Consider the following 230,686-nt stretch of genomic DNA (forward strand, 5'->3'; position numbering starts at 1 on the left):
TTTCAGAAACTCACTTTCGATTTCAGGTTGAGTCAGATATAGCTCCATTTAGAGATATTCTGCTGGGCCTATTTTTTATTACTGTTGGGATGATGTTGAACTTAGCAATCTTGATTCAATATTTATTTCCAATTATTGGTTTATTAATTTTTTTAATAGTATTTAAATCTGTGTTAATTACATTTTTGATAAAGATTTTTAAATATGAACTTGGTGTGGGTATTAGAGCTGGAGTAATACTTGCTCACGCCGGGGAATTTAGTTTTGTTATCCTTGCACTTGCTAAACAACAGGATATGCTAAATGATATTTTATTGCAGATTATTTTATCTGTTAGCATTCTATCGATGCTTTTAGCCCCATTTATTATTCAAATAAATGGCAAGATTGCCAGATTTTTATCAAAGTCTTACATAAAAAATGATCAAAAAAATATAGACAATTTAGAACAAATAGCCGAAAAATTTAATGACCATGTAATTTTGTGCGGTTTCGGCAGAAGTGGTCAATACATTGCTAGATTCCTTAAAGAAGAAAATATCAAATACATTGCAATTGATATTGATTCTAACAGGGTCAGTGATGCGACAATTGCGGGTGAAAATGTTGTTTATGGAGATTCTAGTAGATATGATGTTTTAAAAGCAGCTGGTATTGAAAGGGCGAAGGGGTTGATGGTTACATACTCTGATGACCGTGCTTCCCAAAAACTTCTTACAGCTGTAAGGGAGCATAATAAGAATATTCCAATCATTGCTAGAACATTAGATGAAACATCTATTGATAAAATAAGGATGGCTGGTGCGGATGAGGTTGTTCCTGAAGTTCTTGAGGGAAGTTTGATGCTGGCATCTCATGCGCTTGTCATGTTTGATGTACCATTATGGCGAGTTATTAAAAAAATTAGAGAGTTTCGGGAATCAAAATATAAAATTTTTAAGGGATATTTTAAGGGATCTACCGATTTCTCAGAGGACTTAACTAGTCAACAACAACTTTATTCTGTTGAGATATCTAAAAATAGCCACATAAAAGGCTTAATGCTTAAAGATATCCCTTTCGAGGTTTATGGGGTTCAGGTTCATCATTTAAGAAGACCAAATATGCTTGAAGATATACAACCAAGAGATGACATCACATTAGATCGAGGAGATGTCATTGTGCTGCTAGGCTATGTTGAAGAAATCAAATTATTTGAAGTTTTCGCTCAAAATGGCCACTAATTTTAAAATTAATATTATTGGCGGTGGTGTCATCGGCTGTATTCAGGCAATTGAGTTAAAAAAATTAGGTCATGATGTTGCAATTTATGAAAAAAATACCATTGGTTCTGGATCATCTATGTGCGGAGCCGGTATTTTATTTCCCCTTCTTCCCAATAATTATTCAACTGAGGTGTTTGACCTAATTAATAAATCAAAAAAGTATTATTCAGAATTAAGTGAAATACTTAATTCACAATTTGATATTGATATTGAATACCTAAGATCAGGGATGACCGTTATCCTTGATGACTTAAGAGACATTGAATTGTGGTTAAGAGAGAATAAATTATCATTTTCAACAGAAAAATTTAGATCATTTAATGCAATTACGATAGATGATGTGTATCAGATCAATCCAAAAAAGCTAATCCAAGGCCTGCAAAAATACCTAGATTATCTAGGTGTTGAGATTCTAGAAAATAATTTTATTAGCACTGACTTGAAGAATAATTTTTTTGATATTAATGGAAGAAAAATTTCAGGTGACAAGTTTATTTTAGCCTCGGGTGCATGGACTCAGGAATTAGATAATGATTTGCGAGATAAAATTTTCCCAGTCAGAGGTCAATTGATTGAATATAAAAAAACTAATTATATCCAACTGGAACATATTTTATACAAAGATGGTTTTTACCTTCTGCAAAGAAAGAATGGGACATTAATTGCAGGAAGTACATTAGAAAATGTGGGTTTTGATGATAATTTAACCGATCAAGATTTAAGGTTTCTTAAGAAAAATGCGGAGAAAATTATTCCGGAATTAAGTGAACTTGAAGTTATAAATCATTGGTGTGGATTTAGGCCTGGTTCAAAGGATAACATTCCCACCATTGTTCAGGATAAAAAAATAAAGGAAAAATTTTATAACGTAGGTCATTATAGATACGGAATTTCAATGGCTCCAGCATCAGTAAGTAAACTAATTAGTTTATTTTGATGATGTTTCCCAGTCACTAGATTTGCCACCAGTTTTTTTTAATAACTTAATATCGGTTATTTGCATATCTTTAGAAACACCTTTACACATGTCATAAATCGTAAGTAAAGATGCATTCACTGCTACTAAGGCCTCCATCTCCACACCAGTTTTATGAGAAGTTTTGACATTGGCTAACACTTCAATTATTAAATTTCTTTCATGGAGGTCAAAATTGATATCAATATAATCTAAGGGAATTTGATGACATAAGGGAATAATAGCCTCAGTCATTTTTGCAGAATTTATGCCCGCTATTTTAGCTACAGTAAATACATTCCCCTTTTTTATTGAATCTTTTTTGATGGCTTCTAAGATTTCTGGTGTGATGTGAATCACTCCAGATGCCAAAGCAGTGCGCGTTGTTGTCTTTTTATCAGAAATATCAACCATAGTTGCATTTCCATTTTTATCTAAATGAGTTAGCATTTAGTAAGCTCCTTATAGGGTTTCAAATGAATTCACCCAAAAATTTTTTTATAATTTTTCTAATATTTAGTCACCTATCGTGGGCAAATAACTTGCCTGATCTGGGAGAGTTTAGCGATCAATTTATATCCCCATATCAAGAAAAAATGATAGCTAGGGAGATATTATATCAAGTTCATTCTAGTCCAGAGGTAGTTCAGGATGAGGAAATAAATGATTATCTAAATTATCTTGGGGATAAATTAGTTTCAAATAGCGATGCTCCGCAAAGAGACTTTACTTTTTTTGTATTAAAAGATGACGCTATAAATGCTTTTGCAATGCTGGGAGGCTTAATAGGAGTTCATACGGGTCTATTTATTAGTGCAGATAACGAGTCTGAGATAGCAAGCGTCCTTGGGCATGAAATTGCTCATGTGACTCAAAAGCATTTGCAAAGAGTTATTGCTAAACAAGATAGGGATAAATATAAGAGTATCTTTTTACTTGCATTAGGTCTGTTAGCTGCAAGATCAAATCCTCAGGCAGCTGCAGGTGCGATGATGGCATCACAAGCAATGAATGTACAAAATTTTTTAGATTATACGAGGGAGCATGAACAAGAAGCGGATCGTATTGGCATCGATATCTTGTATAAGTCTGGATATAACGTTGGTTCGGCTATAGATTTTTTCAATACCCTTCAAAAGGGAAGCAGATATTCTTCTTCTGCTCCATCGTACTTGAGAACGCATCCAATCACCTCTGATCGTATTTCGGATATCAGCGATCGTTTAAAAGATTATCCCTACAGATATACCAACAACAGTAACTACTTTCATTTTATTCGTGGAAAAGTTCGCGCTTTATACTCAAATGATAACAATATAAAAACTTTTGAGAAAAATATTAAAAATAAAACTTATGTTAACTTGGAAGGAGAGCAATATGCTCTGGCTCTTGCTTACCTAAAAGATAAAAAAATTAATGATGCAGAGAAAATATATTCCAATTTACAAAAAGAAAAAAACCCCCTCATTGATAATTTACATATTGATATTTTATTGCAAAAAAAGGAGTTTGCAGAGGCCAAGAAAGAGCTTGAAAAGCTTTTAATAAAACACCCTTTCTACAGAGCATTTGTTTATCGTTTGGCTGAAGTAAACCTATCCTTGGGTAATTATTCTGAGGTGAAAGAAATGATAGAGCAATATATCTTTAAATACAGGTCTGATCCGAATCTGTATAAGCTATTGGCAAAAGCTTTCAAAGGCTTAAATAAAAATATTGAATACCATGAAAATATGGGTGAATACTTTTATTACCAATACAATTTAAAGGATGCTATTGTCCAATTTGGTATTGCAAAGAATATACGAAGTAATGATTTTTACGCTAAGTCTCGGGTCGAGTCGAGATTAAAACAACTCCAAGCAGAACAACTAATGTTAGAAGAGGGAAGAAAAAATAGATAATTTTTAATAAGTTTTTCTTATCAAAAATATAATAATTATTAATTATACATATCTAATATTATTATCTAAAATACGAATTCAATTCATTTTTATTTAGGAGAATTTGTATGTCTTCATTAATCAATACACAAGTAAAACCATTTAAAGCTCAAGCTTTTCACAATGGTAAATTTGTAGAAGTAACAGAAGAAACATTAAAAGGGAAATGGAACGTTTTCGTTTTCTATCCAGCTGATTTTACATTTGTTTGCCCAACTGAGCTTGGTGATGTGGCTGATCACTACGAAGAGCTTCAGAAGATGGGTGTTGAAGTGTACAGCGTATCAACAGATACTCACTTTACTCACAAAGCATGGCATGATGCTTCAGAAACCATCAAAAAAATTACCTACCCAATGCTAGGTGACCCAACAGGTGCAATTTCAAGAAACTTTGACGTGATGATCGAAGAAGAAGGCCTTGCGTTAAGAGGAACTTTTATTATCGATCCTGATGGCGTTATCAAAACAGCTGAAGTGAATGATCTTGGTATCGGTCGATCAGCAGCAGACCTTGTTAGAAAAGTACAAGCTGCACAACATATTGCTGCAAATCCTGGACAAGTATGCCCAGCATCTTGGAAACCAGGCGCTGAAACACTTGAACCATCTCTTGACCTTGTAGGTAAGATTTAATTTAATTTGGGACTTAGTCTAAACTGAGTCCCTTTTTCAATTTTTAGAGGAAAATTATGGCTTTAGATCAAAATATTAAAAATCAATTATCAACTTACATGGCTAAGATTGAAAATCCCATTGAGATTGTATATTTTGAAAATCAAAGCGAAAAGTCTACTGAAATGGTCAATCTATTGACAGAAGTAGATACGATGTCCCCAAAGATTTCGATCAAAAAGGGAGAAGACTCAACTCATAGAAGTCCCTCGTTCCAAGTTGATCAGCCTGATTATGTAACCGGAATCGTTTTCGCTGGCGTACCTATGGGCCATGAATTTACATCATTCATCCTAGCTATTTTGCAGGTAGGAGGATACCCTTTAAAAATTGAAAAAGACTTAATTGAGCAAATTAAATCAATAAGTGGCTCATATAAATTCGAGACTTATATTTCTTTGAGTTGTCATAACTGCCCTGACGTTGTTCAGGCACTAAACGTGATGTCCCTTCTTAATCCAAATATCACCCACACGATGATTGATGGCGATGTCTACCAAGACGAAGTCAAAAATAAAAAAATCATGTCTGTGCCGACCATTTTTGTAAACAATGAAGAGTTTTATCAAGGTCGAATGGAGCTAGAAGAGATTGTTGCCAAAATTGATTCTCGAAGTGATTCTATTGAATCAGAAAAATTAAACAAGAAAGAAGATTTTGATGTACTGATTGTCGGTGGCGGCCCAGCTGGAGCTTCTTCAGCTGTTTATTCTGCAAGGAAGGGCATAAAAACAGGTATTGTAGCTGAGCGATTTGGTGGACAAGTCATGGATACGCTAGGTATAGAAAATTTTATTTCAATCAAGGCAACAGAGGGCCCTAAGCTTGTAAAGGCGCTTGAGGAGCATGTGCTCGATTATGAGGTTGATGTTATGAATCACCAGCGAGCGAAGAAAATTTATATCCCAAAAAATAAAGAGGAAAAGTTTCACCTAGAGCTAGAAAATGGGGCTAAATTGAAATCCAAGACATTAATCTTATCTACTGGTGCAAGATGGAGAGAGCTTGGAGTTCCCGGAGAAACAGAATTTAAAGGAAAAGGGGTAGCTTACTGCCCTCACTGTGATGGCCCTTTATTTAAGGGTAAGCATGTTGCGGTTATAGGTGGTGGAAATTCAGGCGTTGAAGCAGCCATTGATTTAGCTGGAATTGTTGGGCACGTCACCTTATTTGAATTTATGCCTGCTTTAAAAGCTGATCAGGTACTACAAGATCGATTATATTCATTGAAAAATGTTGATGTGATCTTAAATGCCCAGACCAAAGAAATCCTAGGTGACACAAAAGTCACAGCAATTAAATACTTGGATAGAGGCTCACAAGAAGAGCGAGAGCTTGCCCTTGAAGGCGTATTTATTCAAATTGGCTTGATCCCAAATACGGATTGGTTAAAGGATGACATTAAATTAAGCCAGTATGGAGAAATAGAGGTCAACGATCATGGTGAAACTTCTGTTCCAGGAATTTTTGCTGCGGGCGATGTGACGACCGTTCCATACAAACAAATTATCATTGCCATGGGTGAGGGGTCAAAAGCTGCCCTTGGAGCATTTGACTATCTGATCAGAAACTAATCAGATTATATTTTCTCTTTGTAAGTCTTTTATAAGATTTATGGTAATAGCTCTTTTGGATTTGAGCGACCACTCATCCAAAGCTTGAAATGTGTTAATCAGGGTGTGAAGATCTCGTCTTAGGTGACGAAGACAGTAATTGATCACCTTGTCCTCAATGTGGTAACCGTTTTCTTGTGACTTAATTTTTATGATTTGAAATTTATCTTCATCTGTGAGCGGGGATAAATTAAGAACTAAACCCCATTTTAATCGGCTATGTAAATCCTCATCAATTCCATTGAGTTCGTCTGGTGATCGATCACAGGTAATAATGAGCTTCTTGTTTTGTGATTTGATGTCATTTATTAACATGAAGAGCTCCCTGTTTTGATCATGGCTGAATTGTTGTATATCTTCAATTTTCTCGATATTGGTATTAGTTAAGGACTCTAATAAATGACTTTTTCCTGATCCTTCAGGGCCCCATAAAAAAACTAGTTGTGTTGAAACTGAATCATTATTAAATGCCTGAAGTGATGTAACTATTTCAATATTTTTTCCAGCAACAAAATTTGCAAAATTTTTTTGGGGCACGGGAAGAATGTTTAGCAATAATTGATCCATGACATATATCTTGGTAAATAAAAATGAGTTAAAATTTAGTAATAAATAATTCTACTATAAGCCAGGAAATCAATTGTCTGAAAAAAAAACTATTCCCAATAAAATTGACTATAAATCTTCCGGTGTCGACATTGATGCGGGGGAGAGTTTGGTTGAAAGAATCAAGCCGTTTGCCAAAAAGACTTCTAGACCAGAACTCTTAGGTTCGATTGGGGGATTCGGATCACTTTTTGAAATTCCAGCCGGATATAAAAACCCTGTCTTGGTATCTGGAACAGATGGCGTTGGAACAAAACTAAAACTTGCAATTGAATTAGGTCAGCACGATACAATCGGACAGGACCTGGTTGGAATGTGTGTTAATGATATTTTAGTGCAGGGGGCAGAGCCTTTATTCTTCTTAGATTATTATGCTTGTGGAAAGCTTGAGGTTGAACAGGCCGCGAGTGTAATTGTGGGCATTGCAAGAGGCTGCGAGTTATCAGGATGTTCATTAGCCGGGGGTGAGACAGCTGAGATGCCTGGAATGTACAATGAGGGCGATTATGATTTGGCTGGCTTTGCTGTCGGGATAGTTGAAAAGAATGACATCATTGATGGAAGAGATATAAAAGATGGCGATGTGTTACTAGGCTTGAAATCATCAGGACCACATTCCAACGGGTATTCATTGATAAGAAAAATTATTGAAAGTCATGACATTAATATTCATGATCAAATTGGCGAGCAAACTATCGCCACCCTGTTGATGGAGCCGACTCGACTGTACGTTAAATCAATTTTAAACTTGAAAAAAGAAGTAAAAATTAAGGCAATGTCTCATATCACAGGGGGTGGATTAACTGAAAATCTTCCCAGAAGCTATCCTAATTCTTTTAAAGCACAGATCGATCCTAAGAGCTGGGAGATGCCTTCGATATTTGAATTGATTATGGAAAAAGCAAATCTAAATATTGAAGAAATGTATCGAACTTTCAATTGTGGTATCGGATTTGTTATTATAGTCGACTCATCAGACGTACCTATGGCTAGAGAAATACTTGAAGCAAATGGCGAAGAAGTAACTCAACTGGGACAAATTGAAAAGCGAGAGTCGAATGAGAATTTGGTCACTTATATTTAGCCTACTACTAAGTCACTCCATCCTTGCCAAGGATTTACCTAATTCAATTAACATCACATATGACTTGAGTTTTGAAAAGAAACCTCTGGGCTCTATTGATGTTAAATACAGGAAAGATAAGAGTCGATATAAGATAATTGCATCATCAAACTTCCTTGCTGCCATGAACCTTTTAGGAAATTATCAATTGATTAGCAGCGGTCACATCAAAGGTAATCGTTATTTCCCGGATTCGATTGTGCGAAAAAATTTAAAAAAAGATAAGCAAACAATAACGAGAATTGATTATAAAAAAGAACTAATTCAAATACAAAGTGAAAAAAAATCAAAGGAATATCAATTAAAAAAAGGCACCCAAGACGTATTGAGTTATTTTTTTGAATTCAATGGTTTTGAGAAGCTAGAAGAAAATCATTCTTTTTTTATCTTAGACTCCCATGATTATAAAAAATATACTTACCGAAAAATTAAAGAAGAAAATCTTAAAATAAATGATCGATTTATAGAATGTATCAAATATCAGGGGAGGGTGAATGATGAGGAATTAACCCATGATATTTGGCTTTCAAGAAAAAATCATATCCCAGTGAGAATTATCACGCCCACGCCAATTGGGCTGGTGGTTGACCAGGTAATCTCAAAAGGGAATATCTTTAACTTATTGTGAGCTCACTATTGTGAATATATTTTTATTTAAAAAGATTTCATCCGCACTTCAAGATCACCTAAACTCAGAACATCCAGCGGATTCCAATCTCAGTTATTTTTTTAAGAATAATACCAATCTAGGCGTTAAAGAAAGAGGCGAGGTTGCAGAGACATACTACGGGATCATTCGAAATAAACTCTTATATGAAAACCTTATGCAATCCAGCCAGGTAGAGAATTTAGTCGTTGCGCACTTGATCATCGAAAAAAGTTATTCCGATGAAGAGATTAAGGTTCTATTCCCAGACATTACTATTTCAACAAAAGCCATAAAAGATAGATTAAATAAAATAAGTGATTCCTGGATCCGCTACAGCCTACCTGAATGGATCTTTCGTAAGTTAGCAGAATCATATGATGAAAAAAAAATAAAACTAGTGCTTAATAAATTAATCTCACCCTCTTATCTTGATGTCAGGGTTAATACAATAAAAGAAAAATCTAGAGAAGTTATAATTAAGAATCTTCAAGATAATTTATCAATCAATCCAAAAAAAATAGCCTTGTCAAATCTTAGCCCGATTGGAGTTCGTCTTCCTAGGGGATCGCAAATACAAAACTTACCCATTTTTAAAGATGGTTTAATCGAGGTTCAGGACGAGGGAAGCCAAATATTGTCCTTTATTGTTGATGCTAATAGAAAACATATGGTGGCAGATTTTTGTGCAGGGGCTGGTGGAAAGACTCTTGCTCTTGGAGCGATGATGTCTGGATCAGGTCGTCTTTATGCATTTGATGTGAATGATAAAAGGTTAACGAATTTGAGAAAAAGATTAAAACGATCTGGACTCTCCAATACCGTGTGCCATCATATCAATAATGAAAATGATGTCCGTATTAAGAGATTGAGGGGAAAGTTTGATCGAGTTCTGGTTGATGCTCCCTGTTCTGGACTTGGAACGATTAGAAGAAATCCAGATCTCAAATGGAAACATGACCTAGATACTATTTTTGAGATGCAAAAAAAACAATTAAATATTCTCACAGCGGCTTCAAAATTAACTAAGTTAGGCGGACGACTTATTTATGCTACTTGTAGCTTTATACCAGAGGAAAACGAAGATGTTGTAAATGGTTTTGTAAAAGATAATTCAGGTTTCAAGGTCATGAGCATTCAGCCCATACTCGATAAGTATGATATTGCAGTCACCACAGGCGACTTTTTTAAAACTAAATTTGACGAGCATGATATGGATGGATTTTTCGCAGCTGTATTAGAGAGGGTGTATTAATGAAGACGCTTAATCAAAGGATTGGCGTAGCAGTTATCTTAGCCATTCTATTAGGCCTTATTTTTCGACACTATCAATCATTCCAGTTGGTTGAATTTGTTATTCCAATCTTAGAATTAATTGGTGAAGTCTTTATACTTCTGCTCAAGATGATCATGGTCCCTTTAATCTTCTTTTCATTAACAAGCAGTATTTCCTCTTTGAAAAAAAATAAGAGCTCTCAGCTGTTGTGGAAAGGATCTATATTTTATTATTTGACAACAATGGTTGTTGCAGTCATTTTGATGATGGTTGTAATGAATTTATTTCAAGACAACCTGGGAGGAGGTCAGCTTGTGTTAGAGGGCAATGAGCCCCAGTCAATATTCAACTCTGAAGAACCACATTCACTTAAAGACTCCATAAAGTCACTCATAAAGAATCCATTTGAGGCCTTATCACAAGGAAATATAATGGCTGTCGTTATTTTTGCGATATTTTTTGGTATAGCGTTGAGGTCAGATAATGAACATGTCAAGAAAGTAAAAATATGGGTGGATGGAGTTTTTGAAGTGGTAATGAATATAGTCAATAGCATTATGAAGATCGCCCCAGTTGGAGTATTTGCTTTATTGAGTCTTCTTATTATTCAACAAGAATTAAGTATGTTTTATCAGATTGGTTATTTTATTACCCTTGTTTTTGGGGTTATCACATTCCATGGGGTAGTATTTTTACCATTACTTTTAAAAGTATTTTCAAATGAGAGCATAAAAAGTTTTTGGCAGGGTATTAAAAATGTACTTATAACAGCTTTCGCCACAAGCTCATCCGCAGCAACCCTTCCTGTGACGATGAGTACCCTGGAAAATGATTTCAAGGTCAATAAAAATGTCACTCGATTTATGCTTCCATTGGGGGCGACCATAAATATGGACGGGACTGCACTTTATGAAGCTGCTGTGGCGTTGTTTGTAGCCAGCATGGTTGGAGTAAACCTGGGATTATATGATCAAATTTTACTAGTCTTTCTGGCAATGGCAGCTTCTATTGGGGCTCCAGCTATTCCGAGTGCAGGGATGGTGACCTTGGCCATCGTGCTTAGTGCCCTGAATCTTCCTGTGGAGTATGTGGCCATCTTTATCCCAATAGACAGGCTTATTGATACGTTTCGAACCACTGTGAATGTGGAGGGCGATGTTATTGGCGCCCTAATTATAGATAAGTACTTTAAGTCTTAATTTTTCTAATTAGTTCTGAGGATAGTGAGTAGGATGCTGGTATTACAATTAAAGTAAGCAGCGTTGAGGAAATCATGCCTCCTATGATTGCTACAGAGAGGGGTCCGTTCTCTTCAGATCCTGCCCCAACCCCAAATGCGGCTGGCAGAAGGGCAAGTATTAAAGTCAAAGATGTCATCAACACGGGTCTGAGTCGAACTGGGCATGCGAGTATCAAAGCCTCATCTACTTTTTTACCCTCTTGGATATGATGGTTAGTTAGATCAACCAATAAGATTGAATTTTTAGCTACAAGGCCAACAAGCAGGACGAGACCAATCATCGAATAAATATTCAAACTATTTCCTGTAAGCCATAAAAGAAAAACTCCCCCAATAATTGCAAGTGGCTGTGCAAGCATCACAATAAAGGGCTGGAAGAAAGAATTAAATAAACTGGAGAGGACCATGTATAGAAGAATTGTGGCTAGAGAAAAGATAAAAATAATATTGGAAAATGTCTTACCAAATTCTTTTGCCTGGCCAGAATATTTGATTGAGTATTCGCTAGGTATGATCTGGTTACTTATATTTTCAATATTGTCGATAGCCTCTCCAAGTGGAATACTTGGATTAGTATAAAAGTTAGCCGCATACTGTAATTCTTCTCGACCTATAATTGCTGGACCTAATTTTTCTTTAAACTTCGTAAAATTATCAATCCTGACCAGCTCACCGGATTTTGATCTTACATAAATTTTGTTGAGATCCTGAATATTTTCAAATGACCCCTCCTTGGCTTTAACTCTAATTTCATATCGTTGCCCATCTCCAGGGTCGTCGTTATATTTAGCAATATCATAGCCATTGCTAAGAATAGATATACTGTCTGCAATCTGTTCGGCTGATATCCCAAATGAGGCTGCTTTGTCACGATCAATATCCAGAATCATTTGCGGTAAGTTAAGCTGTAGGTCCAGATCAATATTCCCCATACCATCGATGAGTGATAATTTTTCATTTAACTGATCTGCCAAGCTAGAGACGTTTTCAATTCCAGGACCAATGAGGGAAAATTGTAATTTTTCCGAACGATTTCCTCTGGCAATTGATACTCCTGCGGGGAAGGCCCTTACCCCAGATAGTGAAGCTAAATCTTTTTTAAGTAGGCCCATGATTACTGTTTGACTTCTTTCTCGCTCACCTTTTTCTTTTAAACGAATACTGATATACCCTCTATTGACTTGGCCTCGACTTCCCAGCCCAACAGATGAAAAGACGCTGGCGATATCAGAATCATATTTTTGAATAATAGATTCAACTTCAATTAATTTGCTGACGGTGTAATCCATGTTTGACCCAAGAGGAGTTTTGAAGGTCACAGTGAAGCGACTCTCATCTGTCTCAGGGACAAATTCTTTCTTCGCTGCTTTAAAAAAGTATCCAGACGATAAAACAATTAGTAATGTAATCAGTAAGATTTTTAAACGATGTTTCAAAACATATTGAAGAGAATGTTTATAGTTTTGTTCCAGCTTTTCAAAAAAAGAATTTAGAAAAGTAAAATAATTTTTTTTAGCATCTTGTTTGTTGAGATATCTCGAGCAGAGCATGGGAGTGAGAGTGAGTGACACCAGGAGAGATACAATGATTCCGACCGTAACCACAACTGCAAAAGATTCAAAGAACTTGCCTATGATCCCATCCATATATATTACCGGGGCAAAGATGCTTATTAGGGCAAGGGATGAGGCGAGGACGGCAAATACCACCTCACGACTCCCTTTGATAGCAGCCTCGATATTATTTTTTTCCATTCTTTGATGCCTGAAAATATTTTCTAGAACGACAATCGCATCATCGACAACAACTCCAATTAAGAGTATTAGCGCAAGTAAGGTCATGCTATTAAATGTGTACCCAAAGAAATACATCACTGCTATTGCGCCAAATAGTGAAATAGGGATCGCGGCAGAAATAATGAAAGTTGAACGAATTGATTGCAGAAATATAAATACAACCAGGGCTGCCAACAGGGTTCCTTCAATTATGTGATCGATGAGCGATTTGATCATTTCTTTGATAAATATTGAATCGTCTGTGGATATACCAAGGTTGAGTCCCGGGGGTAGGTTGGGACGAATTTCTGTATCAATCTTCTCTTTCACTTTATCAATGATCTGCACTGTATTAGAATTTGCCACCTTAATAATTCCAAGACCAATGGAGGGGTTAAAATTGTAGCGCGCAATCTGGCGGTAATCGGTTAGGCCATCCTCAATATCAGATATGTCTTTTAATTTGATACTCGTTTTATCACGATAGCTCACAACTAAATTTTCTAGGTCTTTTACCTTATGAAATTCAAGATCAAGCTTGAACATTTTTTCTGACTGGTTTCTAACCAGATAGCCACCCGGCAACTGAATATGCTCTTTTCTAAAAGCAGACTTGAGGTCATCAGCAGTGACATTAAGGGATGCCATTTTTTCCAGGTCGAGATTGACGCGAATGGTTCGATCCCGTCGCCCCCCTAACCGAACCTCTCCGACACCATCAATGGTCTCAATTTTCTTTTTTAAAATATTGCTAGCATATAAGTTAAGTTGTTGTGTGGTCCTATCCCCTGTTAGACCAAGCCACATAATGGGGCTAGCATTTGTCTCTACTTTCCTCACCACGGGCGGGACAATATCATCAGGCAACCTTCGACTTAACTGACTAACCTTGGATTGGACTTCATTAAAGGCAACTTCAATATCTTTATCCAATTCAAAGGTAATTGTGACAACTGAGACACCGGGGGAGGATTGAGACTTGATCGATTCGATTCCGGTTACCGTATTTACCGCAGTTTCAATCAGGTTGGTAATAGAAGAATCAATAATTTCAGGATTGGCTCCCTCAAGTGTTGTTGTGACTGAGAGAACTGGAAATTCGATCATCGGAAAACGATCAACACCAATCTTTTGGTAACCTATGTAGCCGAAAAGGATGAAGATAAAGGAAATCATCCAGGCAAAGACATGCCTTCTAATTGAAATTTCAGGCAGGGTCATTTTCTTTTATTATAATTTTTGCATCATTGGTTAGGTATCCCGCACCATCGACAATGATGTCTTTATTGGCTTCTAGACCATCAATTATCTCAATCCATCCATCTTGTGTGATGCCCGTCTTTACGTTCCTCGCAATAGCTTTGCCATTAAGTGCTTCGTAAACGATGCTACCTGATGGCCTCAACACAACTGATGGCTCCGGAACAGAAACTGAATCCTTTTTATCAAAGACAATGGTACCTTTGACGCTGGCGCCGGCCTGCCAGTCATCTTGTTTTTCAATATCAGCAATTACATCAATGGATCGGCTGTCAGCAATAATCTGAGGTTTGAGTTCCTGGATTGTTGTTGTGTAAGATGATTCAGTAGTCGGTGTTTCAAGAGTAATCTCAATTCCAGGCTTCAAAATATGGGCTAACTTTTCAGGAAACATCACATGCGCCCTGAGTTTTTTATTATTGATAATCTGATAGAGCGGATCCCCAATTTTTACATAGTCTCCAATTGATATTATTTGCTTTTCCACTTTACCAGGAATTGGCGCAAATATTTTAGTGCGACTGTCATTCATTCTTGCTAATCCCAATCGAGCCTCTGCAGATTTGAGCTCCTCTTTCGTCTCCTCTATTTGTACCTCAATAGTTTCCAGAGCATTTGGGGAAATAAAATTTTCATCCACTAATTTCAAGTTTCTTTCATATGTAATTTTTTGATTATTTAGCCTCGCCTGTAATTTTTTAACTTCTGCTTCCGACAGTGATAGTTGATAGCTTGTGTCTGTGCCATCAACTTCAGCCATGATCTGTCCTTTTTCAACGGTTGTTCCTGGACGAACAAAAATCTTGGTAATTTTTCCAGCTACTTCAGAAGCCACAGTGGGATCAATGATTCCTTCGATACTACCGATGGCAGACTCTTGATACCTAAATTCCATTATCTTTGATTTAGTGGTGGTGACGTATATGTCTTTTGATTTGCTGTCTTTACTATCAGCTTCATCAGTTTTGCTGCATGACACAATAAGAAAGATAAAAAATAGGGCAAGTATATTAAGTTTCATTATTTTATTTTTTTCCAATCAAACAAGGGTCCTGGGTCAGTTTTTCTATTCGGAGCAATTTCTGAATGACCAACAATATCTTGGATATTGTATTCTTTTTTCAGACACCCAAGCAATTCTAATAGTTTAATATATTGATCTTCAATATAGGGAGTTTTATCATCACCCTCAAGCTCAATACCGATTGAAAAATCATTGCAGTTTTCTTTTCCTTGATAACTTGATTCTCCAGCATGCCAAGCACGATCAATGCATGAGACAAATTGAATTAGCTCCCCATTTCTTTTTATGAGGAAATGAGCTGAGACTTTTAAATCTTTAATTTCTTTAAAATATGGATGTGCATCAATATCCAACTGATTTAGAAAAAAATCTTCGATATAATTATTGTTATAGATACCTGGAGGCAAGCTAATAGAGTGAATTACAATAATATGTACTGGAATGTTTGCAGGTCTAGAATTAAAATTTGGAGAGGCTAGATGTTTACACCCCGAATACCAGCCGTCAACACTAAAAAAATTGTTTTGCTTCATATTAATAGTAATTATAATTGATAAGCATTTCTTAATTAACTTACAAGGAAAAAATATGCACTTTTTTGATGGGATTATATTTGGAATCATCGATAACGGAGTCTTAATTATGGGCGCACTATTTGGACTAAGTATAGAAAAATATCTACCAAAGTATTTTCATAAAGGAATCGGTACTGTGTTTGGTGCAGGTATAGGTAATGCGGTAAGTGATTTTTTAGGAGGAACACCGATTGCAATCGACTTCGCCTGGGGAACATTTATCGGTTGCTTAGGAACACTAATTTTTATTCCCATCTTTGTTGAAATAAAAAAAATTAAATCCAAATAATTTATTTTTGATAATGTTTTATTTAAAAATTTTTATTGTCTTAATTTATGAATTATTAATCCTCCTAGCTATTGCTTTTATTGCTGGATTTGTATTTTTGATATTTTTTGATAGGCTGGAAAGTAATGCCCTAAGATTTTTACATCAGTTTCTTGTTTGGAGCGCTTGGGGATTTTATTTTATTTTTAGCTGGAAGAGCTTTGGGCAGACACTCCCGATGAGGGCATGGAAGTTAAGATTCAGTTTTGAACAGAAATCCTACAAATTTTTAATTCTTAGGTATATTAAAGTAACCTTTTTTTGGATTTTTTTCCCATTAAATTTTTTAGCAATATTTTTTTTGAAAGATAGATTTTTGCATGACTATAGGACAAAAAATTTGATTACTGTCGTTCAAAATAAAACATTAAATAAATAGCAATTCCTAAGATGACAATTGATGGAATGATGGCAGTAATGATGGGCTCCCAGTCGTTGAGTACTCCAATGTGTCTCAACATTGAATTCATGATCTGATAAACAATCCCAAAAATTATCCCTAGAAACATTTTTAAATATTTACCTCCAGATCGCTCCTGGAAAAAACCAAATGGCACAGCAAATAAAATCATAATGATGGGCATCACGGGCTGAATGATTTTTTCCCAGAATGACACTTCATACCTTGACGTTTTTTGATTATTTTTTTTCAGATAATTAATAAAATCATACAGGTCAAAAATTGACATTCGATCAGGCGAGATGAGTAACACATTCATCATTTCTGGTTTTATCATCGATTTCCATGTGCCTGATGGAATCGTTTTAACATCAAAGCCTTCATCAAGAATAAATGATTGTTTGATCTTCTCGAGCTCCCAGATCCCATTTTGATATCTACCTTTCTCAGCATCAACAATCGATCGTAAAGAAAAATCATTGTCGAATTCATAAATATGAATATTTCTCAATGATGCATCTGGAAGAACATTCTCAATGTTCACAAAATTATTGCCATCCTTCATCCAAACACCAGATTTAAAATCTGTAGTAACTGAACCATCAGTAGAGCTTATTTTAATTTGTTGAGCATTTTTTTCACTGACAGGAGTAATCAGGTTGCCTACCATAAAAGTCAAAACACCAAAGAATAATGAAACGATAATAAGTGATGAGGCTATTTGTATAATAGACATCCCACTCGTTCTCATAACCACTAACTCTGAATTTCCTGATAGTTGGCCTACCGTAAACATTGCCCCAATTAAGCAAGATAAAGGAATAATTTCATATAAATGACCAGGCATACTAAGCGTGATAAAGACAATAATTTTTGAGAGGTCATATTTTCCGGAATTAAGATTTCCTATTTCTTGCAAAAAGTCAAAAAAAGCAAATAAGAATACTAAGCCAATTGCCACAAGGCTGATGTTGATAAAAAATTCAAAATTAATATATTTTGCGAGTTTCATTTCTTGAGTCTGAGGTTTCTCACTTTTGAGGGAAGAAGTGGAAGATTTAAATTTCTCCTCAGCATCAAATAGCTTGCAACACTGATGATAAGTGCGTGAACAATTGCCCCGCCAACATAAGGATTTAATTTGCCCAGATTGATATAACTCTGGGTGACTCCCATAAGGTTGTTATAGATGGCAAAAATCATAATTGCGATGATTATATTGACCGACCTTCCTGTCCTCGGGTTAATAAAACTAAGAGGTATAGCCAAAATTATTAAGACTATTCCGGATATAGGAAGAGATACTCTCCAGACAAATTCTGCAATCTCACGATTTGAATTTGTTGAAAGAAGAAGCGCTGTTGGCATCGCCTCGACCTGATTTACGTCAATGATCGGAGGTAATTTTCTTTCGACTAAAAAGCCGTAATCATCAAACTTTATTTCTGTGAAATTATTATTTTCATGATTGACCTCATAACGCTTTCCTTTTTTAAGGACAATATATTCATCTTTATCAGTACTTGTTGATACTCGACTTCCCTCATTGGAGACAATGATCCCAAGTTTTCCATTTTGTTCGGATTGAACAAAAACATTTTTTACTTTTGAACCTAAGTCACCAAAACCCTCAACGTAGAAAACCCTGTCCTTACTTTTTGATTCTTTGAATGAGCCTGGTGAAATGGTTGCCAGTTCATCCCGGTTTTTTAGACCAGCCTTATATTCCTCAGATTTTTGAGTTGCCCATGGGCTTAGATAAAGGCTAAGAAAACCTATCAATAAAATTATTGGTAGTGAAAAGAAAAGAATAGGCCTGATGAAACTAGTTAAGCCCAAACCTGAACTGAACCAGATCATCATCTCGCTGTCTCTAAACCATCGACTCAAGGTTAATAAAATTGTTAGAAAGAGCGTGAGAGTGAGTAAGATGGGTAGATATTTAAGTAGACTAAAAACCAATATAGTCAGTATTGAATCATTGGGTATAATACCTTTCGATGCTAGCCGGAAAACAACAACACCCCGTTGAGCCACAACGATACCAGAAAGGATAAGTATTGTTGAGAGAGAGTTGTAAAACAACTCATTTTTTAATTTATTTTGATATAACATTTATTAAGGATACTGTATGAAATTTGATATTACCTCAACCGAAAAAATTACCCATGCATCGGATATTATCATATTAGCAATTGATGATAAAAATAACCTTATCAACGGAAATGGTATCAATGAGGTAGATGAGTCTCTTGTTAAAAAATCTTTAAGAAAAGATGTTTTGGGTAATTCTGAAGGTGATACCAATATTCTTAATGATTCGACTGGTACAAGGCAATACCTTTTGGTCCGTGTCAACGATCTTGAAAGTGTTAATATCAAAAGATTAGGTAAGATTTTTAATAAGACGTTTGCTCATTTATCAAAACTGTCCTTTAAGACGGTTCAGATGTGTTTGTGTAAGTTTGCTGAAACAGAAGTTGCAGTGGAGGAGGTTGTTAAGTTGTATGTCAGAGCCTCTTTGCATAATTTCTACAAAATCAATGCAGTCAAAAGCAAGAAAGCTACCCAGGCTCTCGTCAAGAATATCATTCATCTAAATTCCAAGTATCTAAAAGAGGCAAAACAGGGCCTCAAGCTTGGGCAAGCTATCGGTGAGGGGGCAAACCTAACAAAAGATCTCGGTAACTTACCACCAAATTATTGCACCCCAACTTACCTCGGGTCGGTGGCAAAAAAAATAGCCAAAGACAATAAGATGAAGGTTAAGGTGCTTGGCAAAACTGAAATTAACAAGTTAAAGATGGGATCATTTTTATCAGTTGCCAGAGGAAGTCGTGAAGAACCAAAGTTTATTGTTCTTGAGCACATGAAGGGTAACAAGAGTCAAAAACCTATAGTATTGGTTGGCAAGGGAATCACATTTGATGCAGGTGGAATATCCTTAAAACCTGGATTAAATATGGATGAAATGAAATGGGACATGGGTGGCGCTGCAACAGTGCTGGGCGTGATGCATACAGTTGGGAAATTAAACCTCCCATTAAATATTGTGGCTCTGGTACCCAGTTGTGAGAATTTACCTGACGGCTTGGCTGTTAAACCAGGGGATGTCGTGACCAGCATGTCTGGACAAACGATAGAGATTTTGAACACTGATGCTGAGGGAAGATTGATCCTATGTGACGCTCTAACCTACGCTGAAAGGTATAAGCCTGATGCAGTGATTGATGTTGCAACATTAACAGGGGCCTGCGTTATTGCTTTAGGTCATGAAGCAAGTGCGGTATATTCAAATATAGACTCTTTGGCTAGTGAGTTAATCAACGCAGGTGAAAAAGCAAATGACCGCGCATGGCATATGCCGCTTTGGGATGAATACCAGCCATTACTGGATAGTAACTTTGCTGATATGGCGAATATTGGTGGACGCGCTGCAGGTAGTATCACAGCAGCATGCTTTTTGTCTCGTTTTGCAACGAAATATAGCTGGGCACACTTAGATATTGCAGGAACTGCATGGATTTCTGGAGGTAAAGCAAAAGGCTCAACTGGTAGGCCCGTCAATCTTTTATCAGAATTTCTGCTGAGTCGCTTAAAGAGCAAATGACACAAATAGAATTTATCTATAACTTAGATTCATACGAAGAAGGTTTGGCGCTAATTTTAGATAAGCGATACAAGAATCAGAGGACAATGATTTTTTGTGATAACACAGATACAAGTCATGAGCTATCTGATTCTTTGTGGATGAACCCTGGTTTTTATCCAAATATCATATGGAGTGAAAAGATCTCATCGGACGCCCATCCGAGTGAAAACTTTTTAATAGGCAGCCAATTCAATAAACATTTTGATGAGCTTGTGATAAATGTGTCAGGTCGGGAATGCTCTTTTTTTAGCCGTTATGAAAAGAGTCTTGAATTGGTATTAAAGTCAGATAATGAAAAGGCAAGCGCACGGGAACGACTAAAAAAAATCAGAGAATGTGGGTACGAGGTTAAATTAACAGATGCGGCTAATTAACCAACCAACTTTTCATACTCATCGATACTCATCGTTTCATAGCTGCTCAGAGCTTCAACTTCACAAATCCATGATTCATATGGACGGTCATTGACATCCGTTAAGTTATCTAATAATTCTGAGTTAATCCTAGTAATTTTTAAGTCACAGGGGCTAACAAGGTCAGATGCTGTCTTGACTGACTCGATGACACCAAAGGGGTCACCAGATGAAATTTGCTCATTCTCTTTCAGTTCTATGAATACAATATCCCCGAGTAAATCTTGAGCATAGTCAGAAACACCAACCTGAATGTGATTACCTTCTAAAGGTTTAATCCAAATGTGATCCTTAGTTAGTAGCAATTTATCGTTATTCATACGCAATTGTGTGACAAAGAAAAAATAATTGTATATGATTAGCAAAATAAATAAACTTTTAAAAGCATGTTTAAAAGATTAGTAGCTACATTATTCATTCTATTGATTAACAATTTTGCATCTGCAGAATACTTTGACTACTCCAAATACTACAATCAACTAACCATTAAGTCTCCTAAAGCAATCATATATGACGCTGACTCAGGAGATATCATTTTTCAAAAAAAGGCCAATGAAAAAAGTTCGATTGCTTCATTAACCAAATTAATGACCGCGATGGTGTTGATCGATTCAAATTTAGATTTAAATGAAAAAGTAAAAATTACAAAAAAAGATCAAGATAGAATCAAAGGCACCAAGTCACGTTTATGGCTTGGATCAGAATTGACACGAAAAGAATTATTATCTATTGCTTTGATTGCATCTGACAATCGGGCAGCATCCGCACTATCCAATTCATACCCAGGAGGAAAAAAAGCCTTTGTGCAGGCAATGAATGTTAAAGCTAAGCAGCTAGGGATGGATGATACCTCATTTGCAGACCCAACTGGTCTGGATAAAAATAATATTTCCACCGCCATTGATTTGGTAAAGATGACGCAGGCGGCTCAGCAATATCCAATCATCAGGGAGCTTTCCACTTCCTCATACTATGAAGCTTATATTAAGAATAAAAAAATTCGATTGAATTATAACAATACAAATTTATTGGTGAGGCAAGGATTGTGGGATATTGATATCTCTAAGACAGGTTATATCCGGGAGGCTGGAAAATGTCTGATAATGCAAACCAAGGTCATGGACAAGCCGATCATTATGGTATTTTTAAAGTCTTACGGGAAATACACCAGGACTGCAGACGCAAAAAGAGTAAAAAAATGGCTTGAGAGCGTGCATATGCAAGCTAACTTAGCTTCAAAGTAATTTATTTCTTTTTTTTCTTTTTAGAAGCTTTTTCTCGTTCCAACTTAGCTTCAATAATTTGCATCGCTTCTTCAAGAGAGATCGTTTCATAGTCATACTTTTGGTTTAGTGGCGCCTTAGCTTTACCCCTTTGCAAATATGGACCCCATCTTCCTTTAAGCACTTCAATATCCTCAGACGTATTGGAATCAGTACCAATGATTCTCAAGGGTTTATTTTTTTCAATCAACTCCGCAACTAGCTCAACGGCTCTATCGAAAGTAATATCAAAAATATTATCAGCTTTGGGAATAGATTTGAATTTTCCGTCATGGCTCACATAGGGTCCAAAGCGACCAATATTTGCAACCATGGGTTTGCCTGTTTCTGGGTAATCTCCTAAAGCCAAAGGGAGGCTCATTAATTGTTTAGCAACCTGCTCATTGACGTTGCTGATAGGAATATTAGGGGGTATTGAAACTCGTTTGGGTTTAGTTTTGCTATCTTCCTCGGGCATTCCGATTTGAAGATAGGGCCCATAAGGACCCCTTAATAACAATACATCTTTGTCAGTTTCTTGATCATGAAAGATGATCTGTGGTTCATTGGCACCATCTTCTTCGTTAACATTACGTGTGTAATCACAATCTGGATAGCCAGAACAACCAATAAATTTTCCTCTGCGACCCAATCTTGAAAATAATGCCTGACCACATTTTGGACAGGATTCATTAATGTCTTCTTGAGTAATGGCTGCTCTATCAATATTCTCTTTATCAGATATTTGTTGATTGAAGTCCTGCCAAAAACTTTTCAGAATAGGAATCCAATCTTTTGTGTCGGCAGCAATCTCATCGAGATCCGATTCAAGGTTCGCCGTAAATTCATAATCTACGTACTTATCAAAATGTTCGGTCAAGAATTTATTTACTACGATTCCAACATCCGTGGGAGTAAATCTTTTTTTATCAAGTAAGACATATTCACGATCTTGAAGGGTAGATATAATTGAAGCATAAGTTGATGGACGTCCAATTCCATACTCTTCTAAGGTTTTCACTAGGCTTGCCTCACTATATCGGGGTGGAGGTTCGGTAAAGTGCTGTGAACCATAGATTTTTTTTACGGATAACTCTTCACCAATCTCTAGATCAGGTATTTTTTTATCATCAGTATCATCATTTTCTTTATCATCATCACCCTCAATATAGAGTGCCATAAATCCAGGGAAGCGCAGCGTTTGTCCATTTGCTCTAAAAATTGATTCACCTTTGCCAACCTCAAGATCAATGCTTACCGCATCAAACTGAGCCGGAGTCATTTGACAAGCGATGGCCCTTTTCCAGATAATCTCATAAAGTTTAAATTGTTCTGGTGTGAGGAATTGTTTGATTTTTGCTGGTACTCTCTGAATGTCTGTAGGACGAATTGCCTCGTGGGCTTCTTGGGCATTCTTAGATTTTGTCTTATAACCAATTGAATTTGATGGAAGGTAATTTTCATCATAGGTTGTTTTGATGTAATTTCTAATCTGACCGAGTGCCTCGTTGGATAAGCTGAAAGAGTCTGTTCGCATATAGGTGATCAGCCCAACAGTTCCCTCTGCTAAAGAAATTCCTTCATACAATTGCTGTGCAATTCGCATCGTTCTGCTGGTGGTGAATCCCAACTTTCTCACTGCCTCTTGTTGTAATGTGGATGTTGTGAAAGGTGGTGCTGGATTCCGGGTTCTCTTCTTTTTATCTACTCGCCCAACACGACATTTGCCAGATGATTTCAAAAGCAAATCACCAACAATTTGTTCCTGATCTTTTTCTGATGTGATTGTAAATTGTTCAACTTTTTCATTATTTAGTTGAATCAATTTTGAAGAAAATTGCGAACTCTTTTTTGTAGCTTCTAGATGAATGCTCCAATATTCTTTAGATTCAAACTTCTGAATTTCAGCTTCCCTCTCACAAATTAATCTGAGGGCAGGACTCTGAACTCTCCCGGCTGAGAGGCCACGTCGTATCTTTTTCCATAGCAACGGAGATAAGTTAAAGCCAACGAGATAATCAAGCGCTCTTCGAGCTTGTTGAGCATTGACTAAAGACATAGAAACATCTCTTGGTTTTGTGATTGCCTGCTGAATTGCATCTTTGGTAATCTCTTCAAAGATCACTCTTTTAATGATTTTTTGCTCTGCAGAAATTTTTTTCGATTTAAGAATTTCTACAATATGCCATGAAATGGCTTCGCCTTCGCGGTCAGGATCGGTGGCGAGATATATTTCATCAGACTTCTTAGCGGCAGTAATGATGGCATCAAGATATTTTTTATTTCGATCAATGAGCGCGTATTCCATTTCGAAAGATTCTGTATTAATTGCACCTGATTTTGGTAAAAGGTCTCTGACATGCCCATAAGATGCGAGAACATTAAAGTCACCTCCAAGGTACTTATTAATGGTTTTGGCTTTGGATGGTGATTCAACAATTAATAATTTGCTCATAGTTTATCTTTCAAATCGAAAGAGCATCATAAATAGAAAAAATTAAAATGACAAGTTTGGAAAAATTAATGATTAGAGATATCGAAAATTTTTTTTAATTTTTTTAGATTTTTAAAATCATAGAGATTTTTATCTGCAAGGTGAGAGGGTTCTACATTCGTGAGTGATTGGAAAATATTATTTATGCGCCCAGGTTGTTCTTTTTCCCAGGAATTAAGCATGGACTTTACCTTATTTCTTTGCAAGTTTTCTTGAGATCCACATAAATTACATGGAATGATTGGATAATTCATGGTTTTGGAAAAGGAGATGATGTCTTTTTCCTCAATGTAAGCTAGGGGTCGAATAACAATATTAGTCTGATCATCAGATAATAATTTTGGTGGCATCGACTTTAATTTAGAACCAAAAAACATATTCATAAAAAATGTTTCAACAATATCATTTTTATGGTGCCCCAATGCAATCTTATTGGCACCAATTTCTCTGGCAACTCTATAAATAATTCCTCTTCTAAGTCTTGAGCATAATGAACAAGTTGTTTTACCCTCAGGTATTTTTTCTTTCACGATAGAGTAGGTGTCTTCAGTAATAATTTTGTAATCCACACCATGGCTACTTAAATAATTGGGTAGGAGATGTTCTGGAAACCCTGGCTGTTTTTGGTCCAGGTTCATAGCAACGATTGAAAAATCAATCGGAGCCCTTTTCTTGAGAGCAGATAGAAGTGAGAGAAGTGTATAAGAATCTTTACCTCCACTCAAACACACCATCACAACATCTTTATCTTCGATCATATTAAAGTCTGCGATTGCTTTTCCGGTTGCAGAGATTAATTTATTTCTTAATTTAATAAAATTTCCACTGACATTATTGGGTAAAAAAGGGTCTTTGCTCATAATGAAAATGATCTGCCACCGTCCACCTCAAGAACATGACCAGTGGTGTATGAAGCGCTAGTTAACAAATAAAAAATGGCTTCTGAAATATCAGATGGATTACCTATTTTTTTTAATAATGTTTCATTTACAACTTTCTCTCGATAGGTTTTTGAAAACTCATTCTTATCTTCAGGCCATAGAATAGGACCGGGAGCTACAGCGTTTACTCTAATATTTGGAGATAATTCCTGAGCCAGAGAATGTGTTAAGGTCACCAATCCAGCTTTGGCTATTGAGTAGATGATATAACTTTTTTTAGGACTCTTGATACGAGTGTCGGTAATATTCACTATCGATCCTTTGGTTTTTTCTAGGTAAGGTGCAGCATGTTTGGCTAGAAATAAAGGAGCCTTTAAATTACTTCCCAAAAGATCGTTCCAGTCAGCGATGTTTAATTTATTTAACGGGGTGGGATAATAAGATGATGCGTTATTAATTAAAAAATCAAGCCTCTTAAAATGTTTTGTTGTAAAGTCGATGAGATCTTTATAGACATTTTCATCATTTAAGTCCGCTTGAAAAATTTCTGCTGAATTTTTTCTTCTTTTATTGAGTTTTGCCTTTAATTTTTTTGCCTCGTTTTCTGATTGCCGATAGTGAATCAGAACATTCATCCCTTTCCCATGCAGATGCTCAGAAATGTGAGCACCAATTCTTCTAGCCCCACCTGTAATGAGTGCAGTTTTATTTGTGATATTCTCTGTCATTCACATATTATAAATGATGCACATGTCTATACGATGGTTTTATTGATCAAAAATGAAGTCAGCTCTTAAAAATAAAATTCGAGAAACAATACACAATGAAATGGATGGATCTATTTCATTCTCAAAGTTTATGGATATGTGCCTTTATGACCCAGACGATGGTTATTATTCATCTCAGTTTAATCAGTTTGGGAAACATGGTGATTTTTATACGGCCCCAATGTTAAGCCAAACCTTTGCCAACACATTAACAAAGCAAATTGAACAATGCTTTTCAGAGGTACGGGAAAATGTTTTAGAGATTGGTGCGGGAAATGCACAACTAGCAATAGATGTGATTCTTAACTTATACGAAAGAAATATTTATTTAGATAATTACTATATTCTTGAGAAAAGCCAAGAATTAAAACGATACCAACTTCAAGCATTACGAGACAAATTACCAATCGAGTTATTTAAAAAAGTAACATGGGTTGAGGAGTTTATCGATCAATTTAACGGTGTCATTATTGCCAATGAGTTATTTGATGCAATTGCTACTGATGTATTTTCTTCATTTGAAAACGAGATAATGGAAAAAAAGGTTAAGGTAGATAACCAAAACTTTTCTTGGACGCTGTCTGAAAATAAGAAACAATTTGATTACCAATTATCTTTAGGAGATGGAGCTTTTGACTTTGAATATTCACCGGGCTATCACAAAATATTTTCAGAATTTGCTAAGGCCGAACAAATGGTGTGTTTTATTTTTGATTACGGCATGGATGAAAGACAATTGTTCCATTCAAGTCGACCTCATGGCACATTAAGGGGTTTTAAGAAAAATCTTTTAACAGAAATATTTGAAAATATAGGAGAGCAAGATATCACATACCACGTGAACTTTACTCACCTAGCCTTCTTAACTCAAAAATTTAACCTTAATATATTAGGGTATACACACCAAAGTCATTTCCTTAATAATCTGGGTTTAGAGATTGAAGATACCAATGAAATGACGGATCATTTGAAGTTATTAAGTGATATTAATTTATTGACTAGCCCAGCTGAAATGGGAGAATTGATAAAAGTGATGGCCATTTCAAAAGGTTGCCAATTATCATTAAATGGCTTTATAAATTTTGACAAAACTCATCTTTTGTAATTTATGGAACAAAAAAAACCGATAAGAACTTATGTGAAGAGGCAGGGTAGGCTGACTAAAGCTCAAAAAAATGCAATAGAAGTTCATGGTCCCGAATTCTTAATAGAGTTTAAAGAGGAGTTACTTCAAGAAGAGCAATTATTTTTAACAGAACAACCTCTTTGTTTTGAAATTGGTTTTGGTATGGGAGACGCAACCCATAAGATTGCTCTTGATAATTCTGATATCAATTACATTGTGACGGATGTGCACCAACCTGGTATTGGAAATTTAATTAAATTATCAAGCGCGGATAACTTAACAAATATAAAAATTATTCCCCATGACGCACTTGATGTATTGCAATTCATGATCAAAGATAAAATTTTATCAAAAGTTAATATCTTCTTCCCTGATCCCTGGCACAAAAAAAGACACAATAAGAGAAGGTTGGTGAATGTAGATAATTTGAATTTAATTATTAAAAAGTTACAAGATGGAGGGGTTCTTCATGTCGCAACGGACTGGGAGCCTTATGCCCTAGAAATTATTGAAGTCTTAAAAACCAGTGATAACTTAACATTAACTACCAATAACTTTCACCAAAGACCAGATTTTAGACCAGAAACGAAGTATGAATCTAGAGGGATGCGTCTCGGTCACGCGGTTTGGGATATCTTAGCCACTAAAGGGTAGCCACTTTAGAAAAATATCCTCCACGCTCTCAAGCCCATCTTTTTTGAGACTGGAGAAACTTTGAAAAGTAATAGGCACGTCAAAATTACTATCTTTTAATTTTTGCTTAAATTTTTGTAGTTCTTGATTGGTCTGGCTTCTAGATAATTTATCCGCTTTAGTTAATAAAATATGGATCGGCTTATCTGCTGGAATAAACCATCGAATCATTTGATCATCGAGTGGGGTTAACGAATGCCTTATATCCATAACAATAATCAGACCTACCAATGCTTGTCTTTTTTGTAAGTAATGAGGTAACACAATGTCCCAATGTTTCTTCATGTCCATATTTACTTTTGCAAAACCATAACCCGGAAGATCTACAATCTTAAAATTCTCATTATTATGTAATTGAAAAAAGTTAATTAATTGAGTTCGCCCTGGATGTTTACTCACATAGGCTAATCGATTATGGTTCGCCAATGCGTTAATAGCACTAGATTTACCCGCATTCGAGCGACCAGCAAAAGCGATTTCAAATCCGGTATCCTCAGGCAGATCATCGATAAAATGTGCTGAGTGACTATATTTTAGATTGTGAATTATTGACATATCGACATGATATCAAACTACTATTGAGAAAGCTTTTGGTTTAAAATTATGTTTCTTTAATCAATTAACTATTCAGGTACATTATGTTTCAAAAGCATTTAATTTTTATTATTACTTTAATTTTTCTTAACATGGCGTCAGCGGAAACTATTAATGTTGAAAAGATAGTTCAAAACGTCTGTATGGCTTGTCATGCAATGGATGGCAATAGTGTTGTTGCTGCAAACCCAAAATTATCTGCCCAACACGAGTCTTATTTATACAAACAATTAATGAATTACAAATCTGGTAAGCGAGATAATGCAGTCATGGCAGGGATGGTTGCTAATTTGTCCGAAGATGAGATGAAAGGTTTAGCAGAATATTTTTCTAAACAAGATTTAAAGCTATCCAAGGCAACTTCTAATGGTAAAGGCAGCCTTGGAGAAAAAATTTTTAGAGCAGGCATCAAGGAAAAAAAAGTTCCAGCATGTGCAGGTTGCCATGGACCGTCTGGACACGGTATTCCCTCAAAATTTCCGAGACTGAATGCACAGCACGCTGATTACATAAAAACCCAATTACAAAACTTTTCAGTTGGGTTGCGAGCAAATGACTCTGAGAAAGTCATGAGAATGATTGCAGAAAAATTATCAGAAAAAGAAATGGAAGCTGTGTCTGATTACATTCAAGGCCTGCAATAATCATTCGAACATTTGTGAATATCATCTGTCATTAGTAGTAATATCAACATTATTTAATTCTGTAGTGGCTAAAACAAGATCATTTATAAATCTTTTGAGTACAATGCGCTTCGCTATCACAATGCTAAGTGTTGTAGCAATTGCATCCATCATCGGTACAGTCGTCAAACAAAGCGAACCTTATAATAACTACCTCATTCAATTCGGACAATTTTGGTTTCCAATTTTTGAAGTATTTGATGTTTATAATATATACCAGGCTTTTTGGTTCTTAATAATTTTATTATTCCTAGTAGTCTCAACTTCCCTTTGTGTGTCGAGAAATTCTCCAAAAATAATTAAAGATATTCGTCGATTTCAGGGTAACTTAAGTCACAATTCTTTCAAAAAATTTAAAAATTATTATGAGTTCTCATCAGACCATTCTTTAAATTCCATATCAGCAATTCTTAACAAAGAAGGCTTTCGAATCAAAGCTGGTATGGATAAGGATACTCTTGTAGCAAAAAAGGGAGACCTTCAAAAGCTTGGGTACATATTTACTCATCTTGCCATCATTGTAATCAGTATCGGTGGTATTCTAGATGGAAATCTATACTTTAAACTTCAGGAATCTTTTGGGTTCAAAAAAATTGAATCAAGAAACCTCAAGTTTAGCGAGGTCCCAGATGAGAGTCAGTTAGATAGCAATAATTTTTCCTACCGTGCAACATTGCTATTAAACGAGCAAGAAAAAAATGACAAGGCCCTATTAAGGGTAAAAGACGGTTATCTTGTTCAACATCTTCCTTTTGAAATTAAATTGGATAAGTTTCATATTGAGCACTACTCCACTGGCCAACCAAAGGCCTTTTTGAGCGATATTAAAATTCGCAAAGACGGACAGGAGTTCACAGAAACCATTTCTGTTAATAAACCATTTACTATGGATGGCATAACGATTTATCAATCTGACTTTCAAGATGGCGGCTCTAAACTAGATTTGACGCTAATGGATCTATTTAATCGCTATCAACCCATGAGCTTATCCTCTGAAGTGTACAAACAAAATTCATTTAATACGGATCAGCAAGATTATGTTTTTGAGTTTGATGATTTTAGAGAATTTAATATTTTTCAGATTGAAAAAGACGGTAAATTAAAAACACAGAATATAGGCCCGAGTGTAGTATATAAATTCAGAAACTCTTCCGGGCAAGCGGTAGAGTATCAAACATACCAAAACCCGATTCCTGAAAATGAAAAATTCTTTTTTATGAGTGGAGTGCGAAAGGATTTACAAACTGAACTTAAGTTTTTACGCATCCCTGCAGATAATGACCTTTCGCTACAAGGCTATCAAACCTTTTTAAAAAACATTCGATCAGAAGAATTATTACTTAAAAATATAAACAAACTGGCTGATCAAGCAAGCTCTCTCAATAGTGTTGAGGCAAAAGATAGTTTTAAAAAAAATACCCAAGATATATTTAATGTTTATTTAAAGAGTGGGTATTCTGGTCTTGCAAGAATGATTGAAGATTCAGTTGCTGTTGAGAATCAAGAATCGGTTGCTGACTCTTATATTAAAATTATTTACTTTCTTGCTGAGTCAATGAATCAAGAACTAATTACCAATAACTTAGTGGAAAATAATTTTTTCCAGGATGCTTTAAATGCCTATAGTGACAGCTTTTTCTATGGCGCTAGTCCATTTTTGATTTTAAATGAATATGAAAAAATTTATGCTAGTGGAATGCAATTGACCAAAGACCCAGGGAAAATATGGGTTTATCTTGGATCTTTATTTTTAGTAATTGGAATTTTTTGTATGATTTATGTCCAAGAAGTTCGTTTGTGGCTGATAAAAAAATCACCGAGGAAGTTTGCTGTTGCGATGGCATCTAATCGCGAGCATGTCGACTTCAATAACTACTGCAAACAGTTGACAGAAAAGTTAAGGGTTAATAAGAAAAAATGATCATCAATGCACTATTTATTTTATCTATTTTGTTTTCAGGAATTTATAGCTTTATAAATTTTAGAGGATTCATGGATGTGTATGAGGTAGCAATTCTTATTTTCTCAGTGCCGGTTTTTATTTGGCTTGGTTATTTCTGGAGTTCTTTTAGAAAATTATTTCTAGCAATATTTTTTCTCACCATTCTTTCGGTAGTTCTCTTTCAACATGATCTCCAAATGCAGGAGACAAACTTTTTCTTGAAATATTTTTTGTCTAGCCAATCACTGATCATGTGGATGACATTTTTTTTCCCGTTGAGTCTCACAGCCTATTTGTATTCATCATTTAAATCGAATCAATTTAGTGCAAACTTGGGTTCAAATTTTTCATGGATAGCTCTGACAGCAGGCTTTACTGGCCTGATGGTAAGGTGGTATGAATCATACCTTATTAGTTTGGATGTTGGGCATATTCCAATTAGTAACCTATACGAGGTATTTGTTTTATTTTGCTTGATCACGGGAGCTATGTACCTCTATTATGAGCAAAAGTCACAAACAAAAAAGTTAGGCAGCTTTGTCTTGATTATTATTAATGCAGCTGTTGCCTTTATCCTTTGGTATACCTTTGCTAAAAATGCAGATGCGATTCAGCCTCTTGTACCTGCACTTCAATCTTATTGGATGAAAATTCATGTACCAACTAATTTCATTGGCTATGGAGCTTTTTCAATTTCCGCAATGATAGCGGTAGCCTATCTATTAAGAAATCAATCTCTAGTAAAAAATATTTTACCGAGTGAGTATGTGATGGAAGACTTGATGTACAAATCGATCGCGATCGGGTTTATCTTTTTTACGATTGCAACCATTTTGGGCGCCATCTGGGCGGCAGAAGCCTGGGGTGGTTATTGGTCTTGGGATCCAAAAGAAACTTGGGCGCTCATTGTTTGGCTCAACTATGCCGCATGGCTTCACCTAAGGTTGGTCAAAGGTTTGCGAGGCGACGTATTAGCATGGTGGTCTGTGATTGGACTGCTCATAACAACGTTTGCCTTCATCGGGGTCAATCTTTTCCTATCAGGACTTCACTCCTACGGAGAGCTTTAAGCTCATAAGATTTCAACTATAAAATCATGTAAAATATCCTTACTATGAAAAAGGATTTAATCGTTTCAATCAAAGATCTTGCCTTCGGGTATGCCGAAAGACAAATCCATAAGAAAATAAATATGAATTTCCATCGTGGCAAAGTCGTTGCCATTATGGGTGGAAGTGGCTGTGGTAAAACTACGATACTGAGGTTGATTGGAGGTCAAATCAAACCAACCTCAGGACATGTTGAAGTGGATGGGCAAATAGTTCATGAACAAGGTCGAAAGGGTATTTATGAGCTGAGACGAAAAATGGGAATGTTGTTTCAACACGGAGCCCTTTTTAGTGATTTAAGTGTTTTTGAAAATGTGGCTTTTCCGATTAGGGAGCACACAAACTTAAGTGAAGAGATTATCAAAGATTTGGTCCTGATGAAGCTAAATGCGGTTGGACTTCGCGGAGCAAATCAATTAATGCCAACAGAACTTTCTGGAGGCATGGCGAGAAGAGTTGCTCTTGCCAGAGCTGTGGCATTAGACCCAGATATCATTATGTACGACGAACCCTTTGCTGGACTCGATCCAATATCAATGGGTGTTATCTGCGATTTAATCAGAACCTTGAATGATGCCTTGGGAGCAACATCAATTATTGTGACTCATGATGTCACAGAAACTTTTGCATTTGCGGATTATATCTATTTTATTGCTGACGGAATTGTCGCTGCTGAAGGATCGCCAAGTGATCTTAAGAAATCTCAACTTCCTTTTGTAAAACAATTTATCCATTCGCAAAAAGATGGTCCAGTTCCATTCCATTATCAGGCCAATGATTATTCACAGGATTTAAGGTTATAAGATGTTAAATTTTTTTGAAAAAATTGGCAGCGCCATTAGATCAAAAATAACTCGCTTGGGCGCAGCGACACGATTATTTTTTAGCATTATTAGTTACTCATCAGATAGTTTTAAAAGATTTAATCTTACGATTAGAGAAATTTATTTCACCGGTGTCTTATCCTTGGTCATTATTGTTGTGTCCGCATTTTTTGTTGGCATGGTATTAGGCCTTCAAGGGTATTACACATTACAAAAATACGGATCTTCTGAAGCAATTGGAGTTTTAGTGGCTTTAGCGCTTGTGAGAGAATTAGGCCCTGTCGTCACAGCACTATTGTTCGCTGGTCGGGCCGGAACTGCCATTACTGCAGAAATTGGACTAATGAAAGCGACCGAACAATTATCGGCAATGGAAATGATGGCGGTCAGTCCGATAGCTAGAATTGTAGCGCCTCGATTCTGGGCAGGTATCATCACAATGCCACTCCTGGCTTCAATTTTTTCGATGGTCGGTGTTTTAGGAGGATATGTTGTTGCGGTGCCGTTGATTGGCGTGGACGAGGGAGCTTTTTGGTCACAAATGCAAGCCAATGTCGACTTTAATTATGATATTGTGAACGGTTTTATTAAGAGTGTGGTTTTCGGAATTGCATGTACCATTATTGCTCTTTTTGAGGGTTATGATGCACCGCCCACTGCTGAAGGCGTGAGTCGTGCAACAACCAGAACGGTTGTGACATCATCATTAGCCGTTCTTGGATTGGATTTTGTGTTAACTTCATTTATGCTAACAGTATAGGTAGGGAAATTTTATGGACAGAATTAAATTAGATGCTTGGGTCGGAATATTTGTTGCACTTGGATTAATTGCTTTAATGGGCCTGGCAATGAAAGTTGGCAACTTAACATCTAATGACATTAAGACCACATACTATGTCACAGCAAATTTTGAAAACATTGGAGGCTTAAAACCACGGGCTCCAGTAAAATCTGCCGGAGTAGTGGTCGGTCGTGTGGATTCAATTGTGTTTGACACGAAGATGTATGAGGCTATCGTTACCATGAGTATCGACGAGAGGTATGTTTTTCCGAAAGATACTTTTGCTAATATTTACACAGCAGGTCTTTTGGGTGAGCAGTACATAGGACTTGAAGCTGGAGGAGATCCGGACAATCTTGAAGCCAATGATAAAATTACCCAAACTCAAGACGCCGTTGTTCTGGAGAAGCTCATTAGTCAATTCTTATACAGTCAGGCATCCAAGGAGGAAGAATAAAATGAATTTCTTTAAGTATCTTTTATTAAGTTTTTTTATTTCGTTATCATTCACATCAATTGCAGAGGATGGACCCTTGGAGTTGGTGCAAAAAACTGCTGATGATGTGTTATCTGTTCTAAAATCAGATCAGTCCTTACAAGAAGATAAAGAAAAAATATATCAGCTAGCTGAAGAGAAAATCCTACCAAATTTTGATTTAGATCGTATTTCAATGCTTGTTTTAGGAAAGGCTTGGAGAAAGATCAATGAAGATCAGCAGCAAAAGTTTAAAGCTGAGTTTAAAACCATGTTACTCAGAACTTATGCAGTCGCCCTGGGTAAATATAAAGATCAAGAGATTGATTTCAAGCCGCTCCGTATGGAACCAACAGATAATAAAGTAACGGTTAAATCACAAATTATTCAAGATGGAGCACAACCAATTTCTGTGGATTACACCCTCGCAAAAAAAGATAATGCATGGAAGGTATTTGACATTGTGATTGAGGGAGTAAGTTTAGTTACTAACTACCGGTCTCAATTTGCTAGCGAAATAAAAAATAATGGCATTGATTCTCTTATTAGTAAATTAGTTGAAAAAAATAACAAAGGGGACTGATGGAGATTAGTCAAGATAAATGGAGTTTTTCTGGGGACTACACTTTCAATGAAATCCCTATTCATATTGAACAGCTCAATCAGACCTCAATTGATAACCCAATCATTCTAGATTTTACAAAATTAAAAAATATTGATACCTCGCTCCTTAGTTTTATTTTTGAGATTAAGAGAAAAGCTAATTTATCAAATCAATCCGTCAAGCTAAGTAAAATCCCAAAAAACTTGATTAATCTTGCCTCATTGTATGGGGTTGAGAAATATCTTAAGTAACAATCATAATAAAAATGAAAAAAGCAATTGTTTTTAAAAACATAAAAAAAACCTATGGTACTTACGAAGCGGTTAAGGGAATCAATTTGTCAATCGAGCAAGGCGAATTTTTTGGGCTACTTGGACCAAATGGAGCTGGGAAATCAACCCTGATTAATATGTTGGCAGGGATTGTCAAGCCAACATCTGGAACAATAAAGGCAATGGGTTTTGATGTTGAGAAGCAGTATCAAGAATCCAGACATTCTCTTGGCATAGTCCCACAAGAATTAGTATTTGACCCATTTTTTAATGTTCGTGAAATGTTGAGATTTCAAGCTGGATATTTTGGTAAAGGTAAAGAGAATTATGATTGGATTGATGAGGTCCTAGAAAAATTAGATCTTCATGACAAAGCTTCAACAAATATGAGAAAGTTGTCAGGTGGAATGAAAAGAAGAGCCCTGATTGCTCAGGCTTTAGCTCACCGTCCCCCAATTATTGTTTTAGACGAACCTACTGCGGGGGTGGATGTTGAATTGCGACAAAGACTTTGGGAGTTTATGAAGGAATTGAATTCGCAAGGTCACACCATTGTATTAACAACTCATTATCTAGAGGAAGCAGAAAATTTATGTGGACGAATAGCAATGGTCAATCATGGTAAATTAGTTGCTCTAGATAATACAAAAAAATTAATCCGAAATAATTCATCCAAAAATTTAAATATTAAAATTGATAAAAAAGATAAAGGAAAAATCTTAAAAACCCTAAAAGGGTTTGATGTATTAATTGAGGATGAAATGCTCACTATTACATTAGAAAAAATAGATGAACTGAATTGCATAATTACATTATTGAAAAAAAATAAAGTAAATTTTTTTGATATACAAACTACAGAGCCTGACTTAGAGAAAGTGTTTTTACAAATTACAAAAAATGATTAATTGGAAAATACAATTAAAAGGTACGTGGACTCTTCTGAAAAAAGAGTTAATGAGATTTTGGCGAGTTGTTTTTCAAACAGTCGCAGCTCCAGTCATAACTGGAATCTTATATTTGCTAATTTTTTCTCATGTTCTTGATAGCAGGACAGAGGTATATGAAGGCGTTCCATACAGTGCATTTTTGATTCCAGGTTTAATTATGATGTCATTATTGCAAAATGCATTTGCAAATAGTTCTTCAAGCTTGGTCCAATCAAAAGTAATGGGGAATATAGTATTCATTTTATTAACCCCATTAACTTACATCCAATTTTTTATTGCCTTCTTGATTGCGTCGATCGTTAGGGGATTGTTTGTTGGTCTTACCATTTATTTATTAGCGATAATTTACATTGATTTACCCCTAATGCATCCATGGTTTATTATTTCATTTTCAATTTTAGGCGGGGCATTGCTTGGGACATTTGGTATTTTGGCTGGGATCTGGGCTGACAGATTTGATCAAATGGCAGCCTTTCAGAATTTTGTAATTATGCCATTATCTTTTCTATCAGGTGTTTTTTACTCGATTCATTCACTACCCCCAGTATGGCAAAGCATTTCAAAATTTAATCCATTTTTCTATATGATTGATGGTTTTCGCTATGGATTTTTTGGCCAATCCGACATCTCACCATTTATAAGTATGGGGATAGTGCTTACTTTTTTTATCATACTGGCCAGTTTATCAATCCGACTTTTAAAAACAGGATATAAATTAAGAGGATAGTCATGCATAAAGATGAAATAAAAAAAGTAATTGAAAAAGGTATTGATTGTCACCATATAGATGTTATGGGTGATGATGGAGCTCATTTTGAAGCATTAGTAATTAGCAATCAGTTTTTAAATTTAAACCGGGTGCAAAGACATCAGTTGGTGTATCAATCTCTCGGAGATTTAATGAACGAAAAGATACACGCGTTATCACTAAAACTGTACGATCTTTCTGAATGGAATCAAATTAAAGGAGAATAAGCAAATGAATGCTCAGGAAAAAATAAAAAGCATGATTGATGATAATAAAGTCATGTTGTTTATGAAAGGGGATAGAAAATTTCCTCAATGTGGCTTTTCAGGGATGGCTTGTCAGATTCTTGATCATGTTGGTGTGGAATATACGACCAATAATGTCTTAGATGACAATGAGATCAGGGAGAGTGTCAAGGTGTTTTCAAATTGGCCAACCATACCTCAACTCTATGTTAATGGTGAGTTTATTGGCGGCGCGGACATTATGAGAGAAATGTTTGAATCTGGTGAGTTGAAACAGCTGTTAGAACAAGTTGGATAGGTTAAAAATAACGGGAGGCTTTCCACTCTATGGTGAGGTAGAAATATCTGGAGCTAAAAATGCTGCCTTACCTATTTTAATTGCTTCTATATTGTCTTCTAGTCAGGTTGATATTTCAAATGTTCCAAAGCTAAAAGATATAGACACAACCATTAGATTATTAGAGTTCTTGGGAGTCAGTATTGATCACTCTGACGGAAATGTATCGTTAATAGCTAACAATATTTCAAAAACTGAAGCTCCATATGATTTAGTTAAAACCATGCGGGCGTCTATTTTGGTTTTGGGACCCCTTTTGTCAAGATTTGGGCGAGCTCATGTCTCTTTGCCGGGTGGTTGTTCAATTGGAGCTCGGCCAGTAGATTTGCATATCCAAGCGTTAGAAAAAATGGGAGCGAATATTTCTATACATAATGGATATATTGATGCGAGCACAGAGCATCTGCCTAACAAAAAACTTATTGGTACAAAAATATTTATGGATCAAGTGAGTGTAACGGGCACTGAAAATATAATGATGGCAGCAACCTTGGCACATGGGAAAACATTCATTGAGAACGCAGCAAGGGAACCTGAGGTGGAAGATCTGGGTAATCTTTTAATCAGCATGGGCGCCAAAATCAAAGGATTAGGAACTGATGTTATTGAGATTGAGGGCGTCGCTGCATTGAATGGATCCCAGTATAAAGTGATGTTTGATCGAATTGAAGCTGGGACGTATATGGCTGCTGCTGTTGTCAGCGGTGGAGAAGTAAAATTAAAAAATATTGATCCTCGTAAAATGGAATCTGTTATTGAAAAGATTAAACAAACTGGCGCTAATGTAATTGAGGCACCGACAGAGATCACGATTAAAAAAGAAAATCAGCCAATAAAACCAGTGAATATCAGAACGGGCGTTTACCCACTTTTTCCAACTGACATGCAGGCTCAGTTCATGGCAATCAATGTTCTCGCGGATGGCCCATCAGAAATTACTGAAACGATATTTGAAAATCGATTTATGCATGTCCAAGAACTGGTAAGAATGGGAGCAAGTATCGATGTTAAAGGAAACACTTCTTTTGTGAAGGGTGTTCAAGCCATTGATGGAGCTAATGTAATGGCGACTGACTTAAGAGCATCAGCCTCATTGGTGATTGCTGGTTTAGCGGCCAAAGGGGAGACAATTATTGAGCGGATCTACCACTTGGACCGAGGTTATGAGAGAATTGAAGAAAAATTAAATAAGCTTGGCGCTAAAGTTGAAAGATTGAGTTAAATGTTAACAATTGCATTATCTAAAGGAAGAATATTTCAAGAGACACTTCCCTTGCTTCAAGGGGCCGAAATAGAGTGTAAAGAGAATCCGGAAACATCCAGAAAATTAATCTTAAATACAAATAATAAGAATATTCGATTATTAATTGTTCGGGCATCAGACGTGCCAACATATGTAGAATGTGGTGGAGCAGATATAGGAATTGCTGGAAAAGATGTTTTGGATGAGTTTGATTCTGCTAATCTCTATCAAATTTGTGATCTTAAAATTGCTAAATGCAAAATGATGGTTGCCGGACCCAAGAGTTATGATTATCAAAAAGCGATGCAACAAAAGTCAAGATTAAAGGTGGCAACTAAATATACAAAAATTACTAAGGAATTTTTTGCTCAAAAGGGAACTCATATCGATGTTATTAAACTTTATGGGTCCATGGAACTAGCACCTCTCGTTTCGATGAGTGATTTGATTGTTGATTTAGTTAGCTCAGGACAGACTCTAAAAGCGAATAATTTGGTTGAATATGAAAAAATTTCCGATATTTCATCCCAGCTTATCGTTAACAAAGCATCTTTAAAGTTAAAATTAGATGAAATACAACCAATCATTAATGCAATTAAAAATACTGTCAAATGAAAATTAAAACCTTAAAGCAAGCTGATAACAATTTTTATCAGTCGTTACAGAATGCTCTATCTTTTGATGAAGAAGATAATAGCCAGATACAACAAACGGTAAAAGATATCGTTCAAATTGTAAAAGTTAATGGCGATCAATCACTTTTAGAGTTTACAAAAAAATTTGATAAAGTGGATTTAACGGATCCAAGCGATCTAGAGCTCCCAAGCAGCATTCTAAAAGAAGCTTATGATTCATTAGACACCACAACACAAAATGCGCTTAATGAATCTGCACAAAGAATTAAAAATTATCACGAAAAACAAGTGCAAGACTCATGGAGCTACAAAGAAGAGGATGGAACCGTACTTGGTCAGAAAATTACAGCTTTGGATTCAGTTGGATTATATGTCCCTGGTGGAAAAGCATCGTATCCATCTTCAGTTTTAATGAATGCAATTCCGGCAAAGGTTGCAGGTGTAAAAAATCTTGTCATGGTTGTACCAACACCCAATGGTGAGAGAAATGCATTAGTTTTAGCAGCCGCATATGTAGCTAATGTGGACCGAGTATTCACTATTGGTGGCGCTCAAGCTGTTGCTGCGCTTGCTTATGGAACGAACACAATCCCCCAAGTTGACAAAATCGTTGGGCCTGGGAATGCTTATGTTGCAGAGGCCAAGAGAGTAGTTTTTGGAACAGTAGGTATCGATATGATTGCTGGCCCTTCAGAAATTTTAGTCATTACCGATGGAAAGACTGACCCAGACTGGTTAGCGATGGATCTATTTTCTCAGGCGGAACATGACGAGTTAGCTCAAGCAATCCTCATATCATCGGACCCCAGTGTGTTTGAAAAAGTGATACTCAGTATTAATAAACTGATAGATACTATGCCAAGAAAAGAGATTATCTCCACCTCATTACAAAACAGGGGATTGTTTATACAGGTTGATAATTTGCATGAAGCAGCCGAGGTATCTAACTACATTTCACCAGAACACCTGGAATTATCTGTACAAGATCCTGAATCATTATTACGAAATATTAATCATGCAGGTGCTATTTTTATGGGAATAAATACATGTGAGTCTGTTGGAGATTATTGTGCGGGACCGAATCATGTATTACCTACCTCGAGAACGGCAAGATTTTCTTCACCATTAGGTGTGTATGATTTTCAAAAAAGATCTAGTATCATTAATTTGTCCGCGAGAGGGGCGACAAGACTTGGGAAAATTGCGTCAGTGATGGCTGAAGGTGAGGGGTTATTCGCTCATGCAAGATCAGCTGATTACAGAGTTAAGGCTGATGAGTAAATTCTGGAGCCAGTTTGTTAAAGATTTGGATCCCTATATTCCAGGTGAGCAGCCCCAGGGTGAGATAAGATTAAAATTAAACACAAATGAAAATCCATACCTACCAGCACCCAAAGTTATCGAAGAGATCCAGAATCATGGATCAGATCGAATAAATCTATACCCAGATCCTGAGTCCAATATTTTAAGAAGTACAATTGCAACATACCATGATGTTGATATATCGAATGTATTTGTTGGCAATGGTTCTGATGAAATTTTAGCTTTTATCTTTTATGGTTTTTTTAAAAATAAAAAGAACTTACTGTTTCCTGATATCACTTACAGCTTTTACCCGGTATATGCCAAATTATTTGAAATTAGATACCAACAAATTCCATTAAATAATGATTTTGAAATAGATTTATCTTTGTATCATCACGAAAATTCAGCAGTCATCTTTCCAAATCCTAATGCACCAACAGGTATTCCAATTCCCGGAAAAAAAATAGAAGATTTTCTGCAAGATAATCAAACATCCATTATTGTTGTGGATGAGGCCTATGTTGATTTTGGTACGGACTCCTCTGTGAGTTTGGTGAAAAAATATAAAAATTTAGTGGTGACTAGGTCCATGTCAAAATCCAGATCTCTGGCAGGATTAAGAGTTGGTTATGCAATTGGGGATACAACTTTAATTGATGGATTAATAAGAATAAAAAATAGTTTTAACTCATATCCACTAGATAGAATTGCCCAAAAAGCATCCGTTACATCTTTTCAGGAAGATAACTATTTTAATGAGACATGTAAAAAAATTATTGAAACAAGAAATCGATTTATTAAAGCTTTAGAGAATCTTCAATTTTCTGTATTGCCATCTGGTGGCAATTTTATTTTTGCTCAACCACCATCGCCATTATCGGCAAATACAATTTACTCCCAACTAAGAGATATAGGTATTTTGGTAAGATATTTTAGTCAACCTGAAAAATTGAAAAATTTTTTAAGAATTACTATAGGGACCGATCAACAAATGGATTTATTTGTTGGTGAGCTAAAAAAAATAATAAACCAGTGAAATAATTTGTTTAATATAAGTTAAAATTTGGTTAAAAATAATTATGAGATATTATGAGTAGAAATTCTTCAGTAGAGCGTAATACCAAAGAAACGCAAATCAAAATTAATTTGAATTTAGACGGCACAGGTATTTCCAAACTAGAATCAGGCATTGGTTTTTTGGATCACATGCTCGATCAAATTGCCCGTCATGGATTAATTGATCTTGAGGTACAGGCAAAAGGTGATTTACACATTGATGCGCACCATACAGTTGAAGATATCGGCATTACTATGGGACAAGCTTTTGCCAAGGCAGTCGGTGATAAAAAAGGCATTACTCGATATGGCCACTGTTACGCACCATTGGATGAAGCGCTGTCCAGAGTTGTGGTGGATATCTCAGGCAGACCAGGCCTCGAATTAAACGCTAATTTCAAAAGAGCATTGATTGGGGAATTTGATGTTGACTTGATTTATGAATTCTTTCAAGGTTTTGTCAATCACGCATTAATTACCTTACATATTGATAATCTCAGAGGCGATAATGCTCATCATCAGGTAGAAACAATCTTTAAAGCATTCGCTCGAGCCCTAAGAATGGCTCTCACCATTGACCCAAGACAGGCCGATCAACTTCCTTCAACAAAAGGGGCTTTATAGCAAGATCAATGATTGCAATTGTTGATTATGGGATGGGTAATCTTAGATCTGTTTTTAATGCATTTAAAAAAGTATCGCCTAATCAAAAGATTTTAGTCACTTCTGATCCAAAATTAATACAAGCTGCGGATAAGGTGGTATTCCCTGGACAAGGAGCGATGCCTGATTGTGTGAGGGAGCTATCAGAGAGAAATTTAACTGAATCTGTCATTGATGCGGCAAGAAATAAGCCATTTTTGGGAATATGCATCGGTTTGCAAATGTTAAATAATTTCTCTGAGGAGGGAAATATTAAGGGGTTGGGGATTATTGATGGGAGAGTCCTAAAATTTAAACCTAAAAATCATTTCAACAAGGTACCTCACATGGGTTGGAATGAAGTCCATCGCCCTAAAAATCATTTCATGTGGAATGGCATTCCTAATAACGAGAGATTTTATTTTGTCCACAGCTATTACGTTCAGCCTCAAAGCAGAAGCCTTGTGGCTGGTGAATGTGTTTATGAGAAGCCCTTTTGTTGCGCTGTCAGTAAAGATAATATTTTTGCAGTTCAATTTCATCCAGAAAAAAGTTCACAGGCTGGGCTACAATTATTACAAAATTTTACAAGATGGAAAGTTTAAATTATGCAAGTAATTCCTGCGATTGATCTAAAAGAAGGAAAGTGTGTTCGCCTTAAACAGGGCCTAATGGACCAGGCAACCATATTTTCAGAACATCCAGCAGAAATGGCTGCCCACTGGAAATCAAAGGGCGCTAAAAGATTACATCTAGTTGACTTAGATGGAGCTTTTGCGGGCCAACAAAAAAATCTACCAGTAATTCGTGAGGTGATACAAGAAATGGGAGGTGTCCCCATTCAACTTGGCGGCGGCATTAGAAATTTAGATACCGTTGAGAGTTTAATTAATGCAGGAATTGATTCAGTCATTATCGGTACAGCAGCAATAACTAACCCAGGTTTTTTGCATGAGGCATGCTTTGCGTTTCCAGGTCAAATTATTGTTGGATTGGATGCAAAAAATGGTGAGGTGGCAATTAACGGATGGGCAAAAATGACAGGCCATACGGTATTTGAGATGGCTGAAAAATTTGAGGATTATGGAGTGGCCTCTATCATTTATACAGATATTGGACGGGATGGCATGTTAGAAGGAATCAATATTGACGCAACAGTTGAGTTAGCTGAGCGAGGAAATGTTCCAATTATCGCTAGCGGAGGATTATCAAACATCAAAGATATCGAAGATTTATGTGCAGTAGCCAATGTTGGAATAAAAGGGGTGATTGCCGGAAGGTCGATATACGAAGGGACCCTTGATTTTAGTGAGGCTAATAAACTAGCCGAGCAGCTGACGGGATAAAATATTGCTAGCGAAAAGAATTATTCCTTGTCTTGATGTTACAAATGGCCGAGTTGTAAAAGGCGTTAATTTTGTCGACTTGATTGATGCAGGTGATCCGGTAGAAATCGCAAAAAAATACAACGACCAAGGCGCTGATGAATTAACATTTCTTGATATCACTGCAAGCTCAGATAATAGAGATTTGATTTTGGGTATTATTGAGCGTGTTGCCGAGCAGGTATTTATTCCTCTAACTGTTGGCGGAGGGGTCAGGGCTGTAAATGATGTAAGGAGACTTTTAAATGCGGGAGCAGATAAGGTCAGTATTAATACAGCAGCCATTAACAACCCATCACTTGTATCCAATGCAGCGGATAGGTTTGGTTCTCAATGTATTGTTGTTGCCATCGATGCAAAAAAAACTGGAAACGACTGGGAGATCTTTACTCACGGAGGACGAAACCCAACAGGATTAAATGCTATTTCATGGGCAAAAGAGATGGTGAGACGAGGTGCAGGGGAGTTATTAATCACCAGTATGGATAAAGATGGAACAAAATCTGGTTTTGACAATGAATTGAATGCTGTCATTTCATCAGAAGTGGATGTCCCAATTATTGCCTCTGGTGGTGTAGGTAATTTAGATCATCTCGTTGATGGCATAATAGAAGGTAAAGCAGATGCAGTTTTAGCAGCCAGCATATTTCATTTTGGTGAATACACGATAACGGAAGCTAAAAATCATATGCGCCACAAAAAGATTGAGGTTAGATGATGAATGTTTTTGATCAAATAAAATGGAATGATCAAGGTTTGATCCCCGCTATACTTCAGGATAATAATTCGATGAAGGTTGTCATGATGGCTTGGATGAATGAAGAAGCTTTGTCTAAGACTATTGAAACTAAACAGTGTTATTTTTATTCCCGATCAAGGAATAAGATTTGGCTCAAAGGGGAAGAGTCAGGTAATTTTCATAACGTGGTGAGTATTCTTGTAGACTGTGACATTGATTCATTACTCGTTAAGGTTAATGTCAAGAGTGGCATATCATGTCATACGGGAAGGAATTCATGTTTTTATAATGAAATTAGTGATAATGGAGATACAATAAATATTATTGAAGAGGTATTGAAAGACCCAAAATTAATTTACAAGAAATAAAGTCATGAGCGAGTTAGAACAATTACAACAATTAATAGAAAGTAAAAAAGATAGCGACCCGTCATTATCTTATACAGCGAAATTATTTTCTCAAGGAATTGAAGAAATTCAAAAAAAATTTGGCGAGGAATCAATTGAGCTAATTATTGCTTCTAATCAAGATAATAAAAAAAATGTGATTAATGAATCGGCCGATGTTCTCTATCACCTTCTTGTGTTGTTATCAGAAAAATCAGTTACCCTAAAAGAGGTAATCAGTGAACTTGGGAGAAGATCTGGCATGTCTGGACTAGAGGAAAAAGCTGGCAGGAATAAGTGATGACTTCATGTATTTTTTGCAAAATCGTCAATAAAGAACTCCCTGCAACCATTGTCTATGAAGATGATGAATTCTTGGCATTTAATGACATTAACCCCATCGATAAAGTCCATATCCTAATTATTCCCAAACAACATATTGAAAATCTAATCTCTGCTGAAAAAGACGGAGTGGATTCAGAAATTTTTGGAAGAATGCTGATGCTTGGAACCAAGCTTGCAAAAGAAAGTGGTTTGGAAGGTTTTAGAACGATGATTAATTCAGGCGCCAGCGGTGGTCAGGAAGTGTTTCACATCCATTTCCATGTTTATGGTGGTAGCAGTCAACTCAAAAAAATATAAGGAGATTGAGTATGCCCGGTTTTAAAGAATTATTAATTATTTTGGTGGTTGTATTGATTATATTTGGCGCCGGAAGATTAAAAAATATTGGAAAGGATCTTGGGGCTGCCATAAAAAATTTCAAAGAGGGTATGTCTGACAAGTCGGATAAAAAAGATAAATAATGTTTGATATATCTTTTTCTGAATTTATTCTTGTTGTCGTTGTTTTTGTATTGTTCGTAAATCCAAAAAATATTCCAAAAATTTCTCATTACCTCGGAACAATATTTAAAAAAATTAACCATCTATTTTTTAATGTCAAAGAAGAAATTTTTCGTGAGGAGACATTTAAGAAGTTAAAAAAAATTGAAAAAGAAATCTTTTCAAAGAATGAAAAATAAATTTAGTTTTCTTGATCATTTTTTTATTTTTAAAAAACTCCTGTTAAGATTAATTATTGTTTTTTCGGTATTATTTTCACTCTTTTTTTACAACCACCAAGTTTTATATGATTTTTTTTCTGATCCTCTACTGAGAGGTATTAACCTTTTTGGCGGTGAGATAATTGCCACTCAATTGTTATCTACTTTTATTGTTCCCATGAAACTTTCTTTTTTATCAGCGTTTTATTTAACCTTCCCATATTTGATTACTGAGTTGTGGTTTTTTATAAAACCGGGATTATATGAAGGAGAAAAAAGTTTTGCAAAAAAAATATTTTTAATTAGCGCTGTTTTAATTTTTGCGGCTTTTGTATTTTGTTTTTATGTAGTATTTCCCGAAATTATTAATTTTTTTATGAGCTTTGCCCCTGATGGTTTAAATTTAAAAATTGATATTAATTTTTATCTAGAACTCCTGGTAAATTTAATCTTTGCATTTACTATAGCTTTTCAAATACCTGTCATTGTAATTTTTTTGGTTAAACTGAAAGTTCTTGACATTTCTAAAATAAAGAAAGCGCGACCATATTTATATGTTTTTTCATTTATCCTTGCGGCGATTCTTACGCCACCAGATGTGTTATCACAAATATTTTTAGCACTCCCAATGATTTTATTATTTGAATTAGGCTTGATCTTATCTAAAGTCATATCAAAATAAACCATTTTCATATACTGGTTGAATTTAGTGAGTCAAATTTTGTATAATAGGTCCTCAATTCTGAATTTACATTTCTCAAAAGGAAATTAATGTCGAAAAAAGATAAAGGTTTTGACAAAGACCGAAGAAAATTTTTGTTAACCGCTACTGCTCTTACAGGTGGTCTGGGAGTTGCAGCAGCTGGAATCCCATTTGTTTCAAGTATGACTCCAAGTGAAAAGGCTAAGGCTGCGGGAGCATCTGTAGAGGTGGACACCTCAAAAATTAAAAAGGGCGAGCTAATTACTACGGAGTGGAGGGGTCAACCTGTTTGGGTGTTAAATAGAACAGATGAGATGATCCAATCACTTCCAAAGTTAGATAAAAACTTGGCAGATCCAGATCTCAAAGTGACCTCCCAACAACCTAAGTATTGTCAAAATGCTACACGTTCGATTAAGTCCGATATGTTAGTTGTAGTTGGCATATGCACTCACCTTGGTTGTTCACCATCGGCCAAAATAGAGCCAAAAGGTGATATGGGTGATGATTGGACTGGCGGCTTTTTCTGTCCTTGCCATGGATCAAAATTTGATCTCGCGGGAAGAGTTTATAAGGGCTCTCCTGCACCGACAAACCTTGTAGTCCCTCCACATAAATATATTGATGAAAATACTATATTGATTGGTGAAGATTCAAAGGAAGAAGCATAATGCAAAAAAATAATGGATTTATGAGTTGGGTTGATCAGAGACTTCCTGTTTCATCTTTTATTAAAAATCACCTAACGCACTACTACGCGCCAAAAAATTTTAATTTTCTGTATTTCTTTGGAGCGTTGGCTATCGTCTTATTTGTTCTGCAAATTTTGACAGGAATTTTCCTTACCATGCACTATAAACCAGATGCGCTTCATGCATTTGCCTCGGTGGAATACATCATGAGAGATGTCTCGTTTGGTTGGGTTATTCGGTATATGCATTCGACAGGGGCATCATTATTTTTTGTTGTGATTTATATGCATATGTTCAGGGCGCTTATTTATGGATCATATAAGCAGCCCCGAGAATTGTTATGGATCTTTGGAGTACTGATCTTCCTATTACTCATGGCAGAGGCTTTCTTTGGGTATCTACTTCCCTGGGGTCAGATGTCTTATTGGGGAGCTCAGGTCATTGTCAATTTATTTGCTACCGTTCCTTTTATTGGTCCAGATTTAGCAGAATGGGTGAGGGGTGACTATCTCGTTTCAGATGCAACACTCAACAGATTTTTTGCTTTTCATGTGATTGCACTCCCGCTTGCATTAGCTGGCCTTATTTTCCTTCATTTAGCTGCATTACATTCAGTAGGTTCGAACAATCCTGATGGTATTGAAATCAAAGAAAATAAAGATAAGAAGACCGGTATTCCTTTGGACGGCATTCCGTTTCATCCTTACTATACAGTTAAGGATTTAATTGGTCTAACTGTGTTTTTGATTGTTTTTGCTTCGATTATATTTTTTATGCCTGAGGTTGGCGGATACTTTTTAGAACATAATAACTTTGTTCCAGCTGACCCGCTTGTGACCCCTGCCCATATTGCTCCAGTATGGTATTTCACCCCATTCTATTCAATCTTGCGTGCTGTTCCTCCTATTTTGAATAGCCAATTTCCGGGAGTCGCTGCTATGGGCGCTGCAGTATTGATCCTGTTCCTTGTTCCATGGTTGGATAAAAGCAAAGTGAAGTCCATCAGATATAAAGGAAGTTTATATAAAAAATGGATTATTGCCTTTGTCATTAGTTTTTTAGTGCTCGGCTATCTTGGGACTGTTCCATCCAATATCTGGGGACAAATGCCGAATTTCATTCCTCTTCTAGGCGGACTTGATTGGGCAACATTTGTTGCTAGAATTTTCACTGTCATCTACTTTGCTTTCTTTATTTTAATGCCTTGGTATAGCAAAAAAGATAAGACAAAACCAGTTCCGAAGAGAGTGACATACAAATGAAAAAATTTATCGCAATTTTAATTGCCTTTATGATGGGTCTACATAATAGTATTTCTTTTTCAGCAGATGGTTCCTATCATTTAGATAATGCAAAAATAAATTTAGACGATGAACAGTCTCTGCAACGAGGGGCGAGGAATTTCATCAATTATTGTTTAAATTGTCACAGCGCTAATTACATGAGATACAACAGGCTAGCTGACATTGGTCTGAGCGATGATGTGATTAAAGAGAATTTGCTTTTCACTGCAGAGAAAACAGGTGAGTTAATGGATATCAATATGGACAGCACAGAAGCTAAAAAATGGTTTGGTGCTAACCCCCCCAATTTAACTGTTACGGCAAGATCTAGAGGTAAAGATTGGATCTATAGCTATTTAAGAACATTTTATGTAGATGAATCCAGAGAGCTTGGATGGAATAACTTAGTCTATCCAAATGCAGCAATGCCGCATGTCTTATGGGAGTTACAAGGCATTCAGAATTTGGAAGACAACAAATTAAAATTAACCAAGTCCGGGTTATTGTCTGCTGAGGAGTATGATCAATTCGTATTGGATACAACGAACTATATGGTTTTTATGGCAGAGCCAGCTAAATTGGTGCGACATAAAATAGGTTACTACGTCATCGGTTTTCTTTTAATCTTATTGATCTTAGTAATTAATTTAAAAAAAGAATTTTGGAAAGATATTAAATAATTATGATGAAGCTTTATTCGCATTCCACTAATCCTCTGAGTCATAGATGTAGGATTGTTTTATTTGAAAAAGGTATGGACTTCGAGGTGATCGATGTTGACATGGATAATAAACCAGATGAGTTGACTACATTGAGTCCATACGTTGATTCTCCAGTATTAATAGAACGTAACCTAGTTCTTACTGATCCAAATATCATTAATGAGTATATTGATGAGAGATTTCCGCATCCACAGTTGATGCCGCCTGATCCGATCATGCGAGCTCGTGCAAGGCTTTTTTTGAAGGATTTTGAAAATCAGCTTTTTATTCACATGACAGATTTAGAAGGAGCTGATGCTGCAAAAAAAAATAAAGCAATTAAAAATATTACTGAAGGATTGCTGCAGTTAGTCCCAATTTTAAATAAGCAGCCGTATCTTTTATATGATGAATATTCAATGCTTGACGTGGCAATGGCTCCATTACTTTGGAGGTTAGATCACTACGGTATAAAACTTCCATCAAGTGCAAAACCATTAATGAAATATGCTGATTCATTATTTAATCGCCCATTATTTGATGAGGCGATGACACCTGCTGAAAAAGCAATGAGATAAGTTATTTCATAATCCAATTTAACATGGATAAAAAAAAACCTTATCTCATCAAGGCTATATATGATTGTTGTTTAAATGAAAATACAACACCTTTCTTGTCAGTCAGATTGATGGGTAAGTCTGTTGTTCCAGTTCAATTTATAAATGAAGCTGAATTGACGTTAAATATTTCAGCTTCAGCAACCAAAGACCTCTCTTTTAATAAAAACGATATTTCTTTTAAAGCAAGATTTAATGGAGTGGAGGAGCATATGTCTATAGCTTACATTGAAATAACTGCAATATTTTCAAAGGAAGATGGGGACGGGCTTCTCTTTGAAATTCCCTCAAATAATGAAGTCTCAAAAGAAAACTCAAATAAAAACCCGCATTTAAAAGTAATCAAGTAAATTTTTGTTCAATTTTTATAAAAAAGTTGTTATAGTAACGTTCTTTTCAATCGCCGGATTAGCTCAGTTGGTAGAGCAGCGCACTTGTAATGCGAAGGTCGTCAGTTCGAATCCGACATCCGGCACCACTTTTACAAAAAAATTATTTAAAAAAATCATCATAAACCCTTATTTTTGTTTGACATTTCAATAATTTAAATGGATAATTTCGGGTTCGGTTGGGAGGGGTGGCCGAGTGGTTAAAGGCGACGGACTGTAAATCCGTTCTCTCTGAGTACGTAGGTTCGAATCCTACCCCCTCCACCATTTAATTCTGTAAGACAGATTTTACATGGGTATTCGGAGGATAAAGCGGGCGTAGTTTAATGGTAAAACCTCAGTTTTCCAAACTGATCTCGTGGGTTCGATTCCCATCGCCCGCTCCAGAATTAAAGGAATCGCCCATGTGGCTCAGTGGTAGAGCACTCCCTTGGTAAGGGAGAGGTCGCGGGTCCGATTCCCGCCATGGGCACCAGAGTAGTTTGTTTATTTTAAAGAGTAATTTTTTAAGGAATATATTATGGCTAAAGGTAAATTTGAGCGTACCAAACCCCATGTTAACGTCGGCACAATTGGCCACGTGGATCATGGTAAAACAACATTAACAGCTGCGATCACAACCATTCTGACTAAGAAACACGGTGGTGAAGCTAAAGATTATTCAGCTATTGATTCAGCTCCTGAAGAAAGAGCTCGTGGTATTACGATTAATACTGCTCACGTTGAATACGAAACTGAAACTCGTCACTATGCTCACGTTGATTGCCCAGGCCACGCGGATTATGTGAAAAACATGATTACCGGCGCTGCTCAAATGGATGGTGCGATTCTCGTATGTTCTGCAGCTGACGGCCCAATGCCACAAACTCGTGAACACATCCTTTTATCACGCCAAGTGGGTGTGCCATACATCGTTGTATTCCTTAACAAAGCTGATATGGTGGATGACAAAGAATTACTCGAATTAGTAGAAATGGAAGTTCGTGACTTATTAAATAAATACGAATTCCCAGGTGATGACACTCCAATCATTATGGGCTCTGCTCTTAAAGCTCTTGAAGGTGACCAATCTGAGATTGGTGAGCCAGCAATTCTTAAACTTGCAGAAGCACTTGACTCTTACATCCCAACTCCAGAACGTGCAGTGGACGGTACCTTCTTGATGCCAGTAGAGGACGTGTTCTCTATCTCTGGTCGAGGTACTGTGGTAACCGGCCGTGTGGAACGTGGCATTATTAAGGTCAACGAAGAGATTGAAATTGTTGGTATCAAGGCAACTGAAAAAACAACATGTACTGGTGTAGAAATGTTCCGTAAATTACTTGACGAAGGTCAAGCAGGTGACAACGTGGGTGTGCTTTTAAGAGGTACAAAACGTGAAGATGTTGAACGTGGCCAAGTGCTTGCGAAACCAGGTTCAATTACACCACACACAAAATTTACTGCTGAAATTTACTGCTTAAGTAAAGATGAAGGTGGTCGACACACTCCATTCTTTAATGGATATCGTCCTCAGTTCTACTTTAGAACAACAGACGTAACAGGCGCTGTGGAGTTACCAGAAGGTACAGAAATGGTAATGCCAGGCGACAACGTATCGATTACAGCAACATTGATTGCACCGATCGCGATGGAAGAAGGTTTACGCTTCGCTGTTCGTGAAGGTGGCCGTACCGTTGGTGCCGGTGTTGTTGCAAAGATTGTTGAGTAAGGATTTAGGCCAGTAGCTCAATTGGTAGAGTATCGGTCTCCAAAACCGAGGGTTGGGGGTTCGAAGCCCTCCTGGCCTGCCATTATTTGATAGGAGTAAATAGTTTGAGTGATAAATTAAAAACAACTTCAGCGATTGTTGTTTTCACATTGGGAATTGTGGGTTTCTATGCCTTAGATAGCCAGCCACTTGTCTTGCAAGTGCTTAGCGTGCTTGTGGGATTAGGTTTGTCACTTTTTATTTTTAAGCAATCAGCTAAAGGTAACGAATTATTTACTTTTTTAAATAGTGTTGTTTTGGAAGCAAAAAAGGTTGTATGGCCGACACGAAAAGAAACAGTACAAATGACACTGGTGGTATTTGTGGTAGTTGTTTTGATGGCTATCTTTTTAGCATTAGTAGACATTGGTTTTACTTATATTGTTAACTTAGTTTTGGGACGATAAATATGACGAAAAGATGGTATGCAGTTCAGGCTTATTCGGGATACGAAAAAATCGTTCAAAAAGGTTTATTGGAACGTATTGAAATTTCAAATATAAAAGAACAGTTTGGTGACGTTCTCGTTCCTGTTGAAGAAGTTGTTGAATTAAAGGCCGGGCAAAAAACAATCAGTGAGCGAAGGCTCTACCCTGGATATGTTTTGGTTCAGATGGACATGAACGATGATAGCTGGCACTTAGTGAGAAGCACTCCTAAGGTGACTGCATTTATCGGTGGTTCTGCGCTAAAACCAACACCAATTAAAGATAAAGAAGTCGAGTTAATACTTCGTCGTATGGATGACAGTAAAGTTAATCCAACACAAAAATTAACGTTTGAAGTTGGCGAATCAGTTCGAGTAATTGATGGACCATTTAAGGATTTCTCTGGATCAGTCCAAGAAATTAATTATGAAAAAAATAAACTTCGTGTTGAAGTGGTCATCTTTGGTCGAGCTACTCCAGTAGAGCTTGACTTTGGTCAGATTCAAAAAGAAGTTTAGACATTTGGGAGCTTGACTTAACAAGCGTTTGTACCAAAAGGAGAAAATCTATGGCAAAAAAAATACAAGGATACATTAAGTTACAAATCCCAGCGGGTAAAGCAAACCCAAGTCCACCAGTTGGCCCAGCTCTTGGTCAGCAGGGATTAAATATTATGGACTTTTGTAAAGCTTTTAACGCTCAAACACAAAATATTGAACCCGGCCTTCCAGTGCCAGTTGTTATTACTGCATACTCAGATAAGAGTTTTACGTTTGTAATGAAAACAACACCTGCAGCTATTCTTATTAAGAAAGCGGCTAAAGTGCAAAAAGGCTCACCTGTTCCTCACACAAACAAAGTTGGAAAAATTACTCGCGCTCAGGCTGAAGAAATTGCAAAAGCAAAAGAACCTGACTTAACAGCTGCTGATATGGATGCGGCCGTAAGAACTGTGGCTGGTACTGCTCGCAGTATGGGTATTGAAGTGGAGGGTGTGTAAATGAGCTTATCTAAAAGAATGAAATCAATCGTTGAAAAAGTTGATGCAGATAAACTTTACTCAGTCGAAGATGCACTCAAACTGGTAAAAGAAAATGCAAAAGCAAAATTTGATGAGTCAATTGATGCTGCAATCAATCTTGGTATTGATGCTAAAAAATCTGATCAGTTAGTAAGAGGAGCGATCGTGCTTCCTAATGGCACTGGTAAAACAGTAAAAGTTGCTGTCATGGCTGAAGGCGATGCTGCTGAAGCTGCTAAAAAGGCCGGCGCTGATAAAGTTGGTTATGAAGATCTTGCGGATAATATCAAAAAAGGAAACATGGATTTTGATGTCCTTATTGCGACTCCAGATGCAATGAAAATCATTGGTGCTCTTGGACAAATTTTAGGCCCTAAGGGTTTAATGCCGAATCCAAAAGTAGGCACAGTAACACCTGATCCTGCTAAAGCAGTAGAAAATGCAAAAGCTGGGCAAGTTCAGTACCGTACTGACAAGGCAGGTATTATTCACTGCAGTATTGGTCGAGCTTCATTTGATGCTGACAAATTACAACAAAATTTAACAACTTTAATTGATGCTCTGAACAAGGCAAAACCAGCGTCGGCAAAAGGTGTATTTATTAAAAAAGTATCTATATCCAGCACGATGGGAGCTGGTATTAAGGTAGATCAAGCCAATATATTGGCATAACGAATTTTGGTCATTGACCAATAAGAGCTTTGGGTCCGTCGTGAGACGGGGTTATCAAAGACCGTAGGTACCGAAAGGTTTAATAAGTGATTACCTACGCAGATGGCGAAACCTAAGGGATAGCATCCTGATAAAGTCCGCCGTAAGGTGAGTGTGAAAACACTTTGATTTTAAATACGGAAGGAGAAGACTTTGAGTCTGAATCTTGAAGAAAAAAAGGCTGTTGTTGCTGAAGTTAGTAAACAAGTAGAGTCTGCACAAGCGTTAATTCTTGCTGAATATCGTGGTGTGGGAGTTGCTCAGTTAACTGATTTAAGATCAAAAGCACGCGAATCCGGTGTGTATTTGAGAGTTTTAAAAAACACTCTTGTAAAAAGAGCAGTTGAAGGAACTCCATTTGCAGATCTGTCAGGAGATATGACAGGACCATTGATTTTTGGTATGTCTGAAGATCCTGTTGCGGTTGCTAAGGTCTTAAATAACTTTGCAAAAGAAAATGACTTATTTGTTATTAAGTCTGGCGCACTGCCTAACGAAAAAATGGATGAAGCTAAGATTAAAGCTCTTGCTTCGTTACCAAGTCGTGAAGAACTTCTTGCTAAATTGATGGGCACCATGCAGGCACCAATTGCAAAATTTGTTCGTACTCTTAACGAAGTACCTACGAAATTTGTACGTGGACTTGCAGCTGTTCGTGATCAAAAAGAAGCTCAAGCATAATTTTTATTAAGGAGAAATATAAATGGCTATCTCAAAAGAAGAAATTTTAGAAGCAATTGGATCTATGTCGGTTCTTGATTTATCAGAATTAATCAAAGAAATGGAAGATAAATTTGGTGTTTCAGCTGCTGCTGCTGCTGTAGCAATGCCTGCAGGTGGAGCTGCTGCTGGCGGTGATGCTGGCGCTGCTACAGAAAAATCAGAATTTGATGTTCATCTAACTGCTGCTGGTGACCAAAAAGTGAACGTGATTAAAGCGGTTCGCGAAATTACTGGTCTTGGCTTAAAAGAAGCTAAAGATTTAGTTGACGGAGCACCTAAAGTAATTAAAGAAGGACTTGCAAAAGCTGACGCAGAAGAAGCAGCTAAAAAATTAACTGACGCAGGCGCAACAGCTGAGCTGAAGTAATTTTATTTATTAGAGGCTGGCACACATCATTTTGTGTGTCAGCCTTTAGTTATTTTTAACAAACGAGTTTATATAAAAAATAATTTTTATATACATTTGTTAACTTTGGAGACGCTATGAGCTATTCCTTTACCGAGAAGAAACGCTTAAGAAAGAATTTTGCAAAACGACAAACAGTTGCTGAAGTTCCCTACTTATTATCTATGCAGCTGGAATCTTACAAAGATTATCTCCAGATGGATGTCCCAGTTGATGAAAGAAAAGATCAGGGGTTACAAAATACGTTTAACTCTGTATTTCCTATTTCAAGCCATTCTGGTAATGCAAAATTAGATTTTGTTTCATACTCGCTTGGTAAAGTTGTCTTTGATGTTAAAGAGTGTCAACTTCGAGGATTAACTTTTGGTGTTCCATTAAGAGTGAAGGTTCGCTTATCAATCATGGATAAGGAAGCTTCTGAACCTACAGTTAAAGAAGTGAAGGAACAAGAAGTTTACATGGGTGAAATGCCATTAATGACAAATAACGGCTCATTCGTGATTAACGGCACTGAGAGAGTGATTGTGTCTCAGTTGCATCGTAGCCCGGGTGTATTCTTTGAGCACGATAAAGGCAAAACCCATAGCTCAGGTAAGTTGCTATTCTCTGCAAGAATCATTCCATATCGTGGTTCATGGTTAGATTTTGAGTTTGATCCAAAAGATTATTTGTACTTCCGAATTGATAGAAGAAGAAAAATGCCTGTGACTACTTTACTTAAAGCATTAGGCCTATCCTCGGAAGAAATACTATCAACGTTTTATGATTTTGATCAATTCTCGTTTGTTAAAAACAAATTAAATTTTACTCTATATCCTGAGAGATTAAGAGGTGAGATTGCAAAATTTGATATTGCTGACAAAAAAGGTGAGCTGATTGTTGCTAAGGATAAAAGAATTACTGTTAAGCATATCAGAGAAATTGAAAAAGCGAATATTAAAAAAATTGAAGTCTCAGAAGAATTCATTATCGGTAGGAAGCTTGCCAAAGGCATCATTGATGCTGACACAGGTGAAGTAATTGCGGAAGCTAATGCTGAGATTACAGAAGAGTTACTCGCGCAAATTAAAGAGCTATCCATAAATGAAATTGAAACCCTTTACTATAATGATTTAGATCAAGGCGACTTCATATCTCATACTTTATCGACCGATGAAATTCCTGATGAATATTCAGCTCGCGTGGCAATCTACAGAATGATGAGACCTGGCGAGCCTCCAACTGAAGATTCAGTGAAGGCATTATTCGAAGGAATGTTTTTCTCAGAAGATAGATATGACTTGTCGAATGTTGGTCGAATGAAATTTAATCGACGCGCCTATCCTAAATCCTTTGAAAAATCAGCTGGCTGGATGCAAAGATTTTATCAAAGAGTTGGTGAACAAGATGATGAAGGCGCCGGAATTTTATCCATCGATGATATTTTAGCTGTGGTTGGAATTCTGGTTGAGCTTAGAAACGGGCGTGGCGAAATTGATGACATCGATCATCTTGGTAATAGAAGAATACGTTCCGTTGGCGAGCTTGTTGAAAATCAATTCAGAACTGGACTTGTTCGTGTTGAAAGAGCAGTTAAAGAGAGACTCGGTCAGGCTGAAGCTGACAACCTCATGCCTCATGATTTGATTAATTCAAAACCAATTTCAAGCGCCATTAGAGAGTTCTTTGGTTCATCACAATTATCACAATTTATGGATCAAACTAACCCGTTATCAGAAATTACACATAAGCGGAGAGTTTCTGCATTAGGCCCTGGTGGTTTAACGAGAGAGCGAGCCGGCTTTGAGGTTCGTGACGTTCACTCAACACATTATGGTCGTGTATGTCCAATTGAAACGCCTGAAGGACCGAATATTGGTCTGATTAACTCTCTTGCACTATTTGCTAAAACAAATAAATATGGGTTTTTAGAAACTCCATATCGTCGAGTAGAGAACGGAAAAGTAACTGCAGAAATTGATTATTTGTCTGCAATTGAAGAGAGTCAATTTACAATCGCTCAGGCCAATTCAGAGTTAGATGAAAAATCTAACTTCAAAGAAGAATTAGTGTCCAGCCGATTTAAAAATGAATTCGTGTTATCAAATAATAATGAAATTAATTACATGGACGTTGCTCCTGGTCAAATTGTTTCTGTGGCTGCGTCATTAATTCCATTCCTTGAGCATGACGATGCAAACCGAGCGCTGATGGGAGCAAACATGCAACGTCAAGCTGTGCCATGTTTACGAGCTGAAAAAGCAGTTGTTGGTACCGGTATTGAAAGAACGGTGGCTATGGATTCGGGAACAACAGTGCAAGCAGAACGAGGTGGTGTCGTTGATTATGTTGATTCAAGAAGGATTGTGGTTAAAGTCAATGATAAAGAAACTTCTGCTGAAGATGTGGGTGTAGATATTTACAACTTGACTAAATACACTCGCTCTAATCAAAACACAAACATTAATCAAAAACCTTTAGTTAAAATCGGAGATACTATTGCTCGTGGAGATATTATTGCGGATGGAGCTTCTACTGATGTTGGTGAGCTAGCCCTTGGTCAAAATATGTTAGTTGGTTTTATGCCTTGGAATGGTTATAACTTCGAAGATTCCATTTTGATCTCTGAAAAGGTCGTTGCAGACGATCGTTACACTTCAGTTCACATTGAAGAACTATCTGTGGTATCTAGAGACACTAAACTTGGACCAGAAGAAATCACTCGTGATATTTCGAACCTATCCGAAAGAATGTTAGGCCGTCTGGATGAGTCCGGAATAATCTATGTGGGTGCTGAGGTTGAAGCTGGTGACGTTTTGGTTGGTAAAGTTACACCAAAAGGTGAGACACAATTAACTCCAGAAGAAAAATTATTAAGAGCTATTTTTGGTGAAAAAGCTTCTGATGTGAAAGATACCAGCCTCCGTGTTCCTTCTGGAATGTCTGGAACTGTTATTGATGTTCAAGTATTTACTCGTGAGGGTATAGATCGTGATGATAGAGCAGAACAAATCATTCAAGAACAGTTAAGTCATTTTGAGCAAGACTTGAATGACCAATTAAGAATTGTTGAAGATGATACCTTTGCTAGGATAGAAAAATTACTGGTTGGTAAAGCTGTGTCTGGAGGCCCTAAAGGCATTAAAAAAGGCGATAAAGTCACAAAAGACCAGCTCAAAGAGATTGGAAGATACGATTGGTTTGACATTCGCCTAGCTGATGACAAAGATTCTAAATCTCTTGAGTCTCTCAAAGAGAATTTAAATAAGGCGAAGAAAGATTTTGATATTCGCTACGAGGAAAAGAAACAAAAATTAACCCAAGGTGATGAACTTCAGCCTGGTGTTCAAAAAATGGTGAAAGTTTATCTAGCGGTTAAACGAAGAATTCAGCCGGGCGATAAAATGGCTGGTAGACATGGTAATAAGGGTGTTATTTCAAAAATTGTGCCAGTTGAAGATATGCCACATATGGCCGATGGAACAACTCTAGATATAGTTCTTAACCCATTAGGTGTTCCTTCTCGAATGAACATTGGACAAATTCTTGAGGTTCATTTGGGTTGGGCAGCAAAAGGTCTTGGTAATCGTATTGATGAAATGTTAAAAGAAGAAAGAAAGGTTGCTGAAGTAAGAGACCTTTTAGAAAAAATATATAACGAATCATCAGGCAAAACAGAAGACATTAAGAGCTTAAAAGACGCCGAAGTTATTGAGATGGCTCATAACCTCAAAAATGGTGTACCTTTTGCAACTTCAGTTTTTGATGGTGCTGCTGAGTCTGACATCCAATATATGCTTGATTTAGCGTTTCCTGATGACCATGAATTAACTAAGAAGCTGAATTTTTCTGCCAAGAAAACTCAATTACAGTTATTTGATGGTAGAACTGGTGAGGCGTTTGAACGACCTGTAACAGTTGGCTACATGCATGTTCTTAAATTACATCACTTGGTTGATGACAAAATGCATGCACGATCCACTGGACCCTATTCACTCGTTACACAACAGCCACTTGGCGGTAAAGCGCAATTTGGTGGACAGAGATTTGGTGAGATGGAAGTGTGGGCTCTTGAAGCGTATGGAGCATCTTACACTCTGCAAGAAATGTTAACTGTGAAGTCTGACGATGTTTCTGGAAGAACGAAAGTCTATGAAAATATCGTTAAGGGCGAACATAAGATTGATGCAGGAATGCCAGAGTCATTTAATGTTTTAACAAAAGAGATTCGATCACTTGCGATTGATATCGATTTAGACAGAGATTAATTAAGGAGATTATGCATGAAAGCTTTATTAGACCTATTTAAGCAGGTTACCCATGAAGAGGAATTTGATGCAATTAAGATAGCCCTTGCATCTCCTGAAAAAATTAGATCTTGGTCATTTGGTGAGGTCAAGAAACCTGAAACAATTAATTATCGAACTTTTAAGCCAGAGCGTGATGGCCTATTTTGCGCGAAAATTTTCGGTCCAGTAAAGGATTACGAATGTTTATGTGGAAAGTATAAAAGACTTAAACATAGAGGCGTTATTTGTGAAAAATGTGGAGTTGAGGTAACACTTTCAAAAGTTCGTCGTGAAAGAATGGGCCATATTGATCTTGCAACCCCGGTTGCTCATATTTGGTTTCTTAAGAGTTTGCCAAGCCGACTCGGAATGGTCCTAGATATTGCCCTAAGAGATATTGAACGAGTGCTCTATTTTGAAGCATATATGGTTGTGGATCCAGGTATGACTCCATTAACAAAAGGTCAATTGCTAACTGAAGATGATTACCATGCGAAGATTGAAGAATATGGCGACGAATTCGAAGCGGTAATGGGCGCTGAAGGCGTAAAACAATTACTAGCTTCTTTGGATATCAATTCAGAGGTTGATACTCTTCGTGAAGAGCTCAGTAGCACAAATTCCGAGGCAAAAATTAAGAAAATCGCAAAACGATTAAAAGTACTCGAAGCTTTCCAAAAATCTGGCATCAAACCTGAATGGATGATCCTAGATGTTTTACCTGTATTGCCCCCAGAGCTAAGACCTCTTGTGCCTCTAGATGGTGGACGATTTGCCACTTCTGACTTAAATGATTTGTATAGAAGAGTGATTAATAGAAATAATCGCTTACGTCGATTACTTGATTTGAGAGCTCCTGAAATTATTTTAAGAAATGAAAAAAGGATGCTTCAAGAGTCTGTTGACTCACTGCTAGATAATGGTAGACGAGGCAAGGTAATGACAGGCGCAAACAAGAGACCTTTAAAATCTCTAGCAGATATGATTAAAGGTAAGGGCGGCCGATTTAGACAAAACCTTTTAGGTAAACGAGTTGATTATTCAGGTCGTTCAGTAATTGTTACTGGTCCTCAGTTAAAACTTCATCAATGTGGCTTGCCAAAAAAAATGGCCTTAGAGTTATTTAAACCATTTATTTTTAACAAGTTAGAGTTATTGGGTTTAGCAACGACCATTAAGGCAGCAAAGAAAAAAGTTGAAGAAGAAGGTCCGGAGGTTTGGGATATCTTGGAAGAAGTGATTAAAGAACACCCTGTATTATTAAACCGTGCGCCAACTCTTCATAGATTAGGTATTCAGGCATTTGAACCTGTGCTGATTGAAGGTAAGGCAATTCAACTACATCCATTGGTTTGTGCAGCTTTCAACGCTGACTTTGACGGTGACCAAATGGCTGTTCACGTTCCTTTATCTCTAGAAGCCCAGATGGAAGCAAGAACATTAATGCTTGCCTCGAATAACGTTTTATCACCAGCCAATGGTGAACCAATTATCGTGCCATCACAAGATATTGTTCTGGGACTTTATTATATGTCTCGAGAAAAAATTGCCGCTAAGGGTGAAGGTAAAATATTTAGTGATGTTGCTGAGGTTCAGCGAGCATATGACAACGGAGTGGTTGATCTTCACGCCAAAGTTACAGTGAGAATTAGAGAATTCGAGCTAAATTTTGATGGTAGCAAGACTCCAAAAACTAATCGTTATGAAACGACTGTTGGCCGCGCCATTCTAAGTGAAATTTTGCCAGCAGGCTTACCTTTTGAGCTCATAAATAAAGCTTTAAAGAAGAAAGAAATTTCAAAATTAATTAATACTGGATTTAGAAAAATTGGTATTAAGGATACGGTGATATTGGCTGATAAATTAATGTACACAGGCTATTCTTATGCGACTAAAGCTGGTATGTCGATCAGCGTTCATGACATGCTGGTTCCTCAAGAAAAATCTTCAATCCTTGAAAGTGCTGATGCTGAAGTGAAAGAAATTCAAGATCAATACTCCTCAGGATTGGTAACCCAGGGTGAAAGATACAACAAAGTCGTTGACATCTGGGGCCGTGCTGGAGATAAAGTTGCGGATGCAATGATGAAGCAACTTAAGGAAGAGGGCGTCTATGACTTAAACGGCAAGTTAATGAAAGACGAGCAAGGCAATGCTTTAAAACAAGAATCATTTAATGCAATTTACATGATGGCTGACTCTGGTGCTCGAGGTTCTGCTGCTCAGGTGAGACAGTTAGCAGGTATGAGGGGATTGATGGCTAGACCTGATGGTTCAATTATTGAAACCCCGATTACAGCTAACTTTAGAGATGGACTTAATGTTCTTCAATACTTTATCTCAACCCATGGTGCACGAAAAGGTCTTGCTGATACTGCGCTTAAAACTGCTAACTCTGGTTACTTAACAAGAAGGTTAGTTGATGTTACTCAAGATTTAGTAGTGACTGAGCAAGATTGTGGAACTGAGGAAGGTTTAGTTACTAAAGCTCTCATCAAGGGCGGTGAGGTTGTTGAACCTCTTGGAGATAGAATTCTTGGAAGAGTTGCTGCTCTTGATATTCAAGATCCTTCAACGCAAGAAGTCATTTATCCAGCCGGAACATTGCTAACTGAAGATGAGGTTGAAAAAATCGAATCTCTAGGCATTGACGAAGTTAAGGTTAGAACGGCTCTGACATGTGATACACGTCATGGTATTTGCGCAAATTGTTACGGCCGTGATTTAGGTCGAGGTAACTTGATTAGCGAGGGTGAATCTGTTGGTGTGATTGCTGCTCAATCAATCGGTGAGCCTGGCACTCAGTTGACGATGAGAACTTTCCACATCGGTGGTGCAGCTTCAAGATCTGCTGCAGTAAGCCAAATTGAAGTTAAATCTTCAGGAACTGTTAGATTTGCCTCAACTATGAGATATGTTACCAACGCTAGAAATGAACAAATTGTTATTTCACGTAACGGGGAATTTATAATTGAGGATGAAAATGGTCGCGAAAAAGAAAGCCATAAAGTCCCCTATGGTGCCACTTTATCTGTGATGGATGGTAAAAAAGTTAAAGCTGGTGAAGTTTTAGCTAACTGGGATCCTCATACGAGACCAATCATTTCAGAATACGCTGGAAAAGTTAAATTTGAAAATGTGGAAGAGGGCATTACAGTCGCAAAACAAATTGATGATGTAACTGGCCTGTCAACATTGGTGGTTATTGATTCCAAGCAAAAAGGAACACAATCTAAAACAAGTCGACCACAAATTAAGCTTTTAGATAATGCAGGCGATGAAGTGAAATTATCTGGCAGCGATAACCCTGTAAACGTGACGTTCCAGTTGGGCTACATTATTACCGTATCTGATGGTCAAGATATAAATGTGGGTGATGTTATTGCAAGAATTCCACAAGAATCATCAAAAACAAGAGATATTACCGGTGGTCTTCCAAGAGTTGCAGAACTGTTTGAGGCACGTGCTCCAAAAGATGCAGGTGTGTTGGCCGAAATTACCGGAACAATTTCTTTTGGTAAAGATACTAAAGGTAAACAGCGATTGGTAATTACTGATTCGGAAGGCGAAGCTCAAGAATTTTTAATCCCTAAAGATAAACATATCACTGTCCATGATGGTCAAGTTGTGACCAAAGGTGAGGTGATTGTGGATGGACCAGCTGATCCTGCAGACATTTTAAGGCTTCAAGGTAGAGAAGCGCTTGCAAGATATGTGATTGATGAGGTTCAGGATGTTTATAGACTTCAGGGCGTTAAAATTAATGACAAACATATTGAAGTGATTGTTAGACAAATGCTTCGAAGAGTTAAGATTACTGATGCTGGTGATACTGGCTTTATCCCTGGTGAACAGCTTGAAAGAGCGGTTGTATTAAATCGTAACGATGAGGTAGTTGCTGAAGATAAAAGACCTGCTGAATATGAGTATGTCCTTTTAGGAATTACTAAAGCATCCTTAGCAACAGATTCATTCATTTCTGCGGCATCATTCCAGGAAACAACAAGAGTGTTAACTGAAGCTGCAATCCTTGGAAAACGAGATGATTTAAGAGGGTTGAAAGAAAACGTTATTGTAGGCCGATTAATTCCGGCAGGTTCAGGCCTTGCTTATCATAAAGCAAGAAAAGAAAATGCAGATGTTATGAATCCTGATAATCATGTTGTTGAGGAACAAAATGAGCCAAGCCCAGAATTAAAAGAAGCGGAAGCTCTATTTGAAACTGAAACAGAAGCTTCTGTTGAGGAGGGTGTAGCTTCATCAGAAGAACAGGCGCGAAATGTGGATGAGAATCAAGAATAAAACAGTTGACAATCATCTTGAAGAACAATAAAATCTTGTGCTTTTTCTAAGATGGAAAAAGTGCAAGATTAGAAAATGAACTTGATAAATTTAAAGGAAACATATGCCAACTATTAACCAATTAATTCGTAAGCCAAGAAAGCGAATCGTTGAGAAAAGTAAGGTGCCAGCACTCGAAGCATCGCCACAAAAACGTGGTGTGTGTACTCGTGTTTATACCACAACTCCGAAAAAGCCTAACTCTGCTTTAAGAAAAGTGGCTAAAGTGAGATTAACCACTGGTTACGAAGTAATTAGTTACATTGGTGGTGAAGGCCACAACCTGCAAGAACACTCAGTCGTGTTGATTCGAGGAGGTCGTGTAAAAGATCTTCCGGGTGTGAGATACCATACTGTTCGCGGTAGTCTAGATACTGCGGGTGTTAATGATAGAAAACAAGCCCGTTCTAAATACGGTGCAAAACGTCCTAAAGAGGCTTAATTAATTAAAGGTTAAAACTATGCCAAGAAGAAGAGAAGTTCCAAAAAGAGAGATCCTACCTGATCCTAAATTTAGAAGCCAAGAGGTTTCCAAATTCGTTAACGTGTTAATGACCAGCGGCAAAAAAGCAGTTGCAGAAAGAATCATCTACAGTGCATTTGATCAAGTGCAGGGTAAGAGTGGTAAAGATCCAATCGAAGTTTTCTCTGTTGCATTAGATAACCTAAAACCTCTAGTGGAAGTTAAAAGTCGTCGAGTTGGTGGCGCTAATTACCAAGTACCAGTTGAAGTTAGACCTTCTAGAAGGCAAGCATTAGCTATGCGTTGGTTACGTGATGCGGCAAGAGGTCGTGGCGAGAAATCAATGGATATTCGTTTAGCGAATGAAATCATGGATGCATCAGAAAACAAGGGTAATGCCATGAAGAAAAGAGAAGAAGTGCATCGTATGGCTGAAGCAAACAAAGCGTTTTCACATTTCCGTTTTTAATAATTTTTGAGGATAAATTAAGTGGCTCGTAAAACTCCCATTGACAGATATAGAAACATAGGTATTAGTGCTCACATTGATGCTGGTAAAACTACAACCACTGAGCGTATTCTCTACTACACCGGTATAAGCCATAAGATTGGTGAGGTGCATGACGGTGCAGCCACCATGGACTGGATGGAACAAGAACAAGAACGAGGTATTACAATCACATCAGCCGCGACTACTTGCTTCTGGTCTGGCATGGCTCAGCAATTTGATGAACACCGAATCAATATTATTGATACCCCTGGCCACGTAGATTTCACCATCGAAGTTGAGCGATCCATGCGTGTCCTTGATGGCGCATGTATGGTTTATTGTGCCGTAGGCGGAGTTCAGCCTCAATCAGAAACTGTGTGGAGACAGGCCAATAAATACAATGTCCCACGGATCGCATTCGTTAATAAAATGGATAGAATGGGCGCTGATTTCTTCAAAGTTCATGAGCAAATGAAAACAAGATTGAAAGCCAATCCCATCCCGTTGCAAGTTCCGATCGGTGCTGCCGAAACGTTTGAAGGAGTTGTTGACCTTATTAAAATGCAAGCAATCTATTGGGATGAGGCATCAATGGGTATGAAATTTGACTACCGTGATATCCCAGCAGACTTAGTTGATACCTGTAATAAATGGAGAGGTGAATTACTTGAAACGGCTGCTGAAGCTAATGAAGATTTAATGAATAAATACCTTGAAACGGGAGATTTATCTGAAACAGAAATTCTTGAAGGGTTAAGACTAAGAACCATTGGTAACGAAATTGTCCCAATGATGCTCGGCTCTGCTTTTAAAAATAAAGGCGTTCAGGCTATGCTTGATAAAGTAATTGAGCTAATGCCATCCCCTATTGATGTTCCAGCGATTAAAGGGACTGATGTTTCTGGTGAAAAAGAGATGTCACGTAAACCAACTGACGAAGAACCTTTCTCAGCACTTGCATTTAAAATTATGACTGATCCGTTTGTAGGCTCGCTTACATTCTTCAGGGTTTATTCTGGCGTTATTAATGCGGGTGACTCGGTACAGAATGCTGTTAAAGGAAAAAAAGAACGTGTAGGTCGCATACTTCAAATGCATGCGAACTCAAGAGAAGAGATTAAGGAAGTTCGTGCAGGTGATATCGCTGCGGCAGTTGGTCTCAAAGATGTAACTACTGGTGATACTCTATGTGCTGTAGGTAAAGACATTGTCCTTGAAAGAATGATCTTCCCAGACCCAGTGATCCACGTCGCAGTTGAGCCAAAAACAAAGGCTGACCAAGAAAAAATGGGAATTGCTTTAAATAGATTGGCACAAGAAGACCCATCATTTAGAGTTAAAACAGATGAAGAAACAAATCAGACCATTATTTCAGGTATGGGAGAGCTTCATTTAGAAATTTTGGTTGATCGTATGAAAAGAGAATTTAATGTTGAAGCCAACATCGGTTCTCCTCAAGTTGCATACCGTGAAGCGATCAAAAAATCTGTTGATGCCGAAGGTAAATTTGTTAAACAGTCTGGTGGTAAAGGTCAATACGGCCATGTTTGGTTAAAAGTTGAGCCAAATGAGCAAGGCAAGGGTTATGAGTTTGTTGATGCTATTAAAGGCGGTACCGTACCTCGTGAATTTATTCCGGCGGTAGACAAAGGTCTTCAAGAGACGATCGTTGCAGGTGTTCTTGCAGGCTATCCAATCGAAGACGTTAAAGTAACCTTATATGACGGTTCATACCACGATGTGGATTCAAACGAAAATGCATTTAAGATGGCCGCCTCCTTTGCATTTAAGGATGCATGTAAAAAAGCAGACCCTGTGATTCTCGAGCCAATGATGGCTGTTGAGGTGGAAACACCGGAAGAATACATGGGTGATGTCATGGGTGACTTATCGTCAAGACGTGGCATTGTTCAAGGGATGGACGACAACGCCACTGGAAAAGTAATCACTGTTGAAGTGCCATTATCAGAAATGTTTGGCTATTCAACAACATTAAGGTCATTGAGTCAGGGTAGAGCAACATACTCAATGGAATTTAAACATTATGCTGAAGCTCCAAGAAATGTGGCTGAGGCAATTATGAACAAAGAGTAATTTTTTAAGGAATATATTATGGCTAAAGGTAAATTTGAGCGTACCAAACCCCATGTTAACGTCGGCACAATTGGCCACGTGGATCATGGTAAAACAACATTAACAGCTGCGATCACAACCATTCTGACTAAGAAACACGGTGGTGAAGCTAAAGATTATTCAGCTATTGATTCAGCTCCTGAAGAAAGAGCTCGTGGTATTACGATTAATACTGCTCACGTTGAATACGAAACTGAAACTCGTCACTATGCTCACGTTGATTGCCCAGGCCACGCGGATTATGTGAAAAACATGATTACCGGCGCTGCTCAAATGGATGGTGCGATTCTCGTATGTTCTGCAGCTGACGGCCCAATGCCACAAACTCGTGAACACATCCTTTTATCACGCCAAGTGGGTGTGCCATACATCGTTGTATTCCTTAACAAAGCTGATATGGTGGATGACAAAGAATTACTCGAATTAGTAGAAATGGAAGTTCGTGACTTATTAAATAAATACGAATTCCCAGGTGATGACACTCCAATCATTATGGGCTCTGCTCTTAAAGCTCTTGAAGGTGACCAATCTGAGATTGGTGAGCCAGCAATTCTTAAACTTGCAGAAGCACTTGACTCTTACATCCCAACTCCAGAACGTGCAGTGGACGGTACCTTCTTGATGCCAGTAGAGGACGTGTTCTCTATCTCTGGTCGAGGTACTGTGGTAACCGGCCGTGTGGAACGTGGCATTATTAAGGTCAACGAAGAGATTGAAATTGTTGGTATCAAGGCAACTGAAAAAACAACATGTACTGGTGTAGAAATGTTCCGTAAATTACTTGACGAAGGTCAAGCAGGTGACAACGTGGGTGTGCTTTTAAGAGGTACAAAACGTGAAGATGTTGAACGTGGCCAAGTGCTTGCGAAACCAGGTTCAATTACACCACACACAAAATTTACTGCTGAAATTTACTGCTTAAGTAAAGATGAAGGTGGTCGACACACTCCATTCTTTAATGGATATCGTCCTCAGTTCTACTTTAGAACAACAGACGTAACAGGCGCTGTGGAGTTACCAGAAGGTACAGAAATGGTAATGCCAGGCGACAACGTATCGATTACAGCAACATTGATTGCACCGATCGCGATGGAAGAAGGTTTACGCTTCGCTGTTCGTGAAGGTGGCCGTACCGTTGGTGCCGGTGTTGTTGCAAAGATTGTTGAGTAATAAATAAAAATAAAAAAGCGCCTCACTTTTTGTGGGGCGTTCGTTCTTTGAAAGGTAAATGGAAATGAATCAAAAAATTAGAATTAGATTAAAGGCTTTTGATTATAAGTTAATTGATCAATCAGCTCAGGAAATTGTTGATACAGCAAAACGGACTGGCGCTATTGTTAAAGGACCAATTCCTTTACCTACCAAAAAAGAGAGATATGATTTACTTCGTTCTCCACACGTAAATAAAAAATCAAGAGATCAGTTTGAAATCCGTACTCATTTAAGATTAATGGACATATTAGACCCAACTGATAAAACTGTAGATGCTCTAATGAAATTAGAACTCGCTGCAGGTGTGGATGTCGAAATCAAGTTGTAATATTTTAAGAGTTCTGTATAATTCACGCTCTCAATTGTAATAAAGCAGAAACTAATCAATTGTAATTAGTTTTTTTAATAATAATAAGATAAAGGAAAAGATCATGAGCTTAGGGCTTGTTGGTCGCAAAGTGGGAATGACTCGCTTATTTACTGAGGACGGAAACAGTGTTCCTGTCACGGTACTTGAGGTTGTTCCTAACAAAGTGACACAGATCAAAAAAATTGATGATAATGGCTATAACGGACTTCAAGTGTCCTATGGCGACTCAAAATCTTCAAAATTAAATAAGTCTATCAAAGGACACCTAGCTAAAGCTGGTGTTGATTCGATTGATGGTTTCAAAGAATTCAGAGTTACTGGTGATGAATTAAATAATTTCCAACTTGGTGGCGAATTAAAAGTCTCAATTTTTGAGGCTGGCCAAAAAGTGGACATTACTGGTACTACAATTGGTAAGGGTTTCCAAGGCGGAATTAAACGCCATCATTTTGGCTCACAACGAGCTACTCATGGTAATTCCATCTCACACAATGCTCCAGGTTCAACAGGTATGTGTCAGGATCCAGGCCGTGTCTTTAAAGGTAAGAAGATGGCTGGGCATATGGGTGCAGTTACTAGAACTACGCAAAATCTTGAAGTGATTAGAGTTGATGAGAATAGAAATCTAATTATGATCAAGGGCGCGGTTCCTGGTTCAGCTGGTTCTAATGTAACAATCAAGCCTGCAGTAAAAGCAAAGGAGACTAAATAATGGATATAAAATTAGTCGATAATAAAGGTAAGGCATCTACAAAAAAAGTGAAAGCTTCTGATGCTATATTTGCTGCTGATTTTAAAGAATCATTAGTTCATCAATTATTAGTGTCTTATATGGCTAACGCCCGTGTTGCTACACGCGCTCAAAAAACAAGAGCCGAGGTAAAACACAGCACAAGAAAACCTTTTAGACAAAAGGGGACAGGTAATGCCCGTGCAGGTATGACATCAAGCCCTATCTGGAGGTCTGGTGGCCGTGCATTCCCAAATCGCCCCGACGAAAATTATTCTAAGAAGGTAAATAAAAAAGCTTATCGTGCAGGAATGAAATCCATCTTTTCAGAGCTGGTTCGCCAAGACCGCCTTACAGTGGTTGAGGAATTCAAAGTGGATAAACCAAAAACAAAGTCTTTCAATGAACTAATTAAAAACTTTAATATTGAAAACAACGTTTTGGTAATCACGAATGAGTTTGATGAAAACTTATATTTATCATCAAGAAACATTCCGACAGCTCTTGTTGTTGAAGCAAGATATATTGATCCAGTAAGCCTTGTTCATTTTTCTAAAGTTATCGTAACTGAGCAAGCGCTTAAGACTATCGAGGAGATGTTTGCATGAGTGAAATAACTATCAAAAACAGCCAAACACTTAATGCAATTGTTGCTCCACAAATCACTGAAAAAGCAACTTATGTGGCTGATAAATTCAACCAAGTAGCATTTAAAGTGAGAAAATCAGCAACCAAAGATCAAGTAAAAGAGGCTGTTGAATTAATGTTTAAAGTAGAAGTTACTGCAGTTAATCTTCTTAACATGAAGGGTAAAACTAAAAGACGTGGTAACAATTTTGGTAAACGCGCTGACTGGAAAAAAGCTTATGTATCTCTTAAGCCTGGTCAAGAAATTAATTTTGTTGGAGATTAACGAATATGTCTATTTTAAAAGTTAAACCTACAACGCCAGGACAAAGAGGATTACAAAAAGTAGTTACTGAGGGTTTACATAAGGGTAAACCACATGCTCCTTTACTTGAAAAGAAAATTCAAAAGTCTGGAAGAAATAACAATGGTCGAATAACGGTTCGTCATCGCGGAGGCGGTCATAAACACCACATCCGTATTGTCGATTTTAAGCGAAACAAGCACGATATTCCAGCCAAAGTTGAACGTATCGAATATGATCCAAACAGAAGTTCACGCTTAGCTCTCTTATGCTATGCCGATGGAGAAAGACGATACATTGTTGCTCCACGTGGCCTAGAAGTTGGAACAGAGATCTTAACTGGACAAGTCGCTCCAATCAAAACTGGTAATGCGATGCCGATTAAGAATATTCCTGTCGGTACTACCATTCACTGTGTTGAGCTTAAACCAGGCAAGGGTGCACAGATCGCGAGATCAGCTGGTACCTCTGTTCAGCTATTAGCTAGAGAAGGTGAATACGCTCAGCTTCGTTTAAGATCAGGTGAGGTAAGAAAAGTCCATATCAACTGCATTGCAACAATTGGTGAAGTAGGAAACGACGAGCACTCATTAAGAAAACTTGGCAAAGCTGGTGCTGTTCGATGGAGAGGTGTGAGACCGACTGTTCGAGGTGTTGTGATGAACCCAGTCGATCACCCACATGGCGGCGGTGAAGGCCGTACTTCTGGTGGACGTCATCCAGTAAGCCCATGGGGTGTTCCAACTAAGGGATACAGAACTAGAAATAACAAACGTACTGATAACATGAGAGTTAGCCGCAGACCGGCTAATAAGAGGTAATTAATTATGTCAAGATCAATTAAAAAAGGACCTTTTGTTGATTCGCATCTATCTAAAAAAGTAGATGTTGCTCAAGAAACAAGAGATAGAAAACCAATTAAGACTTGGTCAAGAAGATCAATGATTTTACCTAGCTTTATCGGTTTAACCATTGCAGTTCACAACGGTAGACAACATGTTCCAGTTTTAATTACTGAAAACATGGTTGGACACAAATTAGGTGAATTTGCTGCAACAAGAACTTTTAAAGGTCACTCCGGCGACAGGAAGGCGAAATAATTATGGCTACTAATGAAGTTTCTGCAATCTTAAGAGGTGTGAGAATTTCTCCTCAAAAAGCCCGTCTTGTTGCTGATCAGGTTCGAGGAAAAAAAGTTGATAATGCTTTAAATATTCTGACTTTTAGCCCAAAAAAAGGCGCTGAAATTATCAAGAAAGTTGTCGAATCTGCTATTGCAAACGCTGAAAATAATAATGGCGCTGATATTGACGAATTAAAAGTTAAAACCATCACCGTTGATAAAGGTATGGTCTTCAAACGGATTCGAGCTCGTGCAAAAGGCCGTGCTGGAAGAATTATTAAACCAACATGTCACATCAAAGTGACAGTAGGAAGTTAAGAGAGAATTATGGGTCAAAAAATTAATCCAATTGGTTTTCGTTTAGGTGTTCAAAAGAACTGGTCGTCTAAATGGTTTACTAGTACTAAGAATTTCCCTGTTTTTTTAAATAATGATATTAAAGTAAGAGAATTCTTAAATAAAAAGCTAGCTAATGCCGCAGTGAGTAAGATCATCATCGAGCGTCCAGCAAAAAATGCGAAAGTAACAATAATGACAGCCAGACCAGGTATTGTTATTGGTAAAAAAGGTGAGGATATTGAGAATCTTCGTTCTGACCTTCAAGGATTAATGGGTATTCCTGTTCAGCTTAATATTGAAGAAGTAAGAAAACCTGAAATTGATGCTACTTTGATTGCTCAGAGTATTGCTCAACAGCTTGAAAAGCGTGTTCAGTTTAGAAGAGCTATGAAAAGAGCGATGCAGAATGCAATGAGATTAGGCGCTCAGGGCATTAAAATTATGAGTTCTGGAAGACTTAATGGTATCGAAATTGCCCGATCAGAATGGTACCGTGAAGGAAGAGTTCCGCTACATACACTTCGAGCAGATATTGACTATGGTGTAGCAAGAGCTCATACACAATACGGAATTATTGGAATTAAAGTTTGGATTTATAAAGGTGAAGTATTTCAAGATGATAAAGTTGCATCACCAATTACAAAAGATGTTGTTGGCGATACATCATTAGATGACAATAAACCGGCAAAAAAAGCAGCAAAACCAGCTGCAAAAAAAACAACAGTAAAAGCTGCTACGAAGAAAACAACAGTAAAAGCTGCTACGAAGAAAACTGAAGCGAAAGAGGAACCTGTAGTTACGGATAAAGCTGACACCACAGAGTCTTCAAATGAAGAGTCAGGCAAAGATAATAACGAGGCTTAATTATGTTACAACCAGCAAAACAAAAATTTAGAAAACAACATAAAGGCAGAAATACCGGTATCGCAACTACTGGTAACAAAGTCAGCTTTGGTGAGTTCGGCCTTAAGGCAATTACTCGCGGAAGAATTACAGCCCGACAGATTGAGGCTGCTCGAAGAGTGATGACTAGACATATCAAGAGGGGCGGACGTGTCTGGATACGTATGTTCCCAGATAAGCCGATTTCAAAAAAACCTGCTGAGGTTCGTATGGGTAAAGGTAAAGGTAGTGTTGAGTATTATGTTGCCGAAATCAAACCAGGAAAAATGTTGTATGAAATGGATGGCGTACCTGAGGAATTAGCGAGAGAGGCTTTTAGGCTTGCAGCCGCTAAACTTCCAGTGCAAACAACATTTATAACAAGACACATTGGAGGTTAGTTGGATGAAAGCTGTTGAATTAAGAAAAAAATCTGTTGAAGATCTTGGTAAAGAGTTAATTGAATTGAGAAAGGCTCAATTTAACGCAAAAATGCAATTAACAATGCAGCAGTCAAATAAAACTGACCAGATATCTAAAATTAAAAAAGACATTGCACGTGTAAAACATGTGATGGCTGAAAAAGTGGAGGCTAAATAATGGTTGAAGCTCAAAAAAATATTAGAACTATGCAAGGCAAGGTTCTAAGTAACAAAATGGACAAGACAGTCACAGTGCTGGTTGAAAGAAGAGTAAAGCATCCAGTCGTTGGTAAAGTGATAAAACTGTCCAATAAATTTCATGCTCATGACGAAAAAAATGAAATTGGTGAAGGCGATTTAGTTGAAATTGCTGAGTCTAAACCAATGTCAAAAACGAAAACATGGGTGGTTACTAAAGTTTTATCAAAAGCTCCGCAAGTTAATTAACACTTGTCTTTTACAGGCAAATATTATAAAATTTGCGTCTTTTTAAAAGTGGTGCATGCTTAGCACCCCAATACTGACCGTAAAAGCAGTTAGTTAAACTGGGTTGAAATAGCGGATTAAGTTGGAGAATATTTCATGATACAAATGCAATCAAAATTAGAGGTTGCCGATAATACTGGTGCACGTTCCGTTCAGTGCATTAAGGTTCTTGGTGGTTCAAAACGCCGCTACGCTAGCGTTGGAGACATTATTAAAGTTAGTGTTAAAGAAGCTATGCCACGAGGAAGAGTTAAAAAAGGTGAAGTCTATGACGCCGTCGTTGTTCGCACAGCAAAGGGTGTTAGAAGACCTGATGGCTCACTAATAAAATTCGATGGCAATGCAGCTGTTTTATTAAACAACAAATTAGAACCTATTGGCACTCGTATTTTCGGACCTGTTACAAGGGAACTTAGAACAGAAAAGTTTATGAAAATCGTTTCATTAGCGCCGGAAGTTATATAAGGAGTAAACAGTGAATAAGATTCGTAAAGGCGATAAAGTCTTCATCAATACAGGCAAAGATAAAGGGAAAGATGGTATTGTTTCTTCAATTCTTGCGAATGGTAAGGTTTTGGTAGAAGGCATCAATATGGTGAAAAAACACGTTTCTCCAAATCCAAATTTAGGTATTCAAGGTGGTATTGTTAGTCAAGAACGTCCACTCGACATCTCGAACGTTGCAATTTTTAATAGCAAGACTAATAAGGCCGATAAGGTTGTTTTTAAAACTCTGAAGGATGGTAAGAAAATCAGGGTATTTAAATCAAACGATGAAGCGATTGACTTATAAGGATAAGATATGGCTCGTTTAAAAAAATATTATGAAGAAACAGTTGTAAAGCAATTAATGGAGCAATTTAATTACAAATCAGTAATGGAAGTTCCAAGAATTGAAAAAATTACACTTAATATGGGTGTAGGTGAGGCTGTAGCTGACAAAAAAGTAATGGAAAATGCGGTAAGTGATTTAGAGAAAATCGCTGGTCAAAAGCCATTAGTTACTAAAGCAAAAAAATCAATTGCTGGATTTAAGATTCGAGATGACTATCCTGTTGGTTGTAAGGTAACACTCCGTAAAAATAACATGTATACATTTTTAGATCGCCTCATTTCAATAGCTATTCCACGAATTAGAGACTTCAGAGGAATATCTGCCAAGTCTTTTGATGGCAGAGGCAATTACAACATGGGTATTAAAGAGCAAATCATTTTTCCTGAAATTGAATACGATAAGATCGATGCTTTAAGAGGAATGAATATCACTATAACAACTTCAGCTAAAACTGACGATGAAGCCAAAGGTTTATTATCAGCATTTAGTTTTCCATTTAGAGGGTAACACGAATATGGCTAAAAAATGTATGACAGAACGTGAAATCAAGCGCCGCAAGATGGTTGATAAATTTAAGACTAAGCGCGCTGAATTAAATGAAATTATTAAGAGCTCTAAATCTACAAGTGAGCAAAAAAATGAGGCAAGAGCTAAATTAGCAGCACTGCCAAAAAATTCTAGCCCAGTGAGATTAAGAAATAGATGTGCTTTAACTGGAAGACCACGTGGCACATTTAGAAAGTTTGGAATTGCTCGTGGAAAACTAAGAGATTTAATGATGGCAGGCGAAGTACCTGGCGTTATTAAAGCGAGTTGGTAGGAGAAAACAGTATGAGTATGCATGACCCTATAGCAGATATGTTGACAAGAATTAGAAACGGACAGATGACTAACAAAGTCCACGTTTCCATGCCAGCATCAAAATTAAAAAAATCGATTGCCGAAGTGCTTAAAGACGAAGGCTATATTGAAGACTACAGCACTAGTGAAAATAATGGCAAACCAACATTGACTGTTGAGTTGAAATATTATGCTGGACGACCAGTAATCGAAAAAATCGAGAGAATCAGTAAACCTGGTTTGAGAATTTATAAAGGGGCCGAAAACCTTCCGAAAGTTATGAACGGTTTGGGTGTTGCTATTGTAACTACCTCTAAAGGCGTAATGACTGATATTAAAGCAAGATCTGCCGGTATTGGTGGCGAGATCCTTTGCTACGTTTCATAAGGAAAACAATATGTCTAGAGTAGCGAATATGCCAGTTAACATTCCTGAAAAGGTTGAAGTTGTCATCTCTCAAGATAACGTTCAAGTTAAAGGACCTTTAGGAGAGTTAAATCAGTCACTAACAGGTGATGTAAAAATCAACAAAGAAGATAATGTTCTTACTTTTCAAGTTAATAATGAATCAAAGTTTGCAAAATCAATGTCTGGCACTTTGAGAGCATTGGTAAATAATATGGTCACTGGTGTATCGGCTGGCTTTGAAAAGAAACTTACATTAATCGGTGTTGGATACAAAGCCCAAGTTCAAGGCAATAAAGTCAATTTGGATTTAGGATTTTCACATCCAATCACTCATGATCTTCCTGAAGGCATTACTGCGCAGGCGGCATCACCAACAGAACTTGTTATCAAGGGTTCTAACAAGCAAGTTGTTGGTCAAGTTGCGGCTGAGATTAGAGGCTACAGACCACCAGAGCCTTATAAAGGCAAAGGTGTCCGTTACGCTGATGAGCGCATTGTCATGAAAGAAGCTAAGAAACAATAAGGATTAATTATGGTTAATAAAGAACAATCAAGAATCAGAAGATCAAGGAAGACAAGAGCTAAGATTGCTGAGCTAGGTCGCACAAGGTTGACCGTTTATCGATCAAATTTAAATATTTATGCTCAAGTTATAGATGGCGCAACAAACAAAGTTCTTGCTAGCGCATCTACTGTTGAAGCTGACATGAGAAAAAAACTAAAAAAGAGAAGCGATATTGCTGCTGCAGCTGAGATTGGAAAAAGAATTGCTGAGAAAGCTAAAAAAGCAGGCGTTGAAGATGTTGCTTTCGATCGCTCCGGGTACAGATATCACGGAAGAATAAAGGCTCTTGCTGATGCAGCTAGAGAAAACGGACTTAAATTCTAAAAAATATTAGGAAATAAACTATGGCTCAAGATCAAGGATTACAACAACAAACAGACGGTCTTAAAGAAAAGATGATCACAGTTAATCGTGTCACCAAAGTTGTTAAGGGTGGTCGTATTATGAGTTTTGCCGCATTAACAGTTGTTGGTGACGGTGATGGATCAATCGGAATGGGTAAGGGTAAAGCGCGAGAGGTACCCCTAGCAGTCCAAAAAGCAATGGAAGAAGCGAAAAGAGGTATGTTAAAAGTTAGCCTTACCAAAACAGGCACACTCCAGCATGCTGTCATCGGTAAACATGGTGCTGCTAAAGTTTTGATCCAACCAGCTACTGAAGGTACAGGAATAATTGCGGGCGGTGCTATGCGAGCAATTTTTGAAGTGATGGGAATGCATAACGTTACTGCAAAAAGCTTTGGGTCATCAAACCCATATAATATTGTTCGAGCAACACTTAACGGTTTAGCAAATATGAATACGCCAGCTGAGATTGCAGCTAAGCGTGGAAAAACAGTAGAAGAAATTAGAGGTTGATAAAAATGGCTAAAGATAAAACAATCAAAGTAACGCAAGTTAAAAGCACTATTGGTGCAGGCAAAAAACATATTGCCACCATCAAAGGTTTAGGCTTGAGAAAAATCAATCATACTGTTGAATTAGTTGATAGCCCTGAAGTAAGAGGCATGATTAATTCAGTCAATTATTTATTAAGAGTAGAGAATTAATATGAAACTTAATACACTTAAACCATCAGAAGGATCAAATCCATCAGCTAAAAGAGTTGGAAGAGGTATTGGCTCTGGGTTTGGTAAAACAGCAGGTCGTGGCCATAAAGGTCAAAAGTCTAGAGCTGGAGGTTCCGTAGCTGTAGGTTTTGAAGGTGGTCAAATGCCAATTCAAAGAAGACTTCCTAAAAGAGGTTTCAAGTCTTTACAAAAAGATTATAAGGATCAAATCCGAACATCAGAGTTAAATAAATTACCTGCTGGAAAAATTGATTTATTAACTCTTAAAAAAGAAAACCTCGTATCTGAGTTAGCTTTGTCAGTAAAAATATTTTTATCCGGTGAAGTTAAAAATAAATATACCATTTCTGGTTTGGGTGTTACTAAGGGAGCTAAAGAAGCAATCGAGGCTGTTGGCGGGAAAATAGAATCATAAGATAATGGCACAAAATCCTTTAAATTTTAGTGGTATGACAGAGTTGAAAAGTAGAATTTTATTTCTATTAGGTGCTCTTGTTGTGTTTCGTCTTGGAGCACACATCCCTGTACCAGGTATTGATCCACTAGAATTGAAGAAATTGTTTGACAGTCAAAGTGGCGGCATTTTAGGCATGTTTAATATGTTTTCTGGTGGAGCACTCAGTAGATTTACTGTATTTGCACTTGGAATCATGCCATATATTTCAGCTTCAATCATCATGAACCTTCTGCAAGCAATGTCTCCTACATTAAAAGAATTAAAAAAAGAAGGAAAATCTGGTCAAGAGAAAATTGCTAAATACACAATACAAGGGACGTTAGTTCTTGCTGCATTTCAATCACTTGGTATTTCTGTAGCTCTTGAAGCGCAGCCAGGTTTGGTTCTTGATCCAGGTTTTATGTTTCGTATCACTGCAATATTGACTTTAGTTACTGGAACAATGTTTTTAGTATGGCTTGGAACTCAGATTACATCACGTGGAATCGGTAATGGCATTTCTATGATTATCTTTGCTGGTATTGTTGCAGGACTTCCAAGTGCTCTTGGAAACACCTTAGAGCTTGCTAGAACTGGCGCATACTCCATTCCATTAGTCTTTTTCTTAATTGCTGCAGTAGTGCTTGTAACTGCAATAGTGGTTTTTATTGAAAGAGCCCAGCGAAGAATCACTATTAACTATGCAAAAAGACAAGTTGGTAACAAATTATATGGTGGCCAGTCTTCACATTTGCCTCTTAAGATAAATCAAGCCGGAGTTATTCCCGCAATCTTTGCATCAAGTGTAATTCTTTTCCCCGCTACTATTGCTGGGTGGTTTGGATCAAGTGAAAGCCTCTTTTGGTTGAAAGACATTTCGGCATTATTATCACCAGGTCAACCAATTTATATTTTTCTTTTTGCAGTTGCTATTGTCTTTTTCTGCTACTTTTACACTGCTCTACAATTTAACCCCAAGGAAACTGCTGAGAATCTTAAAAGAGCTGGTGCCTTTGTTCCTGGTATTAGACCAGGTGAGCAAACAGCAAAATTTATAGATACCATCATGGGTAGATTGACTTTAGTCGGTGCAATTTATATTACTTTAGTTTGTTTGTTTCCAGAGTTTTTAATTTTAAAATTTAACACACCCTTCTATTTTGGGGGAACATCTTTATTGATTATTGTAGTTGTTGCTATGGACTTTATGACACAAGTGCAATCACAAATGATGTCCTATCAGTATGATAGTTTGCTTAAAAAAGCAAACTTCCGTGGTCAACAAGGAATGATTAGGTAATGGCTAAAGAAGATATCATAGAAATGCAGGGCGAAATTTTAGAAAACCTTCCAAATGCAACTTTTAAAGTTAAGTTAGAAAATGGACATGAGGTTTTGGGTTTTATATCCGGTAAGATGCGTATGAATTACATTCGTATTCTTCCTGGAGATAAAGTTACAGTTGAGATGACGCCTTATGATTTAACCAAAGGCAGAATTACTTTTAGAGAAAAGTAAAAAAATAGAGTAGATAAGGAAAGATTATGAGAGTGAGAGCATCAGTAAAAGCATTGTGTAGACACTGCAAAGTTATTCGAAGAAGAAGAGTTGTTCGAGTAATTTGTAAGGATCCTCGTCATAAACAAAGACAAGGTTAAGTAATTGTATATTCACACAAAAATTGATATAATTTACGGCTTTATTTTTAGTAAATTGCCTAATATTTTGGAGAAATTATGGCTCGTATAGCAGGTGTAAACGTACCAGACAATAAGCATGCTGATATAGCATTAACAGCTATTTATGGTATTGGAAGAACAACAGCGCAAAACATTTGTAAATCTGTTGGCGTTGATGCGGCAACAAAGATCAAAGATCTAGATGATGCTGCTGTTGAAAAATTAAGAAATGAGATTGCAAAATACCAGATCGAAGGTGATTTAAGAAGAGAAGTTACCATGAATATCAAGCGTCTTATGGATCTTAATTGCTATCGAGGCCAAAGGCATAGAAGAGGGTTGCCTGTAAGAGGCCAAAGAACAAAAACAAATGCACGAACCAGAAAAGGTCCTATTCGTGCTATTAAAAAATAGAGGCTAATCGTTATGGCAAAATCTAATACCAGAGTTAAAAAGAAAATTAAAAAGAATGTTGCTGAAGGTATAGCAAACGTTCATGCATCATTTAACAATACAATCATTACTATAACTGATAGACAAGGTAATGCTTTATCTTGGGCTACATCAGGTGGAGCAGGCTTTAAGGGTTCCAGAAAAAGTACACCATTTGCTGCACAGGTAGCGGCCGAGGCAGCTGGTAAAGCTGCTCAAGAGTATGGAGTGAAAAATGTTGAAGTTCGAATCAAAGGCCCAGGCCCAGGAAGAGAATCTTCAGTTCGTGCACTTAATTCAATAGGTTTGAAAATTACAGCTATTCAAGACGTTACACCGGTTCCTCATAACGGCTGTAGACCACCTAAGAAAAGAAGAATTTAAGGAGATTAAAGTTGGCAAGAAACCTAGATCCAAAATGTAAACAATGCCGTAGAGAAGGTGAAAAACTTTTTCTAAAAGGTGAAAAATGCTTCACAGACAAATGCGGAATTGAAAAAAGAAGTTATCCTCCTGGTCAACACGGTCAAAGACGTGGTGGAAGATTGTCTGATTATGGCGTGCAATTACGCGAAAAACAAAAGTTAAGAAAAATATACGGTATTTTAGAAAAACAATTCCGTTCATATTATGCAGAAGCAGATCGTCTGAAAGGCGTTACAGGTGAAAATCTTTTACAACTTTTAGAATCGAGACTAGATAATGTTGTTTACAGAATGGGTATTGGAGTTTCAAGATCTGAATCAAGACAGCTTGTGAGACATAATTCAATTACTGTTAATGGTAATAGAGTAAATATTCCATCATATCAAGTAAAACCCGGCGACCAAGTTGCAGTTTCTGAAGCTTCTAAAAACCAGTTAAGAATTAAGGCTGCAACAGAAGCAGCTGATGAAAGAGGTTTTCCGGAGTGGGTTGAGGTTGATGTTAAAAAGCTTTCTGGAACATTCAAAAACAAACCACAAAGAGATGATTTACCACCAACAATTAACGAATCATTAATTGTTGAATTGTATTCAAAATAAGCTAAATATTTTATAAGGATTTTTATGCAAAATAGTCCAACAGAGTACTTAAAACCTCGAATTGTTGAAGTTGATTTAATTAATCCAAATAGAGCAAAAGTTGTTCTTGAGCCAATGGAGCGCGGTTTTGGTTTTACATTAGGAAATGCTTTAAGAAGAGTTTTGCTTTCTTCTATCCCTGGATTCGCTATTACAGAAGTAAAAATTGATGGTGTAGTTCATGAATATTCAACAATTGATGGTGTTCAAGAAGATGTGGTTGACATCTTATTAAACTTAAAAAAAGTTGCTCTTAAAATTCATGATGGCGCAGAAGCTACTATCCACTTAAAAAAAGATTCAGAAGGTGAAGTTACTGCAGCTGATTTTGAGCTTCCCCATAACGTTGAAATTGTTAATAAAGATTTAGTAATTGCTAATGTTAATAAAGGCGGCAATCTGAATATTGAAGCTAAAGTTGAAATGGGACGTGGCTATCAACCAGTTCCGCAGCGTGTTAATAAAGATCAGGACAATGTAGTTGGCCATTTAATGATTGATGCTTCTTTCAGCCCAATCTTTAAAGTCAGTTATGTAGTTGAAAGTGCTCGCGTTGAACAAAGAACAGATCTTGATAAGTTAATTATGGATGTCGAAACAAATGGAGTAGTTGATGCAGAACAAGCCATTAGAGATGCAGCAAGAATTTTAATGGGACAATTATCTGTATTTGCAAATTTAGAGAGTGAATTAACTGAGGTTGAAGTACAGCAAGCTCCTCAAATTGATCCAGTTCTTTTAAGACCTGTAGATGATCTTGAATTGACTGTTCGTTCAGCAAACTGCCTAAAAGCAGAAAATATTTATTACATTGGAGATTTAATTCAAAGACACGAAAATGATCTTTTAAAAGCACCAAATCTTGGGAGAAAATCACTCAATGAGATTAAAGACATACTAGCCACGAAAGGCTTATCGCTTGGTATGAAAGTTGATAATTGGCCACCACAAGGTGTTGAAACTAACTAAATTTTGGAAATATTATGAGACACGGAAACAGTCATAGAAAATTAAATCGAACAAGCAGTCATCGTAAAGCAATGTTTAAAAATATGGCTGCATCTTTGCTTGCTAATGAAGTTATTAGAACAACACTGCCAAAAGCAAAAGAACTTCGTAAGTATGCTGAGCCATTAATTACATTAGCAAAAGAGAGTTCTGTTCATAATCAGAGAAAAGCCTTTGCTCAATTAAGAAATGATGAAGTAGTCGCGAAATTATTTACTGAGATAGGACCAAGATATAAAACACGTAATGGTGGTTATCTAAGAATATTAAAATGTGGTTTCAGAAAAGGTGACAATGCTCCAATGGCATTTGTTGAACTTGTTGATAGACCGCTAGTAGCAGAAAAAGTCGAAGATGCTCCAGCAGCTGAGAAAAAATCAGCTAAACCAGCAGCTGAGAAAAAAGCAGCTAAACCAGCAGCTGAGAAAAAAGCAGCTAAACCAGCAGCTGAGAAAAAATCAGCTAAACCAGCAGCTGAGAAAAAAGCAGCTAAACCAGCAGCTGAGAAAAAAGCAGCTAAACCAGCAGCTGAGAAAAAATCAGCTAAACCAGCAGCTGAGAAAAAATAAGTCTATTTGTTTTTTTGAACAGAAGCCGGTTATACCGGCTTTTTTTTTGTAATTAATGTTTTGATTATTTGGATAAATAAATCATAATTAAAATAAAACTCTATGGATCCAAAAAATAAAGAAAATTTAAGCAAGTTACTGCAGGATGTCAATGACCTTCTTGGCAAAAACAAAATCGTAGAAGATTTAGTTGATAAGCAAGAAATGCCAAAACAGAAGTTAATTAAGAATTTGGTTCAAAAGCAGAATCTATCAGCATTAGGAAAGCTTCTCAATTCCCTTCACTCAGCAGATGTCGCCTTTATTCTAGAATCGTTGCCTTTAGATGATAGGTTGATTTTATGGGATTTAGTTAGAGCGGACAGAGATGGTGAAATTCTTCTAGAAGTTTCTGATAGTGTTCGTCAAACACTGATTGCGGACATGGATAGTACAGAGCTGTTAGCTGCCGCTGAACAGCTTGATACGGATGAAATTGCGGATATTGCAGCCGATCTGCCAGAGGACGTTCTTCAAGATCTTTTGCAAAGCTTAGATAGCAACAATAGAGAAAGACTAGAATCAGCTTTATCTTACCCCGAGGATCAAGTAGGCGCTCTAATGGATTTTGATATTGTTACGATTAGGGACGATATATCATTAGAAGTTGCCCTGAGATACCTAAGAAAGATAAAAAAACTTCCCGAACTCACCGATAAATTATTTGTTGTAAATCGATCACAAAAAATTTTAGGAGTTCTATCCTTAAAAAAAATAGTGGTGAATGAGCCAGAATTGATGGTGAGTGATGTTATGGCGCAGGATGCCGTTTTATTTAAAGACAGTGATGATGCTGCGGAGGCAGCAAAAGCATTTGAAAGGTATGACCTGGTAACAGCCCCTGTTGTTAATGATCAAAACAAATTGGTTGGAAGAATAACAGTGGATGCTGTGATGGATTATATTCGTGAAGAAACTGATAGCAGTGCGCTGTCCATGGTTGGTTTACGAGAAGGTGAGGATATCTTTTCTTCTATTTGGAAATCAGTCAGGAACAGATGGGCATGGTTGGCAATCAATCTCATCACTGCCTTAATCGCATCTCGAGTTATTGGTATTTTTGAAGGATCAATTGAAAAAGTGGTTGCCCTGGCTGCGCTAATGCCTATTGTTGCTGGGGTTGGTGGGAACTCAGGTAATCAAACAACAACAATGATTGTTAGAGCAATTGCTCTTGGCCAAGTGTCTGTAAGTCACTTGAGGCAGTTGTTATTTAAAGAAATTGGTGTAGCAATACTCAATGGGATTTTGTGGGGAGGAGTCCTTGGATTTATTGCATACTATCTTTACGGTAACTCAAGCTTAGCCCTAGTCATGACAACTGCAATGACTTTAAATTTAATTCTTGCAGCTTTAATGGGAGTTATGATACCTTTCACATTAAGTAAGTCAGGAAGAGACCCCGCAGTTGGATCGAGTGTTTTAATCACAGCTATGACTGACAGTGGTGGATTTTTTATCTTCTTGGGATTGGCAACATTAATATTAATTTAACTTTATGAATTTTCAATTATCTAGTTTTGATGATTATTTAAATTTTTATTCATTAATTGAATTATTAATTCTTTTAGCATCAATTTTAATTTCTTATTACTTTGTCGCTGACAACTTAAAAAAGTTTGTATCTAATAAAGCGAAATCAAAGATTCTAAAAGATGGCCTGACCAGAATATTGTTCCCTTTATGTGCTGTTGTAATTATTGGAATTGCGCAAACGATAACATCACTATTCTTTTATCAGGGCTTATTGTTGCTGGGCCAAAAAATACTGATTGCACTTTTGATAATTAGAGCTTCTGTTTATTTAGTACGATATCTGACAAATCAAAATTCCATTATTCGTTCGTTCGAAAGTATTATTTCAATAACAATTTGGATTCTTTTTCTTTTACAGATATCAGGAATACTGCCACAAATTATTGATGCTTTGGAAGATATTACATTTAAAATAGGCGCGCAAAAGCTATCCCTTTTATTGATGATTCAGGCTATTTTTGCAATCTTTTTGGCTATTTTAATAGCAATGACGATTTGTAGATTTTTTGAAAATAAACTATTAAAAAAATCACAACTTGATCCCAATGCAAGAGTAATGATTGGCAAAGTTTTTAGAATCTTCCTGTACTTTATCGCGGTTGTTGTGTCCCTATCATCCTTTGGAATAAACCTTACCTTTTTGAGTGTTTTGGGAGGGGCATTTGGTGTTGGTTTGGCGTTTGGATTACAAAATATTGCTAGTAATTATATTACTGGTTTTATTATATTAATGGACAAGTCTATCCATATAGGAGACGTGCTTACAATTGATGGGCATTATGGAATAGTAACCCTTATTAGATCTCGCTATACAGTTTTGAAAAAACTTGATGGTGTTGAAGTAATCATCCCAAATGAAAAATTAATGTCACAAAATATAATAAATCACTCACTCTCTGATAGAAAAGCAAGAATTGTTGCGGATGTTCAAATTGGTTACAATTCATCAGTTGATCAAGCGTTTGAGATTATGTTAGATGCTGCTAAAAAAGAGAAAAGAGTTTTAAAAGATCCATCCCCAAAGGTATATCTAATGGGTTTTGGTGAAAGCGGTATTGATTTAAAAATGACTTTCTATATTGAGGATCCTGAGGAAGGCTCATGGGAGCTCAGATCAAATGTTTATAGAAAAATATGGAGAAAGTTTAAGGAGGAAGGTATCGAAATACCTTACCCTTATAGAAATATTGAGATTATCAACAACAAAGAAGAAAAATAAGTTAATTATTACTTGATCTTATTTTCTTTGTAGATGACGTGTTTTCTTGCCTTAGGATCAAACTTTTTGATTTCCATTTTGTCAGGCATGGTTTTTTTGTTTTTGGTTGTAGTATAGAAATGACCAGTACCAGCTGTAGATTCTAATTTGATTTTCTCTCTCATACCTTTTTACCTTCAGCTTTCATTTTAGCTATCACCGCATCAATACCTAGCTTATCAATAGTTCTTAATGCTGCATTAGTTATTTTTAGTGAAATCCAACGATTTTCACTTTCAACCCAAAACTTTTTATTTTGTAGGTTTGGCATAAAACGACGCTTAGTTCTGTTATTTGCATGCGAAACGTTGTTTCCACTTACTGGTTTCTTGCCTGTAACTTGACATTCTTTAGCCATAATAAAACTCTTAACTTAATTTTGAAAGACGGTTATTAAACCACAAAATGGGCCTAAAACCAAGTGTTTTTTAGTTCTTTCCAGTGCTTCCAAAGCCTCCCGAACCTCTGTCGGTTGCCTCAAAATCTTTCACTATATTTAAATTAGCCTGCATGACGGGAACAATGATCATTTGAGCGATGCGATCAAGAGGTTTAATGGAGAAATTTTCACTAGATCTGTTCCAACACGACACCATTAATTCACCCTGATAGTCGGAATCAATCAAACCTACTAAATTTCCGAGAACTATACCATGTTTGTGGCCTAAACCCGATCTTGGCAAAATACATGCAGCATAATCAGGATTTTTTAAGAACATTGCAAACCCGGTTGGAATTAAAGCTGTCTCTCCGGGTTTGATTGTCATTTCCTCGTTGATGCAGGCCCTCAAATCCAATCCAGCAGAGCCTATTGATCCATAATCTGGTAGATGTTCTTTGATCATTTGATTGATAATTTTTATATCTACATTAATTTTCATTGGTCTTAAACCTATCGTAAATTTCAGTAAGAATACTATTCGCTAAAAATTTTTTTTCCATTTTGGGTAGAATTTTTTCTTGTTTCTTATCTAGAATAATAACTTCGGCTGTGTCTTCACCCATAGTTTTTTGAAGCTCATTGGCTATGATCATATCTAGGTTTTTTTCTACTAATTTTTGTTTAGCATAGTTAATTAAATTATTACTTTCGGCCGCAAATCCAACACAAAAAAGATTTGGAAATAATTTTTTTGTCGACTTTAAGATATCACTTGTTTTAATTAATTTTAAGTTAAGGACATTTTGATCTTTTTTGATTTTGCCTTGAAAAACGTGATCTGCTTTATAATCTGAAACAGCGGCAACACTAATAAAAATGTCATGGTTTAATGCCTCATTAAGCACACTTTGTTTCATTTCCTCATGATTATTTGCTTCAATTATCTTAATTCCTTTATGAGGCAACACTTCCGTTTTGCCTTTAATCAGAGTTACTTCTGCGCCTAGGTCAAAAGCTTCATTGGCTATTGAAATACCCATTTTCCCAGAGCTATGATTGGTAATAATTCGTGCATCATCGATATTTTCAGAAGTTGCGCCCGCTGATATTAAAATTTTTAGATCTTTTAATTTTGAGTTTGATAAATAACGGTTTAGATCTGTCAATATATCTTGTGGTTCAGTTAGTCTCCCAAGGCCAGTTTCCCTGCATGCTTGATCACCTGTTTCAGGACCGATAAAAGTAACTCCATCATTTTTCAATTGCTCTATATTTCTTAGGTTCGGAGGGTTCATAAACATGTAGGTATTCATTGCAGGACAAATAACAAGGTTACAATTTCTTGCAGCACAAATATTTGTTAGAAGATCATCACAGATTCCCTGATTTATTTTTGCAATAAAATTAGCTGTTGCTGGAGCAATAAGAATAAGATCAGCATTTCTTGACACATGAATATGCTCCATTGTTTCATTCGAATTAGTGGTCCAAAAATCCTCATTGGTGAGAACCTTGTTGTTTGTTATTGCTTGAAAAGTAAGGGGTGTAATAAACTTTTTAGCTGCATCTGTCATTACCACTTGAACATTGATATTACTTTTAACTAATAGACGTACCAGCTCAGCAGATTTATATGCGGCAATACCTCCACAAACACCAAGTATAATAGTTTTTTGCATCTCAATATTATAACAAATATGCCTACAATTATTGGTCTTGATGGATGTTCGGCGGGCTGGGTGTCAGCATCAAAAAATTTAAAAACTAGCAAGTTGGAATTAAGATTAATTGACCGTCTTGAGCAAATTAATCAAATTTATTATGAGCCTAAAATAATTGCAATTGATATGCCTGTGATTCTAGAGAATGGACCCCGTTCTGTTGATCAAAAAGCAAGAAAATTATTGGGAAGGAGAGCATCAACTATCTTTAGTGCTCCAGCAAAGGATGCTTTAATCAAAAATGATTATATTTTAGCTTCAGCAGAAAACTTCAGACTTACTGGAAAAAAACTAAGCGTCCAAAGCTTTAATTTGTTCCCTAAAATACGTGAGGTCCAAAATTTTTTAAAGACCCATCCTAAAATCAATATTTTTGAATCACACCCCGAGTTAGCTTTTATGAATTTAAATAACAATCAAGTTTTGTCCCAAAAGAAGAAAGATAAAGAAGGTTTTGAAATAAGAGTGAAATTGATAAATAAAATATTTAAAAATTTTAGATTTGATAGATACAGAGCACTATATCCCAAAAAATTTGTTAATGATGATGATATTTTAGATGCATTTGTGACTTTGCATGTAGGTTTAAAGCTATATAATAAATCTTCAGAAATGATAGTGGATGATGATTTAAAAAATATGTCTATAAGTTTTTAAATGAAAAAAATAATTTGGTTTCTAATAAGTATTGCCGGAGCTATTGCCTTCTCTTTTATTGCTTTGGCTCGTGATGAATCGATCAATGCAATCTGGTTTATTGTTGCCGCTGTTTGTATTTATCTCATCGCGTATCGATTTTATGCTGCATGGATCGCCGCGAAAGCTCTTGTGCTAGATTCTAGTAAAGTTACACCCTCAGTTAGAAATAATGATGGTAAGGATTTCATCCCCACCGACAAATGGATTGTCTTTGGCCACCATTTTGCTGCAATTGCAGGTCCAGGACCCTTAGTCGGACCAACTCTGGCTGCACAATTCGGTTATCTGCCTGGAACAATTTGGATTTTGGTTGGTGGTGTCCTCGGCGGAGCTGTTCAGGACATGTCCGTATTATTCTTCTCAATTAGAAAGAATGGAAAAAGTCTAGGGCAAATGGCGCGGGATGAGTTAAGCAAACTAGCTGGAATAGCATCTCAGTTGGGTACCTTTGTGATTATGATAATTCTTATTGCTGTGCTTGGTTTGGTTGTGGTCAACGCAATGAAGCATAGTCCATGGGCGACATCTACAGTAGCTGCCACCATCCCGATTGCCATTCTTATCGGACTTTATTTAAAAAATATTCGACCAGGCCGAGTCCTAGAAGCAACGGGCATAGGAATTTTTCTTCTCTTATGCGCAGTTTATTACGGAGGGGAGATTGATCAATCTGAATCACTCAGAAGCCTTTTTGATCATGATGGTTTAACGCTTGCCTACGCAGTCATTATCTACGGTTTTTGTGCAGCCGTCCTTCCTGTCTGGCTTCTTCTTGCACCCAGAGATTACCTGTCGACATTTGTAAAATTAGGCACAGTTATTTTTCTTGCCATATCTATTGTTATCATAAGACCTGAAATAAATATGCCAGCCGTTACACAGTTTGTTGATGGTTCGGGACCAATTTTTGGTGGTTCGCTCTTTCCATTTGTTTTTATTACGATTGCCTGTGGTGCGATTTCAGGTTTTCATGCTCTAATTTCATCAGGCACAACACCAAAACTTATCACAAATGAAAAATATATTCCCATGATTGGTTATGGTGGCATGTTGCTTGAGAGTTTTGTGGCTATTATGGCTATTGTCGCAGCCTGTGTTTTAGAGCCTGGTGTTTATTTTGCAATTAACAGCCCTCCAGGAATTGTTGGTGTAACAGTCGTAGAAACGATTGAAACGATTAACAGCTGGGGCTTTAGTGTGACGCTGGAGCAAATGCAACAATTAGCTGACGATGTTGGGGAAAGTACCTTATTTGCTCGAACGGGTGGAGCACCATCTCTGGCTGTCGGTATGGCGACTATTTTTGCTGAGGCCTTTGGTAAACATTTATTAGCCATGTGGTATCACTTTGCCATCATGTTTGAAGCCGTTTTTATTCTAACCACTTTAGATGCTGGAACACGTGTTGGGCGCTTTATGTTACAAGACATCTTAGGAAACTACTACAAACCCCTTGGCAACCATTCATCAGTTACTTCGAATATCTTAACAAGTTCATTTGTTGTTTTATGCTGGGGCTATTTTTTGTATATTGGTGTGATTGATCCTAATGGTGGGGTGAATATTTTATGGCCTTTATTTGGGATCGCAAATCAAATGCTGGCTGCGATAGCATTATGTGTGGTCACTGCCATGATCCTTAAATATAGAAATAAAATTTTTGCCTTAATTACTGGGATTCCGCTCATATGGTTGTTAGTGATCACAACGACGGCAGCCTTTGAGAAGATTTTTAGTAGCGATGTAAGAGTTGGGTTTTTATCTGCAGCAAAAAATATAGATAATCAAATCATGAGTAATTCTACAAATATTGATATTAATGTATTGCAACAACTGTCTTTTAATCTTCATCTTAATGTGGTGATTGTTTCCATATTAGTGGTCATTTTGTGGATTGTGGTGTTTGATGTTTTCAAACTTATTTTTTGGAAAAAACATAGTGAAAAAACTATTTAAGAATATTTTTTACTTCGTGAAAGAATTGGCTGGGGAGAATCATTACCAAAGATACCTCAAAGATGCTCAGAGCAGGCACGCATCCCATAAACTAATGACCCAAAAAGAATTTTATATCCATCAAATTGAAAAAAAATGGAATAAGATTAATCGTTGTTGCTAGGTTTAATGAGATAAATACCGACAAGCACCATTGGAATACAGAGTATTTGCCCAAAACTGAAGAAATTCATAAGTAAACCAATATGAGAATCAGGCTCTCTAAAGAATTCAGCAGCAATCCTAAAGAAACCATATAAAATCAAAAATAATCCAGAAATATAGCCAATCTTTCTTTGTTTTCTAGACAGTGTCCAAAGTATAAAGAAGAGTAATATACCTTCAAGGAAAAACTGATACAACTGAGAGGGGTGTCTAGGAATGCTATCTACGTTGGGAAAGATCATTGCCCATGCGATATCTGTTGGGCGACCCCACAGTTCTTGATTAATGAAGTTTCCTAATCTTCCTAAACCCAAACCCAGTGGAACAAGGGGAGCTACAAAATCAGTCAACTCTAACCATTTTTTTTCATATCGAATTGCAATGAAGATTAATGCACCAATAACGCCCAATAAACCTCCGTGAAAGGACATACCACCCTGCCACACTGCAAAAATCTCAAATGGGTTTGAAAAAAAATACCCTGGTTGATAAAATAAAACGTATCCCAGACGTCCACCTAGAACGACGCCCAGCGCGCCATAGAAGAATAAATCGTCAAGGATTTTCTCATTTAAATTGCTTGGGTTTGGATGATTTATGATTTTATATTTTCCAAGCTGGATGAATAAAATAAAGGCAAAGAAATACATTAAACCGTACCAGTGGACTTTGATTATTCCTAGATCCACAGCTATAGGATTTATTTCTGGGTAGTTAACCATCGTCATATTATAATGTTTTTTTAAGGAAGCATAATGCCAAAATATAGATCACATACTACAACACATGGTAGGAACCAAGCTGGAGCTAGAGCCCTTTGGAGAGCAACGGGAATGGGTGATGACGATTTTGAAAAACCTATCATTGCAGTGGTTAATTCTTTTACTCAGTTTGTACCAGGCCATGTACATCTAAAAGACCTAGGCCAGCTGGTTGCCAGTGAAATTGAAAAAAATGGTGGTGTAGCCAAGGAATTTAATACCATTGCAGTTGATGATGGTATTGCGATGGGACATGATGGCATGCTCTATAGTCTGCCTAGCAGAGATCTCATAGCAGACTCAGTTGAGTATATGGTCAATGCCCATTGTGCAGATGCGATGGTGTGTATTTCAAATTGTGACAAAATAACTCCCGGAATGCTTATGGCTGCGATGCGAATAAATATCCCAACAATTTTTGTATCAGGCGGCCCAATGGAGGCTGGAAAAGTTAAGTGGAATATCGAAGAAGTTAAAGTTGATTTAGTGAGTCCAATGATTGCTTCTGGAGATAATAATGTTTCAGAATCTCAACTAGAAAGTTTAGAAAGATCCTCTTGCCCAACATGTGGCTCCTGTTCAGGAATGTTTACTGCCAATTCAATGAACTGTTTAACAGAAGCGCTTGGATTAAGTTTACCTGGTAATGGCTCAACGCTTGCAACTCATGAAGCCAGAAAAAATTTATTCCTTGAGGCGGGTAAAAGAATTGTTAAGATCACTAAAAGTTACTATGAGGACAACGATAACTCTGTTTTACCAAGATCAATTGGATCAAAAAAAGCATTTGAGAATGCAATGAAACTTGATGTGGCAATGGGCGGTTCGACCAATACCGTTCTTCATCTGCTAGCAGCTGCAAAAGAAGCTGAAGTAGATTTCACTATGAGTGATATTGATCAGATTTCAAGAAAGACCCCATGTGTTGCAAAGGTATCTCCGGCAACTCAAAAATATCATATGGAAGATGTCCATAGGGCTGGGGGAGTTTTTGGAATTTTAGCTGAGCTCAATAGGGGTGACCTCATTCATCGAGATGTACCAACTGTTCATTCAAAAACTATGGGAGAGGCTATTCAGACATATGACATAGTGACAACAGAGGATGAAAATATTAAAAATTTTTTTCGAGCAGCTCCCGGAGGTGTTAGAACAACTGAGGCCTTTTCACAAAATAAATTGTGGCCAACATTGGATAATGATCGGCAAAGGGGGTGTATAAGAAATATTAAAAATGCTTATTCCCAGGATGGTGGATTAGCTGTTTTATATGGGAATATTGCGAAAGAGGGCTGTATTGTTAAAACTGCCGGTGTAGATGAAGATATTTTAAAATTTACTGGCAGAGTAAGGCTTTTTGAGTCTCAAGAAGCGTCGATTAATGCAATCCTTGGTGATCAAATCAAAGAGGGAGATATTGTTCTCATCACTTATGAGGGACCCAAAGGGGGTCCGGGCATGCAAGAAATGTTATACCCAACCTCATATCTAAAATCCAAAGGTCTTGGCAAATCATGTGCTCTTTTGACAGATGGTAGATTTTCTGGAGGCACATCAGGTCTGAGTATTGGGCACGTTTCTCCTGAAGCTGCTGAAGGTGGAGAAATAGGTTTGGTTGAAGAGGGGGATGAGATCGTGATTGATATTCCTAACAGGAGCATCAATGTTTCTTTATCTGATGATGAGCTTCAAAAAAGAAGACTTCGTATGGAAGGTAGAGGCGCCCAAGCATGGAAACCTCAACCAAGAGAAAGAAAAATATCAAAAGCACTAGAAGCATATGCACTCATGGCAACTAGTGCGGCCAAGGGCGCAGTTCGAGATATTAATCAAATTAAATCATCATAAAATGACATCAAAATACTTAAAAATTGAAGAAAGTAATGGATTGCAATATCTTAAAATTGACAATCCACTTGCAGAAGCGACTGTCTCTCTTCAGGGGGCACATGTCTCTTGGTGGCGACCTAAGTCAACAACGGAGGATGTTCTGTGGCTCTCAACCGATGCACGATTTGAAAAAGGAAGGTCAATCAGGGGGGGAGTACCCATTATTTGGCCTTGGTTTGGACAGCACCCCACCGATAACAGTTATTGCATACATGGATTTGCAAGAGTCATTCCTTGGGAGTTAGTTAAATCAGAAGATTTAAGAAATGGAGCAACAAAACTGTTATTAAGAATGGTGCCCACTCAAGAAGTAAAAAAGCAATTATCTTATGACTTTTCTTTAGAGCTAATTATTATTATTGGTGAAAGTTTAAGTACGAATCTTACGACAACCAATAACGCAAGCTTTCCGTTTGTAATCTCTGAGGGCTTTCATACTTATTTTTATATCTCTGATATCGAAAATATTAAAATAAAAGGTTTAGAAAGTGCGGTCCTAACAGACAAGGTAAATAATTTTAAAAAAGATATAGAAGGGGACGTCATTACTTTTAGTGGATCTGAATTTGATAAAGTCTATTTGAATAACAGTAACGACTGCTTCATCGAGGATGAAAAATTTAATAGAGTGATTACCGTCAAAAAATCTAATAGTAATTCCACAGTAATATGGACACCAGGAGATAATAAGGCAAAAAAAATGGGTGACATGGGAGCTGAGGGTGAATGGCGAAGAATGGTTTGTGTTGAAGCAGTTAATGCCTTAGAAAATAATGTTGTCATATACCCTGGAAAATCACATACTATTGGTTCAGAGATTGCAGTCCAAGAGTATTAAAACTTAATAAAACTATTAAATCCTGTTGGAACTTAACCTTAATTATTTTGACAAAGATTTAATGAAAAAAATATTCCTACTATTTTCCCTAGTATTTATTTACTCATATTCATCTGCCGACGAAACAGGAAAGCAGTTAGCTCAAGAGAGTGGCTGTCTAGCTTGCCATTCAGTAAAAACTAAAGTTTTAGGTCCTTCCTATCAGGATGTCGCAAAAAAATATAAGCAAGATAAAACGGCTAAGTCCATGCTTGTAAAAAAAATAAAAAATGGGGGAAAGGGTAACTGGGGAAATGTGCCGATGCCACCACACCCAAAATTAAAAGAAAAAGATATTGAAAAAATAGTTACTTGGATCTTATCAATTTAATTTGCTGTTCTTAAAACCGTACATAAAGTAGATTACCAAACCAATTAGATTCCAAACAATAAATTTTAACCATGTGTCTGTTGGAAGAAAAAAGATGAGAGAAGAGCATGATAGAACTCCCAATAAAGGAATCAAAGGGTGATATTTATTTTTGAAAACCTTTTGTGATTTGATAATGTTTTGGCTTCTTATTCTGATCACACCGATACAAACAAAAATAAATGCGGTTAATGTGCCGATGTTAACAATTTCAGCTAAGTCACCGAGGGGAATCAATCCTGCAACTATTGATATCAAGACCCCTGTGATTAAAATTATACGAACTGGCGTTTTAGTTTTATTATTGATCAAAGATAATTTTTTAGAAATTAATTGATCATTACTAATAGCCAGAAGAATCCTGGTCAAAGCATAAAATAACACCAGGATGACCGTCGTAAGTCCGGATATGACTCCAGTAGCAACAAGAGCCGACGCCCCTTTGAATCCGATTTTCATTAAAGCATAAGCGACAGGGGAGGATGTATCCAACTCCTGGTAATTCACAACGCCTGTCAATAAAGCTGAAACAATAATATAGATGATGGTACAAAAAATTAATGAATAAATAATTCCTCGTGGGAGGTCGCGTTGAGGATTAATAGCCTCATCTCCTGCTGTTGACACCGCATCAAAACCAACGTAAGCAAAAAAGACAATGGATGCTCCTGCTAGGACACCAATCGTGTTGCCATTATCTAACTTTTCAAACCATCCATAAGGCATGAAGGGTTGCCAATTAGTAATATCAACATTAAAAGCAGCAACAAATATAAAAGTGAATATGGCTATTAATTTTACAAGAACCATAAGGGCATTAAATTTAACACTTTCTTTAACACCGATGATGAGCAAAATCATAATTAGGATTATGATTAATGAAGCCGGTAAGTTAATTAACCCTCCCTGGCTTGGGCCTTTGGATAATGCTTCAGGAATTTCTAGCCCAATTGAGACCAACGCGCTCTGAAAATAACCTGACCAACCATTGGCTACTGCAGCGATTGACATTCCATACTCCAGCAATAAAATCCAACCAATCATCCATGCAATAAGCTCACCAAAAGTAACGTAAGCATAGCCGTAAGCACTTCCACACCCACCTACGGATGAGGAAAGTTCGGCATAAGACAGAGCTGCGAAGGTACAGGCCAGGCCTGAAATAACAAATGATAAAACTACCGCAGGGCCAGCAAGATTGGCTGCTGCAATACCTGTTAGAACAAAGATACCAGTTCCAATAATACAGCCTATTCCTAACAGAGTAAGGTCAAAGGTGGAGAGACATCTTTTTAGACCGCTTGCACCAGCATTGATACTTTTTTTCCTAAATAGCCGCTCAAACATTTTCTAACCAATCTTTTTTAACTAAAAATTTTTTATAAAGTTTTTCTTCCGCACTACCTTTCTCAGGAGTCCAATCATAACTCCAGTTAACTTTCGGTGGCATAGACATAAGTATAGATTCGGTTCTTCCTTTAGATTGAATGCCAAACAATGTTCCACGATCTTGGAGAAGATTAAACTCAACATACCTACCTCTTCGGTAATACTGAAAATTTTTATGATGTTCCGTGAATTTTTCTTTTTTTCTTTTTTGAACAATTGGCATATAAGCATTTAAAAATAAATCACCGATCGAAAAAACAAATTTTGAGGTATCTGCAAAACCAAATTTGTTTAAATCATCAAAGAATATTCCACCCACTCCTCTGGGCTCATTTCTATGTTTTAAAAAAAAGTAGTCGTCACATTGATTTTTATAATCAGCATAAAGACTAGTATCAAATTTATCTAATCCATCTTTTAAAGTTTGATGAAAATGAATCACGTCCTCTTCAAATGGGTAATACGGTGTTAAGTCCATACCACCACCAAACCACCAAATATCATCATGACCCTCTTTTGATGCAACAAAAAAACGAACATTTAAATGTACTGTAGGAATAAAAGGGTTAAAAGGATGGAAAACAAGGGAAACGCCCATTGCTTCCCATTTTCGATTAACTATCTCAGGATGAGCATCAGTGGCGGATTGAGGAAGTTGAGAGCCATGAACATGGGAAAATCCAATTCCTGCTCTTTCAAAAACCTCTCCATTTTCAAGAATGCATGTATTGCCTCCACCACCTTCAGGCCTCTGCCATGAGTCATGAAGAAAGGTTTTAGATTCTGTCATTTCGATTGTTTCAATAATCTTATGTTGGAGCAATTGAAACTTATCATTCACTAATTCTTTGTTAACCAATATTATTTCCTAATTATTTTTTTGCTTTCAAAATCAATAATTGTTGAGGGTCTTTTGTAATTTCCTACCCTTTCATTCATTATGATACAAGATTTGCTAGAAAACTTTCTGCAACAATGTCTCCAAAACTTCAAACTTATCTGGCCAGAAAAGTTTGCACTGGTTGATGTAATAGGAAAATTTAAATTTTCTAAAGTTCTTTTTATTTTTTTATGATCTGGAATACGACACCCAATCTTTTCCTTTTTGGGAGAGAGTAACATTGGACTACTTGGATTTTTTTTAAATAAATAGGAAGTATGTTTTGGCCAGTCAGAAATATGTTGCAAATTTTTTTCAGAAAGAGATACGTATCGAAAAAATTTTTGCACTTTATCTGATATCAGTAAAAAAGATTTATTCTTAGATCTTTTTTTTATGATGAGTATTTTCTTAAGCGCATTAATATTTTTTGGATGACAGCCAAGACCAAAGCAGGATTCAGTTGGGTGAATTAAAATTTTTCCTGTGAGTACTTTTCTTTGAATACGAGGTGTAAGCAAATTAGTTTAATGCCTTTTTTCCTATATCTGTTCGAAATTGAACGCCATCAAAGTTAACAATATCAGTGAGTTTATAAGCCTCATCAAATGCTAATTGAAGATTCATGCCTTTCCCAGTCAAGCCGAGCACCCTTCCTCCATTAGTCAGAATATCACCATTTGCTTTTTTTGTTCCAGCATGAAAGACATACTGTGTTGGACTTTTAAAATTAGAATTTATTATTTTCTTATCTTTTTCAGGAGTGTCAGGATAATTTTTAGCAGCTAATACCACAGTTAAAGCAAAATCATCCTCCCATAAGGGGAGATGTTTGTTTAGCTGTCCATCGCATGCATCCTTGATTAATTCGTAAAGATCATTTTTCATTCTAAATAGAATAGGTTGTGTTTCAGGGTCACCCATTCGGCAGTTAAATTCCAATACCTTAATATTATTCTCATCAATCATTAAGCCAGCATACAGAAATCCTCTAAAGGTAATTCCATCTTTTTTTAATCCAGAAATAGTTGGATGTATGACTTCATGCATTATTTTTTCATGAAGTTCAGGAGTAACAATTGGGGCGGGGGAATAAGCACCCATTCCGCCAGTATTTGGACCAAGGTCATTATCAAGAAGCCTTTTATGATCTTGACTGGATGCCATAGGAAAAATATTTTCACCATCGCTCATAACAATAAAACTGGCTTCCTCGCCTCGGAGAAATTCCTCAATAACAATCGAGGATCCAGCATGCCCAAACTTATTATCCTCCAACATAAAGTCTACTGTTTGATGAGCTTCCTCTAATGAATTTGCGATGATCACACCCTTACCTGCTGCTAAACCATCAGCTTTAATAACAATAGGCACAGTTTGCTGTTGGTCAATATACTGATGTGCTAACTGAGGATCGCTAAAAGACGAATAGAATGCAGTTGGTATGCTATGTCGGATCATAAATTCTTTTGCATATTTTTTTGAGGACTCTAATTGTGCCGCCTCCTGTGAAGGGCCGAATATTTTCAGATGGCGGGCTTCAAATTTATCAACTATACCTTCTGATAAGGGTTGTTCAGGACCTACTACAGTGAGCTCAATAGAATTATTCTGAGCAAATTTAATTAATTCATCATGGTTTGTGATATCGATGTTTTCAATTTTTGGTTCAGAATCTGAACCACCGTTTCCTGGAGCTAAAAAAACTTTTGTCACATGCTCACTTTGGGACATTTTCCATGCGAGTGCATGCTCTCTACCACCACTTCCAATAATTAAAACTTTCATTTTTTTATATCTTTAATGTTTAAAATGACGAACTTTAGTAAATAGCATTACCAGTCCAAGTTCATTTGCAGCTTCGATCACTTCATCATCGCGAACACTGCCGCCTGGTTGAATGACACATTTGGCACCAAATTTTGCTAGGACATCAATGCCATCTCGAAATGGAAAAAAAGCATCAGAAGCTACCACGCTGTTGGTAAGATCAAGTTTTGCGTTCTCAGCTTTGATGGCGGCAATTCGAGTACTGTCGACACGACTCATTTGTCCTGCACCCACTCCCAATGTCATATTATCTTTACAAAATATAATGGCATTTGACTTCACATACTGTGCCACATGCCAAGCAAAGCTCATGTCATTGAGTTGGTCTTGATTCGGTTTTAATTCACTCACCACTTCACATGTATTAATGTCGAAATCAATTTGATCGGGTGTTTGAATTAAGAAACCGCCTCCAATCTTTTTAAAATCGAAATTATCAGATCCCGCTTTATTAGGAATTTCTAAAACCCTAAGATTTTTTTTAGAATCAAAGATGTTAAGAGCATCCTCAGAAAAACTTGGGGCAATGATTATTTCTGCAAATTGTTTATTTATTTCCTCAGCCGTTTCTCCATCAACGCTACAGTTAAAAGCAATAATGCCTCCGAAGGCTGACGTTGGATCTGTCATGAAAGCTCTAAGATATGCTTCTTTTGGCTTGTCTGCCATTGCTACACCACAAGGATTGGCATGTTTGACAATAACGCAAGATGATGCAGACATATTCTTTACACACTCCCATGCATTTTCTGCATCATTTAAGTTATTGAAGGACAGTTCTTTTCCTTGAATTTGATTAAAGTTTGATAGCGCTCCTGCATAATTTGTTTTATGCTTGTAAAAAGCAGCCTGTTGATGTGGATTCTCACCATATCTCATGTCCATTGACTTTTCGAGGTGAATTGAAATATTTTGCGGAAATTTATCGCTAACATTATTATCATTTTGTAGGTATTGAAATATTGCCTGATCATAGTTTGAGGTATGTTCAAATGCTTTCAATGCAAACTCTTTTTTTAAATCAAAACTTACTTCCCCATTATTTTTATTCAACTCATCAATTAATGACTGGTAATCATCTGGGCTGGTTACTATTATGACATCCTTGTGATTTTTTGCCGAGGAACGAATCATCGCTGGACCACCAATATCAATATTCTCAATGGCGTCCTCGTATGTTGAGTTTGGATTCTCGATTGTTTTGACGAATGGATACAGGTTGATGATAACTAGATCGATAGTCTCGATATTATGATCTTTGAGTGTGCGCATATGATCATCTGATTCTCTTTTTGCGAGTATTCCCCCGTGAATTATCGGATTTAGAGTTTTTACTCGTCCATCAAGCATTTCTGGGAAACCAGTGTGATCCGAAACTTCAATGACGTCAATGTCTGCTTCTTTTAAAGTTTTAGCACTTCCGCCAGTGGACAGAATTTTAATTCCAAATGAGTTTAGAGCGGCTCCGAGTTCAACTAGGCCAGATTTATCTGATACGCTTATTAATGCTGTTTTTATTTTACTCATAGTTAAAAGTTAAGATTGTAGAATTCTAGTTTTTTTCTTAATGTATTACGATTAAGGCCTAATATTTTTGCTGCTCTCGTTTGATTACCTTGAGCATAATTCATAATATAGATGAGAAGTGGTTTTTCAACCGAATGTAAAACCATATCGTAGACACCATTAGGATTTTCACCGTCAAGATCTTTAAAATACTTATCTAATAGTGTTTCTATTTTATCTTGAAGGTTCTGATCCATGTTTTATGCTGGCTCCAGAACGTCTTCGTAGGATATAAAGTTGGAAATTTGTTTTTGACTTTCAAAAAATTCTTTTATGAAATTAAGTTGTTCTTGATTATCATTAATTAAATTCATTTTCGCTCGAAACATAGCTGAATTCTTGAGCCCTTTGGTGTACCAGGATATATGCTTTCTTGCGATTTTAAGACCAGAGTGTTCTCCATAAAAATCATAGAGATCAGTTACGTGTTCGATGGTTGTTTTTTCAACTTCGTCAATAGAGGGAGGAGGTAAGTGTTCACCTGTTTTAATGTAGTGGTCAATTTCACGGAAAATCCAAGGTCTTCCTTGGGCGGCGCGACCAATCATGACTCCGTCAGCAGATGTCTTTTTTAGAACATGTAATGCTTTTTCGGGGGAAGTGATATCACCATTAGCAATTACCGGAATTTTTATTTGATCTTTTACAGCTGCAATTGTTTCATATTCAGCATCTCCGGTATAGTGGCACGCCCTGGTTCGACCATGAATCGCAAGAGCCTGAATACCTGAATTTTCTGCAATTTTTGCAATGGTAATCGCATTTTTGTTTTGTTTATCCCATCCCGTTCTGATTTTCAAAGTGACGGGAATGGGTGAGGCTTTGACAACCGCCTCTAAAATTCTTTTAACGAGGTCCTCATGCTGAAGAAGTGCTGAACCTGCCATGACATTACATATTTTTTTTGCTGGGCAGCCCATGTTGATGTCGATAATTTGAGCTCCCTTGTCGGCATTGTACTGAGCAGCTTCAGCCATCATTTGGGGATCAGCTCCTGCAATTTGTACAGATATAGGTTCAACCTCACCATCGTGGTTAGCTCTTCGGATAGTTTTTGAGCTTCCATAAAGCAGCGAGTTAGAGGTAACCATTTCACTCACTGCCATCCCAGCCCCATATTTTTTGCATAGCTGGCGAAATGGACGGTCTGTAACCCCAGCCATTGGAGCAACAACAATATTATTTTTTAAAGTGTATGGACCTATTCGCATCTTTAAGTTTTTGAATAAAATGAGTTGCCTATTTTATAGGCAATCAGTGATTTTTAAAAGTGATAACCTAATTCTTTTACGTATTTTTTTACCACTTCCATTGCACTCATTACTTGCTCTTTATCACCTTTAATACCAAATTCAACTTGTCTTTGAGGGGTTATTTTGGGGAGACTATACATTTTTACTAAAGGAAAATCATTTTCAATTTGGTTCATTAAATCAATAAGTAGACTTTCTGCAATATCTGGAATGATAATTGACCGATCGAATTGAATTTTATTGGATGGAGGAAGCTTATTTTTAAATACCCAATCCATCATCGGCCATGCCATTTCAGGAAACCCCGGCATAAAAAAATTTTTATTTATATAAAAACCTGGAATCATATTGATTTCATTCGGGATTAACTCAGACCCATCTGGAAGTTCAGCCATCAAAATTCTTTTAGGATAAGCTTCCTTACCAAATTTATCCTCAATTAGTTTTGCTGCATCAGTATGTCGTTTAAGAGCTTTTTGGTGAGCTTTGGCGGCGCTTGATCTTGTGTGATCATCTGGCGTTGCTCCAATTCCTCCGAAACAAAAGACGATTTTATCTTTTAAATTTTTAATTTTTGATTGAATTTCATGCTCACTATCGGGCAAGTAGTTGACGCTTTTAATTACATAGTTATTTTGTTTTGTAACATCTAAGGCTTTTTTGAAGTGTTTGTCTTCTCTTTTACCTGAAAGAATTTCGTCGCCAATAATGACTAAATGTATTTCATTATCTTCCATCTAGTGAGCCTCTTCCCAATTAATCCCTGATCCCAAATCGGCAATCAATGGAACATCTAGCGTAGCTACATTTGACATGATTTTTGGAATCTCTGTTTTGATGATATCTAGCTCGGCATTTGGAACTTCTAGAACTAGTTCGTCATGCACTTGCATGACCATCAAGGTTTTCAGTTTATTATCTTCTATCCATTGCTGAACATTGTTCATTGCCATCTTGATTAAATCAGCTGCAGTACCCTGCATCGGAGCATTAATTGCTGCTCTTTCCGCAGCTGCTCGCTGTATCCCATTGGAGCTATTGATTAATGGGACCCATAATCTTCTGCCGAAGACTGTTTCAACATACCCTTGCTCTTTTGCAACCAACTTTCCTTGATCCATATAGTTTTTAACCCCAGGATATTTTTCAAAGTATTGGTCAATAAAGTTTTTAGCAGAGTTTCTATCAATATTAAGGGTTTGAGATAATCCAAAGGCACTCATTCCGTAAATCAAACCAAAATTAATGACCTTGGCAAACCGCCTTTGTTCTGAGCTTACCGATGCATCATTGGTGTTAAATATTGCACTTGCCGTAGATCTATGAATATCTTCATTTTGATTAAAGGCATCCAAAAGTCCATGATCCTTAGATAAATGAGCCATAATTCTTAGTTCAATTTGAGAATAATCACAAGAGACAATCTGACTATCAGTATTTGCAATGAAAGCTTCTCGTACCTTTCTGCCTTCTTTTGTTTTAATTGGAATATTTTGTAAATTAGGTTCTGAGCTGGCTAATCTTCCAGTGATTGCAACGGCCTGATTGTAGCTGGTATGGATTCTTTTTGTGTTGAGATTGACCATCTTAGGGAGCTTGTCAGTGTAAGTATTTTTTAGCTTGCTCAAACTGCGGTGTTCTAAAATAACTTTTGGCAGTGCGTGATCATGTGACAGTTCCTCAAGCACATCCTCACTCGTGGACGGCGTCCCAGTTGGAGTTTTTTTTGTAGGAATTATTTTCATCTTGTCAAAAAGAATCTCACGTAACTGTTTCGGCGATGACAAATTGAAAGGTTGTTCGGCTATTTGGTATGCTTCGTTTTCGAGATTGAGAATTTTTAAACCCAGACCTTGGCTTTGGTCATGTAAGATTTTTTCAGAAATCAATACTCCGTTGCGTTCAATACAAAAAAGCGTGAGCAGGGATGGTATTTCAATTTCTTTATAGGTGTAATTTAATTTTGAATCAGCAATAATTTTTTTATTGAGGTGTTCGTATAGTTGCAATGTGACATCAGCATCTTCTGACGCATATTGGTATGCATCATCTATTGATACTTGATCAAAGGTGAGCTGCTTTACACCCTTTCCAACAACAGATTCAAAGCTAATACAATCATGATCTAAATATTTTTTTGCAAGCTTGTCCATGCCGTGAGATTCAGTGCTGTCAATGACATAACTCATGATCATGGTATCTTCAATTGGACCTTTAAAGGCAATGTCATAATTTTTTAAAACATGCATGTCGTATTTAATGTTCTGACCAACTTTGGTTATATTTTCATTTTCAGTAATTGATTTAATTTTATTTAAAACTAAATTTAACGGCAGCTGGGGTATTGACATGTCTTGATGTTGCAAGGGGATATAGCATGCCTTGCCTGCCTGATAAGCCAAAGAAATCCCAACCAGTCGTGCTTCCATAAAATTCAGGGAGTTTGTTTCTGTGTCCAGTATGCAGAGATTATTTTGTTCGATTTGAGTAATCCAATAATCAAGATCACTTTCTGCATTCAGAATAGAATAATCTTTATCTTTATTAAATTCTGCTTGAACTTCACTGTTAAAAGTGTTGGCGACTTCATTATCAGTATCTTCAAACTCTTTCTTTAGCCACGAGCTGAAGTTGTAGTGTTGGTAAATTTTGTGCAGTTCTTTTTTGTCTTGTTCGGCTTTTACAAAGTTATCAAATAAGACATTCATTTTCACATCTTTTTTTATGGTGATGAGTGATTTGCCAGTTGGGAGCCAGTCAAGTGCGCTCTTGAGGTGGGCACCGACTGCTCCAGAAATTTGATCAGAGTTGGCTACGATGTTGTCAAGGTCACCGAATTCATTGAGCCATTTAACCGCTGTTTTTGGACCCACCTTGTCAACGCCCGGAATATTATCAGCCTTGTCTCCTATGAGGGTTAAATAATCAATAATTTGTTTAGGAGGGACTCCAAATTTTTTTAATACACCCTCAACATCAAGAACCTCATTAGTCATCGTGTTAACAAGAGTAATATTCTCATTAACAAGTTGAGCAAGGTCTTTGTCACCTGTAGAGATAATGACTTCCATATCTTGTTTTGCTGCATCTTCCGCAAGTGTTCCAATGACATCATCAGCCTCTACTCCTTCAATGGATAACATTGATATTCCAAGCGCGTGAATGGCTTTTTTTAAGGGCTCAATTTGAACAGCAAGATCTTCAGGCATATGAGGCCTGTTTGCCTTGTAGTCAGAATAAATATCGTTTCGGAAAGTTTTACCTTTGGCATCAAAGACACAAACAACGAAGTCTGAAGTATATTCTGCCATAGTTTTTTTTAGCATATTCAGAACACCATAAATAACACCGGAGGGCTCATTATTTTGATTTCTTAAATCAGGAAGAGCATGATATGCTCTATACAGGTATGATGATCCATCGATAAGCAGTATTTTTTTCATATATTTATTATGGCCGAATCAAAAAAAAATCCTAGTAATAATTTATCAGATTTATTGATGCAAAATGAATTTGACAATGAGTCATGGCACGCATTTGAAATTGTATCTGAATATGTGAGTGCTACCCAATCTTTGGATCGAATTACACCCGCAATTTCTTTTTTTGGAAGCGCGCGATCTAAACCATCAGATAAATATTATAAGCTGAGTGGGGAGATTGCTTTTAAATTATCAGAGTCAGGATTTAATATTATTACCGGCGGTGGACCTGGTCTGATGGAAGCTGCAAGTAAAGGTGCTTTTAATGGAAAATCTAAAAGTATCGGTTTAAATATTATTCTCCCAAAAGAACAAAACCCAAATGCATACCAAGACATCAGTATTAATTTCAAATACTTTTTTATGCGAAAAGTGATGTTTGTAAAATATGCTTTTGCGTATGTTGTCGCACCGGGTGGCTTCGGGACTCTCGATGAATTTTCTGAGGTGCTTACTTTAATTCAAACCAATAAATCAAAGAAGGTCCCAGTTATTTTGGTTGGCGTAGATTTTTGGCAAGGCTTGCAAGATTGGTTTCAAAATAAAATTATTCATGAAAAATTTGCTGATCAAGAAGATTTAAGCATTTTTAAAATGAGCGACGATCCAGATGAGATAGTAAATTTTATATTTAATTGTTATTACAGAAAAGATAATGATCTTTCTTTTAAAAGCAATAACCTGAATATTCATTTATAATTGAAATATTAATTAAAGGATTATTAAAGGCATGACAAAAATTTTCATTTCACTTTTATTGGTAGCGTTTCTTCCATTCGCAACAGTTACGAATGCAGCTGATGAGCTTGATCCACCTGAAAGCAACTACGACTACGATCCATCCATCGATCAACCGGAGATTACCATTAGAGAAGAAAAAGATGAATATATCGAAGAGTATAGAATGAATGGAAATCTTTACATGATGAAAGTCACTCCAAAAAATATGCCTTCATATTACTTGATAAAACATGATCCAAATGGAGATTGGGTGAGGGAAGATACTGAAGGGAAAGCAATCTCATTGCCAATGTGGGTAATCGGCGAATTCTAAAAATTATTTATGGCGGTTTATACATCACTTAGCCAGTCCGAAGTTGAAAATTTTATAAGTAAATTCAATATTGGAAGTTTAAAAAGCTACACAGGTATTTCTGGCGGGGTCACAAATAGCAACTTTTTCATCAATACAGACAACTGCGAGGCGGTCTTAACTGTTTTTGAAGAACTGAATTTTGACGATCTAGATTATTATTTCAACTTCATGCAACATCTATCATCTCATGGATTTTCTTGTCCCAGTCCCATATCGGACATTAATGATAATTATATTCATGATTTAAAAGGTAAGCCTGCCGCATTAATATCTAAACTGTCAGGTAAAGTTTTTGAAGAGATAAGCGATAAACAACTTATTCAGCTTGCAAAATCTTTTGCTGAAATGCATCTGATTTCACTTAAGTTTAAAAGTCGAAAAAAAAATGAGAGAGGCTTGCAGTGGATGAAAGATACCTTTTCCATGTTCGCTGATAAAATTTCTTCAGACCAAAGAGAGCTGATTAGTGATGAGTTATCATTCCTGGAAAATATACCTGAAGACCTTCCTCGAGGAGTGATTCATGCGGATTTATTTAGAGATAATGTTCTCTTTGAGGAAGACAGATTAGGTGGAATTATAGATTTTTACTATGCGTGTGATGATTTTTTTATCTATGATATTGCCATAGTAATTAACGACTGGTGTATTGATCACAATGGCATAATTGATGGTAAAAGAAAAAAATTATTTATTGAAGCCTACGATTCTGTCAGAAAAATTAATAACAATGAGTATGATGCATTAAATTCATATCTCAGATTGGCGGCGATGAGATTCTTGATTTCAAGGTTTAGAGATCAGTTTAATGCTAAGGATGCTGAGTTAAATACGATGAAAGATCCATTATTCTTTTTTGAAATTTTAAAAAATAGAAGGCAGAATTTGAATTGAGCTCTATACGTCAAACCCAATCTTGGTTAAAAGATATTTTCCTGATTTTAAAAAAAACTAAAAATCATTCCTTGGTTATTGGATACACATATTTATTTATTTTTCTTGTGCTACCATCACTACCACTAATTCAATTTTTATCCCCAATTGTGATAATTTTATGGCCTGTAGCGGTGGTCCAAATCATCAACTTTTATCGAAGCTCTGATAATAAAAAAATTTCTATTTTTAAGCTTGATAGCCAGATAAAAAAAAGCATCCCACAGCTGCTTAGGATTGGCCTAATTACCTTCTTTTATGCCTTGGTTATATCCACATTTTTGTCACCACAAATGCAAAGCATTGTAGAACAAGCGAATGCAGGTGACAGTGTTTTAGATGCAGCAGTCTTTTTAAAATTAATATTAAAGTTATTTTTATTCATGTTACCTCTATTTGCAGCGACTTGGTTTTCACCAATGATAGTTGTTTACAGGGGTGAGGGTATATTCAAAGCTTTAAAATCAAGTATTGCAGCAATCTTAATATATATTATTCCCCTTTTGCTGACTTGGGTTTCGATGATTGTTATTTTTGCAGTATTAATATATATCTTTCAAAACTTCTTATTACTTTTTGGATTATCGCAAGCAGCATATATTGCAATATCTACGATTATAATTTTTAGTTTAACTGCATTGTATATTGCAGCTTTATTTATTTTTCAGTTTCTTGGATATAAGCAGATATTTAAATTATAGTTTTTCTAATTTAGCAAATTCAAGAGCAAGCCATTTTGTTCCGGCATTAGCAAACTGGACCTGAACACGCAGATCATTTGATGATCCCTCGTAGGACAATACAACTCCATTACCAAATTTTTTATGCAAAACCTGTGATCCAATCTTATATGGATACTCTGAGTGACTGAAACTTTGCGTTACTTGTTTTGGTTGGTTAAATTGTTTAATTTGAGGATTTTCTATGACATTAATTTTTTTAATTAGATTCTCAGGAATTTCATCGAGAAATCTAGAGGATAGGTTGTATTGAGTTTGTCCATACATCAGTCTTGATTGTGCATATGTGAGGTATAAATTTTCTCGGGCCCTGGTTACAGCGACATACATTAATCTTCTTTCCTCTTCCAAACCATCTGCCTCGATTAAGCATTGTTCATGAGGGCATAAGCCTTCTTCAAGCCCAGTAATAAAAACAATATCGAACTCTAAGCCCTTGGCTGAGTGAATTGTCATTAATTGAAGGGCATCTTGATTTGCCTTGGCTTGTAATTCTCCACTTTCAAGGGAGGTGTAGTTAAGGAATTCTGTTAACTCTAAATTTTTATCTTCCCCATTAAAATTTTCTGAGAAGGTTGTTGCTGCAGACACTAACTCTTCCAGGTTGGATACTCTGTCTTGCCCGTCCTTGTCATTCATGTAGTGATTTTTTAATCCACTAAAATTAATAACAACATCCATTGATTCAGCAAGAGTTAAGCCTTGAATCTCATCTTCTATTTTTCGAATTAAATCAATGAAATAAGAAATTCCTTTTTCTGAGGTGGGAGTTTTATAAGATGATTTAGCAGCTTCCCACAAACTTGTATTATTTATTTTTGAGATGTCTTGAAGCGTCTCTAAAGATCGATTACCGATTCCTCTTTTTGGAAAATTAACAATTCTTAAAAAAGCATTATCATCTTGCTTGTTGGCAATCAAACGAAGGTAGGCTAAAGCATGCTTTACTTCTGCCCGCTCAAAAAATCTTAACCCACCATACACTCTGTAGGGGATGTTATTGGATACCATGCTGTGTTCAAGGATTCTAGATTGAGCGTTGCTTCTATATAAGATGGCAATATTTTGGTAGAGCTTTCCTTTTCTATGCCACATTTTGATTTCATCTAAAATATATTGGGCTTCATCAGAGTCAGACAGCGCTCTGAAGACTTTAATAAGGTCTCCATCCCCTGAGGCGGTCCATAAGTCTTTGCCTAATCTCTTTTCATTATTTTTTATAATTTCATTTGCCGCACTTAATATATTATTTTTTGAGCGATAATTTTGTTCCAGTTTGATTACTTTTTCTATGTTGAAATCATGTTGCAGAGATTGCATATTTCCTACATTCGCACCACGAAATGCATAAATCGATTGATCGTCATCACCAACAGCAAAAATAATATTATTTTTACCTGTTAATAATTTTAACCATCTGTATTGAAGTTCGCTGGTATCTTGGAATTCATCTACAAGGATATAATTAAATCTGTTCTGATAATGCGTTCGCAAGGTTTCATTGCTGATTAAGAGCTCATACGATCGGAGGAGCAGTTCACCAAAATCGGCCACACCCTCTCTTTGGCATTGCTTTTCATATTCAAGGTATATTTCATTAATTTTTTGAGTGTGTGCATCATAGGTTTTAACATCTTTTGCACGCATCCCATTTTCTTTTGATCCGTTAATATGATATTGAATTTCTTTAGGGGTAATCTTATCCGGATCAATTTGTAAAATTTTGCATAATCTTTTAATGGCAGATAACTGATCACTGCTGTCTAAGATTTGAAATGTCTGAGGAAGATTCGTCTCTTTGTAATGCAATCTTAGAAAACGGTTACATAAACCATGAAAGGTTCCCACCCACATCCCACGAGGATTCATTCCTAGTTGAGTGGAGATTCTAGATAACATTTCATTTGCCGCCTTATTGGTAAAAGTGACGGCTAAAATACCATTGGGTGAAACGATTTGGTTGTGTATCAGCCAGCTAATTCTTGATGTCAGTACTTTGGTTTTACCACTGCCCGCGCCGGCTAAGATGAGAGCTGATTCATTTTGAAGTTGAACTGCTTCTGACTGTTTCTCGTTAAGGTCTTTTAAATAATCTAATTGCATGGATCATGATGCTACCTTATTTTTTTTATTTTTAAAGTCTTATTCGAACTTTTTTATATTTTTTAAATCAGATGTTTAATTCTGGAATTAGCATTGTTCCTCCCCAATGCACCAGAAAAAAGAAAGGGCCTCATACGAGGCCCTTTTTTGTATCCTAATAATAGGATATGTGACTTACATCATGCCTGGCATACCACCCATACCACCCATACCACCCATACCGCCCATACCGCCCATATCAGGAGCTGCTGGCGCATCTTCTTTTGGTAGTTCAGCAATCATGCAATCAGTCGTTAGCATCAAGCCAGCTACAGATGCAGCATTCTGCAATGCTGAGCGGGTTACTTTAGTCGGATCTAAAACACCCATGGCTACCATGTCACCATAAGTATCGTTGGCTGCATTGTAACCATTGTTACCTTTTTCAGATTTCACATTGTTGATAACAACAGATGCTTCTTCACCTGCATTTGTAACAATTTGACGAAGTGGTTCTTCAATGGCTCGAACAACAATTTGTATACCTGCATCTTGTTCAGGATTGCTACCTTTTGTTTTTGAGATTGCATCTTGAACTCTAAGTAATGCAACGCCACCTCCAGGAACAATACCTTCTTCAACTGCAGCACGAGTTGCATGAAGCGCATCTTCAACCCGAGCTTTTTTCTCTTTCATTTCAACTTCAGTGGCCGCGCCAACTTTAATCACTGCAACACCACCAGCAAGTTTAGCTACTCGCTCTTGAAGTTTTTCTTTATCATAATCACTGGTTGACTCAGCAATTTGCGTTTTGATAGTTTCAATACGTGATTTAATAGTATCTGCCTTGCCTGCACCATCAATAATGATCGTATTTTCTTTACCTACCTCGATACGCTTTGCTTGGCCAAGATCTTCAAGCTTCACATTCTCTAAGGTAAGACCAACTTCATCAGAAATTACTGTACCACCGGTAAGGATAGCAATATCTTCAAGCATTGCTTTTCTTCTATCACCAAAGCCAGGAGCTTTCACTGCAACAGTTTTGATTGTTCCACGAATATTGTTAACAACTAATGTTGCTAAAGCTTCACCTTCAATTTCCTCAGCAATAATCAGTAATGGTTTGCTTGTTTTTGCTACTTGTTCTAAAGTCGGTAGAAGATCTTTTATGTTTGCGATTTTTTTGTCGTGTAAAAGTACATAAGGATCATCAAGCAGTGCAATCTGTCTTTCATTGTTATTAATGAAGTATGGTGATAGATAACCGCGGTCAAATTGCATACCTTCAACAACATCCAGTTCATTGCTTAGACCAGATCCATCTTCAACAGTAATCACACCTTCTTTACCAACCTTATCCATTGCATCAGCGATAATCTGACCAACTGACTCATCAGAGTTTGCAGAAATTGATCCAACTTGAGCAATTTCTTTACTTGTATTACAAGGCTTGCTTAACTTATGAAGCTCACCTACGCCAGTTTCTACAGCTTTATCTATTCCTCTTTTGAGGTCCATTGGGTTCATGCCTGCAGCCACTGCCTTCATGCCCTCACGAACAATCGCCTGAGCCAGGACAGTAGCAGTAGTTGTACCATCACCTGCATTGTCTGATGTTTTGGATGCAACCTCTTTTACCATTTGGGCACCCATGTTTTCAAATTTGTCATTTAATTCGATTTCTTTAGCAACTGATACACCATCCTTAGTGATCGTTGGTGCTCCAAAAGATCTTTCTAGAACAACATTGCGACCTTTAGGACCTAGAGTAACTTTAACTGCATTGGCGAGAGTGTTTACTCCTTTTACCATTTTTTGGCGAACATCATCACCAAATCTTACATCTTTTGCTGCCATTATATTTCTCCGTAATTAGTTATAAATTATTCAATGATTGCCATGATGTCGTCTTCACGCATAACTAGAAGCTCTTCACCATCAACTTTAACCGATTGCCCTGCATACTTACCAAAAAGAACCTTGTCTCCAACCTTAACGTCAAGCGTTTTGGTATTTCCGTCTTCCAGGATTTTGCCGTTGCCAACAGCTTCAATAACGCCTTGATCAGGTTTTTCTGCTGAAGCACTTTCAGGAATGACAATTCCTGAGGCAGTTGTACGTTCTTCTTCAACACGTTTTACTATTACACGGTCATGTAAAGGACGAATTTTCATTTGTTAGATCTCCTAATAGTGTATTCTTGTTATTATGTTAGTTATAAATTAGCACTCTATAACTAAGAGTGCTAATAATAGGGACGATTGTTCTCAATTTCAAGGGTAATTATCAAAAAAAAAGGTTTTTTATGTTTTCAGCGACCGATTATCGCCAATTAAGTAATAGTAATATCAAAATATCACCACTAACTCTAGGCACCATGACGTTTGGAGACCAAAATAGCAAAATTGAGGCATATGAACAGTTGGATTTTGCTTTAGATGTTGGCATAAATTCAATTGATATAGCTGAATTATACCCAGTTCCTCCTAAAGCAGACACCTATACTAAAACTGAATCTATCCTGGGAGATTGGTTGCAAACCCAGGATCGCGAAAAAATAATTATTTCAAGCAAGGTGGCTGGTCCTAGACGAAAGTTAGACTGGATACGTGGTGGCCCATCTTCCTTAAATGAAGAAAATATTGTGAATGCAGTGGATGCGTCACTCAAAAGACTAAAAACAGAGTACATAGATATTTACTACCTTCATTGGCCTGAAAGAAACGTTCCCATGTTTGGACAATATAAATTCGACCCAGAAGGAGATCAAAAGGGTGGTAAGCAAATTCCTTGGGTGAGTATTTATGATCAACTTACAACTCTGTCAAAATTAATTGAGTCAGGAAAAATTAGAACAATTGCACTTTCGAATGAACAGCCGTGGGGTTTAATGGAATTTTTTAGAATTGCAAGACAACATAAGTTACCTATTATAAGTGCATTACAGAATAGCTATAGTCTATTAAATCGCACAGCAGAGTTTGGCATAACTGAGATTTTATATCGTGAACAATTGAGTTTTTTAGCATACTCCCCCTTAGCTTTTGGATATCTTACAGGTAAATATATTGAAGATGAAAAAGCAGTTGGCAGGGTCAATCTTTTTCCAGGTTATGCAAAAAGATTTGATAAGCCTGGGGTAAGGTATGCAGTCAAACAATATGCTCAATTGGCAAAGAAGCATCATCTATCTTTGACAGAAATGTCTCTTGCTTTTGTTAGGTCGCAATGGTTCATGACATCAACCATTTTAGGAGCAACATCGCTTAATCAGCTAAAAGAGAATGTTAAAAGTTATTCTATAGAGCTATCGGATGACATATTAGATGAAATAGAACAAATTCATTTATCAGTAATGAATCCAGCCCCTTAAGAGACAATGAGCAAGGTCAGTAGAAAAATAATTAAAGAGAGCATCGATAATGTCTGGCATCCATGTTCAAGAATGGATCAGTACAATGATCAAAATTTAATTGTTATTGAATCAGGCAACAAGAGCTGGTTAAGATCAGTGGATGGCAAAGGGTATTTTGATGCCATAAGCTCATGGTGGGTAAATTTGTTTGGTCATAATAATTCTTATTTAAAAAAAAATATCACTAACCAGCTTAATAAAATTGAGCATGTAATGTTGTCAGGCATGACCCATCAACCTGTAATTGATTTATCTAAAAGACTCAATGCGCTGGCAAATATGGATCACTGTTTTTATTCCAGTGATGGATCTAGCGCGGTCGAGGTTGCTTTAAAAGTGAGTTACCACTATTGGAGAAATAGGGGACAGAAGAAAACAAAATTTGCTCTAATTGAAAATAGCTATCATGGAGAAACCTTGGGAGCTTTATCTGTGACAGACGTTGATATTTTTTCTAAGAATTATCATTCATTGTTAAATAAAAATATTATTCTTCCCAATCCGTCTCCAAAAAATTATGAATCTAAAAAAAAACTTAAAGAGTTTGCATTAGAGAGTTTTAAAAAAGCAGAAGTAATTTTAAATAAACATCATAAAAAAATTGCTGGATTGATTATTGAGCCGATTCTTCAATGTGCCTCAGGCATGAATTATTACCACCCCATTTACTTGAAAAAATTAAGAGCATTATGTTCTAAGCTTGATATTCATCTTATTGCAGATGAGATCGCTGTTGGTTTTGGCCGCACAGGTAAAATGTTTGCATGTCAGCACGCCAATATCAAACCAGACATTATGTGTTTATCAAAAGGTTTGTCTGGAGGTTATCTTCCCTTAGCGGCTACACTTGTATCCAAAAAAATATATCAAGAGTTTTTAAACCCAGATGTTGAGAAAAACTTTCTACACTCTCATAGTTTTACTGGGAATCCTCTTGCATGTTCTGCAGCCATTGCAACCCTAGATTATTTTGATAAAAAGTTGAGCATGGATAAGGTAAATGAGAAGTCTAAGCTGTTTAATCAGATCATGATGAAGTTAGCAAAATATAATATTAGAAATTTTTTTAATATCGGTATGATTTGGCGTTTTGATTTACCAGAAACTCAGGAGTCTATTAATTTTGAGTCTTTAGCTCGGGAGGAAGGATTATTAATCAGACCGATTGGCAGATGTGTTTACATTATGCCCCCTTACACAAGCACTTTGTCTGATATAAAATTTGTAGTAAAGGTTTTAGAGAAAATATTAAAAAAACTGCAGATGGATATTAAATGATACGTTTTCTTTTAATCATTAGTTTTTTTGTCACAACAGCATATTCTCAAGAACTTGCCATTAAAAATAAAATTAACCCGCAAGATTTTGCTTACTCTATAAAAAATATCTCAACAGGTGAATCATGGAGTAAAGATGCTGATAAATCATTTAATTTTGCATCAGTAAATAAGTTGGTTACCGCCACCATTGCACTCGATGAATTAGGCCCAGATTTTAAATTTCGAACATTATTCTTCTCAAGCAAACAAATCAAGGAGAATACACTTGCAGGAGATTTGATTATCAAAGGGGAGGGCGATCCAACTCTATCAATTGAAAATTTAAAAGATATTTTTTATAAACTTAAGGCGAGAGGAATTAATCAAATTACAGGCAATGTCTTTTTAGATGATTCATACTTTAAATTGCAACCAAACCGAGAATACATTGATGATCTAAGCTATCGAGCTTATAACGTCCAACCTAAGTCCTTATTGATTGAAGCAGGGGCGATTGAGATTCAATTTTTGAATCAGGATAATAATGTGAGCCTTTATAACAAACCTTTTATTGAGGGAATAGAAGTTGTTAATAATTTAAAGATAACAAAGGAAGCGTGTGAGGATTGGAAGTCCAAGATTCAACCTGAAGTGATATTTACGGATGAATCGATGCAGATCAGCCTTAATGGATCTTTTAGCAAGGAGTGTAAAAATAAATCTTTATACCTGAATGCATTGGATCAGGATGAATACATGAAAGTTGCCATCAGCAATATTTTAGACGAGGTGGAGATTGAATTTGCTGGTGAAATACAAAAGCAAGGCTTTGCTGATGAAGAATTAAATAGTTTTGTATTGCTAGATGAGCATTTTTCAGATCCTTTGAATCAGTTGATGTATCAGATGAATAAGTACAGCCTTAATCTATTTTCAAGAAACCTTGCGTTGACTGCAATGAAACAAAAGACAGAGTTTGACGCTGATGAGTTTAACGTCGATATTTATTTTAAAAGCTGGTTTGAAAAGAAGGGAATCAGTGCCAATGAATTTTTTATAGAGAATGGGGCTGGGTTATCACGAAGCAGTCATGCTAATACTTTTTTATTCCAAGAAATCTTGGCGTTTATTGAAGAATCTGACTGGAAATCAGAAATTATCAGCTCACTTCCAATTGCAGGTATCGATGGCACATTAAAGTCTATGTTTAAAGAAAAATCTTTTTCCAATGCAACTCATCTTAAAACTGGGCGTCTTAAAAATGTATTTGCTTTGTCAGGTTTTATGAAGTCAAGCAAGGGCGAGGAATATATAGTAACATTCGTACTAAATGGACCTCAATATCAATCCTTCTTAAAGTTCATTGAACAAAGCCTAGATTATTTGCATCAACATTAAAACTAATTAGGGATTTATATGAAATATTATTTTTTGATTTTTTTAATCATGACGTCATCAGTTTTTTCAATTGAATTAATAGGAGATAAGGAAAAAAGTATGGAACAAGAATCTGCTAAGGTCTACGACAAGGGATTGCAGCTCATTGATAATTTAGTCGGAGATGGAAGAGAGGCTGAGCCTGGACTTATTGTCAAAGTTCATTACACAGGATGGTTATACGATGCAAGTAAAAAGGATAATAAAGGTGAAAAATTTGACAGTTCACTTGATCGAAATGACCCACTAGAATTCACTTTAGGCATAGGGCAAGTCATTAAAGGTTGGGATATCGGGGTTCAAGGTATGAAAATCGGTGGCAAAAGAACAATTATTATTCCATCAGATTTAGGATATGGATCAAGAGGTGCAGGAGGGGTTATTCCACCGAATAGTGATTTAATTTTTGATGTTGAATTGCTAGGGTTAAATTAAGATGAATTTGACCGTAACTTGGGAGCAAGGTGTTTGTTTTAAGGCTGAATCTGAATCTCAACATAGTTTGTTAATGGATGGTCCAGAGGATCTTGGAGGAAAGGACCTGGGCATGAGGCCAATGGAGGTTCTGTTATCTGGCATGGGGGGTTGCACATCATTTGATGTGGTGACTATTTTAAAGAAATCCCGACAAGATGTGACCGCCTGTCAGGCAGTCATTTCATCTAAGCGAGCAGAAACAGTTCCAAAGGTATTTACGGACATTCACATCCACTTCAAAGTCACTGGAAAAGATTTAAATGAAAAAAAGGTGGCTCGAGCAATTGAGTTATCTGCCACTAAGTACTGTTCAGCATCAATAATGCTTAGTAAGAGTGTAAATATCACGCATGGGTATGAAATTATTGCGACTTGAAAAAATTAATTTTCGATTATTTTAACTTGTAGAATTATATCTGAATCAATAACATCGAGTAACCTATCAATATTTGGGTGTTTCCCTGGATTATTTTGAGCATCCTCAGTATGTTCTGCGTATAGATCAATCCCTTCCATGGCAGCATCACTGTTGATTACACCAAAAGTTTCATATAAGTGGTAATAAACTTTGATAGAACCCATTGAGCCTGGTTTGCTTGCAATCACCCCGTGAAGCTCTTCATCATGAAACAACTGAATCTCTTTAATATGATCTGCAGAGTTGAGCGTTTCTAATATTTCTTTAAAGTTTTGCATTAATTTAAATCCAATAGGTTGTTTTAGTCATCAGCTTAGAACTTGCATTCATTATTTTCTGAAAAAAGCTTGGAAGCTCTTTTGAGCCAAGTGATTTGGCTGTTTTCTGATGACACTGCTCATCATATTTCATTTGTTCTAAAATAGCATGCGTTTTTTTATCATTTTTTGATATTTTTTTTATGTGCCTTTCAAGGTGAGCGGTGACTTGTTTTTCAGTTTCCTCAAGAAAACCTAAATTAAATTTATTATCAATCTTTCCTGCAATAGCTCCAAGACTAAAAGAGCTCATATAAAATATTGGATTGAGATAACTTGTCTTTCCTCCTAATTCCTCTATACGTTGCTCACACCAATTGAGGTGATCGATCTCTTCAAAGGCAGCATGCTTTAAAGCTTTTCCAGTGACTTTATCAGAATTAAAAAAGAGTTGGCCTCTGTAAAGGGCTTGTGCACAAACTTCGCCGGTGTGGTTGACTCTCATCAATCGAGCAGTTTGTTTTATGTCATCATCAGAAAGTTCATGATTGCTGTTCGAAACATTTTCTGAAGGAGAGGTTCTTAAACCTTTTTGTGGCACAGTAAAAAGCTTTAGGGCGAAATCAACTTCAGAAATTATCTTATCAATCATGATTTAATTAATTTTCTTATAAATATCTATACCTTTTAAGATATTCAAAGCTTCTTGAAATTGCTTATCTTCAGCGGTACCAAACTCGACTGGTTTAAAGCTTTTCAGAGCTTCTCCTCCATCATCAGCTTTGGTTGATGTTTTTTGTTTTTCATCATTTTGAGGTTCCTCTGAATTTGCATTCTCATCATTTGAGTCTTTGTCTTCTGGGTTAGACAAGTGTTGGCTCAGATCAGCTTCACGAGACATTAAACCACTAAAGCCATCTTCAACAACAATGTCAGGGTCAATACCTTTAGCCTGAATTGAACGACCATTAGGAGTAAAGTACCTAGCAGTAGTGAGTTTGATTGCTGTACCGTTATTCATCGGTAAAATACTTTGTACCGAACCCTTACCAAAGCTTTTCGTACCAACAATCAAGGCTCTTTTGTGATCTTGGAGGGCGCCGGCAACAATTTCTGATGCAGATGCAGAACCATTATTTACAAGTACGACTAAAGGGGTCTTTTTAATTTCACTTGGTAATTTTTCTATGTAATTGTTTTTTGGGTCACGAATAAAATTTTCTGGGATTGCAGTTAAGTGCATTTTTGAATCCCTAGCTCGTCCCTCAGTATAAACAACAAGCTCACCCTCAGGGATGAAGGCTGCTGAAACCGCCACGGCAGCATTAAGAAGCCCACCAGGATTATTTCGCATATCAAGCACAAGGCCATTTAATGGCTTTTTGTTTTCATCAAAAAGTTTATTGATCGATTTGGCAACATCCTCACCGGTTCTCTCTTGGAATTGAGTTACGCGAATGTATCCATAATCTTCCTGAATCAATTTAGCTTTGACACTTTGACTTTTAATTTGTGCGCGAGTAATTTTTACGTCAAAAGGTGTATCTTTCCCTTTTCTTAAAATCTGAACGTTTAATGAAGTTCCTGGCTTACCTCTCATGATCTTTACCGCATCATTTAAGGACATACCTTTGGTTGATTTGTCATCTAACTTAATAATAAGGTCACCGCTTTGCAATCCAGCTTTGAATGCTGGGGTATCTTCAATCGGAGATATGACCTTGACAAAACCATCTTCCATGCCCACTTCAATTCCTAGCCCACCAAATTCTCCTGCTGTTCCTTGTTGCATTTCCTTAAAGTGATCTTGATCTAGGAAGGTAGAATGAGGGTCAAGTCCAGCTAGCATTCCATTGAGTGCCTCAGTCAATAGTTGTTTATCTTCAACCTCTTCAACATAGTCTGCTTTAATTTTGCCAAATACCTCAGCAAAAATTCTTAAATCTTCAACGGGAAGCTTTTTAGCCTCACTCTTTTTATCAGCAAACACAGATAGGTTAACACTGATTAAGATACCGAAGACAAGTCCGAAGGTGATGAGAGTAAGACTCTTAAATTTATTTTTCATACCAAACCTTAAATAAATGACTAACTTTAAACATGTACAATATTACATCAGATCTCTGACGAATGATTGACTACTTATGCAAAAAAAACATTATATCGAAATCAAGTTTTGCCCTAAATGTAAATGGTTATCTAGAGCCACATGGATATCTCAGGAATTATTAAGCACTTTTGAATCCGACTTGTTATCTGTAACGTTAGTTCCTTCTGAATCGGGTGTTTTTGATATTACTTGTAATCAAAGTTTAATCTTCTCAAAAAAAGAGGAAAATGGTTTTATTGATGTCGCTATTATTAAACAAAGAATAAGAGACTTGATCGATCCAGATAGAAGTTTGGGCCACGTAGATAATGTTAGATAAACCAAACTTTTTCGATCATTTTTTTGATGAAAAAGGTCCATTGGCCAGCCATCTTTCTAACTATCAAAAAAGAGATGGTCAGGTTCAAATGGCTCAGTTCATCGACGAATCAGTTACATTAAAAAAAACAGTGGTCATAGAGGCTGGAACAGGCATAGGCAAGACCTTGGGCTATTTATTACCGCTGGTGCGCCAAAATAAAAAAATTATTATCTCTACAGCAACAAAGAACCTTCAGGAACAATTATTAGAGAAAGATTTTCCAATCCTTCAAAAAGCATTGAAGCTCAATTTCAATGTTTCTATATTAAAAGGACGGTCTAATTATCTGTGTCATCATCGAATCAACAATCACAACAAGATGTTTTTTTCAAAAGCTGATGCTTCAATATTTTCTGATGTTGAAGGTTTGTTAAAAAAAACTAATACCGGCGATGTTGCAGAATTAAAAAAAAATTTTTCAGGGAATATAACTCATGCCGTCACATCAACGAGTGAGAATTGTCTCTTTGGCGATTGCAAGTTTAGTAATGATTGTTTTGTAAATAAAGCAAGGAGGAGAGCACATTCTGCTGAGGTTATTATAGTTAATCATCACTTATTTTTTTCAGATTTTTTTAATGAAAATGATGATGCCAATAACTTATTACCAAAGTCAGATGTCATTGTTTTTGATGAGGCGCATAATTTAATTGATTTAGCGATGCTCTACTCCAGTAAAATATTCTCTTCCCTAAAATTGAATCGCGTTCTTGATGATCTCATTAATCATTTAAAAAATTCAGTTATTGGCTTGGAAAATTTTTCGATGATTTTCAATCGATATAATTTTTCAATATCTCAGCTCCTAGATTTGGTCAAAGATGAGCCGCAAAAAATTTCTTTGTATAAACTCAGTCAACTGACAACTTTCAAAGATCACTTAATTGAAATTATGAATAACCTTGAGGAGCTCATTAATGCTATTAAAGAGCCGGGATTTATTAATAAAGATATAGATGCTTCAATCAAAGAGCTTAATAATTTTATTGAGCTTTTAAAAAATATCATTAATCCCTCAGAGAAAAAAAATGCACTTTGGTTGGAAAAGTTTAATAACTCGATATCCATTCATATCACCCCAATTGATGTCAAGGGAATTTTTTCAAAAACAACAGCCTCCAGTGACTCGATGGTATTTACCTCGGCAACAATGACAACCAATAACAATTTTGATTATTTTAAAGATTTAACAGGATTGAAAGACATAGAAACAAGAGTCTTTGAAAGCCCCTTTAACTATGAGAAAAATGCTTTGTTACATATTCCCATGGGTTTACCGAACCCTAATGAAAAAGATTTTTTTTCATCCTTGGTCGATTATGCCTACCCAGCGATAAAATTAAATAAAGGGAGAACATTATTCTTAACAACCTCATTAAATGGTGTTGAGCAAGTAGCCAATCAGTTCGAGTTTTTTAACAACAGAAATGTGGATACCTTAAATATATTAAGACAGGGAATGTTGCCAAATCAATTGTTAATTGAGGAATTTAAAAATAGCCAAAATTCTGTCTTGATCGGATCTTTTTCTTTCTGGGAAGGTATTGATCTCATAGGGGATAACTTAACCCTATTAATTATTGATAAGCTACCATTTAAATCACCCGATGACCCTATCGTGGATGCAAAAATAAATTTATTGAATGAAAAAGATTTTTTTATGAAATCTCAAATTCCAATGACAACCTTATTGATGAAGCAGGGGATGGGTCGGTTAATAAGAAATTTTTCTGATAAGGGTGTGGCAATACTCGGTGATAACAGAATTCAAAAAAAATATTACGGAAAACAAATTTTAAAATCCTTACCCCCTTTTCAATTGGTGGAGGATTATAATCAGGTTTTAAATTTTATTGAGGAACTTCGTTGAATCTACTAGCAATTGACACATCTTCTACAAACTTTTCTTTATGCCTCGTTCATTCAGATGTAAAAGAAAATATTGAATTCAACGCTGGTATGACTCATTCCTCAGTCGCCTTGAGCGAAATACAAAAAATTTTAAAAAAAGTGAATATCGCCGTTAAAGATTTAGATGTGATCGCATTTTCTGCAGGGCCTGGCTCATTCACTGGGATTAGAATAGCTTGTGGCATTGCCTATGGGATGGCTTATTCTTACAAAATTCCTTTATTAGGAATTAGTTCATTAGAAACGACTGCATCAATGGCGGAGTCCGATTATATTTTATCGACCATTGACGCAAGAATGGATGAAGTCTATTTGCAGTTCTTTAAAAGAAACGATGATAAAAATATCATTCCTCTCTCAGAACCTATGTTAGCTGCACCAGATAAATTACCTAACCCACCTGATGAAATTAGGAATAGATTCTCAGTTATTGGCTCAGGTTATGAAATATTTAAAGATCATTTCAATGCTAGATACAAGTCTTATACTTTAGAGCAACAAGATGTAAAAAAAAATATGGCTAGCTTCATGGCTTCTATTGCATTGGATCGGCAACCAGACAAATTTTCTTTTGATGGAATTCAGCCTATTTATGTCCGAAACAAGGTGGCGCAAACCATTGACGAAAGAAAATAAATAATGGAATTCATCCAAGATCCAAAAGATGAAGACTTGAATGAAGTGCATGTGATTGAACAAGAAAATGAGGTTGAGTTGTGGAGCTTAAAAAATTTTCAAGACTCGATATTAGCCAAGCATTTCTTTAAACTATTTTTCTTAAATGAAACTATCGTTGGTTTTATTGTGGCAAGACTCATTCAACCCGAGTGTGAAATCTTAAATATTGGCGTAACTAAAAGTATGCAGAATAACCAAGTTGCCTCAAAGTTAATGGACGCACTCATTGGGGAATGCAATAATAAAAGCATCAAACACATATTTTTAGAAGTTAGAGCTTCAAATGTACCAGCCATCAGTTTGTACAAAAAATTTTATTTTAATGAGATTGGAGTTCGCCCAAATTATTACCTGACCAAAAAGGGTTATGAGGATGCCATTATTATGGGAAGAGATTTGTCATGATTTTTAATGAACGCGATCAGCTAAAAGAGCTTGAGTTGCTAAACGTTTTTGAAATGTATGAATCTAAGTTTGATACGCTCGATGACTCATCCCCAAAAGTTAAAGAAAAAAATTATCATTGCGCCGTCCTGGAGGTTGATAACAAAACACTATTAATGATTTATGATATTCCAGATCAAGATACAGAGAGTACTTCCCTAATGAGAAATATTAATTTGTTTTTGAAAGGAATAGGCTCACTTAAATTTCAGAACATGAGTGTTTCTGGATTTTTGGCAGAACCGTTTAAGGATTCTGTTAAAATTTTATTGTCCGATGAAGCTAAATCTTTATCTCCTGATGTTTTGCAATTACCTTCATTAAAAAAAATGTGTACAAATGCAGAATTAAAAAAAGAACTATGGAAGGCCATTAAAGGCGGTTTAAATCTATGAAAACAAGTCAATTCTTTATATCAACTTTGAAAGAGGCTCCTCAAGATGCTGAACTCAAAAGTCATCAATTAATGGTTCGAGCTGGCTATGTTAAGAGATTGAGTTCAGGACTCTACACATGGATGCCGATTGGCTTGAGAGTGTTAAGAAAAATTGAAAATATTATTAGAGAAGAAATGAATGCTTCTGGGGCGGTAGAGTTATTGATGCCAGCGATTCAGCCTGCAGAGTTATGGCAAGAAACAGGTCGGTGGCAGCAATTTGGCCCACAAATGCTCAAAATAAATGATCGGCATGAGAATGAATTTTGTTTTGGCCCGACACATGAAGAAGTCATCACCGACATTGCCCGAAAAGAACTTAATAGTTATAAGCAACTTCCTATCAACTTCTATCAGATCCAAACAAAATTTCGTGATGAAATTCGTCCTCGTTTTGGTGTAATGCGAGCCAGAGAATTTTTAATGAAAGATGCTTATTCCTTTCACGCGAATGAAAATTGTTTGCAGAAAATGTATGAATTGATGTTTGAAACTTACAATCGAATTTTTTCAAGAATTGGTCTTCAATTTAGATCAGTAGCTGCTGACTCTGGGGCGATTGGTGGTGATGCATCACATGAATTTCATGTGTTAGCTGATTCTGGAGAGGATGTAATCGCTTATTCTGATCAATCTGAATATGCCGCCAACATTGAAAAGGCATCAACGGTATTTAAAAAGGCATCCAAAGAAAATAAGGTACCTAATGAAAAAGTACACACTCCTGAAATAACAACTATAGAGGCTCTTCAAGAGTTTTTTAAAATAGATACACAAAGTATTTTAAAGGCGGTCGTTTTTAACCACGATGATGAGCTGGTCATTTGTTTTGTGCCGGGCAATCGGGAAATTAATCTGGTTAAACTAGAAAAAATAATCGGTAGCAACCGCTTCAGGGTGGCAAAAGATGAGGAGCTGAAAAAGCATGGTTTAATTCCTGGATTTATTGGGCCTGAGGGGAATGAACATATCAGAAAGTTGTTTGATCACTCCATCATTGAAATGGAAAATATGGTCTGTGGAGCAAACGAGGAACATTATCACTTCACAAACTTTCAATCGATCAATACTGAAAAATTTGTGGATATCACAAATGTGTTAGAGGGAGATGTCAGCCCTGATGAATCTGGTAAGCTTAAATTTTGCAGAGGAATTGAGGTAGGTCATATCTTTCAACTAGGAAAGAAATACTCTGAATCTATGCAAGCCTCGATTCTTAATGAGGAAGGCAAATCTCAAACCATGACGATGGGATGTTATGGCATTGGTGTGTCAAGAATTGTAGCTGCAGCCATCGAGCAAAATAATGATGAGAATGGCATGATCTTGCCAAAAAGTATTGCTCCATTTGAATTGATTATTGTACCAATTGGGTATCATAAAAATGACAAGGTCAGAGCTCAGGCTAATAAAATTTATGCAGACTTATTGGAAAGTGGTATTGATGTCATTCTAGATGACCGTGATGCGCGTCCAGGAATTATGTTTGCAGAATCTGATTTGGTAGGCATTCCTAATAGATTAGTGATAGGCGAAAAAAGCCTCAACGAAAACAAAGTAGAATTTAAATCGAGATCAGAATCGAGTCCGGAAATGATTAATATTTCCGATCTTGTTCAATTTATAAAATCAAAAATATAAAATTAATTCAATACCTTGTATGCGTGATAAGTACCAAACTCACCTTCAGAATCAATATATAAAAAGAACAAGCCGTTATTGGTATATCCTAATCCATTGAAATGATTTTTTGCTCTAATTTTTAAATCCTTTGCAAGCTCTGAAGTCCCGACTAACTTTCCATCTAAATTGAATACCAAAAACCTTTTGTGGTCTACGTCGAGTAAAATGAGTTCGTGCCCAGGAACATTTGTAAATGCAGCGTAATGGTCAGTCACGTCATGATGCTCAACTTCAGCAGCAGAAAAATCGAGAGCAATTTCTTTTTTAATGTCATTTGAAGTCCCATCTATGACTATAACAATGTTACTCTTTTCTTGCTTAGCAAAGTACTGATTGTTTTTGGCATCGTAAGTTGGCATAGTCCCAGCGCTACCGAAAGTTTCTGAAAATCTTGATACAGTGTCAGACTTGTTTGTTAGTAACCCCTGATCATCTAGTTCAAGCTTGAAGATTCCTGTATTTGGAAAAAATCCCGCTGCACTCGATACATTGTAGGTAACAGTCTCTAGAGTTTTAGAATTTTCATTGTAATAAATTGAACGATTATCAAAACCTGGGGAAAATGATTTGATGTAGGCTCCCTTTTCATCATAAACATGAACTTGTGATTTTGAGAAAGGCTCATTCCCAACAGGTGATAACCCACCATCGGCAATATAATACTTTTTTTCACCAGGAATGTAAGCAACCGTCATAGGTCGTGTTGACGGTTCCTTAGCTAAAGGAATCTTCATTTCTAATTTAGCTTCAGGCAGTATTTCAGCTTGAATATTAAGTGAAATAAAAAGTGTAAATAAAATGGTGTAGATGGTTCTCATATAAAGTTCTCTTATTTAAATTAGGTATCTCATTTGTCTTCTGTGGTTAATTTTTGTTCAATAAACATTGCGTCACCGTAACTGAAAAATCGGTACTTTTCTTTAACAGCATGTGCATAGGCTGTCATTGTAAACGAATGACCAGCGAATGCCGAGACCAACATAATTAAAGTACTCTTTGGTAAGTGAAAATTGGTGAATAAGCTATCGACTATTTTAAATTGATAACCTGGATAAATAAAAATATTAGTTTTTTGAAAGTTCGAGTCTTTCTTGGGTTGGGCGTAAGCCGATTCCAGAGCCCGCAAAACAGTGGTACCAATCGCAATGATTCTCCCGCCATTTTTTTTTGTTTGCTCTATTCGATCATATACATCTTGGCTAATCATGAATTCTTCCGAATGCATTTTATGGTCAGTTATATTTGAATTACGAACAGGCTGAAATGTGCCAGAACCAACATGCAGCGTGATGAAGCTAAAGTTTAAGTTTTGTTTTGATAATTCTAAAAAAAATTGATCATCAAAATGAAGACCGGCCGTTGGCGCAGCAATAGCGCCATCATGTTTAGCAAAAACAGTTTGATAACGATCATCATCAAAATCCTCGTTATCTCTATTAATGTATGGGGGTAGGGGAAGTTTCCCATGACAATCGATGATGTTAAAAATATCATCATTGGTCTCGATGATAAACATATTTTCATCCCGATCTTTTACCGTCAGTTTAAAATTACCGACCATAATTTCTAATCCAGCATTAATTTTTTTGGATGTTCCAATATGACCAACAAATGAATTTTGATTGATTATTTTTTCGATCAATACTTCGACTTTGCCGCCACTTTTTTTATGACCATGGATCCGAGCTTTTATTACCTTTGTATCATTAAAAACAAGGAGGTCGTTATGATTTATAAGAGATAAAAAATTTGTAAAATTATTATCAATAATTTCTTCAGTGTTTGGATTGAGCTGCAGTAATCGACTATCGGACCGTTTATCTGTCGGGTGTTGTGCGATCAATTCTTCTGGCAGTGTGTAATTAAATTCTTCTATATTCATTTAATGAAAGCTTGTTATAATTTCCATTCTGCCGGGATGGCGGAACTGGTAGACGCACGGGATTCAAAATCCCGCGCTGGCGACAGCGTGCGAGTTCGATTCTCGCTCCCGGCACCATTCTTCTACGAAATTATACATTAGATGATTGAAAATAAATTTGATAAACAGAAAGACACTCAGTCAATAATTATTCGACCTAATCCTGCCATGCCATGGGACATGATTAAGAAAGTTTATATTTATTTCGGCTGTTTCATTCTTTTAATAGCAATTGCTTTAACCTATGTTAATTTATATTTGGCCATCCCTTTTTATGGGATTGAATTTTTAATCTTAGGTTATGCACTTTACATCACAGCTTTAAAAAGTACTTTTTATGAAGAAATTTTAATCAGTCCTCATAACATAAAAGTTAGATTTGTCATGAGAAAAAAAATTAAGGAGTATGAATTAGTGAGAAATTGGACTAATTTTCAGTATGAGCCACCTACCAGGCTAAAACATTCAATTTTTTATTTTATTAAGGATGGGAAAAAAATCTTTTTGGGTCAACGAGTTACAGATGATGAGCGCGAAAAGTTAAAGAACTTGATAAAAACCATATAAACTTAATGGTTGACAAAATTGTTACAAATTAGTTACATTTATACGGGAACTAAAACAGTTTACTAACATTTAAGTATTGTGAAAGAGGAAGCATGACAAGCATTTATAAAAAAATTACTCAATCGTTAATATTATTATTAGCTTACCCACTATCTGCTTTTGCTGACTGGGAACTAAATATGCGTGAGGGTGTTACTCCAATCAGTCAAAAAGTTTATGACATGCACATGGTGTCCTTATGGGTTGTGACCATTATCGGTATCCTTGTGTTCGGTATCATGTTTTGGTCTATATTTCATCACAGAAAATCAAGAGGCGTAAAACCTGCAAAATTTTCACACAGCACAACAGTTGAAATTATTTGGACAGCTATTCCTCTACTTATTATTATTGGTCTTGCTATTCCTGCAACTAAACTACTAATTGAAATGGATGACACATCCGATACAGCACTTACAGTAAAAGCAGTAGGCTACCAGTGGAAATGGAAATACGAGTACCTTGAAGATGATCTAACTATCTACAGTAACCTGGATGAGAAAAGTGTTGAATTAAGTCAGCGAGTTGATACTGTCAATCCAATGGAGCATTCTGATTACTTACTAGATGTAGATGAACCACTCGTTTTACCAACCAATACCAAAATTAGGATATTAACTACAGCCAATGATGTGATCCACGCATGGTGGGTTCCGGATCTTGGGTGGAAGCGTGACGCAATCCCTGGTTTCATTAACGATAACTGGACTATGATTAATGAGCCTGGAACATATCGTGGCCAATGTGCTGAGATTTGTGGTAAAGGCCATGGTTACATGCCTATCGTTGTCAAAGCTGTTTCTATGGATGAATACAAAATTTGGGTGGCAGAGAAGAAACAAGAACAGGTAGCAGCGGCCGAGGCATCTAGTAAAGAAATGTCGATGGAAGAACTTATGACTAAAGGTGAAGCCGTTTACAAGGCTAACTGTTTGGCATGTCACCAAGCTAACGGTGAAGGCGTTCAGGGTGTTTTCCCTGCGGTAGCTGGAAGTCAGCTAGCGACTAAACCAGAAAATTTACAAGCTCACATTACGCAGATCATCTACGGTAAGAACTTAATGCCAGCATTCGGTGAACAGTTGAATGATGGTGACATTGCGTCAGTAGTCACATACACACGAAACGCATTTGGTAATGATACAGGAGACGTTGTTCAAGCAGCCGATGTTGCAGCGGAACGCAAATAATTTTTAATTAACTATAAATATTTTATGAGGCAAATATTATGAGTACAGTAGCACACGAACATGATCATCATCATGCTCCAACCGGTCTAAAGCGTTGGATTTTTTCAACCAACCATAAGGACATTGGAACACTCTATTTAATTTTCTCATTGATGATGTTTTTCATCGGTGGTGCAATGGCAATGATTATTAGGGCTGAATTATTTCAGCCGGGATTACAATTTGTTGATCCACAATTTTATAACTCAATGGTTACCGTTCATGCCCTCATCATGATTTTTGGTGCCGTTATGCCTGCTGGCGTTGGGTTAGCGAACTGGATGATTCCTTTAATGATTGGTGCCCCTGACATGGCCCTTCCTCGTATGAATAATATGAGTTTCTGGATACTTCCTTTTGGTTTTGCTTTATTGATCAGTACACTCTTCATGAATGGTGGCGGTCCAGCTGGTGGTTGGACGATGTATCCACCACTTGTGTTACAGCTAGGTGATGCCTTTCCGTTTTTGATATTTACAGTGCATATTTTGGGTATTTCATCAATCATGGGTGCAATTAACATTATTGCAACCGTATTTAATATGCGTGCTCCAGGCATGACATTAATGAAAATGCCATTATTCGTTTGGACTTGGGTGATTACAGCATTCTTACTTATTGCTTCTCTTCCAGTATTAGCTGGTGCCGTGACAATGTTACTAACCGATAAATATTTCGGTACAAGTTTCTTCAATGCTGCAGGCGGTGGTGATCCAGTGTTGTTCCAACATATCTTTTGGTTTTTCGGACACCCTGAGGTATATATTTTAGCGCTTCCAGCATTTGGTATCGTTTCAACAATTATTCCTACATTCGCAAGAAAACCACTATTTGGTTATGCATCGATGGTTTACGCGACAGCATCGATTGCAATCCTCTCATTCTTTGTTTGGGCTCACCATATGTTTACTGTGGGTATGCCTATCAAGGGTGAATTATTCTTTATGTATGCCACGATGTTGATTGCTGTGCCAACGGGCGTGAAAGTCTTTAACTGGATGGCAACAATGTGGAGAGGTGCGATGACCTTTGAGGCGCCTATGCTGTTCTCAATCGCATTCGTTATATTATTTACGATTGGTGGTTTCTCAGGACTGATGCTAGGTATTACACCAGTTGATTTCCAATATCACGACACTTATTTTGTTGTGGCTCACTTCCATTATGTTCTCTTAACTGGTGCAGTGTTCTCACTGATGGCTGCGGCTTACTACTGGTTACCAAAATGGACAGGTTACATGTACGACGAGAAGCTTGCGAAGATACACTTCTGGTTATCTACAATTGCTGCTAACGTACTGTTTTTCCCACAACACTTCCTTGGTCTAGCTGGTATGCCAAGAAGAATTCCTGACTACAATATTGTATTTGCAGATTTCAACATGATCTCAAGTATCGGTGGATTTGCATACGGTATTAGTCAGTTACTGTTTGTATACATTGTTATCAAATGTGCACTGGGTGGCAAGAAAGCCAAGGCTCAGGCATGGGAAGGTGCAAAAGGTCTTGAATGGACAGTTCCATCACCAGCACCATTCCACACATTTGAAACACCTCCAAAGCTAACTAAATCAATGCTTGAAAATTAGTTGATGGCATTAGCTGAGAAGGATAAGAAGAATTTAGCAAAAAAGAATAAGCGATTAGCCCTAGTTTTGGCCCTAATCGCTCTTTCTTTTTACTTATTTTTTGTTTTGAGCTTCTTATAAAAAAATGATCTCAAAACAGAAAGGCGTAAAGAAGACTACGACCATCTTATTTGTAGTTACAATTTTGATGTTCGGTTTTGGTTACGCAATGGTACCCTTGTATGATGCTTTTTGCCAAATTACTGGCTTAAATGGCAAAACTCAAAGGGTAACCGAAGGTGCAGGGGAGGCGTCACCTTTAATTGATCGTGAGGTCAGGATACTTTTCGATTCCAATGTAAATGGTGATTTACCGTGGAGATTGAAACCTTCATTAAAATCGTTGAAAGTTCAACCAGGAAAGTTCTACGATGCCACATATACTGTGACTAATATGGCTGATATACCCGTAGTGGGCCAGGCTATACCAAGTGTATCCCCCCAGATAGCATCATTGTATTTTAAGAAATCAGAATGTTTTTGTTTTGTGAATCAGGTCTTAGAGCCTGGAGAAACCAAAGATATGCTGGTAAGATTTGAGGTAGATCAAGATTTGCCTAAAGATGTTGGAGCCCTGACACTCTCCTATACTTTCTTTAGAGCAAAAGGTGATAATTCATAAACTTGGATAGGATTTATTATGGCAGCTAAAGATATTTATTACGTTCCTGAAAGCAGTAAATGGCCAATTTTTGGTAGTTTTGCATTGTTTGTTTTGTTTATCGGAGCATCTTTATTTTTTTCTGGTAACGCAAACGCTAATGTAGTCCTCTATATAGGAATTGCTTTGGTTGCATATATGTTTGTGGGTTGGTTTAATGACGTGATCGGTGAAAGTCGTTCAGGCAAATACAACGGACAGGTCGATGTCAGCTTCAGAATGGGTATGGGATGGTTTATTTTCTCTGAGGTGATGTTTTTTGCAGCATTCTTTGGAGCTCTTTATTACGCAAGAATGTATTCTATTCCCTGGTTAGGTGGTCTCGGTTCAGGAACCGCCACGCATGAATTCTTGTGGTCAGCTTTTGAAGCAGCATGGCCACTCAGTGTTACACCTGATCCAACAAACTTCGATCAACCAAGTGACGTGGTTCCTGCTTTTGGTGTTCCAGCAATTAACACACTAATTCTCTTGACCAGTGGGGTTACTGTCACTTTCGCACATTGGGCTCTAAAAAATAGTAAACGAACAAGTCTAAATTTATGGCTTGCAGCGACTGTATTGCTTGGTTTTGTATTCGTTTACTTCCAGGCTGAAGAATACATCCATGCATATAATGACCTTAACCTTAAATTAAGTTCAGGAATCTACGGATCAACTTTCTATTTGCTTACAGGCTTCCACGGTTTCCATGTAACTATGGGTGCCGTTATGCTTCTAGTAATTTTATTAAGAACTATGAGAGGGCACTTTAGTAAAAAAGATCATTTTGCTTTCGAAGCTGTTGCCTGGTACTGGCACTTTGTGGATGTGGTCTGGCTTGGTCTATTTATATTCGTTTATTGGATATAAGCATTTACTGGATTAAAAAAACGTTACCTAATGGTAACGTTTTTTTTTGTATTACATGTGATTTGGCTGAATTAGCCCAAGCTTAAAACCGATGATGATCATGAGAAATAAAATAATAGATAACGTGACTCGAATCGTCAAAGAGGTTACCATCTTTTTACTCTGATCGACATCCTTCATTAAGAAATGTAAGCCGCTTGTTAGTGATAAAATAACGACAATTAAAAGAATAATTACGATTGATTTATAAATAGCTTGAATATCCATCAACTCATATTATAGGAACATCCAAGACATTGAAAGTAAAAAATAAAAGTTTATTGTTGGACATATTGTTTGTCGTCACTTTTTTAATTCTTCTCCGACTGGGATTTTGGCAGCTTGATCGAGCAGATCAAAAAAATGAAATAAATCAAAATTTCCTGGAACGCCAATCCTCCCTAAAGATATTTGATGAAACTGATATTAATGAAGAAAATTTATGGGGTAAGTTTTCAATCGAGGGTGAATTTACATCACCCAATCTTTATTTAGACAATCAAACCTACAAGCGTGAAGCAGGATATGTGATTTATTCACCTTTTTTAACTCAAGAAAATAAAGTCATTTTAGTAAATCGGGGTTGGCATGATCTTATAGAAGACCGAAATGAATTACCGAATGTAAAGAAAGCTGAAGACACTATGATCAGCGGAATTCTTACCAAGGTTCCATCTCATGGCATTATTTTAAATACTGAGAACATAGAAAATATCAATGATTCTTCAATTCGCATACAAAGAATTGATGTTGATGAAATAAAAGAAGTATTGAATATTCAGCATGAGATATATCCATTCGTTTTAACGCTGGAGCCAACAATTGATGAAAACCTTAAAAGACATCTAATACTGCCAGTATCAAATTCAGAAAAAAATTATGGATATGCCTTTCAGTGGTTCGCGTTCGCACTTACCCTACTGATTATATTTATTACATTAAGGAAAAAAAATAAATGATTTCAAAAGTTGTTAAAGCAAGAATTGCCTTAGTAGTCATTGTTACATTGTTTACTGCACCTTTCATCGCTTCATGGTATCTCGTGTTTTATACAGATTTTAAAAAAAATGATATCGGGGTACAAAACGGCTCATTGATCCATCCTGTCATCGAAGTTGGTGCAATTGAGGCTGTAGCTATTGGCGATGAAACAAAACAAAAATTACTTGGCAAATGGACTTTGACTGGATTTGTTTCAAGTGGCTGTGATACAGATTGTGAAAAACTATTGTATACATTAAGACAAACAAGGTTAGCTTTAGGAAAAAATTTAGATAAGGTGGGACGACTGGTATTAACTGAAAGTGATGAAGTGCTCGGTTATGAAGAAGAGTATAAGGGTCAAAAGGTGGTTAAAGACCCAGAGGAGTTCGATCGATTAATGAATAAATTTAGAGAAATAGAAAATTTTGAAGCCAACGATATCTATTTGATCGATCCGTATGGGTTCATTATGATGCGCTATGACAGAGGTATGAATCCAAAGGGGATCATTAAAGATGTTGAGAGGCTGATCAAAAACTCATCTTAATTTTAAAATAGTCTCTTTCAAGTCCTCATAATTTATCTCACCTATGATGGTCTGTTTGATAACTTTATTCTTATCAGAAATAATCGTTGTCGGTGTTAATTTAACCCGTTCAAATTCTCCTAAAATTTTACTTTCAGGGTCAATTGCTACCTTAAATGGTAACTCGTTTTTGTTTTTAAAGTTAACCACCCGGCTGGGAAGGTCGTAAGGCATGGCAACTGCAATGAGCTCAATATCATCTTTAAACTCTTGATGGATTTTAGCTAAATCAGGCATTTCTTTGATGCAGGTTGGGCAATCGGTAGCCCAAAAATTAAGGATTAAAATTTTATCAATATCATCACTGCTTAATTTTTCATCATCAAGAATATTAAACTCCATTGAAGAGATTTTCTCTGGTCGAATGAGAAAAAAAAGCAGCACGATGAGCGCTGCTAGAATCACTAAGTATATAAAATTTTTCCTATTTTCTTGCATATCAATACTGAGACTTTGTTATAATCAAACGTTCGAATTTTATCAATAATCGGTTCAATCACAAAGAAATGAATTTTTATAAAAGACTGACTTTTTTTGCCACAGTACTCGCACTAATTGTGGTGTCCTTTGGGGCGTACACTCGACTGACTGATTCAGGTCTTGGCTGTCCAGATTGGCCTGGCTGCTATGGTACCTTGAGCGTACCAGAGAGTATTGATCAGATTGAAAAGGCACAGGCAGTATATCCTGACAGCCCTGTTGAGGTTGAAAAAGCATGGATAGAGATGATCCATCGTTACATTGCTGGAATTCTAGGCGTCATGATTTTAGTGATCGCTTTCATGTCAATCAAACTCAGAGACCAAATTAATTATTCACTTAAATGGCCATTTTTTTTACTTGGGTTAGTAATTTTTCAGGCCGCACTCGGAATGTGGACAGTGACCTTGCTCTTAAAGCCTGCTGTTGTGTCGTCACATTTACTTGGAGGTATGACGGTCCTTGGCATCTTAACTTTCCTGATGCATCGCAATTATGGAACGCATAGAGAAAATTTTGTTTCTAATCCCTTTGAAAGAAAGATCATCAGATTTTCCCTAGTCTTATTATTTATTCAAATTGCCTTAGGTGGTTGGACCAGTACTAATTATGCTGCGCTAGCATGTACAGACTATCCAACATGCCATGGTTCCCTCATTCCAGAGATGGATTTTTCTAATGCCTTTACTATTTTTCGAGAGCTTGGAGTGACATCATTAGGAGAGCCATTGTCATTAGAGGCGCTTCATGCAATTCAATGGGTTCATCGAGTTGGGGCCATAGTACTTTTAATTTACTTATTGTTTGTTGCCTATATCCTTAAAGTGAATCAAGGTTTTAATATGTGGAGAAATGCATTAATCCTTGTCATTACTTTGCAATTTATTATAGGTATTGCTAATCTTTTACTTCATTTGCCAATTGTTCTTGCTACTCTTCATAATTTAGGCGCAGCATTACTGGTAGTGATTTTAGTCGGTATTAATTCAAGAATTACAAAATCATGGCAAAACTAGGCACAACAAATATGAGGCCATTATTAAGTCTCGATGCCCTTAAGAGCTTTTATGCCTTAACCAAACCCAGGGTGTGTGCCCTCATTGTCTTTACGGCAATCATTGGTATGTTTTTGGCAACACCTGGAATGGTTCCTATAGAAATTTTATTTTTCTCATCTGTGGGTATTGCTTTTGTATCAGGGGCTGCAGCTGCATTTAATTGCTTAATCGAAGAAAAGATTGATGCCATGATGGCAAGAACGAGAGGAAGACCACTTCCCCTCGGTCAAGTATCTCAGAGGGAGACCATAATCTTTTCAAGTTTGCTTGGCGGGTTAGGCTTGTACCTCCTTTATGCCTTTGTCAATCCATTAACCGCATGGCTCACTTTACTTACATTCTTCGCCTATGCGGTAATTTATACAGTTTTTCTAAAACCAGCAACGCCAATGAATATTGTGATTGGTGGAGCATCTGGGGCTATGCCTCCAGTTCTTGGATGGGCTGCAGTTACCAATCAAGTGACTCCTGAATCGTTAATCCTTTTCTTAATTATATTTTGTTGGACGCCTCCACACTTTTGGGCTTTGGCATTGTATCGTAGAAAAGAATATGAGAAGGTTGGGATGCCTATGCTCCCTGTGACTCACGGTGAAAAGTATACGAGATTACAAATCGTTTTATATACAGTTATTTTAGTTATCGTGACCATGATGCCATTTAGTGTCGGCATGGCAGGGTTGATTTATATCATCTTCGCCACCTTGCTGAATGCTTATTTCTTATTCTATACGGTGATGCTATATCGCAAATATTCTGATAAACTTAGTATGAAAATATTTCGATATTCAATATGGTATTTAGGGCTAATTTTCTTAGCTTTTCTGATTGACCATTATTTTAAATTTAAATTTATTTAGTTTTAGATACAAAGGATTGTTATGAGTAAAAATAGTGAATTAAGAAGTGTAATTGAGACAACTGCAGTGGTGATTGGTAGCTTTGTGGCTGCTGTTATTTTAATTGTCCTTTTGACTAAAGATTATTCTTCAAATGAACCAGCAGCCGAGAAAGTAGTGGATGCCTCAACAACTGAGCCTGTAGCGCAGGTAGAGGTTGACGATCAATCAGAGGATGCTTCAGACAAAGTGATTGATGCTAAACAAATCATCGCGGCCAACTGTGCGATGTGCCATGAGGGTGGTTTAATGGGCGCACCAAAAATTGGTAGCGAAGAGCAGTGGGCTCCAAGAATAGCACAGGGTAAAGACACGCTTGTAAGTCATGCCATTAATGGTATTCGTACTATGCCAGCAAGGGGTGGAAACGCTAAGCTGAGCGATGAGGAAGTCGCGGCAGCTGTTATCGATATGGCTAATGGAGCTGGTGCAAACTTTTAATTTATAGATCTAACAATCCTTTTATATGGCACTCTACGCAATCGGTGATGTGCAAGGCTGCCATTTTTCTTTTCTAGACCTCCTTCAAAAGATAAAATTTAAACCCGACAGAGATGAACTTATCTTCGTTGGTGATCTAGTAAACCGTGGTCAAAATTCACATTTATTTTCTCAGTGGTGCCTAGCCAATCAATCAAATATTCAAACGGTCCTTGGGAACCATGACCTCCACTTAATCGCTATCTATTTTGATCAAAAAAAACATCAAAAAACTGATACCTTAAAAAAACTTTTAAATTCAAAACAGGTAGATCATTTTATTGAATGGCTTATTAAAAAACCTTTAGCAATACTGAGAGATGACTATCTTGTGGTGCATGCTGGAATTCATCCCGATTGGTCTATCAATAAATCGTTGAAATTGGCAGACAAGGTTCACTTGGCCTTGAATAAGGACCCGGCTAATTTTTTAAGTAAAATGTATGGCAATCAACCGGGGTATTGGAGCGATGATTTAAAAAAATCTTTGAGAAGAAGGATGACGATTAATATAATGACCAGAATGAGAACCTTAAATTTAAACTTTAGTTTAAATTATGACTTTAAGGGAAAAATACCAAAAAAAATTGATAGAGAGTTTTATCGACCTTGGTTTGATTTTGAAAGAGCGGATAAGTCTAAACAGATTATTACTGGCCACTGGTCAGCAATAGGGGTACGCAAACATTCCTATGGAATATCTATAGACAGCGGGTGTGTTTGGGGTCAGAAATTGACAGCTTTTTGTTTGGAGAGTAAAAAAACCTTTAAAGTAGTGGCTAATCCAAAAGATTTAGTTAATTAATATTGAAACCAGCTAGGCTCTGAATCTCATCAATACTTGGATTATGGTTTTGTCCACCCTTATGATTGACTTTTAATGAGGCAAGGGCAGAGGCTAATTTACCACTCTTCTCCCAATCCCAGTTGTTCACAATTCCAATGGCAATTCCAGCTCGATAAGCATCTCCACATCCTGTCGGATCAACCGGATTTTCAACATTAAATGCAGGAATTTGTATTTTGTCTGACGAGGTCATAATAGTTGAACCACTTGAACCTTTGGTGATAATGAGAGCATCAACTTTTTTTTGTATTTCATCTAAGGACATATGAGAGTTTTTGCTAAGTAATTCAGCCTCATAATCATTCACTGTAATGTAGGTGGCTTTCTCAATAAAATCTTTCAATTCTTGCTCGTTGAACATAGGCAGACCCTGGCCCGGATCAAAAATAAAAGGTATCTTTTTATTGTAAGCTTCATTGGCATGTTTAATCATTCCTTCCTTACCATCTGGTGAAATAAGGATGATTTCAATATTTTCACTTATGTCAGATAAGGAATTCACTTCACTCTGAGTCATTGCACCAGGGTGAAATGCAGTGATTTGATTGTCATCAAGGTCGGTAGTAATAAACGCCTGAGCTGTAAATTGATCGCTAAGTTTTTTTATATATTTAGTATTTATTTTTCTTTTTTGCAGCCAATCACTGTAGGTATCAAAATCTGTGCCGACGGTACTCATGATGAAAAAATTGGTTTTGAGTAGATTTAGGTTATGCCCAATATTTCCGGCAGTGCCACCGAAATTTTTTTCCATCTCGGGGGTGTAAAAAGCCACACTGAGTTTATGAATTTGATCTGGCATGATATGGTTTTTAAAGTAATCTCTAAATACCATAATCGAATCATAGGCCATTGAACCACAAACTAAAATACTCATTCAGAACTCCGTTAAGGTTTATAGATAACTAAAAAAACAATTGCAATGAGCATTATCACAGGAATCTCATTGAATATCCGATAAAAAACATGACTATGATTATTAATATTATTTTTGAATAAATTTAAATATTTCCAACAATAGAAATGATAGATGACCAACAGTGCGACCAAAATTAATTTATAGGTTAACCACACACCTTGATAGTCGTAATTTATGATTAATAATAAGCCAAAAAAGATTGTGAGGATCCCGCCAGGGGTCATGATTCCGTAAAAAAGTTTACGTTCCATAACCTTAAACCTCTCATCACTGATCTTATCTTTAGCTTCAGAATGATAGACATACAGCCTGGGAAGATAAAACAAACCGGCAAACCAGGTTACCATAAATATAATGTGTAAAGACTTCATCCAAAGCATATATAATCCTTAAAAAAAACTAATAACCCTACTGTGATCGGCGTTGATACAAGTAAGTCCGCATGGTATTCTTAGGTTTTATTTCAATTAGATTAATGAACGCACCAATTTCAACAGACTTTCTCAAAGCGCAATCAAAATTTGCTAGCAAAATTCGAGAGATTCCATACAACTATACTTCTTTTTCTGACAAAGAAATAGTCTTTAGATTTCTTGGGGAAGAGATGTGGAATGCGATTGAAGAACTTCGCGCTGAGAGAAAAACAGGAATTTCAGCCCGAATGCTCTTTGAGGTCCTTGGAGATTTGTGGGTCGTAACTCGAAATCCTTATCTTCAAGATGATTTGTTAGATAACCCAAAAAGGCTGAAACAGTTGGTTGAAGCGCTGCATCATAGAATAAATTCAATTGAATCACGAAGTTTTGGAAACATTAAAGTTTCCCAATTGGTTGTCTCGTCTAGAAAAGCTGTTGATGATTTTGAAGAATCATTCAAGACAACAAAGTTGATGCGTAAAAAAGTTCTCAAGAGTCTAAAAAGACACACGAATAAAGACAATATTCAGTTTGATGGATTGGCTCGAGTTTCTCATGTTACTGACGCTACTGACTGGAGAGTTGAATTTCCTTTTGTCGTTCTGAATCCTGATCATGAAGATGAAATTCCTGCATTGGTTAAAGAGTTGATCGAGCTTGGCTTAACAATTATTCCCAGAGGCGGTGGGACTGGATATACTGGAGGAGCTATTCCTTTAACAAGCAAATCTGCAGTAATAAATACAGAGAAGCTGGATTCGATTTCTGAGGTTACAAATATTGATCTTCCCGGAGTTTACAGCAAGGTCCCTGTGGTTCATTGTGGTGCTGGTGCTGTTACTAGAAGAGTAATGGAAAAGGCAAGTGCAGCAGGTTTAGAGTTTGCAACTGATCCAACCTCAGCAGATTCATGCTGCATTGGTGGAAATGTTGCTATGAATGCTGGAGGTAAAAAAGCTGTTCTATGGGGAACAGCCCTTGACAATCTGGCATCATGGAAAATGGTGGATCCTAACGGGGATTGGATCATCATTCAGCGCCTTGATCACAACCTTGGGAAAATTCATGATATCGATAATGCAAGATTTCAAATATCTTTCATTGATTCAAAAACATCAAAAGAAATTAAAGCTAAAGAAATTTTAGAAATCCCAGGGCATAAGTTTAGAAAAATTGGACTGGGTAAAGATGTTACAGATAAATTTTTAAGTGGACTCCCTGGTGTTCAAAAAGAGGGATGTGATGGTCTCATTACCTCTGCTACATTTATTTTGCACAAAATGCCAAAATTTGTCAGAACAGTCTGCCTAGAATTTTTTGGTCAAGTTGGCGATGCGGTTCCATCGATTGTAGAAATAAAAAAATACATTGACGAGACTTCTGGAGTTGTTCTTGCAGGCTTGGAACACCTTGATAATCGTTATATCAAGGCGGTAGGGTATTCTACTAAGGCGGCTAGGTCACAAAGACCTAAAATGGTTCTGATTGCAGATATTGCCTCTGATAATGAAAATATCGTTGGCCAGGTATGTTCTCAGGTAGTTACCATTGCCAATCGAAGATCTGGTGAAGGTTTTATTGCTGTTTCGCCTGAATCAAGAAAAAATTTCTGGGCTGATCGTGCGAGAACAGCTGCGATAGCCAAACATACTAACGCATTCAAAATTAATGAAGATGTTGTGATTCCTCTGGAAAGGCTCGGTGAGTATTCCAATGGCATCGAGCGATTTAATATCGAGTTATCTATAAAAAATAAATTATCGATACTTGATGATGCTAAGGATTTTATTATTAACTATAAACCAGTTATTGAGGATGAAGACTTTAATGAGGACCTTTTTAAAGATAAATCCACTCTTGCATTGAATTTAATTGAAAAAGTAAAATCTAAATGGTATTGGATCATCAATTCCCTGGATCTATTGGGTGATGATTTGAATAAATTTCTCAATTATGAGACTCAACATCCAAACACACCAATCATTAATCTTGTTCAGAATCATGAGATTATAATTTCATGGAAAGCTGAGGTGCTCGCTCCTTTAAAAGAAATATTTTCTGGTCGAGAATTTGAAAAAATAATTACAGGCATTGTTAAAGCTCACCAACAAAAATTAAAATCTAGAGTCTTTATTGCTTTACACATGCACGCTGGTGATGGGAATGTGCATACCAATATCCCTGTAAACTCAGATGACTATCAGATGATGAATGACGCCCAAATTGCTGTTTCCAAAGTAATGAAGCTAGCAAAGTCTCTGGATGGGGTTATTTCAGGTGAGCATGGTATTGGCATCACTAAAATGGAATTTTTAGATAATGAGACGATTGAGGTCTTTAAGAAATATAAAGAAAAAGTGGATCCTAATGGGCATTTTAATAAGGGTAAACTCCTTCCAGGATCTGGTCTCACAAAAGCATACACCCCAAGCTTTGGACTGCTTGAAGAAGAATCTATCATCATGGAACAGTCCGAAATGGGTGAAATTGCCGATTCGATCAGCTCATGTTTAAGATGTGGAAAATGTAAACCAGTCTGCACGACACATGTTCCAAGAGCTAACCTGATGTACAGCCCAAGAAATAAAATTCTTGGAACATCGTTATTAATCGAAGCATTTTTATATGAGGAACAAACTCGTCGGGGTATATCACTGAAACATTTTGATGAGTTTAATGATATTGCAGATCATTGCACCGTTTGTCATAAATGTTTAAATCCTTGTCCAGTGAACATTGACTACGGTGAGGTCAGTATTCAGATGCGAAACTTTCTGCGAAAGCAGAATAAGAAAAAATTTAATTTAGGCAGTTATGTTGGTATGACCTATCTTAATTTAAAAGACCCAAGAACAATCAAGGTCATGCATCAATTGATGATTAACATTGGATATCGTGTACAAAGCACCATCCATAAAGTGGCTAAAAAATTAACATTTGGTAGTCGAATGTTTACTAAAAACCCACCTTCAACTGTGGGTAAAGGCAATGTGGCATCTCAAGTTATTCACTTTATTAATCGACCGATGCCTAAAAATGTTCCAACAAAAACATCAAGAGCGATGCTTGGAATTGAAGATGACAAGATTGTTCCAATCATTAGAAATCATAATAAAGTAACAGATGATTCTGATGCCGTTTTTTATTTTCCTGGATGTGGATCTGAACGACTATTTTCTCAAGTTGGTTTAGCCACTCAGGCGATGCTATATGAAGTGGGCGCAATTACTGTCCTGCCTCCAGGCTACTTGTGCTGCGGTTACCCTCAAACCTCTTCGGGGGATATTGAAAAAGGACATGAAATATCATCTGATAATCGGGTGCAGTTTCATCGGATTGCAAACACTCTTAATTACTTAGATATTAAAACTGTGATTGTCTCCTGTGGCACATGTATGGACCAGCTCACTAAATATCAATTTGAAACTATTTTCCCTGGTTGTCGCCTGCTTGATATTCACGAATACCTAATGGAAAAACAGGTCAAAATGAATGATGTATCTGGCGTGCAATATATGTATCATGAGCCTTGCCATAACCCCATGAAAACTTATGCATCTGCCAATGTGACCAAATCACTCTTAAATAAAGATGTTAAAAAGAATGACAGATGTTGTGGTGAGTCTGGGACTTTTGCTGTAACTCGACCTGATATTGCAACCCAGGTAAAAATGAGAAAATCCGAAGAAATCACAAAGGACAAAAAAGCTCTTATTAAAGATAATAAAGATGATGTCAAAATTCTTACATCTTGCCCATCATGTCTGCAAGGCCTGTCAAGGTATGGGGATGAAACTGGAACGGATGCTGATTATATTGTTGTTGAAATTGCAAAAAACAATCTAGGAGCTAACTGGTTACAAGATTACGTTGAGAAGGCAAACAATGGAGGAATTGAGAAGGTTTTATTATAATTTCGCGATCGAGTTTATTAAATAAATGGTAAAAATAGCCTTGTGGACACACTCTGTACTGCCCTTGTAATAGTCCGTTCCGTTTTTTCAGACAGTGTGTAGGCGAAATAATCAGTTCGACCAATAATTTTCCCAAATTCTCTTTCAAAACTTAAATTTTGCTCGTTTTCATTGATTGAGTTTGAAATTAAAAAAGGTTCTCCGTTCTCCATTTTCTTACTAGATAGTTTCCATAAGACTACTTCAATATTTCGAGCTACATTGTAAATATTTTGCGGGTCTAATTTATCAAAAAGATAGAAATCAGTTTTATTGCCATGAGATTTAAGGAGCATAGTCTTGAGACCAATCATCAAAGCCAAGACCCTGTCCCCGTTAAAACTTTCATCAAAAACTAAATTCAAAGACTCAACATCTTTTTTATTTTGTAATTGCTCAAATTCATTACTATGATCACCATGGAAAATCCAATTTACCATTTTTTCTGCATCATCTTGCGTAGTTTTCTTTAACTGATTAGGGTTGCGTTTGTAGAATTTCAAGGCCAAGATTTCTAGGCTTTGCAGATTTTCTCTAATCTCAAGATCTGCCATCCGATCAAAGTCTGTTTTTGCGAATTGATTCACTGAGCTTTTATCATATTGTGATGTAGGGGATTTAATTTGGTTTGAAGAGCATGAGGAAATGAAGATTAATATAATCAGATAAAATATTTTATGAAACATTTTTTATATAACTCTTTCTTTAGGGAAGTTAAGCCAAAAGGTACTTCCTTTGTTCATATCGCTTTTAATATCGATTGATCCATTATGATGATCCATAATATTTTTGACGATCGCCAACCCCAAGCCTGTTCCTCCTGAATTTCTGCTTCTGTCGGCATCAACTCTATAAAATCTATCGGTAATTTTTTCAAGATGTTCTTTTGAAATCCCTATGCCTGTGTCGGTAACAGACAAGATACCTTGTCCTTTTAAAACAAACCAACTAATTGAAATTGAACCTTTGTCTGTATATCTAAATGCATTTGAGACTAAATTTTCTAGTGCGCTATAAATTTCAGAAAATGAGCCGAGAATATTTTTTTTTGAGTCTATGTTGAATTCAAATGAAATACCTTTTTTCTCTTTCAAGGAAGAAAGATTATTGAGAATTTGATCTTTCAAATCTTCAACGATGACTTTATTGTTCCTTTGTATATTTTTGGTAGAGTCAATACTACTTAAAGAGATAAGATCTGTTATTAAAGCATTCATTCTTTGTGTTTGCTTTAAAGTTGCTTGTAACAAAACTTTTTGTTGTTTTTTTTCGATATCGTTATTTAGCATCAGCTCACTATTGCCCATAATTACTGTTAATGGAGTCTTTAATTCATGCGAAACATCTGAAATGAATCTCTTGCGACTAGCTTCAGATTTTTCTTCATTATTAATATTTCTACATATTAATAATTTATTTTCTATTCCAAATTTAATTAAATTGATTTGATATTTATTGTCATCGATGATTATCGATATTGATTTTTTGTTGTTATTCGCTTCAATCAGGTCTAACAGCTTGGTATCACGGAAAATATAAGTAATTGGCTTATTGAGATCATCTGGCAGCTTGATTCCCAACATATGCTGTATTTTTTTATTAGCCCATAAAATATGGTTTGATTGGTCAAGTGACAACACACCATCAGGTAACGCTTGTGCGCCGAGTAAAAATTGGTCTAATGCTAGACCTAAATCCCTTTTTACTTTGATGGTTTTTTTATGAAATTTATAAAGTTTTGAAAAGGTAGGTTCCCATAAACTATCTCCAATAGGAACAGTATGCTGTGATGGTCGATTAAGCCATTTATCCAAACTTACTAAGGAATAGGCTTGTTTGAGGATGTAAAGAATCAAAAGAAAAATAAATAATAATAAGCCATAAACTTTTGCAAAAAATATCCCTACAAAAAAAGATACCACAAGATACAAAATCAATTGCGTGATAACTTTGATGAATATCTTATTCAAAATTTATTTCATCCGATAACTTGTAACCAGCACCCCTGATGGTTTCAATACTATTTTCAATACCATGCGATTTTAATGTGGATCTTAATCTTTTAACATGCACATCGATTGTTCGTGCATCAATTTCAGATTCGTTATTCCAAATCTTATCTACAATAATTTCACGTGAGAGGACACGATTTTTATTCATACATAACAAATATAATAATTTAAACTCTGTGGGTCCAAGTTTTATAAATTTCGATTGATGAAATACTTCATGACTATTAGGATTAACTTGAAGATTTCCATGTTTAATTTGTTCAGCAATAGATTCTGGATTCTTTCTCCTGAGTATCGCCTTTATTCTCGCAATTAACTCTTTTTGACTAAATGGTTTTGCTAAGTAGTCATCAGCACCAACATCAAAACCTTCAATTTTATTCGCTTCTTCATTTTTAGCGGTGAGCATCATTACAGGTATATCTTTGGTGTTAGAGTTCGTTCGAATACGCCTAAGGAAATCAATACCATCGATGCCGGGAAGCATCCAATCTAGCAAAATAAGATCAACCTCATTTTTTTTTAAAAAACTTTCAGCAATCTCAGCATTGATCGCCCTTAGTGGTTGAAAATTATTATGATGAAGATTTAAAGCTATCATCTCTAGTATAGATTCTTCATCCTCAACAATTAATATATTTGGTTTTTTCATATTTTTTAATAGAAATATATATTTCTAATCGTAATTGTAAACTAATTAAAAGCTATAAATTGAGAAAATAGGCTTTGATTTTTTTTGGATTTTTCATTATGGTTTAGTTATTAATTAAAAATGGATTTTTAAAGATGTTTAACTCATTGAATAAAGAAAATATTATTGCCGATAATAATTTTAATAGATGGTTAGTCCCCCCAGCGGCGCTTCTAATACATTTGTCGATTGGTATGATTTATGGCTTCAGTGTTTTCTGGAAAAGACTTACAGAGGTGGTAGGACAGCAATGTGCGGACAATATTACTTTCTTTGAAAGAATTTTTATAACATCTTGTGATTGGAAAATGAGTGATTTAGGGTGGACATTTTCCTTAGCTATTGTTTTTCTCGGGGCCTCTGCAGCAGTTTTCGGGCACTGGCTTGAAAAAGCAGGACCCAGGAAAGCTGGGGTCGCTGCAGCGCTAGCTTGGGGTGGAGGATTAATTGTAACTTCTTTAGGTGTTTATACTCATCAGCTTTGGATTATTTGGTTGGGTACTGGCGTTATAGGCGGAATCGGATTGGGCCTAGGTTACATTTCTCCTGTTTCTACTTTAATCAAGTGGTTTCCTGACAGAAGAGGCCTTGCAACAGGTATGGCTATTATGGGTTTTGGTGGCGGAGCAATGATTGGTAGCCCTTCTGCAGAATATTTGATGAATCATTTTTCCTCAGTTGATGGAGGAGTCTGGCAAACTTTTCTTATTATGGGTACAGTCTATTTAATTGCTATGCTTCTCGGAGCATTTGGTTATAGAGTCCCTGCGGATGGTTGGAAGCCAGCTGGTTGGGTTCCAAAAGAAAAAACAAATAAATTAATCACCAACGACCATGTGCACGTTAAGAATGCTCACAAGACAAATCAATTTTGGCTTTTGTGGATTGTGCTTTGTTTAAATGTCTCTGCTGGTATTGGGGTGCTTGGTGTGGCTTCACCAATGTTCCAAGAAGTGGCAGTAAATGTATTTGATCAAGGCCAGATTGTTGCGATTGCTGCTGGTTTTGTTGCATTATTATCTTTATCTAATATTCTTGGGAGAATTTTCTGGGCATCATCATCTGATTATTTGGGAAGAAAGAATACTTATTTCATATTCTTCGCTTTGGGTTTTTTAATGTATGTGAGCTCCCCATGGGCTGGAACCACTGGAAATATACCTTTGTTTGCACTTATTTTCTGTATTATCTTAACAATGTATGGAGGAGGCTTTGCTACCATACCTGCTTATTTGGCAGATATTTTTGGTACCCAGCATGTGGGAGCTATTCATGGCCGTCTTCTTACTGCTTGGGCTACGGCAGGTATTCTCGGTCCAATGTTAGTTTTTTACCTCAGAGAGTATCAAATTGAACAGGGGGTTGACCCTTCTCAGGCCTATAACTTAAGCATGTATATATTGGCTGGTTTATTAGTCATTGGTTTAATTTCAAACCTGCTTGTGAAGCCAGTCAACAAAAAATATTTCATGAGCAAATCTGAGCTAGATAAAGAAAGAAAGGTAATGACATCCTCAAGTTCAAGATCCGTAAAAACACAATCCAGCAATGTTGGATTGCAAAAACTTATCTTACCTGTTGCTTGGATGGTGGTTGGTATTCCACTAGTTCTCGCAATTTACAATACGCTTGATAAAGCTTTAGTCATCTTTTATTAACTAAATAAATATGGATTATAGTAGTTTAAAGGTTGCACTTTGCATTTCAAAGTTCAATTATGAACATGTTTCAGTTTTAGAGAATTCTGTTTCAGATGAGCTCCTAAAGCAAGGCTTCATGCTGGCTAATATAGATAAGTTCTATGTGCCTGGTGCATTGGAATTACCACTTCTTTTATCAAGGTGCTGCAAATCTAAAAAATTTCATGCGTTGATTGCAATTGGTGCAGTAATCAGGGGTGAAACTTATCATTTTGAAGTTGTATCAGATCAATCTGCGATGGGGATCATGAATGTTCAATTGCAATATGATGTTCCTATTATGAATGCAGTCTTAACAACGAATAACGATGATGAGACTATTCAAAGGACAGGCACAAAAGGCATTGAAGTTGTAAATGGCCTGATTGAAACACTAGATACCCTTAATTTAATTGGTTAATATATACTCAATGAAAAAAATCAACAGCAGAAGGAAATCAAGGGAACTGGTAATGAAGTCAATTTATCGGGGAATCATGAATACATTTGATTACGCTGGTATTAAAAAAGATATTCAAGATGACCCCGATTATTGCAGATGTGACGAGGAATTTTATAACTCATTTATTGATGGAATAAAAGAGAGTTACCAAGAAATTATTGAAGATTTAAATAATTTCATGGATAAAAAGAAAGAAGAACTAAATCCAATTGAATTATCAATTCTTGTGGTTGCTTATTATGAATTAAAAACAAGAGTGGATATCCCTTTTAAGGTTTCAATTAATGAAGCATTGGAGATCACAAAGAATTTTGGTGGTCAGGAAAGTTTTAAATTTGTAAATGGTTCACTTGATAAGGTGGCAAAAAAGTACAGAGCATTAGAAATTAACTAAATGTTTTAAATTCAAAACCATCAGCTTCTTTCCATATTAAATAATTTCCTTGATTTTTCTTCCAGTCACCTAAAACAAATCTTGTAAATGCTTTATATCGATGGGTATTCTGGCGATGAGTATGCCCATGAATTAATATCTCAATTGGAAGATTCTTTTCAATTACTGAGTTAACTGTTTTTTCATTTACATCAGTAATATTTTCTGGCTTGTTAAGATTTAATTTTTTACTTTGCTCCCTAAGGTTAGATGCAATACTGATTCTTTCATCTAATCCTTTGGCTAAAAAATTATCCTGCCACTCTTTTGACCTCACTTCTTTACGAAACGCTTGATAATCTGAATCATCACTGCAAAGAGTGTCACCATGCATAAGTAAGACATGATTATGGCCGAGAGTAATTCGAGTTTCATCATCAAGAATTGTTATTTGATTTTCCCTAAAAAATTTTTTGCCAATTAAAAAATCTCTATTTCCATGAATGAAATATATATTTTTTTGATCGCCGAGCCTACTCAAAGCACTAATTTCCTTTGAATACATACTGGAATCATCACCGACCCAGTAATCGAAGAGGTCACCCAAAATAAAGAGGTTATTTGTTAAAGCTGAACTGTGCTCAAGAAAATTTAGAAATATATTATTTGATGCATTATCAGTAAGATGCAAATCAGATATGAATACAGCACTATCATTAATATTAATTTTTTGAGCCTTCATTAATAATAATTGATTCTTTTGGCACATCTTGGTGACCCGATGGATGATTTCCTGTAGGCACTTTAGCAATCTGATCAACTATATCCATACCTTCAATTACCTTACCAAATACACAGTACCCAAAGCCATCCTGTCCTGGATAATCCAAGAACGAATTATCAGCTACGTTGATAAAAAACTGTGACGTGGCTGAGTCAGGAATGCTAGTTCGAGCCATAGCGATGGTATATTTTAAATTTTTTAAGCCATTCGCTGCTTCATTTTTGATTGGATCATTTGTATCTTTTTGATTCATATCTTTATCGAAGCCACCACCTTGAATCATAAAACCGTCGATTACTCTATGAAAAATTGTTCCATTAAAGAAACCTGAATCTACATATGATTCAAAGTTTTTTACAGTGATTGGTGCCTTATCTGCATATGTTTCAATGACGATATCGCCTTTAGAAGTTTTGAGTGTAATCATTATTATCCCTATTTTAATTATTTTTTAATTATTTCATTGATGCTAATTTTTCTTATAGGTACATCAGCATGCCCTTTTTTTGAAGTAGTAGGCACTTTAGCAATTTGATCAACTATATCCATACCTTCAATTACCTTACCAAATACACAGTACCCAAAGCCATCCTGTCCTGGATAATCCAAGAACGAATTATCAGCTACGTTGATAAAAAACTGTGACGTGGCTGAGTCAGGAATGCTAGTTCGAGCCATAGCGATGGTATATTTTAAATTTTTTAAGCCATTCGCTGCTTCATTTTTGATTGGATCATTTGTATCTTTTTGATTCATATCTTTATCGAAGCCACCACCTTGAATCATAAAACCGTCGATTACTCTATGAAAAATTGTTCCATTAAAGAAACCTGAATCTACATATGATTCAAAGTTTTTTACAGTGATTGGTGCCTTATCTGCATATGTTTCAATGACGATATCGCCTTTAGAAGTTTTGATTAAAAATACTTGCTCAGCCTGTGCAAGTATTGAATATGTTGAAACAATACAAACTAGTATAAATTTAATGAGTTGATTCACTGATAATTTTCCATTCATTATTAAATTTTCTCCATATTTGTTTTTTTTGGGATGTCTGTTTTAGCAGATTACTATTGTATGTTTGAGTAAACTCAACATACTTTACGTAATCTTCTTCATCAGGGTAATCAATAATCGTCAGATTATCAATGGCAATTTCAACATCATTGGTATTTTCAAATACAGTTTTCTTTTTTGAGGACCATATGTCAAAGGTTGTTGAGTTATATTTTGCATTGGTATCATAAAACGCTATATATGCTGAGTAATTTTGTAATGTCCAATTGTTGATCCATGATTCAAAATAGCTCATGAATGTATTGTGATTATCTATTTTATTTTCAGTGGCGAAGTATTGATCATAAGATAACTTCGATACAATAACTTTTGTATTTTTATCTTTAAGTATATTTTCTAAAATATTCAAATTTTCATTTGAAATAACAATACAACCATCACTTGACTTTGGAGCCCGGCTATATGTATCTTTTGGTGTTCCATGAATCCAGATGCCATGACCTGTTTTGTTTAATAGCTTATCGTACACATTGGGGTAATCAATTGGAAAAGCACCGTCACCATAAAAATCACTCAAAGGCTGAGTTATTTTTTTTCCAAGGGTGTAAACTCCTAATGGTGTTTTTTTGTCTCCTTCAAAGTTTTTACCTGATCCATTTTTTCCAATAGAGGCATATGCGTCAAAGGTCTTTATTAAAGTATGGTTTTTGATTTCAAATAAATACAATCTGGACTTGTTTGTATCAACATAAATTAAATTATCTATGCTTTGTGGTAGAGTCACTCGACGAGATTCAATGATATCAGTAGCATTATGCAAATGACTTTCGATTCTTTTTTTTGCTTCATCCTTTAAATCGTCAATTTTTTCTTTTGAAATGTTACTTGATGATCCAAAATCTGAAATTCCATGGGCATAGGCCTGATATATATCTCCTCGAATAAGGTAAGCCAATTTAAAGTTTGGTTTTTGTTTAATTATTTCATCTATTGTAATTAACGCATCACTCAGTTCACCTTCAGATATTTTATATAACGACTTGATTAAAAGATTTTCAATATTATCAGCTTGATAATTATCACTATAAGCAACGGCGTGACTACATAGTAATGTAGTAAAGAGAAGGTTTTTAAGAGATTTCATTGACTATTTTTAATTGATCATCAATTAGTTCAATTAAAAGTGTTTTTTTAGTGGTTGAATCAATATTACCAGATTGGTAAATTTGTATGAAAGAAACGCTATATAGATTTTTATTTTTTGAAATTTCTATATTATCTAACCTTAAATTGATTGACGATTTATTAATAACTCTAGGTTTCCTAAATTGCTTCCATTTTTCTAAATCCATTCCTTTATTATTTTTGAAATTATCTGAGTAATATTCAATATATTGATCAAAGTTTTGACTCATCCACGCATTTTTCCAGTTATCAATCATTGCATAAATCTTTTCATTGATAATATCTTCTTTATTATCAATTTCATTTAATGATTGAGTTTCTTGTTTGGCGTCTTCAGCAAGAACAATATTTTTATTAATGGGTTGAAAGTTAAATAATTTTTTTATTAAAGAAAGTTTTGTTTTTGCGTTTTTATTAGATTTATCAATTTGAAGTGCTTGATTATAAGATTCACTTGCCATTCGTGTATACAAATCCCCTAGGTTTATATGAGCTGTAGCATAGCTTGGATGAGTTTTAATTGATTTCTCTAATGCTGTTTTTGCTAAATCAAAATTACCATTCTGTGCATATAAGACTGCTAAATTATTATAAGGCTCAGGTAATGCAGGATGAGATTTTGTTAATGAAACAAATACATTAATGGCATTATCAATTTCACCTAATTCTGATAGCAATACTCCGCTAATAAAAAGTAATTGTGGGTTATCTTTATCAGAATCAAGATGCTGGTTAACTATTTTTTTTGCTTCTAAGTAATTTTTTTCCTCTATCAATTTATTTAATTTTGACATATCGGCAAAAGAATAATGTGAAAAAGCGAATACAAAAAAAAGAACTGCTATTAAAAAACGTTTTGACATACTATAATCTCAAAAAACAATCTTTATATTTTACCAAATAAGCTTGTCTCATACTATTTATGATTAGAATTTTTAACACCCTTACTAGTAAAAAAGAAAATTTCAAGCCAATCACCGAAAATCATGTAAAGATGTACGTATGCGGCATGACAGTTTATGATGATTGTCATGTGGGCCATGCTAGAGTGCTGATTGTTTTTGATTTAATTTACAGATGGTTTTTAAATTCTGGATATGATGTTCAATATGTTAGAAATATTACTGATATTGATGACAAAATAATTAATAAATCGAATGATAAAGGCTGTAAATTTAACGAATTGACAGATAAATATATTGACTCAATGCATGAGGATTCGAAAGCTCTAAACGTAATTCCCCCAACATTTGAACCAAAAGCTACTGAAGCAATCCCCTCAATGATAAAAATGATTAGTATCCTTGTTGACAAGGGCTTTGCATATGTTGGAAAAAATGGAGATGTTTTTTTTGAAATTGCAAAATTTAAAGATTATGGAAAATTGTCAAAAAAAAATGTCGATGATCTTGATGCTGGTTCAAGAGTAAAGATTGATGATAATAAAAAGAGCTTTGGTGATTTTGTTTTATGGAAGTTATCAAAAGAAAATGAACCGTCTTGGGAATCTCCTTGGGGCAAGGGACGACCTGGATGGCACATTGAGTGCTCAGCAATGAGTAGTGATATTCTTGGAGAAAGTTTTGATATACATGGCGGTGGTCAGGATTTAATTTTTCCGCATCATGAAAATGAAATTGCACAATCAGAATCATGTCACGATTATAAAATGGCTAATTACTGGATTCATAATGGTTTTGTTAATGTTGATGATGAAAAAATGTCTAAATCTTTAGGTAACTTTTTTACATTAAAAAACGTTTTAAAAAAATACAGTGGTGAAGTCATAAGATTTTTTGTTTACAAATCTCATTACAGAAGCCCATTAAATTATTCTGATCAAAACCTAAATGATGCAAAAGCTGCAGTAGAAAAAATTTATATAGCGCTTAGGCCTTACAATTGTATTCAAGTTGATCTGGACTGGTCTAAAGCATCTTTAAGTAAAATTAAAGATGCTTTAGATGATGATTTTAATTCTCCACAGGCTATCTCAATAATATTTGAGCTTATTAATCAGCTCAATAAAGTGACTAATAATGATTTAGCAAATGAAATATATAGTGTGTTAAAAGCTCTTGGTTTGATGGCAATACCACAAGATGAGTATTTCACTAAATCAAGCAAGATTGATCATGATCATATTGAAAAATTAATTCAACAGAGAGCGCAGGCAAAATTTCAAAAGGATTACCAAAAAGCTGATGAATTAAGAAATGAAATTGATTCTCTAGGTGTTATTTTAGAGGATACAGTAAATGGTACAGTTTGGAGAATCAAATGACAGTAAATTTAAAAGCTCCACTAAAGAAAAACATAATCAACGTACCTGGCTTCAGATTTTTTACCTTTGGTGCAAGAATAAAATTAAAAAATATAAAAAATGACATTGTTATTGTGGAGCTGGGTAAAAAATCAAAAACGGCGGCAGTTTTCACTAAAAATAAATTTTGTGCAGCTCCAGTCTTGCTTGCAAAAGATAATTTAAAGTCAAATGATCCCCGGTTATTCATAATTAATTCTGGAAATGCCAATGCTGGTACAGGTCAAAAAGGGATTGAAGATGCTAAGAAAATAAATATAGAGCTAGGCAGATATTTTTCTTTGGATCCTAATTTAATTTTGCCATTTTCGACAGGCGTCATATTGCAGAATCTTCCTGTTGAAAGAATTAAGGACTCTTTTAAGAGCAATTTAACAAAAATAAAATATGGATCAAATTGGATTGACGCTGCAAAGTCAATCATGACAACGGACACTGTTCCAAAAGCTGTAAGTAAAAAATTTAATCTTGGAAAATATGAGATTACATGCACAGGAATTGCGAAAGGGTCTGGAATGATTCATCCAAATATGGCTACCATGCTTGGGTTTATTTTTCTTGATGCGAAAATTTCTAAAACTTTGCTTAAAGATTTGGTTAGATATGTAGCTGACAGATCATTTAATTTAATCAGTGTGGATGGGGACACATCAACAAATGATTCATTTGTTATATCAACATCAAATGATGCTGATAATCCTGTAATTACTAAAAAAGATAAGATGTATATTAAGTTAAGACATAATGTACTTGAGATTGCAAAAGATTTGGCAGAAAAAATAGTTCGAGATGGCGAGGGAGCTACAAAGTTTGTTGAGATAGAAGTAAAAAATGCTAAAAATTTGAGTGAGTCGAAGATTATTGGTAAGGCGATTGCAAACTCTCCGCTTGTAAAGACCGCTTTTTTTGCTTCAGATCCAAACTTAGGCAGAATTTTGTCAGCCATTGGCAATGCACAGCTAACTGATCTTGATGTTTCTGACATTGACCTATATCTTAATAATAACATTGTGGTTAAAAATGGGATGCTTTCAAAACGATACTCTGAAAAAAAAGCCATCGAGGCAATGAAATCCAAAGAATTCAAGTTAAGTGTTGATCTAAAAAGAGGAAAAGAGGTAGCAACAATTCTTACAACGGATCTGTCTTACGAATATGTAAAAATTAATGCAGAATACAGAACCTAAAATAACTAAAGTTGTTGCAGGAATTTTAATAAATAGTAAAAATGAAGTTCTTATTTCTCAAAGATTAACCTCACAACCTTGGCCTGGTTATTGGGAGTTTCCTGGAGGTAAAGTTGAGCTAAATGAGTCACTAGATCAATGCTTATCAAGGGAGTTATTTGAAGAAATAAGTATTAATCCTCTCTCATATACTGAGTGGATCACAAGAGAATTTTTTCAAGATAATCGAGTTATAAGGATTACTTTCTTCAAAATCACTCAATGGGCTGGTGAAATTCAAAAAAAAGAAGTAAATGATTACAAATGGATTAATGTTGAAAACATTAATTCATGGCCAAAAAAAATACTTCCAAAAAATATATATATTCTTAAAGCGCTTTCATTACCTCCGTATTATTTAATTACAAATTTTTTTGAAGATGAAAAGTCTATTAAAAAAGCAATTAATTCAAAAGATATCTGGATCCAATATAGAGAACCGTTACTATCAATTGATAAACTTCAGTATTTTTATGAATTTTTAAAGAAAAAGTGTGCTTCAAAAATTTTAATTAATTCTAGACATAAAAATTTGATTAACAATAATGGAATTCATTACACATCAACAGATTTAAACAAGGTCAAAAAGCTCGACAAGAACATTATTAATGGAGCATCAGTCCATAGTCTGGATGAGCTCAAGCTTGCTAATAAGCTTGGTTTTGATTTTGTTGTATTGTCACAGATTAAAAAAACACTCAGTCATCCTGAAAGAGATGGAATGGGGTGGAGCAAGTTTAAAGAAATTGTTAATCATTCAGATATACCTGTGTATGCACTTGGAGGTTTGAGTTTGTCAGATTTAGCAGACGCTCAAAAAAACGGGGCTGTAGGAATCTCATCCCAAAGAGAAGGATGGAAGTTATTGAACTAAGAAATCAACATCTTTTTTAATTACTTCACCACTATTATTTTTAAAGCTAAAAGAAAGAGTAATATTTTTTAAATCATCAAGATTTTCCGTAAGATCATAGATCATAAGATGATCACCACTTTTCTTTAATTGAAGTGGCTTTTTAGTAGTGATAATTGGAGACTCAATTTTTCTCATTTTCATTACATCACCCTCCATTAACATAGTATGGATTTCAATTCTTTTGCTTATGTTTGAAGATATATCAATTATTTCAAGGTCTTCATCTGAGATAATTGTTGCAAATCCAGCGGTAACCTTTTTACCAAAATTATTTTTTATGATTGGGTTTTTGAAAGTGATATCAGCTAGCAAATAATTTGAAAATAATAGGAGAATTATTGTGATCAATTTTTTCATTTCTTTTCCTTTATAAGCTATGAAGTGATGCTGAGAATTTAATTATTCGTTTTGTTTTTTTGTCATCAACCGGGTGCGTAAAGTTCATATTTATAGCATATTTATTTGCCGAAATTGATGGTTCAAATATTGAATTACTTTTTAGGTTAATGGTCAACAAATCAAATTTTACTAGGGGGTCTAATTTTAATTGAGCAACCATATTGTTTGCAGTTAGGTTTTCTTTCGTGAAATGTTTTCTTAAAATTTTTAAAATGAATGAAAGGGATTCATTGATAATATATAAATCTTTAAATAAATCCTTAAAGAATAAATTACGAGATTTGGTATTTTGCAGTTCAGTCCATATTTTATATTTAGAAAAATCTATATCATTTATTCCTTGTGGAGATTCTGACCGAACTCTTAATTCTTGAATCATTTTATTATTATTTAATGCAAAAGGAGAAAAAGAATTAATTTTCTCAAGGTTTTTTTTGAGCTTTGATGCATCATCTATATTGGTTTTATATTTTGTTTTGATTCTTTGAAGGTCATTAATTAATTCAACTTTGATGTCTGCTCGAGCGGCATTTGCATTAAGTTTAAATAAGAGTTGAAAAAGAATGTTTGTTATATGATCAGAATGTTTTTGTTTTATAAAATAATTGTACTGATTAAACAAATGTTCAATTTTTAGATATTTTCTATATTTTTCATTCATTGGAAATTCAAGATTAATCATAAAATATTTTAAGTTTAATTAGTTGTTCTTCAAGATTACCTGTCGAGTCAAATATGAAATCAGGCTCTATTAACTCATAGTTGCTCTCTTGGTAAGCAATAATTTTTTTTATTGTATTTTTTTCTAAACCATCTCTTAATTCTACTCTTTTTATTTGATCATTAATATTACAAATAACTTTTATTTTTAGGTCAAACTTTATCTTATTTGACAACAGCTTAATTAGTGGAGAAATCACAACATAAGAATCTTTTTTTTCAATAATTTTTTGAAGCTCAGAAAAAATTAGTGGATGTAAGATATTTTCAATTTTTTCTCTAAATACATTGTCATTGAATAAATTAATTTTTAATTTTTTTTTATTTATTTGACCATCAGTTTCGAAATATTCGTTACTAAGATTTTTTTTTAATTGAATATATCCAGAGTTTCCTGGCTCTATTAAATTACGATTAACATCATCCAACTCCACTAGTGGAAGACTGTTGAATGTTTCTTTTGAAAAAGTAGTTTTTCCAGAACCAATTGAGCCATAGATTAAAATTTTTCTGCCTAGCATATTTTTTGGCTCGATGATCTAGAAGTCTCTCTTAATAGATGATGAGATAAAGGTCATCATTCGATCTTTATATATGTTATCTTTAAAATAGGACATTTCAAGTTCGAGATCAGCTAACTTTGCCTTAATAATTTTTTTGACGGAATCAATGGAATTAGTTTTATCAATAATCGAAATGATCCTTGTTAATTGACTCAGATCTCCATGATTAATCGCATTTTTTATTATTTCGCGGTCATTGATATTTGCTTTTTCAGCAGCAAATATAAGCGGGAGAGTCATTTTCCCATCTTTTAAGTCATCACCTAAATTTTTACCAATTCTCGCAGCATCGCCTGAATAATCGAGCACATCATCAATTAATTGATATATTTGACCAAAGATTTCGCCAATTAAGGATATTGATTTTTTCTGATCTAAGGTGCATTTATTCGCTATGCAGGCTAATTTTCCACATGCTTCAAATAGAACCCCTGTTTTTGCTCTAATAACTTTGAAATAATCATCCTGGGAAATATCAAAGTTATTTTTATTAATAAGCTGAAGCACCTCACCTTCAGCAATTTTATTTGTCGTGTAGGCAAGAATATCCATTATCTCAATACTGTCCAATTCAACCATCATTTGAAAGGATCTTGAATATATAAAATCTCCAACCAGTATGCTTGCTGAATTTCCAAATTTTATATTTGCTGTTGGGGAGCTTCTTCTGGTATCCGAGTCATCCACAACATCATCATGAAGAAGGGTAGCTGTATGAATAAATTCAACAATGGCTGCTAATTGGTAATGGATATCTGTAACATTACCTGCGAGGCCAGCTAAATTTAACAAACATTGAGGCCTCATTTTCTTACCACCACCGTCAATAATATGTTTACCTACTTGATTTATTAGTGGAACCTCAGAAACCAATGAAGACATTATGACATCATTTACTTTTTGTAGATGATCTTGTTGATTGCTATTAGATGCTATTTTTTTTTGGTATGTGGTTTTCACTTTAATTTATTTGCAATATAAGAATTATTTGGGCGTCTTATTAAGTTAACTATTATACTATGCTGAATGTGATTATTTTGTTGATTAAATTCAAGTTTTTTCATATAATGTTCGGTCTTTAGACACAAACAAATGTTTAGATAATAGGAATTATAATGCAAGCTGTAATCAAAACTGGTGGAAAACAGTATAAAGTATCCGAGGGAGATATCCTAAGAGTAGAAAAACTCACTGCTAAAGAAGGTGAAAGTTTAAAATTAGACAACGTTCTGGCTTTAGTTGACGGTGATAAAACTACTATTGGTGCTCCAACTGTTAAGGGTGCAAATGTTGATGTTTCAGTCGTTTCCCACGGAAAACACGATAAAGTTATGATTTTTAAAATGAAAAGACGTAAGCATTACAGAAAAACGCAGGGACATAGACAAAACTTTACTGAGCTTAAAGTAACTAAAATTAACGCAAAATAATATTTAGGAAAATAATATGGCACATAAGAAAGCGGGCGGAAGCTCAAGAAATGGAAGAGACTCAAACGCTAAACGTTTAGGACTTAAGGTATTCGGAGATCAGTTTGTAAAAGCTGGTGGGATAATCCTGAGACAGCGCGGTACCAAGATGCATCCGGGTGAAAACGTTGGTATGGGTAAAGATCATACCTTATTTGCAAAAGCGGATGGTAAGGTGAGTTTTAGTGTTAAAGGTCATTTGAAAAGAAAATTAGTAAATATTGTTACTAACTGATCTGAGTAAAATCTTTGATTCGGGCCCTATCATTTGATAGGGCTTTTTTATTTGGTGTAGCCAATGAAATTTATAGATGAAGTTTTAATAAAAGTATTTGCTGGTGACGGAGGCAATGGCATAGCTTCGTTCAGAAGAGAAAAGTTTGAGCCTATGGGGGGTCCTAGCGGAGGAGATGGTGGTAGAGGAGGATCTGTTTATTTCCAAGCTAATGAAAATTTAAATAACCTTATTGATTTCAGATTTAAGAAGGAACATCGTGCTCAAAGAGGAGAAAATGGAAGGAGTTCTGATCAATATGGGGCGGCAGGAGAGGATCTTGTGCTTAAAGTTCCTGTCGGAACCGTTATTAAAGATAGTTTTTCAGAAAACATTTTTGGTGATTTAACACAACATGGTCAGAAAATTTTAGTTGCCAAGGGTGGTAAAGGCGGACTAGGAAATATACATTTTAAATCAAGCATTAATAGAGCTCCAAGGCAATTTACGTTCGGTGAACCAGGTGAGGAATTTGAATTATTTTTAGAATTAAAACTTATTGCGGACATTGGTCTAGTGGGTTTGCCAAATGCAGGTAAATCTTCCTTTATAAGAAAAGTATCGGCAGCAACTCCAAAAGTTGCAGATTATCCATTTACAACATTGCAACCAAATTTGGGTGTTGTTAAATTTGATATTGATAAAAGTTTTGTGATTGCAGATGTGCCTGGATTAATTGAAGGTGCCTCTAATGGGGTAGGTTTAGGGGATAAATTTTTAAAACATTTAACTCGTACCAGATTATTACTCCACTTAATTGATGGAATATCTAATATAAGTGGTTCAGATCCAATTGATGATGCACAAACGATCATTGGTGAGCTAAAAAAATATGAGAAAAAATTGTTCAATAAACCTCGATGGATCGTGTTGAATAAAATCGATCTTAACTATGATGCAGATGCGTTGAAGAAACAAATTAAAGATAAAATAGGGTGGAATGATAAAATTTTTGTTATTTCATCTCTTACCGGACAAGGTTGTAAGGAATTGATAAAAGAAATTGCATACTTTTTAGAAAATGAAGATCAATAAAATAAAAAAAATAGTGATAAAAATTGGCTCTAGTTCAATTTCATCGATCCTGAATGGCCTTAATCAGTCAAATATTAATATTTTAGTCAATGAAATCAATTGGTTAAAACAACATGGTGTTAAGGTTGTTCTTGTCTCAAGTGGGGCAATCTCTATGGGTTTGCATGTCAGTGGAAAGCAAAGAAGGCCAGTAAAATTATCGCAGCTTCAATCTTTAGCTGCTATTGGGCAAATTGAATTGATACAGGCTTATAAAAAGTTATTTCATAAAAAAAATAAAGATATTCAAATTGGCCAGGTGCTCTTAACCAACGATGATTTAGTTTCAAGAGAACGCTATTTAAATGCAAAAAATGCATTAGATGAGTTATTAAATAGTGGCGCGGTTCCAATTGTTAATGAAAATGACACTGTTGCATATGATGAAATTCAATTTGGTGATAACGACATTCTTGCTTCAAGAGTCGCCAACCTTATTCAAGCAGACTTGTTGGTGATATTCACCGACCAAAATGGACTCTATGATAAAGATCCATCAAAACATACTGATGCAAAACTTATCGAGAAGATTCAGTCAGATGATCCACTCCTAGAAGATATTTCTCATGATTCATCGTCAAGTTCAGGAATTGGTTCTGGAGGAATTAGATCAAAAATCCTTGCTGCTAAAACTGCAGCTCGTGGGGGAACATCCACGATCATAGGAAAAGGCATGTTAAAGAATTTCTTCAAGGATTTATTTGGCAATAACCTTCAGATGACAATTATCTCTCCAAATCAAAAAAAGATTAATGCTAAACAGACCTGGATGATTGACAATAGCAAACCCAAAGGGCAATTATTTCTTGATGATGGAGCAATTAAGGCTTTGCTGATGAATAAAAAAAGCTTATTACCAGTTGGGGTAAAAAGCTTTTCGGGAAATTTCCAGAGGGGCGATCTGTTATCATGCATGAATCAAGATGGAGTAGAGGTTGCTAGAGGTTTATCAAATTTTTCGAGTGTAGATGTTGAGAGAATCATGGGACAAAAGACAAATTGCTTAAATCAATCACTTGAAAATATGTTTGAGGAAAATTTAATTCACCGTAACAATTTGGTTATTATTTAGTATTGGAAAAATTATGAAACAAAAAAAAATTGCAATTATCATGGGGTCGAATAGTGACTGGCCGGTAATGAAAAATGCTGCTGATATTCTTGATAAATTTAATATCCCATTTGAGGCAAAAGTTGTTTCAGCTCATCGGACTCCTGATCTGATGTTTGATTTTGCAGAATCATCAAATGATAATGGTATTGGTTTAATTATTGCTGGTGCAGGAGGCGCTGCTCATTTACCAGGAATGGTTGCTTCGAAATCAAGAGTACCAGTATTGGGTGTACCCATTCCAACTAAATATCTAAATGGGCAAGACTCTCTATATTCAATCGTTCAAATGCCCAAAGGAATTCCTGTGGCTACTTTTGCGATTGGCGAGGCAGGCGCAACAAATGCTGCATTATTCGCTGTCTCGATTTTTGCACAAGAGGATAATGCTTTATTGGAAAAATTGAAAAAATTTAGAATTGATCAGGAAGAAAAAGTTAAAGCTATGAAGCTTGATCAGGAAGTCTGACTTGATAATCACTCCAAAAAAAATGTTAGCCATGCTTGGTGGCGGTCAACTAGGCAGATATTTTGTGATGTCAGCTCATAAGATGGGCTATAAAGTTACAGTTTTGGATCCAGACCCTCAAAGCCCTGCAGGAAGAATTGCCGATGTTCATTTATGTAGTGCCTATGATGACCAAAATGCACTTGATGAAATTATCGCTACATGCGAGGCAGCAACCACAGAATTTGAAAATATCCCGGCAGATTCATTAAATTACTTAAAACAAAAAATTCAGGTCTATCCTGATGGCGATTCAGTTAGGGTGGTGCAAAACAGAATTAGAGAAAAAACATTTTTAAAAGAAAATGCTATTCCTGTTGGAAGATTTCACATCATTAATGTGGAACAGGATATTACAAATATTTCAGAAGATTTATTTCCAGGAATTCTAAAAATCGCTGAGTTTGGTTATGATGGAAAAGGTCAAAAATCTATCGATTGTAAGACATCTTTAACAGAAGCATTTGAAGAATTTCAAAAAAAACCTTGCATACTTGAAAAGCGAGTAAGTCTGGATAAGGAAGTGTCTGTCGTGCTAGCAAGATCCGCAGATGGACAAATTAAATGTCACCCAGTAGCTGAAAATGTGCATGTTAACGGCATTCTTGATAGCACACTTGCTCCTGCAAATATTGATCAACTTACTGAAAAAAATGTTACCGATTTAGCAAAAATGGTGGCGTTAAAGTTAAATTACGTTGGGGTCATGGCTGTTGAATTTTTTATTTCTGGTAGAGAAATACTTGTAAATGAGATAGCTCCAAGACCACACAATTCTGGGCACTACACTATTGATGCTTGTTACTCTTCTCAGTTTGACCAACAAGTGCGGACTCTTACCGAAATGCCTATTGGAAACCCGATGAATCATTCGAATGCCTTTATGATTAATCTGTTAGGTGACTCATGGGAATTGCCAAGTCCTCATGAGCCTGAATGGACTAAAATAATGATGGAAAATAATTTCAATCTTTATTTGTATGGTAAAGAGGAGCCAAGGGTCGGAAGAAAAATGGGACATGTTACTTTTCTCAGTAAAGAAATCATCAATCAAGATGAAATTGACAGACTTCAAAAAATAAAGAAAAGTCTATAAAAAAAAGGCGCAATAAGCGCCTTTTTTTTAATTAGTTATTTTAAAGAGCTTTAATTGCTGAGTTTAGTCTACTTTTATGACGAGCAGCTTTATTTTTGTGCACAATTTTTTTGTCAGCAATGCGATCAATGATAGCCACGTTAGCATCAAAAGTTTCTTTAGCAACTTTTTTATCGCCTAAAGAAATCGCCTTTATCACTTTTTTAATTGCAGTTCGGAAGGCTGATTTTAAACTCGCATTGTGGGCGCGTTGCTTGTCATTTTGTCTTGCTCTTTTTCGTGCTTGTGCAGTATTTGCCATAAATAATTACTCAAAATTTATAAGATTGGGTATTCTAGCGAAAACATTGTTTTTTTTCAAGTTTTAAATCATTTAAATACCGTCATCTGCGATAATAATAAAATAGATGAAAACAAAAATCGTAAACAATTTAATAAGTTTTAGCAGCTTAACAATTATCTCCAGAATCTTAGGTTTTGTCAGAGATATGATAATTGCAAGAGCATTTGGTGTCAGTATAGCAACTGATGCCTTTTTTGTAGCTTTCAAACTACCAAATATGTTACGTCGAATCACTGCTGAAGGTGCTTTTACTCAGGCATTCATCCCAACCCTTTCAGATTATAAAAATAAGTCCAAAAAAGAATTCAACGCTTTTTTAAATAAGGTGGTGACTCTGTTGAGTGCCATTTTACTGTTAATTACTCTCATAGGAGTCTTCGCATCACCGTGGTTGATATATATTAGCGCTCCAGGATTTGAGTATGGCTCTTACCAATTTAATTTGGCATCTGACCTTTTAAAAATTACCTTTCCATATATTTTTCTCATATCGATTGTTGCCATGTTTGGTGGAGTATTAAATACATTTGGAAAATTTGCCGCTCCAGCATTTTCTCCAGTATTCCTCAATCTAAGTTTTATTCTTGCGGCATTATTTTTTTATGACTATTTTGATGAACCGGTCACTGTTCTTGCCTGGGCTGTATTTTTTGGAGGAGTGGTTCAATTACTATTTCAGTACCCTTTTATCTTAAAAATAGGCTGGTCTCCAAAATTAGATTTTGATTTGAGAGATGATGGTGTTTGGAAAGTTCTTAAATTGATGGGGCCATCTATTATTGGTGTTTCCATTACTCAGATTTCATTATTAATCAATACTATTTTTGCTTCATTTCTTCAGCAGGGGAGTGTGTCTTGGTTATATTTTGCAGATCGATTGATGGAGTTTCCTGCAGGTGTTTTGGGGGTTGCATTAAGCACGGTATTTTTACCAGCATTATCTTCATCATTTTCAAATAAAAAATATGAAGAATTTAACAAACTCATGAACTGGAGCATTAGGATAGGACTTCTAGTTTCAATACCAGCAGCAATTGGAATTGCAGTGTTATCGATACCTTTAATTACATCGTTATTTTATTATGGAAAATTTAGTGAGCTAGATTTGGTAATGACACACAAAGCCTTGTATGCATATAGTTTTGGATTGATCGGATTAATTATGATCAAGGTATTTGCTCCAGTTTTTTATTCTCAAAAAAATATAAAAACACCAGTCAGAATCGCTGTTATCACACTGTTTGTTACCCAGGCAATGAATTTAATCTTAATTCCTTATTTTCAACATGTCGGACTTGCGCTTGCTATTAGTGTCGGTGCAACCTTTAACGCAGTCATGTTGTTTTTATCAATAAAGAAAATGAATGACTTTAAAATTGAACCCACAACATTCATTTTTTTAATCAAGGTTATTTTGTCTGCATTTGCGATGGGAATAATTCTATACTTCATCAATCCTGATTTTCAGTACTGGGTGAGTATAAGTTTTCTTTATAGGATTATTTTGTTGCTTGCATTAGTTGCACTAGGTGCTCTTATTTTTGTGAGCTTACTTTTCATTCAAGGCGTTAAATTAAATAAGTTAAGTAAAGATAATGTATGAGAATCTACCGTCATTTTGAACAAGCCAGAAGTTCATGCATAGCCACTATTGGAAATTATGATGGCATTCATTTGGGCCATCAATCACTAATAAATCATGTTATCTCTGAATCAAGGGCAAAAAATTTAGAATCAGCAGTGATTACATTTGAACCACATCCTAAAGAATTCTTTCAACCTAAGGCTGCACCAAAAAGAGTGATTAGCCTAAGAGAGAAGTTAGAATTCTTTCACTCACACAAACTTGATAGAGCTTATGTAATCAGATTTGATGAGAATTTTTCCAATCTTGAAGGAAATGATTTTATTGAGATTTTAAAAAACAAATTGTTGGTAGAGGGCTTGGTTGTTGGCGATGATTTTCGTTTTGGTAAGAAAAGACAATTTGGAATAAATGAACTTAAACAATTTGGCATCCAAGTCACTCAGCCAGGAACAATTTTTCTTAATGATGAGAGAATTTCCAGCTCTAGAGTTCGAGACGCATTGCAAGATGCTGATTTTCATCAGGTTGAATCTTTATTAGGCAGGCCTTATGTTATCGCTGGAAGAGTGATTCACGGAGAAAAAAAAGCCAGACTTTTAGGATATCCAACAGCAAATGTCCATATGTTTCATAAAAGCCCACCATTGACGGGAGTGTTTGCTGTAAAATTAGATTCTTTTTTTGGGGTTGCTAATTTAGGTTTAAAACCAACCTTTGGCGGTGTAAAAAATTTAGTTTTAGAAGTTCATCTATTTGACTTTGATAAGAATATCTATGGAAAACATGTGCATGTCACTTTCTTTAAAAAAATTCGTGATGAAAAGAAATTTTCCACTACAAATGAATTGTCTTACCAAATAGCTTCTGATGTTAATGATGTAAAACTATTTTTCAAATTATGAGTGATGACAATAAAAAATATAGCTTAAATCTACCGGATACAGAATTTCCTATGAGGGGTAATTTGGCTCAGCGTGAGCCAGGTTGGGTATCTTCATGGGCGGAAAAAAAATACTATCAACAAATTAGGGATGTAAAAAAAGGAAAACCTAAATTTATCCTCCATGATGGTCCACCATACGCCAATGGGAATATTCATATTGGTCATGCGGTTAATAAAGTATTAAAAGATATAATTGTTAAATCTAAAGGATTGTCAGATTATGATGCTCCTTATACCCCTGGCTGGGATTGTCATGGCCTTCCAATTGAGTTAGCTATTGAAAAAGAGCATGGCAAGAACCTTGATTCAAAGAAGTTTCGGCAATTGTGCAGGGATTATGCAAACCTGCAAGTAGCTAATCAAAAAAATGATTTTGTTAGGTTAGGCGTATTGGGGGACTGGGATAACCCATACCTAACATTAAATAAAAAAACAGAAGCGGATATTGTTCGCTCACTTGGAAAAATCTACCAGAATAATATGCTGTATCAAGGTAATAAGCCTGTGCATTGGTGTCTTGATTGCGGCTCCGCACTCGCTGAAGCTGAGGTTGATTATGAAAATAAAACCTCAATATCAATTGATGTGGCGTTTAAAGGGGTTGATCAAACAGGCTTGCATCAATTATTTAATTCATCAAAGCTTGAAAAAGACATTTATGCTGTGATATGGACAACCACACCTTGGACACTACCGGCCAATGAGGCTATTTCAGTTAATCCAAAACTAAAGTATGTTCTTCTTGAGCTAGAAGAAAAATTGTTAGTTATTGCAGATGAGCTTGTTGATAAATTTGCTGCAAGAACCGGTCAAACAGTTAATAAAATAAATTCAACCCTAGGTCAGGAGCTAGAAAACTTCTTATTCAATCACCCTTTCTATGTAGAAAAGCATGTCCCAATCATATTAGGAGATCATGTGACAACTGAAGATGGAACGGGATTGGTGCATACTGCTCCAGCGCATGGCTTAGATGATTATATTGTTGGCATGAAATATAACCTGCCTGTAGAAAATCCAGTCAACGAAGAGGGAAGTTTTAAGAGTAATGTGGAGTTCTTTGCAGGACAAAATATATGGAAAGCTAATTCAGAAATTATCGATCTGTTAATAGAGAATGGTGCGCTTATTTTTAAAAAATCATTTGAACATAGTTACCCGCACTGTTGGCGTCATAAAACCCCAATTATATTTAGAGCTACACAACAATGGTTTATCGGCATGAATCTATCACTTGGTCAAAAGACTTTAAGAGATATTGCCAAAGAGCAGGTTGAACAAACAGAATTTATTCCATCATGGGGAAAGGCACGACTTGAGGGAATGATGAAAAATAGACCGGATTGGTGCATCTCACGGCAAAGAAATTGGGGAGTACCCATCACTATTTTTACCCACTTAGAAACAGATGAGCCACATCCTAAGACTGACGAGTATTTTGAAAAAATTGCTTTTTTGATCGAAGAGCATGGTATTGATGCTTGGTTTGATTTGGATATCAATGAATGGCTTGGGGATGATACAAAACATTATAAGAAAGTGACGGACACCTTAGATGTATGGTTCGACTCTGGGACTACTCATGAATCAGTGTTAAAAACTAATGATAATTTAAATTACCCTGCCGATCTCTATTTAGAAGGGTCAGATCAGCATCGAGGCTGGTTCCAATCCAGCTTACTTACTGCCTCTGCTATTTCTGGGCAGGCCCCGTATAAAGCGTTACTAACTCATGGTTTTGTGGTGGATGGTCAAGGGAAAAAAATGAGTAAATCTAAAGGGAATGTGATTGCCCCACAAAAAATAATGGACCAGTATGGTGCCGATATTCTCAGGTTTTGGGTGGCAATGACTGATTTTTCAGGAGAATTAAATATTTCTGATGAGATCATTAAAAGGTCTGCCGATGGTTATCGAAGGCTAAGAAATACACTAAGATTTTTATGTGCAAATATATCTGATTTTGATGCATCTTCTATGATGTTAGAAGAATCCAATTTGTTATTGTTGGACAAATACGCGCTTCTTAAAACCGACGCACTCCAAAAAGAAATAGCTCAGCTTTATGAAAGCTATGACTTTCACCACCTATCAAAAAAATTAGTCAGTTTTTGTTCTGAAGACATGGGAGGATTTTATTTAGATATCATTAAAGATCGACTTTACACCATGCCAGAGAAATCTTTGGAAAGACGTTCAGCACAAACTGCTTTGTATCACATCACTCACGCCTTAACGCGAATGATTGCACCTATCTTAAGCTTTACTGCTGAGGAGTTATGGCAGACGATAACTGATGATCAAAATATTTTTAAGGAATCATGGTATGAATTTACATCTTCATCTTTGAATCAAGAAGAACTCCAATTTTTACGGGAGATTGAAGATATCAGGCCAATAGTGAATAAGAGTATTGAGGCTGAAAGAGAGAAAGGGTTGGTAGGTTCAGCTCTGGAGTGTGGTATTCAGCTGTCATGTAAGCCAGAAACTTTTCAAATTTTAAAACCTTATGAATCAGAGCTCCATTTCATCTTTATCGTATCTAGCGTGAGTTTGATTGAAGAACAACAAAGACTCTCTGTCAGTGTTAAAAAAATTAATCATGACAAATGTGACAGATGCTGGCATTTTGAACCCTCTGTAGGCACTCACCAGGAACACCCCTCCATCTGTGAACGTTGTATTACAAATCTTTTTGGAGATGGAGAAAAAAGAAAGTATGCGTAAGCTTCTTATAGGCTTATGCATCATACTTATTGATCAGCTCTCTAAAAGTTGGGTTGAAAAGAATATCCCTTTCACGGAATATTTGGAAATAAATAATTTTTTTAAGATTGTTCATTTTCAAAATACGGGCGCTGCATTTAGCTTTTTAGATAGCGCATCTGGCTGGCAAAACAACTTTTTTATTCTCTTAACCCTAGTTATCTTAACTTACTTAATTTATTTATATAGACAAAATATATCCAGTCCATATGGGTCGACATCAATCATGTTAATTATTAGCGGCGCTATTGGAAATTTAATTGATAGATTTTTAAATGGACATGTGACGGACTTTATCTATCTGCATATCAATGAATATTATTGGCCAGCATTTAATGTGGCAGATTCAGCAATTACGATTGGAGCAATTATATATCTTTTAGGCTTGTTAAAAGGAAAAATTAAATGACATTTAATAAACTGTTTGAGGAAAAAATTAAAAAAGCTCAATCGAATAATAAGCCATTGGGAAAAGAGTCACACGCGCGCTTACCTAGCGGGCAAACATTGACAGAAAAATTTCCGGTTCTAGACTTGGGCATCACACCTGAGGTTAGCTTAAATGAATGGACCTTAAAAATTTATGGTGAAGTTAAACATGAGCTCGAATTTGATTATGAGAGCCTAAAGAGCAAATTCGATATTGTTGAAGACATATCTGATTTTCATTGTGTGACCCATTGGTCTAAGTTTGATCTAAAGTGGAAGGGCTTTAGACCAAGAGACCTCTTAAAGTTAACCAATCCTCTTGAACATGCAAAATTTATTACCTTTCATTCCTATGACGATTACACCACCAATCTTCCATTGGATGCAATCTTAGATGATGACGTGTTGCTGGCATTTGAATTTGATGACCAGCCTTTAACAAAAGAACACGGCGGACCTGTCAGGGTTGTTGTGCCAAAACGATACGCATGGAAGAGTGCGAAATGGATTAAATCGATTGAGTTGCATAATGAAGATCGTCCAGGATTTTGGGAAGAAAGGGGTTACCACAACGATGCTGACCCATGGCTTGAACAGAGGTATTCCAAATAAATAGGAATATTTCCTGTTCCATTTCCTGATGCGGTCATTTATAATCACTCTCTAAATTATTAGAATATTTCATGAAATTTATATCCTTTTTATTTCTAATTTCCTCCCTTTTTTTTAGTGTTGCCATCATGGCGGATGAGGGTCTATCGCTACGAGAGATCTATGTCATCACCGATGTTGTCACCCCGGGTGAAATAACCTCGGGCGAGAGTATCGGTTCATCGAGACTTAATCAGCAATTCAAGCAGGACACCTCATCACTTTTAGAGTATTTTACGGGGATTGATAATGCCGCAAACGGATCAGTGTCCTCGATCCCTTATATGCAAGGATTGAATGATGACAGAATAAGGATCAGCGTGGATGGCGTGGACCTAAATTCTGCATGTACCTCTCATACCGACACCGATCTATCCTTTATTGATATCAATGATGTTGATTTTATAAAAGTATTTGCGGGAATCACACCAGTGAGTATGGGGGGCGACAGCATTGCTGGCAGTATAAAAATAAAGACAAAGAAACCTACCTTTAGCCAAGACGATCAATTAATTTATTCGACCAACATTAAAAGTTTTTACAAAAGTAATAATGACGAACAAGGGGTTCATTTCAAATCTTCTGTTGCTTCTGGTAACGCATATTTCAAATATTCTGGTAGTTATTCTCAGTCCAATAACTATTCCAGTGCAAATAATTTTAAAGAGGCTAATTACGGTGGAACATCGGATAAAGGCGGAATTCGAGATGATGAAATCGCTTCCAGCGGATATCGAATGGAGAATCATCAATTGAGTTATGGCTACCAGTTAGATAATCATCTACTTGAAATTAAATTTGACTATCAATCTATCCCATACCAAGGTTTTATGAATCAGCGGATGGATGTGGTGGGCCAACACACCCATAAGATTCAACTTAACGACACAATTTCTTTTGCTTGGGGAAAGCTAGAGCTTCAGGCCTATCACCACCAGGTAGAAACCAAAATGAATTTTGGAAAAAATAAAAACTTCAATTATTCTGGAACACCTGGAATGTCCATGACGCACCACGGCTTCACCACTGGGTTTAATGCGGTATCGGATATTTACCTGAATGACAAAAGTACGCTTCGATCTGGATTAGAAACGCAGTTTTATGAGATAGATGATAGCTGGGATCCTACCGGGGGCATGATGTCACCAAACGTCATGAAAAATATTAACGATGGTAAGCGGGATAGATATAGTATCTTTACAGAACTAGACCACCAATGGTCCAAAGAGTGGTTTACCCAGTCTGGGATCAGACTCACCCAGGTCGAGATGGATACCAACGATGTGCAAGGCTATAACAACATGGGTTATGCTGCAGATGCAAATAGCTTCAATGCGCTCAATCATAAAAAAGATGATACCCATCTGGATTTAAGTTTATCAGCCGCCTATTCTCCTAATCTGAATCAGACCCACGAGTTTGGCTACTCCATGAAGAATAGATCACCAACACTGCAAGAAAGGTACTTGTGGTCTAACAATGCCATGGCAGCTTCTATGGCGAACTGGTTTGGGGATGGAAATGGATACGTGGGCGATGTGAATTTGGATAAAGAAACAGCGCATACCTTTGCCTACGCCGCCGTATTCCATGATGCTGACAAGCAATTATGGAATGTTCATTTCAAGCCTTACTTAACTTATATTGATGACTATATTGATGCTGTGTCCTATACTTCCAGAGCGGACGGGTTTCGAACACTGACACTTGGTAATCAAAATGCTCGCCTATGGGGGTTTGATGTGAAGACCTCCCAATATTTAGGCAATATTGCTAAGCTTGGAGATTTTTATTTTGATTCCAAACTCAGTCATGTCAAAGGAGTTAATACCGATTCGAATGATGACCTCTATCATGTGATGCCAACCAATTTAAAATTGATCTTTAGCCAAAAGATTAATCATTGGAATAACGGGATCTATATCCAATTAGTGGATAGCAAGAAAAATGTTAATGATATTCGTCAGGAGATGAAAACCAGCGGCTATGCTCTTGTTGACTTGAAGTCCACGTACCAAAAAGAAAACCTGCAACTGAATTTGGGTATCTATAACTTATTTGATCGAGATTATGATCATCCTTTAGGTGGTGTTTACATGGGCCAGGGGAAAACTATGAACACAACTGGTATGGGGCTAACATACGCCAACGCTGTAAATGTTCCAGGCATAGGCAGGTCTATCTTCACATCAATTGAGTATTCTTTCTAGCCAAAAAAAATTGAAAAAATAAATTTCATCACCATATAAGAAACATGAACAATTCTTATATGGAAAATGAAAGATGAGATTTGATAAATTAACCACCAAATTTCAACAGGCTATTGCTGAGGCTCAGTCCTTGGCAAATGTATCTAATCATACTCAGATTGAACCAGCACACCTATTAAAGGCGCTTATTTCATCTTCCAACAATGATGATATTCAGGATTATCTCCGTTTATCAGGAATGAAAAATACGGCCTATAACTCCATTGAGCAGCTGATTATAAATTTTCCACAATCGCAATCCAATGATAATGAGCCGACTATTTCGAGACAATTAAATTCTCTCCTTAATTGGGTTGAAAAAAAAGCCTTTGAGTTGAAAGATGATTACATATCGACGGATTTATTTCTTTTAAGTCTTGAGACTGATAAAAGTGGTCTCAAAGAAATCCTAATTGATCACGGAATAAATTTTAACAAATTAAAGGAGATTGTTATGAGTGCTAGGAATGAAGAAAATATCAAAACTCCAGATGCAGAAAATCATCGCCAATCTTTGCAAAAATATACGATTGATCTGACCCAATTGGCAAGAGATAGTAAGTTGGATCCGGTGATTGGTCGAGATGATGAAATTCGAAGAACAATTCAAGTGTTACAACGCCGAAGTAAAAATAACCCAGTATTAATTGGGGAGCCTGGAGTTGGTAAAACAGCAATCATTGAGGGTCTTGCACAAAGAATAGTGAATCAGGAGGTGCCAGATTCATTAAAGAATAAACAGGTACTGTCACTGGATATGGCGGCATTATTGGCCGGCGCAAAATACAGAGGTGATTTTGAGGAACGATTGAAGGCAGTATTAAAAGAGATTAACGCTAGCCAAGGAAACATTATCTTATTTATCGATGAAATTCACACCATGGTTGGAGCCGGTAAAACTGAAGGGGCTATGGATGCTGGCAATATGCTTAAACCTGCTTTAGCGCGTGGTGAATTACATTGTGTCGGGGCAACCACGCTGAATGAATATCGAATGTATGTAGAAAAAGATGCTGCATTAGAACGTCGTTTTCAAAAAGTCATGGTAGATGAACCTAATGTGGAAGCAACCATTGCCATCTTAAGAGGATTGCAAGAAAAGTATGAGTTACATCACAATGTAGAGATTACAGATCCAGCAATTGTTGCTGCAGCTGAATTATCTAATCGATATATCACAGATAGATTTCTTCCGGACAAGGCGATTGATCTCATTGATGAGGCTGCATCAAGAATAAAAATTGAAATTGATTCAAAACCTGAACAGTTGGATAAATTAGAAAGAAGACTGATTCAACTGAAGATTGAGCGAGAAGCAGTAAAAAAAGATAAAGATGCTGCCTCAAAAGAAAGATTTGAGATTATTGAATCTGAAATTAAAAAAATTGAAAAAGAATTTGCTGACTTAGAAGAGATTTGGAAGTCAGAAAAAGCGTCCTTGCTTGGAGCTAAAGATATAAAAGAGAAATTGGAATCTCTAAAAATTTCTATGGAAGAAGAAAAAAGGAAAGGGAATTGGCAGAGAGTGTCCGAACTGCAGTATGGTGAAATTCCTAAATTTGAAGAACAATTAAAAAAAGCTGATGTAACAAAACCTGCATCACAAAATAAAATGCTGCGAACTGAAGTCGGGGCTGATGAAATTGCAGAAGTTGTTTCAAGAGCAACCGGAATTCCAGTCGCAAAAATGATGCAAGGCGAGAAAGAAAAATTAATTAATATGGAGTCTGTTTTGCATCAGCGTATCGTGGGACAAGACGAGGCGGTCAAATCAATCTCAAATACCATAAGACGATCAAGGTCAGGCTTGAGTGACGAGGGAAAGCCATACGGATCCTTTTTATTTTTAGGACCAACTGGCGTGGGTAAGACCGAGCTATCAAAATCATTGGCTAGCTTTTTGTTTGATAGCGAAGAGCATCTAATTCGCATTGATATGTCTGAATTTATGGAAAAGCATTCTGTTGCTAGACTTATTGGCGCTCCTCCTGGTTACGTTGGTTATGAAGAAGGCGGCTATTTAACTGAAGCCGTCAGAAGAAAGCCATATAGTGTGATATTGCTTGATGAGATTGAAAAAGCTCATCCTGATGTCTTTAACGTACTTCTTCAGGTCTTAGATGAAGGTAGGCTTACTGACGGCAAGGGGAAAACTGTCGATTTTAAAAATACGGTCATTATTATGACTTCTAACTTAGGGTCTGACTTAATTCAAAAAATGACCCAAGATGATTATCAGGTAATCAAAATTTCAGTCATAGCAGAGGTGAAAAATTATTTCAAACCTGAATTTATCAATAGAATAGATGATGTTGTTGTTTTCCATGGACTGGGTGAAAGACATTTACGTGATATAACAAAAATTCAACTAGAGAATCTATTACTTAAGCTTAAAAAAATTGGAATACAGGCAAAGGTGACAGATAGAGCAGTATCTGAAATTGGTAAGGCCGGTTTTGACCCTATTTATGGTGCAAGACCGCTAAAGAGAGCCATTCAAAATGAAATTGAAAATAAACTTTCAACAGAAATTTTATCTGGTAAATTTTTAGATAAAGACGTTCTAGAAATTGATTTTAATAATGATAGATTTTTATTTAATAAATTAGATCATGCAAAAGTTTGACGATATCAAAATAACAACCAAAAGAGGCCGCGGTTTTTATGACATTACCGCCGATATTAAAAAAATTGTAGGTAATTCTGCAATTGAGAATGGTTTGTTTACTGCATACATCAAACATACATCCGCTAGCCTATTAATTAATGAAAATTATGATCCAGATGTTTTGGTTGACATGGAAACATTTTTTTCAAAATTAGTGCCGGATGGTTCTTCGGACTTTATTCATACGATGGAAGGTGCTGATGACATGCCAGCACACATTAGAACAGCATTGACGCAGACGCATCTATCAATTCCTATTCAAAATAGTGTCTTACAAATTGGTCAATGGCAAGGAATTTTCTTGTATGAGCATCGATTTTCAGCTCATAATCGATCTATTGCTACCCATATTATCGGTGAATGATGTTATTTTTTTGTCCAACCTAATGGGTTAAATGGTTTACTATTTTTACGGAGTTCAAAATATAAACCATTTATACCTAGACCCCCAGTATTTCCAACTGTAGCAATAATGTCACCTTCTTTAACTTCATCATTGACATTTAATAAAACTGATTCATTATAACCATATAGACTCATATACCCTTGACCATGGTCAATGATGATGAGGTTACCAAAACCTCTCAACCAATCTGCATAAGCGACTTTGCCATGAGCAACTGATTTAACATCTTGACCTTCCTTGCCTTCAATAAAGATGCCCTTCCATTTAACCCCAGTATCTTTTCTTTTTGTTCCAAACTTATATCTAATTTTTCCTTTAAGAGGAAGTGTCAACTTCCCTTTTAGCTTGGCAAAAGAGCCACCTTTATATGGCACAACTTTTTCAGTTGATTTTGTTTTTTTTGTTTCTTTTTTTCTTAACTCTTCCTTTTCTTCCTCTTTTACTGCTTTTTTAACTAACTCATCAATGATGGATTTTAATTTTTTTTCATCTTCAATTAATTTTTTCTTCGCCTGCTCTTTGTTTTTTATCTCTTTGGCTACGCTTGCAAGTAATTGTTTTTTATTACTTTTTTCAGATTCTAATTGTTTCTTTATTTTATTTTTATCCTTTTTTTGGCGATCAATCTTAGCTATGGTTTTATTAATAATTTTCTTGGTATCAATCAGTTTTTTTTTGTCTGTCTGTAATTGATTGATTAATTCAAATTGAGCGTTAGTGAAGTAGGATTTTAATTTTTGGTCTCGCAAAATATCACTGGGGTTGTCCCCATCAATGATGGACTTTAAGTATGAAGAGTCACCTTTTTTATGGATATCCAAAAAGAGGGCTGATAGGTAGATCTTTTTTTTACTAATTTCCTGTTCAAGCTTTTTTTGATCATTATTGAGTTGTTTTAATTTTTTTTGATTTTGTTTTGATTTTTTATTGATGCTATGAATTTCTTTTCGCGTTTTACTTATTTTTTTCTCTTGCTGTTTTATTTCATTGTCAATGCTCTTCTTCTTATCCTTATTTTTCTTGATTTCTTTATCTATATCCTTGATTTGTTTCTTTACATTATCAAGGTCTTTTGTACTTTCATCGATACCACTTGTAGCAGGGGATAAATAAAAAAGAAGAAAAAGGGTAATTAAAATTATTTTCATCAAAAGGTGACTAAATTTTTTCCTGTCATTTCACTAGGTGCCTCTATATCCATCATGGCAAGTATTGTTGGAGCAATATCAGATAAGCTACCACTATCAGAAACTTTTTTTGCTCGGTTGTCCATGACAATGAATGGAACTAGGTTTGTTGTATGTTGTGTGTGGACTTGATTATTTTCAACATCAAGCATCAATTCAGCATTACCATGATCAGCTGTAATTATTAAGGAGCCAGATATATTTTCTGTTGCTGAGATAATATCACCAATGCATTTATCCATGGCTTCGACAGCTTTTTTTGCTGCCTCCATATTACCTGTATGACCCACCATATCGCCATTGGCAAAATTACATATGATGACATCATATTTTTTTGAATTGATAGATTCAATTAATCTTTCAGAAACTTCGTAGACACTCATTTCAGGTTTTAAATCATAGGTTCTAACATCAGGTGATGGAATGAGAATCCGATCTTCATTTTTAAATTTGGCTTCTTCGCCGCCGTTAAAAAAGAATGTCACATGAGGATATTTTTCTGTTTCAGCAATTCTAAGCTGAGTTAAACCCTTGTCGGCTAAATATGAACCGAGAGTATTTGTAAGTTTTTCTGGGGGAAACAGCACTGAAATATTTTCAAATGACTGATCATAGCAGGTCATGGTTAAATAATTGAGGCTGGTTAATTTGGTTGATCTTTCAAATTCGGTAAAACGTTTATCTTTAAAGGCACGAGTTAACTCTCTGCCACGATCAGATCGGAAATTAAGAAAGACCACCATGTCATTTTCTTGAATTATGCTTTTAGAATCTAATAATGATGGCAAGACAAACTCATCTGTCTCTCCTCTATGATATGCAGAGTCTAAAGCTTTGATGCTGTTTTGATAAACATGATCAGTTTTGCCTTCTGTAAGCATGTCGTAAGCTAATTTGACTCTATCCCATCTGTTATCCCGATCCATTGCATAAAATCGACCACTTATGGATCCAATGACGCCATAACTGTTAGATGATATCCATGTATCTAATTTATCTAGATATTTTTTAGCACTCTTAGGAGGGGTGTCTCGTCCATCTAGGAATGCATGAACGAAGGTATTCTTTATACCATTACCTTTTGCAATCTTCAGAAAAGCTTCAAAGTGATCGTAATGACTATGGACACCGCCATCAGAAAGTAATCCAAGCAAATGCAGCCTACCTTGATTTTTCTTAAGCTCGTTGAAACTAGTTTTGAGGACTACATTATTTTGTAACTCATTGTTTCTGATGGAGTTATTTATTTTTTGGATATCCTGATAAACTACACGACCAGCACCAATATTAATATGGCCAACCTCAGAATTTCCCATTTGACCATCTGGTAAGCCTACGTGGTTTTCTGATGCATTAATAAGGCCGTTTGGATAATTCGATTTTAAAAAATCAAGATTAGGAGTTATTGCATGAGAAATGGCATTATGGTCATGGTTAGAGGAGTGACCAAATCCATCAAGGATTAATAAGGTGATTGTTTTCTTTGACATAGTTTGAATTATATCATTTGAAAAATCGTCTATATATAACCAAAGATTAGTTTTTTGAAAAGTATTGAATTTTTAAAATAAAGACCCATATAAGTGATATGAAAGTAATAATGTATACGAGTAATTTTTGTCCTTACTGCACCAATGCCGAAAAATTGCTTAACAAAAAAGGACTAAATAATATTAAAAAAATTTTTATAGATAAATCAGAAGATGATCTATTACAAATGATAGAAATAACTGGAAGAAGAACCGTTCCTCAAATATTTATCAATGACCAGCATGTTGGTGGATTTGATGACTTACGAAAATTTGACCAGTCCGGTGAATTAGACAAAGTGATTTCAGATTCAAAGATTTAAGACTATGTTTTACACATTTATAAGTGTAAAATCACTTTTTAAAAAATTAAGTTGGAATAAATATGGCTGAAGATAAAAAAAAGAAAGCAACTAAAACAAAAAAAAGCAATGCAAAAGGCGTTGATCCATCACAGGCACAACAACCGGGATTTGCAATTGAAAAATTATATTTAAAAGACGCATCAGTTGAAGTACCTAATGCTCCAGAGATTTTTACGAATCGTGAAGCACCTAAAATTGGTATCGAGTTGAATAATACCGCTAAACCTTTAGCGGATGGTTTTTATGATGTATCGCTGCAAGTGACTGTCACTTCAAAACAAGATGATAAAGTGGCCTTTCTCGTTGAAGTAACTCAGTCTGGTATTTTCCAAATTAATAATATCCCTGAGGAGGGTTTAGAGATGGTGCTCGCGATCACGTGCCCAAATATTCTTTTTCCATATGCAAGGGAAGCGGTATCTGACATGGTAACGAAATCAGGATTTCAACCAGTTCTCTTGAACCCAATTAACTTTGAAAATTTATACCTTCAGCAAAAACAACAACAAGCCCAAGAGCAAAACAAGAATGATTAAAAAACAAAAGTGGTTTCCACTTTTGTTTTTTTGTTTCATAAGCTCTTTTGCTTATGCGGATTTTATGTCAGTGAATGCTGATCAAGCATTTCTTCATGAAGCGCCATCAGGCTCAACAAAAAAATCTTTTATTGTTACAAAAGGATATCCGCTTGAGGTAATTGTCAGCTTAAAAGAATGGAAAAAAGTGAAGGATCATGAGGGATTGATCAATTGGATCAAAACGATTGATTTATCATCGAAAAGAACAGTTTTGAATTTAAACAGCGATAATCCAATTTACTTAGAACCTTCATCAGCGAGCCCTATCCTTGCAAAGGTGAATGAGAACGTTACTCTTGAGCTTTTAGATGCAAAAAAAATTGATAATTGGGTAAAAGTGTACTCCAAAGTGGGGGACATTGAGGGTTTTATTAAAGCTACTGATTTGTGGGGTATTAAATAATGAAGGTTGCGGTTCTAGGTGCAGGCGCATGGGGGACTGCTTTAGCAATACAGGCGGCAAAAGCTTTCCCGGTAAAATTATGGGCCCGAGACTCTGGCCACGTCTCTGGTATGAAAAAAGCCCGTTCCAATCCAAAGTATCTTGGTGATTTTACTTTCCCCGATCAGCTTGAATTAACATCTTCATTAGATGAGGCAGTATTATCATCAGATATAGTTATTTCATCAGTGCCAACATCCGCTTTTGTAGAGATAATTCAAAATATACAGACTATTGATCCTAATAAATCTATCATATGGACTAACAAGGGACTTGAGGCTGGTTCTAGTCTTTTTCCACATGAAATAATTCAAGACTATCTTGTAAACAAAGAACTTGCTTATGGCGTCTTATCTGGACCAAGCTTCGCAGCTGAATTAGTAAGAGATCTTCCTACGGCAGTGACTCTTGCAACTACAAACCCAGAATTATCTAACTCTGTAGCAAAAATATTCCACCATGGCAGCATGCGCGTGTATCTGAGTGATGACATTGCTGGCGTAACGGTTGGTGGCTCCTTAAAAAATATTATTGCAATAGCCTCTGGAATATCTGATGGTATGGGTTTTGGAAATAATGCACGGGCTGCCTTAATAACTAGAGGAATAGCTGAAATAACCCGATTTGGAAAGGCATTGAATGCATCTGAAGATACCTTCATAGGTTTGGCGGGAATTGGTGATTTATTGCTTACATGTACCGGTCAGTACTCACGTAATCGTGAGGTTGGTATTCGGTTAGCGGAAGGTAAAAGTTTAGATGAAATTCTTTCATCTCTTGGTCATGTTGCCGAGGGTGTTAATGCTTGTTATGAAGTATTTAATAGAATTAAGCATGAAAACATTGATATGCCTATTACTTGTGAAGTGTATCGTGTATTGACTAATGAGATATCTGCTAAAGCCGCAGTAAAAAATCTGTTGTCACGATCATTGACAACAGAAAATTAAATACTCCCTAAGAAATTATTTTGCCTCCAGGCTTCGTATAAAATAATAGACACTGTATTAGCTAAATTAATACTCCGACTATTCTCTGCCATCGGCACCCTTAGTAAATGATTAGGTTCAATTTGATTCCTTATAGAATCAGGCAAACCTCGAGTTTCCGGGCCAAACATAAAGAAATCATCAGGTTTGAAACTTACTGAGTGGTAATATTCTTTTCCCTTGGTTGTTATTCCAAACAAGTTGATATTTTTATTCTTTGATAAAAAATCAGAATAGTTCTCATAGATGACATATAACTCATCTTTTATATAATCTAAACCAGCTCTCCGCAAAGTTTTTTCACTCAATTCAAACCCTAGAGGTTTTATGAGGTGCAATTTACAATTAGAGTTAGAACAAAGTCTAATAATATTTCCGGTATTAGGTGGAATTTCTGGCTCATAGAGGACAATATTAAACATTTGATTATTTTTTATACATTAGTTAATTAATTTTCATTTTTAGTTTACTTCATCTGATATTATAATATTTAAATAAAAAAAGGATTAATATGGACCAACCCATTCATTTTAATAAAATTGATAAGAATTTATCAAGTGATCAGTCAATATCGATTGAATATATTAGCTCTTTGTTTGAAAAACCTTTTAATGATTTAATTTTTCAGGCGCATCAAGTGCATAGAGAAAACTTTAACCCCAATCAGGTTCAGTTAAGTACATTGCTATCAATTAAAACTGGAGGATGTTCAGAAGACTGTGCTTACTGTCCCCAATCCGCAAGGTATGACACTGATGTAGAAAATGAAAAGATATTGGCCCTCGAAGAGGTTATTCATGCAGCTAAAGAAGCAAAAGCTTCCGGTGCAACTCGTTTTTGCATGGGTGCTGCCTGGCGAAGTCCAAAACAAAAAGATTTAGATCTAGTAAAAGATATGATTACAGAAGTAAAGAAATTAGGCATGGAGTCATGTGCAACTCTTGGTATGCTGGATGGGGATCAGGCAAAGCAGTTAAAAGACGTTGGGTTAGATTACTATAATCATAACTTAGATACTTCGCCAGAATTTTACGGAGATATTATAAGCACCAGAACTTACGAGGATCGACTTGACACATTAAAGAATGTTCGTGATCAGGGTATTAATGTTTGTTGTGGTGGAATTGTCGGGATGGGAGAGTCGCTTACTGAAAGGGCTGGGTTATTAGCTCAGTTGTCCAACCTCACACCTCAGCCGGAAAGTGTTCCCATTAATCTTTTGACACAAGTGGAAGGAACACCACTATTTGGTCAAGCGGAGTTAGACCATTTTGATTTTGTTAGAACAATTGCTGTAGCAAGAATCGTTATGCCAAAGAGCTATGTGCGCTTGTCAGCAGGGCGAGAAAAAATGAATGAATCCACACAAGCCCTGGCATTTTTTGCTGGTGCTAATTCAATCTTTTATGGTGATGAGCTTTTAACCACAGATAATCCAGCATCTGAAAAGGATCAGGAGTTGTTAAAAAAACTTGGAATCAAAACCAATTAATTAATGATTGAAAAAGATATAGCTATAGAACTTCAAGATATTGAAGAAAAAAAATTATTGAGAAATAGGGAAGATAGAAATAAAAACTTTTTAAATTTTTCAGATAACGATTACCTTGGTCTTAGAAAAAATAAAAGCATTTCAAGAGCCATGAAAAAATCAATCGACGAGTTTGGAAATGGCTCAGGTGCATCCCATCTCATTTCAGGCCACTTTCGAAGCCACAGCAATCTAGAGTTAAAATTGGCAAATATACTTAATTTTGAAGATGGTCTTTTTTACCATAGCGGGTTCAACGCGAATGTATCTTTTTTTAAAAATATAATAAAAGGCGAGTTTGATATTTTCTTAGATAAACTTTGTCATGCATCTATCTATGATGGAATGTTTTCAACTCAATCACCAATCACTCGTTACCCACATCTCGATTATGATTTTCTTGAACAAAAATTAAAAAATTCAACAAAAGAAAATAAAATTATAGTGACCGATAGTGTATTTAGCATGGATGGTGATATCGCAGATTTATCAAGGCTATATTCATTATCCATAAAATATAAAACTTATTTATACATTGATGATGCTCATGGGTTTGGAGTCTATGGCTCCAAAGGATTAGGGTTACTTGAGAGTCAGGTGGGGGTTGACATAGATAAAAGTAATATTATTCATCTCACAACATTTGGCAAATCTGCAGGGCTAACGGGAGCTATGATTTGCGGATCAAAAAAAATCATTGATTATCTAAAACAAAAATCACGAGAATATATTTATACAACCGCCTCACCTCCGTATCTTGCTGATGGAATTTTAAAGTCAATTGACTTAATAATGAATGGCGAAAAATTAAGAAAGAAGTTAAATAAAAATATTAATTTATTTCGAAATTTGATTCATAAAAAACAGTTACTAATGAATGTCGATGGGCCAATACAACCTATCTTGATAAAAGATAATGAATTGGTAATAAATATTCAAAAAGAACTTTTAGAAAAAAAAATTCATGTTGCAGCTATTCGCTCGCCGACTGTCCCGTTTTCAGAATCAAGACTGAGGATCAGCATATCTGCAAGACATTCAAAAAATGACATTATTCATTTAGCTGACGCTCTGAATAGTTCACTTTCAAATGTTAATTGAGTCATTAGGCGCAGGTCATCCTATAATCTTCATTCATGGATGGGCCATGAATAAAGATGTGTTCAAGCCATTTTTTGAAAAGCTTGATAAAAATAAATATCAACTTCTATTCTTTGATTTGCCTGAAATGGATGAAAATGATGCCTGGGAGAAATGTATCAATCAGATCAATGACGAGATACAAAATTATAACTATGATTCTTTTGACCTTTTTGGGTGGTCCTTAGGCGGTCAAATTGCAATAGAAATTTATCGATTAAATAGGGAAAAGGTAAAAAAAATTACACTTACCTCATCAACACCAATTTTCGTAAACAATGATTTATGGAAGTTTGGACTCAATGAAGTTATTTTTGAAAATTTTGCAAAGTCGATTATGAGTGATCAAAAGAAAACTTTGACCAATTTTTTTAATCTACAACTATTAGGCCAAGAGAACAAAAAAGCTATCCTAAATTATTTAATAAAATGTGTTGCATCTAAAGATATTAATATTAATTCGCTTAAATTTTATTTGTCACATATGAAAAATAATAACTTTTTAACATTTATGGGTAATATGAATTGCGATATTTATTTAATTGCTGGGGATCAAGATAAAATTGTTCCTATTCAATCACAAACATTCATGCAAAAAAATATTAAGAATGTAAAAAAAACAAAATTTATCAATAAAGCCTCGCATGTTCCTTTTTTATCACATCCTGATGAATGTGCTACCTATCTTGATGATATTTATTCATGAATAAATTAAAAAAAATTAAAGATTTCAACAGTGCAGCAGAACATTACGATCGGGATGCTGTAATGCAATCAATAATTGCCGAGGAGTTGATCGATAGACTAAATTATATAAAAATAAATCCCAAGCGAATATTGGATATTGGTTCTGCAACAGGAAAAAATTCAATCTTATTGGAAAAGATTTTTCCAAAAGCGGAGATATATGAGCTTGATTTTTCATTAGATATGTTAAAAGTATCAATGAATAAAAGAACTTTTTTTAATAAATTGTTTTCATCTAAAAAAAGATATTTTGTGAATGCTGATATGGATCAATTACCATTTCATGACAATACTTTTGATCTAATCATTTCTAGCAATTCAATTCAATGGTCTGAGAATGTTGATCTACTATTCAAAAATATAAATAATATATTAACTATTGATGGCTTATTTTTGTTTTCCTCTTTTTTAAAAAATACATTAATTGAATTACAACAATTTAAAGCTAATGAGTTAACCCAAAATTTCTTAACGATTCAAGAATATGCTGGGATATTAAATAATAATAATTTTTACGATCCAGTTTTAATAAGAGATGAGTATCAAAATCAATATGACGATGCATTATCAGCATTGCGTGATTTAAAAAAAATTGGAGTGACAAAATCGGAGGATTCTAATAAAAGCCTCAGAGGAAAAAATTATTTATTAAAACTGATTGATCATTTAGATCAATTTAAAAAAAATAATAAAAACATCCTCAGTTATGAAGTAATTCTGGGCCATGCCTGGAAAATTCGAAATGCAGAAGAACATGTTATAAGGTTAATGAAGTAATGAAAAAATTTTTCATCACTGGTACTGGCACAGGTATTGGTAAAACATATATTACCTCTGCCATTCTAAAAAATATCTTATCGAGAAAAAAAATTATTGGTATTAAACCCATTGCTGCTGGATTTAGTCAGAATTCAATAAATGAAGATGTCCAGACCCTCTTAGATTGCCAGGCTTCAATTAATGACCATCATAAAATTAATTTTTACTCCTTAAAAAAAGCTGTCTCCCCTCATATTGGAACAGAAGAGGAGGGTATGCAAATTGACTTTAATCTTATTAAACAAAAGATAAATGATCTAGAAAACGAATACGATCGTATTCTGGTTGAGGGTGTTGGGGGTTTATTATCCCCGGTGGACCAATCTAGGACGAATCTAGACCTGATTCGCCATCTAGATATTCCTGTAATTGTAATTATAGGGTTAAAACTCGGATGTATAAATGATGCCTTACTAACTCAGCACGTACTCGAATCAAATGGTATTAAGGCAGCTGGATGGGTCGGGAATCTCATTGATCCTGAGATGGATGAGGTTGACAAAAATATTGAATATTTAAAACAAAATATCAAATCGAAATGCCTAGGCATCGCGAGGCACAATGATTCTAATTTTAAATTAAATATATAGTTTATTTTTTATGATGTAATTAAGCACATCCTCGGAAATTAAATTCTGAACATCTTCGATGCGCTGATTTTTAATTATTTTTTTTATTTCACTGGATGAAGCATCATAGCCATCTCCATCGTGGTAATACAGACAGTTATTTTGTTGACTTTGAAATTCTTTGAAATTTTTTACTATATCAATCTTTTTTGTTTTTGCTATCCGATGAAAGTCATCAATATCTGATTTTCTCTTTATGACAATTATCTTTACTAACTCTGTAATTTTCTTCCAGTCTTTCCATCTATCAAAGCTGTAAAAACAATCTTCTCCAAATACAAGAACAAGTTGTGGGTATGTTTTTAGGTAATATTTAATGGTATCTATTGAAAAGGTAATTTGGTCTGATTGATTCACCTCATAATTACTTACTTCGACATCTTTGGTTGCAGCATTTATCATATTAATACGATGTCTTGCTTCTGTTAAATTTTTATTGAAGGCAGATACTCCGGTTGGGACAAGAATAATATTTTTAAAATTTAATAATTTGAGTTGATTGATAATATATTGATGGCCATTATGAAAGGGATCAAAAGCACCGCCAAACAGCGCAACATTATTTTGCATTATGAGCGAGTTTGCCCTTCGCCATAGACAATATATTTTTCTGACGTTAATCCCTCAAGGCCAACAGGCCCACGAGCATGAAATTTATCAGTAGAGATTCCCACTTCTGCTCCTAGGCCGTACTCAAAACCGTCTGCAAATCTTGTTGAGGTATTAACCATCACACTAGATGAATCTATTAACTTTAAAAAAGTTTGTGCATGAGTATAATTTTCCGTGATTATAGCTTCAGTATGTTTAGATGAATGTTTGTTAATAAAGTCTATCCCTGCTTTTAGAGAATGAACAATCTTAATGGATATGATTGGTGCTAAATATTCTTCAAAAAAATCTTCAGAAGTGGCTTTTGTTATGTTGGTAAGTATCTTGCATGTCTCATTGCAGCCGCGTATTTCAACTTTATGTTTTTTAAATTTAGATGCAATTTTTTTTAAAAATTGATCAGCAATTGATTTATGAACAACAAGTGACTCTAGCGTATTGCATGTCCCATACCTTTGGGTTTTTGAATTTTCAACTATATTAATTGCCTGATTTATTGACGCAAACTCGTCAACATAAATATGACAATTTCCATCAAGATGTTTAATAACTGGTATTTTGGCATTATCACTAATATTTTTGATTAAACCTTTCCCGCCCCTAGGAATGATGACATCAATATAGTCTTTTACCGTGATCAGGTCGGCAACTAATGATCGATCAGTTTTATTTACTATTTGTACTGCATTTGGAGGAAGCTTAGCTAATTGCAATGCCTTTTGAATTAGCTTCCCTAAAAATAAATTTGAGTGAAGAGCTTCAGAACCGCCTCTTAAGATTACAGAATTTCCTGATTTAACCGCAAGGGCAGCTACATCAATAGTAACATTAGGCCTGGATTCATAAATTATTAATATGACTCCAAGTGGGACTCGCATTTTTCCAATTTTTAAACCATTTGGCCTAACATTGATATTTTCAATATTTCCTATCGGGTCATTTAAAGAATGAATATTTCTTAAACCTTCACACATTGAATCTAACGTCTTACCATTGATAACTAGTCGATCAATAAAGGCTGGATCCAAATCATTTTTTTTTGCTAGGCTTAAATCTTTTTTGTTTTCACTAATAATTTTTGTCTTGTTAGACATTAATTGTTTTTCAAGATGTAAAAGAAATTCATTCTTAGATAATGATGATGCATTTGCAATTGAGGCCGAATCTGTTTTTGCATTAATAAGAAGATTTTTTAAATATTTATCCATTACGTGCCTTTAAAAAACAAATTTGTAAAATTTTTTTTATTTCCAACTTAGCATCAAGATCAATATATTGACCTTTACTTATTTTATCAACTAAGTGAATTTTTTGAATAATATTTTCTAAAAGTTTGAGACTCATCTTTGACGAAGCAGCTTGGCAAAATTTTGAAAGATCTCCAAATAACCTTAAATTTTTCAAATTAATGCTTGAATCATTTTTATAACGATAAACAGCTTTAAAAAACCAAAATAATAAACTATTGAATTGAATTGGATCATTTAAGGATTGTAAAAATTTTTCAACTTTATTAATAAAAACTTCTTGTTTGTCTTTAAAAATAGATGCAATGATATCAAAGCCTTCATAGCTTGACTGGTTATCAATATTATTTTTTGTGTATAAGGTTTTTAATTTCAAAACATTATGGAGTGCTAAATAATTATTTGCAGTAGCGACCTCAATTGAGTTTATCTCGTCTGATGTTAAATCAATACTATAAGAGTTTATTAAATAAGCAAGATATTTGTTTTTTTCAAATTCTTTGATCTCTGTGTCAATAAATAATGAATTTAATCCTTCAAAATCAATTTTATCCTTTTTTGAGTATTTGATAATGAAAACGTTTTCACTTGAATTTTCTCTTAATATCGCATTAATTTTGGGAATATTTTTTGCATTTTTTATATTTATTTTTATCAAGTGCCTTTCTCCAAACAAATCTTGCGAAAGGTATTGATTCAGTTCGTCTTCAAAGGAGATTTCATTGATGTCTATAGATAGATCTTTAATTCCTAAATTAACTTTTATCTCATGAATGCAATGATCAGAAATACATGCATCATGATCGTATAAGAAAAAAATATTATGTTTTTTTATCACATCGGATGTGAGATCAAAAACTTTCAATTTTATTTTCCTATATTATTAATTTCGGTGATAAGTGACCTGGATAGTTGCTCAATCATAGAATCTTTGAGGTACCCTTCCTCCGCACGTGCTGCATTATAAAGGGTGGGATCATATGTATATTCTCTTATAGACTCTAATTTTCTTGGTTCAGACCATTTGCCTTTCGTTTTAAATCTGTACTCAATAGTATGGATGAGTTCAAATTCTCCAACTTGACCGTTACCTGCAAGAGATAAAATTCTTTTTGCAAAATTATTAGACATAATTTCAATAACCAAATCAGCAGCTTCACCATTATTTTTTTTAATATCAGTAAATGAAAACTGCTTATCAACAAGTTTTGATATTTCAGAGGAATCACCGATGATTGAATAGGATTGATAATCAAGATCAATAGGTTTTCTTAGCTGAAAACCGCATGAATTTAATATTAAAAATAGCGATAGATAAATAATTAAAAATTTATTTTTTCTCATACAACAATATTAAGTATTTTATTTTTAATGAAAATTACTTTTTTCACATTAGTTCTTTCTTCTACAAATCTTAACACTTTTTCGCTTGCAAAAGCTTTTTCCTCAATGATTTCTTGTGGTGCATTATTCTCAATCTCAATATTATCTCTAACTTTTCCATTCACTTGGATTACTATTGTCTTTGTTGATTGAACAAGGTCGTCCTTATTCACTGAAGGCCAAGGTTCATTGTCTATTCTATGTTCAGTAAGTTTTATAAATATATATTCACTAAAATGTGGAACAAATGGGGATAACATGATCAGTAAATTTTTATAACCAAGATAAAGTTCAGTAAGAGATTTTTGTTTATCGAGTGTGCTTAAATAATTAACAAACTCCATTAATGAAGCAATTGCTGTATTGAAACTTTTCCTTCGGTCTATATCGTCAGTTACTTTATCAATGGTTTTGTTTAATTGAAATTTAAATTCGCTATCTAAATTTGATTCTTCTAGGTTAAAAGTACTTTGACCATCTAGGATTTTTTTAAAATTAAATATTTGTGTATATACCCTTTTTAAAAACCTATGCGAACCTTCAATACCTTTATCAGACCATTCTAAGCTTTGGTCCGCGGGGGCTGCAAACATTATAAATAAACGGGCTGTGTCAGCACCAAATTTTTCTATTAACTCTCCTGGGTCAACTGTATTTCCTTTTGATTTTGACATTTTAGACCCGTCTTTTAGGACCATGCCTTGGGTCAGTAAATTTTTAAAAGGCTCAGATATATTTATCAATCCTTCGTCTCTCAGAAGTCTGCTGAAAAATCTAGAGTAAAGTAAATGTAGAATAGCATGTTCAATACCGCCTATGTATTGATCAACCGGTAACCAATAATTTGCCTCATCATTTAACATGGATTTATCCTCGGTGGGACATGTGTATCTTGCAAAATACCATGATGATTCAACAAATGTATCCATGGTATCTGTTTCCCTTTGAGCCGGATTACCACAACTAGGACAAATACAGTTAATGAAATCGATCTCGGTTTTAATTGATTGATTATCAAAATCAAATTTTTCTTTCTGCGGAAGTGTGACGGGAAGGTTTGATTCATTTTCACAGACTTCACCACATTCATTACAATGAATAATTGGAATAGGGCAACCCCAATATCGCTGTCTTGATATGCCCCAATCTCTTAATCGATATTTAGTTTGTTTTTCTGCAACTTTTTTACTTGAAAGTTGTTTGCCAATCTTATTAATTGCATCATCTGAAGATAGACCATTAAAGTCTTCTGAATTAATCAGAGTGCCTTTACCGGTATATAATTCTTGGTCAGATTCGATAACTTGAATCACATCAAGAGAATATTTTTTAGCAAATTCAAAATCTCTATCATCATGGGCAGGTACGGCCATAATCGCACCTTCACCATATCCCATTAACACATAGTTGCTTATCCAGACTGGAATAGATTTTCCATTAATTGGGTTGGAAGCAAATAGACCAGTAAAAATACCTTTTTTCTCAGCCTTTTCCAATTCAGCGGTAGATACACCACTTTTTTTATTTTCATTTATAAAATCACAGATCTCTTTATTTGTTTTGCTTAACTCAATGGATATTGGATGATCAATTGCAATAGCTAAAAAAGTTGCGCCATAGAGAGTGTCAAGACGTGTTGTAAAAATGGCAATGGAATTAAATTCTTTTTGTTGAAACTCAACTCTATAACCAAAACTTTTACCGATCCAGTTTTTTTGCATTAATTTTACTTGTGGAGGCCATTCATCAAGACTGCTAATATCCTTATCGAGCTCTTCTGCAAAATCAGTTATTTTGAAGAAATACTGAGGAATTTCTTTTTGTTCAACAAGCGCACCAGACCTCCATCCCTTGCCATCAATCACTTGTTCGTTCGCTAAGACTGTTTGGTCTACAGGATCCCAATTCACTTTTGAAGTTTTTTTGTAAATCAACCCTTTTTTAAATAACTTTATAAATAACCATTGTTCCCATTTGTAATAGCTGGGATCACAGGTTGCAATTTCTCTACTCCAGTCTATGGAAAAACCCAGGGAATTTAATTGTTCCTGCATCGCATCAATATTTTGATATGTCCATTTGTCAGGAAGGGTATTATTCTTAATTGCGGCATTCTCTGCAGGGAGTCCAAAAGCATCCCAGCCCATGGGCTGCATGACGTTATATCCTTGAAATCTTTTGAATCTAGAAATTACATCACCAATTGTATAATTACGCACATGACCCATATGTAGCTTGCCGCTAGGATAGGGAAACATTGATAAAACATAATATTTTTTTTTAGATGAATTTTTTTTTGCAGCAAATTTGTTAGAGCTAAACCAAGAGGATTGGCATTCCTTTTCAATCTCATGAAAATTGTATGTTTCGAACATTTTATTTAATTGTATTTTTTAAAAATTGATTAATAGATTCTATTTGAAGGGTTCCATCGATATCGATGAAGTTGAGATTAGACTTGTTTTTATAATAATCTTCTAAAGGTTTTGTTGCTTCATGATAATTTTTAAGTCTTGTCATGATAGTCTCTTTTTTATCATCATCGCGAATAATGAGAGCTTCATTAGTGACATCATCTTTATTGTCATTTTTAGGCGGATTAAATTTAATATGATATGTTCTTCCGGATGCGGGATGAACTCTTCTTCCAGAGAGTCTTTCGATAATGACTTCGTCGGGAACAGATATAGATACAACGTAATCGATTTGAATTTTTGCATCATCAATTGCTTTTGCTTGATTTATTGTTCTAGGAAAGCCATCTAACATGAATCCATTTTTGCAATCCTCATAACTTATTCTATCTTTGACAAGATTAGTTATTAAAGAGTCAGGAACAAGCTTGCCCTCATCCATGTAATTTTTTGCTTCAATGCCAAGATCAGTTTTGTTTGATACAGCTGCTCTTAACATATCTCCGGTTGAAATTTGTGGAATTTGATATTGATTATTTAAAAAAGAAGCTTGCGTTCCCTTTCCTGCACCAGGCGCACCAAGAAGAATAATATTCATACATTTTCCTTATAAAAAAACTTTAACATTATATCAACAAGAACTCTTTCTATGCATTTGAGATCACGTATTTGGTGATTTTAATAAAATCTTCAATTGATAGATCTTCTGCCCTATTGGTAGGTAAGATTTCGAGATTTTCAAAGTCATTAAGATTTAAAATATCTTTTAAATTATTTTTTAGATTTTTTCTTTTAAATTTAAATGACTCTTTTATTGTTTTCTTAAAGTCAGCATATTTAATTTCATTAACATAGTCTCTATGCCTTGTTAGTTTAATAAAGCTTGAAGTAACTTTAGGGGGAGGATCAAAAGATTCTGGCTTAATGTCAAAGCATTTTTCAGCTCTAAAATTAAATCCTATAAGATTAGTCAAAATAGAATTTTCTTTCGAACCCATTTTAGCAACTAGTCTATCTGCAACCTCTTTTTGCACCATAAAATATAAAATATCAACATTATTAATTGGAATAAATCTAAAAATTATTTCTGTTGCAATATAATATGGAAGATTACCTAAAACCACGTTATATTTCTCAAAAAACTTATCATCAAAACTTAGAACATCTCCTTCAAAAAGATGTGTAGTAACATTTATTTTTCCTCTTAGAATTTTGATCATGTCTGGATCAATCTCGATAAGATCTAAATTTTTAGTCTTTTTTTGAAGCTCACTGGATAATGCCCCCATGCCGGGGCCTATTTCAAGGTATTTATTTGTTTCAGTAAATTTTACTTCATCAACAATTAACTTAATTATTTGATTATCGATAAGAAAATTTTGCCCAAATTTTTTCTTTGCTTTAATCATTATTAAGAAAATTTTTTTGCAATATCAAGAGCATTTAAAAAACTTTTTATGGATATCCTCTCTTTTTTGCCAACTAATTCCTCAGCAGTTCCATGATCTACAGATGTTCTTATAATTGGTAAACCAAGCGTTAAATTAACACCAGCGTCGAAAAATAAAGTTTTAAAAGCACATAATGCCTGATCGTGATACATATAGTAAATACAGTCATACTTTTTCATATTATTTTTTAATAAGGCAGTATCAGCTGGTGCAGGTCCATCTAAGTATAAATCTAACTCTTTTAGTTTATTAATTGCTGGAATGATGTGTTTGCTTTCCTCATCACCAAACAAGTTATTTTCTCCAGCATGAGGGTTGAGTCCAGTGACTAAAATTTTTGGATTTTTGATTTTCAATTGATTTTTTAAGCAGGAGTGAAGCAATTGCAACTTATTTATTAAGTTATTTTTTTTAACTTTTTTAATAGCATTAAGAAGACTCATGTGTGTTGTATGGGTGGCTACTATTAGTTTTTTATTTCCAATAAAAGTCATAATTGGCTCATTGCGAGCTTTCAAAAATTCTGCGATATACTCAGTATGTCCGGTGAATAAATTTTTAGATGTTGATAGCTTTTCTTTATTAACCGGTAGGGTTACCAAAGCAACAGACTTTTTATCAATACATGCTTCAGCTGCACCTTTAATGCTCTCTAAAACTAACTCTCTTTTGTTTTTTATCTTTTTATTATTTTTTACATGATGAATCGTGATTTTTTCATTGTGTAAATTTTTTAGACCGAGCAATTTTGCTCTGGATAGGAGAATTTCCTCATCTCCATAAATATCAACATGGTAATTGAGGTTTTTTTCATAAAGAAGTGCACATAAATCATAACCAATTCCATCTGGATCCCCAGCTGAAACTGCAAGAGTTTTTATATGGTTCATTGTCTAATTTCGATAAAACTTTCAGCTTTTAATGATGAAAACCAGTCTTGGTAGAGAAGTTCTGTCCTTTCATTAATTAATTCAAATTTAATTTTATTATCTATATTTTCTGATGCAAGATCCTCAAATTTGGAATCTGTATATTGAATGATATGCCACCCAAGATCTGTCTTAAAGGGCTGACTTACCTCATTTTGATCAATAATGGATAGCTGATCATCAAATTTTTGATCAAGAAGCCCCTCATTAACCCAGCCAATTTCTCCACCATTGGTTGCAGAAAAGTCTTCCGAATACTTTTTAGCAATGACACCAAAATCGGCACCTGAATCAATTTCATTCTTATATCTTTTTAGCTTTTTAATAACATTGTCTTCAGAAGAAACTTCGCTTGTTTTCAAAACGATTTGTTTAACAAAATATTTTTTTATTTTTTGTGAAGAATTCTTGGATTCATTGTAGCTCTCAACTTGATTAATCTTAAGAATATGGATTCCATTATTCGATTCAAAAGGAGTTGAATATTCTCCAGCATTTAGATTATTTAATTTATCAATAAATATTTCTGGAAGTTCGCTTTGTGTTAACTTTCCTAATGCTCCACCTTCATTAGCATCAGGAGCGTCGGAAAATTCATAAGCAATTTTACCAAAATCTTCTGTTTTTAATTTATCAAAAATTTCTTCACCTAGTTCACGTTTTTCTTTCTTTTCTTCTGCTGTAGGCTCTGATGAAAATTTGATTAATATATGGGACAAATCAAATACATCAGGTCTTATTTTTGCCATCTTTTCTTTGTGTTTCTTTATCTCATATTCAGATATATTTAATTTAGAACTAATTTCACGGTTTTTTACTTTTTTTAAAATGATTTCATACTTTAAGCTTTCAACTAACTTGTCATAAGATGATCCCTGTTGCGCTAGATTTGATTTTAATTCATCCAGAGTAGTTTGATTTGCTGAAAGAATATTTTGTATAAGTAAATCGATATCTTCTTGGGATGCTTTAATATTCCAGTCTTCTGCATAACCTTCAATAATTTTTTGTTCTATTAATTCATCAAGAACTTTTTTTTCGATGACACCTTCCTCTGGCGGCTTTATTCCGTTCTGTTGAAAAAAAAGAAGCGCTTTATCTACTCCTTCGGTAAGATCAGTTAATGTAATTACATTCTTATTTACAATGGCAACAATTCGATCTAGTTCTTGGTAAGATGAAACAAAGCTAATATTCACCATCAGGCAAAGAAAAAGTACAATTCTTGTCATATAGTTAGTCATAGTTTTGTCGTCGTATATCATCATCTAATGTGCTAGCCCATGCTGCTCCGGGAACGTTTCTCATAAGCACTCTATCAAGTTTTCTTGCTTTACCAGAGCCTATACTTCCTAAACCACCCAATTCTAACTGAAACCATAAGCTGTAGTTAGGCTCATCTGCGGTAGCAAGAGATAATCTATGAAGTATAACTCTCGATGACCAACATCTCGCGTCATATTCTAAACCCCCTAAAGACTCAGTCACCTTGGAATTATCAAGATCAAAATTATATCTGCCAATTGCATAGTAGCCCTTGCCGAGTGGCCACTGTCCCGAAATATTTGCTTGCTTAAGCCGAGTTTGATTTGTTGCGGCATTTTCAATAAATCGATAATCGAACCTTAGTAATTTACCAGGATTGGGGTTGTACTTAAACCCATATTGAACGCGCTTAGTAGAACTTTGTTCAGGATTGTATTGCGTCATTGTTCTGAATGTAAGGTCTTTTGTAATTCTTGCATTTGCTCCAAATAAGAAGTCACTAGAGGCTCTTTCAAGACTTGAGCCGGCATTTGAATAAAGAGGATCATTTAAAACTTGACGATCGCTTAGGTAAAATCTTTGTGCAAAAGTTAGAGAGAGTCTTTCAATGGAATTTGAATCTATGAATCTTGATGTTAAGCCTGCAGTTATCTGATTTGAGTCTTGTAAACGGTCATAACCAATAAACTGGTTTTCAGAGAAGATATTATACATATTCAGATCCATTAATCTGGTGTCGTAGATTGGAATCATCGATTGATCGTGAAATGGAGTGTAAGAGTAAAAAGCCCTTGGCTCTAATGTTTGAGTTAAATTGTTACCGAAGAAATTAAATGTGCGATCAAAAAACATACCACTATCAACAGAAGTGGTTGGAATCGCAAAACTTTCATTGGTCGATAGAGCGCCATGGTTGATATCATAATGCCTAAAATTTAATGTTAACTTGGGTCTTATATACGAGTAGCTATTTTCATGCAGCGTGGTTTGAAACTCCTGATTGTAAACAAATCGACTTCCTGTTGGTTTAAAATCTCCAACAGAGTAGCCGCTAGGGATTAAATTTGCATCCCTATCAGCTTGAATAAACTTATTTCGCTGGTTGTTCGCATCAAATTGTGTCAATTCAAATTTGCTGGTGGAGTTAATACCAAAAAAATTATCACTACGATTCATAAAAATCTGTGGTAATTTTTCATAAGGAGATCGGAATGTTAAGGATTGGAATTTTTGTACTCTGAGTCCAGTATTCCATCCGCTGATTTTATAATCTAATCCAAATTCTTGCGGCAAAATAACCCTTGAGGTTCTTGACACCAAGGATGACATATCCGAGAAATAATCATTGTCAGAAACCTTTTGATATCTATAAAAGCCTGAAAAATTATCAGTAAACTTTTGTTTGTGTTTGAGGTTAAGCAGATATCGTTCCTCGTTCGTCATGTAGTCATTGTTCAAAAATTCTATGTTCGCTTCTCCACTATGACTTTCACCAAGATACCGATATTGAGCTCCAATTTGCAATCCTCGTTTACCCATATATCTAGGCGTAATCGTGGCGTCTTTATTCGGGGCTATATTAAAATAATAAGGGGTTTTGACTTGAAAACCACTTTTGGTAGTTGTTCCCCAAGTAGGACTTAAAAAACCAGACTTTCGTTGATTATTAAATGAAAAGTTTACCTTAGGAGAATATAGAATTGGCACCCCCTTAAACTCCATTCTTGCATTAGTGGCATCAACTGTTTTTGTTTTGTTGTCTATATCTATCTGAGTACCCTTGATAAACCAATCAGTTTGACCAACCTCGCAAGTGGTAATTTCAGCACCCTCTAAACTTGTTTTATTTGATCCAAGAATGGATAGCTTGTCTGCGTATCCACGAATGGATTGATTAATCGCAGATTTATTCTCTGTATCTGAATCAAATGTTGCATTGGGGATTTCTCCAATTGATTCATCAACATTAAGGATCAGCTTTTCACCTGAAATAAGCGTATTCCCACTTTTTAGCTTTACATTTCCATCCGCTTCAAGTTCATTAGATATTTGATCAAATATAATCTGGTCAGCCTCAATTCGTTTCCCAGATTTAATTAGAACAGCGTCACCCTTGGCTTTAATTTGTTTATCTACAATATTCTCAAGAGTCTCTCCCTCGATAATTAAATCTGTGTCGTTAGGATTGTCGATGGCTAAAACAAAATTCGCATAGAGGCAACCAAAAAAAACTATATTGGTTAAAATGAAATGTATGATAATTTTCTTATGCATTAAATTTAAGAATTTTAAATTCCTATAACTGGGGGATATATTTTAAATGATATTTTTAATAAATCAAATAAAATCAATAATTTATATCAATTAATTCATTTAATTTTTTTTGGCAAAAATTGGAAAAAGAAACCTTAAACCTTAATAACGATGTTCATGAATTTATTCAAATGAATATTGGCGCAGAATTTTCAATTACCAAGGCTTCAGAGGATGCAAGCTTTAGAAAATACTTCAGAGTCCAAAATAAAGATAAAACAATGATTTTGATGGTTGCTCCGCCGGACAAGGAGCCATTAGATCAATTTTTATTTGTCGCTAAATCACTGAAAGCAAGGTCTGCAAGGGCTCCCGAAGTGTATGCATTCGATCATAACCTTGGCGTTATTTTGCAAGAAGATTTTGGTAGTTATTCATTGATGCATCATTATCAAGAGCCTGATAAAAAAAATGACAATCTTATCTTTGACAATTTAAATGAAACGATTATTCATTTGCAAAAAAGTTGCTCGGATATTGACGTGCCAATTTATTCATCACAGATTCTCTTATATGAGCTCAGCCTATTTCATGAGTGGTATCTTAAAGACCTAGAATTTGAGCAAAAAAAATTAGAAAGCATTTATTCTTTCCTCATAGAAATAATAGAACAGCAAACTAAAAAATTTGTACATCGTGATTTCCATTGCAGAAATCTGCTTATAAATGATGGAAAAATATGTCTTATAGATTTTCAAGATGCTCTAATAGGCCCAATTACATATGATTTAGTTTCCTATCTCAAAGATGCGTATCATAAGAAAAATGAGGCCCAAATTATTGATGTTTGTATTAAGTACTGGGAATTGGTAAGAAGTTATTTTGACGTGCCCTCTGATTTCGGTGACTTTTTTGTCGATTTTGAAATGATGGGCGTGCAAAGACATCTAAAAATCTTAGGTATTTTTAAAAGATTATTTTTACGAGATGGAAAAAAGCAGTATCTTAATGATATTCCGCTGGTTGAGGATTATGTTATTGATGTTTCTGAAAAATATCCAAAGCTAAGCTATATAAAAGAATTGATCTTAAAAAAAAGAGAGGTGGAGATGCAAAGATGAAAGCGATGATCCTTTCCGCTGGCATGGGATCTCGCATGGGATACTTGACCAAGAATACACCAAAACCACTCTTAAAGATTGGCAATCAAACCTTGCTAGAAATACAGTTAAATAAATTAATGCAAGCAGGCATAAGTCAATTTTTAATTAATGTTTCTTACTTAGGTGACAAAATCATCGAATTTGTGTCTAATAAATATAAAAATTCATCAAATTTAAAAATACAATTCTCCAAAGAAGACCACCCCCTTGAAACTGCTGGTGGCATTGTAAACGCCTTAGAATTTTTCGATGACAACCCTTTTTTGGTTACCAATGCTGATATTTTTACCAATTTTGATTACAGTTTACTTGTAAAGCAAAAGCTATTTGATGATGTGTCAGCCTATCTAATTTTAGTTCCTAATCCTGAATTTAAAACAGTTGGTGATTATGGTTTGGAGGGTAACAAATTGTCATTTACCAAAGATTTTACATATTCTGGGATCGGAATATACAAAAAAGAAATGTTCCAGGGATTTAAAAAAGGTGAAAAAATAAAGTTAAAATCAATTCTCGATGACTATATTCTAAATAAAAAGATTGATGGATCTTTATACCATGGATATTGGTCAGATATAGGAACAGCAGAGCGACTTGAATTTGAGAATAAGAAAAATGATTATAAGTAATAAAGTTTACAAACAAAGAAGAAAACAGTTAGCTAAAACGTTAGGGGATGGTATCGTTATCATCCGAAATTCATCGGATCAAATAAGATCAAATGACACCACCTATCCATTTAGATCAAATAGTTATTTCCATTATTTTTCAGGTTTTCCAGAGTCTGATGCGGTAATAGTGATTAATTGTAAACCTTTTAAAACTTGGATTTTCTCAAAAACAAAAGATAAAACTAAGGAGATATGGGATGGATTTATTTATGGGCCAGCAGCAGCTGCAAAAGAGTTTTTATTTGATCAAGGTCTAGATCTCAAACATTTCCATGACTCAATATCGGATTTGTTGGCAAAAAATTCAAAAGTTTATTTGCTCCAAGAAGATTTAAATTTAAGAGACATGGTTTCAAAAAAACTGAATCATCTATCAAAGAATAAAAGAGCCGATGCCTTTTTAAAAAATGAAATAATTTCTTTAAATTCCTTTGCTGACCGAATGAGGTCTATAAAGTCTATTAATGAATTAAAAGTCATCAGGCACGCAGCCAATATTTCATCAAGAGCACATCAATTTGCTATGGCAAATATACACTCTGATTCTTATGAGTATCAAGTTGAGGCGCGATTGAGATATTTTTTTGGGGTTCATAAAGCAAGAAATGAGGCCTATAGTTCAATAGTGGCCTCTGGAAAAAATGCGTGCATATTACATTACATTGAAAATCAATCTAAACTTAATAAATCTGAACTCATATTGATTGATGCAGGATGTGAGTTTGAGGGGTATGCCTCAGACATTACCAGAACATTCCCTATCGGTGGCAAATTTAGTGAACCTCAAAAAGATCTTTACTCTGTTGTTTTGGAGGCCCAAAAAGCAGCTATTGGCCAAGTGAAAAAAAATAATAGCTTTAATGACCCACACATTGCAGCTATTCAGGTATTGGCTCAAGGCCTTAGAGATTTAAAAATTTTAAAAGATTCTGTGAATACGATTATTGAAAAAGAAGAGTATAAAAAATTCTACATGCACAGGACATCGCATTGGATGGGCCTAGATGTTCATGATGTCGGTGACTACTTTGATCCTAAAGGTAAACCAGTCAGGTTAATGAATGGACAGATTCTTACGATTGAGCCTGGATTATATTTTCCTGATGACAGATCAGTGCCTAAAGTTTTTAGAAATATTGGGATCAGGATTGAAGATGATGTATTGGTTAACAATAATAAAGCGGATGTTTTAACCTCTAGCTGTCCTAAAGAGATTGACGATTTGGAATCAATCATTGGCAAAGGATAGTCATATTGAATTAATCCGAGTAATCGGGGGAGGGCCAGCTGGCCTGATCTTTGCATTACTCAATGCACATGAAAAGCATAAAATAGCTGTCCATGAAAAATTAGATCATGATCAGCTTCTTAATCAATCTAGGGCGCTTGCATTGTCAGCTAGTTCTATCGACATTCTTAAAAAGATAAATATTGATCCTAAAAAAAATTTAGAATTTATTTCAATTAATAAAATTCATACCAGTCAAAAAGAATCATTCGGAAGGGTGATAATTGATCAAGGTGAGTCGGATCCTTTTGGGTATGTAGTCCGTTACGATCATTTGATAAAACACTTATTAGACAAAATAAACGCTAATAAAAATATTTCAATTCATTTTAAATCTGAAGTTATTAATATGAATGTTAAGGAAAGTTTCTTTAGAGACGTTGATGATAAAAAATATAATTATAATTTTTTAATTTTCTCTGATGGCATTGGCAATTTGCTTGATAACCAATTTAAATTTTCTGTTGATAATGAAATAGCAAATTATTCAGCGTTAGTTTGCGAAGTGGATACTCAATTAAAGCATGAGAATATAGCCTATGAGCGCTTTACCCCGGATGGCCCAATTGCGTTATTACCAATTAATAATAATTCATTATCTAAATTAGTTTGGACAGGAAAAAATTATTTTATAGAGAGTTTGCTCAAATTAAATAATAATGAATTTATTGAATTGTTTCATGACAATTTTGGTGAGAGATTGGGGCAAGTTAAAGAAATTGGTGAAAAGTTAGTGTATCCATTGCGACAACAATATATGCTCAAACCATATACAGAAAATATTCTGGTATTAGGCAATGCAGCTCATACCATGCATCCTGTTGCAGGTCAGGGTTTAAACTTGACTATTCGTGACATTGCATATCTATCAATTCTTTTACAGAAAAATCAATATGTAATTGATCAAGATACACTTAAAGAATACTTTGATAATCGAGTCAAAGAAATGAAATCATTTATGAAACTGACTCATTTTTTAGTAAAGGGATTTTCTAATGATTACGTCGGGATAAATAAAATACGCAGCCTGTCACTATTTCTACTAGATAATCAAAAAATAATTAAAGATAACTTTATTAATAAATTTAATTATGGATCAAACTAACATTCTTGTTCTGGGGAACAATCTAATTTCAAATTTATTAAGAAGAGTGCTTATAAAAAATAAGATTGATTATGTGAATTTTGCTTATCCAGCTCAAGAACCTGAAAGACGATTCTTTGCAATTAAACCAACATTCCTAAAATGGTACAGTGAATATTTTAATGAAGATCTTGTTAATCATTATCCAATAAAGCATATTCAAGTATTTGTTGACAATGAGGATCTCAATTTAAAAGATAATTTAACTAGACCATTTCCACTTTTTAATATCATGAATAGCGATTATTTATTTGAATCTTTTTCAAGAGATCTTGATGATATTGATAAAGTGATCAAGGCAGATGAGGACTTAGAGTTTGTGTTTGATAATGACAGAGTTATTTTCAACAATTATCAAATATCCTCAAGACTTATTATTAACACTGACTTTCGATTCAATAAATTTTTAAAGATAAAGCCTGAGAGAGAAGAAAAAAAGGAATACGATGAATTTGCCGTGACAGCTAACTTTAAAACAGATGATAATTTAGAGAATAGGGCCGTGCAGTATTTTAGAGATGGTAAAATTTTAGCCATCCTCCCTTTTTCAGACCATGAATTTTCGATTGTTTTATCTGGGTTAAAAAAAGGCGATGAAAAATTGGTTGATGATTCAGGTGAGCAATTAATTAATTTTATTAAACAACAATCTGCTCTAGCTTCAGTAGAGTTATCATCTAAAATTAACCGGTTTCCATTAACTCTCTATAAAATAAAACACGATCCAAAATTAAGATCTTTGTTTATGGGCGATGCAGGACATAAGGTTCACCCTCTGGCTGGACAAGGATTAAACCTTGGGTTAGGGGACGTACAAATGCTAGAAAACCTCATTTCTGATAAAAAAATTATTGATTTTGGACAGGAAAATTGTATAAAAAAATATGTGATGTCTCGTTCTGCAGATGAATCAATCGTTATGGGTCTTACAGATCGTCTAGATGAAGCCTTGGTTAATAATAGTGATGTATTTTCAAGTTTATTCAAGTATCCTATTAAGTTAATTGAAAATTCAGAATTATTAAAAAAAATTTTGGTAAGGAAAATGATTTAAATGTTAAAAATTATCCTATATGTATTTCTATTATGTGTTTTTAATCTTCAGGCGAATGAAAATGATCTTAAAAAGCTAATTGAACAACAATATCCAGATATTAAAATACAAAGCATAAAAAAAACTAACTTTAATGATTTGTACGAGGTCTACCTTGGAAATGAAATCATCTATACCGACAAATCCTTTAAATTTTTGATCATTGAGGGTCAATTAGTTGATCCGAAGACAAAAAAAAATATCACTGCTGATCGTTTAGCTGAGTATCAAAAAATAGATTTTTCTGATCTTCCGCTTGATTTAGCTATAAAAATAAAAAAAGGGAAGGGGCAAAAAAAAGTTGCTGTTTTTTCAGATCTAGATTGCCCTTTTTGCCGAAAATTAGAAAAAGATGTTCTTCTTGGTTTGGATGACGTTGAAATATATACTTTTATTTTTCCCTTGGCTATCCATCCTGAGGCTGAACAGAAGTCATTACAAATTTGGTGTTCTGATGACCCTTCAACAAATTGGGTTAAGTTTATGAAAAATGCTGAATTACCAGACAATAAGGGTGAGTGTTCTTCACCGATTAAAGAAATTACCGCATTTGCCAAAAAAAATGGCATTCAATCCACACCAACTATTATATTTGAAGACGGGCGACGAGTCTCAGGGGCGATTCCTCTGGATCAATTTAAATCATTGTTATAACAAGAATTTCTTGACTTTAATGTGATTTTTCCGTAACTTATAAACTCAAGGTGTTTGCATTAAGTTGTTTTGTATTCTGATTCCAAAATTAAGTATCCAAGCTTCCTTAATCCAAACTTAAGGGGTGCCTCCCCACAACATATGTAGGAAGTTTTATGGCTGAAGGTACAGTTAAATGGTTTAATGATGCAAAAGGTTTTGGTTTCATCACTCCGGATGATGGTTCTGAGGATTTATTTGCGCATTTTTCATCAATCACAGGCGATGGATATAAAAGCTTGAAAGAAGGTCAAAGAGTAACTTTTGAAGTTACTGATGGACCAAAAGGTAAACAAGCTTCAAATATAGAAAAAGCTTAGTTTTACTTAATATTCTCAATTATTGCTTCGGCAAAATCGCTTGTCGATAATGCTGTTACTCCCATGTGATTTGAAAAATCTGCAGTAACTTTTTTCTCATCAAGAGTTTTCCTAAAAGCTTTATCAAGCACAGATGATGCTTCATCCCATTTTATGTATGACAGTAACATTTGTGCTGAGAGAATGAGAGAGCTTGGATTGGCAATATTTTTTCCTGCAATATCAGGCGCAGTGCCATGTGTGGCTTCAAATATAGCGAGTTTTTCCGATAAGTTTGCCCCTGGTGAAATTCCAATACCCCCGACTTGTGCTGCAAGCGCGTCAGATATATAGTCGCCATTAAGATTTAATGTCGCAACAACATCATATCGTTCTGGACGTAATAAAATTTCTTGCAGAAATGCATCCGCAATGCAATCTTTGATGATAATTGAATCATGAATCATTAATTCTCCAGAGATGTTTTCTTTAGCACCAAACTCCTCTATTGCAACATCATAACTCCACTGTTTGAAACTACCCTCAGTAAACTTCATGATGTTTCCTTTGTGAACAAATGTCACCGATTTACGCTTATGGTCTATGGCATACTGAATAGCCTTCCTGGTGAGTCTTTTTGTTCCTTCTTCTGAGACAGGCTTTATGCCAATGGATGACGTTTCTGGGAATCTTACTTTGTTTTTATCGTTAAATTGTTCTAGCAAATTGAGTATTTGCTGAGCTTCTTTTGTACCTTTAGAATATTCAATCCCAGCATAAATATCCTCTGTGTTTTCTCTAAAAATTACCATATCAGTTTTTTCTGGATTTTTTAAAGGGCTTGGAACTCCTTGATAGTATTGCACTGGCCTTAAACACACATACAGATCAAGTTTTTGTCTCATAGCAACATTAAGAGACCTGATACCGCCTCCAACTGGAGTAGCTAAAGGCCCTTTAATTGAGATGATATATTTTTTTAATGCATCGATAGTTTCCTCTGGTAAATATTGATCTTGACCATATAAATTCGCTGCTTTTTCACCTGCGTAAATTTCCAACCAATCAATTTTCTTCGCTCCATCATAAGCTTTTGAAACGGCAGCATTAATGACCTTTTGCATTGCTGGTGAAATATCCTGACCAATCCCATCACCCTCAATAAATGGAATAACTGGAAAATCTGGTATATTGAGTTCATTATTATGTATAGTTATTGGCTCACCTTTAGGTTGAGATATTAAATTTTGACTCATTTTATTTCCAATCCATATGATAGTGTTATTTAACAAACCGTTTGGTGTAGTCTGCCAGTTCTCCAAGCATGAAATTCATCCAACATTAAAGGATTATCTAAATATCCCCAATATTTACCCTGCTGGAAGACTCGACACTGACAGCGAAGGACTTTTGGTACTTACAGACAATGGGAAGATCCAGCATGAAATTTCATCCCCAAACAGCCATAAGTATAAAGGATATTGGGTTCAAGTAGAAGGAGACATTGACAATGAGGCAATTCAAAAATTACAAAATGGCCTCAATTTAAAAGACTTCACCACTTTGCCAGCCAGGGTTGAAAAAATTAATGAACCAGAAATTTGGGAACGATCAACTCCAATTAGATTTAGGAAAAATATACCAACCTCATGGGTCAAGATTCAAATCAGGGAGGGTAAAAATAGGCAGGTAAGAAAAATGACTGCAGCTGTTGGCTTTCCCACTCTAAGGTTAATTCGATATCATGTGGACGACTACTATCTTAATAAATTACGGCCTGGAGATTATCAAATCATCAAGTAAAAATAAGTTAGATGGTATAATTAATCAAATTTTTAGGAATATATTTTGTCTGGTAATTCAATAGGAAAAAATTTCACATTAACAACATTTGGTGAGTCACATGGAGTAGCGATTGGCGGAATCATTGATGGCTGCCCTCCAGGTTTGGAGATTTCTGAAAAAGATTTGCAAATTGATCTTGATCGCAGAAAACCAGGATCCTCAAAATTTGTAACGCAGAGAAAAGAGTCAGATAAAGTGCAAATTTTGTCTGGAGTTTTTGAGGGGAAAACAACGGGTACCCCAATTGGTTTAATTATTTATAATGAAGATCAAAGATCAAAAGATTATTCTGAAATAAAAAACACATACAGACCAGGTCATGCGGATATAACTTATGAACAAAAGTATGGAATTCGTGATTATCGCGGAGGCGGACGTTCCAGTGCACGTGAAACTGCAATTAGAGTTGCTGCTGGTGCAATTGCAAAAAAATGGCTATTAAAAAAACATAAGGTAAAGGTTCAGGCGTGTATCAAGAAAATTGGAGAAATTGATATCCCATTTGCAGCGTGGAAGCATGTAAACCAAAACCCTTTTTTTGTACCTAATGTAAAAATAATTCCTACTTTAGAAGATTACATAAATCAAATCAGATCAGAAAAAGATTCTGTTGGAGCTCTAGTGCATGTTCAGGTTACCAACCCACCAAAATGTTTGGGTGAGCCAATCTTCGATCGTCTGGATGCTGATATAGCTCATGCTATGATGAGCATCAATGCTGTCAAAGGGATAGAGATAGGAGCAGGTTTTCTATCGGTTGAACAGAGAGGCTCCGTACATTCCGATGAGATTATTCCTAAAGGATTTTCCTCAAACAATTCTGGGGGAATTTTAGGAGGTATATCAACGGGGCAAACAATTACAGCTAATGTTGCCTTTAAACCAACCTCCAGCATTCCTCAAGATCGCCATTCAATTAATAGATCAAATAAACCAGTCTTGATGAAGACCAAAGGCCGTCATGATCCTTGTGTGGCCATTCGTGCTGTTCCTATAGTTGAAGCAATGATGGCACTGGTGCTAATGGATCATTTACTTAGAGATGTTGCCCAAAATTATTCTGTCAAAAGAAAATAATTAGTTGACTCATAAACTTCACTTCAATCTCTCGCGCTTTTATTTTATATATTATTTTTTTGTTGGACTATTTGTTCCTTACTGGGGCTTGTTTCTGACATTTAAGTCATTTACACCAATTCAGATAGGTTTTATGCTTTCCTTCTTTCAGTTAAGTAGAATTTTTGCACCGAATATATGGGGCTGGCTTGCAGACCGAACAGAGAAACGATCTCTTTGGATTAAGTTAACAGCTTTCTTTGGTTGTTTGGGTTTTTTTGGAATTTTTTGGGCCGATAATTTCTTTGAGGTATTCCTCATCATGATGGCAATGTCTATCTTTACCAGCTCAACTCTCCCCTTAGCTGAGTCCTTAACCTTGTCTCACTTGGCAACGACCAATGGACATTACAGTAGAATTCGGGCTTGGGGTTCTTTTGGATTTATTGTTGCCTCTTTTGGCTTCGGGTTTGTCTTTGATCTTATAGGAATTCAACATTTACTGGTTACTCTTCTTATTACTCAGTTACTAATTTTTATATTTAGTTACGGGATACCTGAAAAAGCTTATGAAAGAGAGGAGAGTCTTAATTTAAGCTTTTTTAAGATTCTTAAAAATAATGAGGTGATATGCCTTTTATCTTCTTGCGCTTTGATGGTGACGTCACACGGATTACTATACAATTTCTTTTCCATTTACTTAGATGAGCGGGGCTATACAAGATCTGCCATTGGATTTCTTTGGTCTCTGGGCGTGGTTTGTGAAATTATAGTTTTCTTATCCATGCCAAAAATACTCAAATTTTTTAATTTCAAACAGATCCTAATGATCAGTTTGTTTATTGCCGTAATTCGATTTTTTATCATTGGAAATTATGTTGATTTTTTAACTCTTATTATCCTCGCACAGATGATGCATGCATTTACGTTTGGCGCATTTCATGTGGCTTCAATTGAAATGGTAAATAAATTTTTCCCAGGTAAAAATCATGCAAAAGGCCAGGCGCTTTATAACAGCATTACTTACGGAGTTGGCGGTGCCTTAGGTGGTCTTGGAGGAGGGTTTATCATTCAAACTTACTCAGCATCGAGTGCATTTCTGTTATCAGCTCTATTCCCATTGTTTGGGTTTGTTATTGTGGCCTTTGGTATTAAATCAAATAAATTTAATGCAAAGCTATTTTCCTAAGAGCTCTGAATCATGGCATACGCAGAATGATTATGGATTGACTCAAAATTCTCAGATTCTACTGTGTAAGAAGTAATTTTATTGTTTTGATTTAAGTCTGTAGCGATATCCCTAACCATATCTTCAACAAATTTAGGATTATCATATGCTTTTTCTGTAACATATTTCTCATCAGGCCTTTTTAATAAACCATAAAGTTCGGATGAGGCATTTTTTTCAACAAGTTCGATTATGTCTTCAATCCAAACAAAATCATTTGTTTCGACCGTCACAGTAACGTGGGATCTCTGGTTGTGAGCTCCATAGTCAGAGATTTTTTTGGAACAAGGACACAGGCTTGTCACTGGAATTATCACTTTAATTTGATTGATATATTGATTATCTTTAATTGAGCCGATAAAGGTGACTTCGTAATCCAGTAGGCTTTCGACTCCAGATACTGGCGCTCTCTTGTTTATGAAATATGGGAATGTCATTTCTACATCACCCGCTTTACTTTCAAGGCGCTCGAGCATGTCTCTTAAGATCTTTTCAAAATTCTTGACACTAATGGTTTTTTCATTTTCGTTTAAAATTTCAACAAATCGTGACATGTGTGTGCCTTTAAAGTTATGAGGCAAATGAACATACATATCAAACATTGCGACCGTGGATTGATCACCACCGGTTTTGTCTTTCACTGATATCGGATGTCGAATGGATTTTATTCCTACTTTATCGATGTCCAAGTGGCGCTTGTCAGGTGTGTTTTGTACGTCTTCGATCTTGTCTATAATCTTATTCATGCTAGTAAGTTTAACATCAGGAAATTAAGTTCACAATTTTATTTTCTATTGATTCAATATCCAATTGATACGTCTTAAGAATTTCAACTTGTGAACCATGTTCAGGAAAATAGTCTGGATAACCGAGAAGAAGAGTTTTATTTTTTAAATGATTTGCGGATAAATTTTCTAAAACCGCAGAGCCTGCTCCTCCTGAGATAACATTATCCTCAAGGGTTACAATATATTCATGTTCACTGGTAATTTTCTTAATCATAGCATGATCTAAGGGTTTGGAAAATCGCATATTGACTACAGTGTGATCATATTTTTCAGCTAAAGGTAAAATTTGATTTATTAAAGGACCGAAGCAAAGGTAGGCTAATTTTTTTCCCTTTCTAATGATCTCAGCTTTTCCAATTTTTACACTTTTTTGATTTTTAAAATCATTTGCAAAACCCCTAGGATATCTAACAAAACAGATATTGCTGCTTTCATATCCTAAGGACAACATTAATTTTAATTCTGTCTCATTAGTTGGATGCATAATGATCGTATTTGGTATGCATCGTATAAATGAAACATCAAAATTTCCAGTATGTGTTGCACCATCAGCACCAACTAATCCAGCACGATCAATTGCAAATAACATGGGGATATTTTGTAATGCAACATCATGAATAATTTGATCATAAGCTCTTTGCATAAATGTTGAGTAGATTGCTACAACTGGCTTGTATCCATGAATAGCTAACCCAGCTGCGAATGTGACTGCATGTTGCTCAGCAATACCAACATCATAAAAACGTGATGGATATTTTTTAGAAAATGTTGTTAACCCGCTGCCATCTGCCATTGCTGGTGTTACGGCTATTAGCTTTTTATCTTTTTTTGCATAGCTCAGCACCCATTCTTCAAACACCTGAGTAAAAGTTTTTTGATTGGGTTGAGATGTGCTTTTTTTTGATATTCCATGAAATTTGTTGGGATCTTTTTCTGCAGGAAGGTAACCATAACCTTTTTTAGTAACCACATGAAGGAATTGTGGACCATTTAATGATTTAATATTTTCAAGAGTATCCAAAAGAATATCTATGTTATGGCCATCGATTGGACCGATATAATTAAAACCAAATTCCTCAAATAATGTTCCAGGTGTCACCATACCCTTAACATGCTCTTCTGTTTTTTTTGCCAGCTCTAGAATTGAGGGTACTCTTTCAAATATTTGTTTGCTGGTTGACTTAATTCCGCCATAAATTTTCCCACTTAATAATCTAGCTAGGTAGTTATTTAACGCTCCAACGTTTTTTGAGATGGACATGTCATTGTCATTGAGTATAACTAGAATATTGCTTTTTGATTCTCCAGCATTATTTAGGGCTTCAAAAGCCATACCGGCAGTCATCGCTCCATCACCAATTATTGCAATCGATTTATTATTAGATTTATTTTTAAGCATTGCCTCAGAAATTCCAAGAGCAACAGATATAGAAGTACTTGAATGTCCTGTTCCGAAATGATCATGGACACTTTCATCTCTTTTTGGAAATCCTGAAATGCCCTTAAACTGTCTTAATGTATGTAATTTATTTTTTCTTCCTGTGAGGATCTTATGGACGTAGGTCTGGTGACCAACATCCCAAATCAAAACATCATCAGGACTGTTATAGATGTAATGAAGAGCTATGGTGAGCTCAATTACACCTAAGTTTGATGATAGGTGACCACCTGTTTCCTGAACCGAGGTGATAAGGAAATCTTTGATTTCTGCAGCCAATGAAATTAACTCTGATTTGCTGAGATTTTTTAAATCTCTTGGGGAATCAATCTGATTTAATATCTTTTTATTTGATTCGGTCATAGATATTGTTAATTAAAAAATTAAATTCATCTGGTAATTCAAGTTTAAACGATATTTTATCGATTTCTTCTTTGGTTGTATTAATGACGCTTATTAATTTTTCTTTTCCATACATAGAGTAGTAGGTTACTTTTTCTCTCTGTTGATCTTTGCCAGGATTTTTACCAAGTTTCTCAACATCTGATGTTGCATCAAGATAATCATCAACCATTTGATATAAAAGGCCTAAGTTTTCACTTAGAATTTTTAAGTTTCTATGAGTAGAATTTGTTTGTCGAGAAATTATTGATGGGATGAGGATGCATGTTGAAATTAACATGCCTGTTTTGTTCCTGTGTATTTTTTCAATAATTTTTTTTGTCGGCTTCTTTTTTTCATAGATCATATCAAGTGATTGCCCAAGAACCATTCCTTGTGAGCCAATTGATGAAGCCAATAAATTGATACACTTGAGTTTCAATTCGGGATCAATTTTTAATTTATTTGAGCTGAGTAATTCAAAGGCAAGTGACTGTAAGGCATCACCTACAAGTAGTGCTTGAGCTTCATCAAATTTTTTATGACAAGTAAGCTTTCCTCTTCTAAGGTCATCGTCATCCATACAGGGGAGGTCATCATGAACGAGAGAGTAGGCATGGATCATCTCAATAGAAGCACCAAGGATATTTAAAATATTTTTTGAAATGCCGAAATGTTTTCCAAGTGTAAAGAGAAGGTATGCCCTGATTCTTTTTCCACCATTAGAAATGGCATATTTTATTGCCTTATGATTTAAGTCATTTGAGTCGGGTATTTGTAACGAAAGAAATTTATTAAACTCAGATTTAAATGTTACAAATTTTTTACTCTGGTTCATTAAAATCTTCTAATTCATTCTTACTATTTAAAATTTGAACCTTTTTTTCAAAATTCTTTAAAGATGCTTGAGCTTGCTTAATTAACTTGATTCCTTTTTCATACGACTCAATCGTTTCTTCAAGTTTTAAGCTACCGTCATCCATGGATTCTACTATGGACTCAAGCTCCTCTAGAATTTCATCAAAACCTTTATTTTTTTCAGACATCATGTTTCCTTTAAGAAAGATAGAAGGTCAACGACTTGGTCTTCAATAACCTCATGCCCCATATTGTAACTCTTGGATACTAAATTGGAGAAATTTAACAAATCAAAAGTATTTTCAGATGTTTGAAAATTGATAATATCGTCATAGATGCCATGAATTTTAAGTATTGGTTTTGTAATCATTGTATTTTGATAATTAAATTTTGGGACAAAGCCAGAAAAGGAAACCACGCCATAAATTTTATGAATCGTTTTTAGACCGTAAAAAATTGACAATGCGGCACCTTGTGAAAAACCACCAATATATATTTTAGATGATGGATTGGTTTTTAATTTATCCTCTATGATTAAGTCTAACGCTTTTGATGATTCAATAAAGTCTTCTTCGTTCAAATCATCCAGGTTTAGGCTTTTCATATTAAACCATGCACGCATTTCAAAATTTTGGTTAAGCGTTATTTTTCGATATGGTGCGTTTGGGAGAATGATTTCATATTCCTTAAATAAGGGATTAGAAAAGAAAGGAGCGAAATCATTAGAATCTGCGCCTAACCCATGTAACCAAATAAGTACTTTATAAGACGCAGAACCAGAATTTATATGAAGCAATACTAAGTAGCTTTATTTTGATTCAATAAATTTTTTCAATTCAGGTAAAGCTGCATCCACTACTGCATTCATTGCATTTAAAGCAGATTCATCATCTTGACCTTCTGGGATAGGAGGATTTAGTTTATAAACCCTGTAGAATCTTGCAGTCCACTGTACCTCAGACTCATTATCATTTCCTCCTTTTGCAACAGTAATATATATATTACAATCAGCAACTGGCACATCACCTTCTACAATTTCAAACTTAATCTTCATTAAGTCATCATCGATGCCTTTCAATCTTTCTAAGACTTTACCACCTTCTTTTAAAGTTAAAGTTCTAAATTTATCTTCACCTTTAACTTCGACTTTGATATCGGATACAAAAGGGAGCCATTTATTTGCGTTATCAAAATCTTTCACCACTTCCCAAACTTTATCTGGGCTTGCAGCAATTTTTACAGATTTCTGCACTTTTTGAGGGGTTGGTCCATGAGCAAAGATAGTGAATGCGAATAAAAGTGATGTGATAAGTAATACTATTTTCTTCATTGATAATCCTTAACATTTTTGAAAACAAACACCATATTACTATATTACAGATTACTTTTAATTATTTTGTCCAAATAAAATTTCCAAAAGAGCGACTTTCTCTCCCGGTAGGGATATTCTTTATGATTTCTAGACTATCTAAATCAAATACGCTGATGGAATTTGACCCCCAATTTGTAACAATTAATTGATTGTTTAAATAATCAATGCCAAGATTTTCAGGAACCTCTCCAGTTCTGAGTGTTTTTTGTATTGAAAAGTCAGCTTTATTTATTACACTGACCGAGTCATCTTGAGTGTTTGTTACAAATAGATATTGATCAAAAGATATTATGTTATAGGGGTGATCCCCAACATTAAATTTAAATGAATCAAAAGTGTTTAAGTCTATTTTTGAAACATCGTTGGAGTAAACATTAACAGAGAATATAGAGTCATCGGATAAGAAAATTCCAAAGGGGTGGTCACCAACCTCAACAGTTTGAACAACTTTGTTGTCATGAATAATTGTTAACAAATTCTCATCCCGATTAGATACGATAATCAGGTCTCTTTTTTTGTCATAGGTGATTCCTGATGGGGTTAAACCAACTGGGATTACACCGACTCGTTCCCATGAATTGGTATCATAGTAATACAACTTATTTTCATACCATGAGGATATGTAAAGTAAATCTTTATCTTCAATAAAAACAATTCCTAATGGCGTAAAACCTAAATTTATATTATCAATAATCTTTAGGCTATCTAGATCTATTAACTCCAAGGATTCATTTTTTGTGTTAGAGATTATTGCTAAGTTATTTTTAAGAATCTCAACTGCTAACGGTCCAGGCTTTGTATGTATTGTTTTTATGACATTTAATTTTTGTAAATCAACAATGGATACCGTATCCTCACCTTGGTTAGTAATAATGGCAAAGGATTGTTTTTGACAGCCTTGAAAGATAACAAGCGATATCAAAACAATAAAAAGTTTCAAAAAATTATTTATCAATGTCGGTTAGTATGAAAAAATTAGATAATAAAATTTAAATTTAAAATAAAAGTTTAACAATGATTGATGACGATGGATATAGGCCTAATGTGGCTTCAGTAATTATCAATAAAGATAATAAAATTCTGTGGGCCAAGAGGGTTGATGAAGATAATTGGCAATTTCCTCAAGGGGGTATTCAGAAAGGTGAGACTCCAGAGCAGGCCATGTATCGAGAGGTATATGAGGAAGTTGGCCTGAAAAAAAATAGTTTTGAGATACTGGGAAGATCCGCTGATTGGTTAAAATATGATGTTCCAGAGAAGTTTATAAAAACCTATTGGCAGGGAAGGTATAAAGGACAAAAACAAATTTGGTTTTTACTCAAATTTATTGGCTCTGACGATTTAATTAATTTGAACCTGCATGACTCACCTGAATTTGATGATTGGAAATGGGAAAATTTCTGGCATCCCCTTCAGGACGTAGTAGATTTTAAAAAAGAGGTATATTCGGCTGCTTTAAATGAATTGTGGCAATTTGTTGAAGCTAAAAATTAAATTTCTGCAAGAACATCCACAGAATTTTTTACTTTTTGTCCCAACTTTACTTTCACTTTAGAGTTTATTGGGATGTAGTGATCTACTCTTGACCCAAAACGAATAAAACCATATCGATCGCCTTGTTTTAATTCTGATCCTTTATTTGCATAACATAAAATTCTTCGAGCAATTAAACCAGCTATTTGAACGGAGGTAATAACTTGATTCTTGGATGTTTTGATAGTAATGGCACAATGCTCATTTTCACTTGATGCTTTATCAAGAGCAGCGTTAAGAAATTTTCCAGGTTTGTAAATTTTACTGATTACTTTTCCTGAAATTGGAGCCTTATTCGAATGCACATTAAAAATATTCATGAACACGCTAACCTTTATCGCTTCTCTTTTATTATAGGGATTATTTGTTTTTTCAATAGCAATCACTCTCCCATCTGCTGCAGATACAACTTCGTTTGATTTTGCAACAATTTTTCTTTGGGGATCTCTAAAAAATTGAATTACGAATAAACAAATTATTCCCGTAAAACAAATAGCTATTGAATTAACAAAATAAATTGAAATTAAAAATAAAAAAATTGTGAGGGCAACAAACGGCCAGCCCTCACGAGCAAGAATGGGATAATTTTTGTTCATTAGTTTTTAGATTGATCAACTAATTTATTTTTCGCTATCCAAGGCATCATTGATCTCAATTGGGATCCAACTTTTTCAATTTGATGATCACTGTTTTCTTTTCTATGGATTGTCATTTCAGGGTAGCCATCATTACCTTCATCAATGAAACGTTTGGCATAAGTACCATTTTGAATATTTTCTAATGCTTTTTTCATTGCTTTTTTAGATTCAGCATTAATAACTTCTTTACCAGTAACATATTCTCCAAATTCTGCATTATTAGAAATTGAATAATTCATGTTGGCAATTCCACCCTCGTACATTAAATCAACGATTAACTTCAATTCATGTAAGCACTCAAAGTAGGCCATCTCAGGAGCATAACCGGCTTCTGTTAAGGTTTCGAAACCAGCTTTAACAAGTTCAACTGCTCCACCACAAAGAACTGCTTGTTCACCAAATAAATCGGTTTCAGTTTCTTCCCTAAAGTCTGTTTCAATCACACCACCTTTAGTTCCTCCATTAGCCATAGCGTAAGAAAGTGCCGTATCTTTAGCCTGTCCAGATTTATCTTGATAAACAGCAATCAGTGTAGGAACACCTCCACCTTTAAGAAATTCTGATCTTACTGTGTGTCCAGGACCTTTTGGAGCAATCATGATTACATCAACATCATCTTTAGGTGCAATAAATTTATAGTGCACATTAAAACCGTGTGCAAAAGCCAGTGTTGCATTAGGTTTTAAATTTGGTTCAATTTGTTCCTTATAGATAGTTGCCATAGTTTCATCAGGAATAAGGAGCATTACGATATCAGCATCTTTAACAGAATCTGCAACTTCTTTTACTGCATGACCGGCATTTTCAGCTTTAGCCCATGACGATCCATCTTTTCTAAGACCAATTGTGACGTTAACACCTGAGTCTTTAAGATTGGCAGCATGAGCATGGCCTTGTGAGCCATAACCGACAATAGTTACATTGAAATTTTTTATGATGTTTAAATCAGCATCTTGATCGTAATAAACTTTCATTTTCTTATCCTAAATTAAATTTTCAGTATTCTATCACCTCTACCAATTCCCGATGCTCCAGTTCTAACAGTTTCAACAATTGCTGATTTGTCTAAACTGTCAAGATAAGCATCTAATTTAGTAGATGATCCAGTAATTTCGATTGTAAATGTATTATCAGAGACATCGATAATCCTCCCTCTGAAAATATCACTAATTCTTTTCATTTCTTCACGGTATTGGTGACTTGCTTTGACCTTTACAAGCATTAATTCTCTTTCAATATGTTTTCCGTCATTTAAATCTAAAACTTTGACAACATCAATTAATTTATTCAGTTGTTTAATTATTTGTTCGATAATTTCATCGGAACCCGAGGTGACAATAGTCATTCTTGATAAAGATGAATCTTCAGTGGGAGCAACCGTTAAAGACTCAATATTATAGCCCCTAGCTGAGAAAAGTCCGGAAACTCTGGATAGTGCACCAGCTTCGTTTTCCATAAGTAAAGAAATGATATGTCGCATTATAAGTCCTCAGATAGGATCATCTGAGACAATCCCTTGCCATTTGGCACCATCGGGTAAACATTTTCAGTCTGGTCAGTAAGGAAATCTAGAAAAACCAAACGCTCTTTATTTTTTTCAGAAAAAGCTTCTTTCAGAGCATCAGTAACTTCTGAAGGCTTTTCGATTTGTAAACCTATGTGCCCATATGATTCAGCTAGTTTTACAAAATCAGGAAGGGCGTCCATGTATGACTCTGCATAACGATTTCCATAGAAAAATTCCTGCCATTGTCTGACCATACCCATATATCTGTTATTCAGATTAATAATTTTTACTGGCAAATGAAACTGTTTGCAGGTAGATAGTTCTTGAATGCACATTTGAATTGATGCTTCACCCGTTATACATGCAACTTGAGCTTCAGGGTGGGCCAATTGTGCTCCCATGGCGTAGGGAAGCCCAACCCCCATTGTTCCTAGACCACCTGAATTAAGCCATCTACGAGGTTTGTTGAAAGGATAGTATTGAGCAGCCCACATTTGGTGTTGACCTACATCTGATGTAATGAATGCATCACCATTGGTAACCTTATGTAGTTCTTCCACTACATACTGAGGTTTAATAACTTCGTCACTGTTTTTGTAAGAGAGTGATTTTTTAGCTTTCCATTCATAAATCGTTTTCATCCAATCAGATTGGATCTTTTTATCATGGTTTTTTTCTAATGTTGAATAAATTTCGTTCATATCCTCAAGAACGCTTTTGACATTTCCAACGATTGGAACATCAATCTTTACTCTTTTGGATATTGATGCTGGATCGATATCAATGTGAATAATTTTTCTCGGTTTTGATAAAAAATGGTCTGGGTTTCCAATAACTCGATCATCAAATCTTGAACCAATGGCAATTAATACATCACAATCTTGCATGGCCATGTTCGCTTCATAGGTTCCATGCATACCAAGCATGCCCAAGAATTGGTTTTCATTGGCAGGAAACCCACCCAAGCCCATTAAAGTACTTGTAACTGGAAATCCTAACTTTTTAACAAGCTTGGTTAATTCTTCAGAAGCATCTCCTAAAACCACTCCTCCGCCAGTGTAAACCATTGGTTTTTTTGATGAAATCAATAATTCGAGTGCTTTAGTAATTTGACCCTGATGGCCTTTTTCAACTGGGTGATATGATCTTAATTCAATTTCAGATGGATACTCAAAGACGGATTCTTCAGCGGTGATGTCTTTAGGAATATCAACCACAACCGGACCAGGCCTTCCGGATTTGGCGATGTGAAAAGCTTTTTTAATTGTTGGCGCAATGTCTTCAATTTTTTTAACTAAAAAATTGTGTTTGACACAGGGTCTTGTAATTCCAACCGTGTCACATTCTTGAAAAGCATCTTGACCAATCGCATGAGTTGGAACCTGACCTGAAATGATCACCATAGGAATTGAATCCATGTGGGCTGTAGCAATACCTGTTACAGCATTGGTGGCACCTGGACCAGATGTTACAAGGGCTACACCTACCTTTCCAGTAGATCTGGAGTAAGCATCAGCTGCATGCACAGCGGCTTGCTCATGACGAACTAGTACGTGTTTGAATTTTTTTAATTGGAAAATGGCGTCATAGATATTTAAAACTGCACCACCTGGATAACCAAAGACAAATTCTGTGTTTTCTTTATGCAAGGAGTGAATAACAATTTCAGCTCCGGTAAACTTTCTTGCGCTCATGTTATGTTTTTAAACCAAACCGCTAAAATAACCTATTTACATAGGTTTGGTCAAGTAGAACGTGACTTTTTGTCTTCAATTAACATTGAAAAATCAATGGCTTGAATGTTTTTTGTCAAAGACCCAATTGATATTCTTAATTTACCTAATTTAGCAATTTTTAGTACGGATTTTTGAGTCACATTTCCAGAAACTTCAAGAATAGTATTTTTGTTTACCATATCAATAGCTTTTTTAATCTGTGAATTAGAAAAATTGTCCAAAAGTATATTTTTTACAGAGTATTTAAGGGCAATTTTTAGTTGATTTAAGTTTTCAACCTCAATTTGAATTGAGTTTGTGAGATTTTTTGCTTTAATTTTGTTTAGCAATGTTTCAAAAGTGCCATTTGCTGAAAAATGATTTTCTTTAAAAAGAGCCATATCAAAAAGCCCCAGTCTCTGATTTCTACCACCTCCAACTTTTACTGCATATTTTTGTGAAAATCTTATCCCAGGTATAGTTTTTCGGGTGTCGTAAATTTGTGATTCAGTCTTTTTAATGATATTTACAAATTGATTGGTCAGCGTTGCTGTGCCAGAAAGAGTTTGAATAAAATTAAGACACACTCTTTCAATGGATAAAATTTCTCGAGTAGATCCATTTATTTCACAAATGCAATGACCTTTTTGAATAAAGTCACCATCCTTCACCTGCCATTTTATTTTTAAACTTTTTTGTTTTTTAATAATTTTATCAAGCCATACTTTCCCGCAAAAAATGGCATTTTCATTACAAAAAATTTTAGCTGCACTTAACGAATTTTTTTCAATAAAGCTGGAAGTGAGGTCACCTTTGCCAATATCCTCTTTCAAAGCAATGAGAATATTACGATTAATTTCATTTTCCAGTAATCTTTTAAAAGAAATATTCATGAAAATTATTGAAAACTATTGAATCCAGATTTAATCACAGCGCCACCAAGACAAATATTGCTGTCATAGAAAACAATATATTGACCTGGAGTTACGGCCCATTGTTTTTGACCAAAAAAGGAAACCAATCCATCTGAATTAATTTCATTGATTTGACATGCGGCATCAGGCTGCCTGTATCTAATTTTTGCACCAATGACCCTTTGTATTGGAAACGAATTCGAGATGGTGTGAATTTCTTCAGCTTCTATTGCATCGTGATATAAGGCTGGGTGATTTTTTCCTTGAGCAACAATTAACTGATTTTTTTTCATATCTTTTTTGGCAACAAACCACGGCTCCCCACTTCCAGAGGATGTTCCGCCAATTCCTAAACCTTGTCTTTGACCAACAGTGTAAAAAGTAAGACCGTTATGCTTGCCAATGTTTTTCCCATCAACTGTGACAATGTCGCCTGGATTTTTTGGTATAAATTGATTTAAAAATTCCGCAAAGGGCCTTTCTCCGATAAAACAAATCCCTGTTGAGTCTTTTCTGTCATGGTTGTGTAAATTATTATCTTTAGCAATTTTTCTAACATCTGATTTTAATATTTTTCCTAAAGGAAAAATTGACTTGGATAACTGTTGTTGGTTAAGTTTATGTAAAAAGTAACTTTGATCTTTTGTCGAGTCCTTTCCTTTCAAAAGATAAAATAAACCATCTTTTTCAACAACATCAGCATAATGCCCAGTTGCAATATAATCAGCACCCAGTTGCATTGCATGATTTAAAAAAGCCTCGAACTTAATTTCTGAGTTACACAGAATATCAGGGTTTGGAGTAAAGCCCTTTTTTAAACCATCTATAAAAAGATTAAATACCTTTTCTTTATATTCTTTTGCAAAATTAACAACCTCAATGTCGATACCAATTTTCTCAGCAACACTTATGGCATCAATTAAGTCTTGCTTACTAGAACAATACTCATCGTCATCATCCGCTTCCCAGTTTTTCATAAACAAACCGCGTACATTGTGTCCCTGTTGTTTTAGAATATGGGCAGTAGCTGCAGAATCAACCCCTCCAGATAAACCAACAATAATGTTCTTTTTTTTCATTGATTAATTTTTTTATTTTCTTGATTTATTTCAAGCGCTCTGTTGTATGCATTTTTTACCGCCTGATTAAAAACTTCTTTTAAATTTCTTTCATCGAATGTTTTTATTGCAGCCTCTGTTGTACCACCTTTAGATGAAACGTTTTCTATTAACATATCTAGATCATCAAGATTTTTTTTAGCAGTAGCACATGCGCCTGCGAATGTTTCATAAACCAGCTTCTTGGATTCTTCTAATGGAAGGCCAATCTTATTCGCTGCTTCAATAAATGATTGCATTAAGTAAAAAACATATGCCGGACCACTTCCTGAGACAGCAGTCGATTGATCGATCATTGATTCATCATCAAAAACAATATTATGACCAATGCTAGAAAATATGCTGTCTATAATTTTTCTATCCTCAGGTTCAATGAGCGCATCAAAGTAGATAGCGTTAATACTTTTGCCCTCAAATGCATTTAAATTGGGCATAACCCTTACTAGCTTTTGATGTCCGTTAAGGTGGTTCTTTATTGTGTCTAGTCCTATACCTGCAGCGATACTAATTACAACGGATTCATTTACATTAAGGTTTTTACACGCTACACATATATCTTTAGGCTTAACAGATAATATAACAATGTCGGTTTGAAGATGATCTAGATTATCAATAATTTCAACTTTAAGTTCTTGTTGAATCTTATTTTTTAATTCTTTGTTTTTTTCTATCACGTATATATGAAATTTTTGTTTTGACGCACGAAGACCAGAAATCATAGCTTGCGCCATATTTCCACACCCAACAAATGTTATTTTTGTCATATACGTTCTCCGAAAATTTTAGATCCAACTCTTATCATTGTTGAGCCATGATCCATTGCCAAATGATAATCATTAGACATTCCCATGGATAATGTGTCAACGGTATGAAAACGTTCTTTCAAAGAAATATAAGCTTTATTTAAAAGCGAAAATTCTTTTTCTAAGAGGTTTATATTTGAGGTATTGCTTGGAATAGCCATAATTCCTCTGAAACGTAAGTAATCATCGCTTGGATCAATACCATCTAAAATTTCATCAAGATCATTGATATTGATACCACTTTTTGTATTTTCTTTACTAATATTAATTTGGATTAAAAAGTTGATTTTTTTCCTTAAACTATTCGCCTCATTTTTTATTCTTTCATATATTTTTAACCGATCGATGCTGTGAACCCAATTAAAATGTTCTGTTATTTGCTTTGTTTTATTGCTTTGTATCGGGCCAATAAAGTGCCAAATGAGAGAAGGGTTTGAAATAGTTTTAATTTTATCCACTCCCTCTTGTACATAATTTTCTCCAAAATCTAAGTGACCATAATCGATTAAATTGTTAATTTTTTCAATCGATTGTTTTTTGCTTACAGCAATTAAACTGATTTTTCTATTATGATTTTCTTCAAAAATCTGTATTTCTTCTCGTATGCGGCTATAGTTTTTAATATCCATACGTAATTATAAAAAAAAACCAAGCAAATGCTTGGTTTTTAATAGAGATATGTTTAATTTGATTATTTCTTAGCTGCTGGTTTCTTAGCTGCTGGTTTCTTAGCTGCTGGTTTCTTAGCTGCTGGTTTCTTAGCTGCTGGTTTCTTAGCTGCTGGTTTCTTAGCTGCTGGTTTCTTAGCTGCTGGTTTCTTAGCTGCTGGTTTCTTAGCTGCTGGTTTCTTAGCTGCTGGTTTCTTAGCTGCTGGTTTCTTTGGTTCTGATTTTGTATCTTTACCTAATAATGCATTAATTAATTTTTCTAACATATCTCTATTGCTCCCTATAAATAACATTAAAGATTAAATGGTAATTATATTGCTTCTATTTAATGATGCAAGTACTTTGTAATTAGAAACTAAAGTTCATAGATTTTTTCTCCATCCACAAATGTATGGCTGACTCTTCCTTGAAGTTCATATTCAAATGGAATATTTTTTCCAGACGTTTTAATTGAACTTTGTGATGGAATCCAGCTTAAAGATTCGTCATATAAACAAAAATCTATTTTGGAACATTTATTATGATCATATTTTTTATTGTTTAAAATTTTATTCGGCTCCAAACTAATTTTTGAAAGTAGCTTCGTAATGTTAATTTGATGATCCTGTGCAATTTTAAATATCAATGGTAAAAACGTCTCAAAGGATGATGCACCAGGCTCTGATTCTTCGAAAGGTAGCATTTTTTTATCTAGATCAACTGGGCAGTGATCTGATGAAATAGCATCAATAATATCATTTTGAATACTATTAAAAATCTCCTTTTGGTCATTTTTTGATCTTAATGGGGGGGCGAGATGATAATTAGTGTCATATCCATCAATATCCTGCTCACTGAATAAAAGCTGATTAATAGAAACATCACAGGTTACATTAATATTCTCATTTTTTGCTTTTTCAATAATCTCAAGCGACTCTTTACAGGAAATTTTGGATAAATGAATTTTTGTACCAATGTCTTTTGATAAGGCTAGATATTTTAAAATTTCAATAATTTCTGAATTTCGATTTGATCCTTTCAAACCAAGCCTTGTCGCAATTGAACTTTCATTTACAAAAGTATTTTTTGATAAGTAATTTTCAGTTGGGCGCAAGAAGAGAGTAAATCCAAAGGTTTTGGCATATTCAAAAGCCCTCAATAGAACTTTGGTATCTATAATTGGTTGCTCGGCTTGTGAAAACCCGATAGCTCCAGCGTCAAATAACTCTTTCATTTCCGACAGCTGCTCTCCAGCTAAATTTTTTGTTATTGCTGCAAATGGTTTTATATTGATTGGATAGATTTTATTTGCTTTAGATATAAGATCCTTTATTAGACTTGGCTCATCAAGAACTGGATCGGTAGCTGGTTGACAACAAACATTAGTAATTCCCCCTGCAATTGCAGCAGATATCTCTTGATCTAATATTGACCTATGCTCCTCACCGGGAGTTTTAAGATTTGAATACAGATCTGTTATTACCGGAACTAATAATTTATCCGTGCCATCGATAATTTGACATTTCTTGTTAATGTTATTTTCGTTGTGCGAGAGGTTTTCAATCTTACCTTTATTGATATAAATATTCTGATTTTTTTGTATTTCACTATTAGAATCAAAAACATTAATATTTTTGATGAGGTATTTCATTTTTTCTCCATCAATAAAGACATAACTGCCATTCGAATTGCAATTCCAAAACTGACTTGAGGAAGGATCACTGCCTTATTGGAGTCTGCAACTGAGGATTCAATTTCAACCCCTCGATTCATTGGGCCTGGGTGCATAATAATACAATCAGGATTAGCTAACTCGACTCTTTTTGATGTTAAACCATATGTTTTGAAATATTCTTCTTGGCTTGGAATTAAAGCATTATCCATCCTCTCTTTTTGTAACCTAAGCATCATGATCACGTCTACATCCTTAACTCCATGATCAAGATTATCAAAAGGAATTACTCCAAGATCTTTAACACCATAAGGCATCAAAGTTTGCGGAGCTATCACTCTTATTTCTGGTACACCAAGAATACTCAGCGCATTAATTTCGGAACGAGCAACCCTGGAATGCTTAATGTCCCCGACAATAGCAATTTTTAATTTTTTAAAGTCTTTTTTATAGTGTCTAATTGTAAATGCATCCAATAATCCTTGGGTTGGGTGTGAGTGATAACCATCACCCGCATTAACAACTTTAATGTTTTTATTAATATGGTTTGCTATGAAATGAGCAGCACCCGACTTGTTATGCCTAATCACAAACATGTCAGCATGCATTGCTATTAAATTATTTATCGTATCAAGAATAGACTCACCTTTAGATTGTGATGAGGTACTTACATTAAGGTTAATAACATCTGCTGAAAGTTTTTTTGCTGCAATTTCAAAAGTGGTTCTGGTTCTAGTGCTATTTTCAAAAAATAGATTACAAATTGTTTGCCCGTTTAATAAATCAGTTTTTTTGACATTGTTATTTTCAAGATCTAAAAATGAATCAGCTCGTGCGAAAATGTCTTCAATAATTTTTCTTGATAGTCCTTCAATACACAACAAGTGTTGAAGTTGTCCATTTTTTAATTGAATGTTATGCATTTAAAGGCCTTATTTGTTTATCAACTTCATTGAAGTGCGATTGCAATATTATGTCTGCAGCTATTTGATCAACAAAAGAGGTATTGTTTTTTTGTTTTTTATTACTCAGGTCTTTTATTAACTCCTCAGCAGATGTTGAGCTGTAATTTTCATTTACAAAGAAAATGGGCAGGTTTATGTTTTTTTCGATTTCTTTTGCAGTGTTTAAACAAAACTTTGTCGTTTCATTGGCACTTGAATCTCGGTTTGATGGGAGTCCTAAGACTAAATATATTGGCTGCCATTCGTTAACAAGCTGTTTAATTTTTTCTATGCGCTGGTTTTTATTTTTTGAGTAAAAAGTAACTAGGTTTCTTGAGGTTTTAAGGACGTTATTACCGACTGCTACACCAGTTTTTTTTATGCCTAAATCAAATGCAAGTACCGATCCTTTTTTTTTATTTATTTCTTTAAGATCATAATTATTTAATTTCGTCATGATTTAAAAAAAAGGGTGGGGAAGGGTTTAAAAAAACCAAAGTTGAATTTAAATTTTTTGTATGTGTTCTTCAACGCATTGAATAATAACATAATTTTATTTTTCTATAAATTCTTTTACTTCTAAACCAAAACCCATCATGCTAGGCATTTTCCTGGGTGATGCCAATAATTTCATATTTTTTATACCAAGATCAACCAGTATTTGAGAGCCAATTCCATAATTTCTCAAATCATTTTCTTTATTTTTTGGCTGCTGATCTAGATCACCAATTTTCTTTAGATTTGCTGAGGAGCCATAATTTAGAAATAACATAACCCCATTTTTTTCTTTAGAAATTTTTTTAAAAGCTTCATTGGGCGTCCATGAATGTTTATCATTTTTTACAATAAAGTCGAGAATAGTTAATGGCTCATGCACTCTAACCATCACGTCATCATTGGGATCAATTTCTCCTTTAACAAAAGCCAAATGAATACTGTTAGAAATTTTATCCTTATAAGTAATAAGTTTAAACTCTCCAAATGTTGTTGAAACAACATCCTCTTCAGTTCTTAAAATAAGTTTTTCTTTTTTTCTTCTATACTCAATGAGGTCAGCAATGGAGCCAATTTTTAAATGATGTTTTTTTGCAAAATCTTTTAGATCATCGAGACGAGCCATCGATCCGTCATCATTGAGAATCTCACAAATTACCCCATAAGGTTGAAATCCAGCGATTTGCGATAAATCACAACCAGCTTCTGTATGACCTGCTCGATATAGAACACCACCTGAATGTGATATTAATGGAAAGATATGTCCAGGCCGAACAATACTATTTTTTGTTGCACTTGGGTGAATCGCAGCTTTGACTGTAGTAGATCGATCGCTAGCTGAAATTCCAGTCGTTACTCCATCAGCAGCCTCTATGGAAACAGTAAAATTAGTTCCTAGTTTTGCTTCATTCTCTTGCACCATTAAGGGCAGATTTAACTGGCGTGCTTTATCTTCAGTGAGTGTTAGACAAATTAATCCTCTACCAAATTTGGCCATAAAGTTGATAATTTCAGGTGACACATTATCAGCTGGAATAAACAGATCTCCTTCATTTTCCCGATCTTCATCATCAACCAGGACTACCATTTTTCCCAACTTAAGGTCTTCAATTATTGAATCAATATTATCTAACATGAATTATCCATTTAATGCATAGCGAGCAAGCATATCAATTTCAAAATTTAATTGATCATTTATTTTATTATTCTTAAATGTTGTGTGCTCTATTGTATGTGGAATAAGATTGAGGAAGAAATTCTTTTTATCAACTTTGTTAACCGTTAGGCTAACTCCGTTTATCGCCACAGACCCTTTAACAGCTATAAATTTTTGAAATTCGCTTGGAATCTCCATAACCCAAATTTGCGAATCAGATTCTTTTTTTATATCTTTTAAGATAGCTTTTGAATCAATATGACCAAAAACAAAATGGCCACCGACTTTATCTCCAATTTTTAATGACTCTTCTAAGTTAACTTCTTGATGCAAATAAAAAGGAACTACTTTTGAAAGTGTCTCTTGGGACAAGTAAAAATCAAGGGTATTGTTAGTAAAATGTGTTACGGTCAGACATGCCCCATTGACACAAATGCTATCACCAAGCTCGATATTAAATTTTCCATCGTATTCAATCGTCAATTGTATGTCAGTATCAATATCTTTGATACTAATGATCTTACCAATTGTTTTAATAATCCCTGTAAACATGCCATAATTCTAACAGATCAACTCATCATCATTTAACAAATGATTTTTTTCAAATGAAATCTTTTTTTTTAGATTTTTGGGTATCCAGAAAAATTTTAATCAATGGTAGTAAAAATCGTTTTTTATCTTTTATTGGCTTCTCAAGTATTTTAGGAATATCTATTGGTGTAATGGCATTAATTGTTGTGATGTCAGTTATGAATGGATTTCATTTTGAGTTAAAGAAAAGAATCCTTGATGCCACATCTCACATTGAAATTACTGGTGGCCTGGATGATCAAAATGAAATTAATCAATTAATAAAAAAAATTACTGATTTGAAACATGTAAAAGCAGTCTCACCATATGTTTCAGGAGAAGGTCTTTTATCAAATAGATCTGTAAATAGAGGGGTCTTGGTTAAAGGGATAGATCCTCAATATGAAAATAATGTTAACCAACTTTTAAATAAGGTTGTCAAAGGCTCTAAAAAATTCTCAAGCAAGCCATTTGAGATAATTATTGGTGTTGATCTTGCACGATTGTTAGGTGTTGATATTGGTGACGATGTTTCATTATTGATTCCTAAGCTCAATTTTAGTCCAATCGGAAATTATCCAACAATAAAAAAATTTAATATTGTTGGTATTTTTGATGCGGGTATTTATGAGTTTGATAGCAGTTTAGCTCTAATTGATTATCAAGATGCTCAGAAAATTTTCTTTAAAAATCAAAAAACAAAATTCTCTGCAATGCAAATTCAATTAACAGACTCTAATGAAACATTAAATGTTGAGTCTGATATAAAAAAAATTCTAATCGAACTGAATATCAATTCATTTATTAATAATTGGACAAATAAAAATAAAAATTTTTTTAGTGCGGTTCAAATGGAAAAGAGAGTAATGGCCATAATTTTAACTTTAATTATAGCCGTTGCTGCATTCAACTTAGTGGCATCATTAGCAATGAGCGTGCAGGATAGAAAAAAAGATATAGCAATATTGATGACTATTGGATTTTCAAAATTTCAAATTATAAGAATTTTTATCTTTCAAGGATTCATTATTGGGTTTATAGGATCTTTGTTAGGCTTGTTTTTTGGAGTTGTAATTGCGTCCAATATTAATATCATCGTCCCGTTTATTGAAGGTCTGTTTAATATTCAATTTTTATCAAAAGATATTTATTACATCAACGAACTTCCTTCATTAATTATTCCAATGGATATAGTTTTTGTAATATTGGTATCAATTATCTTGTCTCTGTTTGCTACCATTTACCCCAGTCAAATGGCAGCAAAATTAAATCCTGGTGAAATTTTAAAAAATGAGTAATGTAGTTGAAATTAAAAATTTAACAAAAAGATTTCCATCTTTGGAAAAGCCTCTGTTTGATCGATTATCAATTGAAATCAATGATTCTTCAGTCATAACCGGTGTGTCTGGGTCAGGGAAAACAACTTTTATGCAAATCATTGCCGGGCTGGATACATTCGATCAGGGAGATGTTGCTGTACTTGGAAAGAGTTTAAGTTCCTTAAGTTCTTCTCAGGTGTCCACTTTTAGAAGAAAAGAATTTGGATTTATATATCAGTTTCATCATCTATTGAATGATTTTAATGTTCTAGAGAATGTAAAGTTACCTTTATTGTTAAATGGGTACGATGATGATAAAGCTACAAAAAAAGCAAAAAATCTAATTCATCAGGTAGGGCTTAACGAGAGATTGCATCATTTTCCGAATCAATTATCTGGTGGAGAAAGGCAGAGAGTTGCAGTGTGTAGAGCTGTTGTTCACGATCCAAAAATTATATTTGCAGATGAACCTACTGGAAATTTGGATAAAAAAAATTCTAGAATAGTTATTGATTTGCTTATTAAGCTAGCTAAAGAAAAATCGATCTCATTGATAATGGTGACGCATGACTTATCTGTGCTAAAAAAATTTAAAAACAAACTTGAGTTTGTCGATGGAAAATTGAAAAAATGTTAATATTCTTTTTGAATCATTAATGCTTAATTAAGGAGTTGTAGAGTGTGGGATATTATTCAAGGTGCTGGGTGGCCAATTTGGCCTTTAATTTTTGCTTCAATTCTTGCTCTAGCAATTATCATTGAAAGATTGTGGGCCTTAAGGTCAGAAATAATTGCACCAAAAAATTTATTGAATGAAGTCAGGGCATTAATTGACCAAAAAGGCGTCAATAAAAAATCCATTGACTTATTGAGAGAGCACTCATACTTAGGTGAAATATTTGCTACCGCGCTTGATCATATCTCTAGCTCTCCTGGATTGATAAAAGAATCAATCGAAGAAACTGGAAGGGCAGTTTTCCATAAATTAGAAAAATACTTATCCACTTTAGGAACTATCGCAACGGTTGCTCCATTGCTTGGCCTTTTCGGGACCATCATTGGTATGGTTGAATTATTTAGCTCATTCACTAGCAGCGGTGCCGATGTAACTGTCTTTGCTAGAGGTATTTCAATAGCGTTATACAATACAGCCGGCGGAATTGTTGTGGCTGTTCCAGCCATGATTATGTACAGATTTTTTAAAAATAAAGTTGAATCACTTATAGTTGAGATGGAACAACAGGCCATTACCTTAGTTGAAATCATTCATCATAAAGGAAAATAACTAATGAATTTCAGAAGAGGCAGTCAAGAAGATGAGTTAGAGATAAACTTTATCCCTCTTATTGATGTTTTACTGGTGATCATTATTTTTCTTGTGGTGAGCACAACGTTCTCTAAATTTAGTGAATTAAAAATCAATCTTCCAACTGCTGAGGCAATACCTCAAGATAAGGATCTTGATAAAGTGGATATTGTAATTACCAGTGATAATCAGTACTTTATTAACGATGTACAAATCACGGACAATACCATTGCTGGTATCCTAGAGGAGTTAAAAAACTTAAAATCAAAATTTAATAACGATTTACCAACAGTTATTATTAATGCTGATGCGATGTCCAACCACCAATCTGTGATAAATGTTATGGAGGCAGCCAGACTGTCTGGTCTTAATAAAGTTACTTTTGCCACAAAGGTTAATTAAACCTCTCGATGCCAGAGTTAAAAAAACATCCTCTAAAGTTTTCAGAATTCAAAGAAATATATCAACAACTTTTAATGTATGCGCTCAATTATAAATTTTCTTTATTATTGAGCATCGTTTTTATGCTGATATTTTCATTAACCAATACAGGTTTTCTAGCACTGCTTAAAGAGATTACTGATAACGGTTTTGATACTGAAAATTCGATCATAAAAATAATGTTGCCCATTTCACTGATGGTGCTTATGCTAATCAGGGCTTGTTCTTCATTTATCTCTGGCTATCACATGAGGAAAACCTCAAGGGGTGTGGTTGCTGATCTCAGGATTGATACTTTCAAAAAATACCTCAAACTTCCGGTTTCATATTTTGATAACAACAACGCAGGAATGCTTGTTTCAAAATTAACTTATGAAGCAGATCAACTATCAGCAGTTATAACCAGGATAGGTATAACTATGATTAGAGAATCTTTTACTGTCATTGCATTATTCATATACATGATTTATTTGGATTGGTTTCTCACCTTAGTTTTTTTATTAATGGCACCAGTAATTGTCAGATATTTAAAGAAAGTATCACCTCGACTCAGGTCTTTTGGTTTTGAGGTGCAAGAAACCATGGGGAACATGACATCCGCGTCGGAAGAGGCTGTGACTGGACAAAGGGTCATAAAAGTTTTTGGTGCAATAAATTATGAACTACAAAGATTTATGGCGATTGTCAAAAAAAATATGAATATGCAAATTAGATTGGCAAGACTCTCTCTGTTTAACAGCATGTTAATAGAAATTATCGCCTCAGTTGCTTTAGGCGTAATTGTTTACTACGCGTTGGCAAATTTTACCACTGGTGAATTTGCTGCGTTTGTTGGCGCGTTGTTAATGATGATTAAGCCGATCAAAAGCCTAACCGAAATTAATGAATCATTACAGGTTAGTATTGCTGCAGCAAAAAGTATTATGAATGTTTTAAATGAGCGGAATGAAAAAAACCAAGGAAAAAAAGTTTTACCTAATGTTAAAGGCGATATAGAAATCAAAAACCTTTCTTTTCAATACGATGAAAATGCTCGAAGTGTTTTAAACCAAATATCATTGAAAATAAAGAGAGGACAGAAAATTGCATTAGTTGGTAAATCAGGTGGAGGAAAAACAACCTTGATGAATCTTCTTCCAAGATTTTATGATTTTAGAGAGGGAGACATTTTAGTTGATAAAGTGAATATCAAAGATTTAAAACTTGATAATTTACGCAGCTTTTTTTCTCTAGTAACTCAGGATACCATTTTATTTAACGACACCATACGAAATAACATATGTTATGGAAATCAAACGAGAAAAATTTCCGATAAAAGATTGAATGAAATCATAGATCAATCAAACTGTAGAGAATTTATAGAAAAGCTTCCTAAAAAGTTAGATAATTTGGTTGGTGATCGTGGGGTTAAACTATCTGGCGGGCAAAAGCAGCGTATTGCAATTGCCAGAGCAATTATCAAAGACGCTCCTATCTTGCTTCTTGATGAAGCAACCTCAGCTCTTGATTTGGAGTCTGAAAAACTTGTTCAAGATGCATTAGATCATTTAATGAAAAACAAAACATCCATTATTATTGCTCATCGATTATCAACCGTAAAAAATGCTGACAAGATTTTTGTTCTTGACAAAGGATCAATTATTGAATCTGGGAATCACGACGAATTAATAAGAAAAAAAGGGTTTTATTCAAAACTGTATAAAAAAGAATTATCTTAAAAATCATGTCAATTGAAAAATTTTTTACCGATCAGTACTACAAACAAGCCAATTTAATATGGTTACTTGCTCCTCTTTCATTAATAAATTATTTTATATATTATTTAAGAATCGGTCTTTATAAGTTTAATATTTTTAAACAAAAAAAACTTCCAGTCACGACGATCGTAGTAGGAAATTTAATTGTTGGCGGCTCAGGCAAAACTCAGCTTGTCATTTACTTGGCTAAATTATTAAAAAAAAATAATATAAATGTTGGAATCATTTCGCGTGGTTACAAAGGAAAATTTAAAAATACAACTGAAGTCTTTGATAATTCGAACCCTGTTGATGTCGGTGATGAAGCATTGTTATTAAAACAAAAATTAAACATCCCTGTATTTATTAGTAAATCGAGATTTGATGCAGGAAATGCATTAATAAAAAAATACAATGATACGGATCTAATTATTTCAGATGACGGCCTTCAGCATAAAAGTTTAATTTTTGATTATAAAATATTAATAAATGATGATCGTTATGTAACCAATCATTTGCTTCTTCCAGCGGGACCGTTTAGAGAACCCTTGTCGAAAATTCTCGATAACGATATTTTAGTGTTATCAAATAGCTTAGAATCTAAAAAAGACTTTTTTAACTTTTCTCTTAATCAAAAAGTAACTAATTTAAAGACAAATGAAAAGATTGCTCTGAATAAGTTACCTAATCTACATTTATCAATTGGTATTGGTTATCCGTATCGTTTGATAAACTCATTAAAAAAACTATGTGATTTTAAATATCGGATTTATGATGATCATTATTATTTTACAAATAATGATTTTAAAGATAACTTTAATTATCTTATTACTGAAAAAGATTCAGTTAAATGTACAAATATTAAAAATAATAATATTTGGGTACTAAAATCTGATCCAAGGATGTGCCCAGTGTTTGAAAAAAAATTACTTGGAAAAATTTTAAATGGATAAAAATTTACTTGAATTAATTGTATGTCCAGTGACTAAAGAAAAACTTGTTTACGATAAAAAAAATAATGAATTAATATCAAAGGGAGCAGGCTTGGCATATTCTATAAAAAATGGGATTCCCATAATGCTTGTATCTGAGGCAAGAAAGATAAAATGAGTTTTACTGTTGTTATACCTGCTCGTTTAAATAGTACAAGACTGGAAAATAAACTTCTTTTAGAAATAAAGAATAAACCGCTGTTTATCCATACAGCGGAGCAAGTGTCTAAATCAAAAGCCACTAACACATATATTGCTACAGATAATCAAAGTATTAAGGATATAGCAGAAAACTTTGGTTTTATGTCTATTATGACTGCCGAATCTCACCAGTCAGGAACAGACAGGATTAATGAAGCAGCACAAATTCTATCCCTTGAAGATGATCATGTGTTAGTAAATGTTCAAGGGGATGAGCCTCTAGTAGATTTTGAATTAATTAATGAGCTTGCTGAAAATATTTCAAATCACAACCAATTTGTATCCGCTTATCAAAAATTTAAAAGCTTTGAGGATTATAAGAAT

The 230,686-nt window shown here is 35.4% G+C and carries 244 protein-coding genes, 6 tRNA genes and 13 pseudogenes (2 of these 263 only partly in view); 177 read left to right on the top strand and 86 right to left on the bottom strand.

Annotated elements, in window-relative coordinates; translation table 11 throughout:
- Positions 1-1,223, top strand: partial view of a potassium transporter gene (locus UZ34_00335; protein ID AKO63941.1) — the 3' portion only. The gene continues 748 nt to the left of window position 1, outside the view; the window shows 1,223 of its 1,971 coding nt (coding positions 749-1,971); the start codon falls outside the window, past its left edge; it ends in the stop codon at positions 1,221-1,223.
- A complete protein-coding gene (locus UZ34_00340; GenBank protein ID AKO63942.1) occupies positions 1,213-2,202 on the top strand; it encodes a hypothetical protein in 990 nt (329 codons plus the stop codon). Before UZ34_00335 ends, UZ34_00340 begins: the two co-directional genes overlap by 11 nt.
- On the opposite strand, the gene UZ34_00345 is transcribed toward UZ34_00340, so the two are convergent.
- Positions 2,194-2,670, bottom strand: a complete 477-nt coding sequence (locus UZ34_00345) for a hypothetical protein (GenBank protein AKO63943.1) — start codon at positions 2,668-2,670, stop codon at positions 2,194-2,196. The genes UZ34_00340 and UZ34_00345 overlap by 9 nt on opposite strands.
- Positions 2,671-2,696: 26 nt before the next feature.
- Here UZ34_00345 and UZ34_00350 point away from each other — a divergent pair, with 26 nt between their 5' ends.
- The 3 genes from UZ34_00350 (at position 2,697) to UZ34_00360 (ending at position 6,411) form a co-directional block, all read left to right on the top strand.
- A complete protein-coding gene (locus UZ34_00350) occupies positions 2,697-4,124 on the top strand; it encodes a hypothetical protein (GenBank protein AKO63944.1) in 1,428 nt (475 codons plus the stop codon).
- Between the two features lie 107 nt (positions 4,125-4,231).
- The gene (locus UZ34_00355; protein AKO63945.1) at positions 4,232-4,798 is read left to right on the top strand and encodes an alkyl hydroperoxide reductase; all 567 of its coding nucleotides are present in this window, start codon (positions 4,232-4,234) and stop codon (positions 4,796-4,798) included.
- 56 nt (positions 4,799-4,854) lie between these two features.
- A complete protein-coding gene (locus UZ34_00360) occupies positions 4,855-6,411 on the top strand; it encodes an NADH dehydrogenase (GenBank protein ID AKO63946.1) in 1,557 nt (518 codons plus the stop codon).
- On the opposite strand, the gene UZ34_00365 is transcribed toward UZ34_00360, so the two are convergent.
- Positions 6,412-7,017 (bottom strand): hypothetical protein, encoded by a 606-nt coding sequence (locus UZ34_00365; protein ID AKO63947.1) that lies wholly within the window; start codon positions 7,015-7,017, stop codon positions 6,412-6,414.
- A 91-nt stretch (positions 7,018-7,108) separates the two neighbouring features.
- On the opposite strand from UZ34_00365, the gene UZ34_00370 reads away from it, so the two are divergent.
- The 4 genes from UZ34_00370 to UZ34_00385 are packed head-to-tail and all read left to right on the top strand — an operon-like array spanning position 7,109 to position 11,300.
- Complete coding sequence (locus UZ34_00370) at positions 7,109-8,140, top strand: phosphoribosylaminoimidazole synthetase (protein ID AKO65114.1); 1,032 nt, start codon at positions 7,109-7,111, stop codon at positions 8,138-8,140.
- On the top strand, positions 8,115-8,807 hold the full coding sequence (locus UZ34_00375; protein ID AKO63948.1) for a hypothetical protein: 693 nt from the start codon (positions 8,115-8,117) through the stop codon (positions 8,805-8,807). The genes UZ34_00370 and UZ34_00375 overlap by 26 nt, the downstream gene beginning before the upstream one ends.
- 10 nt (positions 8,808-8,817) lie before the next feature.
- Positions 8,818-10,080 (top strand): hypothetical protein, encoded by a 1,263-nt coding sequence (locus tag UZ34_00380; protein AKO63949.1) that lies wholly within the window; start codon positions 8,818-8,820, stop codon positions 10,078-10,080.
- Positions 10,080-11,300: a hypothetical protein gene (locus UZ34_00385; protein ID AKO63950.1), complete on the top strand. Its 1,221-nt coding sequence runs from the start codon at positions 10,080-10,082 to the stop codon at positions 11,298-11,300. The genes UZ34_00380 and UZ34_00385 overlap by 1 nt, the downstream gene beginning before the upstream one ends.
- Here the strand turns inward: UZ34_00385 and UZ34_00390 are convergent.
- From UZ34_00390 to UZ34_00400, 3 genes are read right to left on the bottom strand one after another with little or no spacing between them, the layout of a single operon-like run.
- Positions 11,290-14,337 carry an acriflavin resistance protein gene (locus UZ34_00390; GenBank protein AKO63951.1) on the bottom strand — a complete coding sequence of 1,016 codons (3,048 nt, stop codon included), beginning with the start codon at positions 14,335-14,337 and terminating at the stop codon, positions 11,290-11,292. The genes UZ34_00385 and UZ34_00390 overlap by 11 nt on opposite strands.
- Entirely contained in the window at positions 14,324-15,397 is a 1,074-nt protein-coding gene (locus UZ34_00395) for a hypothetical protein (protein AKO65115.1), read from the bottom strand. The genes UZ34_00390 and UZ34_00395 overlap by 14 nt, the downstream gene beginning before the upstream one ends.
- The gene (locus UZ34_00400) at positions 15,397-15,933 is read right to left on the bottom strand and encodes an N-acetyl-anhydromuranmyl-L-alanine amidase (protein AKO63952.1); all 537 of its coding nucleotides are present in this window, start codon (positions 15,931-15,933) and stop codon (positions 15,397-15,399) included. The genes UZ34_00395 and UZ34_00400 overlap by 1 nt, the downstream gene beginning before the upstream one ends.
- A 55-nt stretch (positions 15,934-15,988) precedes the next feature.
- On the opposite strand from UZ34_00400, the gene UZ34_00405 reads away from it, so the two are divergent.
- Positions 15,989-16,264: an N-acetyl-anhydromuranmyl-L-alanine amidase gene (locus UZ34_00405; protein AKO63953.1), complete on the top strand. Its 276-nt coding sequence runs from the start codon at positions 15,989-15,991 to the stop codon at positions 16,262-16,264.
- Positions 16,265-16,277: 13 nt separating this feature from the next.
- Positions 16,278-16,502 (top strand): annotated as a pseudogene (locus UZ34_00410) (hypothetical protein).
- A gap of 145 nt (positions 16,503-16,647) precedes the next feature.
- Here UZ34_00410 and UZ34_00415 read toward each other — a convergent pair.
- Together UZ34_00415 and UZ34_00420 are read right to left on the bottom strand one after the other, a co-directional pair.
- On the bottom strand, positions 16,648-17,715 hold the full coding sequence (locus tag UZ34_00415) for a permease (protein ID AKO63954.1): 1,068 nt from the start codon (positions 17,713-17,715) through the stop codon (positions 16,648-16,650).
- The gene (locus tag UZ34_00420; GenBank protein AKO63955.1) at positions 17,712-18,818 is read right to left on the bottom strand and encodes a permease; all 1,107 of its coding nucleotides are present in this window, start codon (positions 18,816-18,818) and stop codon (positions 17,712-17,714) included. The genes UZ34_00415 and UZ34_00420 overlap by 4 nt, the downstream gene beginning before the upstream one ends.
- 16 nt (positions 18,819-18,834) lie before the next feature.
- On the opposite strand from UZ34_00420, the gene UZ34_00425 reads away from it, so the two are divergent.
- On the top strand, positions 18,835-20,313 hold the full coding sequence (locus tag UZ34_00425; protein AKO63956.1) for a leucyl aminopeptidase: 1,479 nt from the start codon (positions 18,835-18,837) through the stop codon (positions 20,311-20,313).
- 221 nt (positions 20,314-20,534) lie between these two features.
- A pseudogene (locus tag UZ34_00430) lies at positions 20,535-20,729 on the top strand (hypothetical protein).
- Here UZ34_00430 and UZ34_00435 read toward each other — a convergent pair.
- Complete coding sequence (locus UZ34_00435; protein ID AKO63957.1) at positions 20,726-21,088, bottom strand: hypothetical protein; 363 nt, start codon at positions 21,086-21,088, stop codon at positions 20,726-20,728. The pseudogene UZ34_00430 and the gene UZ34_00435 overlap by 4 nt on opposite strands.
- A gap of 66 nt (positions 21,089-21,154) precedes the next feature.
- Here UZ34_00435 and UZ34_00440 point away from each other — a divergent pair, with 66 nt between their 5' ends.
- Positions 21,155-22,012, top strand: coding sequence for a peptidase S11 (locus UZ34_00440; protein ID AKO63958.1), 858 nt, complete (start codon positions 21,155-21,157; stop codon positions 22,010-22,012).
- A gap of 1 nt (position 22,013) precedes the next feature.
- On the opposite strand, the gene UZ34_00445 is transcribed toward UZ34_00440, so the two are convergent.
- From UZ34_00445 to UZ34_00455, 3 genes are all read right to left on the bottom strand, one after another.
- Positions 22,014-24,485, bottom strand: a complete 2,472-nt coding sequence (locus UZ34_00445; protein ID AKO63959.1) for a DNA topoisomerase I — start codon at positions 24,483-24,485, stop codon at positions 22,014-22,016.
- 65 nt (positions 24,486-24,550) lie between these two features.
- Complete coding sequence (locus tag UZ34_00450) at positions 24,551-25,384, bottom strand: tRNA 2-thiocytidine biosynthesis protein TtcA (GenBank protein ID AKO63960.1); 834 nt, start codon at positions 25,382-25,384, stop codon at positions 24,551-24,553.
- Positions 25,381-26,133, bottom strand: a complete 753-nt coding sequence (locus UZ34_00455; GenBank protein AKO63961.1) for a pteridine reductase — start codon at positions 26,131-26,133, stop codon at positions 25,381-25,383. The genes UZ34_00450 and UZ34_00455 overlap by 4 nt, the downstream gene beginning before the upstream one ends.
- Before the next feature lie 52 nt (positions 26,134-26,185).
- Between UZ34_00455 and UZ34_00460 the strand changes: the two genes are divergently transcribed.
- Both UZ34_00460 and UZ34_00465 read left to right on the top strand, forming a co-directional pair.
- On the top strand, positions 26,186-27,277 hold the full coding sequence (locus UZ34_00460) for a hypothetical protein (GenBank protein ID AKO63962.1): 1,092 nt from the start codon (positions 26,186-26,188) through the stop codon (positions 27,275-27,277).
- Positions 27,278-27,280: 3 nt separating this feature from the next.
- A complete protein-coding gene (locus tag UZ34_00465; GenBank protein AKO63963.1) occupies positions 27,281-27,952 on the top strand; it encodes a tRNA (guanine-N7)-methyltransferase in 672 nt (223 codons plus the stop codon).
- Here the strand turns inward: UZ34_00465 and UZ34_00470 are convergent.
- The gene (locus UZ34_00470) at positions 27,935-28,546 is read right to left on the bottom strand and encodes a GTP-binding protein (protein AKO63964.1); all 612 of its coding nucleotides are present in this window, start codon (positions 28,544-28,546) and stop codon (positions 27,935-27,937) included. The genes UZ34_00465 and UZ34_00470 overlap by 18 nt on opposite strands.
- 83 nt (positions 28,547-28,629) lie before the next feature.
- On the opposite strand from UZ34_00470, the gene UZ34_00475 reads away from it, so the two are divergent.
- The 79 genes and pseudogenes from UZ34_00475 (at position 28,630) to UZ34_00865 (ending at position 85,301) form a co-directional block, all read left to right on the top strand.
- Positions 28,630-29,229, top strand: coding sequence for a cytochrome C (locus tag UZ34_00475; protein ID AKO63965.1), 600 nt, complete (start codon positions 28,630-28,632; stop codon positions 29,227-29,229).
- 103 nt (positions 29,230-29,332) lie between these two features.
- The gene (locus UZ34_00480) at positions 29,333-31,189 is read left to right on the top strand and encodes a hypothetical protein (protein ID AKO63966.1); all 1,857 of its coding nucleotides are present in this window, start codon (positions 29,333-29,335) and stop codon (positions 31,187-31,189) included.
- Complete coding sequence (locus tag UZ34_00485) at positions 31,186-32,280, top strand: cytochrome C biogenesis protein (protein AKO63967.1); 1,095 nt, start codon at positions 31,186-31,188, stop codon at positions 32,278-32,280. Before UZ34_00480 ends, UZ34_00485 begins: the two co-directional genes overlap by 4 nt.
- Positions 32,281-32,324: 44 nt before the next feature.
- Positions 32,325-33,122: a toluene ABC transporter ATP-binding protein gene (locus UZ34_00490; protein AKO63968.1), complete on the top strand. Its 798-nt coding sequence runs from the start codon at positions 32,325-32,327 to the stop codon at positions 33,120-33,122.
- 1 nt (position 33,123) lies between these two features.
- Positions 33,124-33,903, top strand: coding sequence for an ABC transporter permease (locus tag UZ34_00495; GenBank protein AKO63969.1), 780 nt, complete (start codon positions 33,124-33,126; stop codon positions 33,901-33,903).
- 13 nt (positions 33,904-33,916) lie between these two features.
- Entirely contained in the window at positions 33,917-34,381 is a 465-nt protein-coding gene (locus UZ34_00500; GenBank protein ID AKO63970.1) for an ABC transporter substrate-binding protein, read from the top strand.
- 1 nt (position 34,382) lies between these two features.
- Positions 34,383-34,982, top strand: coding sequence for a toluene tolerance protein (locus UZ34_00505; GenBank protein AKO63971.1), 600 nt, complete (start codon positions 34,383-34,385; stop codon positions 34,980-34,982).
- On the top strand, positions 34,982-35,254 hold the full coding sequence (locus UZ34_00510) for a hypothetical protein (GenBank protein AKO63972.1): 273 nt from the start codon (positions 34,982-34,984) through the stop codon (positions 35,252-35,254). Before UZ34_00505 ends, UZ34_00510 begins: the two co-directional genes overlap by 1 nt.
- Before the next feature lie 8 nt (positions 35,255-35,262).
- Positions 35,263-36,180 carry an ABC transporter ATP-binding protein gene (locus UZ34_00515; protein AKO63973.1) on the top strand — a complete coding sequence of 306 codons (918 nt, stop codon included), beginning with the start codon at positions 35,263-35,265 and terminating at the stop codon, positions 36,178-36,180.
- A complete protein-coding gene (locus UZ34_00520) occupies positions 36,173-36,949 on the top strand; it encodes a metal-dependent hydrolase (GenBank protein AKO63974.1) in 777 nt (258 codons plus the stop codon). The genes UZ34_00515 and UZ34_00520 overlap by 8 nt, the downstream gene beginning before the upstream one ends.
- A 2-nt stretch (positions 36,950-36,951) precedes the next feature.
- Positions 36,952-37,197, top strand: a complete 246-nt coding sequence (locus tag UZ34_00525; protein ID AKO63975.1) for a BolA family transcriptional regulator — start codon at positions 36,952-36,954, stop codon at positions 37,195-37,197.
- 4 nt (positions 37,198-37,201) lie between these two features.
- Complete coding sequence (locus UZ34_00530) at positions 37,202-37,513, top strand: glutaredoxin (GenBank protein ID AKO63976.1); 312 nt, start codon at positions 37,202-37,204, stop codon at positions 37,511-37,513.
- Positions 37,506-38,774, top strand: coding sequence for a UDP-N-acetylglucosamine 1-carboxyvinyltransferase (locus UZ34_00535; GenBank protein AKO63977.1), 1,269 nt, complete (start codon positions 37,506-37,508; stop codon positions 38,772-38,774). The genes UZ34_00530 and UZ34_00535 overlap by 8 nt, the downstream gene beginning before the upstream one ends.
- Positions 38,775-39,410, top strand: a complete 636-nt coding sequence (gene hisG, locus UZ34_00540; GenBank protein ID AKO63978.1) for an ATP phosphoribosyltransferase catalytic subunit — start codon at positions 38,775-38,777, stop codon at positions 39,408-39,410.
- Positions 39,407-40,711: a histidinol dehydrogenase gene (locus UZ34_00545; protein AKO63979.1), complete on the top strand. Its 1,305-nt coding sequence runs from the start codon at positions 39,407-39,409 to the stop codon at positions 40,709-40,711. Before hisG ends, UZ34_00545 begins: the two co-directional genes overlap by 4 nt.
- The gene (locus UZ34_00550) at positions 40,704-41,771 is read left to right on the top strand and encodes a histidinol-phosphate aminotransferase (GenBank protein ID AKO65116.1); all 1,068 of its coding nucleotides are present in this window, start codon (positions 40,704-40,706) and stop codon (positions 41,769-41,771) included. The genes UZ34_00545 and UZ34_00550 overlap by 8 nt, the downstream gene beginning before the upstream one ends.
- 53 nt (positions 41,772-41,824) lie before the next feature.
- Positions 41,825-42,415 carry an imidazoleglycerol-phosphate dehydratase gene (locus tag UZ34_00555; GenBank protein ID AKO63980.1) on the top strand — a complete coding sequence of 197 codons (591 nt, stop codon included), beginning with the start codon at positions 41,825-41,827 and terminating at the stop codon, positions 42,413-42,415.
- Positions 42,412-43,038, top strand: coding sequence for an imidazole glycerol phosphate synthase (gene hisH / locus UZ34_00560; protein AKO63981.1), 627 nt, complete (start codon positions 42,412-42,414; stop codon positions 43,036-43,038). The genes UZ34_00555 and hisH overlap by 4 nt, the downstream gene beginning before the upstream one ends.
- A gap of 3 nt (positions 43,039-43,041) precedes the next feature.
- On the top strand, positions 43,042-43,779 hold the full coding sequence (locus UZ34_00565) for a 1-(5-phosphoribosyl)-5-[(5-phosphoribosylamino)methylideneamino] imidazole-4-carboxamide isomerase (GenBank protein AKO63982.1): 738 nt from the start codon (positions 43,042-43,044) through the stop codon (positions 43,777-43,779).
- A gap of 1 nt (position 43,780) precedes the next feature.
- Positions 43,781-44,536, top strand: a complete 756-nt coding sequence (locus UZ34_00570; GenBank protein ID AKO63983.1) for an imidazole glycerol phosphate synthase — start codon at positions 43,781-43,783, stop codon at positions 44,534-44,536.
- Positions 44,536-44,925, top strand: a complete 390-nt coding sequence (locus UZ34_00575) for a phosphoribosyl-AMP cyclohydrolase (GenBank protein AKO63984.1) — start codon at positions 44,536-44,538, stop codon at positions 44,923-44,925. The genes UZ34_00570 and UZ34_00575 overlap by 1 nt, the downstream gene beginning before the upstream one ends.
- A 4-nt stretch (positions 44,926-44,929) precedes the next feature.
- Positions 44,930-45,244 (top strand): phosphoribosyl-ATP pyrophosphatase, encoded by a 315-nt coding sequence (locus tag UZ34_00580; protein ID AKO63985.1) that lies wholly within the window; start codon positions 44,930-44,932, stop codon positions 45,242-45,244.
- On the top strand, positions 45,244-45,585 hold the full coding sequence (locus UZ34_00585) for an HIT-like protein (protein ID AKO63986.1): 342 nt from the start codon (positions 45,244-45,246) through the stop codon (positions 45,583-45,585). Before UZ34_00580 ends, UZ34_00585 begins: the two co-directional genes overlap by 1 nt.
- 11 nt (positions 45,586-45,596) lie before the next feature.
- On the top strand, positions 45,597-45,749 hold the full coding sequence (locus UZ34_00590; GenBank protein AKO63987.1) for a primosome subunit DnaD: 153 nt from the start codon (positions 45,597-45,599) through the stop codon (positions 45,747-45,749).
- On the top strand, positions 45,749-45,967 hold the full coding sequence (locus tag UZ34_00595) for a preprotein translocase (GenBank protein AKO63988.1): 219 nt from the start codon (positions 45,749-45,751) through the stop codon (positions 45,965-45,967). The genes UZ34_00590 and UZ34_00595 overlap by 1 nt, the downstream gene beginning before the upstream one ends.
- A 25-nt stretch (positions 45,968-45,992) precedes the next feature.
- On the top strand, positions 45,993-46,670 hold the full coding sequence (locus UZ34_00600; protein AKO65117.1) for a hypothetical protein: 678 nt from the start codon (positions 45,993-45,995) through the stop codon (positions 46,668-46,670).
- Between the two features lie 89 nt (positions 46,671-46,759).
- Positions 46,760-47,362: a ubiquinol-cytochrome C reductase gene (locus tag UZ34_00605; protein ID AKO63989.1), complete on the top strand. Its 603-nt coding sequence runs from the start codon at positions 46,760-46,762 to the stop codon at positions 47,360-47,362.
- Positions 47,362-48,645, top strand: a complete 1,284-nt coding sequence (locus UZ34_00610; GenBank protein ID AKO63990.1) for a cytochrome B — start codon at positions 47,362-47,364, stop codon at positions 48,643-48,645. The genes UZ34_00605 and UZ34_00610 overlap by 1 nt, the downstream gene beginning before the upstream one ends.
- Positions 48,636-49,346 carry a cytochrome C gene (locus UZ34_00615; protein AKO63991.1) on the top strand — a complete coding sequence of 237 codons (711 nt, stop codon included), beginning with the start codon at positions 48,636-48,638 and terminating at the stop codon, positions 49,344-49,346. Before UZ34_00610 ends, UZ34_00615 begins: the two co-directional genes overlap by 10 nt.
- Positions 49,347-49,348: 2 nt before the next feature.
- Positions 49,349-49,945: a stringent starvation protein A gene (locus tag UZ34_00620; protein AKO63992.1), complete on the top strand. Its 597-nt coding sequence runs from the start codon at positions 49,349-49,351 to the stop codon at positions 49,943-49,945.
- A gap of 23 nt (positions 49,946-49,968) precedes the next feature.
- Positions 49,969-50,271, top strand: a pseudogene (locus UZ34_00625) (hypothetical protein).
- 115 nt (positions 50,272-50,386) lie between these two features.
- Positions 50,387-50,462, top strand: a tRNA-Thr gene (locus UZ34_00630).
- 93 nt (positions 50,463-50,555) lie between these two features.
- Positions 50,556-50,640 (top strand) — tRNA-Tyr (locus tag UZ34_00635).
- A gap of 45 nt (positions 50,641-50,685) precedes the next feature.
- Positions 50,686-50,759: transfer RNA gene (locus tag UZ34_00640), tRNA-Gly, on the top strand.
- A 14-nt stretch (positions 50,760-50,773) separates the two neighbouring features.
- Positions 50,774-50,848 (top strand) — tRNA-Thr (locus UZ34_00645).
- Positions 50,849-50,893: 45 nt separating this feature from the next.
- Positions 50,894-52,084 (top strand): elongation factor Tu, encoded by a 1,191-nt coding sequence (gene tuf / locus UZ34_00650; GenBank protein AKO63993.1) that lies wholly within the window; start codon positions 50,894-50,896, stop codon positions 52,082-52,084.
- Positions 52,085-52,090: 6 nt separating this feature from the next.
- Positions 52,091-52,166: transfer RNA gene (locus UZ34_00655), tRNA-Trp, on the top strand.
- A gap of 22 nt (positions 52,167-52,188) precedes the next feature.
- Entirely contained in the window at positions 52,189-52,530 is a 342-nt protein-coding gene (locus UZ34_00660) for a preprotein translocase subunit SecE (protein ID AKO63994.1), read from the top strand.
- A gap of 2 nt (positions 52,531-52,532) precedes the next feature.
- Positions 52,533-53,069 (top strand): antitermination protein NusG, encoded by a 537-nt coding sequence (locus tag UZ34_00665; protein AKO63995.1) that lies wholly within the window; start codon positions 52,533-52,535, stop codon positions 53,067-53,069.
- A gap of 50 nt (positions 53,070-53,119) precedes the next feature.
- Positions 53,120-53,551, top strand: a complete 432-nt coding sequence (locus UZ34_00670) for a 50S ribosomal protein L11 (GenBank protein AKO63996.1) — start codon at positions 53,120-53,122, stop codon at positions 53,549-53,551.
- The gene (locus UZ34_00675; GenBank protein ID AKO63997.1) at positions 53,552-54,244 is read left to right on the top strand and encodes a 50S ribosomal protein L1; all 693 of its coding nucleotides are present in this window, start codon (positions 53,552-53,554) and stop codon (positions 54,242-54,244) included.
- A 192-nt stretch (positions 54,245-54,436) separates the two neighbouring features.
- A complete protein-coding gene (locus UZ34_00680; GenBank protein AKO63998.1) occupies positions 54,437-54,964 on the top strand; it encodes a 50S ribosomal protein L10 in 528 nt (175 codons plus the stop codon).
- 22 nt (positions 54,965-54,986) lie between these two features.
- The gene (rplL, locus tag UZ34_00685) at positions 54,987-55,373 is read left to right on the top strand and encodes a 50S ribosomal protein L7/L12 (protein ID AKO63999.1); all 387 of its coding nucleotides are present in this window, start codon (positions 54,987-54,989) and stop codon (positions 55,371-55,373) included.
- Positions 55,374-55,489: 116 nt separating this feature from the next.
- Positions 55,490-59,659 carry a DNA-directed RNA polymerase subunit beta gene (rpoB, locus tag UZ34_00690; GenBank protein AKO64000.1) on the top strand — a complete coding sequence of 1,390 codons (4,170 nt, stop codon included), beginning with the start codon at positions 55,490-55,492 and terminating at the stop codon, positions 59,657-59,659.
- A 15-nt stretch (positions 59,660-59,674) separates the two neighbouring features.
- The gene (locus UZ34_00695; GenBank protein ID AKO64001.1) at positions 59,675-63,982 is read left to right on the top strand and encodes a DNA-directed RNA polymerase subunit beta'; all 4,308 of its coding nucleotides are present in this window, start codon (positions 59,675-59,677) and stop codon (positions 63,980-63,982) included.
- 103 nt (positions 63,983-64,085) lie between these two features.
- On the top strand, positions 64,086-64,463 hold the full coding sequence (locus UZ34_00700; protein AKO64002.1) for a 30S ribosomal protein S12: 378 nt from the start codon (positions 64,086-64,088) through the stop codon (positions 64,461-64,463).
- A gap of 19 nt (positions 64,464-64,482) precedes the next feature.
- Complete coding sequence (locus tag UZ34_00705; GenBank protein AKO64003.1) at positions 64,483-64,953, top strand: 30S ribosomal protein S7; 471 nt, start codon at positions 64,483-64,485, stop codon at positions 64,951-64,953.
- A gap of 21 nt (positions 64,954-64,974) precedes the next feature.
- Positions 64,975-67,068, top strand: coding sequence for an elongation factor G (gene fusA, locus UZ34_00710; protein ID AKO64004.1), 2,094 nt, complete (start codon positions 64,975-64,977; stop codon positions 67,066-67,068).
- 18 nt (positions 67,069-67,086) lie between these two features.
- The gene (gene tuf / locus UZ34_00715; protein ID AKO64005.1) at positions 67,087-68,277 is read left to right on the top strand and encodes an elongation factor Tu; all 1,191 of its coding nucleotides are present in this window, start codon (positions 67,087-67,089) and stop codon (positions 68,275-68,277) included.
- Positions 68,278-68,335: 58 nt separating this feature from the next.
- Positions 68,336-68,647: a 30S ribosomal protein S10 gene (gene rpsJ, locus UZ34_00720; GenBank protein AKO64006.1), complete on the top strand. Its 312-nt coding sequence runs from the start codon at positions 68,336-68,338 to the stop codon at positions 68,645-68,647.
- Positions 68,648-68,750: 103 nt separating this feature from the next.
- A complete protein-coding gene (locus UZ34_00725; GenBank protein ID AKO64007.1) occupies positions 68,751-69,401 on the top strand; it encodes a 50S ribosomal protein L3 in 651 nt (216 codons plus the stop codon).
- On the top strand, positions 69,401-70,027 hold the full coding sequence (locus tag UZ34_00730) for a 50S ribosomal protein L4 (protein AKO64008.1): 627 nt from the start codon (positions 69,401-69,403) through the stop codon (positions 70,025-70,027). Before UZ34_00725 ends, UZ34_00730 begins: the two co-directional genes overlap by 1 nt.
- Positions 70,024-70,332, top strand: coding sequence for a 50S ribosomal protein L23 (gene rplW / locus UZ34_00735; protein AKO64009.1), 309 nt, complete (start codon positions 70,024-70,026; stop codon positions 70,330-70,332). Before UZ34_00730 ends, rplW begins: the two co-directional genes overlap by 4 nt.
- 5 nt (positions 70,333-70,337) lie before the next feature.
- Positions 70,338-71,171: a 50S ribosomal protein L2 gene (locus UZ34_00740; protein ID AKO64010.1), complete on the top strand. Its 834-nt coding sequence runs from the start codon at positions 70,338-70,340 to the stop codon at positions 71,169-71,171.
- Positions 71,172-71,177: 6 nt separating this feature from the next.
- On the top strand, positions 71,178-71,450 hold the full coding sequence (locus UZ34_00745) for a 30S ribosomal protein S19 (protein ID AKO64011.1): 273 nt from the start codon (positions 71,178-71,180) through the stop codon (positions 71,448-71,450).
- A 2-nt stretch (positions 71,451-71,452) separates the two neighbouring features.
- A complete protein-coding gene (locus UZ34_00750) occupies positions 71,453-71,791 on the top strand; it encodes a 50S ribosomal protein L22 (GenBank protein ID AKO64012.1) in 339 nt (112 codons plus the stop codon).
- 9 nt (positions 71,792-71,800) lie between these two features.
- Positions 71,801-72,676 (top strand): 30S ribosomal protein S3, encoded by an 876-nt coding sequence (locus UZ34_00755; GenBank protein AKO64013.1) that lies wholly within the window; start codon positions 71,801-71,803, stop codon positions 72,674-72,676.
- Between the two features lie 2 nt (positions 72,677-72,678).
- The gene (locus UZ34_00760) at positions 72,679-73,095 is read left to right on the top strand and encodes a 50S ribosomal protein L16 (protein AKO64014.1); all 417 of its coding nucleotides are present in this window, start codon (positions 72,679-72,681) and stop codon (positions 73,093-73,095) included.
- A 4-nt stretch (positions 73,096-73,099) separates the two neighbouring features.
- Positions 73,100-73,294 (top strand): 50S ribosomal protein L29, encoded by a 195-nt coding sequence (locus UZ34_00765; GenBank protein ID AKO64015.1) that lies wholly within the window; start codon positions 73,100-73,102, stop codon positions 73,292-73,294.
- Positions 73,294-73,563, top strand: a complete 270-nt coding sequence (locus tag UZ34_00770) for a 30S ribosomal protein S17 (GenBank protein AKO64016.1) — start codon at positions 73,294-73,296, stop codon at positions 73,561-73,563. The genes UZ34_00765 and UZ34_00770 overlap by 1 nt, the downstream gene beginning before the upstream one ends.
- 135 nt (positions 73,564-73,698) lie before the next feature.
- Positions 73,699-74,067, top strand: a complete 369-nt coding sequence (locus UZ34_00775) for a 50S ribosomal protein L14 (protein ID AKO64017.1) — start codon at positions 73,699-73,701, stop codon at positions 74,065-74,067.
- 10 nt (positions 74,068-74,077) lie between these two features.
- Positions 74,078-74,395 (top strand): 50S ribosomal protein L24, encoded by a 318-nt coding sequence (gene rplX / locus UZ34_00780; protein ID AKO64018.1) that lies wholly within the window; start codon positions 74,078-74,080, stop codon positions 74,393-74,395.
- A 9-nt stretch (positions 74,396-74,404) separates the two neighbouring features.
- A complete protein-coding gene (locus UZ34_00785) occupies positions 74,405-74,944 on the top strand; it encodes a 50S ribosomal protein L5 (protein ID AKO64019.1) in 540 nt (179 codons plus the stop codon).
- Positions 74,945-74,951: 7 nt separating this feature from the next.
- Complete coding sequence (gene rpsN / locus UZ34_00790; GenBank protein ID AKO64020.1) at positions 74,952-75,257, top strand: 30S ribosomal protein S14; 306 nt, start codon at positions 74,952-74,954, stop codon at positions 75,255-75,257.
- Positions 75,258-75,268: 11 nt separating this feature from the next.
- Positions 75,269-75,664: a 30S ribosomal protein S8 gene (locus UZ34_00795; protein AKO64021.1), complete on the top strand. Its 396-nt coding sequence runs from the start codon at positions 75,269-75,271 to the stop codon at positions 75,662-75,664.
- 10 nt (positions 75,665-75,674) lie between these two features.
- On the top strand, positions 75,675-76,208 hold the full coding sequence (locus tag UZ34_00800) for a 50S ribosomal protein L6 (protein ID AKO64022.1): 534 nt from the start codon (positions 75,675-75,677) through the stop codon (positions 76,206-76,208).
- 9 nt (positions 76,209-76,217) lie between these two features.
- Positions 76,218-76,574: a 50S ribosomal protein L18 gene (locus UZ34_00805; GenBank protein ID AKO64023.1), complete on the top strand. Its 357-nt coding sequence runs from the start codon at positions 76,218-76,220 to the stop codon at positions 76,572-76,574.
- A 20-nt stretch (positions 76,575-76,594) separates the two neighbouring features.
- Positions 76,595-77,107 (top strand): 30S ribosomal protein S5, encoded by a 513-nt coding sequence (locus UZ34_00810; GenBank protein AKO64024.1) that lies wholly within the window; start codon positions 76,595-76,597, stop codon positions 77,105-77,107.
- Positions 77,108-77,112: 5 nt separating this feature from the next.
- Positions 77,113-77,298: a 50S ribosomal protein L30 gene (gene rpmD, locus UZ34_00815; GenBank protein AKO64025.1), complete on the top strand. Its 186-nt coding sequence runs from the start codon at positions 77,113-77,115 to the stop codon at positions 77,296-77,298.
- 1 nt (position 77,299) lies between these two features.
- Positions 77,300-77,734 carry a 50S ribosomal protein L15 gene (locus UZ34_00820; protein ID AKO64026.1) on the top strand — a complete coding sequence of 145 codons (435 nt, stop codon included), beginning with the start codon at positions 77,300-77,302 and terminating at the stop codon, positions 77,732-77,734.
- 4 nt (positions 77,735-77,738) lie between these two features.
- On the top strand, positions 77,739-79,055 hold the full coding sequence (secY, locus tag UZ34_00825; protein AKO64027.1) for a preprotein translocase subunit SecY: 1,317 nt from the start codon (positions 77,739-77,741) through the stop codon (positions 79,053-79,055).
- A complete protein-coding gene (gene infA / locus UZ34_00830) occupies positions 79,055-79,273 on the top strand; it encodes a translation initiation factor IF-1 (GenBank protein AKO64028.1) in 219 nt (72 codons plus the stop codon). The genes secY and infA overlap by 1 nt, the downstream gene beginning before the upstream one ends.
- A gap of 218 nt (positions 79,274-79,491) precedes the next feature.
- Positions 79,492-79,848: a 30S ribosomal protein S13 gene (locus tag UZ34_00835; GenBank protein AKO64029.1), complete on the top strand. Its 357-nt coding sequence runs from the start codon at positions 79,492-79,494 to the stop codon at positions 79,846-79,848.
- A gap of 12 nt (positions 79,849-79,860) precedes the next feature.
- Positions 79,861-80,250 carry a 30S ribosomal protein S11 gene (locus tag UZ34_00840; protein ID AKO64030.1) on the top strand — a complete coding sequence of 130 codons (390 nt, stop codon included), beginning with the start codon at positions 79,861-79,863 and terminating at the stop codon, positions 80,248-80,250.
- Between the two features lie 11 nt (positions 80,251-80,261).
- The gene (locus UZ34_00845) at positions 80,262-80,891 is read left to right on the top strand and encodes a 30S ribosomal protein S4 (GenBank protein ID AKO64031.1); all 630 of its coding nucleotides are present in this window, start codon (positions 80,262-80,264) and stop codon (positions 80,889-80,891) included.
- 24 nt (positions 80,892-80,915) lie between these two features.
- Complete coding sequence (locus tag UZ34_00850) at positions 80,916-81,899, top strand: DNA-directed RNA polymerase subunit alpha (protein ID AKO64032.1); 984 nt, start codon at positions 80,916-80,918, stop codon at positions 81,897-81,899.
- 14 nt (positions 81,900-81,913) lie between these two features.
- Positions 81,914-82,507 carry a 50S ribosomal protein L17 gene (locus tag UZ34_00855; protein AKO64033.1) on the top strand — a complete coding sequence of 198 codons (594 nt, stop codon included), beginning with the start codon at positions 81,914-81,916 and terminating at the stop codon, positions 82,505-82,507.
- Between the two features lie 102 nt (positions 82,508-82,609).
- Positions 82,610-84,040, top strand: a complete 1,431-nt coding sequence (locus tag UZ34_00860; protein AKO64034.1) for a magnesium transporter — start codon at positions 82,610-82,612, stop codon at positions 84,038-84,040.
- A 4-nt stretch (positions 84,041-84,044) separates the two neighbouring features.
- Positions 84,045-85,301, top strand: coding sequence for a mechanosensitive ion channel protein MscS (locus UZ34_00865; protein ID AKO64035.1), 1,257 nt, complete (start codon positions 84,045-84,047; stop codon positions 85,299-85,301).
- Positions 85,302-85,309: 8 nt separating this feature from the next.
- Here the strand turns inward: UZ34_00865 and rpmG are convergent, their stop codons facing one another.
- The 4 genes from rpmG to UZ34_00885 form a co-directional block, all read right to left on the bottom strand.
- Entirely contained in the window at positions 85,310-85,465 is a 156-nt protein-coding gene (rpmG, locus tag UZ34_00870) for a 50S ribosomal protein L33 (GenBank protein ID AKO64036.1), read from the bottom strand.
- Positions 85,462-85,698 (bottom strand): 50S ribosomal protein L28, encoded by a 237-nt coding sequence (gene rpmB, locus UZ34_00875; GenBank protein ID AKO64037.1) that lies wholly within the window; start codon positions 85,696-85,698, stop codon positions 85,462-85,464. Before rpmB ends, rpmG begins: the two co-directional genes overlap by 4 nt.
- A 70-nt stretch (positions 85,699-85,768) precedes the next feature.
- Entirely contained in the window at positions 85,769-86,221 is a 453-nt protein-coding gene (locus tag UZ34_00880; protein AKO64038.1) for a deoxyuridine 5'-triphosphate nucleotidohydrolase, read from the bottom strand.
- Positions 86,211-87,401 carry a hypothetical protein gene (locus UZ34_00885; protein ID AKO64039.1) on the bottom strand — a complete coding sequence of 397 codons (1,191 nt, stop codon included), beginning with the start codon at positions 87,399-87,401 and terminating at the stop codon, positions 86,211-86,213. Before UZ34_00885 ends, UZ34_00880 begins: the two co-directional genes overlap by 11 nt.
- Before the next feature lie 18 nt (positions 87,402-87,419).
- On the opposite strand from UZ34_00885, the pseudogene UZ34_00890 reads away from it, so the two are divergent.
- The 3 genes and pseudogenes from UZ34_00890 (at position 87,420) to UZ34_00900 (ending at position 90,261) form a co-directional block, all read left to right on the top strand.
- A pseudogene (locus UZ34_00890) lies at positions 87,420-87,851 on the top strand (hypothetical protein).
- Between the two features lie 249 nt (positions 87,852-88,100).
- Positions 88,101-90,098 (top strand): carbon starvation protein A, encoded by a 1,998-nt coding sequence (locus tag UZ34_00895; GenBank protein AKO64040.1) that lies wholly within the window; start codon positions 88,101-88,103, stop codon positions 90,096-90,098.
- Complete coding sequence (locus UZ34_00900; GenBank protein ID AKO64041.1) at positions 90,082-90,261, top strand: hypothetical protein; 180 nt, start codon at positions 90,082-90,084, stop codon at positions 90,259-90,261. The genes UZ34_00895 and UZ34_00900 overlap by 17 nt, the downstream gene beginning before the upstream one ends.
- Here UZ34_00900 and UZ34_00905 read toward each other — a convergent pair.
- Positions 90,245-91,024, bottom strand: a complete 780-nt coding sequence (locus UZ34_00905; GenBank protein AKO64042.1) for a diacylglyceryl transferase — start codon at positions 91,022-91,024, stop codon at positions 90,245-90,247. The two genes, UZ34_00900 and UZ34_00905, sit on opposite strands and share 17 nt — an antisense overlap.
- 33 nt (positions 91,025-91,057) lie before the next feature.
- Here UZ34_00905 and UZ34_00910 point away from each other — a divergent pair, with 33 nt between their 5' ends.
- The 3 genes from UZ34_00910 to UZ34_00920 all read left to right on the top strand — a co-directional run bounded on the left by UZ34_00910 (position 91,058) and on the right by UZ34_00920 (position 94,161).
- Positions 91,058-92,911 carry a dihydroxy-acid dehydratase gene (locus tag UZ34_00910; GenBank protein AKO64043.1) on the top strand — a complete coding sequence of 618 codons (1,854 nt, stop codon included), beginning with the start codon at positions 91,058-91,060 and terminating at the stop codon, positions 92,909-92,911.
- Positions 92,886-93,791: an aldose epimerase gene (locus tag UZ34_00915; GenBank protein AKO65118.1), complete on the top strand. Its 906-nt coding sequence runs from the start codon at positions 92,886-92,888 to the stop codon at positions 93,789-93,791. The genes UZ34_00910 and UZ34_00915 overlap by 26 nt, the downstream gene beginning before the upstream one ends.
- Before the next feature lie 61 nt (positions 93,792-93,852).
- Positions 93,853-94,161, top strand: a complete 309-nt coding sequence (locus UZ34_00920; GenBank protein AKO65119.1) for a hypothetical protein — start codon at positions 93,853-93,855, stop codon at positions 94,159-94,161.
- Here UZ34_00920 and UZ34_00925 read toward each other — a convergent pair.
- Genes UZ34_00925 through UZ34_00965 form a run of 9 tightly spaced genes read right to left on the bottom strand, consistent with a single transcriptional unit; the run spans position 94,153 to position 104,561 of the window.
- Positions 94,153-95,547: an amino acid permease gene (locus UZ34_00925; GenBank protein ID AKO64044.1), complete on the bottom strand. Its 1,395-nt coding sequence runs from the start codon at positions 95,545-95,547 to the stop codon at positions 94,153-94,155. The genes UZ34_00920 and UZ34_00925 overlap by 9 nt on opposite strands.
- The gene (locus UZ34_00930; GenBank protein ID AKO64045.1) at positions 95,540-96,448 is read right to left on the bottom strand and encodes a coproporphyrinogen III oxidase; all 909 of its coding nucleotides are present in this window, start codon (positions 96,446-96,448) and stop codon (positions 95,540-95,542) included. Before UZ34_00930 ends, UZ34_00925 begins: the two co-directional genes overlap by 8 nt.
- A gap of 2 nt (positions 96,449-96,450) precedes the next feature.
- On the bottom strand, positions 96,451-96,990 hold the full coding sequence (locus UZ34_00935; protein ID AKO64046.1) for a hypothetical protein: 540 nt from the start codon (positions 96,988-96,990) through the stop codon (positions 96,451-96,453).
- 1 nt (position 96,991) lies between these two features.
- Positions 96,992-98,257: a phosphoribosylamine--glycine ligase gene (locus UZ34_00940; protein AKO64047.1), complete on the bottom strand. Its 1,266-nt coding sequence runs from the start codon at positions 98,255-98,257 to the stop codon at positions 96,992-96,994.
- 12 nt (positions 98,258-98,269) lie between these two features.
- Positions 98,270-99,826 carry a phosphoribosylaminoimidazolecarboxamide formyltransferase gene (purH, locus tag UZ34_00945; protein AKO64048.1) on the bottom strand — a complete coding sequence of 519 codons (1,557 nt, stop codon included), beginning with the start codon at positions 99,824-99,826 and terminating at the stop codon, positions 98,270-98,272.
- 2 nt (positions 99,827-99,828) lie between these two features.
- The gene (locus tag UZ34_00950; protein AKO65120.1) at positions 99,829-100,038 is read right to left on the bottom strand and encodes a Fis family transcriptional regulator; all 210 of its coding nucleotides are present in this window, start codon (positions 100,036-100,038) and stop codon (positions 99,829-99,831) included.
- Between the two features lie 27 nt (positions 100,039-100,065).
- Entirely contained in the window at positions 100,066-101,076 is a 1,011-nt protein-coding gene (locus tag UZ34_00955) for a tRNA-dihydrouridine synthase B (protein ID AKO64049.1), read from the bottom strand.
- 53 nt (positions 101,077-101,129) lie between these two features.
- Positions 101,130-101,855: a hypothetical protein gene (locus UZ34_00960; protein AKO64050.1), complete on the bottom strand. Its 726-nt coding sequence runs from the start codon at positions 101,853-101,855 to the stop codon at positions 101,130-101,132.
- Positions 101,856-104,561, bottom strand: a complete 2,706-nt coding sequence (locus UZ34_00965; protein AKO64051.1) for a DNA polymerase I — start codon at positions 104,559-104,561, stop codon at positions 101,856-101,858.
- A gap of 9 nt (positions 104,562-104,570) precedes the next feature.
- On the opposite strand from UZ34_00965, the gene UZ34_00970 reads away from it, so the two are divergent.
- From UZ34_00970 to UZ34_00985, 4 genes are read left to right on the top strand one after another with little or no spacing between them, the layout of a single operon-like run.
- The gene (locus tag UZ34_00970) at positions 104,571-105,299 is read left to right on the top strand and encodes a decarboxylase (GenBank protein AKO64052.1); all 729 of its coding nucleotides are present in this window, start codon (positions 104,571-104,573) and stop codon (positions 105,297-105,299) included.
- Positions 105,300-105,330: 31 nt separating this feature from the next.
- On the top strand, positions 105,331-105,654 hold the full coding sequence (locus UZ34_00975; GenBank protein AKO64053.1) for a hypothetical protein: 324 nt from the start codon (positions 105,331-105,333) through the stop codon (positions 105,652-105,654).
- A 9-nt stretch (positions 105,655-105,663) separates the two neighbouring features.
- Positions 105,664-106,590, top strand: coding sequence for a hypothetical protein (locus tag UZ34_00980; protein AKO64054.1), 927 nt, complete (start codon positions 105,664-105,666; stop codon positions 106,588-106,590).
- Positions 106,587-107,330, top strand: coding sequence for a hypothetical protein (locus UZ34_00985; protein ID AKO64055.1), 744 nt, complete (start codon positions 106,587-106,589; stop codon positions 107,328-107,330). Before UZ34_00980 ends, UZ34_00985 begins: the two co-directional genes overlap by 4 nt.
- On the opposite strand, the gene UZ34_00990 is transcribed toward UZ34_00985, so the two are convergent.
- The 3 genes from UZ34_00990 to UZ34_01000 all read right to left on the bottom strand — a co-directional run bounded on the left by UZ34_00990 (position 107,325) and on the right by UZ34_01000 (position 111,628).
- The gene (locus UZ34_00990) at positions 107,325-109,472 is read right to left on the bottom strand and encodes a DNA helicase (protein ID AKO64056.1); all 2,148 of its coding nucleotides are present in this window, start codon (positions 109,470-109,472) and stop codon (positions 107,325-107,327) included. The genes UZ34_00985 and UZ34_00990 overlap by 6 nt on opposite strands.
- 174 nt (positions 109,473-109,646) lie before the next feature.
- Entirely contained in the window at positions 109,647-111,311 is a 1,665-nt protein-coding gene (groEL, locus tag UZ34_00995; GenBank protein AKO64057.1) for a molecular chaperone GroEL, read from the bottom strand.
- A 26-nt stretch (positions 111,312-111,337) separates the two neighbouring features.
- Entirely contained in the window at positions 111,338-111,628 is a 291-nt protein-coding gene (locus tag UZ34_01000; GenBank protein ID AKO64058.1) for a molecular chaperone GroES, read from the bottom strand.
- Positions 111,629-111,759: 131 nt separating this feature from the next.
- Here UZ34_01000 and tas point away from each other — a divergent pair, with 131 nt between their 5' ends.
- The 5 genes from tas to UZ34_01025 all read left to right on the top strand — a co-directional run bounded on the left by tas (position 111,760) and on the right by UZ34_01025 (position 116,418).
- Positions 111,760-112,827 (top strand): aldo/keto reductase, encoded by a 1,068-nt coding sequence (gene tas, locus UZ34_01005; protein ID AKO64059.1) that lies wholly within the window; start codon positions 111,760-111,762, stop codon positions 112,825-112,827.
- Between the two features lie 6 nt (positions 112,828-112,833).
- Complete coding sequence (locus UZ34_01010; protein AKO64060.1) at positions 112,834-114,147, top strand: hypothetical protein; 1,314 nt, start codon at positions 112,834-112,836, stop codon at positions 114,145-114,147.
- Entirely contained in the window at positions 114,144-115,526 is a 1,383-nt protein-coding gene (locus tag UZ34_01015) for a hypothetical protein (protein ID AKO64061.1), read from the top strand. The genes UZ34_01010 and UZ34_01015 overlap by 4 nt, the downstream gene beginning before the upstream one ends.
- A gap of 99 nt (positions 115,527-115,625) precedes the next feature.
- The gene (locus UZ34_01020; GenBank protein ID AKO65121.1) at positions 115,626-116,000 is read left to right on the top strand and encodes a peptidylprolyl isomerase; all 375 of its coding nucleotides are present in this window, start codon (positions 115,626-115,628) and stop codon (positions 115,998-116,000) included.
- A gap of 1 nt (position 116,001) precedes the next feature.
- Complete coding sequence (locus UZ34_01025) at positions 116,002-116,418, top strand: peroxiredoxin (protein AKO64062.1); 417 nt, start codon at positions 116,002-116,004, stop codon at positions 116,416-116,418.
- 5 nt (positions 116,419-116,423) lie between these two features.
- On the opposite strand, the gene UZ34_01030 is transcribed toward UZ34_01025, so the two are convergent.
- From UZ34_01030 to UZ34_01040, 3 genes are read right to left on the bottom strand one after another with little or no spacing between them, the layout of a single operon-like run.
- Positions 116,424-116,738, bottom strand: coding sequence for a hypothetical protein (locus UZ34_01030; GenBank protein ID AKO64063.1), 315 nt, complete (start codon positions 116,736-116,738; stop codon positions 116,424-116,426).
- Positions 116,739-116,742: 4 nt separating this feature from the next.
- Positions 116,743-117,369: a ubiquinone biosynthesis protein gene (locus tag UZ34_01035; GenBank protein AKO64064.1), complete on the bottom strand. Its 627-nt coding sequence runs from the start codon at positions 117,367-117,369 to the stop codon at positions 116,743-116,745.
- Between the two features lie 3 nt (positions 117,370-117,372).
- Entirely contained in the window at positions 117,373-118,785 is a 1,413-nt protein-coding gene (locus UZ34_01040; protein AKO64065.1) for a peptidase S41, read from the bottom strand.
- A gap of 76 nt (positions 118,786-118,861) precedes the next feature.
- Between UZ34_01040 and UZ34_01045 the strand changes: the two genes are divergently transcribed.
- The 6 genes and pseudogenes from UZ34_01045 to UZ34_01070 all read left to right on the top strand — a co-directional run bounded on the left by UZ34_01045 (position 118,862) and on the right by UZ34_01070 (position 124,298).
- Complete coding sequence (locus tag UZ34_01045; GenBank protein ID AKO64066.1) at positions 118,862-119,146, top strand: selenoprotein; 285 nt, start codon at positions 118,862-118,864, stop codon at positions 119,144-119,146.
- Complete coding sequence (locus tag UZ34_01050; protein AKO64067.1) at positions 119,136-121,058, top strand: hypothetical protein; 1,923 nt, start codon at positions 119,136-119,138, stop codon at positions 121,056-121,058. Before UZ34_01045 ends, UZ34_01050 begins: the two co-directional genes overlap by 11 nt.
- A pseudogene (locus UZ34_01055) lies at positions 121,055-121,492 on the top strand (hypothetical protein). The gene UZ34_01050 and the pseudogene UZ34_01055 overlap by 4 nt, the downstream one beginning before the upstream one ends.
- 246 nt (positions 121,493-121,738) lie before the next feature.
- On the top strand, positions 121,739-122,182 hold the full coding sequence (locus tag UZ34_01060; GenBank protein AKO64068.1) for a hypothetical protein: 444 nt from the start codon (positions 121,739-121,741) through the stop codon (positions 122,180-122,182).
- The gene (locus UZ34_01065) at positions 122,179-122,616 is read left to right on the top strand and encodes a hypothetical protein (protein ID AKO64069.1); all 438 of its coding nucleotides are present in this window, start codon (positions 122,179-122,181) and stop codon (positions 122,614-122,616) included. Before UZ34_01060 ends, UZ34_01065 begins: the two co-directional genes overlap by 4 nt.
- Positions 122,613-124,298 carry a proline--tRNA ligase gene (locus tag UZ34_01070; GenBank protein ID AKO64070.1) on the top strand — a complete coding sequence of 562 codons (1,686 nt, stop codon included), beginning with the start codon at positions 122,613-122,615 and terminating at the stop codon, positions 124,296-124,298. Before UZ34_01065 ends, UZ34_01070 begins: the two co-directional genes overlap by 4 nt.
- A 2-nt stretch (positions 124,299-124,300) precedes the next feature.
- Here UZ34_01070 and UZ34_01075 read toward each other — a convergent pair whose 3' ends face one another.
- Both UZ34_01075 and UZ34_01080 read right to left on the bottom strand, forming a co-directional pair.
- Complete coding sequence (locus UZ34_01075) at positions 124,301-125,158, bottom strand: prolyl-tRNA synthetase (protein ID AKO64071.1); 858 nt, start codon at positions 125,156-125,158, stop codon at positions 124,301-124,303.
- A gap of 29 nt (positions 125,159-125,187) precedes the next feature.
- On the bottom strand, positions 125,188-126,222 hold the full coding sequence (locus UZ34_01080) for an S-adenosylmethionine tRNA ribosyltransferase (GenBank protein AKO64072.1): 1,035 nt from the start codon (positions 126,220-126,222) through the stop codon (positions 125,188-125,190).
- 30 nt (positions 126,223-126,252) lie between these two features.
- Between UZ34_01080 and UZ34_01085 the strand changes: the two genes are divergently transcribed.
- The 6 genes from UZ34_01085 to UZ34_01110 all read left to right on the top strand — a co-directional run bounded on the left by UZ34_01085 (position 126,253) and on the right by UZ34_01110 (position 131,237).
- Positions 126,253-126,339 (top strand) — tRNA-Leu (locus UZ34_01085).
- Positions 126,340-126,363: 24 nt separating this feature from the next.
- On the top strand, positions 126,364-126,828 hold the full coding sequence (locus UZ34_01090) for a hypothetical protein (protein AKO64073.1): 465 nt from the start codon (positions 126,364-126,366) through the stop codon (positions 126,826-126,828).
- A 113-nt stretch (positions 126,829-126,941) separates the two neighbouring features.
- Entirely contained in the window at positions 126,942-128,057 is a 1,116-nt protein-coding gene (locus tag UZ34_01095) for a cytochrome B559 subunit alpha (GenBank protein ID AKO65122.1), read from the top strand.
- A gap of 38 nt (positions 128,058-128,095) precedes the next feature.
- On the top strand, positions 128,096-129,685 hold the full coding sequence (locus UZ34_01100; protein ID AKO64074.1) for a cytochrome oxidase subunit I: 1,590 nt from the start codon (positions 128,096-128,098) through the stop codon (positions 129,683-129,685).
- Between the two features lie 124 nt (positions 129,686-129,809).
- Complete coding sequence (locus tag UZ34_01105) at positions 129,810-130,346, top strand: cysteine synthase (GenBank protein ID AKO64075.1); 537 nt, start codon at positions 129,810-129,812, stop codon at positions 130,344-130,346.
- A gap of 18 nt (positions 130,347-130,364) precedes the next feature.
- Positions 130,365-131,237: an MFS transporter gene (locus UZ34_01110; GenBank protein AKO64076.1), complete on the top strand. Its 873-nt coding sequence runs from the start codon at positions 130,365-130,367 to the stop codon at positions 131,235-131,237.
- Positions 131,238-131,288: 51 nt separating this feature from the next.
- Here UZ34_01110 and UZ34_01115 read toward each other — a convergent pair whose 3' ends face one another.
- Positions 131,289-131,504, bottom strand: coding sequence for a membrane protein (locus tag UZ34_01115; protein ID AKO64077.1), 216 nt, complete (start codon positions 131,502-131,504; stop codon positions 131,289-131,291).
- 29 nt (positions 131,505-131,533) lie between these two features.
- Here UZ34_01115 and UZ34_01120 point away from each other — a divergent pair, with 29 nt between their 5' ends.
- A complete protein-coding gene (locus UZ34_01120) occupies positions 131,534-132,235 on the top strand; it encodes a hypothetical protein (protein ID AKO64078.1) in 702 nt (233 codons plus the stop codon).
- Positions 132,236-132,357: 122 nt separating this feature from the next.
- Positions 132,358-132,567 (top strand): annotated as a pseudogene (locus tag UZ34_01125) (hypothetical protein).
- Between the two features lie 231 nt (positions 132,568-132,798).
- On the opposite strand, the gene UZ34_01130 reads toward UZ34_01125, so the two are convergent.
- Positions 132,799-133,284 carry a hypothetical protein gene (locus UZ34_01130; GenBank protein ID AKO64079.1) on the bottom strand — a complete coding sequence of 162 codons (486 nt, stop codon included), beginning with the start codon at positions 133,282-133,284 and terminating at the stop codon, positions 132,799-132,801.
- Between the two features lie 68 nt (positions 133,285-133,352).
- Between UZ34_01130 and UZ34_01135 the strand changes: the two genes are divergently transcribed.
- The 4 genes from UZ34_01135 to UZ34_01150 are packed head-to-tail and all read left to right on the top strand — an operon-like array spanning position 133,353 to position 136,568.
- Entirely contained in the window at positions 133,353-134,342 is a 990-nt protein-coding gene (locus tag UZ34_01135; GenBank protein AKO64080.1) for a cytochrome C oxidase subunit I, read from the top strand.
- A complete protein-coding gene (locus UZ34_01140; GenBank protein AKO64081.1) occupies positions 134,330-135,244 on the top strand; it encodes a protoheme IX farnesyltransferase in 915 nt (304 codons plus the stop codon). Before UZ34_01135 ends, UZ34_01140 begins: the two co-directional genes overlap by 13 nt.
- A 21-nt stretch (positions 135,245-135,265) precedes the next feature.
- A complete protein-coding gene (locus UZ34_01145) occupies positions 135,266-135,724 on the top strand; it encodes a cytochrome C (protein AKO64082.1) in 459 nt (152 codons plus the stop codon).
- Between the two features lie 25 nt (positions 135,725-135,749).
- The gene (locus UZ34_01150; protein ID AKO64083.1) at positions 135,750-136,568 is read left to right on the top strand and encodes a hypothetical protein; all 819 of its coding nucleotides are present in this window, start codon (positions 135,750-135,752) and stop codon (positions 136,566-136,568) included.
- On the opposite strand, the gene UZ34_01155 is transcribed toward UZ34_01150, so the two are convergent.
- The gene (locus UZ34_01155) at positions 136,561-137,487 is read right to left on the bottom strand and encodes a sugar kinase (protein AKO64084.1); all 927 of its coding nucleotides are present in this window, start codon (positions 137,485-137,487) and stop codon (positions 136,561-136,563) included. The genes UZ34_01150 and UZ34_01155 overlap by 8 nt on opposite strands.
- 11 nt (positions 137,488-137,498) lie before the next feature.
- Positions 137,499-137,909 carry a membrane protein gene (locus UZ34_01160; protein AKO64085.1) on the bottom strand — a complete coding sequence of 137 codons (411 nt, stop codon included), beginning with the start codon at positions 137,907-137,909 and terminating at the stop codon, positions 137,499-137,501.
- 95 nt (positions 137,910-138,004) lie between these two features.
- Here UZ34_01160 and UZ34_01165 point away from each other — a divergent pair, with 95 nt between their 5' ends.
- Complete coding sequence (locus tag UZ34_01165; GenBank protein ID AKO65123.1) at positions 138,005-141,859, top strand: FAD-linked oxidase; 3,855 nt, start codon at positions 138,005-138,007, stop codon at positions 141,857-141,859.
- 17 nt (positions 141,860-141,876) lie between these two features.
- On the opposite strand, the gene UZ34_01170 is transcribed toward UZ34_01165, so the two are convergent.
- The 3 genes from UZ34_01170 to UZ34_01180 are packed head-to-tail and all read right to left on the bottom strand — an operon-like array spanning position 141,877 to position 144,562.
- Positions 141,877-142,584: a hypothetical protein gene (locus UZ34_01170; GenBank protein ID AKO64086.1), complete on the bottom strand. Its 708-nt coding sequence runs from the start codon at positions 142,582-142,584 to the stop codon at positions 141,877-141,879.
- Between the two features lie 3 nt (positions 142,585-142,587).
- Positions 142,588-143,868 carry a hypothetical protein gene (locus UZ34_01175; GenBank protein AKO64087.1) on the bottom strand — a complete coding sequence of 427 codons (1,281 nt, stop codon included), beginning with the start codon at positions 143,866-143,868 and terminating at the stop codon, positions 142,588-142,590.
- Complete coding sequence (locus UZ34_01180) at positions 143,861-144,562, bottom strand: chemotaxis protein CheY (GenBank protein ID AKO64088.1); 702 nt, start codon at positions 144,560-144,562, stop codon at positions 143,861-143,863. The genes UZ34_01175 and UZ34_01180 overlap by 8 nt, the downstream gene beginning before the upstream one ends.
- A gap of 134 nt (positions 144,563-144,696) precedes the next feature.
- On the opposite strand from UZ34_01180, the gene UZ34_01185 reads away from it, so the two are divergent.
- From UZ34_01185 to UZ34_01195, 3 genes are read left to right on the top strand one after another with little or no spacing between them, the layout of a single operon-like run.
- Complete coding sequence (locus UZ34_01185) at positions 144,697-146,259, top strand: MFS transporter (GenBank protein ID AKO64089.1); 1,563 nt, start codon at positions 144,697-144,699, stop codon at positions 146,257-146,259.
- 10 nt (positions 146,260-146,269) lie between these two features.
- Positions 146,270-146,701 carry a hypothetical protein gene (locus UZ34_01190; GenBank protein ID AKO64090.1) on the top strand — a complete coding sequence of 144 codons (432 nt, stop codon included), beginning with the start codon at positions 146,270-146,272 and terminating at the stop codon, positions 146,699-146,701.
- 10 nt (positions 146,702-146,711) lie between these two features.
- Positions 146,712-147,137 (top strand): antitermination protein NusB, encoded by a 426-nt coding sequence (locus UZ34_01195; protein AKO64091.1) that lies wholly within the window; start codon positions 146,712-146,714, stop codon positions 147,135-147,137.
- Here the strand turns inward: UZ34_01195 and UZ34_01200 are convergent.
- The 5 genes and pseudogenes from UZ34_01200 to UZ34_01220 form a co-directional block, all read right to left on the bottom strand.
- Positions 147,130-147,837, bottom strand: coding sequence for a hypothetical protein (locus UZ34_01200; protein ID AKO65124.1), 708 nt, complete (start codon positions 147,835-147,837; stop codon positions 147,130-147,132). The genes UZ34_01195 and UZ34_01200 overlap by 8 nt on opposite strands.
- A 1-nt stretch (position 147,838) precedes the next feature.
- On the bottom strand, positions 147,839-148,327 hold the full coding sequence (locus tag UZ34_01205) for a peptidylprolyl isomerase (protein ID AKO64092.1): 489 nt from the start codon (positions 148,325-148,327) through the stop codon (positions 147,839-147,841).
- A gap of 17 nt (positions 148,328-148,344) precedes the next feature.
- Complete coding sequence (locus tag UZ34_01210) at positions 148,345-148,920, bottom strand: peptidylprolyl isomerase (GenBank protein AKO64093.1); 576 nt, start codon at positions 148,918-148,920, stop codon at positions 148,345-148,347.
- A pseudogene (locus tag UZ34_01215) lies at positions 148,886-149,977 on the bottom strand (hypothetical protein). Before UZ34_01215 ends, UZ34_01210 begins: the two are co-directional and overlap by 35 nt.
- 115 nt (positions 149,978-150,092) lie before the next feature.
- Positions 150,093-150,968: pseudogene (locus UZ34_01220) on the bottom strand (hypothetical protein).
- A gap of 59 nt (positions 150,969-151,027) precedes the next feature.
- On the opposite strand from UZ34_01220, the gene UZ34_01225 reads away from it, so the two are divergent.
- From UZ34_01225 to UZ34_01235, 3 genes are read left to right on the top strand one after another with little or no spacing between them, the layout of a single operon-like run.
- On the top strand, positions 151,028-152,389 hold the full coding sequence (locus UZ34_01225; protein AKO64094.1) for a cysteinyl-tRNA synthetase: 1,362 nt from the start codon (positions 151,028-151,030) through the stop codon (positions 152,387-152,389).
- On the top strand, positions 152,386-153,615 hold the full coding sequence (locus tag UZ34_01230; protein AKO64095.1) for a hypothetical protein: 1,230 nt from the start codon (positions 152,386-152,388) through the stop codon (positions 153,613-153,615). The genes UZ34_01225 and UZ34_01230 overlap by 4 nt, the downstream gene beginning before the upstream one ends.
- Entirely contained in the window at positions 153,596-154,528 is a 933-nt protein-coding gene (locus UZ34_01235) for a hypothetical protein (protein ID AKO64096.1), read from the top strand. Before UZ34_01230 ends, UZ34_01235 begins: the two co-directional genes overlap by 20 nt.
- On the opposite strand, the gene UZ34_01240 is transcribed toward UZ34_01235, so the two are convergent.
- The 4 genes from UZ34_01240 to UZ34_01255 are packed head-to-tail and all read right to left on the bottom strand — an operon-like array spanning position 154,517 to position 157,188.
- Positions 154,517-154,927 (bottom strand): hypothetical protein, encoded by a 411-nt coding sequence (locus UZ34_01240; GenBank protein AKO64097.1) that lies wholly within the window; start codon positions 154,925-154,927, stop codon positions 154,517-154,519. The two genes, UZ34_01235 and UZ34_01240, sit on opposite strands and share 12 nt — an antisense overlap.
- A gap of 10 nt (positions 154,928-154,937) precedes the next feature.
- On the bottom strand, positions 154,938-155,651 hold the full coding sequence (locus UZ34_01245) for a hypothetical protein (protein ID AKO64098.1): 714 nt from the start codon (positions 155,649-155,651) through the stop codon (positions 154,938-154,940).
- Positions 155,644-156,210, bottom strand: coding sequence for a hypothetical protein (locus UZ34_01250; protein AKO64099.1), 567 nt, complete (start codon positions 156,208-156,210; stop codon positions 155,644-155,646). Before UZ34_01250 ends, UZ34_01245 begins: the two co-directional genes overlap by 8 nt.
- Positions 156,211-156,228: 18 nt before the next feature.
- The gene (locus tag UZ34_01255) at positions 156,229-157,188 is read right to left on the bottom strand and encodes an octaprenyl diphosphate synthase (GenBank protein ID AKO65125.1); all 960 of its coding nucleotides are present in this window, start codon (positions 157,186-157,188) and stop codon (positions 156,229-156,231) included.
- Between the two features lie 179 nt (positions 157,189-157,367).
- On the opposite strand from UZ34_01255, the gene rplU reads away from it, so the two are divergent.
- The 6 genes from rplU to UZ34_01285 all read left to right on the top strand — a co-directional run bounded on the left by rplU (position 157,368) and on the right by UZ34_01285 (position 161,784).
- On the top strand, positions 157,368-157,682 hold the full coding sequence (rplU, locus tag UZ34_01260; GenBank protein ID AKO64100.1) for a 50S ribosomal protein L21: 315 nt from the start codon (positions 157,368-157,370) through the stop codon (positions 157,680-157,682).
- Positions 157,683-157,698: 16 nt separating this feature from the next.
- Complete coding sequence (rpmA, locus tag UZ34_01265; protein AKO64101.1) at positions 157,699-157,956, top strand: 50S ribosomal protein L27; 258 nt, start codon at positions 157,699-157,701, stop codon at positions 157,954-157,956.
- Positions 157,957-158,019: 63 nt separating this feature from the next.
- A complete protein-coding gene (locus UZ34_01270; GenBank protein ID AKO64102.1) occupies positions 158,020-159,030 on the top strand; it encodes a GTPase CgtA in 1,011 nt (336 codons plus the stop codon).
- Positions 159,017-160,141 (top strand): hypothetical protein, encoded by a 1,125-nt coding sequence (locus tag UZ34_01275; protein AKO64103.1) that lies wholly within the window; start codon positions 159,017-159,019, stop codon positions 160,139-160,141. Before UZ34_01270 ends, UZ34_01275 begins: the two co-directional genes overlap by 14 nt.
- Before the next feature lie 13 nt (positions 160,142-160,154).
- Positions 160,155-160,649, top strand: a complete 495-nt coding sequence (locus tag UZ34_01280; protein ID AKO64104.1) for a N5-carboxyaminoimidazole ribonucleotide mutase — start codon at positions 160,155-160,157, stop codon at positions 160,647-160,649.
- A gap of 22 nt (positions 160,650-160,671) precedes the next feature.
- Positions 160,672-161,784 carry a phosphoribosylaminoimidazole carboxylase gene (locus UZ34_01285; protein AKO65126.1) on the top strand — a complete coding sequence of 371 codons (1,113 nt, stop codon included), beginning with the start codon at positions 160,672-160,674 and terminating at the stop codon, positions 161,782-161,784.
- A 40-nt stretch (positions 161,785-161,824) separates the two neighbouring features.
- Here the strand turns inward: UZ34_01285 and UZ34_01290 are convergent, their stop codons facing one another.
- Positions 161,825-162,085, bottom strand: coding sequence for a 30S ribosomal protein S20 (locus UZ34_01290; GenBank protein AKO64105.1), 261 nt, complete (start codon positions 162,083-162,085; stop codon positions 161,825-161,827).
- Between the two features lie 106 nt (positions 162,086-162,191).
- Between UZ34_01290 and UZ34_01295 the strand changes: the two genes are divergently transcribed.
- From UZ34_01295 to UZ34_01330, 8 genes are all read left to right on the top strand, one after another.
- Entirely contained in the window at positions 162,192-163,730 is a 1,539-nt protein-coding gene (locus UZ34_01295) for a membrane protein (GenBank protein AKO64106.1), read from the top strand.
- Positions 163,727-164,617, top strand: coding sequence for an FMN adenylyltransferase (locus UZ34_01300; protein ID AKO64107.1), 891 nt, complete (start codon positions 163,727-163,729; stop codon positions 164,615-164,617). Before UZ34_01295 ends, UZ34_01300 begins: the two co-directional genes overlap by 4 nt.
- Entirely contained in the window at positions 164,614-167,385 is a 2,772-nt protein-coding gene (locus UZ34_01305; GenBank protein ID AKO64108.1) for an isoleucine--tRNA ligase, read from the top strand. The genes UZ34_01300 and UZ34_01305 overlap by 4 nt, the downstream gene beginning before the upstream one ends.
- The gene (locus tag UZ34_01310) at positions 167,378-167,833 is read left to right on the top strand and encodes a hypothetical protein (protein AKO65127.1); all 456 of its coding nucleotides are present in this window, start codon (positions 167,378-167,380) and stop codon (positions 167,831-167,833) included. The genes UZ34_01305 and UZ34_01310 overlap by 8 nt, the downstream gene beginning before the upstream one ends.
- A complete protein-coding gene (locus UZ34_01315; protein AKO64109.1) occupies positions 167,830-168,465 on the top strand; it encodes a molybdopterin-binding protein in 636 nt (211 codons plus the stop codon). The genes UZ34_01310 and UZ34_01315 overlap by 4 nt, the downstream gene beginning before the upstream one ends.
- A 71-nt stretch (positions 168,466-168,536) precedes the next feature.
- The gene (locus tag UZ34_01320) at positions 168,537-170,714 is read left to right on the top strand and encodes a hypothetical protein (protein ID AKO64110.1); all 2,178 of its coding nucleotides are present in this window, start codon (positions 168,537-168,539) and stop codon (positions 170,712-170,714) included.
- Positions 170,715-170,787: 73 nt separating this feature from the next.
- Positions 170,788-173,379, top strand: a complete 2,592-nt coding sequence (locus UZ34_01325; protein AKO64111.1) for a protein disaggregation chaperone — start codon at positions 170,788-170,790, stop codon at positions 173,377-173,379.
- Entirely contained in the window at positions 173,366-173,785 is a 420-nt protein-coding gene (locus UZ34_01330) for a hypothetical protein (protein ID AKO64112.1), read from the top strand. Before UZ34_01325 ends, UZ34_01330 begins: the two co-directional genes overlap by 14 nt.
- Before the next feature lie 2 nt (positions 173,786-173,787).
- On the opposite strand, the pseudogene UZ34_01335 reads toward UZ34_01330, so the two are convergent.
- Together UZ34_01335 and UZ34_01340 are read right to left on the bottom strand one after the other, a co-directional pair.
- A pseudogene (locus UZ34_01335) lies at positions 173,788-174,429 on the bottom strand (hypothetical protein).
- Positions 174,430-174,974: 545 nt separating this feature from the next.
- Positions 174,975-176,504 carry a phosphoglyceromutase gene (locus UZ34_01340; GenBank protein AKO64113.1) on the bottom strand — a complete coding sequence of 510 codons (1,530 nt, stop codon included), beginning with the start codon at positions 176,502-176,504 and terminating at the stop codon, positions 174,975-174,977.
- Between the two features lie 98 nt (positions 176,505-176,602).
- On the opposite strand from UZ34_01340, the gene UZ34_01345 reads away from it, so the two are divergent.
- From UZ34_01345 to UZ34_01360, 4 genes are all read left to right on the top strand, one after another.
- Positions 176,603-176,866: a glutaredoxin gene (locus tag UZ34_01345; protein AKO64114.1), complete on the top strand. Its 264-nt coding sequence runs from the start codon at positions 176,603-176,605 to the stop codon at positions 176,864-176,866.
- 62 nt (positions 176,867-176,928) lie between these two features.
- On the top strand, positions 176,929-177,444 hold the full coding sequence (locus tag UZ34_01350; protein ID AKO64115.1) for a preprotein translocase subunit SecB: 516 nt from the start codon (positions 176,929-176,931) through the stop codon (positions 177,442-177,444).
- Positions 177,445-177,481: 37 nt separating this feature from the next.
- Entirely contained in the window at positions 177,482-177,889 is a 408-nt protein-coding gene (locus UZ34_01355; GenBank protein ID AKO65128.1) for a hypothetical protein, read from the top strand.
- Positions 177,886-178,878: a glycerol-3-phosphate dehydrogenase gene (locus UZ34_01360; protein ID AKO64116.1), complete on the top strand. Its 993-nt coding sequence runs from the start codon at positions 177,886-177,888 to the stop codon at positions 178,876-178,878. The genes UZ34_01355 and UZ34_01360 overlap by 4 nt, the downstream gene beginning before the upstream one ends.
- Here the strand turns inward: UZ34_01360 and UZ34_01365 are convergent.
- Entirely contained in the window at positions 178,875-179,339 is a 465-nt protein-coding gene (locus tag UZ34_01365) for an rRNA methylase (protein AKO64117.1), read from the bottom strand. The genes UZ34_01360 and UZ34_01365 overlap by 4 nt on opposite strands.
- Positions 179,340-179,428: 89 nt before the next feature.
- Here UZ34_01365 and UZ34_01370 point away from each other — a divergent pair, with 89 nt between their 5' ends.
- From UZ34_01370 to UZ34_01390, 5 genes and pseudogenes are all read left to right on the top strand, one after another.
- On the top strand, positions 179,429-180,409 hold the full coding sequence (locus UZ34_01370; GenBank protein AKO64118.1) for a biotin synthase: 981 nt from the start codon (positions 179,429-179,431) through the stop codon (positions 180,407-180,409).
- Between the two features lie 78 nt (positions 180,410-180,487).
- Positions 180,488-181,549: pseudogene (locus tag UZ34_01375) on the top strand (hypothetical protein).
- On the top strand, positions 181,539-182,294 hold the full coding sequence (locus UZ34_01380; protein AKO64119.1) for a hypothetical protein: 756 nt from the start codon (positions 181,539-181,541) through the stop codon (positions 182,292-182,294). Before UZ34_01375 ends, UZ34_01380 begins: the two are co-directional and overlap by 11 nt.
- Entirely contained in the window at positions 182,291-183,112 is an 822-nt protein-coding gene (locus UZ34_01385) for a hypothetical protein (GenBank protein ID AKO64120.1), read from the top strand. Before UZ34_01380 ends, UZ34_01385 begins: the two co-directional genes overlap by 4 nt.
- Positions 183,112-183,744 (top strand): hypothetical protein, encoded by a 633-nt coding sequence (locus UZ34_01390; GenBank protein ID AKO64121.1) that lies wholly within the window; start codon positions 183,112-183,114, stop codon positions 183,742-183,744. The genes UZ34_01385 and UZ34_01390 overlap by 1 nt, the downstream gene beginning before the upstream one ends.
- On the opposite strand, the gene UZ34_01395 is transcribed toward UZ34_01390, so the two are convergent.
- From UZ34_01395 to UZ34_01440, 10 genes and pseudogenes are all read right to left on the bottom strand, one after another.
- Positions 183,733-184,353, bottom strand: a complete 621-nt coding sequence (locus UZ34_01395; protein AKO64122.1) for a hypothetical protein — start codon at positions 184,351-184,353, stop codon at positions 183,733-183,735. The two genes, UZ34_01390 and UZ34_01395, sit on opposite strands and share 12 nt — an antisense overlap.
- Positions 184,353-185,603: a gamma-glutamyl phosphate reductase gene (locus tag UZ34_01400; protein ID AKO64123.1), complete on the bottom strand. Its 1,251-nt coding sequence runs from the start codon at positions 185,601-185,603 to the stop codon at positions 184,353-184,355. The genes UZ34_01395 and UZ34_01400 overlap by 1 nt, the downstream gene beginning before the upstream one ends.
- On the bottom strand, positions 185,596-186,507 hold the full coding sequence (locus tag UZ34_01405) for a hypothetical protein (protein ID AKO64124.1): 912 nt from the start codon (positions 186,505-186,507) through the stop codon (positions 185,596-185,598). The genes UZ34_01400 and UZ34_01405 overlap by 8 nt, the downstream gene beginning before the upstream one ends.
- 2 nt (positions 186,508-186,509) lie before the next feature.
- Positions 186,510-186,986: a hypothetical protein gene (locus UZ34_01410; protein AKO64125.1), complete on the bottom strand. Its 477-nt coding sequence runs from the start codon at positions 186,984-186,986 to the stop codon at positions 186,510-186,512.
- A complete protein-coding gene (gene leuS, locus UZ34_01415) occupies positions 186,983-189,400 on the bottom strand; it encodes a leucine--tRNA ligase (protein AKO64126.1) in 2,418 nt (805 codons plus the stop codon). The genes UZ34_01410 and leuS overlap by 4 nt, the downstream gene beginning before the upstream one ends.
- Before the next feature lies 1 nt (position 189,401).
- Positions 189,402-190,037: an adenylate kinase gene (locus UZ34_01420; GenBank protein AKO64127.1), complete on the bottom strand. Its 636-nt coding sequence runs from the start codon at positions 190,035-190,037 to the stop codon at positions 189,402-189,404.
- A 49-nt stretch (positions 190,038-190,086) separates the two neighbouring features.
- Entirely contained in the window at positions 190,087-190,848 is a 762-nt protein-coding gene (locus UZ34_01425) for a hypothetical protein (protein AKO64128.1), read from the bottom strand.
- 2 nt (positions 190,849-190,850) lie between these two features.
- Positions 190,851-191,780: a hypothetical protein gene (locus UZ34_01430; protein ID AKO64129.1), complete on the bottom strand. Its 930-nt coding sequence runs from the start codon at positions 191,778-191,780 to the stop codon at positions 190,851-190,853.
- On the bottom strand, positions 191,777-193,021 hold the full coding sequence (locus tag UZ34_01435) for a hypothetical protein (protein AKO64130.1): 1,245 nt from the start codon (positions 193,019-193,021) through the stop codon (positions 191,777-191,779). The genes UZ34_01430 and UZ34_01435 overlap by 4 nt, the downstream gene beginning before the upstream one ends.
- Positions 193,022-193,055: 34 nt before the next feature.
- A pseudogene (locus UZ34_01440) lies at positions 193,056-194,969 on the bottom strand (hypothetical protein).
- 554 nt (positions 194,970-195,523) lie between these two features.
- Here UZ34_01440 and UZ34_01445 point away from each other — a divergent pair.
- From UZ34_01445 to UZ34_01475, 7 genes are all read left to right on the top strand, one after another.
- Positions 195,524-196,459, top strand: a complete 936-nt coding sequence (locus UZ34_01445) for a hypothetical protein (GenBank protein AKO65129.1) — start codon at positions 195,524-195,526, stop codon at positions 196,457-196,459.
- Positions 196,456-197,130, top strand: coding sequence for a hypothetical protein (locus UZ34_01450; GenBank protein ID AKO64131.1), 675 nt, complete (start codon positions 196,456-196,458; stop codon positions 197,128-197,130). The genes UZ34_01445 and UZ34_01450 overlap by 4 nt, the downstream gene beginning before the upstream one ends.
- Positions 197,117-198,421 (top strand): hypothetical protein, encoded by a 1,305-nt coding sequence (locus tag UZ34_01455; GenBank protein ID AKO64132.1) that lies wholly within the window; start codon positions 197,117-197,119, stop codon positions 198,419-198,421. Before UZ34_01450 ends, UZ34_01455 begins: the two co-directional genes overlap by 14 nt.
- Positions 198,408-199,565 carry a hypothetical protein gene (locus UZ34_01460; protein ID AKO64133.1) on the top strand — a complete coding sequence of 386 codons (1,158 nt, stop codon included), beginning with the start codon at positions 198,408-198,410 and terminating at the stop codon, positions 199,563-199,565. Before UZ34_01455 ends, UZ34_01460 begins: the two co-directional genes overlap by 14 nt.
- Entirely contained in the window at positions 199,552-200,658 is a 1,107-nt protein-coding gene (locus UZ34_01465) for a hypothetical protein (protein ID AKO64134.1), read from the top strand. Before UZ34_01460 ends, UZ34_01465 begins: the two co-directional genes overlap by 14 nt.
- Positions 200,659-201,351: a thiol:disulfide interchange protein gene (locus UZ34_01470; protein AKO64135.1), complete on the top strand. Its 693-nt coding sequence runs from the start codon at positions 200,659-200,661 to the stop codon at positions 201,349-201,351.
- Positions 201,352-201,506: 155 nt separating this feature from the next.
- Complete coding sequence (locus UZ34_01475; protein ID AKO64136.1) at positions 201,507-201,710, top strand: cold-shock protein; 204 nt, start codon at positions 201,507-201,509, stop codon at positions 201,708-201,710.
- Between the two features lie 2 nt (positions 201,711-201,712).
- On the opposite strand, the gene UZ34_01480 is transcribed toward UZ34_01475, so the two are convergent.
- The gene (locus UZ34_01480) at positions 201,713-202,945 is read right to left on the bottom strand and encodes an isocitrate dehydrogenase (protein AKO65130.1); all 1,233 of its coding nucleotides are present in this window, start codon (positions 202,943-202,945) and stop codon (positions 201,713-201,715) included.
- A 16-nt stretch (positions 202,946-202,961) separates the two neighbouring features.
- Between UZ34_01480 and UZ34_01485 the strand changes: the two genes are divergently transcribed.
- The 3 genes from UZ34_01485 to UZ34_01495 are packed head-to-tail and all read left to right on the top strand — an operon-like array spanning position 202,962 to position 205,779.
- Complete coding sequence (locus UZ34_01485; protein AKO64137.1) at positions 202,962-203,492, top strand: 23S rRNA pseudouridylate synthase; 531 nt, start codon at positions 202,962-202,964, stop codon at positions 203,490-203,492.
- Between the two features lie 45 nt (positions 203,493-203,537).
- Positions 203,538-204,611, top strand: coding sequence for a chorismate synthase (locus tag UZ34_01490; GenBank protein AKO64138.1), 1,074 nt, complete (start codon positions 203,538-203,540; stop codon positions 204,609-204,611).
- A gap of 4 nt (positions 204,612-204,615) precedes the next feature.
- Positions 204,616-205,779, top strand: coding sequence for an MFS transporter (locus UZ34_01495; protein ID AKO64139.1), 1,164 nt, complete (start codon positions 204,616-204,618; stop codon positions 205,777-205,779).
- Here the strand turns inward: UZ34_01495 and UZ34_01500 are convergent.
- The 7 genes and pseudogenes from UZ34_01500 to UZ34_01530 all read right to left on the bottom strand — a co-directional run bounded on the left by UZ34_01500 (position 205,776) and on the right by UZ34_01530 (position 211,595).
- Complete coding sequence (locus UZ34_01500) at positions 205,776-206,564, bottom strand: GTP cyclohydrolase (GenBank protein ID AKO64140.1); 789 nt, start codon at positions 206,562-206,564, stop codon at positions 205,776-205,778. The two genes, UZ34_01495 and UZ34_01500, sit on opposite strands and share 4 nt — an antisense overlap.
- Positions 206,565-206,580: 16 nt before the next feature.
- On the bottom strand, positions 206,581-208,407 hold the full coding sequence (locus UZ34_01505) for a 1-deoxy-D-xylulose-5-phosphate synthase (protein AKO64141.1): 1,827 nt from the start codon (positions 208,405-208,407) through the stop codon (positions 206,581-206,583).
- 46 nt (positions 208,408-208,453) lie between these two features.
- Positions 208,454-209,263, bottom strand: a pseudogene (locus tag UZ34_01510) (hypothetical protein).
- Positions 209,250-209,471: an exodeoxyribonuclease VII small subunit gene (locus tag UZ34_01515; protein AKO64142.1), complete on the bottom strand. Its 222-nt coding sequence runs from the start codon at positions 209,469-209,471 to the stop codon at positions 209,250-209,252. The pseudogene UZ34_01510 and the gene UZ34_01515 overlap by 14 nt, the downstream one beginning before the upstream one ends.
- Positions 209,471-210,079 carry a hypothetical protein gene (locus tag UZ34_01520; GenBank protein ID AKO64143.1) on the bottom strand — a complete coding sequence of 203 codons (609 nt, stop codon included), beginning with the start codon at positions 210,077-210,079 and terminating at the stop codon, positions 209,471-209,473. Before UZ34_01520 ends, UZ34_01515 begins: the two co-directional genes overlap by 1 nt.
- Positions 210,080-210,091: 12 nt before the next feature.
- Positions 210,092-210,613, bottom strand: coding sequence for an MxaD (locus UZ34_01525; GenBank protein ID AKO64144.1), 522 nt, complete (start codon positions 210,611-210,613; stop codon positions 210,092-210,094).
- A gap of 61 nt (positions 210,614-210,674) precedes the next feature.
- Positions 210,675-211,595 carry a hypothetical protein gene (locus UZ34_01530; protein AKO64145.1) on the bottom strand — a complete coding sequence of 307 codons (921 nt, stop codon included), beginning with the start codon at positions 211,593-211,595 and terminating at the stop codon, positions 210,675-210,677.
- Positions 211,596-211,669: 74 nt separating this feature from the next.
- Between UZ34_01530 and UZ34_01535 the strand changes: the two genes are divergently transcribed.
- Complete coding sequence (locus tag UZ34_01535) at positions 211,670-212,149, top strand: RNA pyrophosphohydrolase (protein ID AKO64146.1); 480 nt, start codon at positions 211,670-211,672, stop codon at positions 212,147-212,149.
- Here the strand turns inward: UZ34_01535 and UZ34_01540 are convergent.
- From UZ34_01540 to UZ34_01605, 14 genes and pseudogenes are all read right to left on the bottom strand, one after another.
- Complete coding sequence (locus UZ34_01540; GenBank protein AKO64147.1) at positions 212,146-212,784, bottom strand: phosphatidylserine decarboxylase; 639 nt, start codon at positions 212,782-212,784, stop codon at positions 212,146-212,148. The two genes, UZ34_01535 and UZ34_01540, sit on opposite strands and share 4 nt — an antisense overlap.
- Positions 212,784-213,800, bottom strand: coding sequence for a ketol-acid reductoisomerase (locus UZ34_01545; GenBank protein ID AKO64148.1), 1,017 nt, complete (start codon positions 213,798-213,800; stop codon positions 212,784-212,786). Before UZ34_01545 ends, UZ34_01540 begins: the two co-directional genes overlap by 1 nt.
- 14 nt (positions 213,801-213,814) lie before the next feature.
- Complete coding sequence (locus UZ34_01550; GenBank protein ID AKO64149.1) at positions 213,815-214,306, bottom strand: acetolactate synthase; 492 nt, start codon at positions 214,304-214,306, stop codon at positions 213,815-213,817.
- Positions 214,306-216,027: an acetolactate synthase 3 catalytic subunit gene (locus tag UZ34_01555; protein AKO64150.1), complete on the bottom strand. Its 1,722-nt coding sequence runs from the start codon at positions 216,025-216,027 to the stop codon at positions 214,306-214,308. Before UZ34_01555 ends, UZ34_01550 begins: the two co-directional genes overlap by 1 nt.
- A gap of 50 nt (positions 216,028-216,077) precedes the next feature.
- On the bottom strand, positions 216,078-216,941 hold the full coding sequence (locus tag UZ34_01560; protein ID AKO64151.1) for a hypothetical protein: 864 nt from the start codon (positions 216,939-216,941) through the stop codon (positions 216,078-216,080).
- 5 nt (positions 216,942-216,946) lie between these two features.
- Positions 216,947-218,041: a tRNA 2-thiouridylase gene (gene mnmA / locus UZ34_01565; protein ID AKO64152.1), complete on the bottom strand. Its 1,095-nt coding sequence runs from the start codon at positions 218,039-218,041 to the stop codon at positions 216,947-216,949.
- Positions 218,038-218,844 (bottom strand): hypothetical protein, encoded by an 807-nt coding sequence (locus tag UZ34_01570; GenBank protein ID AKO64153.1) that lies wholly within the window; start codon positions 218,842-218,844, stop codon positions 218,038-218,040. Before UZ34_01570 ends, mnmA begins: the two co-directional genes overlap by 4 nt.
- On the bottom strand, positions 218,841-219,512 hold the full coding sequence (locus tag UZ34_01575) for a hypothetical protein (GenBank protein ID AKO64154.1): 672 nt from the start codon (positions 219,510-219,512) through the stop codon (positions 218,841-218,843). The genes UZ34_01570 and UZ34_01575 overlap by 4 nt, the downstream gene beginning before the upstream one ends.
- A gap of 65 nt (positions 219,513-219,577) precedes the next feature.
- Positions 219,578-219,802, bottom strand: a pseudogene (locus tag UZ34_01580) (hypothetical protein).
- Between the two features lie 104 nt (positions 219,803-219,906).
- Positions 219,907-221,181: a hypothetical protein gene (locus UZ34_01585; protein ID AKO64155.1), complete on the bottom strand. Its 1,275-nt coding sequence runs from the start codon at positions 221,179-221,181 to the stop codon at positions 219,907-219,909.
- Positions 221,178-222,125 (bottom strand): aspartate carbamoyltransferase catalytic subunit, encoded by a 948-nt coding sequence (pyrB, locus tag UZ34_01590; GenBank protein ID AKO64156.1) that lies wholly within the window; start codon positions 222,123-222,125, stop codon positions 221,178-221,180. The genes UZ34_01585 and pyrB overlap by 4 nt, the downstream gene beginning before the upstream one ends.
- Positions 222,118-222,603: a hypothetical protein gene (locus tag UZ34_01595; GenBank protein ID AKO64157.1), complete on the bottom strand. Its 486-nt coding sequence runs from the start codon at positions 222,601-222,603 to the stop codon at positions 222,118-222,120. The genes pyrB and UZ34_01595 overlap by 8 nt, the downstream gene beginning before the upstream one ends.
- Positions 222,604-222,699: 96 nt before the next feature.
- The gene (locus UZ34_01600) at positions 222,700-223,776 is read right to left on the bottom strand and encodes a 3,4-dihydroxy-2-butanone 4-phosphate synthase (protein ID AKO64158.1); all 1,077 of its coding nucleotides are present in this window, start codon (positions 223,774-223,776) and stop codon (positions 222,700-222,702) included.
- Between the two features lie 3 nt (positions 223,777-223,779).
- A complete protein-coding gene (locus UZ34_01605) occupies positions 223,780-224,349 on the bottom strand; it encodes a riboflavin synthase subunit alpha (protein ID AKO64159.1) in 570 nt (189 codons plus the stop codon).
- Positions 224,350-224,402: 53 nt separating this feature from the next.
- Here UZ34_01605 and UZ34_01610 point away from each other — a divergent pair, with 53 nt between their 5' ends.
- The 8 genes in view from UZ34_01610 to UZ34_01645 are tightly spaced (at most 42 nt apart) and all read left to right on the top strand, a layout consistent with a single transcriptional unit that may run on beyond the window.
- Positions 224,403-225,665: a hypothetical protein gene (locus UZ34_01610; GenBank protein AKO64160.1), complete on the top strand. Its 1,263-nt coding sequence runs from the start codon at positions 224,403-224,405 to the stop codon at positions 225,663-225,665.
- Positions 225,658-226,323 carry a hypothetical protein gene (locus tag UZ34_01615; GenBank protein ID AKO64161.1) on the top strand — a complete coding sequence of 222 codons (666 nt, stop codon included), beginning with the start codon at positions 225,658-225,660 and terminating at the stop codon, positions 226,321-226,323. The genes UZ34_01610 and UZ34_01615 overlap by 8 nt, the downstream gene beginning before the upstream one ends.
- 42 nt (positions 226,324-226,365) lie before the next feature.
- Entirely contained in the window at positions 226,366-226,971 is a 606-nt protein-coding gene (locus UZ34_01620) for a flagellar motor protein MotA (protein AKO64162.1), read from the top strand.
- A 3-nt stretch (positions 226,972-226,974) separates the two neighbouring features.
- The gene (locus tag UZ34_01625; protein ID AKO64163.1) at positions 226,975-227,394 is read left to right on the top strand and encodes a biopolymer transporter ExbD; all 420 of its coding nucleotides are present in this window, start codon (positions 226,975-226,977) and stop codon (positions 227,392-227,394) included.
- 8 nt (positions 227,395-227,402) lie between these two features.
- Complete coding sequence (locus tag UZ34_01630) at positions 227,403-229,151, top strand: lipid transporter ATP-binding/permease (GenBank protein AKO64164.1); 1,749 nt, start codon at positions 227,403-227,405, stop codon at positions 229,149-229,151.
- Between the two features lie 5 nt (positions 229,152-229,156).
- Positions 229,157-230,122 carry a hypothetical protein gene (locus tag UZ34_01635; protein ID AKO64165.1) on the top strand — a complete coding sequence of 322 codons (966 nt, stop codon included), beginning with the start codon at positions 229,157-229,159 and terminating at the stop codon, positions 230,120-230,122.
- On the top strand, positions 230,115-230,279 hold the full coding sequence (locus UZ34_01640; GenBank protein AKO64166.1) for a tetraacyldisaccharide 4'-kinase: 165 nt from the start codon (positions 230,115-230,117) through the stop codon (positions 230,277-230,279). The genes UZ34_01635 and UZ34_01640 overlap by 8 nt, the downstream gene beginning before the upstream one ends.
- On the top strand, positions 230,276-230,686 hold the 5' portion of the coding sequence (locus tag UZ34_01645) for a hypothetical protein (protein ID AKO64167.1). It continues 318 nt past the right edge of the window; 411 of the gene's 729 nt are visible here — the first part of the coding sequence; its start codon is at positions 230,276-230,278; its stop codon lies beyond the right edge, outside the window. The genes UZ34_01640 and UZ34_01645 overlap by 4 nt, the downstream gene beginning before the upstream one ends.

Source organism: Methylophilales bacterium MBRSF5 (assembly GCA_001044335.1).
GTDB lineage: Bacteria > Pseudomonadota > Gammaproteobacteria > Burkholderiales > Methylophilaceae > BACL14.

Coding starts and splice junctions, on each gene's coding strand:
- UZ34_01075 (AKO64071.1), bottom strand. CDS start 125,158: ATGAGAACCATCTACACCATTTTATTTACACTTTTTATTTCACTTAAT.
- UZ34_01395 (AKO64122.1), bottom strand. CDS start 184,353: ATGCAAAATAATGTTGCGCTGTTTGGCGGTGCTTTTGATCCCTTTCAT.
- UZ34_00415 (AKO63954.1), bottom strand. CDS start 17,715: ATGAAACTCGCAAAATATATTAATTTTGAATTTTTTATCAACATCAGC.
- UZ34_01070 (AKO64070.1), top strand. CDS start 122,613: ATGAAAACAAGTCAATTCTTTATATCAACTTTGAAAGAGGCTCCTCAA.
- UZ34_01425 (AKO64128.1), bottom strand. CDS start 190,848: ATGATTAAAGCAAAGAAAAAATTTGGGCAAAATTTTCTTATCGATAAT.
- UZ34_00895 (AKO64040.1), top strand. CDS start 88,101: ATGAAAAAAATAATTTGGTTTCTAATAAGTATTGCCGGAGCTATTGCC.
- UZ34_00355 (AKO63945.1), top strand. CDS start 4,232: ATGTCTTCATTAATCAATACACAAGTAAAACCATTTAAAGCTCAAGCT.
- UZ34_01465 (AKO64134.1), top strand. CDS start 199,552: ATGGATCAAACTAACATTCTTGTTCTGGGGAACAATCTAATTTCAAAT.
- pyrB (AKO64156.1), bottom strand. CDS start 222,125: ATGCATAACATTCAATTAAAAAATGGACAACTTCAACACTTGTTGTGT.
- UZ34_01270 (AKO64102.1), top strand. CDS start 158,020: ATGAAATTTATAGATGAAGTTTTAATAAAAGTATTTGCTGGTGACGGA.
- hisG (AKO63978.1), top strand. CDS start 38,775: ATGTTAACAATTGCATTATCTAAAGGAAGAATATTTCAAGAGACACTT.
- rplW (AKO64009.1), top strand. CDS start 70,024: ATGAGTGAAATAACTATCAAAAACAGCCAAACACTTAATGCAATTGTT.
- UZ34_01230 (AKO64095.1), top strand. CDS start 152,386: ATGACAGTAAATTTAAAAGCTCCACTAAAGAAAAACATAATCAACGTA.
- UZ34_01385 (AKO64120.1), top strand. CDS start 182,291: ATGAATAAATTAAAAAAAATTAAAGATTTCAACAGTGCAGCAGAACAT.
- UZ34_00865 (AKO64035.1), top strand. CDS start 84,045: ATGAATTTTCAATTATCTAGTTTTGATGATTATTTAAATTTTTATTCA.
- UZ34_00835 (AKO64029.1), top strand. CDS start 79,492: ATGGCTCGTATAGCAGGTGTAAACGTACCAGACAATAAGCATGCTGAT.
- rplU (AKO64100.1), top strand. CDS start 157,368: ATGCAAGCTGTAATCAAAACTGGTGGAAAACAGTATAAAGTATCCGAG.
- UZ34_00970 (AKO64052.1), top strand. CDS start 104,571: ATGGCCGAATCAAAAAAAAATCCTAGTAATAATTTATCAGATTTATTG.
- UZ34_00730 (AKO64008.1), top strand. CDS start 69,401: ATGGATATAAAATTAGTCGATAATAAAGGTAAGGCATCTACAAAAAAA.
- UZ34_01040 (AKO64065.1), bottom strand. CDS start 118,785: ATGAAAAATAAATTTAAGAGTCTTACTCTCATCACCTTCGGACTTGTC.
- UZ34_00750 (AKO64012.1), top strand. CDS start 71,453: ATGGCTACTAATGAAGTTTCTGCAATCTTAAGAGGTGTGAGAATTTCT.
- UZ34_00910 (AKO64043.1), top strand. CDS start 91,058: ATGCCAAAATATAGATCACATACTACAACACATGGTAGGAACCAAGCT.
- UZ34_01370 (AKO64118.1), top strand. CDS start 179,429: ATGGACCAACCCATTCATTTTAATAAAATTGATAAGAATTTATCAAGT.
- UZ34_01315 (AKO64109.1), top strand. CDS start 167,830: ATGACATTTAATAAACTGTTTGAGGAAAAAATTAAAAAAGCTCAATCG.
- UZ34_01020 (AKO65121.1), top strand. CDS start 115,626: ATGGAACAAGAATCTGCTAAGGTCTACGACAAGGGATTGCAGCTCATT.
- UZ34_01030 (AKO64063.1), bottom strand. CDS start 116,738: ATGCAAAACTTTAAAGAAATATTAGAAACGCTCAACTCTGCAGATCAT.
- UZ34_01450 (AKO64131.1), top strand. CDS start 196,456: ATGAAAGCGATGATCCTTTCCGCTGGCATGGGATCTCGCATGGGATAC.
- UZ34_01400 (AKO64123.1), bottom strand. CDS start 185,603: ATGGATAAATATTTAAAAAATCTTCTTATTAATGCAAAAACAGATTCG.
- UZ34_00700 (AKO64002.1), top strand. CDS start 64,086: ATGCCAACTATTAACCAATTAATTCGTAAGCCAAGAAAGCGAATCGTT.
- UZ34_01325 (AKO64111.1), top strand. CDS start 170,788: ATGAGATTTGATAAATTAACCACCAAATTTCAACAGGCTATTGCTGAG.
- UZ34_01595 (AKO64157.1), bottom strand. CDS start 222,603: ATGACGAAATTAAATAATTATGATCTTAAAGAAATAAATAAAAAAAAA.
- UZ34_00455 (AKO63961.1), bottom strand. CDS start 26,133: ATGACAGAGAATATCACAAATAAAACTGCACTCATTACAGGTGGGGCT.
- rpsN (AKO64020.1), top strand. CDS start 74,952: ATGGCTAAAAAATGTATGACAGAACGTGAAATCAAGCGCCGCAAGATG.
- UZ34_00520 (AKO63974.1), top strand. CDS start 36,173: ATGATTAATTGGAAAATACAATTAAAAGGTACGTGGACTCTTCTGAAA.
- UZ34_00965 (AKO64051.1), bottom strand. CDS start 104,561: ATGAAAAAAATACTGCTTATCGATGGATCATCATACCTGTATAGAGCA.
- UZ34_00810 (AKO64024.1), top strand. CDS start 76,595: ATGGCTCAAGATCAAGGATTACAACAACAAACAGACGGTCTTAAAGAA.
- UZ34_01190 (AKO64090.1), top strand. CDS start 146,270: ATGGATTATAGTAGTTTAAAGGTTGCACTTTGCATTTCAAAGTTCAAT.
- UZ34_00450 (AKO63960.1), bottom strand. CDS start 25,384: ATGAGCAAAGACCCTTTTTTACCCAATAATGTCAGTGGAAATTTTATT.
- UZ34_01080 (AKO64072.1), bottom strand. CDS start 126,222: ATGAATATAGAAGAATTTAATTACACACTGCCAGAAGAATTGATCGCA.
- UZ34_01420 (AKO64127.1), bottom strand. CDS start 190,037: ATGAATATTATTCTTCTTGGTGCGCCTGGTGCAGGAAAGGGAACGCAA.
- mnmA (AKO64152.1), bottom strand. CDS start 218,041: ATGAAAAAAAAGAACATTATTGTTGGTTTATCTGGAGGGGTTGATTCT.
- UZ34_01160 (AKO64085.1), bottom strand. CDS start 137,909: ATGCTTTGGATGAAGTCTTTACACATTATATTTATGGTAACCTGGTTT.
- UZ34_00755 (AKO64013.1), top strand. CDS start 71,801: ATGGGTCAAAAAATTAATCCAATTGGTTTTCGTTTAGGTGTTCAAAAG.
- UZ34_00760 (AKO64014.1), top strand. CDS start 72,679: ATGTTACAACCAGCAAAACAAAAATTTAGAAAACAACATAAAGGCAGA.
- UZ34_01235 (AKO64096.1), top strand. CDS start 153,596: ATGCAGAATACAGAACCTAAAATAACTAAAGTTGTTGCAGGAATTTTA.
- UZ34_01330 (AKO64112.1), top strand. CDS start 173,366: ATGCAAAAGTTTGACGATATCAAAATAACAACCAAAAGAGGCCGCGGT.
- UZ34_01470 (AKO64135.1), top strand. CDS start 200,659: ATGTTAAAAATTATCCTATATGTATTTCTATTATGTGTTTTTAATCTT.
- UZ34_01305 (AKO64108.1), top strand. CDS start 164,614: ATGAGTGATGACAATAAAAAATATAGCTTAAATCTACCGGATACAGAA.
- UZ34_01010 (AKO64060.1), top strand. CDS start 112,834: ATGAGCAAGGTCAGTAGAAAAATAATTAAAGAGAGCATCGATAATGTC.
- UZ34_01170 (AKO64086.1), bottom strand. CDS start 142,584: ATGTTTCATAAAATATTTTATCTGATTATATTAATCTTCATTTCCTCA.
- rpsJ (AKO64006.1), top strand. CDS start 68,336: ATGGAAATGAATCAAAAAATTAGAATTAGATTAAAGGCTTTTGATTAT.
- rpmD (AKO64025.1), top strand. CDS start 77,113: ATGGCTAAAGATAAAACAATCAAAGTAACGCAAGTTAAAAGCACTATT.
- leuS (AKO64126.1), bottom strand. CDS start 189,400: ATGTTCGAAACATACAATTTTCATGAGATTGAAAAGGAATGCCAATCC.
- UZ34_00390 (AKO63951.1), bottom strand. CDS start 14,337: ATGACCCTGCCTGAAATTTCAATTAGAAGGCATGTCTTTGCCTGGATG.
- UZ34_01505 (AKO64141.1), bottom strand. CDS start 208,407: ATGACCGAATCAAATAAAAAGATATTAAATCAGATTGATTCCCCAAGA.
- UZ34_01155 (AKO64084.1), bottom strand. CDS start 137,487: ATGAGTATTTTAGTTTGTGGTTCAATGGCCTATGATTCGATTATGGTA.
- UZ34_01195 (AKO64091.1), top strand. CDS start 146,712: ATGAAAAAAATCAACAGCAGAAGGAAATCAAGGGAACTGGTAATGAAG.
- UZ34_00975 (AKO64053.1), top strand. CDS start 105,331: ATGACAAAAATTTTCATTTCACTTTTATTGGTAGCGTTTCTTCCATTC.
- UZ34_00555 (AKO63980.1), top strand. CDS start 41,825: ATGAGTAGAAATTCTTCAGTAGAGCGTAATACCAAAGAAACGCAAATC.
- UZ34_00905 (AKO64042.1), bottom strand. CDS start 91,024: ATGGTTAACTACCCAGAAATAAATCCTATAGCTGTGGATCTAGGAATA.
- UZ34_01380 (AKO64119.1), top strand. CDS start 181,539: ATGTTAATTGAGTCATTAGGCGCAGGTCATCCTATAATCTTCATTCAT.
- UZ34_00440 (AKO63958.1), top strand. CDS start 21,155: ATGTTTAAAAGATTAGTAGCTACATTATTCATTCTATTGATTAACAAT.
- UZ34_00575 (AKO63984.1), top strand. CDS start 44,536: ATGAATGTTTTTGATCAAATAAAATGGAATGATCAAGGTTTGATCCCC.
- UZ34_00940 (AKO64047.1), bottom strand. CDS start 98,257: ATGAAAGTTTTAATTATTGGAAGTGGTGGTAGAGAGCATGCACTCGCA.
- UZ34_00470 (AKO63964.1), bottom strand. CDS start 28,546: ATGTCAATAATTCACAATCTAAAATATAGTCACTCAGCACATTTTATC.
- UZ34_00665 (AKO63995.1), top strand. CDS start 52,533: ATGACGAAAAGATGGTATGCAGTTCAGGCTTATTCGGGATACGAAAAA.
- UZ34_01135 (AKO64080.1), top strand. CDS start 133,353: ATGAATTTTTATAAAAGACTGACTTTTTTTGCCACAGTACTCGCACTA.
- UZ34_00590 (AKO63987.1), top strand. CDS start 45,597: ATGCCCGGTTTTAAAGAATTATTAATTATTTTGGTGGTTGTATTGATT.
- UZ34_01615 (AKO64161.1), top strand. CDS start 225,658: ATGAGTAATGTAGTTGAAATTAAAAATTTAACAAAAAGATTTCCATCT.
- UZ34_00775 (AKO64017.1), top strand. CDS start 73,699: ATGATACAAATGCAATCAAAATTAGAGGTTGCCGATAATACTGGTGCA.
- UZ34_01365 (AKO64117.1), bottom strand. CDS start 179,339: ATGTTTAATATTGTCCTCTATGAGCCAGAAATTCCACCTAATACCGGA.
- UZ34_01485 (AKO64137.1), top strand. CDS start 202,962: ATGATAGTGTTATTTAACAAACCGTTTGGTGTAGTCTGCCAGTTCTCC.
- UZ34_00745 (AKO64011.1), top strand. CDS start 71,178: ATGTCAAGATCAATTAAAAAAGGACCTTTTGTTGATTCGCATCTATCT.
- UZ34_01500 (AKO64140.1), bottom strand. CDS start 206,564: ATGAATAAGATTATAGACAAGATCGAAGACGTACAAAACACACCTGAC.
- UZ34_01015 (AKO64061.1), top strand. CDS start 114,144: ATGATACGTTTTCTTTTAATCATTAGTTTTTTTGTCACAACAGCATAT.
- UZ34_00840 (AKO64030.1), top strand. CDS start 79,861: ATGGCAAAATCTAATACCAGAGTTAAAAAGAAAATTAAAAAGAATGTT.
- UZ34_01110 (AKO64076.1), top strand. CDS start 130,365: ATGGCAGCTAAAGATATTTATTACGTTCCTGAAAGCAGTAAATGGCCA.
- UZ34_01045 (AKO64066.1), top strand. CDS start 118,862: ATGCAAAAAAAACATTATATCGAAATCAAGTTTTGCCCTAAATGTAAA.
- UZ34_00980 (AKO64054.1), top strand. CDS start 105,664: ATGGCGGTTTATACATCACTTAGCCAGTCCGAAGTTGAAAATTTTATA.
- UZ34_00670 (AKO63996.1), top strand. CDS start 53,120: ATGGCAAAAAAAATACAAGGATACATTAAGTTACAAATCCCAGCGGGT.
- UZ34_01225 (AKO64094.1), top strand. CDS start 151,028: ATGATTAGAATTTTTAACACCCTTACTAGTAAAAAAGAAAATTTCAAG.
- UZ34_01350 (AKO64115.1), top strand. CDS start 176,929: ATGGCTGAAGATAAAAAAAAGAAAGCAACTAAAACAAAAAAAAGCAAT.
- UZ34_01525 (AKO64144.1), bottom strand. CDS start 210,613: ATGAAGAAAATAGTATTACTTATCACATCACTTTTATTCGCATTCACT.
- UZ34_00420 (AKO63955.1), bottom strand. CDS start 18,818: ATGTTATATCAAAATAAATTAAAAAATGAGTTGTTTTACAACTCTCTC.
- UZ34_00705 (AKO64003.1), top strand. CDS start 64,483: ATGCCAAGAAGAAGAGAAGTTCCAAAAAGAGAGATCCTACCTGATCCT.
- UZ34_00620 (AKO63992.1), top strand. CDS start 49,349: ATGATGAAGCTTTATTCGCATTCCACTAATCCTCTGAGTCATAGATGT.
- UZ34_01410 (AKO64125.1), bottom strand. CDS start 186,986: ATGAGAAAAAATAAATTTTTAATTATTTATCTATCGCTATTTTTAATA.
- secY (AKO64027.1), top strand. CDS start 77,739: ATGGCACAAAATCCTTTAAATTTTAGTGGTATGACAGAGTTGAAAAGT.
- UZ34_00850 (AKO64032.1), top strand. CDS start 80,916: ATGCAAAATAGTCCAACAGAGTACTTAAAACCTCGAATTGTTGAAGTT.
- UZ34_00785 (AKO64019.1), top strand. CDS start 74,405: ATGGCTCGTTTAAAAAAATATTATGAAGAAACAGTTGTAAAGCAATTA.
- UZ34_01310 (AKO65127.1), top strand. CDS start 167,378: ATGCGTAAGCTTCTTATAGGCTTATGCATCATACTTATTGATCAGCTC.
- UZ34_01245 (AKO64098.1), bottom strand. CDS start 155,651: ATGATTAATCTTGAATTTCCAATGAATGAAAAATATAGAAAATATCTA.
- UZ34_00820 (AKO64026.1), top strand. CDS start 77,300: ATGAAACTTAATACACTTAAACCATCAGAAGGATCAAATCCATCAGCT.
- UZ34_01610 (AKO64160.1), top strand. CDS start 224,403: ATGAAATCTTTTTTTTTAGATTTTTGGGTATCCAGAAAAATTTTAATC.
- infA (AKO64028.1), top strand. CDS start 79,055: ATGGCTAAAGAAGATATCATAGAAATGCAGGGCGAAATTTTAGAAAAC.
- tas (AKO64059.1), top strand. CDS start 111,760: ATGTTTTCAGCGACCGATTATCGCCAATTAAGTAATAGTAATATCAAA.
- rplL (AKO63999.1), top strand. CDS start 54,987: ATGGCTATCTCAAAAGAAGAAATTTTAGAAGCAATTGGATCTATGTCG.
- UZ34_00610 (AKO63990.1), top strand. CDS start 47,362: ATGCAAAAAAATAATGGATTTATGAGTTGGGTTGATCAGAGACTTCCT.
- UZ34_00425 (AKO63956.1), top strand. CDS start 18,835: ATGAAATTTGATATTACCTCAACCGAAAAAATTACCCATGCATCGGAT.
- UZ34_01285 (AKO65126.1), top strand. CDS start 160,672: ATGTTAGCCATGCTTGGTGGCGGTCAACTAGGCAGATATTTTGTGATG.
- UZ34_01570 (AKO64153.1), bottom strand. CDS start 218,844: ATGACAAAAATAACATTTGTTGGGTGTGGAAATATGGCGCAAGCTATG.
- UZ34_00860 (AKO64034.1), top strand. CDS start 82,610: ATGGATCCAAAAAATAAAGAAAATTTAAGCAAGTTACTGCAGGATGTC.
- purH (AKO64048.1), bottom strand. CDS start 99,826: ATGAGTAAAATAAAAACAGCATTAATAAGCGTATCAGATAAATCTGGC.
- UZ34_00475 (AKO63965.1), top strand. CDS start 28,630: ATGTTTCAAAAGCATTTAATTTTTATTATTACTTTAATTTTTCTTAAC.
- UZ34_00800 (AKO64022.1), top strand. CDS start 75,675: ATGTCTAGAGTAGCGAATATGCCAGTTAACATTCCTGAAAAGGTTGAA.
- UZ34_00765 (AKO64015.1), top strand. CDS start 73,100: ATGAAAGCTGTTGAATTAAGAAAAAAATCTGTTGAAGATCTTGGTAAA.
- UZ34_00960 (AKO64050.1), bottom strand. CDS start 101,855: ATGGAAGATAATGAAATACATTTAGTCATTATTGGCGACGAAATTCTT.
- UZ34_00805 (AKO64023.1), top strand. CDS start 76,218: ATGGTTAATAAAGAACAATCAAGAATCAGAAGATCAAGGAAGACAAGA.
- UZ34_00345 (AKO63943.1), bottom strand. CDS start 2,670: ATGCTAACTCATTTAGATAAAAATGGAAATGCAACTATGGTTGATATT.
- UZ34_00375 (AKO63948.1), top strand. CDS start 8,115: ATGAGAATTTGGTCACTTATATTTAGCCTACTACTAAGTCACTCCATC.
- UZ34_00885 (AKO64039.1), bottom strand. CDS start 87,401: ATGCAAAAAACTATTATACTTGGTGTTTGTGGAGGTATTGCCGCATAT.
- UZ34_01035 (AKO64064.1), bottom strand. CDS start 117,369: ATGATTGATAAGATAATTTCTGAAGTTGATTTCGCCCTAAAGCTTTTT.
- UZ34_00485 (AKO63967.1), top strand. CDS start 31,186: ATGATCATCAATGCACTATTTATTTTATCTATTTTGTTTTCAGGAATT.
- UZ34_01025 (AKO64062.1), top strand. CDS start 116,002: ATGAATTTGACCGTAACTTGGGAGCAAGGTGTTTGTTTTAAGGCTGAA.
- rpoB (AKO64000.1), top strand. CDS start 55,490: ATGAGCTATTCCTTTACCGAGAAGAAACGCTTAAGAAAGAATTTTGCA.
- UZ34_00925 (AKO64044.1), bottom strand. CDS start 95,547: ATGTTTGAGCGGCTATTTAGGAAAAAAAGTATCAATGCTGGTGCAAGC.
- UZ34_01535 (AKO64146.1), top strand. CDS start 211,670: ATGATTGATGACGATGGATATAGGCCTAATGTGGCTTCAGTAATTATC.
- UZ34_00605 (AKO63989.1), top strand. CDS start 46,760: ATGTCGAAAAAAGATAAAGGTTTTGACAAAGACCGAAGAAAATTTTTG.
- UZ34_01065 (AKO64069.1), top strand. CDS start 122,179: ATGATTTTTAATGAACGCGATCAGCTAAAAGAGCTTGAGTTGCTAAAC.
- UZ34_01390 (AKO64121.1), top strand. CDS start 183,112: ATGAAAAAATTTTTCATCACTGGTACTGGCACAGGTATTGGTAAAACA.
- UZ34_00855 (AKO64033.1), top strand. CDS start 81,914: ATGAGACACGGAAACAGTCATAGAAAATTAAATCGAACAAGCAGTCAT.
- UZ34_01150 (AKO64083.1), top strand. CDS start 135,750: ATGGCACTCTACGCAATCGGTGATGTGCAAGGCTGCCATTTTTCTTTT.
- UZ34_00405 (AKO63953.1), top strand. CDS start 15,989: ATGCACTTTTTTGATGGGATTATATTTGGAATCATCGATAACGGAGTC.
- UZ34_00695 (AKO64001.1), top strand. CDS start 59,675: ATGAAAGCTTTATTAGACCTATTTAAGCAGGTTACCCATGAAGAGGAA.
- UZ34_01115 (AKO64077.1), bottom strand. CDS start 131,504: ATGGATATTCAAGCTATTTATAAATCAATCGTAATTATTCTTTTAATT.
- UZ34_00770 (AKO64016.1), top strand. CDS start 73,294: ATGGTTGAAGCTCAAAAAAATATTAGAACTATGCAAGGCAAGGTTCTA.
- UZ34_00725 (AKO64007.1), top strand. CDS start 68,751: ATGAGCTTAGGGCTTGTTGGTCGCAAAGTGGGAATGACTCGCTTATTT.
- UZ34_01240 (AKO64097.1), bottom strand. CDS start 154,927: ATGAAAAAATTGATCACAATAATTCTCCTATTATTTTCAAATTATTTG.
- UZ34_01475 (AKO64136.1), top strand. CDS start 201,507: ATGGCTGAAGGTACAGTTAAATGGTTTAATGATGCAAAAGGTTTTGGT.
- UZ34_01545 (AKO64148.1), bottom strand. CDS start 213,800: ATGAAAGTTTATTACGATCAAGATGCTGATTTAAACATCATAAAAAAT.
- UZ34_00525 (AKO63975.1), top strand. CDS start 36,952: ATGCATAAAGATGAAATAAAAAAAGTAATTGAAAAAGGTATTGATTGT.
- UZ34_01625 (AKO64163.1), top strand. CDS start 226,975: ATGAATTTCAGAAGAGGCAGTCAAGAAGATGAGTTAGAGATAAACTTT.
- UZ34_01600 (AKO64158.1), bottom strand. CDS start 223,776: ATGTTAGATAATATTGATTCAATAATTGAAGACCTTAAGTTGGGAAAA.
- UZ34_01455 (AKO64132.1), top strand. CDS start 197,117: ATGATTATAAGTAATAAAGTTTACAAACAAAGAAGAAAACAGTTAGCT.
- UZ34_01605 (AKO64159.1), bottom strand. CDS start 224,349: ATGTTTACAGGGATTATTAAAACAATTGGTAAGATCATTAGTATCAAA.
- UZ34_00545 (AKO63979.1), top strand. CDS start 39,407: ATGAAAATTAAAACCTTAAAGCAAGCTGATAACAATTTTTATCAGTCG.
- UZ34_01275 (AKO64103.1), top strand. CDS start 159,017: ATGAAGATCAATAAAATAAAAAAAATAGTGATAAAAATTGGCTCTAGT.
- UZ34_00675 (AKO63997.1), top strand. CDS start 53,552: ATGAGCTTATCTAAAAGAATGAAATCAATCGTTGAAAAAGTTGATGCA.
- UZ34_00880 (AKO64038.1), bottom strand. CDS start 86,221: ATGAAAATTAATGTAGATATAAAAATTATCAATCAAATGATCAAAGAA.
- UZ34_01185 (AKO64089.1), top strand. CDS start 144,697: ATGTTTAACTCATTGAATAAAGAAAATATTATTGCCGATAATAATTTT.
- UZ34_00385 (AKO63950.1), top strand. CDS start 10,080: ATGAAGACGCTTAATCAAAGGATTGGCGTAGCAGTTATCTTAGCCATT.
- UZ34_00395 (AKO65115.1), bottom strand. CDS start 15,397: ATGAAACTTAATATACTTGCCCTATTTTTTATCTTTCTTATTGTGTCA.
- UZ34_00530 (AKO63976.1), top strand. CDS start 37,202: ATGAATGCTCAGGAAAAAATAAAAAGCATGATTGATGATAATAAAGTC.
- UZ34_00365 (AKO63947.1), bottom strand. CDS start 7,017: ATGGATCAATTATTGCTAAACATTCTTCCCGTGCCCCAAAAAAATTTT.
- rpmG (AKO64036.1), bottom strand. CDS start 85,465: ATGAGAGAGAAAATCAAATTAGAATCTACAGCTGGTACTGGTCATTTC.
- UZ34_00580 (AKO63985.1), top strand. CDS start 44,930: ATGAGCGAGTTAGAACAATTACAACAATTAATAGAAAGTAAAAAAGAT.
- UZ34_00350 (AKO63944.1), top strand. CDS start 2,697: ATGAATTCACCCAAAAATTTTTTTATAATTTTTCTAATATTTAGTCAC.
- UZ34_01430 (AKO64129.1), bottom strand. CDS start 191,780: ATGAACCATATAAAAACTCTTGCAGTTTCAGCTGGGGATCCAGATGGA.
- UZ34_01090 (AKO64073.1), top strand. CDS start 126,364: ATGATTGAAAATAAATTTGATAAACAGAAAGACACTCAGTCAATAATT.
- UZ34_01480 (AKO65130.1), bottom strand. CDS start 202,945: ATGAGTCAAAATTTAATATCTCAACCTAAAGGTGAGCCAATAACTATA.
- UZ34_01060 (AKO64068.1), top strand. CDS start 121,739: ATGGAATTCATCCAAGATCCAAAAGATGAAGACTTGAATGAAGTGCAT.
- UZ34_01560 (AKO64151.1), bottom strand. CDS start 216,941: ATGAATATTTCTTTTAAAAGATTACTGGAAAATGAAATTAATCGTAAT.
- groEL (AKO64057.1), bottom strand. CDS start 111,311: ATGGCAGCAAAAGATGTAAGATTTGGTGATGATGTTCGCCAAAAAATG.
- UZ34_00510 (AKO63972.1), top strand. CDS start 34,982: ATGGAGATTAGTCAAGATAAATGGAGTTTTTCTGGGGACTACACTTTC.
- UZ34_01295 (AKO64106.1), top strand. CDS start 162,192: ATGAAAACAAAAATCGTAAACAATTTAATAAGTTTTAGCAGCTTAACA.
- UZ34_00360 (AKO63946.1), top strand. CDS start 4,855: ATGGCTTTAGATCAAAATATTAAAAATCAATTATCAACTTACATGGCT.
- UZ34_00465 (AKO63963.1), top strand. CDS start 27,281: ATGGAACAAAAAAAACCGATAAGAACTTATGTGAAGAGGCAGGGTAGG.
- UZ34_01640 (AKO64166.1), top strand. CDS start 230,115: ATGGATAAAAATTTACTTGAATTAATTGTATGTCCAGTGACTAAAGAA.
- UZ34_01575 (AKO64154.1), bottom strand. CDS start 219,512: ATGGATATTAAAAACTATAGCCGCATACGAGAAGAAATACAGATTTTT.
- UZ34_00490 (AKO63968.1), top strand. CDS start 32,325: ATGAAAAAGGATTTAATCGTTTCAATCAAAGATCTTGCCTTCGGGTAT.
- UZ34_00550 (AKO65116.1), top strand. CDS start 40,704: ATGAGTAAATTCTGGAGCCAGTTTGTTAAAGATTTGGATCCCTATATT.
- UZ34_01435 (AKO64130.1), bottom strand. CDS start 193,021: ATGGTGAATATTAGCTTTGTTTCATCTTACCAAGAACTAGATCGAATT.
- UZ34_00445 (AKO63959.1), bottom strand. CDS start 24,485: ATGAGCAAATTATTAATTGTTGAATCACCATCCAAAGCCAAAACCATT.
- UZ34_01180 (AKO64088.1), bottom strand. CDS start 144,562: ATGAAAAAACCAAATATATTAATTGTTGAGGATGAAGAATCTATACTA.
- UZ34_01300 (AKO64107.1), top strand. CDS start 163,727: ATGAGAATCTACCGTCATTTTGAACAAGCCAGAAGTTCATGCATAGCC.
- UZ34_01100 (AKO64074.1), top strand. CDS start 128,096: ATGAGTACAGTAGCACACGAACATGATCATCATCATGCTCCAACCGGT.
- UZ34_00565 (AKO63982.1), top strand. CDS start 43,042: ATGCAAGTAATTCCTGCGATTGATCTAAAAGAAGGAAAGTGTGTTCGC.
- UZ34_01540 (AKO64147.1), bottom strand. CDS start 212,784: ATGAACAAAAATTATCCCATTCTTGCTCGTGAGGGCTGGCCGTTTGTT.
- UZ34_00740 (AKO64010.1), top strand. CDS start 70,338: ATGTCTATTTTAAAAGTTAAACCTACAACGCCAGGACAAAGAGGATTA.
- UZ34_00500 (AKO63970.1), top strand. CDS start 33,917: ATGGACAGAATTAAATTAGATGCTTGGGTCGGAATATTTGTTGCACTT.
- UZ34_01340 (AKO64113.1), bottom strand. CDS start 176,504: ATGTCAAAGAAAACAATCACCTTATTAATCCTTGATGGATTTGGTCAC.
- UZ34_00585 (AKO63986.1), top strand. CDS start 45,244: ATGACTTCATGTATTTTTTGCAAAATCGTCAATAAAGAACTCCCTGCA.
- rpmA (AKO64101.1), top strand. CDS start 157,699: ATGGCACATAAGAAAGCGGGCGGAAGCTCAAGAAATGGAAGAGACTCA.
- UZ34_01290 (AKO64105.1), bottom strand. CDS start 162,085: ATGGCAAATACTGCACAAGCACGAAAAAGAGCAAGACAAAATGACAAG.
- UZ34_00990 (AKO64056.1), bottom strand. CDS start 109,472: ATGCAATTAGATTATTTAAAAGACCTTAACGAGAAACAGTCAGAAGCA.
- UZ34_00340 (AKO63942.1), top strand. CDS start 1,213: ATGGCCACTAATTTTAAAATTAATATTATTGGCGGTGGTGTCATCGGC.
- UZ34_00955 (AKO64049.1), bottom strand. CDS start 101,076: ATGCGAATAGGTCCATACACTTTAAAAAATAATATTGTTGTTGCTCCA.
- UZ34_01345 (AKO64114.1), top strand. CDS start 176,603: ATGAAAGTAATAATGTATACGAGTAATTTTTGTCCTTACTGCACCAAT.
- UZ34_01130 (AKO64079.1), bottom strand. CDS start 133,284: ATGCAAGAAAATAGGAAAAATTTTATATACTTAGTGATTCTAGCAGCG.
- UZ34_01630 (AKO64164.1), top strand. CDS start 227,403: ATGCCAGAGTTAAAAAAACATCCTCTAAAGTTTTCAGAATTCAAAGAA.
- UZ34_01585 (AKO64155.1), bottom strand. CDS start 221,181: ATGAAATACCTCATCAAAAATATTAATGTTTTTGATTCTAATAGTGAA.
- UZ34_01210 (AKO64093.1), bottom strand. CDS start 148,920: ATGAATGGAAAATTATCAGTGAATCAACTCATTAAATTTATACTAGTT.
- UZ34_01555 (AKO64150.1), bottom strand. CDS start 216,027: ATGAGCGCAAGAAAGTTTACCGGAGCTGAAATTGTTATTCACTCCTTG.
- tuf (AKO63993.1), top strand. CDS start 50,894: ATGGCTAAAGGTAAATTTGAGCGTACCAAACCCCATGTTAACGTCGGC.
- UZ34_01320 (AKO64110.1), top strand. CDS start 168,537: ATGAAATTTATATCCTTTTTATTTCTAATTTCCTCCCTTTTTTTTAGT.
- UZ34_01205 (AKO64092.1), bottom strand. CDS start 148,327: ATGATTACACTCAAAACTTCTAAAGGCGATATCGTCATTGAAACATAT.
- UZ34_01515 (AKO64142.1), bottom strand. CDS start 209,471: ATGTCTGAAAAAAATAAAGGTTTTGATGAAATTCTAGAGGAGCTTGAG.
- UZ34_00795 (AKO64021.1), top strand. CDS start 75,269: ATGAGTATGCATGACCCTATAGCAGATATGTTGACAAGAATTAGAAAC.
- UZ34_00495 (AKO63969.1), top strand. CDS start 33,124: ATGTTAAATTTTTTTGAAAAAATTGGCAGCGCCATTAGATCAAAAATA.
- UZ34_01105 (AKO64075.1), top strand. CDS start 129,810: ATGATCTCAAAACAGAAAGGCGTAAAGAAGACTACGACCATCTTATTT.
- UZ34_00595 (AKO63988.1), top strand. CDS start 45,749: ATGTTTGATATATCTTTTTCTGAATTTATTCTTGTTGTCGTTGTTTTT.
- UZ34_00460 (AKO63962.1), top strand. CDS start 26,186: ATGAAGTCAGCTCTTAAAAATAAAATTCGAGAAACAATACACAATGAA.
- UZ34_01250 (AKO64099.1), bottom strand. CDS start 156,210: ATGCTAGGCAGAAAAATTTTAATCTATGGCTCAATTGGTTCTGGAAAA.
- rpmB (AKO64037.1), bottom strand. CDS start 85,698: ATGGCTAAAGAATGTCAAGTTACAGGCAAGAAACCAGTAAGTGGAAAC.
- UZ34_00480 (AKO63966.1), top strand. CDS start 29,333: ATGCGCTTCGCTATCACAATGCTAAGTGTTGTAGCAATTGCATCCATC.
- UZ34_01635 (AKO64165.1), top strand. CDS start 229,157: ATGTCAATTGAAAAATTTTTTACCGATCAGTACTACAAACAAGCCAAT.
- UZ34_01165 (AKO65123.1), top strand. CDS start 138,005: ATGAACGCACCAATTTCAACAGACTTTCTCAAAGCGCAATCAAAATTT.
- UZ34_01000 (AKO64058.1), bottom strand. CDS start 111,628: ATGAAAATTCGTCCTTTACATGACCGTGTAATAGTAAAACGTGTTGAA.
- UZ34_00920 (AKO65119.1), top strand. CDS start 93,853: ATGAAAAAAATATTCCTACTATTTTCCCTAGTATTTATTTACTCATAT.
- tuf (AKO64005.1), top strand. CDS start 67,087: ATGGCTAAAGGTAAATTTGAGCGTACCAAACCCCATGTTAACGTCGGC.
- UZ34_01050 (AKO64067.1), top strand. CDS start 119,136: ATGTTAGATAAACCAAACTTTTTCGATCATTTTTTTGATGAAAAAGGT.
- UZ34_00505 (AKO63971.1), top strand. CDS start 34,383: ATGAATTTCTTTAAGTATCTTTTATTAAGTTTTTTTATTTCGTTATCA.
- UZ34_00400 (AKO63952.1), bottom strand. CDS start 15,933: ATGAAGCAAAACAATTTTTTTAGTGTTGACGGCTGGTATTCGGGGTGT.
- UZ34_01140 (AKO64081.1), top strand. CDS start 134,330: ATGGCAAAACTAGGCACAACAAATATGAGGCCATTATTAAGTCTCGAT.
- UZ34_01145 (AKO64082.1), top strand. CDS start 135,266: ATGAGTAAAAATAGTGAATTAAGAAGTGTAATTGAGACAACTGCAGTG.
- UZ34_00435 (AKO63957.1), bottom strand. CDS start 21,088: ATGAATAACGATAAATTGCTACTAACTAAGGATCACATTTGGATTAAA.
- UZ34_01550 (AKO64149.1), bottom strand. CDS start 214,306: ATGCGACATATCATTTCTTTACTTATGGAAAACGAAGCTGGTGCACTA.
- UZ34_01280 (AKO64104.1), top strand. CDS start 160,155: ATGAAACAAAAAAAAATTGCAATTATCATGGGGTCGAATAGTGACTGG.